This window comes from Paenibacillus sp. P13VS (assembly GCF_015143645.1).
GTDB classification, from domain to species: domain Bacteria; phylum Bacillota; class Bacilli; order Paenibacillales; family Paenibacillaceae; genus Paenibacillus; species Paenibacillus xylanilyticus_A.
Genome location: NZ_WYEV01000006.1, coordinates 113,225 through 343,910, shown reverse-complemented (window position 1 = coordinate 343,910; position 230,686 = coordinate 113,225). Strand labels below are relative to the sequence as shown.

The following is a 230,686-nucleotide window of genomic DNA, read 5'->3' as shown; positions in this document are numbered from 1 at the left end:
GCTGAAGGAGAAATATCCGGACAGTTATCCTCTCTCCATCCGTTACGGACAGATTCCGGATGAGATGAATGCCAATATGACGGTGAATTATGGAACCGGGGAAGGCGCCTACTATGATTTTGACCAGAAAGAATGGCGTTATGGACCGACCGAAGACAATTATAAATCCATGGTAGGCATGTGGAAAAGCTTTTACGACGAAGGACTGGTTCCGCCTGATTTCTTATCGCTGCAAACCAAGCAGTGGCAGGATATGGTCTCTACCGGCAAATCGTTCGTGACCATCGATTATATCAGCCGGATTGATTTCTTCAACAATGCCATGCAGCCGGAGAATCCCGAGTTCAACATGCAGTTCATGGCACCACCAGCCGGTGTTGCCGGTGGCAAACAATTGAATCCATATTTTCATTATATGGAGGGCGGGTTAACGGTAGCGTCTACCTCCAAAAACATTGACGATATCATGAAGTACATGGACTTCTTCTATTCCGAGGAAGGGCGTACGTTCAGCAGCTGGGGAGTAGAGGGCGAGACATATGTAAAGGAAGGAGATGCGATCAAGTTCAAGCCGGAGTATAACGATGTCATTGAAATGCGTAAGCAGACAGGGCTGCAGACCAGCGGAACCTATACCTGGATTGATTTTAATGCGCATCTGTCCCTGTTCTCAGATGCCCTGAAGCACGCTTATGAAGAAGCAGTGAAGTATGATCCTTCCGCCATGCAGCCAAGACCTGCATTTACCGAGGGTGAAAATGAAATCATCTCCATTACCGGGCAGGCGATCAAAAAGCACCGTGATGAGAGCTTTGCCAAATTCGTGACCGGCTCCCGCAGTCTGGCGGATTGGGAGAAGTATGTACAGGAGATTAACAATCTTGGTGTAGATCAGCTGCTGAGCACCTATAAGGAAGCGTATGACCGCGTTCTGAATATTCAGTTGAGCGCGAAATGAGCGAATATACGGCCCAGGAATCCTAGACCATTAGTACAGAATGGCAAAAGGAGGCTTCGCTTATGAAAAAGCAGCACCTGCGTGTGTACTCCGGATTCAGGCTAGCCATGGTTCTGTTGATAGCTATGGTGTTCGTTGGAATACCCTTCCCTGGTAAGGCGGGAGCAGCCGGTTCCATCTCGCTGGACGCGCCCGGTGGTGGTTATGAGTCGGACGGAGGAATGGTAGAGATCGGTGGCAGTTATACCGACCTGTATGACATTCGGTTGTATGTGAACGGTACGTCCCAATACGAAGTGCTGTTGAATGATCCGGACGGGGATGACAGCGGCACTTGGTCTTATATGCTCGATACCTCGGGCTATAACGGGACAGTGGAACTGGTGGTTCGCGGACTGGATACGTCAACCCGCTATGGGGTATGGAGCACTCCCGCCATGCTTACCGTTGATAATCCGGCAGGGGCTGTCCCGGTCGTCACCATCACGGGACCATCCGAAGGTGTGCCTTTAAGCGGTCAGGTAGAGGTCACCATCGAGACCAGCTCGCCCATTCCGGTCTCAATGGTAGAGGTGAGGGTGGGTCGAGGGCCTTGGCAGCAGGCAACCGAGCAAGGTACAGCGTACGTCTTCGTGTGGGACACAGTGGGAATGGTTGATCGTACCGTCAGTCTGGAGGCCAGAGCGACCAATGCACCGGAACGATACGGCTATAGTCCAACCGTATATGTACAGGTTGGAAACGGGACGAACGAACCGGCTGTCCCTCTGCCCCATCAGGACCGGTCCATGTGGATCTGGGAACCGGAAAGCTACAAGCTGCTTCTGAATCCCGGCTCGCGCCAGGTGTTGGAGTCATTCATTACGGATACACAGACATTCGGGCAAGACCCAGTTCAGACGCTGTATCTTGCAGTAGGCAAGTATGCGGGGTACAATGCGCTGGAAGAACAGGTGGATGAGCTGCGTTCGTTCCTGAGCTGGGCTCATAGCAAAAATCTGCAGGTGCATGCACTTATTGCTGGCGGCACTTCCCCGGCATACATGGGCGCATACGAGAAATATCATAGTCATGCAGTAAGGGAAATGGAACAGGTCATCAATTACAATCTTGCAGCAGCAGATCCGGAGAAGTTCGACGGCATCAATGTGGATATTGAGCCTTACATTTCCCCCGACTTCAGAGATCAGAGCCGATTCCTGCAGCAGGAATATCTGGATGTCTTGCAAAAAATGATTGATCGCCGGGATATGGCGGGTATCCGGCTGCCGTTCGGCCCAGCTGTGCCCAAGTGGTATGACACGTCGGATCAAGGTGCGAATATTGTCTGGAATGGATCCAGCAAGTGGCTCTCCGAGCATGTTCAGGATATCTCCGACTATATCACCATCATGGATTACCGGGATACGGCGGATGGCTCCGCTGGCGTTATTGCCGGGGCTGCTGGAGAACTCGCTTACGCAGACCAGATCGGCAAGCCGAATTCAGTGGTAATTGGCGTTGAGACACTGGATATCGCGAATAGCGGCGATCCCGAGACAATCACGTTCTGGGAAGAAGGCCGCAGCCATATGGAAGCCGAACTGGATAAGGTCTATACAGCATACGGGCAGAACAGCGCCTTCGGGGGTATTGCCGTCCATCACTACGATTCCTACCGGGCACTGCCTTCGTTCTGGGGACCTGGCGGCACACATTGGATAGCCCCGGATGATCAGGAGGCCCCTTCGGCCCTTGCTGGAATACCCTCCATCGAAGCCACCAGTTATCAGACCATACAGCTGAATTATGGAATGGCTTCAGATAACATGGAAGTGGAGCGATATGTAATCTATCGGAGTACGGTTCAAGGCTTCATGCCTGCTGCTTCAGATATCGCTGGACTCGCCCGGGGCCTGAACTACCAGGATAAGGGACTGCTGCCGGATACGACGTACTACTACCGCATTGCAGCCCGTGACTTGCAGGGCAACATCGGACCACTCACGGATGAGGTCTCGGCTACGACAGGAAGCACCACGCTGAAGCCTCTAATTGTCTCTGACATGAATCTGGTGTATAGCGGATCAGCAGTATCCGTCACCCTGAAGATCAGGGATTACGATACTGGTGCGGTACTAACGGGTGCGAAGGTGGAGGGAAGGTTTACGTATTCAGCGGGACGGTATACCAGCGGCATCACTGGAGCAGATGGAAAGGTCACGCTTGGCTCGGAAGCGGTGATCCCGGGAAGACAGGTTGGTTTCGAACCTCGTCGAATCCGTTATAACGGTTATTACTATGCAAGCAGGCATGATCTGTCCCATGCGTCACTGCTGATGCAGAATATGGGTCATGAAGAATCGGGTGAGCAGCCGTCTGAAGGAGGATGAGACGCATGAAAGCAAATGGCTTGACACAGCCACTGGAAACTCAAGTCGTCGATCGAATGTCTGTACAGATCTATGCCAATCGGGACCAGATGGGGGCAGCTGCCGCAGCCGCGGTTGGGCATCAATTAAGACAGCTGCTGTTGGATTCCGAGCGTCAGGTCCGTATCGTCTTCGCTGCAGCACCTTCACAGAACGAATTGTATGAGGGGCTGGCACGGGAGCAGGGCATCGACTGGTCAAGGGTCTGTGCTTTCCATATGGATGAATACATTGGACTACCGGAGGAGGCTCCGCAGCGTTTCGGCCGATATCTGACGGAACGTCTGTTCAGCCAAATTCATCCGGGGAGGGTGGAGCTGCTGAACGGACTGGGCGATGTGGAGCAGGAGTGCCGGAGATATGGAGAGCTGCTCCTTTCAGCTCCTATTGATCTCATCTGTCTTGGGATCGGAGAGAATGGGCATATTGCCTTCAATGATCCACCTGTTGCGGATTTTAATGACCCGGTACCTGTAAAAGTAGCAAAGCTGGATGAGGCCTGCCGCCGTCAGCAGGTAAATGATGGCTGTTTTGCCCGGCTGGATGATGTACCTGAACAGGCTCTGACTCTGACGGTGCCGGCGCTGATGGCAGGCAAGAAACTGTTCGCCATTGTTCCAGGCGCGTCGAAACGTCAGGCGCTCAAGGCAGCGTTACATGATCCGATAAGCACGGCATGTCCGGCTACGATCCTGCGTACACATCCGGGTATCACGATGTTTACGGACCGGGAAGCCTTCGACCTGTGAGCATGCTCATTCGTGGTAGACACTACCGGACGGGGCTGCCTATTGAGGTCCGAGTCACAGAGGGAAAGATTGCTGCCGTTACTGATCTTGCTGTGACATCTTCCACGGAACATCTTCCCTGGCTTGCCCCCGGTCTGGTTGATTTGCAGGTGAACGGTGGCTGGGGTCTGGATCTGAATGCGGCTCCGCTGTACCCGGATACGGCGGTGAAGCTGACCATGCTGCTGCAGAGTCAAGGAGTCACGAGTTATTGCCCTACACTAATTACAAACCATTATGATCGGCTCGCAGAAGCTGCATCCGCTATTGCAGAAGCTGTTCGGGTAAACGCGGATGCGGCCGCGGGCATAGCCGGCATTCATCTGGAAGGCCCGTTCCTTTCACCGGAGGACGGACCGCGCGGGGCACATCCGCGGCAGCATATCGTTCCCCCGGACTGGAATGCTTTGTGCCGCTGGCAGGAGGCCGCAGGCGGGCTAATCCGTATCGTGACCCTTTCCCCGGAGTGGCCGGAGGCAGCTTCATTTATCGCCCGGTGCTGTGAATCTGGCATTCTGGTCTCCATTGGGCATACGGCAGCTACACCTGAGCAGATCCGGGAAGCTGTCCAGGCGGGGGCTGTCATGTCCACCCATCTTGGCAATGGTGCACATCTCATGCTTCCGCGCCATCCCAACTACCTGTGGGAGCAGCTGGCAGCAGATGAGCTGTATGGCTGCATGATCGCAGATGGCCATCATCTTCCGCCATCTGTGCTGTCTGTCATTCTCCGAATGAAGCGCAAACGGGCCATTCTTGTTAGCGATGCCGTCTCACTGAGCGGCATGCCACCAGGTTCTTACCGCCTGCACATCGGGGGTGACGTGGTGTTGACAGCAGAAGGGCGGCTGCACCTTGCCGGGCAGCCGCAGCTGCTGGCCGGTTCAGCAAGGATGCTGCCGGATCAGGTGAGCTATCTCGTAGAAACAGGACTTGCCGGACTTGCCGATGCCTGGGATTGTGCTTCAGCACATCCGGCGAAGCTGCTTGGGCTAGAGCAGGCCACAGGACTTGAGGCAGGAGCACCTGCGGATCTGGTTAGCTTCAACATGAACGATGGGAAGCTGAACATGCTGCAATGCTGGAAGAATGGCCGGCTGCGGCCACAGGGTAACGAATAGGAGGAGAGCGATGCAGAGCTTGATACCGGAACCGAAGCATTTTACAGCAATTCAGGAAGGCCTCTTACAGCTGGACGACAAGGCAAGGATAAGCATGTATATGGAGCAGGAAGATCCCCGGCTGGCAGTTCATTGCCGACGGGCATTTCCGGGACTTCAATATACGTGCTCAAGAATAGATCAAGGTTATTGGCTTGTTATAGAACGTTCGGCAGGGCAAGAACCACAGCAGGTAGACCATGACCCTAAGATCAGCGATCAGGCCGTTGATGAAGTTAAGGGAAAACAGGAGAGAAGCTCACTTCTCCCTGATGTCCAACTAGACAATGCAAAAAGGGAAGAAAAATGGGCTTATCTCGCAGGTAGGCCGCAAGGTTATACCTTAGAAGTTTCGAGCTGTAGAGCGGATGTCTGGGCACTGGATGCTCCAGGTCTATTTTACGGATTGCAGACCCTGGTTCAACTACGCGGATCGGATGGAAACATCCCGGCCGTGTTGATATCCGACTGGCCGGATACGGCTGTGCGGGCCATGAATCTGGATTTACGCCAGACGTTCTCGAAGCCGGAGCTGCTGATCGAATATTTGGGGGAGTTTGCCAAATATAAGACGAACGCTGTGCTGATTGAATATGAGGATAAATTTCCATTTCGGACACACCCAGAGCTTGCACATCCCAAACATGCATTAAGCCTGTCGCAGCTTGAAGAACTGAAGCGTACTGCTCATGAACATTTTATCGAGATTATTCCGCTTCAGCAGAGCTTCGGACACCTGGAGTATGTACTGCGCCACGAAGCCTGGCGTCACCTCCGCGAAACAGAGCAGTCCACCGGGGAAATCTGCCCGTCGCACCCGGATTCCTTCGGGTTGATTACCACACTGCTTGGGGAGATGATCGACGCCCACCCGGAATCCCGATATATCCATCTGGGCTGTGACGAGGTTTACAGCCTATGTGAATGCAAACGCTGTCAAGTTGAATATGAAGGTGTACGGGAACGAGCCTTTATCGCCTTTTTGAACCAGTTGATCGACTATACAGCAGAGCGGGGGAAGCAGCCGATTTTCTGGCATGACATGCTCGACAAATGTCCGCCGGAAGAACTGGCTAAGCTGGATCAGCGAAGTGCAGCCATGATCTGGATTTATAATGGACGCAACATTGAGGCAGAGGTTACTTCGCATACGGACAAATTCAGATCGCTGGGCATCGAAGTCATGGGAGCTCCGGCTGTTCGCAGCTTTGACTGGGCGGAGCATCAGAACTATCCGGTATTATCGAACCGCACGGACAACTTGCTTCAGTGGGCTGAAACAGCTGGCAAGCTGGATCTTGACTGTATTGTTGCCACCAACTGGACGGGGCCGTTCAGTCTTGGTGTTCCGTATGGCATTTTTGAAACGACGTGGTACCCCATGCTGCTGCATGCGGACCTGGCCTGGAATCGCAAGGCGAATGCCTCCACCTTCATTGACCGATTCCTGGAACGGTTTCATGGCATTGATCCGGTTACCGGGCATACGTGCCTCGGCCATTATCAGTTGGATGACTATTATGAGATCATCTGGAAGCTGCTGGACGAGGTGCAGGAGCATAAGGAAGAAGCGGAACTGGTTGCCATTATGCATGATTTTGAGGTAGCAACAGACCGTTCGCGAGCGATCCACAAGTACGCCTACCGCTGGGAGCTGTATCCTGGAGACGATGCGGAGTGGCGTTCCCTGCAGAATAACTACACGAGAAACCGCCGCGGACGCGAGAAGGTTCTGCCTCGCATGAAGGCTGCGCTGGAACGTTACCAGCCGCCTGCTATGGCGGAGCATTTTGTGAAGTCGAGGTTCTACCTGCATGACTATCTGGAGCGTACACTTTATCATGAACTGGGACTGAACGCGGCCTATGCGGAAGCTGAACCGAAGGCAATGAGTCTGGAAGATAAAATAGCCATGATGTGTGTGATTGGTACACCATCGACCTGTGCCGAGCCGGAATTTCGGGAGAGAATGTCGCAGCAGCGGTTTGGCGGAATCGGTATCTTTCCCCATAATGTTGAGAGTGAGCAGCAGACGCTGGCACTACTGGAAGAAGTTCAGAAGATAGCCGGAGAGTTTGGCAGCTCGTTGCCTTATTATATTTCAGTAGATGAAGAAGGGGGCACCCTGTCCAAGTTCAAAACCTTCTTTCCCTATATCCCGGGTAACCGGGCAGTTGGATTAAGCGAAGACCCCGAAACAGCCTACCTCCTCGGTAAATTCATCGGCAGTCAGTTAAACGCGCTGGGGATTCCAATGAACTGGGCACCTGTACTGGATGTGAACACGAATGTGGATAATCCCGTCGTTGGTGTCCGTTCTTTCGGAGAGGACCCAGGGTTGGTAGCCCAATTCGGTCGGGGTTATATTGAGGGGATGCATGAAGCAGGTGTGGCCGTGACGGCAAAGCACTTTCCTGGTCACGGCCAAGTAAGCGGGGATTCGCATGTGGTCCTGCCTGCGTGTGAGCTAACACTTGCGCAATTGATGGAGGGGCCGCTGCTTCCCTTCGTGGAGGCAATCGATGCCGGAGCAGATTCAATCATGATGGGACATCTAGTGTTTCCCAACATTCCGGAATCCGCTGGGCTTCCAGCTTCGCTCAGTTCTTTCTTTGCCACAGAGCTGCTGCGTACCAAGCTGGGATTTGAAGGTGTAATCTGCACTGATGATATTGAGATGGGAGCAATCCGTAACCATTTCAGTCCGGATGAAGTAGGCGTCCTGGCCGTACAGGCAGGAAACGATATGATTCTGATGTGTCACACCCCTGAGTATCAGAGCCGGGTTATTGCGGGGATTCTGGCAGCTGTGCAGGATGGGCGGATCGACGAGGCGCGAATTGACGAGTCCGTTCATCGTATACGGCAGCTATACGGTAAATTTCAACAATACCAAGCGTCTGCCCAGCCTATTCCGAGGAAGAAGTGGGATGAGGAGGCATTGAATCTGGCTCGTCAAACCGTGAAAGTCACCCGAGATCCACAGCAATTACTTCCGCTCAGGACTTCGCTGAATTATTTGCTGATTCTGCCGAAGCAGGAGCAGCTGACGCAGGCCGATAATAGCGGTGCAGCCGAGATCAGACTGGCATCGCTTTTGAAGGATGCAGGATTAACTGTGGTGACGCACCACTGTTCGATGAGGCCGGATGCGGACGAGATCACGTTACTCGTACAGCAGGCGGCTGGTACGGATGTTGTGATTCAGGGCACGCTTAATGCTCATCTGTTCACAGGTCAGCTGGTATTGGCCGAGGCACTCGCTTCAGTTAAGCCCTTACTGAATCTGGTGCTGCGCAATCCGTATGATGACGCCGCTTTGCCGCAGCAGGCCGGGAGCATACAGCTGTGTTCAACCTCCGATTATTCGCTGCGGGCCCTGGTGGAGCAGCTGACGATGGCCGCTTCGAAGTGATTTGTCAGCATGGTAATCCATAATGAGAAAAGTAAAAAGCCCGTTAAGTAACGGGCTTTTTACTGTATTGAATCTGTCTGCTATCCCTTGGTTGCTATAAGGGTTCTCCATGATTAGATGGGGAGTGCAATAAAATATCCCATCAAGCCTCCATTATGCGTTGGTATCCGTTATCGCAGGCATATTGATTTCTTTTACGCAGGCTGCCTTGGACAGATTCACGATACATTTGACGATGGAAACCATATCCTGAAGGGGGATACGTGTGCCATTATATTCAGCGAGTGCTCGTTCACTGCCCTCTTCATAAGGTATTTCACCTGCAAGCTCCCCGGGGTTAATACATGTTACGGCAATGCCATCGTGTCTCGTGTGCTCCCGCAAGGCCTCCGTAATTCCGCGAATGGCAAACTTGGAAGCTACAAATGAAACTTGAGTGTTATTTGTATTGTTCAGACCTGCAGTCGAGCCAATCAGAATGATTTTGCCGGCTGTCGATTGCCGGAGATGGGGCAGTAATGCCTGAATACATACAATCGCCGATGTTATATTTACATGAATCAGATTCGAGATATCAGCAGGAGCATCCTGGTCAAACGAGTAGTGATCTTCGAAGCCTTCCTTTTCCCAAATGCCTACATTGTATATGAGAACATCCAGTGTTTCGTGCTGGAGCGCGTCTGTGATCACTTGGGCTGCATGGAGATCAGACAGATCCGCCTGTATCCATATGCGTTCAACGCCGTCATTCAGGTTTACATTGTCAGGCCGACTGCGAGAGATGACCCAGACCTTGTCTCCCTGCTCGGGGACACCTCTGACGAAGGCATCTCCAAGTCCTTTGCTTGCGCCAAATACAAGATAGTTTTTCATTTCAAGTTCTCCTTCTTTTCAATTATCGAATCAAGGGGTAGCGAGTCAAGAACAGACTCTTTATTTTCCAAAAGCGTAATTTCTTCTCCCTGCTGCTGTCTTAATGCTATATTATCTCGGCCCCATGCACACATCACATCCACAATCTTGTTGGCAGTAACTCCATATTCCGTAAGACTGTATTCGACTTTTGGCGGCATCTGTTGATACACATGTCTTCTGACAAGGCCGTCCCTCTCCAGCTCACGTAATTGCTGAATCAGGACCTTTTGTGAAATGCCGTCGATACTGCGCTGCAGCTCGCCTGTCCTCTTCACGCCTGACATTAATAAGCATATAATTAGCGCTTTCCACTTGCCGCCGATAATCTCGAGTGTTGCTTCGATTCCCAGATTATATTGTTTCATGACCGTTCACCTCGTTCAGGTTACATCTTGTTGATGCGGTATAACGGTTCATTTTCTCACACCTGTGCTGATGAAGTCCATACACACCTCGAAGTAACCATCTTACTTTATTGTGTGTATTTTCTTTTTGTCAGGCCTATATGATAATGGCGTTATTCAGCCTGAACCAAGAAAGGAAGTACAACAATGAAAACACTCGTGATCCTGGCACATCCGAATATTGACGTCTCAAGAGTCAATCGGCGCTGGAAAGAAGAGCTTGAGCAGCATGCGACTGATATTACAATTCATGAGATCTACCAAGCATATCCGGATTGGAATATTGATGTTTCGCGAGAGCAGGAGCTGCTCGAGGCATACGATCATATTATCCTGCAGTTTCCGCTATATTGGTACAGCTATCCGCCTTTGCTCAAAAAGTGGTTTGATGATGTTTTTACCTACGGATGGGCGTATGGATCATCAGGCAATAAACTGCACGGGAAAAAGCTGAGCCTCGCCATGTCCATTGGTGATAAAAAAGAAAATTACTCGCCGGAAGGCTCCGTCTCTTTTACGGTAGATGAGGTGATTGCACCTTTCAAAGCCAGCATCAATCATGTGGGTGGGATCGCATTACCTTATTTTGTAGTTTTCGGTGCATCATTTCAGGCTACAGATGAAGAGATAAACCAAAGTGCTAAAGATTACATTCGTTATATCCGTAAGTATGCTTGATTGCCGAAATTGGCGTTAATATGAAGTTGCTTCCCTCAACGGAGCCCTTAGCGTCCATGTCCCCAAGTCCACGTACACCATCATCGCTGCAAACCAAGAGCCTGCTTCCGAGCGGGCTCTTTTTGCTTACTTTTCCCCGCAACTATCGGGATTTTATTGAAATATGATCTATTGATTCCATTAGAGGATATTCGAATTCTGGAGAAAAGGGGCGATCTGGTAGAACTAAATGCATGGCCAAGATGAGCCATTGTTCTCAGAGTAGTGGTATTTACTGACCATTGATTTTGGAAAGTGAAGTGGTCACAATAGTAATATTGCCATAAATGACGAAATTGTTATTTTTGTAGAAGATCAACTTACAATGATAGACATCGATCCTTCGATGTCCTTTTAATGCTAAGTAACAGGGAGGAGCATCCATGCAGCAGGATGACCGGAGTGTCACAAAGGGGCGTAGTTCCGCAAGGGCATTGGCCACGCAACTTATTGAATGGTCTGGAGGAACGGACAATATTATCGAAAGCACCCATTGCACGACACGACTTAGACTCCGATTGCAGAACAGTGATTTGGTGGAACAGGAACGTCTTGATGGTATGCAGGAAATTCAAGGGGTGCACGTTCGTGCTGGACAACTGCAGATTATCCTGGGTCCTGCTCTTGTCTCGAAGGTTAATCGCCAGGTGAATGTCATGCTTCAGTCAGCTGCTTCGTCCATACGGAAAGAAGACGACCCGATTGGACCCATCACACCACGGCTACACGAACAAAATCATACGGACTCCTATCCATTGCCGTCCGTGTCTACCACCAGCAGACCATCCAATGATAAGGGGCTTCATTCACGAGCATTGTTACACAGGTTGATGGACGCATTCCAATTTTTTTCTGATATCGTTGTGCCCATTATTCCGCTCTTCGTCGTGGCAGGGCTGCTGCTGGGTCTCTTGGGACTTGCGAGGGCATTCGGTTGGGATGATCCAGGGCAAACGTGGTTCCGGATTCTGTCATTGCTGACGGGCTCAGCGTTCCAGTTGATGGCTGTTCTTTTCGGATACAACACGGCCAAGCGGTTCGGTGGAACCCCGGCGCTTGGTGCCGCTGTTGGAATTGTCATGACTCATCCGGCGATTCTTCCGTTCACCGACATCGGTGGAGATCCGGCCTTTGCTCAAGCTTTGCCCATATCACCGCAATTCGGATATCAGGGAGCCATCATCCCAACCGTTCTAGCGGCATTTATGCTAACGATAATTGAGAAAGGACTACGCCGATGGATACCGTCATCCGGAGCTGTTCTTCTCGTTCCCTTTTTGAGCTTTAGCATCGCGGGCAGCCTTGCGGTACTGGTTATTGAACCCCTTGCTCTTGGTCTGGGCGGCTCGCTGGGAAGTATCCTGGAACACGTCTTCGACTACGGGAACTTGCTTTTTGGCCTTCTGCTTGGAGGGATATACAGCTCAATAGTGATCACCGGTCTTCATCACGGGATTCAGGCTGTCGAAGTTGGACTGATTTCCAATCCGGATATCGGCTTCAATTTCTTGCTTCCGATCTGGTCCATGGCGAATTTTGCGCAAGCAGGTGCCGGTCTTGCAGTGTATGCCAGAACCCGGGACCAAGCATTGAGGAAGATAGCATTGCCTGCCTCGATCACAGCGCTGTTCGGTATCACCGAGCCAGTCATCTATGGTGTTAATCTTAAACTTGCGCGCCCCTTTCTGGGTGCTGCTGCAGGAGGAGCCGTCGGAGGGGCATATGTCGCTTTTCATCAGGTTGTGGCCAATTCATTGGGGCTAACCGGATTGCCGATGATCGCTTTTGTTGTACAGCCCGGGTTGATGAATCTTGTTCATTATCTCATAGGTTTTGTGCTTGCTCTGGCTACGGCTTTTACCGTTACCTTGCTGCTCGGTGTGGATCGCGTTGTTCGACCAGAAGCTGATAAACTTAACGAACAGGCATAGGAGACTAACATGAAGATCAAAAAAATACTTAACAATAACGCCGCTGTGGTTACCGATCATGGAGAAGAGAAAATTGTCATGGGGCCGGGTGTTGTTTTCCAAAAAGGAAAAAATGATATTGTAGACCCAAGCCTTGTTGAAAAAGTGTTTGTGATGACTGATCCTAAGCAGTACAACCACCTTCAGGAAATACTGGGGACCCTGCCTGAAGAAGAAATTGCAGTCACCCAGCAGATCATCACTTTTGCCGAGAAAGCATTGGGTGTTACGTTTCATGAGCACATCCATATCGCTCTTGCAGACCATCTCTCCTTTGCCTTGGAGCGGATTGGCAAGGGAATCGAAATTCGGAATACGCTGCTTGAGGAGATTCGTATCCTCTATCCAAGAGAGTTCCAGCTTGGGCTTCATGCCAAGCGTTTGATCTACGAGAAATTGCAGGTGGTGATCCCGGAAGATGAGGTTGGTTATATTGCCATGCATATCCATACGGCCTGGAAGAATGCTGGCATGCGGCATAAGGCACCGGAAAAGACGGCCATGATTAGGGATATCGCGGAAGGTGTAGGACAAGTTGCCGGTGTACTGGATCGACGGTCTGCGAACTATGAGCGACTTTTGACCCAGCTTGAGAATATGCTGCAAACGGATGAATCAGGCAGACTCCGCAATGAACTGAATCCGGAGCTTGTAGCGATGGCTAAGATGAATTTTACCGAAGCATATACACAGGCCCGCGAGATCGGTGAAATGGTTGAAGAGGATTATGGATATGCGTTTACCGAAAGCCAACTGGTTGTGATCGCCATGGAAATCATCCGGATAGATCATCGACTTCATCCATCCCCGGATTGATTCTGATGCTTGATAAACTGAGTCCCTGGTCCTTGATCCGAATCGGGAGTTTCGATCTATAGCCAAATTTTGATCCGACCATATAGAATAGTTATCGACAGTTGAATATGTCGGGATTGTTACTGGTAAGCAGGCAAGACCTAAAAGTCCGTTGGGATAGGTGTATCCACCATACCCTAACGATTTTTAGGTCTTTTTCTGTTTTCCGGAAAAAATGACAAGAGAGAGGGATACATCTAATGAATTTCCAGAAGATTGTAAGAAGAGTGACAGCAGTAACGTTTGCAACAACACTATTGGCAGGTGGGGGAGCTTCGGCTTTGGCAAAAGAAAGTACAGACTACAAAGAAAGTTATGGTTTCTCGCATATTACACGCACAGACGCCCTGAAAATCCCTGCGGAACAAATCAAAGCACAATTCAAGGTTCCTCAGTTTGACGCATCTACCATTCAAAATCTTCCTTCTGCAAAAGGATATGATGAAAAGGGTAACGTCATCGACATGGATGTGTGGGATACCTGGCCGCTGCAAAATGCAGATGGTACCGTAGCTGACTATCATGGTTATCAAATCGTCTTTGGCCTGGCGGGTGACCCGGATCGGGGATGGGACACATTCATCTATATGTTCTACAAAAAAACAGGAGACACATCCATTGATGCCTGGAAAAATGCAGGCAGAGTGTTCAAAAACACCGACAAGGACGTTCCGAATGACTCAATTCTGAATCATCAGGCAGAGGAATGGTCCGGCTCTTCTACGCTGACTACGGATGGCCATATTCGTCTGTTCTATACCAATCGTCATGGCTGGGACCCGGCCAACGGATTTTATGGCAAGCAAACCCTGACGACTGCTCAAATCAATGTCTCTGAACTTGCAGAGGACACGCTCAAGGTGGACGGTGTTGAAGATTTCAAGTCGATCTTTGATGGTGACGGCAAAATGTATCAAACCGTGGAGCAGGCTTTCAGCGGTGGGGATTATTCCGACAATCATACGCTGAGAGATCCTCATTACGTTGAAGATAATGGTCACAAATACCTTGTGTTCGAAGCCAATACTGGAACAGAGACGGGCTACCAGGGCGAGGATGCATTTAATAACAGGACCTTCTACGAAGGAAGCAAGAAGTTCTTCCAGGCCGAGAGGGAGAAATTGCTGCAAAGCCCTAATAAAAAGCTTGCTTCCTTAGCCAATGGTGCTTTGGGGATCATTGAACTGAATGACGACTATACCTTAAAACAAGTGATGAAGCCGCTGATTGCATCCAATACGGTAACAGATGAAATTGAACGCGCAAATATCTTTAAGTTGAATGGAAAATGGTATTTGTTCACGGATACAAGGGGAGCCAAAATGGTTGTGGATGGTGTCGATGCTGAAGATATCTACATGTTGGGATATGTATCCAATTCTCTGACAGGACCATACAAGCCGTTGAATGGTACTGGACTTGTATTGCATCAAGATCTGGACCCTAAGGATGTTACCTGGACTTACGCACATTTTGCTATTCCGCAGGTTCAAGGCAACAACGTAGTGATCACTAGTTATATGACCAACCGAGGAATGTTTGAAGATCATCATTCTACCTTCGCACCAAGTTTCCTGGTGAATATCAAAGGATCCAAAACATCCGTCGTGAAGGATAGCATTCTGGCACAAGGACAATTGACAGTGGAATAGACCAATTCCACAGAAAGTCTAAAAGAAAGAAAATGTCGATAGCTATTGGCATTTTCTTTTTTTACAAACGAGGTAACTGTTATGAATAACAACATCAGAAAGAAAATGGTCATATGGTCTGCTGTTTGTGGTGTGATCACGCTTGCTTTCACTTTCATTCCGAGCCTGACCAACAACCTATGGCCTACAGTCGATACGGGAGCAGCCTCTTCTGGTGCGAGCCAGCGAGCCAGCTTTCATTTTACAACACCCGACAAGTGGAAGAATGATCCTCAAAGACCGATATATCTGGACGGGAAGTACCACTATTATTATCTGTATAATGGCGATTACCCTACAGGCAATGGTACGGAATGGCGGCATGCCACATCGGTGGATCTTGTTCATTGGAAGGATGAAGGCGTGGCAATACCCAAATACACAAACCGAAACGGTGATCCATGGTCTGGCTCATTGGTTGTGGATGAGTCAGGTACAGCCGGCTTCGGCAAGGGAGCAATTGTTGCGATCATGACGCAGCCCTCTGCCAGCAGCGGACAGCAGGAACAATATTTATGGTACAGCACCAATCAAGGGAAATCGTTTAAGCCTTATGGAGATCGACCGGTAATTAAGAATCCGGGACAAAAGGATTTTAGGGACCCTAAAATCATCTGGGATGAGCACTCCAAAAAATGGGTTATGGCTCTGGCTGAAGGGACGAAGATTGGGTTCTATGAGTCGGTTAATTTGAAAAATTGGCGATATACTGGCGGCTTCTTCACGGAAAACGTGGGGTTGGTGGAATGTCCTGATCTATTTGTGATGCGGGCAGATAACGGAACCTATAAATGGGTGCTCGGCGTAAGCGCCAACGGCAGATCATCAGGACAACCCAATACCTACGCTTACTGGACCGGAAGCTTTAATGGCAAAGAATTTGTTTCCGACCTTCATGAACCACAATGGCTAGACTATGGCTTCGACTGGTATGGGGGAGTTACATTTGAAGATGGGGCAAGCCCTGACAAAACCGGTCACCGTTACGCATTCGCCTGGATGAATAATTGGAGCTATGCCAACAATACGCCAACAATGAAGGAAGGTTACAACGGCATGGATTCGATTGTTCGTGAAATAAAGCTTATTGCATCGAAAACGGGTCAGTATCGACTGATCTCAAGACCGATTGAGTCTCTGGAACAGGCAGTGGTCTCGGAGACTACCTTTAAACCGATTACAGTGAAGGGATCTCATACACTTCATGTTTCGGGAGATTCGTATCAGCTTGAGGCGGATATATCGTGGACCAAGATCAATAATATTGGATTAAGGCTTCGTGAATCCAGCGACCGTAGCCGACATGTGGATACAGGCGTCAATGTAGAAGGTGGCTATGTCTATGTGAACCGGACCTATACCGGGAATCCTGACAGGAGTGGCCAAGACTTGGAGAGTCAAGCGGCATTCGCTCCGGAGAAGAACAAGGTTCATCTCAAGATTCTGGTAGACAAGACCAGTATCGAGGTCTTCGTTGATGATGGTTCTTTGGTGTTATCCAATATTATTTTTCCAAAATGGAATGACCGCGGGATCACACTTTATGCTGAAGGGGGGACGGCAGTATTTAGCAACCTGCAGATAAAATATTTCGATTAATTGGTGGCATGGGTCGGGCTGTTTCTGTATTAATACGTCTAATTATCAGTCAATGCGGATGAAGGCTAGCCTCTCTCCATTGCAACAAGTTGGAAGACGAAAAGCCCGCATCGTTTAGATGTGGGCTTTTTTCATTTATTTTTCCTCCGCAGCCACCGAATGCTCCTCATAACTAATCCAGTCGCTCCAGCTGTAGATTGGTTTCTGCAATTGGTTACACAGCAGGCAGCTCTGAACCCCAAGAGAATATCAATCCATGCACACCTGAATAGGCACAGGCGCGGAAAGTGTATTCTGCTTGGCTCTGGCCAGCAGACGTAACTCCCCAATTTATACGTCAATCTTCCCCTTAACGTATGATCCAATGGATGTAGTCTTGTATCATTTCTTTGCTTCGTGTTCGATTTATCTTATCCGGCTCAAGATACAAATTGAGAGCCATTCCATTCATGAAGGCATACAATTTTTCTTGTTCCTTCTCTTCATCGGTTGTGCTCAGAAGACCTTCATTTTTCAAGTATATAATGCAATTCTTGATTGCGTTTTGGAGGTCCTCATAATTGGTATCGAACCCTTTTTGCGTTTTTCCATAGGCTACAAATGCAAACCAAACCTCCATTTCCAATAATGTTTGTTCATCAGTCGGGACTAGCTCAAGCAAGTATTCAACAATTCTTTCTTGAGGCGCCAGTTCTCTTGCATTCAGATTGCTCAGCCGAGTAAGTACCTTTTCTTTAACTAACTCCATTGCAAATGCTAATAGGCTCTCTTGTTTGGAAAAATAATGTCTTAAAGCGCCTTGTGATAATCCGGCTTCCTTCGCAATCGTTCTTGACGTTGCCTGATGAATGCCTTTCTCGCTAATGATTTTCCAAGTTGCTTCAGCGATAATATTCTTCATTTTCTCATGGTCTACGATTTTTGGCATACACACAGAATATCATATTATTTAACTCAAGTGAATTAAATAGACGATTGAGATGGAATGTGCTAAAGTTTATTTAACTCAACTGAATTAAAAAAAGAATGGGGCAAATGCCCCATGCAACTTAAAGGAGTGCAAAGGGAATGAACCAGCAATTCAAAGTAATCCTTCCGGCATGGGGAAAGGCAATTGGCTTATTGTGCATGATAATTATGTTTGCTGCTGTACTGTGGTTAGTGTGGACCGGAAACTTTAGTATAAGGTACACGGCCGATCATGAGGGAGTGATTCCAATATGGCATAGTTGGTTGCCGGCATTCCTTGGTATTTTGCTAATCCGTCTGATTCCTTATAAAAGTCATAATCATACGCCTTTCCAACAAATGGAGAAACCTCACTTGGTTGTTCAATCGATTGTGTTATTCATATCAGGTGTTTTATTTACGGCTGCTCTTGTAATAATAGATCCTCAAGGATTACATTTCGAGCTATATTATTTGGCGTTCAAGTTGACGACACTGTTGTGCATTCCGCTGATTTTCTTGCTAATTTATCGCAAAACGACTGGCGCGCAGCAAGAAATTATATCGGCAAAGCCTCGCTCTCGCAGAAGCGTCATTGCACCACTAATCATTATTGTGGTCTGGGGTTATCTGAAGTTCTATTCCCCAATTGCACAAGCAGAAGGAGTAATCGAAGCAACTGATTTGACAGAATTATTTCTCTTGGTGTTGATTGGTTTTATGATCAATAGCGTATTGGAGGAAGTTTTCTATCGGGTATGGCTGCAAACCCGGTTGGAGGCATTGCTTGGAAGGTGGCCCGCCATATTACTCGTTTCAATACTATGGTCCATCTGGCATGTTGCCATTCAAGGATATGGTCAGTGGGATATTGATGTGGCAACAGTGATTGCAAATCATGGGGTTACGGGTCTGTTTCTCGGTTATTTATGGGCCCGCTATCGTAGAGCATGGGTGATTATCTTGGTTCACGGTCTCATCAATGCTTCTCCTCATGTTCTGTTTCAGATTTTATTTCAATGAGGGTAGAGGAACTGGATAAGTCTGCTTGTGCAAATATGACTTTATCTCTCTCGTGTTCCAGGATGTTAACAAAGACATTCAAAATGGCTGCCTTCAGCCTAGTAATATTTATTACAGTGAATGTGGCTTCACCCTCAACGTGTTGGTTTACTGTTGACGCTCATGGCACTGTAAATACACCGCCCCGGGCATCAGCCTGTATGGCGGTGTATTCGTCTTTGAGATACTGTAGACCCGTGCTCCGTACTTACTCGTCCACAGTTTCCACTGCATTCTCCTCATACCTAATCCAGTCACTCCAGCTTCCGGCGTACAGCTTCACATTGGTATAATCGGCTTCCTCCAGCACGATCACGTTTGGGTAGGTGATTGGCTGAAACAGAGTACAGTAGTATTCCTGCTGCGGGATTAGATGCATGAAAGGCACACATCATTCTCATGGAACTAAATTTCGTTTGTTCAATTCTCTGAAGGAGCATTCTCAATTTTGCTAGATGTATTTAAAATTTATATGTCTTATATACAGGAAGTATAGTGACATTCGATTTATTCATATAAGATGCTACTGATATATAGTTATATTATGTTATTTTTGTTGACGTAAAAATATTGTTGTAAATATATTTATATGTTAATGTGGAATTAATTGTTAGATAATATTACATAGTTTAGAGGAGAGGATGTAATGTTTATTAACCAGACTATTAGGAAATTAGGGGTTTCAGTCGGGATTGTAAGTATGTTTACATTTGCTCTACCTTCAGTGGGCTTTAGTGTGCCACTGCAACCAACAACCATCGATAAGGTAGAAGGCGATTATTATGTAACGTCTGCGATTGAGAACATTCGGTGGGGATCACTGCCTAATCGAGATAGCTCTCCTATTCTTACTGTACCATCAGGAAGTGCTGTAACATTTGATACGGTATCGCATGAGGGTCTGATCGAGGATCAAGGGAGAAATCCAGTGGAGTACTTCGGCAAATATGGTATCTCACCCGATGACGTGTTGGATGATGCGAAGGCAATTGCGGCTTCTGAGATTAAGCATGATTATGTAAAAGACGGACCTCATATTATCACTGGGCCAGTAGCAGTTGAGGGAGCGATGCCAGGAGATGTTCTTAAAGTAGAAGTCCTTTCGTTGCAAACTCGAGTTCCATATGGTGTCATTTCTAACCGCCATGGGAAAGGGGCCCTTCCTAACGAATTTCCAGAAAATGCAGGCCCACAAGAGGGAGCTAGCGCAACAAAACCGGAATTATATAATAATGTATCTATATTTACACCTATTGAAGAAATCAACGGCAACTGGTATGGGGTACTACCAACAAAAGCTGGCAAAAATGTACGTTTCCCAATTAACCCGTTTCTAGGTGTTATGGGGGTTGCACCAAATACCAGTGAAGTTGTGAGTTCGATCCCACCGATTGAAACGGGAGGGAATATGGATATTAATGAGTTAGGTGTCGGTTCAACTATTTATTATCCGATTCAAGTTAAAGGCGGGTTATTCTATACTGGAGATCCACACTTTGCTCAAGGGGATGGAGAAGTCGCATTAACTGCCTTGGAAGCATCCTTAAGAGGGACAGTTCGGTTAACGGTTTTAAAGAAAGGTGATCCTTCGATCCCGCATAGTGGAGAATTCACGCAACCCTTTGCTGAAACAGAGGACTATTGGATTCCCATTGGACTGGATCCTGATTTGGATGAAGCAATGAAAGAATCAGTACGTGAATCGATTCAATTCTTATCCGATAAGCTTGATATGGATAGAAGTGTGGCTTATGCGTACCTATCGGTGGCAACGGATTATGAAGTATCTCAGGTCGTAGATCGAACGAAAGGGGTTCATGGACTCATTCGAAAGACCGATTTCCTTGAATATGTTGACGTAATAATGAATGTAGGTGGTACGTCAATCAAGCCGGTTGTTCATAACGATGAGTTTTACGTACCGATTCGAACCATTTCGGAGCTATTGGGTGGCACAGTAGAATGGGATAATAAGACGCGTACAACGAAAATCGGATTAGGCACGAAAAATATAAGTGCTCAAATTGGTTCAGATGTGTATTCAATTAACGAGAAATTAGTGTTCAATAGTAAGGTACCTAAGCTTTTAAATGGTGAAACCGTAGTTCCGGTCGCTGTTATTAATGAAATACTAGGTGCTTATGTAAACTGGACGACGATCGACAAGACGTTAACCGCAAATGTATCGTTAAGTAAAAAGCAATAATAAATCTCATTATTCAACCGTGGTGGACAGATGTCCATCACGGTATTTTCTATTATCATGAATCAGAAAAAGCTGCCACTTGATATCTACTTCTGTGTACTTTAAATATCTACAGGGTGGTGTTTGACTCGATGTTGACTCCGAACATAGAAAAATACATCGCCGGGGCAGATAAGCCACCTGGCGATGTATTCAACATCGATACACTGCTATACGTTTTTGTCAGCTTCCGAATTACCGGTTGCCACCGGGTTCTCCTCGTAACTAATCCAATCACTCCAGCTTCCGGAATATAGCTTCACATTCGAGAATCCCGCTTCTTCGAGCGCAATGACGTTCGGGCAGGCGGATACGCCAGAGCCGCAGTAAACAATAATCGCATCATCTTTCCCGAGCTTCACGAACCGCTCTTCTAATGCTTCAACACCAGACCAGCGTCCATCTGCACCAAGCACGTCTTTCCAAAAATAATTCACCGCCCCCGGAATATGTCCGGCCTTGGCATCAATCGGTTCCTCCAACCCCGCATAGCGGCGGGCATCGCGAGAGTCGATCAGCACGGCTGAGCTATTGACCGAAGCGTGCTGTGCATCCTGCACAGTGGCGAGCATGTGCGGCTGTACGTTCGCTTCAAACGTGGACGGAATCCGCACGGGCACATCCGTGGTTACTGGGAACTTGGCGTTTTGCCAAGCAGAGAAGCCCTCGTCCATTACGTACACCTGTTCATGACCCAGGTAACGAAGCAGCCACCATAATCTTGAGGCATTCATACCGCCCTGATCATCGTAGGCAACAATACGAGCATTTGAACCGATTCCTGCTTTCGAAAGACGTTTTGCCAGTTCTGCCGGGTCAGGGAGCGGATGACGTCCGCCATGGGCTGACACAGGAGAGGATAGATCCTGTTCGAGATCGAGATAAACGGCACCTGGGATATGTCCAGCCTCGTATGCTTGTCTTCCTGCATCCGGTTGACCGAGCAGGAATCTGCAGTCGGCAATGACCACATCGGGTTCGTACATTCTGGCGAGCAGCCAGCGCATGGATACAATGTTTTTCATGAAAATACACCGCCTTATGAAGAGTGTTGGATTCCGATTGGGTCTGTCGCGTATCAGACTCCAATCGTTCTTTTTGCCATGTCATATGCTTCGGATAGATTACACCGCCGTAGGTTCAGCGGGTCCTTGACCGCCGACAGGCGCGTCAGCCGGTATGGGTTCCGGTTTGGTTTTGCCATACCGAATGAAAATCCATACCCCAAAGATAATGACGACGCCAGCAATCATCTGCATGGCACTGAGGGATTCACCAAGCAGCATCCAGGCCAGCAGGGAAGAGAACACGGGTTCACCGAGCACGCCCATGGATACCGTGGTGGCATTCATATACTGAAGCAGCCAGTTGAAGAGATAGTGTCCGAAGATCGTCGGCACAATGGCGAGCAGCAGGAAAATTCCCCACTCCGAAGCGGCATAACCCCCGAACGGATGCCCCATGGCCAAATTATATACCGCCAGCGTACAGGCAGCGACGAAAAATACCCAGAAGTTATAAGAGAAGGCACTGAGTCCGGAACGCAGAAATTGTCCAAGCAGCATATGGATGGCTACCGCAATCGTTCCCAGCAGAGATAGAAAATCACCTTGCAGCGCCGTACCGGCTAACTGAAAATCTCCAGCTCCGATCGCGATGGACCCAAGCAGGGCAATGCCCATGCCGATAATCATCATGCGGTTAATCTTGGCTTTGAACAGCCAGACGGAGCCCGCGAGAATTAATATGGGCTCAAGTGCGAGAATGACCGTGGAGCTGGCCACACTCGTAAGTCTGAGCGATCCCATCCACAGCAGGAAATGAAGTGCCAGCATCACACCGGATGCAAGCAGGAGCCCCCACTGCCTGAAGTTCAGGCGCATCATCTCATGCCGGTATTTCCAGACAAACGGAAGCATCAGCAGATTGGTGAGAAACAGCCGATACATGGCGATAACAGCCACATCTGCACTGGACCAGCGCACGAAAATGGAAGAAAACGAGATGGCAATAATGCCGACAACGAACAGAAGTTCAATGGATCTGCCGGCACGAAACAAGCTTGTCATGGATGTAGCTCCTTCTTGAAGTCAAATGGCGTAAATCAATTCATTATACAGGAGAACGCAGCTGTTCGAAAAGCGATGAAAGGAAAATAGATAAGCAGATTGTAACCGGGCTTGTAACTATTCTGTCATTCACCCATGCCGCTTTTCTATTAATCTTCTATATAGAGACATGAAACGATATAATATACCAATAATCGGGAAATTAAGGAAGTGGCATGGAAAGTGAGAGTTCAACAACAGACAGCAGGAGAAAACAGCAGCATTGCGAGCAGAACCAGCCGAACGAAGACACACAAACGAAGACGAATCCGGTATGGGAGATTGAGTGCAGCCCTGATGCTCCTAGCACTGATCATTACCGGTTTAACATATGCATTCATTGGAATGACCCACTGGATTAAGGGCTATGTAGCCCCGCCCCCGGTAGCTGTCATTGAACAGCCAACCAAGCTGGGCATGATTGAAATGACTCCGGATGTGAAGGAAGAGCCTGCACGCTTTCAGGGACAGGTTCGCAAGCTGGCATACATAACGTTTGACGATGGACCGAGTGAATATACGGAACAACTGCTGGATATTTTGAAAGAGCATGAGGCCAAGGCAACCTTTTTCATGATTGGACGTCAGTTGAATCAGCATAAGTCAGCGGTAGAGCGGCTGGTTCAAGAGGGCAGCTACCCGGGGCTCCACAGCATGACACATAACTATAACACCCTGTACAAAAGCGGAAGCTCCGCGAATTTCGTAAAGGAATTCAAGAAGGAGCAGAAGATGGTGCAGGATCTGATTGGCTATACGCCGCATCTGATTCGCGCTCCTTACGGCAGCAGTCCACAGATCGGTGAGTCGTTCAGGGGTGACATTGCCGCAGCGGGATTCAAAATGTGGGATTGGACAACAGACTCCCTGGATTGGAATCTTCCGGGTCAGCCGGACAAAATCGTGGCGCGTGTCAGAAAAAGTGTCCACCGGGACAAGGAAGTGATCCTGATGCATGAGCGGGAGCAGACGGTGCAGGCGTTGCCGCGTATTCTGAAATTGCTTGAAGATCGGGGTTATGAGTTCGAGGTCTATGACCCGAATGCACATTGGACAGCCAATTTTAGCGGAGATACCCGCTTGTAATTATAGACGACAATACAAATGCAAGAGAGGAGACGACCGAGTGCGTACGTGGAAAAAATCAGCACTGGCTGCCGTAGGCCTGACGCTGGCGGTGCTCACCAGTGCCTGTGGCGAGCCGCAGGAGCCGGCTGCGAATCAGGTAAACGAATTGATCCGGAATGATCAGGAGATGGCTCAGAATCTGAAGGAGCTTGCCCGTCATGAACGGGAGGAAATGGAACTGTACACGTCGATTTTGAATAAGGGGAAAAACAAAAACAGTGACCTGGAATCACTGCTGGATCAGGCAGTAGAACATATCGCCGAGCGGAGAAAACTGCTGGAGCAGGCGGAGACCTTGATGAAGCAGACACAGGAACAGACACCTGCTGTACGGGATTCCCTGGGACGATTGTCTTTTGAAAAAGAAGAGACGCTGGTTCAGGCACAAACCGTTCTGGACGAGTATGAAGCAAGAGCCCAGACATTTGAGGAATTTGTAACCTCGTATCAGCAAAGTCTGGATGCCGATGAACGGCTCTATTCCTTAATGAGAGGCAGTGTGGATCCGAATCTGGTGAAAATTAAGCGCGCTATCCGGGAACGCAACATCCAATATGCACAGCTTGCCGAGATCAGAAAGCAATTCAACAAGCAGACAAAAGCGTTTAACGGGGCCAACGCCAAGCTTGTTCAGATGGAACAAGCGAGCTAGAGATGTGCCCGATCTCCACCTATTCTAGTTATCTATCTGATTGAGCTGGCATTCAGCCGTGTAAGTACTAGTAAGCAGCCTGAAGCAACATGGACAAGCATCATTGCGTATAAGCTAACGGAGGTGTTCATATGCGAAATAAAATGAATGTTAGTGCATCACTACTCGTTTTACTCATGGGATTCTCACTTGTGGCCTGTGGTAACAGCAGTCCTGCAGCACAGCCACCAACCAATAATACAGGGGAACAGACGCCAGCACCGGAGCAGCAGCCAAATGACAGTGCGGTGATCGAAGCAGAGGGCATTTTGACGGGATGGGCAGATCCTCACACGGTAGAGATCCGTGTCAAGGAGGTCCCGATGGCTTTCCAGGTTGAAGAGAATGTGCAGAAATCCTTCGATGATATTGATGATGAAGATTCAGTACAATTCAAATATGTAGAGAGAACGATTGAGACCGGTGACAATACAACGAAGCAGCTGGTGCTCAAGGAAATCGCGAAGATCGAAGCGGATGAACCGAACGGTTCCAATGCAGGCGATAACGTGACATCGGATCGTCCCAAAACAACAGAGCTGGAAGTAACGGTGGAAGGCATGACGGAGAAACGTGCAGCTGAACTTGCTCAAGGTGAGGGGTACTCGCTGTATGTGTTTGAACCGATGGCCTTTGATGCAGAGGACGACGAATTGACCATGAAGATTGATCCTGACTACAAAGTGGAGATCGAAAAGCTTCCTTCAGACTTCAATCTGGATGCGCTGAAGATGGATGCCAAGGAAGAGCTGAGCGAAACGGGAGAGGTTAAGGAACTGAGCAAGGAAGAGCTGAGTAAAGGCCCGATGAAGGATGCAAGACTGTATATGATGGCTCAAAACGATAAAAAGACCCAGTATTTCATTGTAAAAGAACTGGACGGAAATGGTTTCATTTTCCACATTGATGCACCTGTGGGTGAACCATCCGAGGGATTCCTGCCGATGGCGTATGTATCCCTGAATTCCATTATGAATGAAGCAAACATGACAAAATAACATGAAAAGAGCCGGAAGGAGCGATGCTTGGGCATGGGTTCCTCCCGGCTTTTTTGCCGTCTCTATTCAGTTGTGCATAACCTACCGTCTTACCTGAGGTGTCAGGTTAAAATGGTTGATCCCTTGTGCCCTTTGAGTTCCTCGTATCGGGCGACAACATGCTGGTGAATGAGGTGTTCGTCGGGAATTCCCATGCGTTCACGAATGAAGGCGGAGACGCCCTCTTCACGAATCATGTGCTGGAGCTTCATGGCTTCCTCGTCCTGCTCGTGATCGAAGAGCATTGCGGCTGCCATAGCGGAAGTAAGATGGGGAATTTCAATTCCGAATTCGCTGGCCTGCATCGCGGGGCGAACAAGCCGGTCATAAGGCGATAGCTTGCGAAGGGGTGAACGTCCGACCCGGGTAACCTGATCTGTCAGGTTGGGGTTGGCAAAGCGTTCGAGAATGGTATGGATATATTGACTGTGTTTATGCGGATTAAACCCGTGTTTTCTCACAAGCATGGCTCCCGTTTCCTCCATGACCTGTTTAACCTTGGCACGCAGGGTTGTGTTACTCATGACTTGCCTGATCGTCTTGAATCCTTCGAGATATCCGAAGTATGCAGCAACACAGTGACCCGTATTCACGGTAAACATTTTGCGTTCAATGTAAGGCTCAAGGGAGTCGACGTAGTGTACGCCTTCAATCTCCTTGAATCCATCCAGCAGCGCCGGACGGTGAACGACCCATTCGTAAAAAGGTTCTACGGTGACCTGCAGCGGATCCTTATGGTCTTGCGCCGGAACTATCCGGTCTACTGCTGCATTGGGGAACGAGATATAGCGGTCGGCTTTGGTACGGGTCTGTTCATCCAGGAACGGATATACCCGTTTCTTCAGGCGGGTGCTGCCTCCAATGGCATTCTCGCAAGCGATGATATGGAGAGGAGCCTGATTATTGTTTTTCATGCGGAGATATATGCCTTTGGCGATAGGTTCGGCAATATCCTCAAGTGCAGATACACCGACCGCTGTTGTAATGAGATCAGCCGATGCAATCCGCTCAGCCAGGCGATCCTGTTCGCCGACATGAATGGCCGTGACGTTGCTGACCATGGTTGTGTGTTGATCCGCATTAGCGAGGGTAATGGGATACTCTTTTCTTTTTTGCAGCATGGAGATCTTCTTCGGGTTACGTGCGACAAAGCAGACTTCATAATCGGAAGCGGACAACATATGACCGATAAAACCGCGGCCTATATTGCCCGCTCCAAAATGTACAGCTTTCATGTGTGAACTCCCCCTTTAAAATTTGAAATGCGAAATTCGTGCAGACCTAGACGGTAGTGACGAGGGGCTTCGAAATCAAATCGTTAAATTCAAGGTCGGTCAGGCATGACAGCCGTTGGTGAGGCATATCGAAATCCAGCGTTCCTGTTATGGTGTTCGAGATTACGACACAGTGAATACCAGCTGCAGCAGCTGCACGCGCGCCGTTAGGTGAATCCTCAATCGCTACGGCTTCGTCTGCAGTCACTCCAAGCGCTTCCAGGGCTTGGTTATATAATTCCGGGTCAGGCTTCACATGGGCCACATCGTCGGCTGTTCGAATCACTTCGAAGTAATCCTTCAGTTTCAGTTGTTCCAGGTGCTGTTCGACCCACTCCCGTTTGGAGCTTGAGGCAACGGCCAGTTTTAATCCAGCATCGCGTGCTGCTTCGAGGTAATTCTGGATGCCTGGTCTTACCTGCTCCTTGTTCATTAATGCTGCATGCTGAAGCTGAACCGATTCCCTGAACGCTTCCCGATCGATCGGAAGATTCAAATCTGTGATGAGGTACTCATAGGGATTGAATGTTTTCAGACTGGTACCGATGCATTGCGAATACATCTCCAGGGTCAAGTTCACGCCGTGTTCCTTGTAGGCATCACGAAAAGCGATATACCATGCTGTCTCCGTATCAATAATCGTTCCATCGAAATCAAAAACCAGTGCCTTAATCATAAATTTGTTCCTCCTGTTTCAGAATTTGTTTTGGGATAAAACCAAATGAAAAAATCGCAAACTTCTTCTTTGTTCCATTTGCTTTTGCGGCAGATTAGTTAACGCGAAAGCATGTTGAGAAATATAAAAATGGAAAAAATGATGCGTTGAAGCTAATAAAACCGTAACATGGGACAAAGTGAGGGGTCAAGCGCGTCATGATTGTTTACATTGAAAATTTGCACATAAATGACGTGTTTTCAGAAAATGGCGAATGAGGCAAAGCGTTATGACCTATGCATGTAAGCGGTGTACTGAAAAAACGGTTTTCTTCGTTGTAAAAAAATAAAACTTTTTTTGAAATAAGGAGTGATAACAACCGTTCCCCCTTTTTCGACACATTTATAATAGAAGGGAGCCCGTGGACATTTGTACGATTCGAAGAAGCCATGCTGCATCTTTTTAAAATTCTTTACGACAGAACAGCCCCTGTGGGAGAATGGAAGAGATATGTTGGAAATAAGAACGCAGAGGAGGGACCGGCGATGCTGGATAAGGATCGGTTCAATGGATGCTTACTTGGACTAGCGGCAGGAGATGCACTGGGAACGACAGTGGAGTTTAGCAGCCCAGGCACATTTGAGCCTGTAACCGATATTGTGGGGGGCGGTGTGTTTGGCCTGGCTCCCGGACAGTGGACGGATGACACGTCAATGGCGCTATGTCTGGCCGAAAGTCTGGTGAGAAAAGAACATTTTGATCCGGCGGATCAGATGCGCAGATACACGAATTGGTATGAAGTCGGCTACATGAGCAGTACCGGAACATGCTTTGATATCGGCGGGGCTACGCGAAATGCGCTGGAAAGGTTCAGGAAGACCGGAGAGCCTTACAGCGGATCTACCGATCCGATGACGGCTGGTAACGGATCAATTATGCGGCTTGCACCAGTCGCTATGGTGTATGCGGGCCATCCGCAGGATGCTGTACATTATGCGAAGCTGAGCTCCCGCACGACACACGCAGCAGCGGAAAGCCTGGAAGCTTGCGAGGTGCTTGCGGCTATTCTGGTTGCAGGGTTGCGCGGAGCAGACAAACACACCATGCTGCTGCCTGAGACATGCCGTCAGTGGAGGAGTGAGTCTTCTTTTACCCCAGCCATTGAAGAGGTCGTGCGTGGATCTTACCGCGATAAGGAACCGCCTGAAATTCAGGGAAGCGGATATGTCGTCCGTTCGTTGGAAGCCGCATTATGGGCGTTCCATAAATCTTCCACATTTGAAGAAGGTGCACTGCTAGCCGTTAATCTCGGTGATGATGCGGATACAACCGGTGCGGTGTACGGTCAGATTGCTGGTGCTTATTATGGTCGGAGCGGCATCCCGGCACAGTGGCAGAACAAGCTTGCGATGCTGGAAACGTTCGAGTCCTTGAACGAGGCGATGTGGCTAAAAGCAGCCCAAATGTGATCCTGAAATCGTAACAGGGAATAACCAAAAAAAAGAGACAGAAGATGGACAGGAGAAGAGAACATCATATGAACAAGACAGAACGACGTGCTTCGAAATCGGGAAAAGGAGGGGCATTTCCGTTATCCCTTCTATGCCTGACGGTAGGAGCATTCGCTATTGGGATGACTGAGTTTATCATTATGGGATTGCTGCCGAATGTGGCTGCTGATCTGCATGTGAGCATTCCTCAAGCAGGGCAGTTGATTACGGGCTATGCCCTGGGTGTCGCGGTTGGCGCACCCATTTTGACCGTGTTTACCCATAAGATACCGCAGAAAAAACTGCTGATCCTGCTGATGTGCATTTTTATTATCGGTAATGCACTATCCGTTATTGCACCAACGTATGGCTTGCTGATTTCGGCACGCATTTTGACGGCATTTGCACATGGTACGTTTCTTGGTGTAGGTTCACTCATGGCAACCCGCCTGGTTGCACCCGAGAGAAGAGCAGGTGCTGTCTCCGTTGTACTTGCAGGACTTACGATTGCGAATATTATCGGGGTACCCTTCGGTACATTTATCGGCCAACAGCTCGGATGGAGATCATCCTTTGGAGCCATTACGATCCTGGGCGTCATCTCATTGATTGGTATCATTCGATTCATTCCGGTTATTTCGCAAGGGGAGCCGGCGAACCTCGGACAGCAGTTCCGTAATCTTGTTCGTCCTCAGGTGCTATTAATACTGCTCATTGGTGCCATGGGCTGTGGAAGCCTCTTCGCGGTATTTACTTATATTACACCGATGCTGGTGGATATCAGCGGTTTTGCGGAGCAGAGTGTAACGTGGATACTGGTACTGTTCGGCGTTGGTGTGACGCTCGGGAACATGCTGGGCGGCCGGCTGGCCGACTGGAAACTGATGCCGTCCCTGATGGTCAACTTCGGCGTGCTGGCTGTACTTTTGGCTGCACTCACTTTGACGCTGGAGAATCCATATCTGGCGGTCATTACAATCTTCTGCTGGGGTGTTGCGGCGTTCGGGATTATGCCGGGTCTGCAGATTCGGATCATGAATATGACACGCGAAGCACCGCTGCTTGCGACCACATCAAGCCACTCCGCGTTTAACCTGGGGAATGCAGGTGGAGCTTATATTGGCGGGTTTGCGATTACGCATACGGGACTTATTTCAGTACCTTTATACGCTGCAGTCATTGCGGCTCTGGGCTTGCTTGGGCTTGTGATCAGTCTGGGGATGGAACGCAAACAGCGTATGCCGGAAATCCCGGACGTTGTGGAGCCTGCACCGCTCAGCTGAGTCTAGGCAGTAAGATGGAAGGAGGAAGCCTCTGCTCCGCGTAATGTGGAGCAGAGGCTTTTTTGCAGTTTTAACTAGAAAAAGACAAACCATCCTGATTGAAGTATTATTGGTATAACATAACGGACACCATACAGGCCCTGAAAGGATCATTATAGTGAGGAAAATCATTAATTTTATTCTAGTTTTGCTGATCATCTGGGTAGCGCTGCTGTATCCTTTTCGTTTGGCTTGGTTTGAAGGTGTACTTCAGATTCCTGAAGATCTTCATGCTGTTTTCTTGGTTTTTTTGTTCTTTGGATATCTGATTTGTTCCTCGGGCACAGGACTTCTTCTGGGCAAAATGTGCTTCAGGCAAAAAGAAGAGTAGTTCAGGAAAGTTAAGTTAAGAAATGGACTATCGCAAGAAACTTGCTTCAAGGGAGGTGCTTCAGCATGGAACATGGTTCCCTGAATAAAGCGAGGTTGCAGGTGAGAAAGTGGCCCAAAGATCCGATCGCGGCGGGACGTCGTCATACCGTTGGGCTTACATCTGACGGTCAGGTGGTAGCTGTTGGTGATAATAAAATGGGTCAATGTGAAGTCAGCGGCTGGCGGGATATCATTACAGTCGCAGCAGGTAATGTACATATGGCTACAAATACAGGCAATGTTCACACTATAGCACTGAAATTGGATGGCACCGTGGCAGCTGTGGGTTGGAATAAGGATGGCCAGTGCGAGGTAACCAACTGGCACGATATTGTAGCTATAGCGGCAGGTTGGCGCCACACCATCGGTCTTCAGTCGGATGGTACGGTCGTCGCTGTGGGTCGGCATCAAGAAGGTCAATGCCAGGTAAGTAATTGGAATCATATAGTGGCAATAACTGCAGGAGACTGGCATACCCTCGGCCTGAAAGCTGACGGAACAGTCCTGGCTGCAGGGAATAACCGATATCACCAATGTGAAGTCAGTGGCTGGCGTAATGTTGTAATGATCGCTGCGGGTTATCTCCATTCGGCTGGTCTGCAATCAGATGGTACAGTAACGGCCGTGGGTAGTAATAAACATGGTCAATGCGATGTAGGCAGCTGGCACGGGATGGTGGCGATTGCGGTGGGGAGTAATCATACGATTGGCCTGAAAGCAGACGGTACGGTTTCGGCTGCAGGATGGAATACGTATGGCCAGTGTAATGTAAGTGACTGGCGCAATATTGTTGCCGTAGCGGCAGGCTGTGCCCATACCGTAGGGTTTCAATCAGACGGTACGTTGGTTGCTGTCGGTGATAATACATATGGACAATGTGATGTAAGTGGATGGCGCGGCATTCGTATGCCGGGGAATATTTTAACGAAATAAAAACCGCTAACGTCATCTTTCGTTAGCGGTTTTTGAAATGTTATAAAGCAGTTAAAAAGGATATTATTGAAATAATATCTTAACTGGAATCGTTACTTCAAACTTTCCAATGACTCTTTGATGGCTGGACTTAAACGATAAGTCTTCAAAATGGTTTCAATTGCTTCTGCGCGCGTTGCTCCGCCGTTGGGGTCAAAGGAACGCTCATTTTTACCTTCGAAGATTCCTAGAGCAGCTGCTTTTCGGATGGCATCTGCACCGAATGCTCCATTCAAATCAGCAAATTGTACATGGGATGTATCGATGTTCAGTATAAGTGAATTCAATACACGTGTGATGATCAGAGCCATTTCCTGACGGGAAATGGTTTTATCCGGACGGATGGAACCGTCCTCGTATCCGTTCAATACGCCAACGGCTACCAGTCTCTTGAGGTCATTGGTAGACCAGCGATTGTTAATATCACGGTATGCTGCGAAATCCTCTTCATTCAGGTTGACTTCACGTGATGCCATATCCACAAACGCACGGTTGATCATGGCTGCAAATTCTGCACGGGTAATTTGTTCATCAGGCTCGAACCCGCCAGTAGGGTAACCTTTGATTACGCCCAGCTTGGTCAATTTTTCGATAGACGGTATCGCCCAATGCTGTTGAACATCACCAAACTGTAAGGTTACGAAGTCATCCCCTTTGCTGAGGATCTCAGCGATTCTGGATTGAACACCGGCAATTACGTTGCTATCTGCGTTCACTACCCGGCTTCTGAAAATATCGTTGGGATCCTGGTAATCCTCGGATTGTTCCGGCGTGCTTGGCTGCTCCGTTGTTGTTCCTGGTACAGCTGGTTCTTGCGGTTTAGAAGTAACAGGAGCGGTTGGGGTCGAACCTGAACTCGAACCTGTTGTTGGACTGGATGGAGTTGTGTCGCCACCTGGTACTGTTGGTGGATTGGACGGTGTGCCACCGCTTCCTTGTACAACTTGCACCATTACTTCAGAGGTACTGTCAGCTACTCCGTGTCTGGCATCGCCATAATATTTAGCCGTGATCGGGTGATCTCCGACACTTAGATCACTTGTAGTGAAATAGGCTTTGGCCACACCATTCGCAACACCGTCCGGCCACATGGCAAGTGTAGCTAATTCCGTGTCGCCATCCATGAGGATTACAGATCCTGCAATATCACGGGATATTTGTGGTTTTGTTTCTGCTCTTACGTAAAAGGTTACCGCGTTTCCATACTTGGATGGGTTCAGATAACTGGTAACCTTCGTCACTGTCGGATGTTCTGTTGCAGAAGCTGCTTCAGCTGTTATCGTTTGGGTTAGCGGAGCTGAAGTGCTGCCCTTGAAGGTGCGGTTTCCATTGTACTCCGCGGTAATCTGATGATCTCCAGCACTTAAGCTTCTTACGGAATAGAATGCGAGATCCGGTTTGGTTACATCCGTTCCGACCTCAGCAGTACCGAGTACGATATCTCCATCTTTGAAGGTGACTGTACCTGTCGGCATGTCGTACGTATCATTATAGTTTCTGCTCACTCTCGCCATAAACGCAATGGGCTCTCCTTCTGAGGCCGGGTTGCGTGTGCTTTCAATTGTAACAGTCGTATTAAACAGGTTTTCACTGCCCTCCGGAGGAGTTGTGCCTTCTCCATTTGATGGTGTAGGGGTTGGCACTGGCGTATTTGTCCCATTTCCTTCTGCCACTTGGAGTACTATAGCTGAGACGCTATCAGCGATACCGAATCTGGTGTCACCATAATATTTAGCAGTAATGTGGTGATCTCCAGCACTTAAATCGCTTATTGTATATGATGTTCTTGCATGACCGTTGGAAACGCCTTTAGGAAACATCGGAAGCGCAGCTAGTTCCTTGTCGCCGTCCATAAGGATGACGGTTCCAGCGATATCCTGGTAATATTGCGGGTTTGTTTTGGTGCTAATGTCAAGCGTAAACGGTTCCCCAGACCGGGGAGGATAGAGGTAAGTAACCTCCGTGACCGTCGGATGTTCCGAAGGAGGTGTCGCCGTAGTGGATACCGTCTGTAAAACTGGATCGGAAATGCTGCCGCCAAATGTACTGTTGCCACTATACTCGGCTGTAATCTGATGTTCACCGGCATCCAGATTTCTTACCGAAATCAGTGCTCTGCTGGGGATGGAATCATTGACTACACTGGCAGTGCCAATTACGGTGTCCCCATCCTTCAACGTCACTGTACCCGTTGGATCCTCGCGAATAGTAGAAGAACTATCCGGATGGACCGATGCTACAAAGGTTACAGGATCCGTTTCTGAGGCTGGGCTGCGCGTGCTTTGAAGCGTAATGGTGGTACTAACAAGTGATGCACTGTCCCCTGGAGAATTTGTACCTGCTTCTGCGTAAACAGCAGAGACAGAAGTAACCGTCAGTACGGTTACAAGCAGAGTGCTTACCTTTTTTTTGAACGTTGAGAACATTGGACATGACTTCCCCTTCGGAGTAATTTATCGTTTCTGCATGTATATACATGCCCACATAAGAAACATAGATATTATCGTCATAAATTGTCGAAAATTTAGTATTATTGTCGAAAATTCAACTAACTCCCTTTATTGAACATATTACATCCTGTAAAGTGTCTCTTTAAGAAGTAGATTTTGGGTCATTCGCGGAGAGCCGATTAGACTTATATCCAGAAGCTTAATAATCATTAATATCATTTTTTCCAGGAGAAGGTGACCGTTTGTACTACTATAAAGGCGCATTCAGAGGCGCAGATAACTTTATTTATTTCAAAAGCGATGTGGCATTAGCCGAGAATGATGTTGTGATATTGGGAGAGAAAACGTATTTCATTGAGAGTGTCCAAAAAGAATTTCTGCTCCTGCAGAAGGTTGGCTCCATTGTTGAAGTGAGTACGTAGTACTCATGCCAAGGGATGGACTGACACAGGCAAGCATTAAGCAGTAGCGTTGACTATCATCTATCCATTCAATCATCAAGGAAACGTTCCCTTTTTCAAGTGTACGTGCACTTCTGGGCCCCCGCCTACATACAATAGATCGACCCTGTTCCTTCACGTGCTCAGGCCAGATCGTTGTAAAACTGCAGGAGGTGTCATCTGTGCCCGGATTGTTTACTGCAATTGCCTTGTTCATCAAAGAGTTAACGCTGCTCGTCTCGTATGTCAAAAATAATGCGTTTCCCCAGCCCCTGGCTGAGGACGAAGAAGCCAAACACCTGCGCCTCATGGCTGAAGGCAACGCCCACTCCCGCAACTTGCTCATTGAACACAATCTGCGCCTTGTTGCGCATATCGTCAAGAAGTTCGACAATACGGGTGAAGATCTGGAAGATCTGATCTCGATCGGAACGATCGGCTTGATCAAGGCCATCGAAAGCTTTCAGCAAGGCAAAGGAACCAAACTCGCCACATTTGCGGCCCGCTGTATAGAGAATGAAATTCTGATGCACCTGCGGTCCCTGAAGAAAACACGCAAAGACGTCTCCCTTCATGATCCCATCGGAACGGACAAAGAGGGCAACGAAATTACATTAATCGATATCCTTGGAACCGAAGCGGATGATGTCGTAGACAAGGTGCAGCTTAAGATTGAAAAAAGTAAAATCTATCGCAACCTCGACATTCTCGATGACCGGGAGAAGGAAGTCGTCATTGGCCGATTCGGCCTGGAGGCTGGCGGGGAAGAACGGACCCAGCGCGAAATTGCCAAGGAACTGGGTATTTCACGCTCCTATGTATCGCGAATTGAGAAACGGGCGCTAATGAAGCTGTATCATGAGTTCTATAAGCAAAAATAACGATGACCCAAACTAGAGGGCGCCTTGTTAGAAGAGGTGGCCTCTTTGGCGTGAAAAAAATCATAAATGAAGGATATGTATTCTGGTCAGATTATTATATGATGTGTTGTATACAAGTTTCAGCAACCTAGAGAGCATGTTCAGAAAGAGAGTGGTGGTTTACCATGCAGCAAGAAACATTAACACGGGGATTAAAGAACAGACATGTCCAGCTTATGGCGATTGGAGGTGCGATTGGGACAGGCCTCTTTCTGGGAGCGGGCAAGACAATTCAACTGACAGGACCGTCGATCCTACTGGCGTATATCATCACAGGTGTGGTTTTATTTTTGATCATGCGTGCATTGGGAGAACTGTTGTTAAGCAACCTGCAGTATCACTCCTTTGTGGATTTCGTGCGTGATTACCTGGGAAATATGGCGGCGTTTATTACAGGCTGGACCTACTGGTTCTGCTGGATTTCCATTGCTATGGCGGACATTACGGCTGTCGGCATGTATACGCAGTTCTGGTTTCCGAATGTACCGCAATGGATGCCTGGTTTAATTGCATTAGTCATTTTGTTAATCATGAACCTGGCAACAGTGAAGCTGTTCGGCGAGATGGAATTTTGGTTTGCTTTAATCAAAGTGATTGCCATTCTGGCTCTTATAGTTGTAGGTCTATATATGATATTTAAAGGTTTTACCACAGATCAGGGGACGGCAAGCTTCACCAATCTGTGGAGTCATGGGGGATGGTTCCCGAATGGCATGCATGGCTTCATTATTTCGTTCCAGATGGTGGTGTTTGCTTTTGTCGGCATGGAGCTGGTCGGACTGACCGCAGGGGAGACGGAGAATCCGGAGAAGGTTATACCGAAGGCCATTAACCAAATTCCGATCCGTGTGCTGCTCTTCTATGTGGGTGCATTGCTGATTATTATGAGCATCTATCCGTGGAAAGCGATTGTGCCGAGTGAAAGTCCCTTTGTACAGGTATTTGCAGCTGTAGGTATTGCGACAGCCGCCGGGATCGTGAATTTCGTGGTACTGACATCTGCAGCTTCGGCGTGCAACAGTGCCATTTTCAGTACAAGCCGTATGGTCTTCTCCATGGCCAAGGATCGGAATGCACCGGAATCCTTTGCCCGCCTGAATGGCCGAAAGGTGCCTTCCAATGCACTCTTTTTCTCAACGCTGGTTATTCTGGTTGCCATTATTCTGAATTATGTCATGCCTGAGGGCGTGTTCACACTGATCACAAGTGTTTCGACCGTTTGCTTTATCTTTGTCTGGGGCATTATGGTGATCTGTCACCTGAAATACCGCCGTACCCAGCCGGAGATCGCTAGCCGGAGTCACTTCAAGCTGCCGCTTTATCCATTTTCCAACTACTTGATTTTGGCTTTCCTCGCGTTTGTGCTGGTTGTTCTGGCATTGGCAGAGGATACGCGGGTGGCGCTGTTTGTTACGCCGGTGTGGTTTATTCTCATGGCAGGGATCTATTGGTTTAAGAAAAAAAAGTGAAAACGCAAACCGTCCATCATTGATGGACGGTTTTTTGCTTTTGTTATACCCCAGAACTTATCTCATTCCGGTTTAGCCACTCCAGGATAATCTCGACTGCTTCATTGTACCTTTGACCGACGAGCAAACCGGTATGTGTCGTGTGCCATAGACCGGCATATTCCGCATGAAGCTGCTCAGCGGTTAATCGGCCTCGCAGATCCTCTTCCTCACTGGACACGGCTTTGATGACGAGACCAGGACATGTAATGGACTCACCATTAATGGATACCACGTCCTCACCACCAAAGAACGCGGAGAATGTGCTGAAGGCCTGCGATGATTCCATGGCCAAGTACTTGCGCTGGAAAGCGATGTCCTCTGCCGATTCATCTATGCTGGTCAGCTCATGATGAACGGGTGCAGGAACGACGAGGCCAGGCGTTACGCGATCCACTTCAGCATACGGCACGGAGCGAAGAACTTCCTGGCTGAGACTGGAATCGATCACGACCAATCCTCGAAGGGGAGAGCTTTCTGCAAGTTTTTGACTAAGAATGCCGCCCATGCTGAATCCAATGAGGATAGGCGGCTCCCCGCACTCAGTCATGATTTCCCGAATATCCTCCAGGTAATCTTCGAAGGTCACTCGGGTCATGTCCTGCACCCTGCTCTTGTAATGACTTCTCAGATTCATCACATAACAAGTCCAGCCCTCTTGAACGAAATGAGGGATGTATTTACTCCACATCCAGCTGCCTGTGTAGGCACCGTGAACGAATAGGAGAGGGGGTCTGTGATTACTTCTCCCTTGAATTTCATCTCCCTCAAAGATCTCCAGATACAAATCCTGTTCCCCAATGTATCGTGAGGTATGGTCGGGCAGGGATTTGGTGTAGTCCTTCATGTATAATTCCTCCTCCAATTTAGTTTTATATCAAACTATTTATCCAAAAAAATTTAGAAATTGCTGTGAATTTTCATCAAAATTCGAAGCAGTTCCTCTTTCTCTGTTTCTGTGATATCCGCGTAAAAGACATTCAGCAGGTTCTGGGAGATTTCTTCAAAAACGGGCTTGAGATCCTCGCCTTTAGATGTAAGTGCTACATGAACAACACGCGTATCCTCGTCACTTCTCTCCTTGATGACGTATCCCATGCGAACCAGCTTGTCGACAAGTGCTGTGACGGTAGATTTGTCCTTGCCGATTTTTTTGGCGATCTCCGCCATGGTCATCTGAGGTCGGTGATACAGAGCATAGATAATGTCGCCATGTGAAGTGGCAATATCCTGAACCCCATGCTTGGTCATCTCGGATACGATAAAACGGTTGGAACTCTCTTTAATTTTGGATATGAGTGATATGGCATCTCTTGTTTTCATAATCCTAATATAGTTTTATATCAAACCATTGTCAAGAGAATAGTGCAGTCATGTTTTAAATTGACAAAGATAATCATTCTCAATTATAATCCGAACAAAAGCGTTGTAAAAAGCTGAATTTTTAGATCTTAACATTCTCGTGGAAGTGATGGGGGAAGAAATGGCACAAACAGTACAAATGCAGACCCAGCACGTGGGTAAACCCAAGTCTTTGATTCACAGCAAATCCGGTTTCGCATTACTTCTTGCAGCACTGGTCATATTCATGCTTGTATCGGTAGGGATAGCCGTATCCATAGGTCAGGTGCATATTCCGCTGGTCGAGTCCTATCGTATTCTGCTCTACAAAATCACGGGCTTTCAGCTTGGAGCAGCGCCAATTGAGGCCGGTTCCTTCACCGATATCATCTGGCAGATTCGTTTTCCGCGTGTATTAATGGCCATGTTTATCGGGGCAGGTCTGGCGCTCTGTGGTGCCGTCATGCAGGCTGCAGTGCAGAATCCACTCGCTGATCCTTACATATTAGGTATATCCTCAGGAGCTTCACTCGGAGCAACGTTTGCGATTTTGATCGGATTCGGTTCCATTAGCTGGTTAGGTCAAACGGGTGTAGCCTTTTGGGCTTTTGCCGGTGCCATGGGTGCATCCTTGCTGGTACTTACACTTGCAGGGATCCGTGGCAAAATGACATCCGTCAAGCTGGTACTTGCCGGGATGGTCATTAACGCACTATGCAGTGCGTTCTCGAACTTTATCATTTACTTTGCAAACAATGCTGAAGGCATTCGAACCGTCACATTCTGGACGATGGGCAGCCTCGCGGCTTCAGGCTGGAACAAGCTCCCGCTGATCAGTATTGTCGTTCTGGTAGCGATTCTGTTTTTCCTGCTGCAATCCCGTGTGCTCAATACGATGCTTCTCGGGGATGAAGCGGCTGTGACGCTGGGCATTAATCTTAGTGTATATCGCAGACTGTACATGCTGTTAACAGCACTTGTTACTGGTGTTATGGTATCGAGCTGCGGGATGATCGGTTTTGTGGGACTCATTATTCCGCATATCGTAAGAGGTATGGTTGGCTCAGACCATCGCAAAGTCATGCCCGTGTCGGTATTATTCGGAGCTATTTTCCTCATCTGGACGGATGTCATCGCAAGATCTCTGATATCCAGTGTTGAACTGCCGATTGGAATTATTACGGCCATGATTGGTGCACCGATGTTTATGTATATGCTGGTCAAAAAAGGCTACGGTTTTGGAGGGAAATAACCATGAAACTGAACGTAGAAAATGTATCCATATCGGTGCTGAATACGGACATCATCCGAAATATTTCGTTACAGGTGAACGACAAGCAATTTGTCGGAATCATTGGACCGAATGGTTGCGGCAAGTCAACGCTGCTCAAGAGCATCTATAAAGTGATCAAACCACAGCAGGGCAGTGTATTACTCGGCGATAAGGACATTCTGAAATCCAGTCCGAAGATTGTATCCCGTCATATGGGTGTTGTGGGACAGTTCAACGAACTGAGCTTTGATTTTACGGTACGTGAGATGGTCATGATGGGCCGGACACCACACAAAAAGCTGCTGGAAACCGATAATCAGCAGGATGCCCAGATTGTGGAGCAGGCGCTTGAAAAGGTACATCTGTCTGGACATGCGGACCGCAATTACGTATCTTTGTCCGGTGGAGAGAAGCAGCGTGTCATCCTGGCCCGTGTACTGGCACAGCAGCCTGGATTTCTCATTTTGGACGAGCCGACCAATCATCTGGACATCAAGTACCAGCTTCAAATTCTTAATATTGTACGAGGCCTGGATATTGGTATCCTCGCAGCACTCCATGATCTCGAACTGGCAGCCGAATACTGCGACTATCTGTATGTGGTGAAGCGGGGACAGATCGTGGTTCATGGTAAACCTGCTGATATATTGACACGTGAGATGATCGGTGAAGTGTTTGAGGTGGATTGTGAAATTTACGAAAATCCGGTTACGGGTGAATTGGGTATAGCCTATCTGAGTACACGGTAATGTAAGAAAGTAAAATAAGAGTAGATACACAGATGAGTGGAGAAAAAACAGACCGTATTCTGCAAGAGCAATGTTGTGTTGCTGGCAGGAACGGTCTTTTTTGTGGAGCAGCGAGAATGGGGTTATTGCAATTTGGGGTCGATAGGTTTGGAGTGAGAGCCCTTGCTGACTTCCTCGAAAATATCAGTGGAGCTGCCGCCTGGGGACAAAGAACCGTTTGTGTTCTGCTCTTGGTCGTTTACAGAGGTCTCTGGTATGCCGGATCGGCTGTTCCCGATCTGCTGAGCACTAGCTAACCCTTTGCCGTTCAGCAGTTCTTCCAAATCTCCGATGGTTACTGGACGGGCATGTCGTTTCAAGACATAGCCAAGTTGACCATTAGGCTCAACTGTGGCAGTCTCCAGATCATCGATGCTCGAAATTCCGCTTTGCCGGAGGTGCATCTCCAGTTGATCCATGGTGTAACGCATGCGCTTCAGGTTGGGGATAATGACTTGACCATCTTCAACAACGACTTTGGAACTCCCGCTCATGAGTCGTTCGAACACATTGAACTTCATCTGAAGCACCTCAACCACAAGCAAGGTCGCAATAAAAACCGCAGCGGATCCAATGGCTTTGCCAAGTTCGTGATTTGCGATAGGCTGCACAATCGTTGTCCCGATTGAAATCATGATAACCGTCGTGGCCACACTCATCTGCGAGATGGATTTTCGTCCTGCAATTCGCAGCAGCACCATGCCAACCAGCACAAGTAAGATCGATTTCCATATCCAGTCCATGGTCACATTCCCTTCTATACCGAGTCGTGTATCTGCTTTGGTTTAGCCTGTTCGAGATATGGATGGATTATACAGTTCATTAGTGATTCGCTGACGGCGGGGAAAATAGTCCCAAAAACAAAAGGACCATTATACTACGTTTCAAATGAAGAAAATGACCGATGTTATTAAGGAGGTTCCTTTCTGCTAACAAACGAGGAGTGATACAACGTACGATGCATACGAAGATAATACAGGAACTTCTTTCCCAGGAAGATTCCGAAGAGCCGATACAAGATGATAGAGTTCTCGAGCCTTTAATTCAAGCGCTCATGGACCCCGGAACATCAGGAAGCAGGGCAATATTTTTATACGCTCTTGAACATTTGGATTACATATTACATATAGAGCACATCATTCCGTTTATAGGTGATACCAGCCTGGAAGTGTGTGCACAATCATTTATGCTGCTGGAGCAGCTAAAGGATAAGCTATCCGAAGAACAAAAACATACATGTGAGCAAGTCCTTGAGGAACAAATCAGACATAATGAAAGAAAGCTTCTGGTCGTAGCCTTGGATATGGTGAGGAGTTGGAAGTAAGGGTGACGGTGAACTGAACGATTGTCCATCGAGTGCTTTCATTCACCCCTTCCTTTCGATTACAATAGGGTATTGATTGCAGCAAACGAAGGAGCGGGTAACGATGGCGAAACAGAAATACTATGTCGTCTGGGAAGGCAAGAAGCCAGGTGTGTATAATACGTGGGCGGAATGCAAAGCACAGACGGATCATTTTACCGGAGCAAAATATAAATCATACGAATCCAGATCAGCAGCCGAAGAGGCATATCGTGCCGGGTGGAAAGGGAACTGGGGGACAGCCTCGAGTGGAGCAGGTGCTTCTTCCAAAAGCAAATCGGTCAGCAGCGGCAGAAGCGCAGGGATGGAGACATCGGAGGAAGTAGACTATGACAGTATTTCGGTTGACGTGGGCACACGCGGAAATCCGGGACCTGTAGAATATAAAGGTGTGGATACGCGCACGGGAGAGATTATTTTCTCCGTAGGACCGATTTCCAAGGGAACGAACAACCTTGGTGAGTTTTTGGCTATCGTGCATGCCTTGGCGCATCTCAAAAAAGAAGGAAGCAACAAGACCGTATATACCGACTCGGTGAATGCCATGAAGTGGCTGAAGCAAAAGAAAGTATCCACCACGCTGCCTCGGGATAACTCAACGGAAGAGATATGGCTCATGATAGACCGTGCGGAACAATGGCTGCGTACGAATACGTACAGCAATAAAGTGTTGAAATGGCAGACGAAACAGTGGGGCGAAATCAAGGCGGATTACGGGCGAAAATAAGCAAAAATTCTGTACGTATGTTCCATTATATGTAGTCTATTAGAAACGATATTTACAATTTCCAATTTCCATTCTATAATCATCTGAATATGATAAGTTACACATATGGAGGAGCCTGTCATCTGCAGGCCCTCTTTATCTTTTTGGTCCATCCCTTTTTCGTCAAATTAGAGGGTAGAGTACACATTGCAGGAGGCAGACATGAGTTCCATTTATAGAAGTGAAGAAGGCAAGAGCAGTATTCTGGAGGATTATGAAGCCTATCTGGCAAATCTGGGCGAGGGCATTGAGCGGGAATATGTGGAGACACGTTTTGGTCAAACACATGTATTGCTGACAGGGCCGGAGGACGGAAAACCACTGTTTATTCTCCAAGGCGGAAACTGTGTGAATCCAATGACGTTGTCCTGGTTTTCTTCCTTATTCAAGGATTACCGAATTATTGCTCCCGATACGATCGGTCACCCCGGTTACAGTGAAGAGACACGAATCTCGGCGAGGTTTGACAGTCTGGCCTTGTGGGTTTCCGACTTGCTGGACCACTACAAGATTGAAAAAAGTGCGTTTATCGGGCCTTCTTTTGGCGGTGGAATTATCCTTAGACTGGCTACCTATATTCCGGAGCGTATTGCATGTTCCGTTTTGGTATCACCAGCAGGACTGGCTGTGGGTTCGAAATTTAAAACAGCTCAGGACATTGTTCTTCCACTTGTGAAATACCGGATGACTTCTTCGCCATCTTCTTTGCAAAAAATTACAGGCACCATGTCATGCAACTGCATGAAGGAAATGGATAAAAATATTATGGGCAAAATCTTCAAATACGTCAGCATGGAGCAGGATAACCCTAAGCTTACGGAACGGGAAGAGCTGGTGAACTATACATCGCCAACGCTGCTGCTGGTCGGAGAGAAGGATGTCTTTTTCCCTGGGGATAAGGTCATCGAACGAGCTCAGAAAATTATTCCGAATGTACAGGCCGTCAAGTACGACACGGGTCATTTTCCTTCACAGGATGTGCTCATTCAGATGAACGAGGAGATTCGCAAGTTTTTACAACAAAACTATTAATATAGCCTAGGCAGGGCGGATCAGAGGATTCAAGTCTATTAACCAAATCCGCCCCGTCTGTCGATAACAGTATGAGATAAGTAGTTTATGACTTACCTAAGCTTTTGTAATTCTATCAGGTATAGACTAGTATAGAGTAGGTATCGTAATTTATTTTATTATTTCCACATAAATGTGTTTCAAATTGATATGATTGGTTTATATAGATGGTTGGCGATGAAACGTCTGCTGATTAAGACAGAGTAATGCAACATGCGGCAAGTCTTCCGATCGACAAGGTTGAAAAGAGGGTCTGTTATGAGAAAAGACAATTACAAAGTGGCACTGCAGCGCAATGTCATTCTAAACGATACATATCAGGTGAGACAGGTACTTGCCAGCAGCGAGCTGGCTATTGTATATGCAGGTAGAGACAAAAATACAGGAGCGAAGGTCGCCATTAAGGAATTTTTCCCGCAGAGACTGGCTTCGCGGCAATCAGACAAGCGGGGAGTGTACTGTTCTTCGCGCGGTTTTGGCGGGCAGTATCAGGAGCTGCTTGCTTCCTTCCTGGTCGAAGGCGAATTGTTATCCGGCCTGAGTCATCCTCATATCATTACGTACATAGACCATTTTGAAGAAAACGATACAGGGTATCTGATTACCGAATACTGCAGCGGGATGATGCTGAACGAGTATTTGCAAGAAAATGACCATGCCCTGGACCCTGCATTTATTCAAGGGACACTGCTGCCTCTGGTGGATACGCTGGATTACATTCATAAACAGGGAATTATTCACCGGGATGTGAAGCCTTCCAACATTATGATTATGGAGGACGGAACGCCGATGCTGCTGGATTTCGGTTCGGCTGCTCGCTGGCCGATGCAATCTGGGGATAAACAGGCCATTTTCACATCTTCCGGATATTCACCGCTTGAATTCTATTCCGAGAAATCCAGTCAGGGGCCGATGTCAGACATCTATAGTCTGTCAGCTCTTCTTCACTATTGGACATGTGGGCAGCCTCCTTTGGACGTGAAAAAGCGGCTGTTCCAGGATGAATTGCCATCTGTTCGCAGCCACAATACCTATGTGAATCCATGGCTTGCCCGTGTCATTCACTGGGGACTGACGGTCCGCTCCGAGAAACGCTGTGCTTCGCTCGCCTGGGTGAGAAGATCTTTGCGGGTTCAGGCCCTCATGTGGAAATTGCGCAAACCAGGCACGTTGGAATGGACACTCGCAGAGAATGAACATACGCAAGTCTATAACCTGGAAACGGGCAAAAAGCATGAAACGGCATGATTGCGCCTATTATGATCCCTGTCTTAATCTTTGAAATGTAAACGAAAATGCATAAATAAGCCAGGCCCTATGAAAAGGGAGGTCTGGCTTATTTTTCAATGTTCAAAATATTAGTAGTGGAAAAATTTGAATATATTAAGTCAAGGAAGCTCACATGTACCGTTCTATTTAGAACAATGATGTGAGCTTTTTTACATTTCTTTTTGTGTATTTTGATATTGAATCCAATGAAAAATAGCATAAAAAGTAAATTGTTATTAAAAATACGCTTCATTTTCGAAAGTGTTTTTAGGTCTAGAGATACTTGATTGTTTAATCCCGTAGTAAATAAAAGGTGAAGTCCTGGTTTTGTAAATTAAAACTGGCTAAATTAGATAATTCGGTCTATTTATATGTAAATATTTTAGAAGAATATCACAAGCATTCAGTCTATTAACATACTCAATTACCCCAATTTACATTCCATACACTGCGGAATACGATAATCCTAATCTATTACCGCAGGAGGTATGAAATGAAACGAAAATCAACCCGATGGTTATCCGGTCTTATAGCGGCAGGAGTCATGTTGTCCTCCATGTTCTCTATGCCTGCTTACGCAGCACCCTCTTATGGTCCTCTAGAGCAGAGTGCAAGCGCTAAATCTATTCTGCAATCTCTGACACCGGAAGAGAGACAAGCTTTAATTCAGCTTCAAATCATGGATGGGGAAGTCATTGACTCCAGGGTGAATACGAAGAGTGAAGAGTCGGTTAACGTGATTGTTCAATTTAAAAGCGAACCCGCTGTAGTGGCTTTGAAACGGGCTGCTCTGAACAATGAGAAATTATCAGAGCTTACAGCTGCAAGCAGAGTAAAACAAAACCATCAGCAATTCAAACAGCATATTAAATCTCTTCAGCAGAAGAGAAGCCTGTCTTATGATGCTTCCGCAATTCAGATTACTCAGGAGTATGATACTGCGCTAAATGGTGTAGCTCTAACGATTCCTGGTGTTGCAATAGAAGATCTAATGGAATCCGGTGTAGTGAAAAAAGTATGGGCTGATCAGGAAGTGACTCTTGATCTGCCGGAGGCAGACACGCAGAGTGAATTTGCATCCGAAGCCGGAATGCAGCCCCGGATGGCTGATAGTGTGCCGTACCTGGGGATCGACACACTTCACGAAGAGGGCATTACAGGCAAGGGAGTTAAGGTCGGCGTACTGGATACGGGAATTGATTATCATCATCCGGATTTAACGGGGCATATAAGGGGTATCGAGCCCATGACGGAGAAGATCCCAAACAAGTGGATCCGGCTACGGTCAAAGGTTGGGATTTCGTCGATAACGATGCTGACCCGATGGAGACAACTTACGCCGATTGGGAAAATTCAGGTTATAAGGAGCTGGGAGTACCCGCAGAAGACTACTATACCTCTCACGGAACCCACGTATCGGGAACTATCGCAGGACAGGCGAAAAATAATGTAGGGTATGCCGTAAAAGGGGTAGCGCCAGACGTGGATTTGTATGTATACCGTGTACTCGGTCCTGGCGGAAGTGGTGAGATGAGCGGCATTATTGCCGGGATTGACAAGGCTATTCAAGATGATATTGATGTGATCAATCTATCTCTGGGTGCTGCAACGAATGATCCGTTGGACCCTTCGTCCATTGCACTGAATAATGCGATGCTGCAGGGCGTCGTGAGTTTGGTTGCAGCAGGTAACGATGGGCCAAGCGAGGGTACACTAGGCACACCGGGAGCCAGTGCGCTGGCTATTACGGTGGGGGCTTCCGATGTCCCTTTGACCATTCCAACCGTTACCGTGACCATGGATGTATACAATAATTCAAATGAGGAAGAGGCAGCAGAAGAAACTGCACCTGAAGCCGATCCGGAGGTGCCAGCAGCCGCAGAAGAAGCTGCACCTGAGGCAGATCCGGAGGTGCCGGCAGCCGCAGAAGAAGCTGCACCTGATGCAGATGCAGAGGTGCCGGCAGCCGCAGAAGAAGCTGCACCTGAAGCAGATGCAGAGGTGCCAGCAGCTGCAGAAGAAGCTGCACCTGAGGCAGATGCAGAGGTGCCAGCAGCCGCAGAAGAAGCTGCACCTGAAGCCGATGCAGAGGTACCAACAGCCGCGGAAGAAACACCTGCTCCAACGTATACCAAGGAGCTGCCTTTGTTTGGGAAGGATTTTGCGGACGATCTGAACACCCTTGAGGGTAAAACCTATGAACTCGTGTATGCAGGTCTTGGGAACGTTTCTGACTTTGAAGGTATTGATGTTCAAGGCAAAGTGGCCCTGATCGCTCGAGGCGAGATTGCGCTGGACGCCAAGATTGTCAATGCAAGAAAAGCGGGAGCGGCAGCTGCGTTAATTTACAATAACGTGGAAGGAACCATCCCCAACTATTTGGGTGAAATGAACGGATATATTCCGACATTCCAAATGGAAAAAGAGCTTGGAGAAAAGCTAAAGGATGCAAACGGCGTGACGGTTACCTTTGGCGCAGCAGGCCAAACCGTTACAGAGGGGAACAAACTGGCTGATTTCAGTTCCCGTGGTCCAGCTGCAGTCAACAATGATATCAAACCGGATATCGTAGCTCCTGGTGTAGCTATATTTTCGACATACCCCGTATTTGTGAATGATCATGCCGGAGAGAATTATGATATTGCGTATGCACGAATTTCGGGTACTTCCATGGCAACGCCGCATATGGCAGGAATTGCTGCGCTTATGCTGCAGGAACACGTGGATTATACGCCTTTTGATGTGAAGACAGCGCTAATGAATACGGCGGTAGATCTGAACGGCAATTATTCCGTATACGAAGTGGGTGCAGGCCGTGTAGATCCTTACCGTGCAGTCCACACATCCGTATTTGCCAAAGTTCAGGACAAAACCATTCATATTTCGAATGAGGAATCCATCCTGATCGACGAGATTACAGGTTCAATCGTATTTGACAGTGCATACCTGGAAGATGAAGGCGGGGAAATCCTGTCGGACAGTCGGATTGTTAAGATCGAGAATAAAGGGGACAGTGCGAAGACCTATCGGACTTCCAGCAAGCTGTTGAACGATATGAATTTAGATGTTCGGCTTCCGGAATCCATTACAGTAAATGGGGGAAGTACGGAAGAGGTGACTGTCTCTGTTGATGTACCACAGGGCACGCCAAGCGGTCGTTACGAAGGATATGTATATCTGGATACGGAAAATATCGCGGATCATATTCAGATCCCTTTCGCCATCCGCATTAGTGAGAAGGGTATTACTTCGGTCGAGTTGATTCCGCCATCCGTTACCAACGATACCCCATTCCATCAGTTCCTGAACCGGATAACCATGAGTACCATTCTTTTGGGTAGTCCCCTTGATTCTGTGGATGTGTTACTGAAGGATCGTGAGACCGGCAAGGAAATCGGGTTTGTCGGTACAATGAATTCGCAGTCCATGCTTCCGGGGATAGAATATACGATCCTGAATTTGTTTAAAGGTTACGCATTTCCGATTGAAAACGGGGAGATCTCCGACGTTGCACGATTTGTCCCTGAGGGCAGCTACACCCTTGAAATCATTGGGACGGATTCTGAATCCAGGCAGTATTCTTACGAAACATTGGTCGTTGTGGACAACACAGCCCCTGAGATTGACCTGGGTATAGAGCCTGGTGTATACGAGCTCAATGATAGTATGTTGACGGAAAGAGAAGCTGGACTTGGCGTCTGGTATGATGGCACAGCTATCGATTCAACAGTGCAAACCTTTGTTGATAATGGAATTACGGCGTATGATCAATCTTCCAATCGTATCGTTTTCTACGAGAATAGCAGTCCGTTCTATTCGGGTGAGTTACCTGTTTCCAAAGAAGGAAACATCTCTTTTGGGATTACCAAGGAAGAATATGATAATGGTTATGAACTTCGCCTCTTTGGAATGGATGTGAGTACAGCGGCCAATCCCGCCAAGGACCACCGCTATGGCTTTATTTCCGAAGGCAAACCTTATGTGACCAGTAAATATGACAAAGAACAAGTCCGTAAAGGAGATACGATTACCCAGACTATTCAATTGAACAATGTGGAGAAGTTAAACGGTATTTCGTTTATCCTGGAATCCATGTATGACTATAAACAATTTAGCCGGATTGAGCCAACACCTGAGCTGCAGGCATTACTGGATGCCACAGGTGCAGAAGTGAAGTTCAGTGATCCTGTCGTGAGCGCAAGAGAAATCAGCTTTGAGGCATCCATCTCAGGTGGGTCTTTTGAAGGAATCACAGGTGATCTTGATTTGTTCCAGGTTATCTTTGATGTACCGAAGGAAAAATTTTATTTAAAGAAAAACGACATTCCATTGCTTGAAGTGAAATACACTACGGTTGGCATGAATGAGAACGAAGAGAAGTTGACATTAACCGCGTTTAACACAGACAGCTACGAAGTGATCTCCAAATCTTCAAGAACATATGGTTATGTACGTCCCGAAGCTTTTATGGTCAATGGAGAGTATCTGGATTTTGCAAATGACTATTCGGCAATGGGCATTGAAATTTATGCGGAGACGGCTTCCGGAGAGAAATATGAGGGGACGCTGCAAAAACACGGTGAGTTCCTCATCGATGGCATTCCTGCAACAGGTGAAATGACGACCATCTACACACGAGTTCCCGGTCATTTACCTTCCAAGCTGTCGGTAGTTCTGAGCAAGAATATTAATGGCGAATATTATGGCATCAATCAACTGAATTCATCTGACTTTACGTATGCAGGTGATATCAATGGAGATGGAGTCATCGATATCTATGATATGGAATTTGTAACGAAACATTATCATATCTCGGATGAAATCGCCGATATTGACCAGGATGGCTATGTAGGAGACGCCGAAGTAAATTACATTACGAATAACTTTGGAAAAACGGCTAACTATTCCACCCAGAAGCCTGTCATGCAAATTGGTGAAAAAGACTTGGGATACTTCCTGAACAAGATTCAGGAAATGAACAATGGTGGTTCCGGAAATAACGGTGGCGGTTCCGGTAATAATGGTGGTGGCGAAGGATCCGGGACAGCGCCTGCACCGGCCCCTACACCTGCACCGACGCCAGAGTCAGAACTGAGCCAAAATCAGGTCATCACGGAAAAGGATCTGAAAGCTGTGACAAACGGTACAGCGACTGTGGCGATGACGGTTGGTCAAAAGATTGAGCTGCCTGTCAATGCTGGAGACTTGTTAGGTTCTAATACACTTACACTATCTCAGCAAGGTTTACTATCACTCGCAATTCCTTCAGGCGTATTCAAAGAACTGCAAACCAAAGGAGGCCCTGGTGCTGCTGGTGGCAAGATTATGCTGGAAATAAAAGAAAAAGACGTGAACGTGCCAGCCGCGAAACAAGGTCTGACATAGACAATGGCAGGTGCTGCTTACGAATTCGAACTTTACCTGGAGGCTTCCGGTGAAAAGTTATCCTTGTCCGCGCTTCCGGAAGATATTTCGTTGACACTTCATTACGACAAGGATCTGAATAGCAACCTGATCGGAATGTACAATGAATCTTCATCGAAGGACAACTGGACCTATGTTGGCGGGGAGGTAGATAGACAAAATGGTACTGTGACCTCCCAACTGTCGCATTTGGGGACGTTTGGAACGTTTGCTTACGACAAAGCGTTTGAAGACGTGACTCCGACGCATTGGGCAAGTGAAGCCATCAAATCTCTTGCAGCCAAGCATGTGCTGACAGGCAAGACAGAGACAGCATTTGATCCTCAGGGTCAGACAACTCGTGCTGAATTTGCCGCTTTGATTGTAAGAACCCTTGGTTTACAGGCCGAAGGAAACGAATTACCATTCGGCGATGTGAGTGAGAATGCCTGGTATGTAGAGAGCATTGCTGCAGCATATCAAGCAGGCTTGATTCAAGGAATAGCCAAAGATAAGTTCGCTCCGACCGAAACCATCTCGAGACAAGAAATGGCAGTGCTCATGATGAGAGCATATGAATATCAAACCCAATCATTGGAGACCAAGCAGACATCTGCAGGCTATTCAGATGCAGCAGACATTGCACCTTGGGCAGAGGAAGCTGTGGCCAGCGCTTCCGAACTGGGTGTAATGAAGGGTTCTGCAAAAGGAGAATTTAACCCGAAAGCTCGTGCAACACGTGCTGAAACGGCCCAAACGATTTACAATTTACTTTCGCTAATCCAATAAGAAATATTAGAAAAAGAGGTCCCTTTAGCGGGCCTCTTTTTCTGTATGATGATACCTTACATGATCCTCGGAAACTCTATCGCAATGACCTTGGCGTATAATATATGCTGGTAGAGTCCTCATTCGATCCCTATAATTAGGGATACAACGAAGGACAAAAAGAGGTGTAGTGATGATTGAAGGGAAGATTATTAAATTTTACCGGGAGAAAAAAAGACGAACTCAAGGAGAACTGGTGAAAGGGATCTGTTCAGTCACACATCTGAGCAAAATTGAGCGGGGCATGACAGAGTATTCACAGGAAATTATGGATATGCTCTGTGAGCGACTGCACATTGATATGGTAAGGGAAGTAACAAGATACCATCAAATGAAAGAGCTGCTGGATACATGGCAAGAGGCCATTATTATGCAGAGAACGGCGGAGGCTATTCGCCTCAAAGACAAGCTCGAAGAAGAACCATTGACAGGTATACCTGATCTGCGATTATCTTGTGACTTGCTGCGGATTCGATTTTACTTGTTTATGAATAATATAGATGAAGCCGAAAGGCATATAGACAAAGTCGAGATTCCGGATGAATTGGAGCATTCGTATGAGTATTATTTTTACCATCATTTGATGGGGATTTATTATTTCCTCACAGGACACTATGCGAAATCCATCCAGACACTAACTTCGATAGACCAATCCAAGTATACGAACCATGAATACTTTTATCATTTGTCTCTGGCATATCACTCAATATACTCGAATATCACGTCTTACTATTATGCGGAGAAGGCCATTCAGCATTTTCGCAAAACGCTCAATATGGTACGAATCATTGATACCGAAACGATCATGCTCGTTCAGCTCAACTCTCGCGAATATCATGATTTTCCGGAAACCAAACGCAGATATAGAATCTGATTCGCATCTGTGATGATTGCGGTCTTCCTGACCGGAAAGCCAAGCTGCTGAACAATCTTGGTTATGAATATAACCGGAGAAACCAATATGAAGATGCAGCCTACTGGTACAGGGAAGCGCTTGATATCATTCCGGAAGAGCAGCCGTTATACCTGATGGTACTCAATAATTACATAGAAACGAGTAGACTGGGAAGTCTCATGCCTGCAAATAAACTGCTGGATCTATCTCTGGAAGCGCTGCGTAGATCTGATCTTGTGGAAGATGCGAGCTATATGGAACTGGAACTCCAATGTGTTATTTTACAAGGCCAGGAGAAGGCATATTATCAAATGATAGAAGAGAGAGTACTCCCTTATTATCGTGAACTGGGTTCCAAGTATCTCGCTGAGCGTTATGAAGAAATATTGTTTCAGTATTATATGGATCATGGCGAGAAGGATAAGGCTCTTCATCTTGCAAAAAATCGTTTTGAAACGCAGACGACAACGCTTATATCAGGGTAATATATAAAATACGAGAAGTATCGCTGGATAGGGCATTTGAAACGAGGGCTATACCTCCGATACAATTTGGTCAGAGAGTCTGAGAGCATGGCTCAAATATGGCTGAGAAATGGAGAACTACAATATGACTGATTTTATTAACGCAGAAGATATTAACGACGTCATTCTGGCAGCGGCTGCCTCCGAGCTGGAGCAGATGGTGGACCGGATATGCGAGTTGATTGGCACGCCATTGGGGCAGACAACAGAGCTGGAGCGGCAGGTTATCGCTGCTTTCGGTTTTGGGGCTGTATACGGCATTACTCATCGGGATCAACTAGGAGAGCCCCAGGCTCATGCACTGAGTATTCGTATGTTGATCAAGCCATTTAACTACAGTGAGCAGCAAGCAGTGGACTTTGCCGACGATCTGATTCGGGTGGCCTCGGACCGGGAAGCGCATCCCGTTATGAACACGATTATTCATCGTGGGATTGACGGCCACCGTCAATTTAACCAGGAAGACGATGAAGGACTCGCTCGCAATATTCAGGAGATTTTGGCAGCGGTACAACCGGAGAGATAGAAGAGAGTTACTAGATTCGGGAGATGATCGTAATGGATTTGATGAAACTAAGCAAAGAGCTCTCTTATGCTCTGCGGCATGCCCCCTGGGAATATGAGCTGGAGCTGGATGAAGAGGGCTGGGTGGAGATCTCGCAATTACTTGTGGCACTGCATGAAAGTCCGCAGTGGAAAGAAGTAACGGAAGCGGATCTGGAGCAGATGATCGAGGCGTCGGAGAAAAAGCGACATGAAATCCGTTCCGGCCGCATCCGGGCATTATATGGTCATTCCACTCCGCAGAAAATATCGAAAACCCCTGCGGACCCGCCGGCAATGCTGTATCATGGTACACCGGCTCGCGCGGTGGCTTCGATTATGGAGCAGGGATTGCAGCCGCGGCAGCGGCAGTATGTGCATCTGTCCGCAGATATGAATACGGCCGAACAGGTAGGACGCAGACGTGATGATCAACCTGTGATCCTGAGAATTAATGCCGCGCAGGCAGCCAAAGAGGGTATCCTCTTTTACCATGGAAACGAAAATATCTGGCTCGCTGATCACATACCTGCACGCTATATCGACCGCTGACAAGAATATTGCCCGCGAGTCCAATAGAGTATCATTTTGTTATATAAGCACATGATACAGAAAAAGGGACACATCAACATTTGTTGGTGTGTCCCTATTTGGATATCCCGATATCCAGCTAATCGAATTACGTTCTAATAGCGGTTATGGATTAAAAGACGTTTTATTTGCCCAAAATTGCTTTAATACCTTCGCTCAGTGGTTGAGCAGGTCGGCCAAGCAGTTTCTCCAATGTGTCGCTCTCTACAGCCAGTGCGCCTTCACGGATGGCACTCTGCATATCAACCAGCATGGAGACCACAAAGTCAGGCAGACCTGCACCTTTCATGATGTCGGCATAAGCGGCATCGTCCACGTTTTGCACATTGATGTCCTGTCCGAGCACTTCACCAACGATAGCTGCAAGTTCAGCTTGCGTGCGGAGTTTACCAGACAACTCATATACCGAATTCTCATGTCCCTCACCTGTAAGGACTGCTGCAGCGGCATGTGCATAATCGCTGCGCGTAGCCCAGCCTACTTGACTGTCGTTGGTCGCATGAACCCATGGGGCACCTTGGGTTGCAGCTTGTACGCTGCCTGCTTCATTTTCCAGATACCAGTTGTTACGCAGGAAGGAGTAAGGAATGCCGGATTCGCGGATCGCCTGTTCTGTGGCACGGTGCACTTCAGCCAGGGAAAGGGTGTTATTCTCGGCATTTACCACGCTGGTATAAGCGATAAATCCAACACCTGCATTCTTGGCAGCATGAACCGCAGCTTGATGCTGGCGGATACGTGTCTCATTGTCGCCATCTGTGGAGATGAGCAGCAGGCGATCCACACCAGCGAAAGCTTTGGCAAGTGTATCCGGTTGATCGAAATCCCCATGACGAACGTCAACGCCTTGAGCACGCAGTGCTCCCGCTTTCTCCGGGTTTCGTACACTTACAGCCAGATCCCCGGCGGATACCGTTTTTAACAAAGCTTCTACGACCAGTGAACCCAAATGACCTGTTGCGCCAGTAACCAAAATTTTCATGAGATATTCCTCCAATGGTTTAAGTATTTTGAAAAAAGTTTGGATGTAATCAAGTCCGTTATAACAGATGTGATTACAACCGAAGGGTTAAAAAAAGCTCGCTATGAGCTTCTTTTATTCAGACACATGACCTGATCCATCATCTGCTGTATGGTTACGCGGTTCAAGCGCTGTTCCATCGCTGTCTGGGCCTCAATGAGCTCAGCACGCAAAGTACGTTCGATCATGCTGCCCACGGGACAATCCGGATTCGGATGTTTGTGGAAGTTGAATAGCTCCCCTTCCTGGACCACTTCGAGTGCCCGGTATACATCCAGAAGGGTGATGTCTGCCGGGTCCTTTAATAAGGAAGCACCGCCAACACCTGGTCTGACCTCAATCAAACGGGCTTGTTTCAGCTTGGACATGATCCGCCGGATAATCACGGGATTTGTATTTACGCTGGAAGCGATAAAATCCCCAGTGCACTCATGCGGTGCAACAGCGATCAAGGACAGGGTGTGAACCGCAATGGAAAAGCGGCTGCTGATTTGTTTCATGGATGATCACCACCATTGTAACTATAATAGTTACAAATTGTGAGGTTGTCAAATACAAGTTCCAGATCACCATCCATAACGAAAAGAAGCCATGTCCCCCGGATCAGGTGAACCAAGATGGCCAGCGCTGATTATTGGGACAAAGCTTCTTCGGTGATTTGGCGGATATCGAACGGGGAGCGAATGCCTTCTTCAATCATGTCAGGCAGAATGTTGTCTAAGAAGTAACGTACACAGTGAAGGTCGATATTTTTGATTTTGATCAGTGCGTAGCGGTACATGACAATAAATTCTTTCTCCGTATTGCCACGCTGCAGTTCCGCAAAGGCTTCATATACCTGGTCCATTTTATCCGCCACTTCGAGAATCAGACCTTCTACGGAATCGTCTTTGCCTTCGCGCAGCTGCCTGCGGAAAATGTCCTTAAATTCTTCAGGGATATTTTCATTAATAAAATGCTCTACCATCGCTTCTTCCACATGGAGCAGCATGGAACGCAGTTCTAACGAGTAATGTTTGACGGGTGTCTTAATATCACCGATGAAGATTTCCCCATAGTCATGGCTGCTGGTGATTTCGTATAACTTTTTCCAATCGATGCTTACTCCGTGCAGTTCTTCAATATCGGCCAGTGTCTTGGCATACTGTACTACTTTCCAGGAATGGGCAGACACACAGTGTTCTTCGAATTTGAACTTGCCAGGCGTCCGAATGATGCGTTCAAGATCGTTCAGTGACCTAAAGTACGTATGAATTCCCATCTAAGCTATCATCCTTTGTTGGTTGAGTATGATCCGACTATACTTTAATTATGTTAACCACGGATTAACGATGTATGCGAGAAAGGTAAAAATAAACCTCGAAGGGAAAGACATAAGCATAGGGATAGAGAGACATAACGGATATCCACGGAAAAAACCAAAAAACCACCATGTCGACTGAACGATTATTCAGCTATTCATGCTGGCTTTTTTAGATTTTAATGTTCACGATGAATGAAAAAGGTATGCGATGTCCAATCAGGCTTTCTTCCGAACCGGGGAAATAAACCAATACGCCATACCGACAAACAACGCACCGCCAATAATATTGCCCAGCGTGACGGGAATCATATTGTGCAGCCAACCTGCCAGCGTGATCGTATCGGGATGGTTGGGCAGCAGCCAGGACAGGGATAAGAGCGTCATGTTGGCGACACTGTGCTCATATCCGCTGGCGATAAACGCGTACAGACACCACCAGATCAGTACCAGTTTGGCAATATCCTCTTTGGAACGGGCCGCCATCCAGATGGCCAGACAAACGAGCCAGTTACAGAGAATACCGCGGAAGAACAATTCGGTAACGGGTGCAGCCATCTTTTTGGCCGAAACTGCAAACAGTAAGTGCTCGGGTCCAGCTGTTTTAAACAAGCCACTGCCTACAATCAGCAGACTGAGCAGAATGGCCCCGATTAGATTGCCGAGGAAAACAAGTCCCCAGTTTTTCAAGGTTTCCCGAACCGTTGTCCGGCCTGCCAGCGTACTCATGGTAAAGAACATGTTGTTGCCAGTGAACAATTCCGAGCCTGCAAAAATGACGAGCGTGAGGGCGAGCCCGAAGGACATGCCCATCAGCATCATTTGCAAGGGTGACTTGGCTGCAAGCAGCGGTGCACCGATACTAAAGATCAGAATAATTCCAAGCCCTACATATGCGCCTGCCATTAAGGCCGCCACCATGTAACGCGGCAAGCTGGCATTCATCTGATCCCGCTTTTTAACGGCAGCTTCAATAATTCCTTCAACACCTGGTGTATACATCCTGGTCTCCTCCATTATTGTGCATCTATCTCACTCCTGCTTATGGAGCTAACTATACAGCAATCCAGACCTGCCCGTTCTCAAGTTTCACCGGAAACATCTGAACCTGTCCCTGATCTGGTGCTTGTACTTGACCCGTACATAAGTCGATTTTCCAATCGTACAGTGGATCATAGAGATAATGTCCGGATACGATGCCTTCAGCGAGCGGACCACCCTTGGGGTGGGGATTATGGTTATCGGCAGCAAATACGGTACCGTCGGAGGCGCGGAAGACAGCCAGCTGTCGGCCTTCAATTTCTACTACTCTCCCGATCCGGGGGAGAAACTCTTCAATCTCTCCAGCCGGAAAATAAATGCCCGATTGTTGGGTTGTCATATGGACTTCTCCTTTTCTATGGCAGGTTCACCTGCAAATTGAATATCATATTGATCCAGTAGAGAACGTAAACCAGTAAAGAACGTTACTATTTTAAGGATTACAGCTTAAGGGCGAGCGGACACTTCAATTCCCTGGAACAGTTTGGTCTGGCCTTCTTCGTTACGCAGTACTTTTTTCCATGGATCTTCCACATGACTCAGGGCAAATTCAATGCGTTCCATCAGTGCTTTGCGTTCCTCCAGATTATCCACCACAACTGAACGGATCTGCTCCAGTCCCATCCGTTCGACCCATTCCGAGGTACGCTCCAGATAGTTACCTGTTTCCCGGTAGTATTGAATAATTGCACCGCAGAGTTCGATGAGCTCTGCATCTGTTTTCACTTTGCATAAGGAGTCAGCAAGTCTGGCTTTGATACCGCCGTTACCGCCAATAAACAACTCCCAGCCTCCATCGTTACCAACAATCCCGATATCTTTCGTACATGATTCCGCGCAGTTCCGCGGACAGCCATTGACCGCCATTTTGAATTTGGCAGGCAGATCAAGACGCTCGAATTTGCGTTCAAGCAGGGCACCCATCGCCATGGAATCCTGAGTACCGAAGCGGCAGAACTGGGAACCGACGCATGTTTTGACTGTACGCAGTGATTTGGCATAGGCATAACCGGAAGGCATATCCAGCTCAGCCCATACCTGTGGCAGATCCTCTTTTTTGACCCCGATCAGGTCGAGACGCTGTCCGCCGGTAACCTTAACCGCTTTTACATCGTATTTGACCGAAATGTCCGCAATACGTTTCAATTCTTCCGGTGTGGTAACGCCGCCGTACATGCGTGGTACAACCGTATACGTGCCGTCCTTCTGAATATTGGCGTTCATACGTTCATTGACAAATCGGGATTCCTTCTCATCTTCATGCGTATCCGGTGCAATCATACCGAGGTAGTAGTTAATTGCCGGACGGCATTTGGAACAGCCTTCAGGCTGGCTCCAGCCCAGGACATTCATCACTTCTTTGGTCGTCTGCAATCCTTTTTGCTTGATCTCGGCTACAATTTCATCCCGGCTGAGCGAGGTGCATCCACAGATACCCTGTTTGGCACCGCTTGTGAAGCCGTCTCCCAGTACATATTGTAAAATCTGCTCTACGACCGGTTTGCATCCGCCGCATGAACGGGTTGCGCCAGTACAGGCTTTGATCTCATCCACGCTGGTCAGACCCTGATTCGTAATGGCATCGACAATCGTTCCTTTGGTTACACCATTACATCCACATACGATTTCGTCCTCAGCCATCGTTTCAACAGAAGCAGCTTTTTTGTGACCACCACATCCTGTACCCATCAGCGAGGCATACAGCTCATCCGTCATCTCGGTTTTCTGTTTGATTAACTTCTGTAATTCAGCAGAATCCGTCACATCTCCAAAGAGCACAGCACCGACCATGATGTTGTCCCGCAGCAGAATTTTTTTGTAGGTTCGTTTCCAGTCATCCTTATGGCTGATCACCGTATGGTCAGGACTATCGAGAAATTCGCCTGTGGAGAAGACGTCCACACCTGAGATTTTTAATTTGGTAGATACGACAGAGCCTTCATACGGAGCCGTTTCCACGCCGCAGATATGCTTGGCAAGAATCATGCCTTGTTCGAATAATGGGGCAACGAGGCCGTAGCATACTCCCCGGTGTTCGGTACATTCCCCGACGGAATATACACCTTCGAGTGAGGTCTGCATGTAGTCATCCACGATGATCCCGCGGTTAACTTCCATGCCGCTTTCGTGGGCTACAATCGTGTTCGGTTTAATGCCTACAGCCATTACGACAAAGTCTGCAACCAGTACGGTGTCATCGGCAAATCGGAGGCCTTCCACACGTTCCCCGCCGATCAATTCAGCTGTCTGTGCGCCCATCTTGAAACGAATGCCCTGACGCTCCAGTTCAGCTTTTAGCATGGCTGAAGCTTGGGGGTCGAGCTGGCGTTCCATCAGGTCTTGCATGAGATGAACTACAGTGACGTCCATGCCGAGCTGGACCAGACCTTTGGCTGCTTCCAGTCCGAGAAGACCTCCCCCGATAACAGCCGCTTTTTTATATTGCTTTGCTGCTTCCAGCATCATATTGCAATCGGCAATGTCCCGAAATCCAACAACGCCTTCTTTATCATGACCCGGAACGGGCAGGATAAAGGAGCTGGACCCTGTAGCGATAATGACTTTGTCGTAGGGCACTCGTGTGCCTTCGTTTGTAACGACCTCCCGGGTATCTGCATCGATACGGGACACGGTTGTCCCGGTATGAAGCGTAATGCCATTGTCTTCATACCAGTGCAGATCATTGAGCACGATATCATCAATGGTTTTGCTGCCCTCCAGAACATAGGACAACATGATTCGGTTATAGTTGGGATAGGGCTCCGTGCCGAAGACCGTAATATCATAACGTGAAGTTAATTTCAGAATCTGTTCAACTGTACTCATGCCGGCCATACCGTTACCGATCACAACAAGTTTTTCTCTGTTTCCGTTCATGTGTGTAAGCCTCCTTGGTTTAACACTGGACATTATCAACATTTTTAGTGGTTTATATTTGAATCATAGCGTGGATTGCTAACACATAATGTGATTTATTTCACTAAGAAAGAGATAAGCAGCACAAATTAAAAAGTGTGAGCCCGGTCACGGAAACTTTTTTTATTGGAGCTTGAAGAATGGTATGTATTGAGGTCGGGATCTAATGTAAAATAAGAAATACGAACTATTGTTCTCTTTTTGCTTTCGTTGTAACATCGAGAATGGGATATGATGTTCCCTATTTCTTCGAAAGGAAGTTTTCGCATCATGATGGGAAGATCCCACCTGATTATTGGAACAGGCGTTTCACTTTCAGTACTGCAGCTGATGGGTGTGCAAGTCACGGCACCGGCTGTTACGGTTGCGCTCATTGGCTCGCTGCTGCCGGACATTGATGAGCCGAATTCATTGTTGGTATCCAAGGCGCTGCCCAATAGCTTGATCAGGCTGCTGCAAACCATTTTGCTGCCTACAGCCGTATTTGTGTATTTTTACGTGCAGGCGAAGCCTTGGAATCTGCTGCTGGCCATTTTGGTTGGACTTGTATCTTTCCTGCCATCACGTTCGCTCCGTAAAGTATTGATGTTCGCCATCGGACTGGGCCTTGTATTCTACGGTCACGCCCTCGCACCATGGAACCTGATTGCAGGGAGTCTGCTCATGTTATGTACTACGCTTACCCACAGAGGTTTAACCCATACGGTCTATGGAACTGCCGTTTGGGGAGGACTGCTGTACAGCACAACGCATGAGCAGGGACCGGAGATTTGGGTTGCCGGAGGAGTAGCCTATGCCATGCATCTGCTTGCAGACTCGTTGACGAATCGCGGGATTCGTCCGCTTCCGCCACTCAAGTGGAGGATCAGGGCGAATTTGATGAGCACAGGGACCAAACATGGAGCCGTGGTGGAGAATGTATGTATTGTGCTAACGCTTATTTTGGCATGGATCGCATTTTCGCCGTTATTTCTGTAACTCTTGAGCACCTGGCATTGTGGATTGAATCGGATCCTGCAAACGTGCTGAACAGCAACATGAACTTCAAAAACGCCAGTCCGGAATATATGGACTGGCGTTTTTTTATTGGCTCTCCGAATCCTGTATCAAACCTTACTCCTGTGTATAGTTCAAGGGACTAAACCAACGGGGTGCAGGATTCAGGAAGAAGAAGGGGAATCGGTAAGCTCATCAATATCCGAAGAGCCATATACAAATAACACAATAAGAATAACTACAATTATTAGCTCTGCGAATCCAGTTCCGTCAAAGTCAGACATCATTCCAGCCTCATTTCATTCCATTCATTTAGGAATTCATTCTTTTTTGGAAAGCTCGCATCACATCATCCAGAGTCAAGTCGCCCATCTCGTCAAGAAATTGGACCAGTTTATCGGCATTCGAAGGATTAATGTTTGTTAGTGTTTTATACTGTCCAACCAGCTCTACGACCAGAGTGGCCTCACGAAACAAGGTGACAGCATCAACTCTTAATTTACCGCTAACAAGCAAGGCTGCAACAATAAGTTCCAGGTTTCTACCTTTTAGATTGCCATTGAGAAGGGAGTTTGCGGCATTTGTTTTTTTGGTGCCTTTATTCGATTTTCCATTCCTTCCCACTGCCATAACAGGTCCCCCACTGCTTGGTGTTTTGTTCTCTTTCGTTGTTGTATCTTATGTGTTAATTCCTGTAATGTTCGAACTATTAATCTATTTTTACGCAAAAAAGAGACACACCAACAAAAGTCGGAATGCCTCTTTATCTGAAGGGAGGACAACGGAGTTTTTCAATCCTGTCACTCGCTCAGCATTTATGCATTTTCAATAATGGTGTTCATGGTCGTACGATCCAAACCCTTCACCAATTTGACAAGCAGTGCCTTCGCAGCATCATAGTCATCGGTGTGAATGATGGAAGATGAGGTATGGATGTAACGGGCACAGATCCCAATGACGGTTGAAGGTACGCCAATTCCGCTCAGATGAACTTGTCCTGCATCCGTGCCACCAGGTGAGATAAAGTACTGCATCTTGATCTGGTTTGAAGAAGCCGTATCCTGCACATATTCCACCATGCCGCGGTGAGTGAACATGCCTGGATCGAAAATACGAAGCAGAGCACCTTGCCCAATGTGTCCAAAGGACTGTTTGTCACCTGTCATGTCATTGGCCGCGCTGCAGTCCAGTGCGAAGAAGATGTCTGGTTCAATCAGATTGGCCGCTGTACGCGCACCGCGAAGCCCCAATTCCTCCTGAACGGTTGCGCCGCAATACAGCGTGTTTGGAAGCTTCTCTTGGTGGAGTGCCTCAACGAGCTCAAGGGCAAGTCCGACACCGTAGCGGTTATCCCAGGCTTTTGCCATGATTTTTTTGGGGTTCGCCATGGGTGTGAATTCACAGATCGGCACGATTTGCATGCCTGGGTGAATGCCCCAAGATTCGGCTTCCGCACGGTTATCCGCACCAATATCCAGATACATGTGATTCAGATCAACCGGTTTGCTCCGTTGAGACTCATCCAGCAGGTGAGTAGGCGTAGAGCCTACAACGCCCGTAATACGGCGATCCGGAGTGATGATCTGTAGGCGCTGGGACAGAACTGCCTGACTCCACCAGCCACCAAGCGGTCGGAATTTAACCATGCCCGTTTCCGTAATGCCTGTTGTCATGAAGCCCACTTCATCAAAGTGTCCGGCTACCATAACTTTCGGGCCTGATTCTTCACCTCGCAGTACACCGAAAAGGCTTCCCAGACGGTCCTGGACAAATTCCTCTGTATATTGGGAGAGCTGCTCCTTCATCCATCCGCGAAGCTCGCGCTCGAATCCGGAAGCGGAAGGGAATTCCGTTAACGTACGAAACATCTCCATTGTTTTTTCATTCATGTGTCGACAACTCCTCTGCTTGTATGTATGACAGTCTCGACAGAACGGCTGCGGACTGTTGTCCTCCATTCATAAAGGACATTATTAACCACTGGTCACATTATAGTATGAACCTTGCGCACCTAATTGTCCATGTCTGTGTCACGTATCGACCGGAGCGTTAGTACAATGAACATGAAGTGTTCTTTTGGAATGGGCTTTTCCCTCACGCCTTTCACAGCATGATTGAATATGCATGAGTTGAGATGCTCGTGCGTTCCCATAACCGGGATTTTTATTCGTTTGCTTGACGACAGGAAGGAGTTGGGACACCAGATGAAGCCACCACATGAAGGCAATGAAGATATCCTTTTTATCGTCCTTTTTATTTTGCTCGTCATCGTACTTCTTTATTTATAGGGAAATCCTTCAGTCCTGACTGTTGTGCGATTAGCTCAGCTTCTCTCTAATCCGGCGTATTGAATTTAAGCTGCCAAACCGTTCTCTCCCCAACTGGAAACAATTGATGCCATTCGCCGGATACATAACCTTCCCACGATTAACAAACAATGAACATAGGATTCCACAACGAGATGCAGCGACAAGCTGTGCGACCTATTCGATTTCTAAGGAGGTTCTGAATCTTGCCAGCTCAAACCAAAGGATCCGGTAACGGAAAAAAATCATCATCCCTGTCCATCAGCGAACAGGATTACAAGAAAGTAGCCAAAAAGCATGAGCCGGCTCGTCCGATCCTTGCGAATTGCATTAAGGCTTTCTTTGTCGGGGGATTCATTTGCATCATTGGACAGGCTATCCAGGAAGCATTCAAGGCAGGTTTCGATATGACTTCCAAAGAAGCGGCCAGTCCTACGGTTGCGGTCATGATCCTGATCTCGGTTATCCTCACCTGCCTTGGGGTGTACGATAAAATTGCCCAATGGGCAGGAGCAGGAACAGCGGTCCCGGTTACTGGCTTTGCCAACTCAATGTGCTCAGCAGCATTGGAGCACCGTGCGGAGGGACTTGTCCTTGGCGTTGGAGCCAACATGTTTAAGCTAGCCGGATCGGTTATCGTATTCGGCGTCGTAGCTGCCTTTATTATAGGTATCATTTACGCCTGCCTTGGATTAGGAGGTGGGCACCTATGAAGCTTGTCGGACGCCAAACCTGGCAGTTTGAGAATCGCCCTCGGATTATAGGCAGGGCTGCGGTTGTTGGGCCAGAGGAGGGAGCTGGACCACTGTCCGGCGATTTCGATTACGTCTATGACAATCTGGAGATTGGTGAGAAAACATGGGAAAAAGGGGAGCGCAAGCTGCTTGAACAAGCTACACAGCTGGCACTCATCAATGCAAACATCACAAAGGAAGAGCTGCAGTTTTTCATTGGTGGCGATCTCCTCAACCAGATCATCAGCAGTTCCTTTTCGGCTCGGAAACTGGGAACTCCTTACCTCGGTATATTTGGGGCTTGTTCGACTTCCATGGAGAGCCTTGCATTAGCCTCCCTGATTGTTGATTCAGGTGGGGGTGATTATGTCCTCGCCGGTACGGTCAGCCATAACTGCACAGTGGAGAAGCAGTTCCGCTACCCGACCGAGTATGGCTCCCAGAAACCTCCTTATGCACAGTACACCGTGACCGGATCCGGTTGCGGCGTAGTCTCCCGCACAGGGGAAGGCCCTGTTGTCACGCGGGCCACGATTGGACGGGTCATGGATCTTGGCATCAAGGATCCATTTAACATGGGGGCAGCCATGGCCCCAGCAGCAGCAGATACCATCGTATCTCATTTCCGGGATACAGGGCTTGAACCAGGGTATTACGATCTTATCGTCACTGGCGATTTGGCTTCGGTTGGACACCCCATTACAAAAGAACTGTTGCAAAAGGAAGGCATCCCCATGGAACAAACGACGTTTAATGACTGTGGACTCATGATTTACGATCGCGAGAAGCAGCCATTCGTTGTAGCAGGCGGCAGCGGCTGCGGCTGCTCAGCGACTGTAACGTATGGACATATATTGAACCGGATGCAAAAAGGCGATCTCAAACGGGTACTGGTTGTGGCCACGGGTGCACTGCTGTCACCGATTTCCTACCAGCAGGGCGAGAGCATCCCGTGTATTGCACACGCCGTAGCCATTGAAAAGGAGGGGTAAACGATGCAATTTTTATGGGCATTTATTGTTGGCGGACTGATCTGTGTGGTGGGTCAGCTGCTGATGGATGGCGTCAAGCTGACGCCGGCTCACACGATGAGTACACTCGTTGTGGCAGGGGCGGTTGCGGATGCGCTCGGATGGTATGATCCACTGGTTAAATTTGCAGGGGCTGGGGCATCCATCCCCATTACGAGTTTTGGCAATTCACTCGTGCACGGGGCATTGACCGAGCTTGAAAAGGTGGGATGGATCGGGGTTATTACCGGGATATTCGACTTGACGGCTGCAGGGATATCCGCGGCGATTATCTTCTCCTTTCTCGCGGCGCTGGTGGTTCGGCCGAAAGGCTGATAAGGCGCAGTCCAATGGTTTTAGCCATATATGTATACACGAAGAGGCTCCGGATGTTTAACATCCGGGGCTTTTTGTCGCAATCATGCGAGAATGGCGGCCAATCTGACGGCTGGAAACAAATTGTGATTCTCTTCGAGTGTACTCGCGCCCGTTGTTCATGTACAATAAAAGGAAATCTGTATGCTTTTTTAGGAGGTTAGACCACATGCCTGTGCGCAAAGAGTCGATCCAAATCATTTCAGCAGTTCGTTCTAATCTAGAATCTTGCATAATGGGGAAATCCTTTGAAATTCAACTTTTGCTCACAGCTTTGCTTGCAGGCGGACACGTTCTGATCGAAGACGTACCCGGAACAGGAAAGACACAGTTGATCAAAGCATTATCGAAATCCATGCGCGGAGAATACCGCCGCATTCAATGTAATCCAGATATTTTGCCAAGTGATATTACAGGTGTATCCGTATTCCACCCGCGTGACGAGCGCTTTTATTTCCGTCCGGGTCCGGTCATGACCAACATCCTTCTGGCGGATGAGATCAACAGGGCAACAACGAAGACCCAATCAGCCCTGCTTGAAGTCATGGAAGAACGCAGTGTAACGGTAGATGGTGATACCTATGATCTGCCGCACCCGTTCATGCTCTGTGCTACACAGAATCCAATCGATTTTGAGGGAACGTATACACTGCCGGAAGCACAGCTCGACCGGTTTATGCTGAAAATAAGTCTGGGTTATCCCGACAAGGATATTGAGAGAACTTTGCTGAAGCAGCATCAGTCAGGTCAGCCCGTGGACCGGCTGGAGTCCGTAACTCATATGGACCAGATATCGGCGATTCAGCAGGAAATCAAGGAGGTCTTCATCGGTGATCCGGTCATGGACTATCTGCTTGATGTCGTTCGCAATACACGTTCCCATCCGTCCGTGCTGCTGGGGGCCAGCCCGCGTGCAGCCATTTCTTTCATGATGGCAGTGAAGGCGTTTGCCTTCCTGCAGGAACGTGATTATGTGCTCCCGGATGACGTAAAGACGATGGCCCCGTACGTCCTTTCCCATCGGATTGTACTGCGTCCTGAAGCGAGACTGGACAGCATGAGCTCTGAAGCCGTACTGAATTCTGTACTTCAGCAGGTTCGTGTGCCCGTCTCCATGGGGCAATAATTCATGAAGCCGCTTTTGAGTAATGTCAGAAGAGGAATGCGCCACCCCCGCGTATGGAGTATCGCGGCGGTGTGGATTTGCTGCTTGGCCTATGTATTATTCCAGGGCGGGAAAACATCCATCATGCTGCTTTCGATGGTGACCCTCCTTTGTCTGTATCTGGCCATTGCCGGATTCAGTGGAGTAAGACGTGCACGCGGTGTAAGAATCCTATCATCGGGTCAGGACCATGAAGAGCTGCTGCATGCCGGTGACCAGGTTCAGGTGAAGCTCAGGCTGACCATCCCCGGATTTTTGCCGCTGCCTTACGTGGTTGTCCGTGAAATGCTGCATCGTCATAACGGGGAATCCTGGTCCTTCAGGGAGAGCCTGATTCCGAATATGCGAGGAAATGGAGAGCTGTCTTTTCAGACTCCGCCGCTGGAGCGCGGCAAATATGCATTTTCAGATACTGAATGTGCAAGCGAAGATATCTTTGGCCTGATTGAGCACCGTGGTACATTCAAGGCCCAAGGCGAGTTTAGGGTGCTACCTCGTACCGTATTCATACCGTACTGGCAGCTGTACGATCGCAAATCACGACTGTCTGGTCCACAAACCGCGCAGACGCGTTCCCGCAGGGAAACAACTCAAATCAACGGTGTTCGTGATTACGTGTATGGTGACAGGCTGTCCCGCATTCACTGGAATGCTACAGCCAAGACAGGGACATGGAAATCCAAGGAGTTTGAACATGAGTCGATACCCAAAACCATTTTGGTACTTGACGCTATGGCGGGCAGTTACGAGCAGGGGGAAACATTTGAGCTGGCGGTTTCCACGGCGGCATCGCTATTGGAGTATGGTACGAGAGAACGGATGGGTATGGGGCTGATGACGCTATCTGACCAACCGACGCTGCTTCCTCCAAGCGAAAGCCTGATGGACCGACAGAAGATGATGCATCATTTGGTGGATGTCCAGCATGATGGTCAGGACAAAAGACTGCTCCCTGGTATTGAGAAGCTTGCTCGTCAGCTGCCGCAGGGCGCTTACTTTGTAGTCATATCTCCCCAGAAGGATGAAAAGGTACTGGAACTGCTGCGGTGGGCTGATACGCGCGGGATGACACCGTGTCATATTATCCTTGATACCAAGGATTCTCGTCAGAGTGCCGAATGGGCCGCCATGCTGCGAGGGAGAGGCACCAGATCCTTTGTTGTTTCCCATCTGCAGGAACTTCCAACGGTTATGGGGGGAGGTTCTGTATGAGTACGAGTAGTAGAGAACAGTCGATGGGAAAAAGATCCTGGTACCATGCAGCGTCGCTGCTCTGGATTTTCCTGATTGGGATGCAGTGGATTTCGTTTACACAGGAATCCTGGTATACCGAGACGACATCGCTGGTATTATGGACGCTGGCTGCGGTCAGTGTACTGGAGATTATTTTACCTTTCAAAACAATATATCGTAACATCATCAAGGCCTTTGTTCTTATTTATATTTTGCATAAAACACTCATTGATTACTCTGTCTATATTCCTTACGGTACACTGAGCGACCGCACGGAGCAATTTTTGCTGCATTTGACCCCGTACATCTGGTTCTCCCTATGCGCATGGGTCATGCTCGAAGCAGCTCTACGTCTGGTGACGACAACACGCCGTATTCTTGTTTTTCTGGGTGTGAACATCGTTTCGATGGGGATCCTGGATTCCTTCACCCAGATTCCGCTCTGGATTGAAGTGGCCTGGGTCATGTTTGCCGGGATGGGGTGGCTCGTTTGCCAGCACTTCCGCAACTTCCAATTGAACTACCCACAGGGCTGGAAACGATTGCTCCGTTATCCGTACAAAATACTTGCCAACATCGCCATTATTTTTTCTCTGATTATTGTAGCGAGTGTTAACATGCCCGAAGTACCGCCAACGCTGACGGATCCTTATACGGCATGGCGTAACTATACCGGAAGCTCTACCAGTCAGACTGGCAACGGGACGCTGGACATTCCAAGTTCCACAGAGTCCGGATACAGCCGTGAAGATAACCAGCTGGGTGGTGGATTCAACTTTGATTACACACCAGTCATGTCGGTAACGACCAATGAACGGAGTTACTGGCGGGGTGAAACCCGGGAAGAGTACACCGGTACAGGGTGGGATGACCGCAGACGGGTGTCCTCGGAAGATGTAGAGATCGGACAAACCCTTGAGAATGAGGATGCGGGCAATGTAAATACCAAGCAAGTGACGCAAAAGGTAACCATGCTGAACGATAGTGTGTATCCAATCCTCTTTGGTGCGTATTCCATAACCGAAGTAAGTTCAGTCAATGGTGAGAACGAATCTGGCCGGATGCTGTGGAATGCGAATCAGGCAGAGCTGCACATTGTCACAGATCGGCAGCAGCCGCAATTTCCTAAAACGTATACGGTTGTATCCGAGGCACCAGTCATCGTGGAAGATGAGCTCCGCACCAAGACGTTTGATGATCTATATGGAAGCAATCCAGCAGACGACATGTACCTGCAGATGCCTTCCCGCTTCCCGGACCGGGTGACAGAGCTTGCGGCCGAAATAACGGCTTCGGCAAATACGCCGTATGAAAAAGTAGCATTACTGCAAAACTACTTACAACAAAACTTTAATTACACTAACAATCCCGATTTATCTCGTAAAGTAAGCAATGATTTTGTTGAAGGATTTTTGTTTGACATCCGTGAGGGGTACTGTGATTATTTCTCTACGGCGCTCGTCATGATGGCACGTTCGGAAGGTATTCCTGCCCGCTGGGTAAAAGGATATGCCCCGGGGCAAATGTCACTTAATTCCGACATGCAGGCTCCACGTCAGCCTGGTGCTGAGATCGAGACGACGTATACCGTGACCAATGCAGATGCCCATTCCTGGGCTGAGGTGTACTTTGGCGAATACGGATGGATTCCGGTTGAAGCGACTCCTGGCTTTGATATGCCTCTGTTGACGGAACAGCCTGATGTGCAGCCAGTAGACGAGCCTGAAGAACAACCCGAAGAAGAACAGGTTGTTGAAGAAGAGCAAGCACCTGCACCTGAACAAGCAGCATCCGGCATTCCCGCGTTTGTAATCTGGGCGGCGGTGGCTGTACTTGCCCTATGGGTTGCTTATATGTTCTGGCGGAATCGCTTCTCACTCCGTTTCTGGCTTCTGCGTCTGCGCACCGGCGGACCACTTACCCCCGAGCAGAAAGTTGTTGCAGAGACGGAACGCTGGATTCGCTATGTGAAACGAAAAGGATTGACCCGAAGCGGAGACGAGACCCTGCGCGAGTCCGTCAACCGGTGGAGTCAGGCCAAACCGGCTGCGGCAGCAACGCTGCAAGAACTGCTGGCGATGTTTGAACGCACGCGTTACAGCCCGGCTTCCGTTACTTCGGACGATTGGAAGGCAGTCTATGAGACAGCCTCGAAGCTGCGCAAGGAACTCAAAGCGGAACGGGCATAGAGGATGCCCGTCCCGTTTTTCCTTTTTCCCATACCAACAGGCACTGTATGCATTTTCAGGAAAGACGGATTTGTGATATAGTGTGTCGTATGAAACTGAGGTGACTTCTTTGTTTAAAATGTTAATGCCCAAGCTGCGAGTAGACACGGTTTTTGACATAAATCTGGAAGAGCTGTACGCTCAAGGCTACCGTGGAATTATAACTGATCTGGATAATACGCTTGTCGGTGCCAAAGCTCCTGATGCCACACCGGAACTGATTGAATGGTTTGCGCGTGTGAAAGAGGCGGGTTTCAAGCTGATGATCGTGTCCAATAACAATTTGAACCGTGTATCTTTGTTTGCGACTCCGCTGGATATCCAGTTTGTGCATAGTGCACGCAAACCATCGAATGCACCGTTTCGTAGAGCAATGAAGATGATGGAGCTTACTCCAGAAAAAACGATTGTTGTAGGCGATCAGATGCTTACGGATGTATATGGAGGCAACCGACTGGGACTTTATACGGTCTTGGTGCTGCCCATTTCCATCGGTGATGAAGGCTTCATGACCCGCTTCAATCGTCGCGTGGAACGGATTGCTCTAACCAGTTTGCGCAAGAAAGGCTTATGGCTCGAGGAGGAAAAGAAGAAATGACAGAAACGCATAACGGCAATTCTGCCGTAAGATGCAGTGGATGCGGAGTGCATCTGCAAACGGAAAATCCGGACAAACCGGGATTTATTCCGGAGAAGGCGCTGGATCGTGAACCGGTCATATGTCAGCGTTGTTTCCGAATCAAAAACTACAATGAGTCATCATCCGTCACGGTGGATCAGGACGAATTCCTGGCTCTTCTCAGCAAAATCGGGGATAAGGATGCACTTGTCATCCATATCGTTGATCTGTTTGACTTTGACGGCAGCATCATTTCCGGTCTGCAGCGTTTTGTAGGGAACAATCCGGTTCTGCTGGCTGTTAACAAAACGGACCTGCTTCCCAAGGTAACCAACTGGAACAAGGTTCGTAACTGGGTACAGAAGCAAGCTAAAGAGCAAGGTTTGCGTACGGTGGATATCGTGCTCTGCAGTGCCAAGCAAAATCAGGGATTTGATCGCCTGCTGGAGCTTGTTGGTACGTATCGCGAGGATCGTGACGTTTACGTGGTCGGCGGTACCAATGTAGGCAAATCAACGTTGATTAACCGTCTGATCCGCGACTACAGCGATTTGGAGCAGGAGCTGACAACCTCCCGTTATCCGGGAACGACGCTGGATATGGTCAATATTCCACTGGATGATGGCAAATTTATTATTGATACGCCGGGAATCATGTATCCATGGCGTTTCAGTGAGATCGTATCACGCAAGGATCTGTCAGCCATCATGCCGGACAAACCGCTTAAACCGGCGGTGTATCAATTGAATGCCGGACAGACGCTGTTCTTTGGTGCCATGGCTCGTTTTGATTTCATTGAAGGTGATCGCCAGTCCTTCACTTGTTATACAAGCAATGCAATCGATATTCACCGGACGAAGCTGGAGCGTGCAGACGATCTGTATCGTGACCACGCCGGAGAACTGCTGTCCCCGCCAAGCCGGGAGGATGCAGCGGACATGCCTGAATGGACACGGCATGAGTTCCGTATCAAACGTGGTAGCCAGTCCGATGTGTTTATATCCGGTCTGGGCTGGATCAAGGTCAATGGTGACAATGGAGCGCTTGTCGCTGTACATGCACCAAAAGGTATTCGAGTGCTGGTTCGTCCATCTTTGATCTAGTTATATGGCAAAATGATTCTCAATAGATCGGGGGCGGACGCATGTCAGAACAAAAGAATACCTGTACTTCACTTCCTGTTTTGCTTGGCGTTTTTGGGGATCCGATTGGACATTCCAAGTCACCTGCCATGCATAATGCGGCTCTGGCGACAGCGGGTGTGAACGGATTGTATATGCCGCTTCATGTTCGTCCAGAGCAGCTGGAAGCAGCTGTTAAAGGCATTGTTGCCTTGGGATATCGGGGTGTTAATGTAACGATCCCTCACAAAGAAGAAGTCATGAAATACCTCGATGTCATTGATGATAGTGCGCGGCTGATTGGTGCGGTGAACACGATTGTCAACGATAATGGTAAACTGACTGGGTACAATACCGATGGTATTGGTTATGTTCGTTCGTTGAAGGAAGAAGCAGTACCGGAACTCGCAGGCAAGAAGATTGCAGTTCTTGGGGCAGGAGGCGCTGCAAGAGGCGTCATCTATGCTCTGGCACTGGAGAAGCCGGAACGGATTAGCATCCTGAATCGTACAGGTGAGAGAGCAGAGGCTCTTGCCTCCGATTTGAGAGGGCACGGATTGGGTAACATCACTGGCAGCGGCATGGAAGAAGCGGCAGCAGTGTTAGCCTCGGCTGATATCGTGATTAACACTACGGCGGTAGGCATGCATCCGCATATCGATGATGTACCGGTGAATCCGGAGTTGATTCGGGAAGGTGCGGCCGTGAGTGACTTAATCTATAATCCGCTGGAGACACGCTTGCTGCGAGAAGCACGTTTGCGTGGATGCGTTGTGCACGGCGGCCTAGGCATGTTTGTGTATCAGGGCGCGGTCGCATTTGAACACTGGCTCGGCATTCCTGCGCCAGTTGAGACCATGAGACGCGCTGTATTGGATAGTTTTAATAAGTGAAAAATATCATTGAACGGTCAGGCAACAGACAGACGTAAAACGCTGTTACAGTGCCTGCCGGGCATAAGGAGTTATGGAGTAATTATGTTAAACGGTAAACAAAAGCGCTTTTTGCGCTCACAAGCACATCATCTGACCCCTGTATTTCAGATCGGCAAAGGGGGCACCAATGATCATCTGTTCCGTCATATCGAAGAGGCAATTGAGAAACGCGAACTGATGAAAGTGCAAGTGTTGAACAACTGTCTGGATGACAAAAACGAAATCGCTGAAGAAGTAGCTCGGGAAACCGGCAGCGAACTGGTGCAGATTATCGGAAGCACCATCATCCTGTACAAGGAATCACGCGACAACAAACAAATCGAACTTCCTTAGGACGGTGACACGGGTGAAGATTGGCATCATGGGCGGGACGTTTGATCCGATCCACATGGGACATCTGCTCGCAGCCGAAGCTGCAAGAGATTCACATGCCCTGGATGAGATCTGGTTTATGCCTTCCCATGTTCCGCCCCATAAACGCGGAGCTGGAGCTTCGGGACAGCAGCGCCTGGATATGACTGAGGCTGCGGTACAAGGTGTAGAACAGTATGAAGTGCTGGGCATCGAAATGGAGCTCGGCGGGGTGTCCTATACGATCGATACGATGAAGGAACTGTGGCGCCGTTATCCGGAGCATGAATTTTATTTTATTATCGGAGCGGACATGGTGAACTATCTTCCGAAGTGGGAACAGATTGAAGAACTGGCTGCGAAATTAACCTTTATTGGTGTGGGGCGGCCAGGATTTCAGCTGCATCTGGATGACCTGCCGGAGGAACTGCAGGACAGCGTGCTGCTGGCCGAGATGCCTCTGGTGGATATTTCATCCACGGCTGTTCGCAGAAGACTAGCTAAGGGGCATTCGGTACGGTTCATGATCCCTGATGCAGTTCATCAATATATTGTAAGGAGCGGTTTATATGGGGCTAAGCCGTGAAGAATTAATTAAGGCCGTTTCCGGTCAGATGCCGGAGAAGCGCTGGAAGCATACGCTTGGCGTAATGGAAAAGGCCGTCCAGTTGGCAGAGAAGTATGGGGCGGATCCGGTCAAAGCCGACCTCGCAGCCATACTGCATGACGTGGCCAAGTACTGGCCTGTATCCGAGATGGAAGCGGTCATCCGTGAAAACGGATTAAACGAAGAACTTTTACAGCATGACAAGCAGCTCTGGCACTCTGAAGTAGGTGCTTTTGTGGCACAGCGCGATTATGGTGTTGATGATCCGGAAATCATTAACGCAATCCGCTGGCATACTTCCGGGCGTGTAGGTATGAGTCTGCTTGATAAGGTTGTATGTCTTGCTGACTATATTGAACCGGGAAGAGATTTCCCAGGTGTAGATCACATTCGTGAGCAGGCAGAGCGCAGCTTGGAAGAGGGACTGATTGCCGGTTTTGATTCCACGATCAGCTTGCTGATCTCGCAGCGCCGCGTCATTTATCCGCTAACGATGTTGTCGCGGAATGATCTGATTGCACACTTATAAAATATGGAGGTTGGTTCATGACAGTATCATCGAAAGAACTTATGAATATGGCGGTAACCGCCGCTGACGATAAAAAGGCATCGAACATTGTAGCACTGGACCTGAAAGGCATCTCTCTGGTTGCAGACTACTTCGTAATCTGTCACGGTAATTCCGATACACAGGTACAGTCCATTGCAACCGAAATTCGCAAACAGGCACATGCAGCTGGCGTTAACATTAAAGGAATCGAGGGCATGGATTCCGCACGTTGGGTGCTGATGGATATGGGCGACGTGGTTGTGCATATTTTCCATCGTGATGAGCGCGAATATTACAACATTGAACGGCTATGGTCTGACGCCAAAGTGGTGGAAACGGTATGAGTTTGATTGCAGGCACGGTCGTCTCCCTGCCCGTTGATCGTGAAGTATCGCCTTTTGGCTACTTTTTGACGACAGGATCGGAGGATGTACTGCTTCACTATACGGAACTCACACGGGATGTCAAAATCGGGGAGACGCTCGAGGTCTTTTTGTTCTTTGATACAGAGGACCGTTTGGCAGCAACCATGAAAAAACCATATCTTACTCTTGGCGAAATGGCCCGACTGGTTGTGGCAGATATACACCCACGCCTTGGTTGTTTCCTTGAGATGGGCCTTGGACGGCAGCTGCTGCTCCCTATCCGTGAATTGCCCGAATTGGAAGAACTGCGCCCACACGTGGGCGATGAAGTTTTTGTTATTATGGAACATGACAAGCAGGGACGTCTTCGCGCCAAATTGGCCGGGGAACGTGAGCTTGCTCCTCTGGCGTTCCACGCCCCAACATCATGGTTGAACGAATGGGTGGAAGCTACGGTGTACAAACCTTTGCAGATGGGTACTTTTGTGCTTGTAGAAGGCGGAGTACTTGGCTTCGGTGCTATCGGCATGATCCATTCATCGGAGCGCAACAGAATGCTGCGGCTGGGTGAAAAGGTGAAATGTCGGGTAACGCTGGTTCGTGAAGACGGGCGTGTAAACCTGGCCATGTCCCCTCGCAAAGAGGTGGGCCGTAACGAAGATGCGGACAAACTTCTTGCGTTTATGAAAGAGCGCCCTATGGGCGGTATGCCTTATTCGGATGCCACTCCACCGGATATCATCAAGCAGCGCTTTGGAATCAGCAAGTCTGCTTTTAAGCGTGCCTTGGGCAAGCTGATGAAAGACGGACTGGTGACGCAGAAGGAAAACTGGACGTATTTGACGGAGTCAGCTCCGAAAGATTCAGATGAAAACAAGTAATCGTTAACGACATATTGGAACGAAGGAAGGCAGGGCAAGGCTGGGTGAACTCCGGACGCCCCTGCTTTTTCTTTTGGAATCGGAAAATGAAATTGAAAGTGCGGTGCCTGACATGTCTTACCGTAAATTTGCTTATGTGTACGATGAATTAATGGAAGATATGCCTTATCCGGACTGGATAAGGTTTGCAAGAACAGCGTGGGAGCAGCACGGCATGCCGAAGAGTGTGGCCGAGCTTGGATGTGGAACAGGGTCCATTACGATCCCACTGGTCAACTCGGGGTTTGAAGTGACGGGCATTGATCTGTCTGCGGATATGTTATCTGTGGCGCGAAGCAAAATGGAGGGAACTCCTCAAGGTCATCGATTGTATCGTGAAGGCAGTGTCCGCTGGGTTCAGCAGGATATGCGGGATTGGAGAGTACCCGAACCGGTGGATTCAGTAATCTCCTTCTGTGACTGCATTAATTATTTGCTGGAAAAGGAAGATGTTATTCGTACGTTCCAGCGTACCTACGAGATGCTGAAGCCGGAAGGCACATTCCTGTTTGATGTACACCATCCAGACACCTTGATTCGCTATGAAGAAGAGCAGCCTTTTGTCCTGGATGAACGCTCCGTATCCTATATCTGGACCTGCGACATGGATCGTGAACGGTGTGAGATTGAGCATCATCTCAGCATTTTCTCCCGGGTGGATGACGGCGGCAGGGACATGTACCAGCGTTTCGAAGAGGTTCACGTTCAGCGTGCGTACGATCCGGACTGGATGAAGCTGGAACTGACCAAAGCTGGATTCAGGAATGTCCGTGTATATGCTGATTTCACATGGAAAGAAGCTGGGGAAGGCGCGCAGCGGCTATTTTACGTCGCGGTGAAATAGAATTGCAGATAGGGAACCGTCCTTGCAACAGTGAGGGCGGTTTTTTCCTGTTTTTATGATGAAATGCATTGCCAGCACCAGTGAAGAGAGCCATAATGGACGAAGGTGGAAAACGTGGAAAACGCTTACCCGATCTTGATGAATAGAATTCGTATTTATAAAAAAAGGTGGTGCAGAAGTGGAAAGTACATACAAAACAAGGCTGACTTCAGAACAGCTGAATGCAATTGCCAAGCAACATTTTAATACAGGCATCCTGGAATATAGGGAAATGATTGACGGATGGGCCAACCATGCTTATTATATCTCGCTCGGCAACGGGCAAGAGGTGGTGCTCAAAATCGCTCCTTCCAAGGTTGGTAAACCATTGCGTTGTGAGCAGGATCTCCTGATGGCAGAAGTTCAGGCACTGCGTCTTGTGGGAGAGCTTCGAGATGTACCGGTCCCCCGTGTATTGGCGTGGGATACCACATGCAGTCTTGCTCCGGCGGAGTATTTTATGATGGAATATATGTCTGGCACGCCTTACAACAAGGTCAAAGATCAGTATAGTGCAGCAGAGCAGGCAGAGATTGAAGAGCAGCTTGGTGCATTCAATCGCCGGATCAACGAGATCAGAGGTGAAAAGTTTGGCTATTTTTCAGAAAAGAAACCAAAGTATAACACCTGGAAGGAAGCATTTTTGAGTCTGATGGATGATCTGCTGACCGACGGAAGAGAGGCTGGCGTAAAACTTCCTATGGATTATGATGAGCTTGCCCAATTGATTAGGGAGAAATCGGATGTGCTGAGCGATGTCAACGAGCCGGTACTCATTCACTGGGATCTGTGGGATGGCAATGTATTTGTGGAACAGGGGCGGATTACAGCCATTATTGATTTTGAGCGCTGCCTATGGGCGGATCCCCTGATGGAGCACTACTTCAGTCATTTTAATTATACAAAAGGGTTTGTGAAAGGTTACGGTAGGGCCATCACAACGGAGAGTGAACGAAAACGAAGAAGCTTGTACGATCTGTATTTCGATCTGATCCTGTGGATTGAATGCGAATATCGTCAATATGATAACCAGGAACACATTCAGTGGGCAATTCATAACTTGGAAGAAGGAATCGAGCGATTTCGAATGTCCTAGCCCGAATGGGGAAGAACTGCATTATTTATAGCAACAAACCAAGCAATATTGACTTTAGTCGTGCTTTTTTATATAATGGTCCCGATATTGTATACATATTTCGATGATAAGGAACAGTAGTGAGTCCTGTACATGACAGAGAGTCGGCGGTTGGTGCAAGCCGATTGACAGTATTTCACGAACTCGCCTTGGAGAAATGCGGTGATTACACCATCCTGTGCTTGAATGTCTGGCATTTCGTTCAGGAATGGAAATCCGCATCGGTTAACCGCCGTTACAGGTCCAAAGGGAGTGGATGACGAAGCACGTTCGTCCGCTAACTAGGGTGGTACCACGGGAATTCAACCTCTCGTCCCTAGCGCTGCAAACGCTATGGATGCTGAGGTTTTTTTGTTGCAATAAAAGTGAATAACCAAGAGGAGGAACAATAGATGAGTGAAAATCACCAGCCGAAGCACGGCTATCAGCCGCAGGTAATGGAGAAAAGTTGGCAGCAGTATTGGGATGAGAACAAAACGTTTAAAACAGGTGAAGACCCGGGTAAACCGAAGTTTTATGCACTCGACATGTTCCCCTATCCATCCGGTTCAGGTCTGCACGTAGGTCACCCGGAAGGGTATACGGCAACGGACATCGTTTCCCGTTACAAACGTATGCGTGGTTATAATGTGCTTCATCCAATGGGCTGGGATGCTTTCGGTTTGCCTGCTGAGCAGCACGCTCTGGACACGGGCGAGCACCCACGGGAAATTACATTCCGCAACATCGACAATTTCCGTCGTCAAATCAAGTCTCTTGGTTTCTCTTACGACTGGGATCGTGAGATCAGCACAACAGACCCTGAATACTATAAATGGACACAATGGATCTTCATCCAGCTGTACAATAAAGGCTTGGCATACGTAGATGAAGTGCCGGTTAACTGGTGTGAAGCGCTGGGTACGGTACTGGCTAACGAAGAGGTTATTGACGGCAAAAGTGAGCGCGGTGGTCATCCGGTTGTACGCAAACCGATGCGTCAATGGGTACTGAAAATCACGGAATATGCAGAGCGCTTGCTGGAAGATCTGGAAGAGCTGGATTGGTCCGAGAGCATCAAGGATATGCAGCGCAACTGGATTGGCAAATCCACAGGTGCAGAGGTTGTATTTGCCATTGAGGGCAGTGAAGAAGTTATTAAAGTGTTTACAACACGTGCGGATACTCTGTTCGGTGCAAGCTTTGCCGTTCTTGCTCCTGAGCATGAATTGGTCGATGCAATTACGACAGCGGAACAGCGTGAAGCCATTAAGGCTTACCAGGAGCAGGCCGCTCGCAAGAGTGATCTGGAACGTACGGATCTGGCCAAAGAAAAAACCGGCGTATTCACTGGTGCCTATGCGATCAATCCGGTTAATGGTGCAAAGCTGCCTATCTGGATTGCGGATTATGTGCTCGCTGGATACGGTACAGGAGCGGTTATGGCAGTTCCGGGTCATGATGGACGGGACTGGGAATTTGCGAAGCAGTTCGGTCTGGACATCATTGAAGTTATCCAGGGTGGGGACGTAACACAAGAGGCATATGCTGGTGACGGACCGCATGTGAACTCCGACTTCCTGAACGGACTGAATAACGAAGAAGCGATTGCGAAAATGATCGCATGGTTGGAAGAGAATGGTAAGGGGCAAGGGAAAACAACGTATCGCCTGCGCGATTGGTTGTTCAGTCGCCAGCGTTACTGGGGTGAGCCGATTCCAATTCTGCACCTGGAAGATGGAACAATGAAGACGGTACCGGAAGATCAACTTCCTTTGCTGCTGCCGGATATCGACCAGATCAAACCTTCAGGTACTGGGGAGTCTCCACTGGCGAACGTAACGGAGTGGGTAAATACGGTGGACCCGGAAACGGGAATGAAAGCCCGCCGCGAGACCAATACGATGCCACAATGGGCGGGAAGCTGCTGGTACTATCTGCGCTTTATCGATCCACACAACGACAAAGAGCTGATCTCCCAGGAGAAACAGCAGCAGTGGCTGCCGGTTGACCTGTATATCGGGGGAGCCGAGCATGCCGTGCTTCACCTGCTGTATGCTCGTTTCTGGCACAAGGTGTTGTATGATCTGGGCGTGGTGAATACCAAGGAGCCATTCCACAAACTGGTGAACCAGGGTATGATTCTGGGAACCAATAACGAGAAAATGAGTAAATCCCGTGGTAATGTCATTAATCCGGATGAAATTGTAAATGAATTCGGAGCCGATACATTGCGTCTCTATGAGATGTTTATGGGACCACTGGAAGCTACAAAACCGTGGAATGCTAACGGGGTAGAGGGTATGTACCGCTTCCTGTCACGCGTATGGCGTCTCTTCATCAACGAGGATACTGGAGCAATCAACGACAAGATCACTGTGGATGGCGGAACGGAAGAATTCAAACGCACAGCTCACAAAACGATCAAAAAAGTTACGGATGATCTGGAACATCTGCGTTTCAACACAGCGATCAGCCAGTTGATGATCTTCATCAACGATGCTTACAAAGCCGATACATTGCCACGTGAAGCGATGGAAAACTTTGTACAGCTCTTGTCCCCACTGGCACCGCACATGGCGGAAGAATTGTGGAGCCGTCTTGGACACGAAGGAGGAATCTCCTACGTAGCTTGGCCGGAGTATGATGAATCCATGACAGTAGATGCTGAAGTGGAGATTGTTGTACAGGTCAACGGCAAAATCGTAACTCGTGCAACGATTGCCAAAGATCTCGATGCACAAGGCATGCAGGACTTTACAATGGAACTGGCACCTGTCAAACAGGCTCTGGAAGGCAAGACCATTCGCAAGGTCATTGCCGTTCCAGGCAAACTTGTTAATATTGTTGCCGGTTAATTTCACCGGCTCTAAATACTTCATCCAGCTTCAACAAGTCCTCTTCGTACTTGTCGTGGGTTGTATGGATTAGGCTGTCGAATACACCGTCCAGGCTGTTTTTCATTAAAGCAAGTGCCTGGGCGGTAATGCCACCGGGAACGGCAACGCGAGCCTGGAGCTCTTGGGGGGTATATCCTCCTTCCGTCAGCAGCTTGCCTGTTCCGAGGAGCATTTCACCTGCAAGAGCGCAGGCGTCTGCGCGTTTGATCCCTGTTAGTTTGACGGCACTCTCGATCCATTGTTCCAGGAAGAAGGATATGAATGCAGGTCCGCAGCTCGAAAAATCGGATGTGATCCGGGTGCAGGCTTCATCGACTTGGTAAGGTCTGCTGAAGTGACTGAGAAGTCCCTCCAGAACGGATCGGTCTTCAGTGGTCATGCGTTCGCCATGAATGCACAGGGATGCTCCGCTGCCAACCTGGTGCGTAACGCTGGGGATAACTTTGGAGACTTTGCAAGGAAGTGAAGATTCCAGATGACGCAGCTGCACGGGACTGGTAATCGAGACGATGATATGATTGGGATTTACAACAGGCAGAATGTCGTCAATAACATGCTTGAATTCGAGTGGTTTCACGCATAGAAATATGATGTTGCTTCGGATGACAGTTTCCCGATTGCTCTGTGATTCATGCAGTCCGGGATAACGGAGGGATAACTGACGCACTTTGGAAGGGGTCCGATTGCTTGCGGCGATCTGCCGGGGCTCGAGTGCTCCGGATTGAATCAAGGCATAGATCAGCAGGCTTCCCATGCTGCCGGTTCCGATAAATCCAACCTTCATTGTTTCAGGCCTCCTTTCATGCTTTACGGTACTGGCGCAGTTCGTTCCTTCTAGTCTATGCACCAGGACTTGTATGACATGACATGAAAAAAGCAAAGCTTTGATTTCACCAGCAGCATTCAACGGTTCGGAAGCACCGCCCGTGTTCAGAATAATTTATTTTGAAGACAGGGAGAGGTGTGGAAGCATGAAATGGAAACAGGGAGCAGCCATTGCTGCTGCGGTGATAGGAAGTATATTCATATTATGGTCGGGCAAAAGTGAACAGCCGCCTTCTGGCTGGGAACCCATGCAGCTCGGCACCGAGACGCCGACGAAAGAGCAGGATCCCTCTGCTGTGCAGTCGGCTGTTTTGGGTCAAGGCGAAGTAAAGGTTACTGCTGATGATAACGCCAAGAAGGCTGCTGATGGCGCTGATTCGAAGGGAACTGAACAGGCAGAACTTGTCGTTGAAGAGACCGGTTCAACTCGCGCGTCAAACGAACCGGAGGCTGCTACGTCAACGGCAGTGGCGGCACCTGCTGCGGAAGCTGGACAACAAAATATCCAAACGGCTCAGCCGGTACAGGATATCGATAATGGTAAAATTGATGTTAATACCGCATCTGCTTCCAAACTGACGGAGCTTCCGGGCATAGGGGAGAAAAAAGCCCAGGCCATCATCGACTATCGAAATGCCCATGGTCCATTCACCAAAGTGAGTGATCTGACAAAGGTCAAGGGAATTGGGATGAAAATGTTGGAGAAAATGGCCCCCTATGTTCAGATCCGATAATGGCCGTAATAAAATGATTACGAGCAGTAAACCAAAGTTTTCTTATGTTAATTAAAATTTGCATTGCACAAAGTGTAACTTATTAACGAACGGGAGAGGAAACGAACATGAGTACAGCAGACGTACGCAAAGATTGGGATACTTATTTCATGGACATCGCTTATATGGTCTCAACCCGTTCCCGCTGTTCGCGGCGCCATGTGGGGGCCGTGCTGGTTCAAGGTAAAAAATTGCTTGGAACAGCGTATAACGGTGCACCCATGGGCGTTCCCGATTGTTCCGAAGCCGGATGCATGATTTCTGAAGAGTATGAGCTTGTGGTAACGGATGGTCAGGAGGAAATGATCAAAAAGCAGCGGTGTATACGGACGATACATGCGGAGCAAAATTTGCTTTTGTTCACCGATCGGAATGACCGTGAAGGGTCTTCCGTGTACGTGACGGATGAACCTTGCTGGACGTGCTCCAATATGCTGGCGAACAGCGGCATCACGGAGATTGTTTTTCACCGCCCTTATCCGAAGGATACAGGCAAAGTGACACGCATGATGGCTCAGAAGGGTATAACGTTCCGCAGGTTGGAGAATTACCAGCCGCCGCGTGAAACCATGATGACGATTAGTGATTGAAGATGATCTAATGCGACTGAATATTCATAAACACAGGCAGGATCTCTTTTGAAAAAAAGGATATTGCTCAGAGCATTGATGGGGAAGAACCCCCGGTTTAGCTGGTTCAGCTGCCGGGGGTTCTTTGCGTTCATTTATTTATGGCGGAGGGAGGAATAAGCTAGTGAAGGGTAGACCTTTGGTAGTGTTCACCGTCTGTTGGTTATGCGGCAGCGGGCTGGCATGTGCGTTGACAGGATGGACACTCTTTTGGGGGATGTTAGGTGCTATTGCCTGTTTGCCATTCCTGCTTGGGTGGATTGAGCTGCGCGGGTGGTCCGCGTTGTTGTTAATTGCGTCGCTAATAGGTGGTGCTGTGCACTGGGAGTGGAATGAGGCTCGGAATGTTAGCAGTTTGCCCGAGGTTACTCATATGGCAGTTGAGGAGTTGGACGGGTACGCTGCAACGCTTCATGCAACCTTGGATTCAGACGTTCGGATTGACGGTGACCGGGCAGACTTTCAGATTCTGCTTGCTTCCATAGAACCGCTAGGAGAGGGTCAATCCGGGACAGATTCAGAGGTTTTTCAGCTGCCTGCCAAAAAAGAACGCCTGATGGTACAGGTGCGATTGGCTGCAGAGGAAGAACAGCAGGTGGCGACAGAATGGCGACGAGGGGATGCAATCACGTTGACGGGTTCCCTGGCGCTGCCTGGAGAAGCGAGGAATTTCGGCGGTTTTGATTATCGGAATTATCTAAAGACACAGTACATCCACTGGTTGTTCAAAGTAAAGGGAGCCGGTTCGGTAACAGCCACCTCTCCTGAAGGGTTTGGGCAGTTCAATATACTCCGCTGGAATGACCTGGTCAGAAACCAATTGGGTTCAGCTGTAGACAGACTGTTTCCCGAACCACATGCAGGGTACATGAAAGGGCTTATTATCGGTATGGCAAGTGACATCGATCCCGATACGTATGGTCAGTTTTCACAAATTGGACTTACGCATATACTGGCTATCTCGGGTACACATGTTGCAGTGTATGTGGCGTCGCTATTACTTCTGATGTCGTGGCTGAGGCTAACCCGGGAAACATCACTTACTATCGTCTTATTGTTAATCCCTGCCTATGTTCTGTTATCTGTGTAGGTCACCACACGAAATGATAATAGCTCCACAGTAAATGATAAAAAAAAACAGCGCAAAGCCTTATAAATCAAGGGGTATTCCCACATGAAATGATAAAATGCACATTTGAGAACTAGTGTTCCTGTTTTTAAAAAGTCATTATCACCATTCATTTTGATAAACGCCGAATTTTGGCGTTTTTGCTTCTTATCATTACCTTGGAAATGATAATGGTCAAATAGTCACAAAGATTCTCACAAGCAATGATAAAATATGCACAGGAATTGATAACGAACATTATGAAAAAGCTTGATGCATTAGGCTTTTTCTTTATTTAATGATAAACAGCTATCTGAATTCTCTTATTTATTGAAAAACAGCTGTTCCATAAAACAATATTTAAAACTGATCATTCATGAAAATAAGTTCTGTAAGCAGGAGACAAATCTAATGATGTAGAACTTTATTAAGCATCATGTCAATTCTCAAAAAAGTGATGTGAAATTTCAAGTTCAAAAGGAAGTGAACTAAATTGGCTAGTGCTAGTGATCAGTATTCAGAAGATTCATTTTGGGAAAAGATTAAGAAGTTTGGTAAGAAGGCAGGGAGTAAGGTTGTGTATACTGCGCTCCTTCTCTTCTATTGTCTAACGGATAAGGACGTACCTATATGGGCTAAGGCTGTCATTACGGGAGCGCTAACCTACTTCATCAGTCCTGTAGACGCAATTCCTGACGTTGTTCCTGTTGTAGGGTTCACTGATGACCTAGGTGCATTAGTTGCCGCATTAGGAACTGTAGCGATATACATTGACGCTGATATAAAGGAAAAGGCAAAGACTAAGCTTGTTGAATGGTTTGGTTTGGAAAGTCTTGAAGACCTTGAGGAAATTGATAGCAAAATCGGTTCTTGAGAGGTTACAAAACGTGTTTGACTCAATTGGAGAAGGAACTAAGCCAAGGACATTTGAAAAAAAAATTCTGGTCCTCATTCCAACTACATAGGAGAAATTGAGCCTGGAGAATCGATAAAAAATGGTCATATTTTTAAGCGATAAATGTCGCAAGATGACAATGACATTTTAGATTTGTTAAAGAATATTTCAACAAAAATGGCAGTGTTTACTGTCCTTTGTTGTTGATTATAGTATCTAATACTTTTAAAACAGGCGGTATCAATTGAGGAAACTTAACATTATCATTACGAAAAAATTTTTAGGTGTTTATCATACAGTAGGTATTCTATGTAAAAGCCGTTTATATCAACAGAGAAACATCCTGCCTCTGCTTTGACTATCTTACCCTCAAAGTGACTCTCGTCACTAATTCGTATGTAGATAGGGAACTGATTTAGCTGCGATTATAAAAACAAACCGCACGAAGTCTCCTTCACGGGGAATGCCCTCTATCTCATCAAAAAACCTTATGTATTCTAATAATCAGCTAGGAAATAGTTCACATATTCTACTTAAATGTATAGTAGGTGTAAATTACCTGTACATTTCTTTAATGGTGTAATTGTCATAACTGGAAGAGCCTTATAATGGGAGATGTGATTTTAGTGTTGCCTAAATTTAATGGGATCGAATCTATACCCAAAATAGCCAAGTGGTATTTGAAGAAAAATCAGGCTCTAAACTATAATTTGTGGACTGATCACGAAATAACGGATTCCCTAATTAAGTGGATTGTTGGTATTTTTCGTGACCTTAAACAGGATAGAATTTGGGAATCGTTAAATTTTCTTTTTCATCATCTAACTTTTGTTCTTCTCCCTCAACTTGAGCAGAACAAAAAACAATTGTACAACCAATGTACTTACCATTATGGACAACTGCAAATTTCGAAATTGATTTATGAGTTGAAATATGGAATTAAATTTGAACCCTATGGTGAGCCGGAAGACGTTTTATTTTTGAGCGAATTTACTGATTATTATTCTATAATAGGCGTGGAGCAGACTGCAAAGTCCGATGATATTAAAAAGGCTTACCGTACAAAGGCTAAAAGAGAACACCCCGATGTTGGAGGAAATGAAGAATCATTCAGGTTATTATTACAGGCATACGAAACATTGATTTCTGAGGAACAAAGAGCAATTTACGATATCAAATATCAGTCTTACCAAAATCGGATGTCGGATGATTTTTTTCTAAGTGGACTTGACCTCAACAAACTTACCCATTCAAAACATCCCCTTAAAAGAGCGCGATTTAGAATTCAATTCAAATGGAGGGCTTATTTAACAGTTGTTAGTGCAGGCGTTTTAATTTTGTTATGTTTAAAAATATTTAATTTGAATAGCAACACAAGTTCTCAAACCGATCAATTCGCTGATCAATATGATTTGCAACAACACATTAGCGTTGATGAGTACGTCGAAGATCCCTCTCAAGAAGATGCAACGGTTTTATATGATGATACTGATCCAAACGATTTGTATTCGATAGATACCGAACCTTCAAAGACTGATGATGATTCTTCTGCATCATTAACAGCAACTGAACCGATGATTCAAACTGAAGAGCAATCAGTTACAGACAATGTAGAAACTGTACAATCTAATTCCAATGAAAGTTCTTTTTTTCTTGGTGCTTCTGTCGCTGAGATTCAATCCATCATGGGAACCCCTACTCAAATTATGAATGTTGGTCCTCTAAGTACCTGGTATTATGGCAATTCAACCATTTCGTTTACTGATGAACAAGTAACTGGCTGGGATGATAGAGACAGTAATCTGAAGCTAGAGCAATCACCTCCTACCGAGGGAGGTAACTTTTTCTTAAAAGCTACCCTTGATGATGTTAAATCAGTGATGGGCACTCCAACCCAAGTTATGAATGTCGGTCCGTTAAGTACGTGGTATTACGGTAATTCAACCATTTCATTTACTGATGAACAAGTGACTGGTTGGAACAATAGAAGCAATAATCTGAATTTAGAACAAATTCCTCTTTCTGAAGGGAGCATTTTATTAGGTGCATCATTAGATGAAGTTAAATCGGTCATGGGCACTCCAACCCAAGTTATGAATGTGGGTCCGTTAAGTACGTGGTATTACGGTAATTCAACCATTTCACTTACAAATGAAAAAGTTACGGGTTGGAACGACAGAGATAATAATCTAAACTTGAATCCTTGAATAAAAAAATTCTGTAATAGTTCATTGTCAACAGGCATTGTAGGACAAGGTTTCGTGTGAAAGTTGTTGTTTGGTTCTGTTGGACGCTAGATCCCAATAACTAGTAAGCGATATTCACAATTATCTTGTTTTTCACTCGTCAGACTGTGAGGGGAATTATCAATATGGATAAGAAGAATAAAGTGCCTCAAATAGTGATCGTCCTAATTTTAGCTCTTTTCGTCGGATACGGCATTTCTGCAAATAAAGAAGATACATCTTCTAATGTATCAAACGCGACTTCAGTGAAGCCATTTAAGTTTGCCGCCAGTGCTATGAAGAAATCATTGGAAGATGGCGGTTATGAAGTTCGCATTGAGCGTTTAAAAACGCTTGATGCGTATGTTGGAACCTATCAACAAGACAAGCTTGAAGTTCGATTCGATATTTACCATACTCGCGATAATGATCAAATTGATTGGGTAGAAGTCCTTGTCGATGCATCAGGGTATATCGATCTAAACAATCTTGACGCACCGACTAACCCAAAAGTAGTTGAAGCAACGACAAAAGCAGCTGCGCAAGTTTATAAGTTCCCTTTCTTTAGTAAGAACTCAGAAGAGTTTAAAACCTTGACTGCATGGGTGGATTCGAATGTTTCAAAAGCAACGAAGAAAGGCAAAATTATTGAAACGAAGATAGGGGACTTATATTTCACGATGTACGGACAACCATATATGCGCTTTTTAGAAATTACAACAAAACCGAAAGAATAAAATAGGATGAGAACTTGGAACTTAAGTTAAAAATAATTTAGATTTGGGAGGTAGTTGTGTTGCTTATCATAAATTCAAGTAATTCAGATGGTGAGCCATTTAATAAGTTCTTAGAAAAGGTAATGGCTTCTTACAAACTCTCAACGCAAACCTTAAGTAAAATGTCTAATTTTAGTGAGGATATGATTTAGGTTTATTAGATGACACTAGATATAACGAATTATTCCCAAAGTGTGATTTCAGAATTTCAGCAATTCATAGTGCTGTTATCCGTAGGTTTTGATAGCGTAGGGTCTAATGAAAGAGTCAGGGGAGTAATAGACCATTTTATTCAAGAATTGAATTTTTCTGTGGATTCCCTGGCTCTTTTTTCAAAATTAGAAACACAAGATGTTCACCATTTCCTCGAGAATCCAGAAACTCTCTCATTTGAGAAACGTTATAATTTAGCGACCACCACGTTATTTCTTCATTATGTATGTAAACCCTAAATACAATTAAGCGATAGAGGACATACTCCACTATCGCTTAATTTAGTTCATTCAGGGGTTTGATGTATGAAGTTTTTGCATCATTTATACTCACAACAGTCTAATGGGTGCGTTGATCAATGTTGCACTTGTTTTATTTGATCCTGATGGAAAAGCGATTTCAACAGTTATCATAGCTCCCAATGGATCAGACATTAATACTGGGGGATTTACGAAAAGTGGGTACTACTCCATTGGTTTAGGCACTGGTGGAACGAACCAAACATGTAGTAGTGCTCAAAGAGGTGGATATATTTTGTCATTTGTAAATATCTTCAAAAATTTGATTCAGTGATTGACAGTTCTTTTCTTGAAATAACTATCCCCTCTGAATGGGGTTAATGATTGTCCGATCTTAACCATATACTCTATTGCTTTATCTTTACTGATAACACTGATTGGATTAACATTATTGATTGATTTTACATTCTTTTTTTCAATAAGAATCATGTAATTTCTACCTTCCTCATCAAAATTCAATGAATAAAGGAAATTGTTTTCTTTATACTCAGCCTTTGTTGTATCATTTATGGTGATTGTCCTACGTTTGCTTAAATCTGACCGTTCTATTTTTGGATTAACGTGAATTCGAACTTTCAGATCTCCACCTACGTATTCCGTTGTTAGAACATCACCAACACCAAGAATGCGTATACTTTCCAGATACGATTCACTGGGTAACCATTTTGGTATTAATACAGGATTTGAGAATGTTAAATTTTGATATTCTTTAACTGCTTTATTTAGAGAATCAAAATACGTAATCGGATAGTGACCATCCTTATCAACTTTAGGTAATACAGCTTCAGAATAAGCGCTAATGGAAGGGATTATTCCTGTTATTCCAAGCCCAATAAATACTATTAAGCACTTCATCATTATACTTTTCATAGATACTCTCCTTGAAACTACTCAAACCTTTTTGTGAGTTATTTATCTGCATTTCTCCACATTTTTATTCATAGCGTTAAAAAAGAATTGAGTATCTGATAGGCGATCCGGAGGTAATGCCACCGGCTCACGTCTCCACAAGTATCACTATTAAGAAGTCAATTAAAGCAAGAGATGAGCCGATTTTGAATGCCATATGGTGCTACGTGTTCGGGATTAAACCAACAGCTTCAATTGGTTGGGGCAGTCCAAAAAAAAGTTAGTGCCCAATTCGCAAAGGTATGGAGAGTCTAATGTTCGCTTGGATGAGAGAAATTACATTTGAAAGGAGTTTGTACTTGGAAAAAATCATGATAAATCCGCTTGTCGACATCGGTCCTTTTCGGCTGGGCATGTGCAGGGAAGAAGTCGAGCAGACTTTTCTGAGTCTGGACCATTGGAGAGCTAATGATGGCAATTCGGATAATCCTAGCTATATCGAAATGTTATTTATGCGCGAACATTTCGAATATGATTCTAATGACAGAGTGAAGTTTATTCAGCTGATAAACCCGAATTATTCGGGACGATTCCACATTCCCTGCTTGTTTCAAGCCGTCGACGTTTTCACGACAAAGGTAGAGAATCTGATTCACACACTTAGTAAAGAGTATCCAATAGCAGGAGATGCCGACCCAAGAACTGGATGTTCTTTTGTAATTCCTGAACTTGAACTGAGCTTCTGGCGGGAAGGCATAATGAATGATGAAATCATAAATGATCCAGCTTTTCTGGAGTTGAGCGAGGAAAATCAGGAGCTGGAGGAGAGGTATTTCTATTTTACGACCGTCTCGATTGGAGCACCGGGATATTTTGATTTCATGAAAGTCTACCCAGCAGAATCACTAGACAAGGTTTAAAATGAGAGGTCTGCATTCTATATAAGTTTCCGGCAGAGAAAAGGAATGCTTGAAAGTGGAATTCTATATTTAGTTCATCAGGGCTTAATCCTATAGTATTTCAAAGGTATCTTTGCTCAACTAAAGAGCAGGAGTAAACTTAAGGGCGAGACATGAGTCAGCGTTTGCTAACAAAGGTAACGACATCGATTAAAGGCTTAAAAGGGAGTGAACTATATTGAACATACAGCATCCCTATTTACGACAACTTCAGCTTAAGAGGCAACAAGTACCTGCCTATACTCTTTATCCCTTTGATTTGGCGGTCATTCGTAACCTAAATACTCTTGATTTCCACCCCAAGGTAACCTATATTGTAGGTGAAAATGGGATGGGCAAATCAACACTGATGGAGTCCATTGCTGTCGCATGGGGCTTTAACCCGGAGGGTGGAACGGTCAACTTTTCTTTCTCAACCCAGGCTACTCACTCGAACCTATATGAATATATACAATTGATCAGAGGTCCGCGACGCCCAAGGGATGGCTTCTTCTTTCGGGCAGAAAGTTATTATAATTTAGCCACGACGATCGATGAGTTGGACAGCCAACCTTCATTCGGTCGCCCTATTAAAGATTCGTACGGTGGCAAATCCTTGCATGAGCAATCGCACGGAGAGTCGTTCTTTTCCACTTTTATTCATCGGTTCGGGGAGAATGGATTATATATACTGGATGAGCCTGAGGCTGCATTGTCTCCCCTTCGCCAAATGGCGATGCTGACACGAATCCATGAACTTGTTTTGCAAAACTCCCAATTTATAATTGCGACCCATTCCCCGATTCTTATGGCATATCCAGATTCAATTATTTACAATCTAACGCCAGATGGTATCGAGGTACAAGTATTGGAAGAAACCGACCACTTTATTATTATGAAAGAGTTTGTGAATAACAAGGATAGAATGCTCAGAGAGTTGTTCGAAGAAGCTCAAGATTAAGCTAACGGGAAACGATAGCTCAATAAAACCAACAAAGCAGCTGACCAACGTAATCGGCTGCTTTTGTTCAACTAACGGCAGGTTAGTATAATAGATTTCTTAACAGAATGAAGGACAAGAAAAGGGTCCTGTTATTAACGAAGTGAATTACGTGCCTTTCTCGTTGGTTGCTGGATTAAAGTATTTATTAAGCTAAAGGGCAGGTTAACGCAACTTTCTATTATCTGGTTCGTATGTAATATTTATCAGTGTAATCCGAACTCATCAAATGAGAGGGGATTTATATGAAGCTAAAGCAAATTACATATCTCTTAATCTTAATGATCATTATAACTGGTTGCTCTAAGGAGCCTAATCTGATTTACACAGCACCAACCAACGAACAGATTGTGGAATATATCTCAGAGAATGAAGTAGCTGCTCTAGATACCATATGGATAGAGGGCAGTGCTATTATTTTGATGAAAAATTCATTGATTACCCTGTATTCGGATCAGCATGGAAAGCTACATGATCATAATCTATCTTGGGGATCAAATAATCTAGATGTAATAACCATTGGCGATGGAGCGCCATATATTGCAATCGTTATACCTAATGATCTATTGGATAAAGGATCCAAAAGTATTACCTTAAAATATTCGGATGGCACTGTTAAATCAAGGGAAATCAATGACAAAAAAGGCTTGTTAGTATCAAGTATTGGTCACGCAAGAGTACAAGATATTTCAATTAGTAATTCCTTAGGTGAAGAAATATACAATGAATCTAGATAAAAAAGATCAGATTTGAAACAAACACGATTTAAGCTAAGGAAACAACAGCTCATCGAAAGACGACAGATTAAAGAATTTATGTGCTAAATGGACAGCTAAAACTACATCAAAAGAGTTGATTTAATGTTCACGATTACTGTAGAAACTACTCAAGATCGAAAAAACCAGTTACTTGAATGGGTAGCTTCATATGAGGACGCGACAGGCGAACACGAGAAGGGGCTTCTGACAGGGTTAAGATGGATGATAGAGAAAATTGGAGCTAAGGAACATCTATATTCTGAAGTGGCAGAAACATTTTCAATCTTGATCAATCAAGATTTTATTAACGAATGTAGTCAGAAATTTGAAGAGAATTGGACAGAAGAGGTATGGAATAGTGGTTTCGCGTTATCTATTATTGCGGTTTTGGATTTATTTAATATTCAAGTTTTGGAATTTCCAACTCCTAAAAGAACTAATAAGCCGTTCAACTAACGGGCAGGTTAACGTAAATAGGACTTCGCTTCTTCGCATGCAACCTTTTCCTATAATATACGGGGGTTTATTAAGAACTTGGGTAATGGGAAGGAAGATGAAATATGAATTTTTTTATTTATCTAGGGATCATTCTCATTTTTGTTTCTGGAGTTTGTATTGGAGCATGGACGACTGGTAACCAACAAAGAGGTAATTTTTATTCAGAGTCTAATGAAGACCGTAAAATAAAGAAGAAAGTTGCTACATGGTCTGCTTTAGCTGGTGTATGCTCGTTTGCAGTTGCTGGATTGATTTATTTGTTAAACTAACGTGCAGGGTAGTTTACAAATAAGTCGAAGAGTTAAGAGGGATTAACCTTGCTTAAGGAGGAGAGATATGACGTTGAATTATAAAAACGTTGTCTACGAAATGCGTAGGCTATTGCCGGTATTAAATACTCTATACATAAAAGAGCTAAATGAACTATGGGAGGAAAATGGAACGATTCCGCCTCACGTTGCATTTGGCAATATACTGAATCCGTATTTAATCAACTTACTCCAAATTAACCATGAATTAACCGACAGTGAAGATAAATTACTTGTTATAATTTTTGGATTTATTGAAAAAATGGCTTTAAGTAATGATGTTGATGTTCGAAATGTTGTAAGTACAACAGTTATGGCTCGGCTAGGCGATGATACAACAGTTTTGACTAACGCCTTGAAATATCTAGGGGAACAAACAAAAGTATTGTCTAAAGAAATTGAGGCGAGTTATGGAAGAAGTGGTAATCTAAAGATTTTAGATTCAACTAACGGGAAACGGTAGCTCAATAAAACATAGAAAGCAGCCGATCAACTTGATCGGCTGTTTTATTCAACTAACGGGACCGTTTGTTTTTCTTTACCTCTGTGGACGACGGAAGAAAACGGGAAACGTTAACCCCATAAAACAAAGAAAATAGCCAATCCATTGTGGGAGGAGAACACATTGCATAATATAATGAATAAGAGACAATTTATCGAGATGACAGCTAACGATAAACGTTCTGTAGTATTTAAGGTTAATAATCAAGATGAATTTTTCCGTGGTATTTCTAAAGAAATAAATGAGGGCTACCTATTTGTTGAAACAGAAGAAGGTATAACTTTAAATTTAAAATAGATGACATTATTGAGATTTATGCTATTAAGTCTTCATCCCCTGAACACATTGCTATACAATCACCCAATTTGGTGAAAGGTAGCATGGATGACCTTGAAAACCTTGTACTCCAGTTTGAAAGTTTAAATGACGATGTACGAAAGCAAATTACCTCTTCTTTATCAAAAGTGCTTAGTAAGCAAGTTATCATTTCGAAAATGGATATCACTTCTTACAATTTATCTGAAATTGAAATGATTTTTAACACGATAAATGGATATATACTCACTATTAAAACACTGGATGTTCGTTCCGATTTACTCGAATCATACAACAATATGGATTTACCTCAAAAGACTTGTTTTGGGAAAGGAGAGGGCTAGATCACCATAGAGAACAACACGACTATACTCCTGCTACTATTATTAATTTTTCGGAAAAAAATCTTTCAATATTTTATTGTGCAAGAACGATAATTGAAGTGTTCATTGGAGGATGGAGCAAATGAAACGTGTTAAAATTACCCTGTTTGGATTTCTTGCCATTATCTTTGTTTTATTATTGGGGATTAAGTTTATAGGGTTTCCGGTCCCCATAGTTATTGAGCATTCAAATATCCCCATAGAGAACGAAATAAAGTATCATGAAGAAGGAAACTCGAAGGCTCAAATAATCTGGTGGGGTGAATAGCCGATATATCCAGAACAAGTAGCAGCTAGATACTGCTACTGTTTCAACTTATGTGATAAGATATTTTTAGGATTTTAATAGGGGGATATACATATGAAAGAAATTTCTTCAAAAAAGTGGCTGGTTATACTACTGACATTGGGAATGGTATTTGCAATCTCGGCTTGTGGTTCTAAAGAAGAGCAACCAGCGGAACCTAAAGAAGAAGTGAAAGCAGAAGAGCCTAAAAAAGCAGATGGTTATAAGGTGGACGACGTTTTTACTTGGTTAAAAGACTCAGGGTTAGTTGCAAGTGAAGCTGAAGATGTAACAGCAAAATATGAAGGTTCAGAAGGCTTAGTGAAGGCGTTGAAAACAGATGAAGTCGATATCATGGAATTCGAGAAAAATGAAAATGCAGCAAAATATCATAACCCTGGACTGAATTCGTACGCAGTAAAAAATATCTATATTCTTATCAAAAAAGGACAAGATAACGCTGAGAACTTCCTGAAAGTTTTAGAATCAGGTAAAGCATTAACAGGACAAACATCTTACGCTTCCGACGAACAGAAGAACGTGGCTGATTTGATGGAAAGTGGTGCTGATTTCATGCCGGTAGTCGAAGCGTACTTTTCTTTACCGAAAGACCAAAAATCATCAACTTGGGATACCTATATGGTGAAAAAAATCGTAAACTGGTCCGGAACTATTGCTGATTTAGAAACTATCGAAGACAGTATAGTTGTATACGGCGGCGATAATTATAACGGTGAAGATTGGACAACTATCAGTACTGAAAAGGTGGATATGATGCCTTATACATTTATTGTTGAACTTAAGGATAAAACAACAAAAAGTGGCTTAAAAAAGGGCGATAAATTGAGCCTGGAAGCATCTCTTAATTCCCGTGGTGATAAAGAATTGAAATATAATTGGAAGCTGTATGACGGTGAAATAGTAAACTGAGAAGTGCTAAAAAAAGTGATGCTGTGATGTCAGCATCACTTTTTTATTTGTTAGTCTACTCAATCATCTATTTCATAGTAGTTATAGAAGCCTTCATAGAAGCAATCGTTGCTTAGGAACGTTGTCTTGATATCAGTTTAATATAAAGGCTGATCTTCTATAATTGAAGAGATGCAATCAATTCATCGAATCAAGGAACTCATTTTGAATCCACGGCTCGATCTCCCTTGGACTCTTAAATAGCTTTTTGGGCATATCGTTCACGAGTAAATAAAATTCATAATCTAAATCATTGATTTTTATATCTATGACTGTTTCACCAATCGACAATCTTATCTGGAACCGGTGTAGTCTTTGATAATCAAAATCATGTTTCCTTGCCCAGGTATTTAAGTGTAAGAAATACGATTCTGCTACTTCCATTGACTCTGACCCAAGTTCGGCTAGGTGAGTGCAGAATGATTCAAATATAGTATCATCGCCATGATTTTTCCACCATAAGAGATTAAGGCGGACAAGCTCTTTAATAATTTTGCTGTTATCCTTTTTCTTTGTTTTGGTTGGTTCTAATTCAAAATTCATTTAACTTGCTCCTTCTAAGTGTCAGATGATATCATGTTATTTTATATATAATGTTAGTATGTACCATTTCTTTAACTTATATTTCAATTTACATCTTTATACTACGAAGTGGTGTAGTACACTTACAAAAATACCAGGGGGTATTGTGCGTGGAACTTCTATTTAAAGCTTCACATTTTGAAAAAGCCATCCAACAAAAATGGCATATTATCGTCTATCAGCAAGATGAGATCTTAGATGAAGGGGGGATCATTGAACGTCAGACATTAGAAACTGTTGTTATTGGAGGAAATCACTATATTAAAAAGAGTTGTCAGTTTATAGTTAGTAGCAGTTAATACATATTGTGAATCAAAAGGAGATTCAGGTGAGCATAAGAACGCTGTAATACCCTTGAGAACAGAAAAGAGCCGCAACCGCGGCTCAAATGATTTAGGAGTAATGGTTTAATTATGCTCAGCAGCGGCAATACGGACTTCCGTTATCATTACCATGGTAATGATAACGGTCGTTTACAACAAATACTCTCACACTTAAAGATAAAATTTACAGAGATAAAGATAACGGACACCGAAAAAAAGCCTGAGAATTCAGGCTTTTTTCTTATTTAATGATAAACATCGAAAGGGATTTGCTTAAGTCTTGAAAAACAGCATCTGTGATAAAAAACGCTCTGTTTTCATATAATAGCTCTCATTAACTCGAAAAAGAGAGGTAGATATGAAATGAATACTGTATTGAGCATTGAGAAGAATGAAAGTTTGGTAAGTTACGTATTGCGTTTAATTTACGCGAATGGTTATACAAACATCAGAAGTTTCGCGAAGGACTGGAATACGAATAGTTCGGATATTCGAAATAATCTTTTCAACAGAAAGGCACTGGAAGCAATAGAAACTTGGTCAGACATCCCCATTCAAGCATTAGAACGCCACTCCCATAACAAGTGGGTAAGAGAGGCAGGGCGGAGTATAGTGGCAACAATTTTAATGCGGAATTCGGTTAAATACTGTGCTTCTTGTGTTAACCAACGTGGACTTTATCATCAAAGCCTTTGGAGTTATGAAACGGTAACAATTTGTCTTGAGCATAATGAGCTACTGCTTGATTATTGTTATCGTTGTAAAAAGAAGATTATGATGGATCATTTTATAATGGGTGTCTGTCCTCAGTGTGAAGGGATATTTTCATATGCTAGCGGTCCAACGATTTTAGATCCGCTAAGCTTGCAGGCGCAGGAATGGTTTCAATCCATGATAATCTCTGGAAATGCGGGATCCGATAAATTGCCACTTTTAAAAGGAATCAAGTTGAATGACTATCTTACTTTAGCTAATCGACTGAGTCATTTATTACAAGGAAGTCCCAGTGTTGTTGACGACAGCTATGTTTTAAATGTATTTAAAAATATAAAAAAGTATCAGTCTAACAATAAGAGTTCGTATCATTTTCACACGAATGTCTATCAATTGATGGATGCATTCCCTGCTAACTTCAAAGATACAATGGAACGCATAAGTGATCTATCACCTAGAAAAAGAAACCCAAAAATGAAGGCATGTCTTCAACTTCAGTACGATCCGGGACTAAAACAAGTTTTCAAGCATATAGCTCCTCTGTTATACGTCCCTTCTCTGAGTATCCATAAACCCTCTAATTCACAGAAGGTGCCAAAAAAATTACAGAAGTTTTCCCGTAAAACATCCAAAGTAGCCTGTGCAGCTAATGATTATATCATCATGGATCATGAAGTCCCGGCAGAAGGGTTTATACGCCGGACAGAGGCAGCGAATAGATTAGGGATAAGTGACAAAGTTCAGCTCAATGAGTTTATCAACAACAAGTTATTAACCCTCTACAAGTTCAAGAAAAGCCAATATTATATCAGTGAAATTGAGTTTGAAACTTTTCTTAGGAGAGTTCGAGGAGTGTATCAGGCTGAGAAACAAGGAAGAACCTTGTATGAATTTTTAAAGCAATTTAGGTCATATAAATTAAAACTTGTGGAACTCGTAGAAATGATTCTGCAAGGAAAAATTAAGCCAATGTGCTCGTTAAAGGATGGAAAGTTAACGGATGCAACCTTCTCTAATGAAGAATTACTGGCTTGCCGCAAGCTTCTGATCCATCGGAGACGGGAACAAAAAGGATATACAAAAAAACAAGTGGAGCAATTGTTAAAAGTCGATTATGCTACCCTGCTAGGTCTGGAACGCTTAGGTATACTTCAGCCGAAAGAGGAATTGTTTTATACATCTGGAAAGCGAAGAATATCGTATTATGATCCCGACTGTATAGAACGTATACTGCAGCGCTATCTGACCATTAATCAAACAAGCTCTTTGTATGGTATATCCAAAACACTCATTCAAAAGTGGTTCAAAGAGGGAAAACTACATGATAGTTTTCTGGGATTGACCAAGAATTACATTGTAGATCGGCAAGAAATTGAACATCTTCTTGAAATGAGGGATCTCTGTTAAGAGGTCCTTTTTTGTTTTATAATTTGAAGTGGTTGTAGTTATTTTTTTTCTCCACACTTAGAATAGGAGTGAGATCTGATGATACAAAAAGGCGAAGGCGTAATTCTTTCATCCACCGAATTTAGAGCGTTGCTCGATAAAGTAAATGGTCAGTTGTGTATCTCCTTACCCCTATACATCAAGAATGATTTGGATGATGAAGAGGATGACTGGGAATTAAGAGTATTACATATTGAGGGAATGACTTCATCAGATGGAGATTTTTCTGACTACATTAAAGATGAGACAGTAGACTTCTCCCCCGTTTTTTCTTTCGGATCATATCCGGAATTACAGCGGAGTGTCGGAAGAAATTTAAAGGAGCAGCTTGCTGATAAGGGAATAACGCAGAAAGAAGCAGCAGAAAGGCTTGGGATCTCAGATTCAGCGATGTCTCAGATTATCAATGGACAAGTTTCTCTTAATATAGAGAGCTTATTAATGATTCAAGCAAAATTGAATATTACACTTGAGGATATCACCGAAAACATCAAGTGGGATATGGATGGTTTTGCGGCTTCTAATCCATTGTCAGTGCCAGCGGAGCAATCTAAATTGATGGATTGGTCACCGTTTAGAAAAATTATGAATGATCTCCTAAAACAATATTCGGAAACAGAACTCAAAAGTTTACTCCGTAAGCTAGCTAAGTTATCAGATAAGATCGACAAAGATTATATTTCAAACCCAATCAAAGAATTAGACACACTTGTAAAACAAGATGCCCTCCACCAGGAAGACCACGATAAGGGATTTAAGGTCGATGATTCATTACTGGAATCGTATCAGCATATCATTGAACAACTTCGAAAAGCACTCACTAGTTATCCTGCAGGTATACAAACGACACTGAATGATATTTCAGTGTATCTGGATTTCATCATCCACCGGAATAAAAATCATAAACAAGCAGATTAAGAGATGCTTAACTGAAAACACCTAAAGGCGCTGTTGTAGCGCCTTTTTTTTGTGATGTTATAAAAATAAAAAAATTCAAAAGTCGAAAAAGTTGGTTTCAAAATTATGATTAACGTGTGGAAAGCAACAAGGTTTGTCATCATGTTTAGTCATAATTTTCTTTACTCTGAATATAGTAGGAGGGTTACGATGTTGCTACAATTTTTACCCATTGCGTATACGGACGAAAGTTTTATGAGTTTGGCATTGCGTATGGCAAAAGAGAATGGTCATCAGACGCTACAAACACTCATTAATAGAGGGGAGAGATGGTTTGATTACCGTGCGAACTTTAATTATTTCAAAGAAAAAACACTTTGGAATCAGCCGCTTGTCCAGTTGTTACAAAAGCACGGGTATTCGAATTTAGAGAGGCATATGCTGAATCAATTTGATGCAGTCTTATTCGGAGGAGTTTCTCCGACAATACGTCACTTCGTGCAACATTACCATCAGACAAAAACCAAGTACTGTCCCAGATGTTTAGAGGAAGCTGGGTATCATCGCCTCCGCTGGGATGTGGTTTTGTTCGGCATTTGTTTGAAGCACGAGGTGCAGCTCGTAGAGCGTTGTCCTTGCTGTAACCGGGTTATTCGTTTGGATAATCTCATCGGTAGAGGATGTAATTGCGGGTTTGCTTATGCAGACTTGATAACTACAGAGGCTCCGCCTCCTCGAGTTTTGGCAGCACAAAAGACCATTCAAGATGCTTTAAACGGGAAGCTCAGCTTAGTCCCTATTGAAGGTGGATACACATTATCACCACAACAGTATTTCGAAGGGCTTCACCTGTTCATGAAAATGTTGGACAACATGCCCGTGCACGTGCTCCCGTGTCCTTATCCTAACGTAGACGTCCAGCGTCTAAATTACAATCTGGTCAAAGGAGAAAAAAAGAGCAATCGAATGTTCACGGTTTTATCTACACTTGCGCATGAACTGCTCACTACACCATCCAAGTATTTTAAGGATGTTGTTTATCAAGTGGAGGTTGCAAAAGCAGCACAGCGTACTAGATCCACCACACGAGCCAAGCGAGAGCTCATAGACAAGCTTATTGGTAACGAAAAATTCTATGTACACCGGAAACTTTATCTAGATGTGCATAACGACCACCACAATGAGTTTGTTCGTATGCTTACCGTGACCAAGGAAGAAGAACGAAAATATTGCTCTCTTCTTTACGCTAGGCAAAAAATCCTACACTGTGATGATATTCGTCTGCATCAGTTTAAAGAACTTGGGCTTTTAACTTTTATTGAGAAACGTTTTGGTGAAAAGAAAATTACACTGGTAGAGCGAGCTGCGGTCGAAGCCCTAGCGCAAAAACGGTCACAATTACTCACAACTGGGCAGGTAGGAGAGCGACTTCGTATTTCCTCGAGAATGGTGGTCAAGCTGGCACAGTCGAACCTGTTGATCATGGACCGTGGTCCTGAAAAGGATGGCTTCGGCAGACGAGTATTTATGCCAAAAGCAGTGGAAGATTTGCTAGTAAGTTTGAACGCTGCTTGTTCTTCAATGAAGGACAAGACAAAGAAATGGATGCCACTTGCTCAGCATGACATTACGGCATTGTATTACCATGCAAGTTTTAGTGATGTGGTACAAGCGGTATTGAGTGGTCGAATTCAAGGAGCAAAAACAAGTTCTGTCATAAAGTCATTTGAAGATATTGTTATTTCCTCTTCAGATCTTTCCGATTTTTACAACTTAAAATCAAAGAGCCAAAAGAAAGGAGCATAAAGAATGCAAACAGTGAGTCTCATGAGAGGAACCCGGTTTCAAAAGGAAAATGTCGTCTTTGAAATTCAAAAAGAAACGCTCCCAGGTCAATTTGTTATCAAGAATTTAGCAGAGAATAAGGAAATTACAATGGATCAAAGTGAACTGGTTTCGTTGTACGGAAAAGGAATTATTCGCTTTGAAGTCACCGGTTCTTCGACCCAGCTTATGGAGCTAGGTCTTCGGGAAAATCGGATCATTGATTTTTCAATGCTGCCGGAAGATCACAAAGAGATAGCGCGCACACGGTACCATGCTATCAAGCCTTTTTTATCTGAGTCACGTAAAAACATTCAGCCTAAACTTGAGCAGCGCGTTCAAGAACTGAAATTAGAAGGGGTAGATATTGAGCCTTTAACATTACGAAGATGGCTATATGCTTTTCTAGATAGCGGACAAGATATTACCTCACTTGTTCCTAATACGCTCCAAAAAGGGACAGGCACAAGACTTTCACCAGAGGTGGAGTTGATTATCAATCAATGCATTGATAACGTGTATGCCAAAAGAGAACGTATTACAGCCAAGGATTTACATGCAAAAGTTCTCGTGGAGATCGATAAGAAAAACAGAGTTCGAGAGGAGCGAGATCAGATTGAACTCCCATCATATAACACGATCACTAGACGCATCAAAGATAGAGATCCGTATCAGATCATGGAAAAACGAGAAGGGGAGAAATATGCTTTCGACAAGCTGGGCGGCGTAGCAGTTCTTCATAAGCCTAAAGTGCCCTTTGATGTTCTCGAGATCGACCACACGAAAATGGATCTGTTTGTTGTAGATGACGAAACGGGGCTCCCTTTAGGAAGACCATGGCTTACACTGGCTGTTGATAAGATGACAGGGGCAATTGCAGGGATCTACGTTGCATTTCATTCTCCTTCGTATGTCTCCGTCATGAAATGTTTACTACATGCCATGACACCGAAGACGTATGTAAAAGAGCTGTATCCAGACATAAAAAACGAGTGGGATATGTTTGGGGTTCCTAAAGTGCTACGAATGGACAACGGCAAAGAGTTTCAAAGTCATTCGCTCAAAGATACATGTGCTCAGCTGGGGATTATACCAGACTACTGTCCTCCCCGTAAGCCTTGGTACAAAGGAACGGTGGAGCGCACGTTTCGTACGATCAATCAGCAATTGTTTCATAAAACGCCAGGTACAACATTTTCAAATGTGATGGACAAAAAGGATTACAACCCAGAGAAAAACGCGGTTGTGGGTTACCATACATTCTTAAAGCTTCTTCATCAGTGGGTCATCGATGAGTATCTGCAGCACCCGCACCGTGGTGTGAAAGGTATCCCCAGTGAACTGTGGCAATCAGGCATTGCCCAATGGGGATCACCGCCACTACTATACGCTATCCCTGATTGGCATATTATTTTCGGTAAACTTCGAGAAAACGCCAGCATTCAGCGCACGGGGATTCAGTACAAGCATATGTTCTATAACTCGGTTGAGCTTCAACATCTCAAACTTCAATTACTTAAAAAAGGGGCTGCCCATGTACGATTTAAGTATGACCCGTACGATATGTCAAAAATCTTCGTGTATGACGAACGTGGCAAACAGTATCTGGAGGTACCCAATAATGATCAGGAATACTCCAAAGGTTTAACCGAATTTAGTCATGACTGTATTTTAAAACGGATTCGTCAGGCAAACAGCAAAGCCAATCAGCTTGCCCTCGCTCAAGCTAAGGAGCGTTTTATGGAGGAGATTGAAAAAGAAATGAAGCTGACCAAAGGGGCTCGGGCAGCCGCACACACTCAACTTTCTTCAGCACAAATTATTGAGAAGAAGCAAAAAGAGAGAGTGGGTAAGGAACTGCAAGCTGCCGTGGAGGAGAGAAAGGCGTTTAAAATGCTGGAAGAAGCAGACGATTCCGACTGGGAGGTATTAAGCAAATGAACACAATCGCCGATCTAGACAAACTTAAATTTATTGAGAGTATTCGGGTGCTTCATCCACGCTTTAAAAAGGCACTAGAGGCAATTGAAGAGATCCACCAGGAATCATTGTATTCCGATGCCCCAAGTTCACTTCTTATTCATGGAGATACAGGTAGTGGAAAGACGACGTTACTTAAAACGTATGTTGAAAAACACATGCATGTGAGCAGTGATGTCGTGGAGGGTATTCGCTACTCAACTCAAAATATTCTTCACATGAGCCTTCCGTCCCCAGTCAAGTACACTGTATTAACAGAGCGTTTGCTTCAGGAACTGAAAGATCCCTATCCAAACAAAGGGACTGTTGCTCAGAAGGGGGATCGTTTAATCAAATTGATCCGAAAAAATCGTGTTCAGTTAATTATGCTTGATGAGTTTCAGCACTTCGTAGATCGTGATCGCCGCAAAGTTATGTTAGGTGTGTCGGATTGGTTTAAATCACTTATGGTTCAAACCCAGATACCGGTTGTATTTTTTGGATTAAGTGAAGCAAAGGAAGTCCTTGACCTAAATCCTCAACTCAACCGCAGGGTGATTCGAGAAGAAATTAGACCGTTCAGTTTTGCAACAGAAGGGGATCGTACCGAGTTTCAGCGTCTGATGTTTGAACTAGATAAAAAGATAACAACGGTATTTGAAACGACCTCCAATTTAGCGGATGAAGAGTGCTGTGAACGATTCATGTATGCGACAAATGGAGCTATGCATTCCATCATGTTACTGATTCGTCAAGCTGCTAAAAACGCTCTTTCTCGAGATGCAGAGTGCATCGAGCTAATTGATTTGGCAAGAGCCTACGAACGTATCAGTCACATTAATGATGGTAAAGACTTAAATCCATTCGCGATGAGAGACGTACACTTGCTGAGGAAGCAAGCTGAATAAAACAAGCGCCATTGGCGCTTGTTATTACATATGAAATATAAAAGTATACTAATATTTTTAAAAGTTATTTAATTTAGTCTGAATGTCTAATCACCTGTTAAAGATGCTCCTGCGCTAGCAGTATTAACAGTTTCGTTTTTTAACTTATGCTACGTCTTTTTGTTTATTTAACAATAATTAGCATGAGTAACCAAAACGTTTGTCGTTGTAGTTTAGTATAGTCAGATTTATTTTTTAATAATTGTTAATTCGACAACAGGATTCGACAGCAAACGGTGACGAAAATTAGTATATTTGAACTAAGATAAAAAAGATGCAAGAATCAAAAGGAATATTATTGGATTAGGGATAAGAGGTGAGATTCCTGACTTTGCAAAAGAACGACGATACCAAAACAAAACTTGGAGATATATTTCATTACTTGATTGTGCTTGAACATTGCCTAGATTTAAAGCCAGGGGAGATTATTCATGTCGAAAGGTTTGGCGATATTGCTATAGGTTCTGAATCTAATTCTGCGAACATGGAAATTAAACATCACCAAGATGAGCATCATTTATCAAGTAGAAATTCAGATTTTTGGAAATCGTTAAAAAACTGGATAATTAATCATCAAAATATGGATAAGTTTAAAAGGCTTATTCTCGTTTCTACATCTATGACCAGTGAGGATTCTATTTTTCATCAATGGAATGAGTTGAATGAAGAGCAAAGATTCAAAATTATTAAGGATGAAGGTAATGAGCAAAAGAAGAAAGAAGAAGGCTTTAGAAAGTTCTATAATGAGATTTTTTCAGTCGATCATAAGATTATCCGGAAAACTCTGGCTAAACTAGAGCTACAACTTAATGAAAAAGATATAACAAAAAGGAAAGATAAAATAAAGCAACATCCTTCATTTAGCTTAATTAAGAGCGAAGATGAAGATTCATTTATATATGAGTTATTAGGCTCCATTCTAATGAAACCTGTTGAGAACAATGGGGAGTGGGAGATATCACACGATGATTACAAAACACACGCCATTTCCATTCGTGATAAACAGGCTAGTGGTTCACGTCCTCTTCCAGGAACGTACTCTAATGAAGCACCGAGTAATGTAAGTAGCTATATGGATAAAGTATTCGTTAAAGAGATACTTGATATCGAATATGAGGATGAAGTTGAAGAAGCGATTGTGAACTATTGGAGGATGAATCAAACTTATATAGATCATTTTAACGATGATCCAATATATTTAAACGATGTTATGGAATATAAAAGTGACTTAAACAAACGTCTACAGCGCATGAGGAAATCATCGAGAAAGCGTTGTGAAGTAGATAATCACTGCGTAGTGTCACAGGACTTCTTTGATGAGGTCATGCTATTAGATGCTATGCCATTCGGAACAATTAACCCCAATCGTGACTTTTTTCAACAAGGTATTGTTCATTCTATCGTTAACGAAGGGAAATTGATATGGAATCTGAAAAAATAAAAGATAATAACCTACACTCAATTCAAACGCTATCCCTTAATCCATTCTTTTTAAGTTTATTATTACAACATTTTCTGAACGGATATAGAGATAAGAAGGCAGAGTACCATTTGCTTTATCTAGTCTTTCCTATTATTTTTTATAAGCCTTCTCGAGATTTTCTTTTAAGCGCAACTAAAAAAAGTTCTATATTTTCAATGTATTTGAAGGATGTTAATCAACGTGTTTTGTTAGGTGGAATTCAAGAAAGATACTCTTTTTTTAAAGAACTTACCGATGAAGCTATTATTGTTGCAGTGAATGAGGGGAAGATTGCTATCAGCAAGGAAGTTTCATTACTCAGTAAAGTCAATTATGAAAAGATAAAAGTTGCTGACATAAGGTATTACATGAGAGCAGCGCATTATTTAGGTGTTATTTTTGCAAGAACAAATTATGTTGATATTTTTAGAAAGTTAGGGGTGAGGACCCTTTGAATGCGTATATAAAAGCAATTTGTGTTCTAAGTAAAGAGGGAGAACGAAAAGAAGTGGAGTTCACTTCGGGTTTGAATATAATTACCGGGGAATCGAAAAGCGGAAAGAGTGCTCTCTTAGAAATCATAGACTATTGTATGGGGAGCTCGAGAAGTTATATTCCAAAGGGGATCATTACAAATTTTACGGAAATTTTCGTTACTGTATTTCAGATAGGTACTTTGAACCTTATTGTAGGTAGAAAAAGGTTTGAGGATAATGGTCGAAAGCAGATGTACGTAATTAGAACCAAAACGTTTAATATTAATGATGTCAAACTTGAGCTGTTCACAGAAGAAACAATGATTACTGTCGACCAAGCGAAAAAAGAACTTGAAGTTGCATTTGGAATGGAAATTACGGACATGTCAGATAACACTAATAAAAAGGAAGGGCGCCCGTCCGTTCGAAATATGACATCTTATTTATTTCAGCACCAGAATTTAATTGCCAATAAATTTGCTTTGTTCTATCGATTTGATGACTATTACAAAAAAGAAGATGTTATTAAGCAATTTCCTATTTTTGCTGGTTGGGTTGATCAAGATTACTATTCCTTATTGATTCAATTAGATGAATTAGAGAAAAAGAAGAAACGTAATGAACGGGATCAAACGAGTTATAACGATGCTGTAGAAAGATTACGAGGTAGACTGATTTAAAGTTTTATAAGTTACTACGCTTTATTAGGTAAACATTTAGATGAAAATACTCCTATTCACACATTGCTTCAATTAAGAAAAAAATTGCCCGATTTCACTAGAGAAAGTTACTTATCTGAAGAGATGGAAGTTCGCTATTTCGCATTGAAGGAGCGTTTAGAATTAAAAAGACGTGAAAAGCACGATTTGGATTTGACTATAAAAAATCTAGAGTTGAGTCGGAATTATGGTGATGGCTATCAAGAAAACTTAAAGAAATTAGATGAGAGAGGAAAATACTCGAAGCCTGAAATTGGAGAATATGTATGTCCTCTTTGTGGCAAGCCTCATGAAAAATTAAACGAAAAAATGAATGATTTAAATAAATCAAAAAAATGGCTTCAAAATGAGATTCAAGGTGTAGGAGAACAGAATCTTTCGTTTATTGCCGAACTTAATCATTTGAATCAAAATAAAAGATCTTTAACTGATGAAATTAAGGATTTAACTCGAGAAATTGAGAGAACAGAGGTTATTTTTAAAGATCTTAAGGACAATAAACGCCTGGATGAACAAATTATCTATTATAAAGCTAAAATTGACTCTGATTGTGAAATAGTGGAGAGCCAGAGAAGCAGTTTAGCTCAACTAGCAGCATCGGACTATGATTCAGATATTTCATTTATTAAAAATAAGATAAAAGCCTACAATGTGAAATTCTATGAAGCCGAGGCAATGACATTTATCAATGGAAACATTAATCGAATAATTGAGAAACTTGATTTCGAGGATGAGTACCGACCGACGAAAATAAAGTTCGAACTAGATACCTTCAATTTATATCATGAGGACAAAATCAATAAAACAAATGTTTATCTTAGCGAAATGGGTAGCGGTGCGAACTGGCTTTCGTGTCATTTAAGTTTGTTTTTATCATTACTTCATTACTTTGCAGTTCAGAAAACTTCAGTATTACCTTCCTTTTTGTTTATTGATCAACCTAGTCAAGTATATTTTCCTCCGTTAAAAACGGACTATATAGATTTCACGGAAACTCAGCAAGCATCGATTTCGAAAGATAAAGAAGTAGTCACAGTAGAGAACATGTATATTGCAATATTGGATGAAATCGAATTAATTAATGAAGCTGCGGGCTTCCGTCCTCAGGTTATTATTACGGATCATGTCGATCATATGGCTCTTGGTAAGTATGACTTTAATAATTATGTTCGCAAACGGTGGAGAGATTCAAAATTTATTTGAGTTAAATAAAGCGCTTTTGGCGCTTTATTTTCTTGTGTAAAATAAGAAGATGTTATTATCAGAAAGGTTTTCATAAGTCGAAAAGGTTTCGATGCCAAATCAAGTTTTGTTTACAATGATTGGTTTTACTCCATACCTGTACCGAGAGTTGAGTCAAACATATAAAAATTACGGGTATTTTGGTATTTTAGCCTCTGATCAACGGACGTACATGGTATCTGTATTTTTTGATAAAGCCCAAAAGCTGCATAATGTATTGCGAAAATAAAAGCACATATCATTAACAATAATCTATTTGTCATAGGTAGAGATTGTAAAAGTAGGTGTTTATAAATTATAGATATTATAAGGAGTGTTTAAATTGACAAAGCCAAAAATAAGGAAAAATACAAGAACTGGAGATAAAGGTGTTAGGTTGGTAAATTGCGTTGTAGAAGATGATTTAGGTTGGTTATTTAGAGAACAGCCTAAAAATGATACAGGAATTGATGCGTTCATTGAAATCTTAAATGCTGAAGAAGTAACTGGGCAGTTGTTAGCTTTACAAATTAAAGCAGGGAAGAGCTTTTTTGACGAAGAAAATGATGTAGCTTTTATATTTAGATCTGACATAGCTCATTATAACTACTGGACGGAATATTCAATCCCAGTGATTTTAGTGCTTTGTGATTTAGAAAGCGAAACATGTTATTGGGTTTATGTTACAAAAGAAGATGCACAAATTATAACTGAAGATAAGTCGTGGAAAATAGAGGTTCCGAAATCAAATCTTTTAAATGAAGAGGCTATACCTCATTTGATAGATATATCACAAAATGTATCTGAATATCAGCGGAAATATCAAAAGCTTATAGAAGCAAAACCCTTAATGACTGAGCTAGATAAGGGGAATTCAATAATATTGGAGGCAGAGGAATGGATTAACAAAATAAGTGGTTTTGGAAATGTTAAAATAACAATAGAAGATAGAAAGGGAGAGCACATTCAACAAATTTTTTGGACAGTACTTTGGGGTACTAAATCATATGAGCAAGGCTTTATTAGAACATTTCCATGGGCTAATGTTACTATAGATGAGGATTACTACGAAGATCAGGACTATGATGATTTCCTGCAAAGTGGTGAAGCTATCTATGATAAAGAAGAGGATACCTATATTTACGATGATGAGTGGTATGAAGAATACAAAGAAAGAATCCCTGAGGGAATTAGACCTTATAGTGAGAACGGTGAAGTAGCATTTTACAGATTAAAGTTGGAATTAAATGACTTAGGCGAGGCATTCTTGTTAGTTGAAAATTATATTGATGCATAGACAATATTTTGTATTGACATCTGAGTGTGGGTAAAGTGATGTATTATTGTTGTCCAGCTCAATGGGACATCGGATGAAACACAGCAGTTAGGTGGTTATACAAGGGATTTCTCTTAAACGAGGTTCGCAAAATTGGGTCTTTTAAGTTGAGCTTTGATGACGTTTGAGATTCATTTCAGAGATTTCCGTTAGAGCTCTTGATATAGCTATAAATGCTTAAGGGACAGAGAATTATTAATAAGAAATGCCGTAGACATAATATTTGTAATGATTTTTTACAATTATGAGTGTACTGTCATTAAAAAAAATGATGAGGGAGCTCCATTCTAAACGAAATTATTTAAAGTAAGTGTTTATTGAATTTTCTTATATATGGTTATACTAAAAGAGCTGTTATCATTTTTAATTATGATGACAGCTCTTGATTCTTTCAAGGTGCGTTTTTTTCATTACCAGTATGAAATGTTAAGGTTAGTCACCGTGTTGTTTTTTTTATTTCGAAAGCTTAGAATTATTTCATAAGTATTATATAGATGGGAGTAACATTATAATGGTATCCATTATCAGAGGAAGTCATGAAAAATATGCCTCAACACAACAATTAGTTAGTTATTTCGATTCAAGACCTGAAATTGATGGGGTATTATATTTGGGTTATCCGATTATCGGGAGTTCAGATGGGGCAATTGATGTTGATGCAATGCTAATTTCACCTCAACATGGTTTGATATTATTTGATCTGGTGGAAGGTATTGAATTTGAAGATAGATCCGAAATTAGGGATGATCTTTATCGCAGAATGAAAGCTAAATTAACTGAATATAAGTCACTAAGTTCCAAACGTGAACTACAGGTTTTAGTTGGTGTAGCAACGTTTGCTACAGGTTGGCGAGCTCTAGATGAAAGTCAAAAAGAGTTTGATATTATTACCAACGATGAAGAACTAGAGCGGTTTTTAGCATCTCAAGAGTGGGGAGCGGGCAATTATTATGCTCCTCTTTTACAATCAGTTCAGGCTATAACAAATATTAAAAACACTCCTAAGCGTGAAGTGAAAAAACCAAACTCAAAAGGGGCTATACTTAAATCGCTTGAAGAATCTATTTCTAATCTTGATAACCGTCAAAGCCAAGCGGTTATTGAAACAGTGGATGGTCCTCAAAGAATAAGGGGGCTTGCGGGCTCGGGTAAAACCATCGTATTGGCACTAAAAGTGGCATATTTACATTCTAAACATCCGGACTGGAATATTGCTGTAACTTTCAATACAAGATCATTAAAGCAACAATTCGAAGAATTAATCACTCGGTTTACGTATGAACATACGAGAGAAAGTCCTGATTGGTCTAAAATCAAAATTATGCAGGCTTGGGGCAGCCCTTCTAATCGTGGTATATATTATGAAGTCTGTAAAAATCATAATATTGAATATTATGATCTTAGTAAAGCGAAATTCCATAACGCAAATTTTGGAGATTTATGTAGAATGGCTATTGATGGTATCTCATCATTCAAGCCTACGTATGATGTAATTCTAATTGATGAGGCACAAGATTTTTCCAAGCATTTTTTACTGTTATGTTACGAAATTCTTAAGGATCCAAAGCGTATAATTTTTGCATATGATGAGTTGCAGACTTTGAGTCGTCAATCTATGCCTCCAACTGAAGAGATTTTTGGAGAAGATAAGGATGGGAATCCACGAGTTGTTCTACGAAATGAAAGAAACAAACCAAAGCAAGATATAATTTTAAATGTTTGCTATAGGAATTCCAGACCAGTTTTAGCAACAGCTCATGCATTGGGATTTGGAATAAAGCGAAATGAAGGTATTGTTCAAATGTTCGGAGAAAAGTCACTTTGGCTTGATGTTGGTTATGAATTGACAGAAGGAACATTAGAGGATGGAAGTGTTGTTGAACTGTCGCGTTCATCAGAATCAAGTCCAGAGTTTCTTGAAAAACATTCTTCCATTAATGAATTAATCAAATTTGAATATTTCCAGACATCCTCGTCTCAGGATGAGTGGATAGTTGAAGAAATTATAAAAAATATTAAAGAGGAGGAACTCAGACCTCAAGATATTATGGTTGTTCATACTGATCCACTGACAACAAATACTGAGGTTAGCAATATAAGGGCTAAGCTATATGAGGAGGGCATAAACTCTCATATAGCAGGAGCTGCCAATCCAGACTTGTTTATTGAAAATGATAGTGTCATATTTACAGGCATCTATAGAGCCAAAGGAAATGAAGCAGGGATGGTATACGTAATTAATGGGCAAAATTGTTTTGGTGGGAATCAGCTCTCGAAAAAGAGAAACATTCTTTTTACCGCCATTACAAGGAGCAAAGGTTGGGTACGAGTTACTGGAATTGGTGAATCCATGGAAGCTTTGAGTGCAGAGTATAATCAAATAAAAGATGACAATTTCAAATTAATATTTCCATATCCTACAGAAGAAGAACGCGAAAAAATGACGATAATTCATCGAGACAAAACTAAAGATGAGAACAAATTAATTGAAAACAGTATAGAAAATTTAAAAGAAGTTGTGCAAGCACTAGCACAAAAAAATATATATCTCGAGGACCTTCCACCGAATTTGCGTGAACAACTGAAGGGGTTTTTCAATGACTAGTTTAGTTCCGCTTTTATTAAAGGATATTGAAAGGATAACGACTGAATTAATATCACATGGATTAAGTGTTGATCAACGATTTCCTTCTAACCGCGAATTAAACAGCAATACTTTGATTGATTGGGGGAAGCATGTAGAACTTTCAATTGTATTTAAAGATATCGATTATCGTATACTGTATGATGAACTTGAACGCGAGCGTAACTACAATATAAAATTAGTAGACGGTGCATTATTACAGATGATGTATACAGTTTCGAATAATAGAATTGTCAAGCACCGCCTTGCTTTTTTTCCGTGTCCATATCTTGAAAAATTCCAAAATGATCCTGATATATATAGCAGGTATGATTTGTATGCAGATTGTTTAGCTAAAAATATCGTACCGATTCCTATAAGATTTGATTTTGATGAAGAAGTACATGACGAAATACATGCTAAGTCGCATGCTTCTTTTGGACAGTATAAAAATTGCCGGATTCCTGTGTGGGGTCCGTTGTCACCCACGGACTTTGTTGAATTCATCTTAAAGAATTTTTATGCCACCGCATATCATAATTATTCATTGAATTTCAAGTCAGATATAGTATTAAATCGGACGATAGTTGCATTAGAAGAATCGGGGATACACTTTAATGCACAAAGATGACTAGATTATAAGGCATGAAACATCTGAATTTTATATATTATAGAACATAATATTTACAAAATTTCAAGGGATACAATCAATTCTGATTGTAATAAGAATCATAGATGTAAAAAGGATGACTCAAGACTTCAACTTGATTCATCCTTTTTATTACTTTTTGGAAAATTTACCATTTGTCGTTGATATAATAAACGATTTGTGTTTTTTCTTCTTAAAGAATAGTAAGGTAATAACATAAATGCTGTTTTGTTTATAGAAATTTGATATATTCTAGTAGAGTAGAGGGTGTTATTCTAGCTCAGAATAATTCTTTGTTGTATAACATTTCAAAAGGAGTTTGAGTAATATGGTGCAGCCAAAATATTATACTGAAAATTGGCAAGGTAGATATTTAAAAGAACAAGCAAGAGCGATCAAAAATCAAGTGGATAATTTGAAACAGGAAGATCATATTGTAAAAAACGTTATGAAAAATTTACATAATGGTAACCTAGGAATTGGTTATTTTAAAATAGATAGTGCAGAAACTGAATTAAAATGGGCTCATAGCAAAATCGACAGCCTTACTCCTCCGGAAGATGTTAACCTTGCAGGTAGATTAATAAATTTTAATTCGAATTTTATTCCTAAGCAGGATAATAATTATTTAGTTACAAAGAATGTAAATAACGAAAATCAAGAAGTGTCACCAGAGCAAGGAGGGCATAATCGTGATGTGGACACTGAAGCGAAGTTGCTGAGATACCTAGACAATAAATTAACAGCCGCTAATATTATTAACCCTACTGGAATAGTAGACATTTTTACAGAGAGATTTCCCTGTATAAGTTGCGTTGAAGTTATTAAGTTGTTTGAAAAAAAGTATAATGGAATCATTTTGAGTATCTATTATGGTAAATCGTGAGGAGGGGCTATAAATGGATCTTAATGAAATTGAAGAACATATTAGAAGTGAATACAATTACATGCTAACGGGTTTGAATTATAATATTAATCAAGCTGTAGAAAGAATTCTTTCTGAACAAGAAGATTACTACCGAATGTATTCGAATAATGCATACAAACATTTCATAAAAATACTGTATGACTTATGTAGTTCAGACGAAAACAAAAATAAAGGATATGTTTTTGAGAATTTAAAAAAAAAATACGAATTGAACATCGTAAAGTCAACTAGCAAAAAAATTAATTCTTTCGGGGGGAAGACCAGTATTTCACTAAACGATTCCGAAAAGAAAGTTATTCGAAAGGAAGAAAAAAAAGAAACCGAGGAAAAGGATGAAGATTTCACAGCGTAGTTAAAGAGGTTATTATAGAAGGTCATTAACTTCTTCATGAACTAATAACGAGCCCTAGAATTTATTATGGGGCTCGTTTTTAGTTCATGTGAAAAGGTGGGTCAATTAGAACTTTTGCGTGGTTCTCCTTTTTGATTTGTTTTAAGCAAAAATTATAAACATTGCTGCCAACTATGATCTTAGCATGTGCACCGCCATTATCATTCTCACGGTAATGATAACGGCATTATCACGTTTTCTGGAGACAAAATACGTTCTTTATCATTAATTCTGCAAATTGTTGCTATTTATCAAAGTGACTGAAAATTTGTGCGGTGCTTATCATTAGGAGTGGTTATAACTTATCATTTTCTGTGGAGACGATGTTGATATGACGCGATTTTTCGATATAGGTTTTATCATTTAATCTGGTGGCTTACAATCTGGAGGTTCACCATCGGTGATTCGTGCAGGGATTATGTCCATGATTGGTTTGTATATGGCCAGGCGAGGGCTGGCAAGGGACGGACTACAGATGATCAGTGCAGCTGCCTTGATGATGATGTGGTGGAATCCCTATTTTCTACTCAACGTGAGCTTTCAGCTGTCCTTTCTCGTGACTGCAGGGCTGATGATCTATATGCCTCTTATTAATCGTTTATTTAACAGATGGCCCAAAGTCATTGCAGCAACAGCTTCAGTGACGGTAACCGCACAGCTTATTTCTTTTCCAGTTACTATTTTATATTTCAACCAGTTTTCGCTGCTTTCCTTCGTCGCCAATTTTCTGCTTGTATCTTTGATTAGCGCTGTTGTACTGCCGCTTGGGACGGTTGCACTTCTATTGTCATTTCTATGGATGCCTCTGGCCAAACCTCTTGCCTGGCTTACAATCTTACTCAACAAACTGACATTTGTGAGCGTGGAATGGATGAACAGCCTGCCGGGTTTTGTGCTCATCTGGGCTACACCTTCCCTATTATGGATAGCGGCATATTATGCGGTTTTATATGTACTTTTGTACCTTCTTCATCGGGGAAAAGGAGAGATGCAGCAGGCGATGAACGTGGAAGCAGACACGGTACCATTGGTTCATGCTTCTGGGGAACGCCGTTTGGTTGAAACAGTTCAGCCTGGTGGGATCATCACACCGACGAAAAACCAAGGTAGGAATGATCAGGCTAGGAGCAATCACTCTGGATCAATGACTGCACTCAGTGCAAGCATTGCGTGGCCGGAATATACAAGTGCGTTTACGGCACGAGGTGCAGGCTACTATGGAAGTGAACGGATGACTTTGTTTCATAAATGGATGTGTGGTTTGCTGATTCTGATTCTTGCTGCAGGGTTGGGCTGGGCTTACCGGACTCCGCAGCCTCCCGGCACTGGGGTCGTTCAGTTTCTGGATATTGGCCAGGGGGATAGCACACTAATCACTACCCCTGGAGGTAAACATATTTTGGTGGATGGCGGTGGTACGGTTCATTTTGGCAATCAGGAATCCTGGAGAATTCGGCGAGATCCCTACGAAGTGGGGGCTAAAGTGGTTGTGCCTTTATTGAAAAAACGTGGTATTCACCGACTCGATGCGGTCATTCTGACGCATGCCGATCAGGATCACGCCGGCGGCTTGCAGGCCGTGCTTGAGCAGATTCCGGTTGAGCGCTTCATGTTTAACGGCACAACAAGTGGCAAAGACAATTTCGAAAAGCTGCTGGATACAGCTGTAGAACGACATATCCCTTTATACGCCATTCAACAAGGAATGTCATATGCGCCTGATGCAGACACCACGCTTCATTTTATATCACCAGATCTGGATCATTCCCTGAATGAAGGAGGCAGGCTTCCTGTGTCTGAACACCAAAATCATGATTCGGTTGTGTTTCTGCTGGATATGGCGGGGGCTTCCCTGTTATTCACAGGAGATATGGATGCGGCAGCAGAACAGAATCTATTATATATGATACAAGACGGATCTCTTGCAGCTTCATTCAAACAAGATGGGAATTCGTTCTCTTTGTCTTCCTCCACTCAAGCGGCAGTCGATGTGTTGAAGGTGGCACATCACGGCAGCAAGACTTCGTCGACCGAGGCATGGCTGCAGTATTGGAATGCCCAATCAGCAGTCATTTCCGCAGGAGCCAACAATACATACGGACATCCCAACCCGGGTGTGCTCGAACGCCTGGAAGCTGTGGGTTCGCAGATTTATCGAACAGATCAGATGGGCGAAATCCAGATGAGAATAAAGGACGGCAAGATTGACGTACGTCAAAAATTGATTATGGATGAATGATGATTTTTGCCCAGTGCAGGATAATGGTTATTTTTACCGAATAATGATGAGTCCCAGTTTTATTGGGCACCAGCGATACCGAGATACATAATAAGAAGGGGATAAGAAGCAATGGGATACGAAGCAATAGGATACGAAGAAACAACACGTAAGAACGACGGAGTAAACCAGCATATCAGAGCCAAGTGGCTCCGAATAACATTGATGTTGTGTATTGGAGTTATCTTTTCCAGCTTGCTGCCCGGTCAGTCTCCTGCTGCAGCTGCATCCACTACAAGCAGCTCGATCATTTCCGTGCTGGATCGTGACCACTATCTGCTCGACAATGGTACAGTTTGGTCCAAGGGCTTGACCAGTGGAGTCTGGACGCAAAATCGAAACCTGGTTGGCATCTCCAAAGGTGATTCTCATTCCCTATATGGCTGGACTACGGATGGGCAAGTCTATCGTTGGGATATGGACAACCCGCAGAAGCCTGAGATCAATCAATACAATGGCGTAGAAAAGGTGTATGGAAATGGTTTGATACTTCTACGGGATGGAACACTCCACGACGATGGCAAGCAGATTAAAGGGTTGGAATCCATTATCGACGTCGGTCCTTATCCAGTGGATCGTAATTATTCATATGGGGCATTATCTTCGTCGGGAGACGTCTATTATGCGGACTATCGTAACATTGTTCGTAAAGTAGGGAATGTAGCAGATGGAAAAGCTGTTGCCACCAATAGTGCATATGCTGCTGTTCTGAAGAGCGACGGATCCGTGGTTATTGTTAACATGATGTATGAAGAGGAGCAGGTACAGGTCGCAAGTGATGTTCAATTCCTAACCTGGCAAGGGAGTACACATAAACTGCTTACGGTGAAGAAAGATGGCACGGTATGGAGCTACGATCGTACGGCTAAATATAAGTCTGAACAATTGCCGGGGCTAATGAATGTCGACCAGCTTATATATTCGTATGAGCTGGATGAATTATATGCACGATTACAGGATGGCTCTTGGGTTGTCTACAATGAAGGGGAAATGGTACCCCTTCAAGTCCCTTCATTAAATAAAGTAACATTAACAGCATCAGCAAAGGAAGCTGGTATTGGAGATGAAATTGAACTTTCGGTTCAGCAGACATATAGCAACGGTTTTAAAACCAAACGTCAGCCGCTGCCCGCGGAAATAACATTGGAACATCCTCAAGTTGCTAAAATGCAGAGTGACGGCAAACTTAAGGTTACAGGGATTGGAACGACCAAAGTAACAGTCACAATAGAAGACCTGACTTCAAGCGTTCAGTTGGATGTTGGGGTACAGCAAAAGCTGACAGGAGCTGCGCTACTAAATGGTTCCATTTATTTGCCAGTTCAGTCGGTGTTTAAGACGTTAGGTGCCAAAGTCGATGTGAAAGGCTCGTCTTTTGTGATTCAATTTGGAGATGACCAGATCACTCTGCAAAAGGGAAGTGCAACTGCACAATTTAACAATAAAGATCTCAAGTTAAAAGGGAAAGTGCAAACTATTGGGGGACAGACGGTATTTCCAGCAAGCCTCTTGAGCCAGACTGCAGGGATTCAAGCTCGATGGGATGGGGAGCTAAAACAGGCCGAGGTTCTGGTCGGTAATTCATCTATTTTTATTGAATCGAAGGATACACCCGCTCTTATCAAGAAAAAAGAACTTGGAAGTCTTGGTCGATTGATCGGAAAATCGTATTGGATTAATAATACCACCGAGTTGGGGCAACGTTTCAGCAAAGTAACAATAACGGATATCAAGATGGATAAGTATGATTCCAGTGATAAGAGCTACTCTGTAGTATTTCGTAACGCGAAAGGTAAAACGGTTATTGCTTATGCCGGGGGCGCTGCCAGCCAGGTCACGGAAATGCTGTCGGATGCGGATCAATTCTTCCCGTATGACCCTTACCAAAAATACAAATGGTCGCAGTCGACGTGGAAGAAGATTATTGCTGGTGAAGTCGCTCTCGGTATGAATACGACACAAGCAGGATTAGCTTGGGGAGAGCCCACGAGCATCACCCAAGAAATGGGTTCAAAGGGGAAAATAGAAGTATGGGTCTATGCTGGACCGAATTTATTGCGTGCCTTGAGTTTTATCAATGGAAAACTGATTAGTATTTATTAATGCAAAAAGCCCGTTTCGGCTAGCCTCCCAGTTGGAGTATAGCCGAAACGGGCCATTTATTAATGAAAAGAATTATTCAACGCCGTCCTTAAAATGTTTGTTCCAATGTTTGTCACCTTTGTGCAAAAGGTCTTCCACTGTTTTTTCCAGAGTGAGGAGAAGCTGCTCTCTGACATCAAGTACAGTTTCTCTGTACAGACGTTCTTCCGATCCGACGATTTTATCGCCGTATAACGCCTGTGCAGCGGTATATTTACGGTGTTCCTCAACCAAAGTATCAATGGATTGCAATGCATGTTCCACAAAATGAGAAATGCTTTGATATTCCTTCGGCATTTGTTCTTTTAATAATTGAATTTTCGCAAGAGCTGTCATGCTCATCACCTCGTATTATGAATGTAAATTTACAATACACTATTTTCATGAAAATTGCATTAAAAAGAGCTTAAATTTGGACAAATTTCGACTTTTTTATTTTTGAAAACTTTCACGCGCTTATCTATAATGTATGCCATTGCAATTGAATTGAGTCGTGTAAGTAATGGAATGGCTGGTTGAAGCGGCGTGGTGACTCAGTATGCAATTTCTGTTATTCTAAGATAAGTTTCAGCGGCCCTTCATACATAAGCCGTTATTTTGTTGTGGTAATATTCACATCTCGTACCGTATTCTAGAATTATGCTGAGCTTAGTAAGCGATAACAAGTGTGAATGTTCCATTGTTTTACCTTTTCTGTCTAAAAAAATACTTAACTTTGCAACAATTTTATTGATGAACACGTCTGTAAGGTTGCAGGGAGAGGGGGATCCTTTGTGGTAGAGCCGGAACTCATCAGAGCCGCTCAATCGGGCGATCGCGACGCTCTAATTACCCTATTGCGGGACATAGAACAGCATGTATATCGAACCGCATATTACATCTTAAATAATGAACAGGATGCTTTGGACGCTGCTCAGGAAGCATTGATCCGAATCTATACGAAAATTAATTCCTATGAAGAAAAAGCCCAATTCAAAACATGGGTGCAGCGCATCGTAACGAATATCTGTATTGATAAATTCAGAAGAACCAAGCCCTCGGTCTCCATTGACGAGCATGAGATGGTATTTCAGGATAATCAGGATGTGGAGTTTGAAGTCATGTCCACTTATGTTGCCAAAGATATTCAGGATGCGATCAACAAGCTTCCAGAGCATCATCGAACGGTAATCGTACTCAGATATTTGCAGGATTTATCGTATAACGAAATTGCGGATTGTCTTGATCTTCCGCTGAATACAGTCAAATCATATTTATTCAGAGCCAGACAGCAATTGCAAAATCTACTTCAGGAGTATCAGAAAGGTGGTGTGACAGGATGAAATGCGAAGAGGTGGTGGAATGGATGCACCGGTATCTGGATCATGATCTGGGCGACGCGGAAACTGCGCAGATGCTACAGCACGTGGCCCAATGCCCGGAGTGCGCCGAGAATTTTAGTTTACTTAGAGCTCTTTCCAGAGAATTAGAAGATTTGCCGCAGGTGACCCCGAAATTCAGTTTGGTTGATGCCATTATGCCTCAATTGGATGCAATTGATGAAGCGCGGAGGGAACAAAGCAGTACAGTACAGGAAATGACTCCTGTCCCTGCTGTATTCGAGAATTTACAACGTTCAAGTGAGCGCAAACCGAAGCAGAAGTGGCTGAACTCCATGGTCGGTCGGATGTCCATGGGTGCTGCAGCTGCGGCTGTGGTGCTGGGAGTGGCGATTTGGGGCTATGAACCTGAAAAGGTGGAGAATGCCGAGTCTATGATGTTGAGTTCGGGCAGTACCCAGGAAACTGGTGCAGTTGAACAAAATCCGCTAAGTCGGGACGTTGAGAACGACGAATCCTTCTCACCTCGAAGTAACAGTGATCCGTTAATGGATGATACGGAGAACAAGTCAGCTATGACAGAAAAGGCGGATCCAATAACTGCCCCGGAAGAAAACGGGCCAGAGCAGTCTCCAGAGCCTGAGGGGAAGGATAACCAAACGTCAAACCAGCCAGGTACAACGTCTCAAACGGATAACAGTACTGAAGCACGGAATACCACTCCTGAAGCTTCCAGTAGTCAGAAGAGTCCGGATCAAGGAAAGGATACACAGCCCAAAGATCAGGATTCAAGTACGGCTGCGGTACCCCCTGCAGATGAGAATGAAAAAGAATCAACAGAAACAAGTGACGGTAGAGATTCAGAATCATATAACACACAGGGAATCGCGCCTGAGGTAGAAATGAAGGAACCGACTGAAGATAATCAATCTTCCGGTACTGATTCAGGAACTGCGGCGCCGAATGGCAGCAAAGAATTTGGTGCACCGAATCAGGGGATAAGCTCTACCATGACGTCGAAGGAATGGAGTTCACCGGATGGATCTTATGTGGTCATGCTGATCGACAACCAATTAAGTGTGTATTCCAAATCAGCTGCGGATCCAGACGTTCTTAATCTGGTGGAACAGCGCAATCTGGAAGGTACATTGAAGACAGCCAGCTGGTCCAGCGACAGTACCTCGTTTAACTACGAGACAGACAAGGATGGAACTACGGTAAAGAATACATTTACTGTACCTTCAGCCTCGGCTGGAACTTCCACCAAATAATTCGGGAATGTGAGCCTACTCTCTCGAATCAGCAGAACATTTCAAGCTTGGCAAGAATATACTGAACGTATCAATAACGTCCTATCTCAGTTGTAATAACTGACGTCGTATGACCGGGGCCCAGCCATTTCTAGAATCGCTGGTGTCCTCGTTTATATAGATGTAGGACCAGGGGGCCTTCATTCGTTATTAAGGATGAAGGCCCCTTTGTTGTCTGTCCAGTTTTCTGGTAGGATAGTAGAGATAGGGGGCACCGTGATGGATGTGAAAAGTGCAACAAAGGCGATACGCAATGGGGAGACGGCTCCGATATATGTGCTGTACGGAACGGAGAAATACCAGATACAGCAATTTACGGAGATGTTAAAAGAACAGGTTATCGAGGAAGAGCATCGGGATTTTGCGATTATTCCGTATGATCTGTCCGAAACACCTGTAGAGGTGGTTATTGAGGAAGCGGAGACGGTTCCCTTTTTGGTACCTCGGAAATTAATTATTGTAAGGGATGCAAGCTTGTTTACAGCAGGTAAAGAGTCCAAAATTGATCACCAAGTGGATCGTCTGCTTACCTATATGGATAATCCGGCTGATTATAGTACCATTGTTTTCCTCGCACAGGGAGACAAGCTGGATGAGCGTAAGAAGCTGGTGAAGGCAGTCAAGAAACAGGCAGTTGTTCTGGCTTTCGCTCCACTGAGCGGAGAAGAACTACTGAATTGGATCGTGAAGCTTGCGAAGCAGCGGGATGTATCTTTTGAAGCAGGGGCTGCCGATACACTTGTGAGTTATGCAGGGACAGGTTTGCAGACGCTGTCTGCTGAAGTAGACAAGCTGTGTCTGTACGCGGGTAACGGAGGAACCATCCGCCGTGCCGACATTGAGTCATTGGTAGCGCGCAGTACGGAGCAGAATGTATTTGCCTTGGTGGAGGAACTCGCCAACTTGCGTCTGGAGAAAGCGCTGGGACTGTTCTATGAATTGCTGAAACAGCGTGAAGAGCCCATTAAAATTGCAGCCTTGATCGCCCGTCAGTTCCGAATCATGATACAAGTGAAAGAGCTTGGGCAGCAAAGTTATTCGCAGCAGCAAATTGCCAGCCAGCTTGGCTTGCATCCGTACGCTGTTAAAATTGCCGGAGAGCAGGCTCGAAAGTTTCAGCCGGAACGGCTCAGAAACATTCTGAGTCATCTGAGCGAGCTGGATTACCAGATGAAGACAGGTGCAGTTGATAAGGTGCTTGGTTTGGAGTTGTTCTTGCTTAGACTTGGGGCTTAATGACTGCATCGTATGATTGAATTGATTCATAATAAAAGAACCCGTATCCGATCGTCAGATTGATCACCGGATACGGGTTCTTTATTCGGATACTTATTAGACCAGATACTAAAAAATCCTGAAAGCACGGTGCTGTTCAGGATTTTTCCATTGGATCGTATAAGTAACGCTTCTTACGCTTGTGCGGAAAGAGCGTTCAGTTTTTTCGCCAAGCGAGACTTTTTGCGTGCTGCAGCATTTTTATGAACCAGACCTTTAGTTACAGCCTTGTCCAGCTTTTTGGAAGCAGCTTGAATCGCAGCTTTTGCAGTATCAACTTCGTTGCTTACCAGAGCAGCATCAGCAGCTTTAACAGCTGTACGGAGTGCGGATTTCTGGGAAGCGTTGAGTGCGCGGCGCTTGTCGCTCGTTTTTACGCGTTTAACAGCGGATTTGATGTTTGGCATTACATTCACCTCCTGTAAGGCATTCGCATGAATACAAACGTTTCACAACTTAAAATATTCTAGCACGCTAGCATGTAAAATGCAACAAATATTCCTATAGTGTTCTCGGCATTGCATAAAGATCCCCTTTTCCCCACACAATATGCTCAAATGCGGTAAGGGAGGCAGGAACAGATGACGCTTGATTTACAGAACTATACCGTTCGCACTGACTTGGCAATCGACTCAAAGGAGATGGCTCAGGGTTCAAAGAAACAAACGATTCCCGGGCTGCGGGAAGACGTAGAAGAAAAAGACGGCATTACCATCACACGAATAGATGTGCTGAACGATGCTGCCGCAAAGACCATCGGACGTGTCAAAGGTCATTACGTCACACTGGAAGTTCCGTCACTACGTAACGGGGACACCGAACTTCAGGAACGCGTTGCAGCGGAGTTCACGCGGGAGATGGAGGATTTTCTGACCAAGGCTGGGGTTAACAAAACGTCCAAAGTGCTTATTGTAGGTCTCGGTAATTTGCACGTAACTCCTGATTCGCTTGGTCCACTGGTGGTCGAGAACTTGATGGTAACCCGTCAATACTTTGAATTGGTACCGGATCAGGTGGCTCCAGGATATCGTGAAGTTAGTGCCATTGCCCCTGGTGTGCTTGGTACTACAGGAATTGAGTCAAGCGACATTGTACAGGGGATTGTGGATCGGACCAAACCGGATGCCATTATTGCCATTGATGCACTGGCCTCTCGTTCACTTGAACGCGTCAACACCACCATTCAAGTGGCTGATATCGGGATTCATCCGGGTTCAGGTATCGGCAACAAACGGCGCGGGCTTACCAAAGAGATTATGGGTGTGCCATGTATTGCCATTGGTGTACCAACCGTGTGCTATGCTTCTACTATAGTAAATAATGTAATCGAAATGATGAGTGCACACTTCCGTCAAGAGACAGATCAAACGAAGCAGATTATGGGCATGCTGGACGATATCGGTGAGCAGGATCGTTTGAGTTTGGTAAAAGAGGTGTTGGAGCCACTCGGACACGATTTGATTGTTACTCCAAAGGAAATTGATGAATTCATCGAGGGAATTGCCAACGTTATTGCGACAGGCCTGAATGCTGCCCTGCATGATGCGGTGAATCCGGATAACGTTGCAGCCTATACTCATTAAACAATAAACCATCACAGGCAGGAAGTCCGAATCTATCGGACTTTCTTTTTTTGTCTTTCTTCTATTTTCTGTTCTATCAAATCTTGCAGGCTCATAGAGTTGAAGTATAAGAGTTGTCCAGCAGGGAAGGAGACAGAAGAATGAACAAAATATTGGCCTGGAATATCGGAAAGTGGAAAAAAAGATGTCTGCACGTGCTGGCTATGGGCCGTACGTTGTTGCTGCTTATGATTATATCCGCTCTGTTTTTTGTTGTACTCGGTCTGGGGGGCATGGCAGAGAAAAGGTTAAACAACTCGCCGGTTTCTTCCATGAAAGGTTTCGCGAGTGCTGTATCCAGCCGCTTTTTTGTGGATATGCTCGGTATGGAGATGCCCCACCTGACCCAGAAGGAGCAAACTTCCGCATTCTCCGGCGAAAACTTGACTACATTTGTATTTCAACTTCTTACGAATGTTAATCCGCAGGACCCCAAAAGCCTGATTGCAAGAGAGATGCCAGGCATGGGCAGCAATCAACCGGTATTGCTCCGGCCAGGTTCAGGAAACGAGAAGGCCGAAGCACCTGAAGACTATCAACCAGGACCAGGGCTGACGGATACGGCATCTGCTGGAGGAGGCAAAACAGGTGGCGAACTGCATATTCCACCAGGTCAGGATGACACGGACAATTCCGGAACGGACGAGCCAGAGGGCGGAGAAGTAAAAGAAGATCCGCCGCCGAAAAGCGGTGGTCAGGAAGGTGGAGCTACAACGGGTAAAAAAGCCGTGCTGATCTATCATTCCCATCCGCGAGAAGGATACAATCCGCTGCTCGGCACCAAGAGTGATAACCCTTCATCCGGAAAAGCAACAGGTAACGTTTTTCAAGTAGGATCGTACCTTTCTGACAGTTTGCAAAAGCTTGGCGTTGGAGTGGAGCATGCAACGGACGATTACCCGACCAAAGTGAAGGATTACAACTGGAACTATTCCTATAAATATTCACGTCAGACGGTAAAGGCTGCCCTTGCCGAAAATGATGATTTAACCTATCTCATTGATATACACCGGGATTCCCAGCGTCACAACAAAACAACCACAACCATTGATGGCAAGGGATACGCCAAAGTATATTTCATCATCGGGCATGAGAATCCGAACTGGCAACAAAATGAAGCTTTCGCTGCAAAAATACACAAGAAACTTGAAGCAAAGTATCCTGGTGTCTCCAGAGGAGTCTGGGGCAAGGATGGCGGCGGAGCCAATAATGGGGAGTACAATCAAACCCTCTCGCCCAACAGCATTCTGATTGAAATTGGTGGGATCGACAATACAGGGGCTGAGCTCAAGCGGACTTCACAAGTCCTTGCAGACATGATTGCCGAAGTATATTGGGAAGATCAGAATGTGGATAAAGCCAGTACGGGGACCAAGTCACAGGGTAGTTGATTATTTCAAAATGTAACCTGATTGGAGGGGAAGCAAGTGTCCAAATTCGGCAAAAAAATGCTAACGGTCATTGTGCTCATGTTATTAGGGGTTCTGCTGGGGATGCAGCTGGCAGGAAGTCATTTTCAGGTGGGTAACATTCCAGAGGTGCCAGCCGTAGTCCAAACAGAACCAGAACCCGCTGCCGAATCGGAAACTGCTGTTCCCGTGCAACAGGAAAAAATAGAGACTCCGATTGTTCCTGTACAAACGCCGAGTCAGGTGCTTGGGGCAGAACAGAACAAAGCCCCTGTGGATGTGCTTGCAGATAAAACGGCCGGACTGCTCCAAAATCTGTCTCATAATGGTATTAAGTGGGTCGTTTCCTTGTTTAGCGGGGTTGCTGAATAAAAAGCTGCTCGGTATAGGTAAAATAAACCCCTGGAGATTCACAAAACGGGTTGATTATTATAAAGTTGAGACAACGCGGGATTGATGCACCCTGCATCAACTGTTATAATGAAGTGATTGACACTAGGCTGTTTCTGGGGGTAAGGAATGACTGACATTCGGGCAAGACAACGTAAAATTCGTAACTTTTCAATTATTGCACATATAGATCACGGCAAATCAACGCTTGCGGACCGGATCTTGGAGTACACAGGTGCGCTCACCACTCGGGAAATGCAGGAGCAGGTACTGGACCAAATGGAGCTTGAACGCGAACGTGGTATTACGATCAAGCTGCAGGCAGTTGCCCTGAACTACAAAGCCGATGATGGTGAAGAATATTTGCTCAATCTGATTGATACGCCTGGACACGTAGACTTCACATATGAAGTATCTCGCAGCCTTGCTGCATGTGAAGGCGCTCTTCTCGTTGTGGATGCGGCTCAGGGAATTGAAGCGCAGACACTGGCAAACGTGTACCTGGCATTGGACAATGATCTTGAGATCTTGCCAGTCATCAACAAAATCGACCTTCCAAGTGCAGATCCGGATCGGGTGAAGCAGGAAGTGGAAGATGTCATTGGCTTGGACACAAGCAACGCAGTATTGGCCTCGGCCAAAGCAGGCATCGGGATCAAAGAAATCCTGGAGCAGGTGGTACAGAGCGTGCCTGCACCGCAGGGTGATCCTGACCAACCGCTGAAAGCGCTGATTTTCGACTCGCACTATGATCCGTACAAAGGCGTAATTGTATATATTCGTGTCATTGACGGTAAAATTAAGTCGGGTTCCAAAATCAAAATGATGGCAACAGGAAAATCGTTCGAGGTTATTGAAGTGGGTGCGTTCAAACCACGCATGACCATTGTGGACGAGCTGAACGTCGGCGATGTTGGTTTCGTCGTTGCAGGTATCCGTCATGTAGGTGACACCCAAGTCGGGGATACCGTAACCGATGCGAAAAATCCAACACCGGAACCTTTGCCGGGTTACCGTAAAATCAATCCCATGGTTTATTGCGGTCTCTACCCAATTGAGACTTCCGATTATGTGGATCTGCGCGAAGCGCTGGAAAAATTGCAGCTGAACGATGCGTCCCTCAGCTTCGAACCGGAGACTTCAAGTGCGCTTGGATTTGGATTCCGCTGCGGATTCCTGGGATTGCTTCATATGGATGTTATTCAGGAGCGGATTGAGCGTGAGTTCAACATTCCGCTGATTACGACGGCACCAAGCGTAATCTATCACGTCACATTGACGAATGGTGAAGTTCTGCATATTGACAACCCATCCAACTATCCTGAGGTGGGAAGAATTGATTATGTTGAGGAACCGTACGTAAAAGCTTCCATTATCGTGCCGAATGATTATGTAGGTACCATTATGGAACTTTGTCAAAACAAACGCGGCGAATACGTGAATATGGAATATCTCGATACAACTCGGGTTACCATTACGTATGAGATTCCGTTGTCCGAAATTGTATATGATTTCTTCGATCAGTTGAAATCAAGTACAAAAGGATATGCATCCTTTGATTACGAACTGTCCGGTTATCGTCAGTCCAATCTGGTGAAGATGGATATCCTGCTTAATGGTGAACAGGTCGATGCCCTTTCCTTCATCGTTCACCGTGATCGTGCATACAACCGCGGCCGCATTATCTGTGAGAAGCTGCGTGAGCTGATTCCACGGCAAATGTTCGAGGTGCCGATTCAGGCATCCGTAGGTACCAAGGTCGTTGCACGTGAAACTGTAAAAGCCATGCGTAAAAACGTACTCGCCAAGTGTTACGGTGGTGACATCTCGCGGAAACGGAAACTGCTGGAGAAGCAGAAGGAAGGTAAGAAGCGGATGAAGCAGGTCGGTAACGTTGAGGTACCGCAGGAAGCGTTCATGGCGGTGCTGAAAATTGATGACTAAACAATTTAATTTGAGGTACATCACAGAATGTGTGTATTCAAATTAAATTAAACAAACGCAATCTCTGGGTACAACAATACGTTGCGTATCAGAGAATGCGTTAAACAATTTAATTTGAGGTACATCACAGAGTGTGTGTATTCAAATTAAATTGCAGAATACTAAATAAACCAAGCTGAAAGGGAAGCCGGATGGCTTTCCTTTTTTCAAATAGAGGGGGACTTGCCATGACATTGGCAGCACACAGCCGGAAAACAGGTGCACCCCAAGCGGTGTACCTTCACATTCCCTTTTGTACAAATAAATGCTTCTACTGTGATTTTAACTCTTATGTACTGAAGGACCAGCCAGTTATGCAGTACCTTGAGGCATTGGAGCGGGAGATGGAACATACCGTCAAAGCCAATCCGCCAGGAGAGATCAAAACCATTTTTGTTGGCGGTGGCACACCAACGGCTCTGAAGCCGGACGAAATGGCCGTGTTCCTGCGGTCGGTTAAAACATATTTCCCGAATTGGGCTGACGATATTGAATTTTCAATGGAAGCCAATCCGGGGACAACAGATGCCGAGAAGCTAGCTGTGATGAAAGAAGGCGGAGTGAACCGCGTCAGCTTCGGCGTACAGGCTTTTCAAAATGATCTGCTGACAGGCATTGGACGGATTCATAATACGGACGACGTATACCGCAGTCTGGAGAATGCCCGCAAGGCAGGATTGACTAACTTATCCATCGACCTGATGTTTGGCTTGCCAAATCAAACCGTGGAAATGCTGAATGAGAGTATTGATAAGGCGCTTGAGCTCGGTTTGCCTCACTATTCCATATACAGTTTGAAAGTGGAAGAGAACACGCTGTTCCATACGTTGTATCAAAAAAATCAACTGCCGCTCCCTCATGAGGATGATGAGCTGCAGATGTATCTTCTATTAATGAAGCGAATGAAAGAAGCGGGATATGGCCAATACGAGATTAGTAACTTTGCCAAACCTGGATTCGAGAGTCGGCACAACATTACGTACTGGCGTAATGAGGACTATTATGGTCTTGGAGCCGGTGCACATGGATACGTGGGCCGTGAGCGTCATATGAATATTAAAGGTATAAATCCTTATGTCGAAGCTTCCCGTGCAGGACTGCCTCGCCTGGATCATTTTGAGATCAGCCGTGCGGAAGCCATGGAAGATTATCTGATGGTTGGACTTCGCATGCTGGAGGGTGCATCTGCTTCGCGGTTCAATGAACAGTTTGGAGAATCCATGGAAGACGTGTTTGCTAAGCCGCTTGGCAAAATGCTGAATGCAGGACTGCTTGAACGGACGTCAGACGGCTTCCGGCTCAGTGAACAGGGGATTCTGTTCGGAAATGACGTTTTTGCCGAGTTTATCGGGTCGATATCGCTGAATTCGTAGCTTGAAATTCCATACACTGTGTTGTATATTTATTCATATTCATTTTACAGAACGTGTTATGGATAACAATTACGAAGTCAGCTTTCCTCTGGAAAGCTTGTATAGGAGGAGAGCGGGATGTCGGCGATATGCAGAAAAGCCGTGCCGGAAGATGTTGAACCATTGTTTGAAATGATTAAGGGATATGCTGAACGTGGGATCATGCTTCCGCGATCAAGGGAAGTACTGCATCGGCAGCTGGAACACTTTGTTGTAGCCGAAGTGAACGGTGAGGTGGTGGGCTGCGGCTCGCTGTGCCGTCTCGGTAATGATCTGGTGGAAGTCAGATCGCTAGGCATCTCCGAAGGACACAAAGGCATGGGTATTGGTTCCTTGCTGCTGGACCGTTTGGTGGAGGAAGCGGAGAAGCAGCAAATTCCCAAGGTCATGGCGCTGACATACGAAGTTTCCTTTTTCCTCAAAAATGGCTTTGCCGTGGTGAACAAGGAAATCTTCCCGGAAAAAGTGTGGACAGACTGTGTTCATTGCAGCAAGCAGGACTGCTGTGATGAAATAGCGGTGCTGAAGGAATTGAATGTATCTGCATAAATAATGAAGGACCACATGCTTCGGAAGAAAGTAAATTTCGTCTGAGCAGGGTCCTTTTCTTTTATCGTAATAAGTGACTGACACTGTTATGACTGACCAGGAATAGTCTATACTATAAATAGATGGCTGCACTCATCAAACTGACTTGACAATCTTCACGTCAGTTTGGTATTTTTGTATTACCGCTTAGCACTCATCTAACCGGAGTGCTAACGACATGGGACAGTACAGTCAGAAGGAGGGAATACTCACCATGTTAACAGAGCGTCAACGTATGATTCTGAACGCTATAGTGGATGACTATATCCGTTCAGCTGAGCCCGTAGGGTCCCGAAGCATTTCCAAAAGGGGAGATGTTGGATACAGTCCGGCTACGATCCGTAATGAAATGGCGGATCTCGAAGATATGGGTTTTCTGGAACAGCCGCATACCTCGGCAGGTCGTATCCCTTCGCATAAAGGCTATCGATATTATGTCGATCACTTGGTTCCATGGAATCAGGTGGAGCCGCAAGAGCTGGATGATTTAAAATCATTCTTTGCCGAAAAACTAAACGTCATGGAGCAAGTGATTCAGCATGCATCAGTCATCTTGTCGCACATGACCAATTATACTTCAATCCTGCTTGGACCCGAAGTGTTTCACACGTCGCTGCGCCATTTTCAACTGCTTCCGCTAAATGAAAATACGGCCGTGGCTATTATTGTGACCAACACCGGTCAAGTGGAGAACAAGACTGTTCAAATTCCTCCGGAGATCTCGGTAGCCGAGATGGAGAAAGTGGTCAACTTGCTTAACGCCAAACTGGTTGGAGTGCCAATCTACAAGCTGAAGTCCCGCCTCTATACCGAGCTGGGGCAAGAGATGGAACGGCATATTTCACGCTACGAGGAAGTTATGCAGGTGCTGAACAGTGCTTTTGACAACGAACATGATAACCGTCTTTTCCTCAGTGGTGCAACGAATATGTTAACCCAACCGGAATTTAAAGATGTCGAAAAGGTAAAAGATATTCTTGACCTGCTGGATGAGACACCAACACTCATGAAATTAATGATGCCTGTACCGGGTGGATCAGGTATTCAGGTGCGTATTGGCACCGAGAATGATCATGAAGCCTTCGCTAACTGCAGTTTGATTACAGCATCCTATTCATTGGATGGAGAAGCTCTGGGATCAATCGGGATACTGGGACCCACACGGATGGATTATGCACGTGTCATTCATATTTTAAATACATTATCTCGTGATTTAACGGCTATGCTAACGCATCGCTTCAAATAGGAACGATGCCGCAAGCCATAAGGATACGGGATTGAACGAATTCATTAGTATAAGGAGGTGAACATCTTGAAAGAGGAGCAATCATTCGCAGCAGAAGAACAGGAACAGCAGGAAACGACAGCGGCCGAGAGCCAGGAGCCTGTTAACGAAGCAGGGGCTGCAGAAGCGCAAGCTGAGGAGATGGCAGATCAGGGGCAAGATGAGCTCGCACGTTTGAAGACAGAGGTTGAGGAAACGCAGCAGCGCTTTGTCCGTGCTCAAGCTGATTTTGATAACTTCCGTCGCCGTACCCAAAAGGAAAAAGAGGAACTGGCGAAGTATGCTTCAATGAAGTTGGTCACCGAACTGGTGCCGGTTATTGATAACTTCGAACGTGCCATGGCTACTGTACCGGAAGGTACGGAGTCCGAATCTTTCTCCAAAGGCATTCAAATGATCTTCCGCCAGCTGGAAACGGTGCTGAACAATGAAGGTCTGACTGCAATGGACACGGTTGGACAGCCGTTTAATCCTGAATTCCACCAAGCAATTATGCAAGTGGAGTCCGACGAGTATGAAGAAGGTACCGTTGTGGAGGAAGTCCAAAAAGGCTATATGCTGAAGGATAAAGTACTTCGTCCTGCCATGGTTAAAGTCAGCTCATAATTTGGGTTGCAGAATTATGGGCCTCGCTCCATGGGTATGTAAGCTGTGACGAGGTTTAATATAAAGGTTTACACACATAGAGCACGATAAGGAAGAACTGCAAATAAGGATCAACCTGATCCATTTCAAATAGTTGAGGGAGGAAATTTTCCGATGAGCAAAGTAATCGGTATTGACTTAGGAACAACCAACTCTTGCGTAGCGGTAATGGAGGGCGGCGAGGCTGTCGTTATCCCTAACCCGGAAGGCGCACGTACAACCCCATCCGTAGTGGGTTTCAAAAAAGATGGAGAGCGCGTTGTTGGTGAAACAGCTAAACGCCAAGCGATCACGAATCCGGATCGTACGATCATCTCGATCAAACGTCACATGGGTACTTCCCACAAAGAAACCATCGATAGCAAAGATTATTCTCCACAAGAGATCTCTGCCATCATCCTGCAAAAATTGAAATCCGATGCTGAAGCTTACCTTGGCCAAACGGTAACACAAGCGGTTATCACGGTACCGGCTTACTTCAATGACAGCCAACGTCAAGCAACCAAAGATGCAGGTAAAATCGCAGGTTTGGAAGTTCTGCGTATCGTCAACGAGCCAACTGCAGCAGCTTTGGCATACGGTATGGAGAAATCCGAAGACCAAACGATTCTCGTATATGACTTGGGTGGCGGTACATTCGACGTATCCATCCTTGAACTGGGTGACGGCTTCTTCGAAGTTAAAGCGACTAGTGGTGACAACCAACTGGGTGGCGATGACTTTGACCAAGTCATCATCGATTATCTCGTAAGTGAATTCAAAAAAGACCAAGGCATTGACCTTAGCAAAGATAAAGCAGCGGTTCAACGTTTGAAAGATGCAGCGGAAAAAGCGAAAAAAGAACTTTCTGGCGTATTGACTACAACGATTTCCCTGCCGTTCATCACTGTAGCTGACGGCGTTCCTCAGCACTTGGAGTTGAACCTGAGCCGTGCGAAATTCGAAGAAATCTCTGCTGGTCTGGTTGAGCGTACGCTTGAACCAACTCGCCGTGCATTGAGCGATGCTGGCATGACTGCTAATGATATCGACAAAATCGTTCTGGTTGGTGGTTCCACACGTATTCCTGCAGTACAGGAAGCGATCAAGAAACTGACTGGTAAAGAGCCTCACAAAGGCGTTAACCCGGATGAAGTTGTAGCTTTGGGTGCAGCTGTACAAGCGGGCGTACTGACAGGTGACGTAAAAGACGTCGTATTGCTCGACGTAACTCCACTGTCCCTGGGTATCGAAACTGCAGGTGGCGTATTTACCAAAATGATCGAGCGCAACACAACGATCCCTACATCCAAGTCCCAAGTGTTCTCCACATATGCAGACAACCAACCAAGCGTTGAGATCCATGTCCTGCAAGGGGAACGCGAAATGGCAGCTGGCAACAAAACGCTCGGACGCTTCATGCTGGGAGATATTCCACCAGCTCCACGTGGTGTTCCGCAAATCGAAGTTAGCTTCGATATTGATGCCAACGGTATCGTTAACGTATCTGCAACAGACAAAGGTACGAACAAAACGCAAAAAATCACGATCACTTCTTCCAGCGGTCTGAGCGATGCTGAAGTTGAACAAATGATGAAAGATGCTGAGTTGCACGCTGAAGAAGACAAAAAACGCAAAGAACTCGTTGAAGCGAAAAACAGCGCAGATCAACTGATCTACTCTGTGGACAAAACGATCAAAGATCTTGGCGAAAAAGCAGATGCTGGCGAAGTTGAGAAAGCCAATGCTGCAAAAGAAAAACTGCAAGGCGTGCTGGCTTCCGACAACCTGGAAGATATCAAAGCAGCTACAGAAGAACTGACAGAGATCGTTCAACAGCTGTCCGTTAAACTGTATGAGCAAGCACAGGCACAAGAGCAAGCAGCTCAAGGTGCTGAAGAGCAACAAGGTTCCGCTAAACGTGACAACGTCGTAGACGCTGATTACGAAGTCGTGGATGAAGATAAAAAATAAAATGAATTCACGATTTTATGTGGATTAATCATCGGTGACGTTCGGATCGAGGGGAAAGTCATAGCCGGGTCTTCCGTGCTTTGACTTTCCTTTTGTCACGATGTGCGATAAGGTGAATGTTATGGGGGTGGAAGAGTGGCTGAAAAACGAGATTATTATGAGGTACTCGGCGTTGGCAAAAATGCAAGCGACGAGGAAATCAAAAAGGCCTACCGTAAGCTTGCCCGTCAGTATCACCCTGACGTAAACAAGGCAGCAGATGCGGAAGCCAAGTTTAAGGAAGTAAAAGAAGCTTATGATGTAGTCAGCGACAGCCAGAAGCGGGCGCAGTATGATCAGTATGGTCATATCGATCCGAATCAGGGTGGATTCGGCGGTGGCGGTGATTTCGGCGGCGGCGGATTTGGCGACATCTTCGATATGTTCTTTGGCGGTGGCGGCGGACGACGTGATCCGAATGCTCCGCAGCGGGGAAATGATCTGCAGTACACCATGACCATCGAATTCAAGGAAGCGGTGTTCGGCAAAGAGACCGACATTACCATTCCGCGTACCGAAAGCTGTGATACATGTCATGGTTCAGGTGCCAAACCGGGTACGAAGCAGAAGACTTGTTCGGTCTGCCAAGGTAGCGGTCAACAGGAAGTCGTGCAAAATACACCATTTGGCCGCATGGTCAATCGTCGTGCTTGCTCGAACTGTAATGGTTCAGGTCAAATCATTGAAGAAAAATGTACAACATGCAGCGGCAGCGGTAAAGTCCGCAAGCAGCGCAAAATTCACGTTCGCATCCCAGCGGGTGTGGATGACGGTGCTCAACTGCGCATGACTGGAGAAGGTGAAGGTGGTCTGCGAGGTGGACCAGCAGGAGACCTGTATATCGTCATTCGTGTGAAATCACATGATTTCTTTGAGCGTGAAGGCGATGATATCTACTGTGAAATTCCGCTTACATTTGCTCAGGCAGCATTGGGTGACGAGATTGAGATTCCAACGTTGACTGAAAAAGTGAAGTTGAAAATTCCAGCGGGTACACAAACCGGAACGTATTTCCGTCTTAAAGGCAAAGGGGTTCCACGCCTGCGCGGCATGGGCCAAGGGGATCAACATGTAAAAGTGGTTGTGGTTACACCAAGCAAGCTGAATGATGAGCAGAAAGATCTGCTTCGTCAAATCGCTGCGCTGGATGGAGAACAAACCCATGAACATGAACAATCCTTCTTTGACCGGGTGAAACGGGCTTTCCGCGGAGACTGAGCATCAACCTATAACATATGTAAAAGGACACTACAGCGATTAATGCCGTGGTGTCCTTTTTTCATATACATAAGATTCAAGCTTGAGTGCTGCTGCTTCTTTACATGACATCAGCTACCCCATATAGGTGCCCCACATGGGAGATTCCTGCATAATATGAGCAATACTGCGGAAAGATAGCAAGGCGAGAACGATCATGCATAACTGTATGCGCAATCTTGGGAAGCAGGTGAACTGAATGACCGAAAAAAACATTTTGGCCTATTTTCATAGTCCGGAGCAGGCCGAGGGGGCAGCCAAAAAGTTGGAAGCCTTGCGCGTGGAAGACCTGTCCATTAATCGTTTTAGCCGTTACGCAGGTATTGGACCCAGTGGCGCTTCCTATACTCCAGGCGTTTCCGGCAGCCTCTCATCATGGGTGCCTGGTGCGCTTGGTACGAATGCAACAGCGGGAATCATGGCCGCAGCAGATCCCTCTGCAAGTGGCATGAGTGATGGTGGACAAGAAGGTCCTACCGGCAGAGATGTATTGTTAACCGTTGTGGTTGACGAAGCGGTTCATCACCGAGCGTTATCCATTATTGAACAAGCTGGTGGAATGATCTAGAAATAAGCGGACTAACTTACTTATTTTGAGGGAGGATTATAACGATGGCTGAACACGAACGCCCAGGCAAGATTTTAACAAAAACGGAAAAGATGAAACGGATGCAATCCGCTAAAAACGAAGATGTGGAATTCAGTGCTGAGGTTGCGGACCATGATGACGTAGAGGCAATCCGGCGCAGTGAAGCGGCTGATCGTCGTCAGGGACGGGAGCTTCATGAATGAAGAACGCTCGGCTGTAACCATCGAGGCGGTATTCACCAGCTGGTCTGAAGCCGAATCTGCACGAAGGGCTCTGGCATTGCTGCATCCGAATCAGTTGAGCATCGAGAGCCTTGCGAGCGAGTCGCTTGCAAGAAACACAGAACCGCAGGAGCATAGGAATGAAGCACCTACAGCTATAACAGGGGGATTCAGTGGCGAACTGAATGTGCTTGCACTCATCAGTGATGAACCTGAGATGCTGTCCAATGGCGAGGTCACGGATATGACAGAACAACGTGCATCCGCTGCTTCTGGGCAAGAGATCCTACTGACCGTTTTAATACCAAGTGACTATCTTCCTCAGGCAGCAGAGATGATTACCCAGAATGGTGGGCGTTTTTGCTGAGGGTTCTCCCTTTTTTGGTCACAATCGAAACAGGATATCCGAGCAGTTAGCTGCGGATGTCCTGTTTTTTTGCTTTAAATCTCAGGAACGGTTTTGTGCTCCTGCTCCCTTGTGTAGTACAATGATTGGGATGTTTGAAAAATGAGGAGGAAAAATCAAGTATGTTATGGCATGAACTAACAATACATACCACAGAAGAAGCTGTGGAAATGATCTCGAATTTTTTGCATGAAGCAGGTGCTGGAGGGGTCTCGATCGAAGAATCTGGCACATTAAATAAAGAACGTGATACGTCTTATGGCCAGTGGTATGAGCTGCCTTTGAATGATATTCCGGAAGGTTTGGCTGTGATTAAAGGGTATTTCTCGGAAGGTACGGACATGGAAGCCCTTAAAGCAGAAGTTAACCCGAGAATTAAGCAGCTCTCCGAATTTGATATTAATGCGGGTGAGATCCGGTATGAGGTTCGTACGGTGGATGAAGATGACTGGGCAAACGCATGGAAACAGTACTTCAAACCGGTCCGCGTATCTGATCGTTTGACAATCAAACCGACATGGGAAGACTACACACCCGAAAGTCCGGAAGAGAAGATCATCGAACTGGATCCAGGTATGGCTTTTGGTACTGGTACACATCCGACAACCTCCCTATGCTTGCGGACACTGGAAACGGTAATACAGGGCGGCGAGGAAGTTATTGATGTGGGTACGGGCTCTGGTATTTTGGCGATTGGTGCCATTCAACTGGGCGCAAAGCATGTTCTGGCACTGGATCTTGATCCGGTTGCCGTTTCGAGTGCGAAGGAAAACGTGCATCTGAACGGCCTGGAGCAGCAAGTTACGGTTAAAGAGAGTGATCTCCTATCTGTTCTTGGAAGCCAGGATCCTGCATTAGGTGTTCAGCTGCCTGTGAAAGTGATCGTAGCCAATATTTTGGCTGAGATTATTATGCTGTTTATTGATGATGTATACAATGCACTGGAACCAGGCGGTGTCTATATTGCTTCAGGGATCTGGAAAAACAAAGAGCAGGTTGTGCATGATGCACTCGTTGCTTCCGGTTTTGAAATTAGTGCGGTCCACCGTGATGAGGACTGGCTGGCTTACGTTGCCAGAAAGAGGTAACGAATGGACTTTCTAAATTCGTTCTTTCGTTATCCCATTGATCAGCTCCCGTTTTTCCTGCTGACGATTCTGATTGCTTTCACTGTACATGAGTTTGCCCATGCATACTTTGCCAATAAATTTGGGGATCCGACCGCCAAGCTGCTGGGTCGGGTCACCCTTAATCCAGTAGTGCATTTTGACTTGTTTGGTGTACTGCTGCTTGTCATTGCCGGGTTCGGTTGGGCACGTCCTGTTCCGGTCAACCGTGCGAATTTTGACAAACCAAGATTAATGGGTGTCATTGTATCGTTCGCTGGACCGCTCAGTAATTTGCTGCTAGCTGTTGTCGGAACGATTATATACGCTTCGCTGGTTGGTTCTGGCGTAATGGGCGGGATTGAGAATGAACGGCTGTTCACGGCGATTTCCACATTCTTTTACATGTTTAACCTGACGAACTTTTTCCTGTTTTTGTTTAACATGATCCCGCTGCCACCTCTGGATGGATATCGAATTCTTGAAGATATATTGCCACCGTCCATCAGTCGCAAGCTTCAAGGAGTGGAGCAATGGTCCATTTTCATCTTTCTACTAATTCTGATCATTCCTCCGTTGCAAAGAGTAACCATCCAACCTTTATACCAGTTGGCATATAACATGTATGTGGATTTCTCGTATTTGATTTTGGGTTTCTTTTGATAAGGTTAGATTCAAGGTTTTTTGGACTGAAATGCTGGTCAGAAGGACATAAAAGTTGTATGATCATCTGTGGCGATTGGATTCACGCCTGCCGCACGGCAGGGTGAATGCCAGTCATAACAGGAAAGAATAGGTGGATAAACCCATGCAGCGTTATTTTGTATCTGCAGAACAGCTTACAGAGCATTCTGTTGTCATTCTGGGAGATGATGCGCGCCATATCGGTAAAGTGATGCGTGGCAAGCCTGGAGATAAACTGATTGTCAGTGATGGACAGAGTCGTGAGGCTTTGGTGGAGATTGAGAGTATCGAAGCTGGCCAGGTAACGGCAAATATCGTGGAATCTCTGAAAATGGACCATGAAGCCCGTATTCGCGTAACGGTGGCCCAGAGCCTGCCGAAGGGTGACAAGATGGAGACGGTTATTCAGAGATGTACCGAAATCGGAGCGGTAGCCTTTGTACCTTTCCTCTCGGAACGGACGATTGTTCAATATGATGCCAAGAAAGAAGGCAAACGGTTGGAGCGGTGGCGCAAAATTGCCAAGGAAGCCGCTGAACAAAGTCATCGGAATCGCATTCCATCCGTCGAGCAGCCACTTTCCTGGAAAGGGCTGCTGTCTTCTTTTGAGGGCTACAGTTTGGTATGTTATTGTTATGAAAAGGAGAACGGCAAGCAGCTGCGCGATGCGCTGAAGCCGTTTATTGAACAGCTCGCACCTGATGCGGCTGCAGATGTGTTGATTGTGGTTGGACCTGAAGGCGGGTTCTCCGAGAGAGAAACGCTGGAAGCTGATCAGGCAGGCGCGGTATCCGTTGGGCTGGGCAAGCGAATATTGCGTGCCGAGACCGCAGGGATGGCAGCGCTGACTTGTGTCTTATATGAATCCGGAGAAATGGGGGGAATGTAATTATGCCATCCGTGGCGTTTTACACCTTGGGCTGCAAAGTTAACTTTTATGATACAGAGGCGATCTGGCAATTGTTCAAAAATGAAGGATACGATCAAGTGGACTTCGATGAACAGACAGCAGATGTATATCTGATTAATACATGTACGGTAACGAATACCGGGGACAAAAAGAGTCGTCAAATCATCCGTCGTGCCATTCGTCGGAACCCGGATGCGATTGTAGCAGTTACGGGCTGTTACGCTCAAACTTCGCCAGCAGAGATTCTCGACATTCCTGGAGTGGATCTCGTCATCGGAACGCAGGACCGGGATAAAATTTTACCTTATGTTCGCGAAATTCAGGAGTCCCGTCAGCCAGTCAATGCCGTGCGGAACATTATGAAAACTCGTGTATTTGAAGAAATGGACGTGCCGGACTTCGCGGACCGTACGCGTGCATTCCTGAAAATTCAGGACGGCTGCAACAACTTCTGCACGTTCTGCATCATTCCATGGTCACGCGGGCTCTCCCGCAGCCGGGAAGCAAACAGCATTGTTCAGCAAGCTCACCAGCTTGTACATGCCGGTTATAAGGAAATTGTCCTGACAGGCATTCACACAGGCGGATATGGTGACGATATGGAGAACTACGATCTGACTGATCTGCTGTGGGATCTGGATAAAGTGGAAGGTCTGGAGCGGATCCGTATCAGTTCCATTGAAGCGAGCCAGATCGATGATCGGATGCTGGATGTCATTAAGCGTTCGGACAAGCTGGTACGCCACTTCCATATTCCGCTGCAGGCAGGCGATGACACGGTATTGAAACGGATGCGCCGCAAGTACACAACCGAAGAATTTTATAACAAAATGCTTCGTATTCGCGAAGCAATGCCGGATGTGGCTGTTACAACGGATGTTATCGTTGGTTTCCCGGGTGAGACTGACGAAATGTTCCGTAACGGCTATGAATTGATGAAAAAAATCGGTTTCTCGGAGATGCACGTATTCCCGTACTCCAAACGTACAGGAACACCGGCAGCACGGATGGAAGATCAGGTGGACGAAGAAGTCAAAAATGCTCGTGTGCATGAACTGATCGACCTGTCTGAACAAATGCAGCTTGCTTATGCGCAGAAGTTTGTAGGCGAGGTTCTGGATGTCATTCCGGAAGGTGAAGCAAAAGGCCGTGAAGGCAGCGGAAAATTGCATGGTTATAGCGATAACTACATTCAGCTCGTATTCGACGGCTCTACAGACATGATCGGTAAAGTGTGCCGCGTCAAAGTGACCGAAGCAGGTGTAAACGAAAGCCAGGGTACACTGGTTCGTGTACTGGAAGATAATCTGAAGTCCGCAGCGATGTAATCGAGGCGTCAGTAAAACAAGGATTTCATTTCCTTGGGGAGCGTACCCGGGGAGATGAGGTCCTTGTTTTTCAACTAAAGGCAAGACATAACTGTGAACGGGGGAAATCAGAATGAACAAAAAGGAAATATCCGCAGGCGGTGTAGTCTATCGTAAAGATGAAGAGGGCAGTCTTCAGATTCAGCTTATTGTGGATCGTTATGGTAAAACAACACTTGCCAAAGGCAAGATGGAAGCTGGAGAAACGGTAGAGGAAACCGCCTTGCGCGAGATTTTGGAAGAGACAGGCATGGTCGGCCGAATTGTGGAGCCTGTCGATATCATTGCCTACACATATCAGCATGCTGAGTTTGGTCCGGTAGACAAGGAAGTTCACTATTATCTGGTTGAAGCAGAGAGTGGAGACCTGCAGCCGCAGATCGAAGAGATCAAGGGAGTCGATTGGTACGCACCAGAAGAAGCCTGGTCAAGACAGCAGCAGAACGGTTACGACAACAACGATAACATTTTGCGTGTGGCACTGAACAAGCTGGGCATTAACGTGTAATACTGGCGGAATACAGCATGCTTGGTTCCTTAACAAATAGAGGAGCCAAGCATCAAGCCGCGGGCGACTTCGCTGATGGGGCGTGAGCCGGTGGTTTTTTGTGCCAGATGGGCAGATAGCATAGGGGTAATGCAAGCAGTGAGCTGATGATGTTAAAAAGGGTCTGAGCATGCGCAATCTGTGCCCCGTAGTCCGCTGACAGCCAGGCTGAAGCTGCATGCAGCAACCCGATCAGCGGCATAAAAAGCAATGCTCCCGCAATGTTCAATACAACATGGGAGGCTGCAACGAATTTGCCTGCGGAAGCTCCTCCGGCGGCTGCAATGACAGCTGTGACACAAGTCCCGACATTGGACCCGATCACGATGGCAATACCGATCTCCACAGGCAGCACTCCAGTGGCTGCCAGCGTAATCGCCATGCTGATGACAGCTGCGCTGCTATGAATGAGAGCCGTAAGGCAGGCACCAGCCAGAAATCCCCACCACAGGCTGTCAGCCGAGCGATCCAAAAACCACTGGAATACGCCCATGCTGCGCAGGGGTACGGCGATGGATTGCATGACTTGAATGCCGGTCATCACGAGAGCAAAACCAGCAGCTGCAAGAAAGCTATATTGGGAGTTAGTAAGGAATCTTCGGGTATGTTCGGGGGCAGCTTGATTGCGTTCACTAAGAACAACAAAGACAGCCCAACCTGTAAGAGAAATGACTAGCAAGGGCAGGGCAGCACGTCCAATCTGTAACCCAATCAACTCGGTTGTCAGGCATGTACCAATGTTCGTGCCCAGAATAATGCCTAGTGTGCGACCGTAGGTAATTAATCTTGCATTCGCAAGACCGATGGTGAGCACCGTAACGGCGGTACTGCTCTGTAATATTGCGGTGGCTCCTGCACTGAAAGCCATGCCTTTCCAAGGCGCAGAGGTAGCTCGGTTAAGCCACCCGGCCAGCATTGGCCCAGCCATTCGCTGTAAGGCCGTTTCCATCAGTTTCATTCCACCAAAAAAAATAATTAGCCCATATATGAGCGGCAGCAAAACATCTCTGAACATCTCGTTCCATCATTCCTTCCGTGCCTAGTCGTTATCTCATCTTATGAATAAGAGAGGACAACCATGACAGCAGGAGACAATTGGTGCGAACGGAATTGGATCAGAGGAAGCGAGCGTTCGCGTTTGTCCTAGATTTTCCCTTTGTAAAAAGGGGAATCAAAAAAAACCAGGGATAACAGCCTCAGAGGACCAATCCGTCCCAGTAGCAGCATCATGTTCTTCACAATTTCTGTAATTAGGGTTGTATCATAACCCACTCACCTCACCATGCAAAAGATACGGTGATTCGTGCAAACGGAGCGGATGGGACGGAATTGGATCAGAAGAAGCGAAGCGTTCGCGTTTATCCCTGGATTTTCCCTTTGTAAGAAGGGAATAAAAAAAAATCCGGGGATAACAGTGATCGGAGGACCAATCTGTCCCGGAAGTGGTAGCCTTATTTTGCATTGGATTCTGTCTTAACCTACCCACCTCACCATTCAAAAAGATACGGTGATTCGTGTAAACGGAGCGGAGCGGAGGGGCCGGAATTGGATCAGAAGAAGCGAAGCGTTCGCGTTTATCCCGGGATTTTCCCTTTGTAAAAAGGGAATCAAAAAAATCCAGGGATAACAGCGATCGGAAGACCAATCCGTCCCCGCAGCGGTCTCCCTTTGCACTAAACCTATCTTTTCAAATAACTAATACAAAGGAAGTGGATTTACCTTGCCATCGGTTACACTGGAACGCAGTCGCAAAAAGCGGCTTGAACATGCACATCCATGGATATACAACAACGAAATTGCCTCGGTTGACGGTAACCCCGAACCGGGAGATCTGGTCAACGTATTGAATCATCAAGGTCGTTATCTGGCGACAGGATACTATAATCCGGCTTCACAGATTACAGTGAGAGTCGTTTCATATCAACCGCTGGAGTTTGAGCAGATGGACACCGCCTTTTTTGCCGCTCGCTTCAGCGACTGCCTGCGTCACCGCGAACGTTTTATCCAGGATGGAGAGGCGTATCGTCTCGTATACGGAGAGGCTGATTTTCTGCCTGGTCTGATCGTGGACCGTTTTGGAAGTGTTCTCGTTGTGCAGCTGCTTACCTTGGGAATGGATCGCTGCCGTGAAGCCATCGTACAGGCTCTGATCGAAGTAATGCAGCCAGAGGGAATCTATGAGCGCAGTGATGTGCCGATTCGTGAGCTGGAAGGACTGGAGCAGACCAAAGGACCGCTGTACGGGGAGTGCCCACGTCATGTTACGGTAACCGAGAATGGCTTGCTTATTAAAGTGGATATCGTGGAAGGCCAGAAAACAGGCTATTTCTTCGACCAGCGTGAGAATCGGGCGGCAATTGAACCTCTTATGAAGGGCTGGGGCTATAAAAGCGGAATTACGTTGCAGGAAGTGGAACAAGAGGGAAGCCAGCAGCTGCTGCCTGTAAATAAAAGCGGTAAAGTGGTAACCTTCCCCTATTGGGATGGGGCTACTGTTCTGGAGTGTTTCTCACACACGGGCAGTTTCACGTTGAACGCTTGCAAATATGGTGCTAAAAAAGTCACATGCCTAGATATTTCCGAGCATGCGATTGAAAGTGCCCGCACCAACGTAGAATTGAATGGTTTTACGGATCGGGTAGAATTTGTTGTCGCTGACGCCTTCCAGTATTTACGTGAACAGGTCAAGGGAGTAGAAGAGCGTTCTGTACGTGCACGGGCTGCCGAACAGAAAGTGGATACCTCCAAAGCGCTTGCAGCTGGCGGCGGAAAAACATTTGATGTGGTCATTCTTGACCCACCTGCCTTTGCCAAAACCAAATCAGCAGTCAAAGGCGCCTGCCGTGGATACAAGGATATTAACCTGCATGGCATGAAGCTTGTGAATGAAGGTGGGTATTTGGTCACAGCGAGCTGTTCGTATCATATGCGTCCCGATCTTTTTCTGGAAACGATTGCGGATGCAGCTGAAGATGCGGGCAAGGTACTGCGCCTGATTGAATGGAAAGCTGCCGGCAAGGACCACCCGCAAATTTTGGGTGTAGATGAAGGGCATTACTTGAAATTTGCCATTTTTGAAGTGCGCAGCAAAACAAACTGATCTGCCATTTTGTTAAAAGCTGATGTTAAGAAACAAGTCCGCGGTGTAATAAGCTGTGGGCTTGTTTTGTGTTACAGGAAATCATTTGCCTTTACCGGATTGTGGCAAACGTATGTTCCGAACCAGGTCAGATATGTTATACTGGGAATTAAAATCTTGTTCGTGATGGTTTGGAGGATTAGACATGTCTGTACGCTTTATTATTGGCCGGGCAGGCAGCGGCAAGACGACGCTGATTACCCGGGAAATTACGTCTTTGCTTCAAAAGGAACCTCAAGGCAAACCACTCATATGGTTGGTTCCGGAACAAAGCTCGTTTCGCACCGAGCAGGCTCTGGTTTCTTCTGGCGTAATTAAAGGCACTATGCGTGCAGAAGTATTGGGTTTTCGCCGATTAGCCTATCGTATCATGCAGGAAGCGGGTGGTTCTGCGCGGATTCCAATCGGAGCCGAAGGGAAAAAGATGCTGCTTTATAAAGTACTTCAGCGGCGCAAGGAAGAGCTGAAGCTTTTTGGCGCTTCGGGCAATCAATTGGGCTTTATAGGGCATTTAAATGATTTGTACAGTGAGTTTAAGCGTTATGAACTAGATCCCGGCTTGTTGGAAGAAGGCCTCTCGAATTGGAATACGTCTTCTTCAGCACCGATCCTGGGTGACAAGTTACATGATTTGCTTCTTTTATATCGAGATTATGAACAGGAACTGACGGAACTCTACATCGATGATGAAGACACGCTGACAGAACTGAACGAACGTTTGGCAGAGAGTGAGCTTCTTCAGGATGCACAAATCTGGATTGACGGTTTTCAGGGCTTTACACCACAGGAAATGAGCGTAATTGGAAGAATGATGCTTCAGTCCTCTTCAGTAACCATTACGTTGACCCTGGATCGGCCATATGATCACGGGGCACTACCCAGCGAATTGGATCTGTTCCATCCAACAGCGAGCGCATATGCGCGGCTCAAGGGTATGGCTGAGGATCTGGGAGTCATGAGCGAAACGATGGTGCTGCAGCCGGATATTTTGCCGAGATATGATCACAGCCCTGGTTTGGCCCATCTGGAGTCTGGGTTCGACCGACGCATTCGTTGGAGAAGTGATGGCCGCGATGCGGGCGTGAAGTTATACGCAGCCGAAAATCGCAGGGCTGAGATGGAAGGTGCACTGCGGGAAATGCGCAGGTTGGCTCAGGAGGAAGGCGTGCGTTATCGGGACATGGCTGTACTCGTTCGTCAGCTGGATGCCTATGCCGATATTGCCGAGCCCCTATTCAGGGACTATGACGTGCCCGTTTTCCTGGATCGCAGAAGAAGTGAGCTTCATCATCCGCTCTCCGAATTCATTCGTTCTGCAATTGATGTTGTTCGTCGCCGCTGGCGTTACGAAGATGTATTTCGCTGTGTCAAAACGGATCTGCTGCTTCCTCGTGATGGTTCCATCACTCGTGAAGATATGGACCAGCTCGAAAATTATATACTCGCATGTGGAATTCACGGATACCGCTGGACCGACGGCAAGCCTTGGAAATACGTCCCGAGTCTGTCTCTGGAAGACAATGGACAGGACGCTCGAAGCCGAGGGCGGGAACAAATGCTGTCGCTCATGGAAAAATGCCGAACGGTCATTACGGATCCGATGGCTGCGTTTGAGAAACGCATGATCAAGGCCAAGACGGCAAGAGAACAGTGTGCTGCACTATATGGACTGCTGGAAGACGCAGAAATTCCCTGGAAACTCGAAATGATGTCGGCTGAGGCAACCGCTCAGGGCGACCCGGAGCGTTCGCGGGAACATCGTCAGATGTGGGGAGCTGTCCTGGATCTGCTGGACCAGATGGTGGATATGATGGGAGCCGAACGACTGGACATCGATCTGTTTGCAGGCCTGATGGAGACGGGGTTGACTGAGCTGAAGCTAGGACTTGTTCCGCCGGCGCTGGATCAGGTGCTGGTCGGTTCCATGGACCGGACACGGCTGCAGGATATTCAATACGTATTCATTCTGGGAGCCGTTGATGGTGAACTGCCAGCTGTGCCGCAGGAAGATGGCGTGTTAACGGAGCAGGAGCGGGAGCTGCTGACCGAGAGAGGGCTCGGTCTCGGACCTGGAACAACAAGACGAATGCTGGACGAGCGTTTCCTGATCTATACCGCCTTGACTGCTGCAAGTAAGCAGTTGTGGTTGAGTTACCCTGTGGCCGATGACGAGGGCAAAACGCTTTTGCCTTCGGAAATTGTGAGACATGTACGCAAGATGTTCGGATTGAATGAAGTGCCACTTCTTGCACAGCCGCCAGTAACCGGTTTGGAAGAAGCTCACTGGCCTTACGTTATTCATCCAGTGCAGAGTCTATCGGTTCTGATTGGGCAGCTGCGCAGATGGCGCAGGGGTGAAGAGATTCCTGAACTCTGGTGGTCGGTCTACAACTGGCACTGCTCCAATGAGAGCCTCAGACCTCAGCTGGAACGATTGCTGGGCTCCATTTTTTATCGCAATCGGGCATTGCCTCTTCGTACTTCGACAAGCCGCCGATTGTATGGCACGGAGGTGCGGACAAGTGTTTCGCGAATGGAACGATTCGTGGCATGTCCATTCTCCCATTTTGCCTCGCACGGGCTGCGATTGAAAGAGCGTCAGCTATATCGTCTTCAAGCTCCGGACATTGGGCAGCTGTTCCATGCTGCGCTGAGTCAGCTGGCAATACGACTGCGTGAAGAGAACCGCAGCTGGGGCAGCCTCTCTCCGGAACAATGTCGGAAGGAAGCGGAGCAAACGGTAGATCAGATTGCCCCTCAGCTTCAGGGCGAGATTCTGCTGAGCACGAAGCGTTACGGCTACATTTTCCGCAAACTGAAGGATATTGTAAGCCGGGCTTCGGTCATTTTGGGTGAGCAATCCAGACGGGGAAGTTTTGAACCTATTGGTCTGGAGCTGGACTTTGGGCCGGGCAAACCCTTGCCGCCGCTTCGTTTCGAACTGGAGAACGGGTGTGTGATGGAGATTGTGGGCCGAATTGACCGGGTTGATGTAGCCGAGGGAGAAAATGGACTTTTGCTTCGGGTTATTGACTATAAATCAAGCCAGACGGATCTCAAATTGCATGAAGTGTACTACGGACTGTCCCTGCAGATGCTTACGTATCTGGAAGTACTGCTTAGTGCTGCCGAAGAGTGGCTGGGAGAATCGGCAATGCCTGGAGGAACACTGTATTTCCATGTGCATAACCCATTGCTGCAATCTGCGAACGGCATGACCTCAGAACAGGCGGGACAGGAACTGCTGAAACGCTTCAAAATGAAGGGATTGCTTTTGGCAGATCGCGATGCCATTGCACAGATGGATAACACACTGGATAAAGGCTACTCGGCCATCATTCCTGTTGCACTCAAGGCGGACGGCAGCTTCTACAGCAGTGCAGCGGTAGCTACACCAGACCAGTGGGACACGCTGCTCGCATCGGTTCGAGGCAATATCCGGGAGATCGGTACCCGCATTACGGATGGGGATGTGGCCATAGAACCTTACCGCATTCAGCAGGAGGTTGCATGCACATTCTGTCCGTTTAAACCTGTCTGTCAATTTGATGAGAATATTGAAGGCAATGAATATAATCTGTTGTCCAAACCGGGCAAACAGCAAATCTGGGACATGCTGTCACACAATAAGGGAGGGGAGACGTCATGACGAATATGCCAAAACCGGAAGGCAGCTTCTGGAGCGATGACCAGTGGAGTGCAATTTCCCAGAGTGGTGAAGACATTCTCGTTGCAGCAGCAGCGGGGTCGGGTAAAACTGCTGTGTTGGTCGAACGGATTATTCGCAAAATAGCCGATCCTTCTCGTGGCTTCAGCGTGGATCGATTGTTGGTGGCTACCTTTACGAAGGCGGCTGCTGCTGAGATGAAGCAGCGTATTCGTGAAGCACTTGAACGTGCACTCGAGGAAGAGCCTGAGGAAGAGCATTTGCGCAAACAGTTATCGCTGCTTGGGCGAGCATCAATTACAACGCTGCATTCATTTTGTATGGAAGTCATCCGCCGTTACTATCAGCAAATACCGCTTAATCCGGCTTTTCGGATATTGAACGAGAATGAAGCCGAAATGCTGCGTCAGGAGCTCCTGGAAGAGCTGTTTGAAGATAAATACGGGGAAGAAGGCGAAGGCAGCACATTCCGTGAGCTTGTGGACTGGTTCAGCGGTGAACGGAACGATGATGCCATGCACCGGCTTGTGCAGCGCCTGTATGATTTCTCGCGTAGTCACTCCTGGCCGGATCACTGGCTCGCGGAAATGGCGTCTGCATTTCAAGTGGAAAGTGTAGAGGCTCTTGGTCATTCCGCATGGGTGCAGAGCATTTTACGTGATGCAGCACTTACCCTGAGCGGTGCAGCGGGGCTGTTGCGTCAAGGTATTGGCATTGCGTTACAGCCGGAAGGGCCTAAACCGTATGCGGATACCTTAAAAGAAGATCTGGCCATGGTGGAGGAACTTCTGTCTGCTGTGGAGGTTATGCCATGGGAGAGACTGCCTGAAGTATTTCAGCCCGCAGCTTTTGGCAAGCTGAAACCCTGCAAAAAGGATCAAACCGATCCGGCGCTACAGGAACAAGTGAAGGAACTTCGGGAGGCTGCAAAAAAGGCAGTCACCGATCTGAAAGGCTCGCTCTTTGGGCGGAGTGCATTTTCCTTCTGGCAGGAGCTGGAGCAGGCTGCTCCGCTCATGCAGGAGCTGTCCAAACTTGTAAGTGAGTTCGGCGAACGTTACAAGCTGGCCAAACAAGAACGTGGGCAGGTTGATTTTAGCGATCTGGAGCATTATTGCCTTCACATTTTGCGTCATGAGGATTCCACGCCAGAGCTCTCCATGCCTTCAGATGCAGCAATGGAATATAGAGCGCGCTTCGATGAAGTGCTGCTGGATGAATATCAGGATACCAATACCGTTCAGGAAGATATCGTAAAGCTAATTTCCAGGGAGAATCCGGGCAATCGCTTTATGGTAGGGGATGTGAAGCAGAGTATTTATCGTTTCCGCTTGGCTGAACCGGGACTATTTCTCAATAAATATCGTCAATACGACTCTGGCACCCAGAGCGATGAAGGAGAAGGAAGCACGCGGCGTGCAGGCAGACGCATTGACCTGGCACGTAACTTCCGCAGTCGTGCTGAGGTTGTTCATTCGGTAAATATGCTGTTCCGGCAGCTCATGAATGAGGGCGTAGCTGAGATCGCTTATGACGAACGGGCCCAGCTTGCCTATGGAGCTTCGTTTCCACCAGAAACTGAGGGAGATGAGGCTTATACACCGGAACTGCTTCTGATTGACCGACAAGGGGGAGGCCCGGATCTGGGTGAGAGTGTAGATGAAAATGGAGATCACCTGGCGTCGGCTGAACTGGAAAGTGCCGAACTGGAAACGGCTCAACTGGAAGCACGGGCTATGGCTCGGCGCATTCGGGAGATCGTTGGCGATACGGATCAGCCTGCGCTGAACGTGTATGATAAGGCGTTAAAAACAATGCGTCCTGCTCGTTATGGCGATATTGTCATCCTGCTGCGCTCTGCCTTGATGTGGGCTCCGTTAATGATCGAAGAATTCAGGCAGCAGGGAATTCCGGCCGGAGGGGAGCAGAGCAAGGGTTATTTCCAGGCAACGGAAGTGGAGATCATGTTATCCCTGCTTCAGATCGTGGACAACCCACGACAGGATATTCCGCTTGCTTCAGTCCTTCGTTCACCGATTGTGGGCTTAAATGAAGAGGATTTGGCACAAATCCGTCTGGGGGATAAAAGGCAGTCTTTCTATGATGCAGTTGTAACTGCTGCTCAGATCGAACAAGTGACCCATGATGATTCGTCTGCAGTACAGATGCAATGGCCGGAATTCTGGTCAGAACTGGAACAGGCCAAGCAAGAGGCTGCTGTTACAGCTGAGTCCTCGGTACTTGAGCAGCAACCTCTGAATGAGGATAGCGAAAAGGATGGTTATCATGATCCAGGGGAGGACTCAGCCCATACAGGGTCTAAATTAAAGCAGAAATTAATTCATTTTATGGGCCAGCTGCAGCAATGGCGGCTTGAGGCACGTCAAGGCAGTCTAAGTGAACTCATTTGGCGTATATACAGGGAGACTGGATATTTGGACTGGGTAGGTGGTCTTCCGGGAGGTATACAGCGTCAAAGCAACCTGAAAGCTCTGTATGACCGTGCGCGTCAATATGAAGAATCGACGTCGAATCGGGGGTTGTTCCGCTTTTTGACCTATGTCTCCAGACTTCGTGAGAATGGTGGGGATCTGGGAACAGTGGCGGGATCGGGCGAACAGGACAATGCGGTCCGAATCATGACCATTCACCGGAGTAAAGGGTTGGAGTTTCCGGTTGTGTTTGTGGCAGGCATCTCCAAAATGTTCAACCAGCAGGATCTGAATGCACCGTTCTTGATGCACAAGGAGCTTGGATTTGGTCCAAGATTTGTAGATCGGGAAAATAGGGTGGCCTATCCCACACTGGCTAATCTCGCCATTCGACGCAGAGCTCAGTTTGAGCTGCTGGCTGAGGAGATGCGGGTACTGTATGTTGCACTGACTCGGCCGAAGGAGAAAATGATTCTGGTTGGGACGGTTAAGGATGCTGCCAAAAAGGCAGCCGCCTGGTCACAGATCAAAGACAGCTCGGAACTTATTCTGCCGGATTACCTGCTCGCGGCAGGACGAAGTTATCTAGACTGGATCGGACCATCTCTAATTCGCCATCCGTCGGCCGCTCCATTACGCGAACTGGCTGGTGTACAAGACTCCTATGCTGCTTGTCTGATGGATGATGAATCACGCTGGAGCATTTCCGTCATGTCTGTCGATTGGGTATCGAGAGAGACCTTTGTGGATTCAAAACATGGTGAGGAAGACGAATTGGCAGAAGCACGCCAAGAACGAATGAAAGCTCTACAAGCTGTAAAATCGGTGATTTTATCCCCCTCCACAATTCATGGTGAGATGGAGAGAGATTTGCCAGATGAGCCATCACGAGATGATGTGAAGGTTGATGGGGGCGCAACGGAAACCGAATGGATACAAAACGTAGAGCGGCGCCTTTCATGGACGTATCCATATGAAGCGGCAACCCAGGTGGCTGCAAGCACGTCCGTCTCAGAATTAAAGACCATGCTTGCCATACAGGACCATCAGCCTCTTCATGTGATGGAGGAGCTGGAGAGACAAATGGAAGATTCGGAGGTTCTCGAAAACCCGCCGTCCGAACATAAGGTCAGTGAGACACATCATGGCCGGGCGGATGGCTCGAATGAGCATTCCTTCAAATTGCATTTGCGTCGCCCGAAGTTTATGGAAGAGAAACAGTTGACGGGGGCTGAGCGCGGGACCGTGTATCACACGCTGATGCAGCATTTACCTTTGGATGGAACGAATGTGGATGCTGCGATTGTGGAACAGACGCTTGCTAGACTGACCACACTTCGGATTTTGCTGCCTCATCAGGCCGAAGTGATTGAACCTGAACATTTGGCTCAATTCTTTCAGACGGAACCAGGCACGGAGCTGCTGCGTGCTGACTGGGTAAAACGAGAGATTCCTTTTATCTATGGCCTTCCAGCAGAGCATTCTCCCGCCGATTGGGTGCAGCATCTGTCATCGAATGCGGGAATGCAATCCATGGATGAAGACAGCGGACTACGGGCCTCACTCGAAAATGAAACCGTACTAGTGCAGGGGATCATTGATTGCCTCTACGAGGTGGACGGTGAGCTTACGCTGCTGGATTATAAAACCGACCGGGTACTGGAACATCGCGGAGGATTAAACGAATTGACCAGAAACTATCGTTTTCAGCTGGAGCTGTATGGCCGGGCGATTGAAGATATTTTGGGACGCAAGGTAGATCGGAAGTGGCTGTACTTCTTTGATGGTGGACATGCTGTAGAACTCTAATGGAGCAGCTTGGAAACGGAAGATACATTCGCTATATGTGCTTGCGATGAACGATGAAAGTCACGAAGGGGACGAATCGGTTTCTTGGAAACGATGGTGTCCCCTTTGTTTCCGCATTGGCTAGTGCCATTCAGGAATGAGAGGCCAATATTTAGGGCTAGGCGCTCTTATGATTATGTTTTTGTAGGGAGAGGGGATGAACGGAATATGCGTATTTTACACACCGGGGACTGGCATTTGGGAAAAACGTTGGAAGGAAGAAGCAGGCTGCGTGAGCAGGAGGATTTCGTCGATGAACTTGTTAGACTGGCAGATGAGCAGCAGGCTGATGCCGTGTTGATGGCTGGTGACGTGTATGACTCGGTCAATCCTCCTGCTTCGGCAGAGCAGCTGTTTTACGAGGCGGCAGCCAGGCTTACCGAGCGGGGAAGACCATTGGTAGTCATTGCAGGTAACCATGATCAGCCGGAACGTGTAGCCTCTGTGACACCACTTGTAAATAGACAGGGGATTACACTTGTGGGTATGCCGACGGCCGAAGCGGTGACTATTAATGCGACTAGAACAGGCGAGACTGCCAAGATTGCTGCTCTGCCCTATCCTTCAGAGGCAAGGCTCAATGAAGTTCTCGCTACGGATGGTGATGAAAACGTGCTTCGTCAAGCTTATAGCCGCCGGGTTGGCATGCTCATGCAGCGTCTGGCTAACTCATTTGGTCCGGATACGGTGAATATGGCGATGAGTCACATTTATGTGCTGGGCGGGGTTGAAAGCGATTCGGAGCGCCCAATACAGGTGGGCGGGGCTTATACCGTAGATCCATCTTCACTCTCGATCGGTGCCCAATATACAGCACTCGGACACCTACATCGCGCTCAGGCTGTGAAGGGGGACGGCGTGATCCGGTACAGCGGATCACCGCTGGCCTACAGCTTCTCGGAAGCGGGACAGAGCAAATCCGTAACGATGGTCGATTTGGCGCCAGGCGGAACTCCGAAGGTAGAAGAAGTGCTGTTATCCTGTGGACGCCCACTTGTGCGCTGGAAGGCACGCAGAGGTCTGGCCGAGGTGTATCGCTGGTTGGAAGAGGGAAGAGACGCCCAAGCATTCATTGATATGGAAGTATGGCTGGACGATGCCATGTCACTCAAAGAGATCCAGCAGCTGCGCAAGTCACATGATGGCATTATTCATATTCGTCCGGTGTATCCGGAGATGGCTGCTGCCGGATTGCTGGAGCAGCGTTCCGAGCTGCCTGTGCATGAATTGTTCCGCAAGTTCTACCAGCGTCAGACGGGCGGGGCACAGCCGGAGGACAGTCTGGTACAGTTGTTCCTTGAGCTGGTGGACGAGGACGAGCCAGGCGTGCGTGAGGAGGTCGAAGGAAGATGAAGCCGATATTATTAAAAGTGGCCGGGTTGCAAAGTTATCGTGAAGCTCAGGAGATTGATTTTACGGTACTGACCGAAACCGGATTATTCGGTATCTTCGGTCCAACGGGCAGCGGAAAATCTTCGCTGCTGGATGCCATTACTCTTGCCATGTACGGGAAGGTGGAGCGGGCGGTTAACGGAACTCAGGGGATTATGAATCATGCTGAGGATGCCCTCGCAGTGGCCTTTACCTTCGAACTGTCGTCATCTGAAGGAGCGCGAAGATTTCGGGTGGAACGGCGGTTTAAGCGGAATAACGAAATATCGGTAAGCAATACGATCAGCAAATTTATTGAGACCGTAAACGGGGAAGAACAGGTGCTCGCTGACAAGCTAGCCGATGTGAACCGCTGTGTGGAAGAAGTGATCGGGCTCAAAATGGATGATTTTACGCGGGCCGTAGTGCTTCCTCAAGGGAAATTCGCTGAGTTTCTATCGCTGAAAGGCAGTGAACGACGCCAAATGCTGCAGCGGCTGTTTCATTTGGAAAAGTACGGGGATCAGCTGGCCATTAAGCTCAGTCGGCGCGTGAAGGATAACGATATGGTTCATCAAGCGCTCTTGGCAGAGCAGCAGGGTCTTGGCAATGCAAGTCAAGAAACGCTGGAAGAAACCAAACGCCTTCTGCAGGAGGCCGTGAAGCATGCGGAGCTCTCCCGTCAGACACTGGATGAGGCTGCGAAGGAAGCGGAACAGCTGGGTAAAATACGTGAATTAAGTCATGAACGCCAGAAGCGTCTGGATGAACAACATAAGCTCAAAGCTCTCGAACCGCAAATCGAAACCGGGGAGCAGCGCTTGAAACAGTCGAGCTCAGCAGATGCCATATTGCCCGCACTTCAAACGATGCGGGATGCAGTTACCCAGCAGAAGCTGCGACAAACTGCGGCCTCAGCTGCACATGAACAAGCCGTGGAACACGAACGATTATCTGTGCTTGAAGCAGAAAAGGCCGAAACGGCACGTGTACAGCTGGCTGAGGGCGAACCCAAGCTGCTGCTTCGGCTGGAGCAGTTGGAACAGGCCAAAGAGCTGCAGCGGGAACGAGACAGTCTTCAGGAGGACAGCGCACGTTTGAAGCAGCTTCTGGAGAAAGGACAGGCGGAGCAGGAAGTTCATGGCCAGCTGCTGGAGAAGGAAAAAGAACTGCACCAGCGTGGACGAAAACGGCGGGAAGAATTGCAGGAAAGTCTGAAGCCAAATGAAGTCAAGTCAGAGGAGCGGAGACAACTGCAAGCTGCGCTGGAGCTTCGGCATCGGCTGGATACGGCAGCAGAACAGCTGCGTCAGAATCAGGCCGAGATGGAGACGTACAAGCAGTCTTCCAATTTGGCAGAAAGCAAACTTCAGGCGGCAATAGGGGAAGAGGAACGCCTGGAAGAAAAGCGGAAGCAGCTGATTGAACAGGCGTCGGCGGGTTTGGAGGCCATGCTTGCCTGTGAGCAGGACATCGGCCGCGACCAAAGCCTGCTGGCCGGGGCGGAGGAGCAGCTGCGAGGCTCGATGCGCGAGCAGGAGCTGCACCGGCTCTCCTCCGCCTTGCGCGCCGAGCTGCGCGATGGCGAGCCATGCCCGGTGTGCGGCTCCGCACACCACCCGCTCCCGGCTGCGCCGCTGGGAGAAGGTCCGCACGCAGGCGATGCAGACCTGGAACTGCTGCACAGCCTGCAGGCAGAGCTGCAGGAGCTGCGCTTCGGGCTGCGCCAGCAGCTGCACGAACGTCGCAGCCTGCTGACGCAGCTTGGCGCTGCGGCCGGCGAAGCACCGGCCGCAGCCGAGGCCGCGCCTGCGGCAGCGGAGCAAGAGCCCGCAGGTTCGCCCGCATACGGGCACTCACCTGCGGACTGGGCGGCGCGTGCCGCAACGCTGCGCGAGACCGCGCGTGCGCTGGCTGACGCCGCGACGCAAGTGCAGGCGCAAGCCGCCGCGCTGCAGCAGGCGGCTGTGGGTGCGCAGCAGCGCCGCATGGAGGCGGCAGCCGCGCAGGAGGCCGGCCGTGCCGGTCTCATCCAGGCGGAGCGCAAGCTGGCTGAGAGCGAGGCAGCAGCGGCTGCATTGCAGGGCCGCTGGGCCTCAGAACTGCCTGGCATCGCCCCAGAGGAGGCTGTCGCCCTTCATCAGGCGATGCAGGAACGCGATGCACGTGCCGAAGACATCAAGGAACGGCTGAACAAGAGTGTCACGTTTTTGGAAGAAAAGGAACAGTCCGTACAGTCCCTCCAACAAAAGCTGGTTGAATTGGAAAAACAGCTGATCCAGTGGCAAACCGAGTGGCAGGGAAACCGTAAACAGCTGGCCGAGAAGGAAGAACGATTGCGCCAGTGGGTGGGCGAGCAACGTGTAGAAGAGCTCATCGCTGTCACGCAGTCACAGCTGGATGGGCTGCGAAAAGCAGCAGCCGACTCGGCCAGACGCTTCAAGGAAGCGGACAACCTGAAACAGGAGTCTGCCAAGAAAGACGTCATGGCCAGACAGGCCCTAACTTCAGCATCGGAGCATTTGGAGCAGGCGCAGGCACGCTGGCAGCAATTGCTTGATCAATCTCCATTTGACTCTGAACAAGCCGTTCTGGAGGCAGCGATTCCTGCAGACAAGGCTGAGCGACTGGCAGCAGAGATTCAGCATCATCGTGAAAGGGAACGAGAGCTGGTTTCCCAGCTGCGTGAACTGGAGCAAAAGCTGGGTGGTGCAGAAGTGTCCGAAGAGCAGTGGCTAGCCTGCACAGAACGTCTGAAGTTACGACGGGCCGAGGATGAAGCTGCACTAAGTGCCAAGGCGCGTGCAGAACGGGATCTGGAAGATGTTCAGCAGCGTCACGTTCGCTGGACCGAATTGGAGAACAAACGGGTAGAAGTGAGTCATCACGGAGAGCAGCTCAGCAAACTGCAGGCAGCCTTCAGAGGCAATGCATTTGTAGAGTATATTGCAGAAGAGCAGCTCATGCAGGTTAGCCAAGCTGCGTCGCAGCGTTTGCGTTTTCTTACGAAGCAGCGCTATTCACTCGAGGTGGATTCGGGCGGTGGATTTGTCATCTGTGATGATGCAAACGGCGGAGTTAAACGTCCGGTATCCACTTTATCCGGTGGAGAGACCTTCTTGACTTCGTTGTCTCTGGCACTCGCCTTGTCCGCACAGATTCAGCTGCGCGGCCAGTACCCGCTTCAATTCTTCTTCCTGGATGAAGGGTTTGGAACATTGGACCCGGATCTGCTGGACACGGTCATTACATCACTGGAGAAATTGCATGATGACCGTTTGGCTGTCGGGGTCATCAGCCACGTACCGGAACTGCGGGCTCGTCTGCCGCGCAAACTGGTTGTTATTCCTGCGAGCGAAGCAGGAGGTGGTTCCCGGGTAGTATTGGAGAGTCTTTGATAGACAGATTTTGTTTGCCTGCTCCGAAAGCTAATAAAGCTATCTGACTTTAACAGCAGGAGAATAGAGCATTGACTGCTTCCACTGCAAAACAAGACGATATTTAAGTTGAACCTTGTGAATTGGAGTGAGTTACCTCACAGATACAGGTTCAACCAGCTGTTATACTACAGTCAAGCCGACATACCTTATGTAAAGTACCCCGGCGGACGTTTGATCAGGAAGCTTCCCGCTCAGACGTCCGCGGCAGCTGATTTCATTCGAAATCCGCTCATGGGGTGCTTCTTTTTTTGCTCTGTTCCTTTAGTGTCAATTCGCCCAGATCTGAATACCATGAAAGGGTGATGAAGCACGATAAGGGAGGCGTACCGAAGTGGAGAAGTTGGAAGCGAAGAAGATCTGTAAGGAACACATTCATCGTTATGTATGTGTACAGATGAAGGATGGAAGTCATTATGACGGTATTATGGAAAATGTGGATGACGACATGATTTATTTGGCAGTGCCTGTCGGTCCTGAAGCTGCGCATCATGCAAATTGGGGACCAAACGCGATGCCGGGAGCAGGTTATCCTGCATCTCATGCTCGTGGATTTTATCCGGGTTACGGTTACCCGTATCCATATCCCTATCCTTATCCATACTATGGTTACGGTCGCAGACGTTTTAACAGACTGGTGCTTCCATTGATCGGGCTGACTGCATTAACACTGCTGCCATACTATTAATGAAGGACTGAAGTCGGATTAGGATTTTAAACAATCATAAGGACCATTCTCATCCTGGCAACATGCTGCTGCCTACCTGGATGTAGAAAGGTCTTTTTTATGCTATTCATCAACGAAGTGAGAATGAGAATTGTACGGGGTGTTTAATGGCATGCTAGCGTGGGCTAGCTTAATGAGTGTAACTATTTTTCATGTGAGATTGGACGTCACTTTTCACTTACGGTATGATAGAGAGGCATACATAAATCTTCAAATCAAAGGAGGGTATGAACAATGGATTGCTTGTTTTGCAAAATTGTAGAGGGCAGCATTCCCTCCAATAAAGTTTTGGAGAATGAACATGTGGTTGTCTTTCACGACATCCAGCCCGCTGCACCGACACATGTCCTCGTTATTCCGAAAAAACATATTGCTTCCATGAATGATGTGACAGCAGATGATATAGCACTGATTGGTGAGGTTCATCTGGCAGCACAGGAAGCAGCGAAACGCCTTGGGGTTGATGAGTCCGGTTATCGTTTGATTAATAACTGCGGCAAAGATGGGGAACAAACCGTCCATCACCTGCACTATCATCTGCTTGGAGGCACCAGACTCGGTGCGCTGACAAGCCTATCGGATTCACACAAATCATAATGGATCCTGTGCTCTACATCTCCTCTTGGGTGGTGAAAAAAGAAGCACTGTGATTCGCATAAATAAAGTGATCATTACGTTAAGGTTGACACCTTTATTACCTTTCGCCTATAATGAAAGGTGATGAACCGTGTTATTGCTCTTGGACGGTCTGGTCGGAGGGAGGGAAAACTGGTGTCTGAAACTAAAGTTCGCAAAAACGAGACTATTGATGCTGCACTTCGTCGCTTTAAACGTTCCATCGCTAAAGATGGCGTCTTGGCTGAGGTGAAGAAACGTAAGCATTATGAGAAGCCAAGCGTAAAGCGCAAGAAAAAGTCCGAGGCTGCTCGTAAGAGAAAGTTTTAGGAGGATTTGAACAACATGAATCTTAGCGAACGATTGAACGAAGATATGAAGCAAGCGATGAAGAGCAAGGACAAGTTCAAGCTCTCCACCATTCGGTTGATTCGTTCGACGATCAAGAATCTTGAAATAGATTTGAAAAGAACTTTGGATGACAACGAAGTGCTTGATATCCTGAGTCGTGAAATCAAACAGCGCAAAGATGCCCTCCAAGAATTTGACAAAGCGGGCCGTGAAGAACTCGCGGCAAATGCAAAAGCGGAAATTGATATAATTGGTCAGTACCTTCCCGCACAGCTTACCGAAGAAGAAATTAAAGTTATTGTACAGCAGACCATCCAGGAAACCGGTGCTTCTTCGAAAGCCGAGATGGGGAAAGTCATGGCGGCCCTTATGCCGAAAGTTAAAGGCAAAGCGGACGGCAAACTGGTTAATCAAGCAGTTCAACAATTTCTGCAATAAAGCAATCAATGAACACCTCCTGACTTGTCAGGGGGTGTTTTTTCCTGTTTGCATGTTGCTGAATTTACACTTCAGAGTTCATTGGATTTAGCATGGGAGAGAATTCGATGTACAGGACAAAGAAACAATACAATTTTCAAAACAGACAAAAAATTACTTTAAAATGGTTCTTATACATAAAATTAGATTTAATTTCTTGCAATTCCTCTGGCTTTCAAATATAATTTTAAGATTTTGAAACGAAATGTTGCATTGTACGTAATAAATACCATAAGCTGGACAGTATAACAATAATGGAAAAGGGGGGATTATTGTGAAGGGAAAGCGCCGGAAGAGGCTTGCGGGGCCATTGTTGCTCATGATGCTGCTGACGCTGCTGCTTCCTCTGTGGGTTGGATTGCCGTCTGCACATGCAGCTGAAAAGAGCGGCGCCGTATATATTATTCCGGTTGATAAACCAATCGAGCAGGGGTTAGGCAAGTTTATGGAGCGCGGCTTCAAGGAAGCTGAATCAATGAATGCTGGCCTGATTGTTCTCGATATCAATACACCGGGAGGACGGGTCGATACGGCGGAAGAGCTGGGTACCCTGATTAAGGAAAGCCCTGTTCAGACCGTTGCTTTTGTCCGCGGAGATGCTGCTTCGGCTGGTAGTTTTCTGGCCTTGAATGCAGATAAGATCGTAATGTCGCCAGGCAGCATGATTGGTGCGGCAGCGATGGTGGACAGTACAGGTAAGCATGTCGATGATCCGAAGCTTGTTGCATTCTGGAAGAGCAAAATGCAGGGAGCGGCGGAACAAGGCGGCCGTGATGGCAATATTGCTGCCGGAATGACAGATGTCAACATGGTTGTGGAAATGCCGGAGATTAACAAAACGAAGCAAAAGGGTGAAATTATTGCCTTATCAGCCGAGGAGGCGCTGAAAGTGGGATATGCGGACCACATCAGCTCAACCCCGGAAGAGGCAGCAGCATGGCTGGGTTATGGTCAGGACGATGTATTTACTGTGGAGAGAACTGCAGCAGAAAATATATCTTCTTTTCTGACGAATCCTGTGGTGATGACTATACTTTTGTTCCTGGGAATTGCAGGTGTAATCATTGAACTGATTGTGCCTGGATTCGGAGTGCCTGGTATTGTAGGGATCGTGTGTTTTGTCCTTTATTTCTCAGGGAACTACATTGCTGGATTTGCAGGAGCAGAGACATGGGTGCTGTTTACGGTTGGACTCATCATGATGATTTTGGAGATGTTCATTCCAAGCTTTGGTATCCTGGGCATATTGGGATCCATTGCACTTGTTGCCGGTGTTGTGCGTGCTGCTTACGATACAAGTGATGCATTTGTCTCGCTGGGTATAGCCTTCGGGGCAGCGCTGGTAGTTATAGCTATCGTGGTGATTCTCTTTAAGGACAGGGGAATATGGAATCGATTCATTCTGAGCGACAGCTTGTCTTCTGACCGTGGATATTCTTCGGCTACAGAACGCAAGGAGCTTATAGGGCTGCAAGGCATTAGCCTGACGCCTCTTCGCCCATCCGGAACTGCGATGTTTGATGGTGAGCGGATTGATGTTGTGACGGACGGAGATTTTATTCCTATTGACACACCGATTATTGTGGTTAAGGCGGAAGGTACCCGGATTGTAGTTCAACAAGCCTTGCCGGTGTAAGCTGCTGTGTTGCCGGAGCTTCTTCGGGCTTCGGCAAAGTACATAACCATTACGGCAGTGCTGCCTGCCGAGTGGTCTGATTCAAAATATGCAGCATAATGTTGCTAGGTCTGTTAAAATGTATTTTTACAAAATTATAGCGCAAATGGAGGAATTTTGACTATGGAACCAACCTTGATTACGGTTTTGCTCGTTGCGGTAGTAGCCATTATCGTATTGAGCGTATTCTTCAGCTTTTTCCCGGTCATGCTCTGGATCTCGGCCATTGCATCCGGTGTACGTATCGGAATTATTACGCTGGTAGCCATGAGATTGAGACGTGTAACGCCAAGTCGTATCGTCAATCCTTTGATCAAAGCAACCAAGGCAGGACTTGGATTAACCATTAACCAGCTGGAGAGTCACTTCCTTGCCGGTGGTAATGTAGACCGTGTAGTCAACGCTTTGATCGCCGCACAGCGTGCCAACATTCCGCTCGAATTCGAACGTGCTGCAGCAATCGACCTTGCTGGTCGTGATGTATTGCAAGCCGTACAGATGAGTGTTAACCCGCGAGTTATTGAAACGCCAATTGTATCTGCGGTAGCCAAAGATGGTATTGAAGTTAAGGTTAGAGCGAGGGTTACGGTTCGTGCGAACATTGATCGCCTCGTCGGTGGTGCTGGTGAAGAAACGATCATCGCCCGTGTCGGTGAGGGTATCGTAAGTACGAACGGTTCCTCCAATTCTCACAAAGACGTCCTGGAAAATCCGGATCTGATCTCTCGTACCGTATTGTCCAAGGGCCTTGATGCAGGTACGGCTTTTGAAATCCTGTCCATTGATATCGCGGATGTGGATGTAGGTAAAAACATTGGTGCCTTCTTGCAAACTGAACAGGCAGAAGCCGACAAACGAATCGCTCAGGCAAAAGCGGAAGAACGTCGTGCAATGGCCGTAGCCCAAGAGCAAGAGATGAAAGCGCGCGTAGTCGAAATGAGAGCGCGTGTGGTTGAATCCGAATCCCAAGTACCTTTGGCAATGTCCGAAGCGCTTCGTAGCGGTAAAATCGGGGTTATGGACTACATGAACCTGAAAAATATTGAGGCTGACACTCAAATGCGCAACACATTGGGAAAACCTGGTGACAATACAAACAACGATCAGGGTGACTCCAAAAACGGAAGATAGGCGGTGAGTGCATATGGGCCTATTTGAATGGATATTTGATAATCTGTATATTGTGGCGGTTATTGGTTTCGCACTCTTCTCCTTCCTTGGAAAAGCTGCCAAATCAGCCGATCCGAACAAGAAACGTCCGGGAAACGGGATGCCTACGTTCGGGGGAAACGGTGAGCAGGATCGCAGGGAGCGATCACCGTCACAATCAACTACCCAGCAATCTGCTGGTGATACCCGTTACGATGAGTCGTATGACGATGACCGGTATGAGGACGATTCATACGATGATCGATATGATCAGCCGTATTCGGAGCCTGCGGCATCAGCTCGTCGAGAGGACGATTTTGGAAGTCGAAGCTCAATGGGGATGGAAAGTTCCCTGGAACAGCAAATGAAAGAAATGGAGCAGCAGCAGCGTCTGATTCAGGAGAGGTTGAATCGGATCTCTTCTGCGGACACACCGACTGTAACTAACACGAGTTGGGATGAGAGTTCAGCGGGTGAAACCGGAACGTCCCGACTTCGTCCAGAAGACATCCGTACCGGTGTTTTATGGGCAGAAGTACTGGGGGCTCCACGTTCCAAACAGCCTTTTGGAACAAGAGGCAAGTTGTAGGATACTGTCCCTATCATAAAAAAATAAAGAGTCGTCTCTGGTGTTATATAGCCCGGAGACGGCTTTTTGTGTTGTGCTCTTTTTTAAGAATTAATGATCTAACAGAAGCTGTAGTTTTCATAAAATCATGTTTCTTCGCATAAGTTGAACTGTAGAGGAAGGGGGAAGACCTTCGTATGACCCGGATCAGCCGCAAGCTGCGCAGATGGACCAGTGAGGTGCTGGATTTGCCGCAGGACGTGCTTTATGATATGCCACGGTTAACCCTGATCGGCAGCAAGCAATTGTATATCGAAAATCATCGCGGTGTGATCCATTTTACGCCGAATCGCATTGTTCTGGCTTTGACCCAGGGTCAGCTCGAGATTAAAGGCGTTGATCTGATGATTCGCAATATTTTGCCGGATGAAGTGGCGGTGGAAGGAACAATTCTGGATATACATATGAATGGAGCGGAGGGAAACGGATGAAACAGCCCAGTCTGTACAAACTGCGAGGTGCAGTCCGAATAACGGTCACTGGGGGAGACATCGAAGCGCTGATCAACATGGTGGCAGAGCAGGGACTGGAAGTGTGGAACCTGCGTGCCCATGATGGACGCAAGGCAGAGATGAATATTCTGCTGCCGCATTTTTTTAGGCTGCGTCCTTTGTTGAAGCGGACAGGCTGCAGGGTGAAGGTGACGCACCGCAGCGGGGTTCCTTTTTTTATGGCCAGGTTAATGAAAAGGAAGTTCTTCCTTGGGGGCATGGTGCTTTTCGTGATTGCCATGTTTGCATTATCATCGATGGTCTGGAATGTTGAGGTAAAGGGGAATGTGAAAATCCCCACGGATGTGGTGCTTGCTGCAGCCAAAAAAGAAGGGATATATCCTTTCCAGTGGGGGTTCAGACTCCAGAGTCAGGACAAGCTTTCCAGACAGCTGGCTTTGGCACTTCCCGACGTAACCTGGATTGGTGTGAGCAAAGAGGGGACAACCATAACCATTCAGGTTGTAGAATCAGCACAGCCTCAGCGTGAACCGCTGCTGAATCCAAGGCACTTGGTGAGCAAATCAGATGCAGTCGTTACTCAGATATATGCGGAACAGGGACGTCCTGTCGTACAGAAGGATACACGTGTTAAGAAAGGTCAGGTATTAATATCTGGTATTTTGGGTGATGAAGAGAATACAGAGAATGTAGTGGCCAAAGGCGAGGTTCGTGGACTCGTATGGCGTGAATATGAAGTGGAAGTGCCTCTCGTGCAGAAGCATAACACGATGACAGGTGAGAGTAAGGAACGTTTTTATGTAGTGCTGGGGGATTGGGCTGTTCAGCTCTGGGGATATGGGAAGACGCCTTTCAGTTCCTTCAATACGGCGAGTGATCATAAGCCGCTGACGTGGCGATCCTTCACGCTTCCGATGGGATGGCTGACGGAGACCGATATGGAGACCACGCAGCAGGAGGAACAAAAGACGGTGGAGTGGGCCAGAACGAAAGGGCTGGAGGGAGCCAGAAACGATATTATCGCCAAAAATGGCAAAGGAACGAAAATTTTAAGTGAAAAAATTTTGCATGAGAAGAAAGAGAATGGTAAAGTTTATATGAAAGTATTATTTGAAGTGGAAGAAAGCATTGCGGAAGAACTTCCGTTAGTCCATAGTCAAGGAGAATGAGGCTATTTGTCAGAACAAACACGCAGCATACGAATCTCCCTCCAGAGTGCGGGAGAGGGTCAATCTCTTTTTGGACCCCAAGATATTTTTCTGAAACTGATTGAATCCGAAATTCCCGCCCAGATCGCTTCACGCGAAGCGGAGATTGTGATTCACGGCAATACAAAGAATGTGGAATCGCTTGAACAATTATTCGATGTGTTACTGCAATTGGTGCGAAACGGGTATGTGCTAACTGAACGAGACGTCAGCTATGCCATTGAACTGGCCAAGGATCTGCGTGCAGACCAGCTGCTTGATCTGTTCAAGGGTGAGATTACGACGACTTACCGAGGCAAACCGATTCGTGTTAAAACCATTGGACAGAAGCACTATGTAACGACAATTAAGAAACGTGATGTTGTATTCGGAATCGGTCCAGCTGGTACGGGTAAAACTTATCTGGCCGTTGTACTGGCGGTTGCAGCTCTCAAGGAAGGCAGCGTCAAGCGTATCGTGCTTACACGGCCTGCTGTTGAAGCAGGCGAAAGCCTGGGCTTCTTGCCTGGAGACCTACAGGAAAAGGTTGACCCTTATTTACGGCCTTTGTACGACGCCTTGTATGACGTAATGGGACAAGAGCAAACGGCCAAGGCACTGGAGCGTGGATTGATCGAAATTGCGCCACTGGCATATATGAGGGGGCGTACACTCGATGACTCGTTCATCATTTTGGACGAAGCTCAGAATACGACGCCGGAACAGATGAAGATGTTTTTGACCCGTCTTGGTTTTGGCTCCAAAATGGTCATTACCGGAGACGTGACGCAAATTGATTTACCTCGCGGCAAAAAGTCTGGACTGGTGGAAGCAAAAACGATACTCAGTGAAGTTGAAGAAATTGGATTTGTCTATTTTGCCGAGCAAGATGTTGTACGGCATTCCCTCGTCCAAAAAATTATCGTTGCATACAACCACGCCGCAGAAAATCAAGAATAGAAGGGATTGTCTAAAGTGACCTCGAAGGAACTGTCAAAAGGCAAATCTTTTCAGAATAGAACCACAGGATGGAAGTATAGCGTGTGGGCACGCTATCTTCTGTTTTTGTTTCTGGTGATTCTCTTCTACTTCAGTCTGGCCTCCAAGCTGCTTCCCGAGCGGTATGACATTCAGGAAGGCACACGAAGCGAAGTGGATATTGCTGCGCCCATGCAGATTCCAAACACGAAGGCAACGCTGAAAGCTCAGGAAGAAGCTGCTGAGCGTGTACAGCCGATCTATCAAATTGTACAGCTGCGAAACGAAAATTTGATGACTACCCTGCTGGACCGTATTGACCGTCTGAATCAGGATGACCAGATTTCCAGTCAGGACAAGATTGATATCTATCGTGATGAGATTCCGCAGCGGCAGAAGGATTTTGTGTCCAACTTTATCAATAACAATCGGAAAGCGGGTACATATTCCGAAACTCTTTTGGAAGAGATCAGAAACGTAGTGCAGGAGCAAAGCTACCGAATTCCGGAAGAAACCTATATCAAGATATCTCGCTTGACCTCTGAGGATATCCAGGAGATGAAGTCCGTTGGACGGGATATCGTGTCCAGATTGATGACGGATCAGATCAGTGATGCTACGACTGCAAGGGCAAAAGTTGCCGAAATGGTAAGTGTAAGTTCCCTTAGCAAGCGTACGCAGCGTGAGGTTGTTCAGGAGCTCGCCCGCCTTGTAGTAACGTCCAACCGTTTCTATGATGAAGAGGGGACAAAGGAAGCCAAGGTACAGGCTCGTGAAAATACACAGACTGTCTATATCAAGCAAGGTGATACACTGGTTGCCAAGGGCGAAATGATAACCCCCGAAATGTACGCGCTTCTTGATGAAAATGATTTGTTGAAAAACGAAGTAAACTACTGGCCGCAGCTGGGTCTTCTCATGCTGTCTTGTCTGCTGTCGGCAGCAATTCTGATGTATATTCAGCAGTTCAGCGGAACGCATTTCAAATATAATAATGCTCAGCTGCTGATGCTTGTACTCATTTTCATTATTACGATTGTGCTTATGCATGTAACAGCATTCATCCAGACAGCAGACAAGTCATATGTCGGCTTCCTTGCACCCGTTGCAGTGGGGGCGATGTTAATTGCCTTATTGCTGGATACATCGCTTGCTTTCGTTTGCTCGATCATCATTGGCATGTTGTCAAGCATCATCCTGAATACGCATCAAGGTCAGATTTTTGATTTTGAGCTTGGCTTCTTTGCGGTACTGGTGTCTTTTGTTGCGATCTTCGCGACATACCGGGCAAGCCAGCGATCCACCATCTTGAAGGGTGCCATCATGGTCTGCCTGTTTGGTTCAATTGCCGTCTTTACACTGTCGCTGATTGATACGGGGGATTGGAACCGTACAACAACGCTGTACGGCATTGGATTTGCTTTTGCCGGTGGTGTACTAACAGCGATTCTCGTCATTGGGCTTATGCCATTTTTTGAAACATCGTTTGGTATACTATCAGCACTGAAGCTGGTGGAACTGTCCAACCCGAACCATCCGTTATTGCGCAAACTGCTGACGGAGACCCCGGGCACGTATCATCACAGTGTTATGGTAGGAAACCTGTCAGAGGCCGCGGCCGAGGCTATAGGAGCGAATGGTCTGCTTTGTCGAGTAGGTTCGTATTACCATGATATTGGCAAGACCAAGAGACCGATATATTTCATCGAAAATCAGAACAATATGGAGAACCCGCATGATTCCATCGATCCCAAATTGAGCAAATCAATTATCGTTGCGCACGCCCGGGATGGTGTGGAAATGCAGAAGGATTATAAGCTCCCAAAACCGATCCGGGATATCGCGGAGCAGCATCACGGGACAACCTTCCTCCATTACTTCTATCACAAAGCGCTGCGTCAAGCTGAGGAAGCGGGAGTGGAGCCTGACTTTACAGAAGAAGATTTCCGTTATCCAGGTCCAAAAGCCCAATCTAAGGAATCGGCTATCGTTGGGATAGCGGACAGCGTTGAAGCAGCAGTTCGTTCCCTGCGCAAACCGACAGTGGAACAAGTGGAATCCATGATTGAGAAGATTATCAAGGGGCGTCTCGATGATCATCAATTTAACGATTGTGATCTCACCATGCGTGAATTGGATATCGTAGCAAAAACCTTGAAAGAGACGGTAATGGGAATCTTCCACTCCCGGATTGAATACCCGGAAGAGATCAAAAAACCGAAGCCGACCTCACCTGAAGCAGGTTGACTTACTAATATGAGCAGACAGGAGTTATGAAAGAATGAGTCTTAACCTGGCATGGAATAATGATCAACAGGATAAAGAAATTACAGAACAGATGATTGCAATGCTGGAGCAATTGCTGAACCTGGCAGGAGAAGCTGAAGGCGTGGCAGATGGAGAAGTTGCTCTCACTTTTGTGGATGATGCCCAGATTCATGAGCTGAACCGCGATTACCGCGGAATCGATCGTCCGACAGATGTGCTGTCATTTGCCATGAATGAAACTATGGACGAGGAACTGGACATCATCTACGAACTGGATGAGGATGAAGAGATGGAGGAGATGCCAGATGTTCTCGGTGACATCATTATCTCCGTTCCTCGTACGATCCTGCAAAGTGAAGAATACGGGCATTCATTTGAACGTGAGCTTGGTTTCCTGTTTGTGCACGGTTTCCTGCACCTGCTCGGATATGATCATCAGGACGAAGCAAGCGAAGCCGAAATGATGGGCAAACAGGAAGCTGTACTCGCCCAGGCCGGGTTGACACGATAATGAAAAGGCGCTCCTGGAGTCTGGTGTTCCGCAATGCGGCAGAAGGAATCGTATACGGTTTTCGGACACAGCGAAATGTAAGGGTTCATTCGGGAGTAGCCGTCATCATGTGTTCGGCTGGATTTATTTTCGGGATTTCGAGGACAGACTGGATGTTTGTGCTGACAGCCATCTTTTTGGTGCTGGTAACCGAATTAATGAACACGGCCGTAGAGGCAGCGGTAGATCTGGCACATCCGCATATTCATCCGCTTGCAAAAGCGGCGAAAGACACCGCGGCTGGCGCAGTTTTGCTGGCTGCGGTGTTCGCCGTAGTCATCGGAGGTATGGTGTTCTTCAAACCGGTTTTACATTGCTTTGGTTTTTGATAAGCCTGCTATAACAAGAAGTTTATTTTATTGATAACCTGAGGGAGAGATTTGGATTATGGATAATCAACAGCTCATGCAAGAAGCCATTAAGGCACGTGCAAAAGCATACACACCTTATTCCCATTTTGGTGTAGGAGCAGCTCTGCTGGATAGTGAAGGCAATGTGCATCATGGATGCAATATTGAGAATGCTGCCTATACACCAAGCAACTGCGCGGAGCGAACAGCACTTTTCAGTGCGATCGCAGGGGGGGAGCAGCCTCGTAGTTTCAAGGCTATTGCCGTTGTAGGTGATACGGAAGGTCCAATCGCGCCATGTGGCGTGTGTCGCCAGGTTATGGTTGAGCTGTGTGAGCCGGACATGAAAGTCATTATGGGCAATTTGAAAGGTGACCTGCAGGAAACGACGGTTGCCGAGCTGCTGCCTTGGGCTTTTGGTCCGTCTGATTTGGATTTTGCCAAAAAATAAACTATTCCAGGCCTAGGCGCCTGAGGAGGAACATATGAAAAGAAAAGCATTTAAATCGGGTTTTGTAGCTATTGTTGGGCGTCCTAACGTTGGTAAATCGACTTTGATGAACCAGGTTATTGGCCAAAAAATAGCCATTATGTCGGACAAGCCGCAAACCACCCGTAATAAAATACATGGCGTTTACACATCCGAAGACAAGCAAGTTGTCTTTTTGGACACACCGGGTATTCACAAACGGCAATCCAAGCTGGGTGACTATATGAACCAGACTGCCTTGAATACGCTCGGGGAAGTGGAAGCAGCTTTGTTCCTCATTGACGCTTCCGAAGGAATGGGCGGTGGTGACCGTTACATCGCAGAACAACTGAAAAACGTACGAACTCCTGTCATTTTGGTGATGAACAAAATTGATAAAATCGAACCGGAAGCTCTGCTTCCGCTTATTGAGGAGTATCGCAAGCTGCATGATTTCGCAGAAATCGTACCGGTCTCTGCCAAGCTCGGCAGCAATGTAAATACACTGCTCGAACAGATCGGCAAGTATTTGCCGGAAGGACCGCAATATTACCCGGAAGATCAGGTTACGGACCACCCGGAACAGTTCGTTTGTGCGGAGCTGATCCGGGAGAAGATTCTGCAAATGACCCGAGAAGAGGTTCCTCATTCCATTGCTGTAACCATCGAGGATATGAAGGTTCAGGACAACGGGGTAGTGTACATTTCGGCCGTTATTTTTGTAGAGCGTGACTCTCAAAAAGGGATCATTATCGGCAAACAGGGGGCCCTCTTAAAAGAAGTGGGCAAACGTGCACGTCAGGATATTCAAAACCTGCTCGGTTCGAAAATCTTTATGGATCTGTGGGTTAAGGTGAAAAAGGATTGGAGAAATCAGGATCGCGTTCTACGTGATCTCGGCTTCCACCGTGACGTTTAATCCAACGGGTATCCATTAATTGCAACACATAGTTTACCTTGCAAGACTCCATCCTAACTGGTAGATGCAGACGTCATTTCCGAAGAGAGGATGAAATTCTGATGCGAGATTTTTCGTGGAAGGTTTTTGCAATGACGGGGGATGTGGAGTCCTATTTGTTGTATACCGAGGCTTGTGCGCCAACAGGACAGGAGTCCGATACTGCAGGGGAAGTGATAGAAGATGAAGAAGCCGAAGGTTAATTGGCTGATTCGGGAATGGTTAGGTGACGAGGCATGCTATACAGGGTGGAAGGGATTGTCATCCGCAGCATGGACTACGGCGAGGGAAACAAAATTATTACGCTTTGCACCGAAAGTGGTGGAAAAGTAGGAGTGCTCGTCCGTGGTGCCAAAAAGCCCAAAAGCCGACATGCTGCGCTGGTGCAGCCGTTTACGTACGGTCAATACGTATATTTCCGTAATACGGGCCTGGGAACACTGAATGCGGGCGAAATTATGGAGTCATATCATGAGCTGCGGGAAGATTTGGTTAAAGCAGCTTATGCATCCTATGCATGTGAACTGCTGGATAGGGTTCTGCAGGATGAGGAAACAGGTGCTTTCTGGTTCAAGCAGCTTAAGGCTTGTCTTCAGGCGTTAAAGGAAGAGAAGGACCCTAGCGTCATAACCAGTCTCTATGAGATGAAAATATTACAATCGGCGGGCTATGGCCCGTCGCTTGATGAATGCATTTCATGCGGCCAGGAACGGCCGGATGAACAGTTGTTTGTAAGTCCTAGGCTAGGTGGTGTACTTTGCAGAGCCTGTAAACATTTTGATCCACCCGCATTGTCCGTAAGTCCCAAAGCTCTAAGGTTACTGCGGTTATTTGCGCAGCTGGATCTGCAGCGACTGGGCAACATATCTGTCAGTGAGGCCACTAGAGATGAAATGAAGAAGATCATGAGAGCTTTCATGGATCACCAGCTGGGTCTGAATTTGAAATCCCGTTCATTTCTCGATCAGATGGAGAAATACGGGATTTAAGATGTGTTTTCTGGGAATGACAAGATTCACTTGACTTTGCACTCTTTTTCATTTAATATTGACTATAATTTCTCTTTTTGGAGACATGCATTGAACGAGAGAGTAGGAGACCTGATTTATTATTCTCGTAGGTAGGCCTGATGGTCTTGACTACGATAATTGAGCGAGCCTGGGATGGTGCAAGCCGGGATGAATGGGTCTGTGAAATGGCACTCGGGAGCATGAATGGACACGGAAAAGTGGGCTTGCGTGAACAGGTTATCCTGTTTTGTACACAAGCCAAGTAGGGTGGAACCGCGGGAGTAGCTCTCGTCCCTACGTCTGGACAACAGGCGTAGGGCGAGGGTTTTTTTGATTGTGGAATTATTTTCCGTCAAAGCTGGTGGATAGATTCCGGGAATCTCTCGCAAAACGCGGTTTGTCCGTTCTAAGCCTGGCTTCGATCGAAGCTTGTGCAAATCGGAAGTTTTCTCAGCTTGTCAATAAACTTATTGAAAAGGAGCATGATTATGAATTTTCAGCAGATGATTCTCACGCTGCAACAATTCTGGGCCGAGCACAACTGTATTATTGTCCAGCCATATGATACGGAAAAAGGGGCAGGTACCATGAACCCGATGACCTTTTTGCGTTCACTTGGACCAGAACCTTGGAAAGTAGCTTATGTTGAGCCTTCCCGTCGTCCTTCCGACGGACGTTATGGAGAAAACCCGAACCGTCTGTATCAGCACCATCAATTCCAAGTCATTATCAAGCCTTCCCCAGACAATATTCAGGAAATTTACCTGGAAAGTCTCAAACGTTTGGGCATTGATCCGCTTAAACATGATATTCGTTTTGTTGAAGACAACTGGGAGAATCCTTCTCTGGGCTGCGCAGGTCTCGGCTGGGAAGTCTGGCTCGATGGTATGGAAATCACACAGTTTACATACTTCCAGCAAGTCGGTGGAATTGAGACGAACCCGGTAGCTGTTGAAATTACGTATGGTATGGAGCGCCTTGCTTCTTACATTCAGGAAAAAGAAAATGTGTTTGATCTGGAATGGGTAGAGGGAATCACCTATGGTGATGTATTCCTGCAGCCTGAGTTTGAACACTCCAAATATACGTTTGAAGTATCCGATGTGAAGATGCTGTTTACCCTCTTCAACATGCATGAAGAAGAAGCGAATAAGGCTATGGCACAGAACCTGGTATTTCCAGCATATGACTATGTGCTGAAATGTTCCCATACGTTTAACCTGCTGGATGCTCGTGGAGCAATCAGTGTTACAGAACGTACCGGTTACATTACGCGTGTCCGGAATCTGGCACGCCAAGTGGCTGCAACATATGTGGAAGAGCGCGAGAAGCTTGGCTTCCCGCTGATCAAGAAAGGGGGAGCTGAGCATGTCTAAGGATCTATTGTTTGAAATTGGTCTGGAAGAAGTACCTGCACGTTTCTTGCGCGCGGCGATAGAACAGCTGCAGGATCGCATTGTGAAATGGCTGGATGCATCCCGCATAACACATGGTGAGGTAAACGCTTATGCTACACCACGTCGCTTGGCTGTCATGATTCAAAATGTTGCCGAGAAGCAAGAGGATGTAGAAGAAGAAGTGAAAGGCCCTTCCCGTAAAATTGCACTTGACGAGAGCGGCAACTGGAGCAAAGCAGCACTCGGATTTGCACGCAGTCAAGGTGTTGATCCGGATCAGTTTACGTTTAAGGAACTCGGCGGAGTCGAGTATATCTATGCAACCAAGAGCAGCAAAGGTGTAGAGACTTCATCTGTAATCGGTGAAGGATTGCTGTCGATTCTGCACGCCATGACATTCCCTAAATTCATGCGCTGGGCTTCATATGATTTTAAATTTGTCCGCCCGATTCGCTGGATTGTCGCTCTGCTGGGTAGTGAGGTTATTGATATTGAAGTTGCAGGTGTGAAATCCGGGAATGTAACTCGGGGACATCGGTTCCTGGGTAAGGAGACCGTGATTACAAACCCTGCTTCATACGTCGAATTGCTGCGTTCCGAACATGTTATTGCAGATATCAAGGAACGGGAGCAAATGATTGTTTCCCAGATTCAGGCACTGGCTGCTGAGAAAAATTGGGATATTGCCATTAAGGAAGATTTGCTGGAGGAAGTACTGTTTTTGGTGGAAACGCCAACGGTATTGTTCGGAACATTTGATCCTTCATTCCTCAATATCCCTCAGGAAGTATTGATTACTTCGATGCGTGAGCATCAGCGTTACTTCCCTGTACTGGATAGTGCAGGACAATTGCTGCCTTACTTTGTAACCGTTCGTAACGGAGGCAGTGATTCACTTGATGTCATCGCCAAAGGTAACGAAAAAGTACTGCGTGCCCGTCTGTCCGACGCCAAGTTCTTCTACGAAGAAGACCAGAAGCTCGAGATTAAGGACGCATTGTCCAAACTGGAGAGCATTGTCTTTCAGGAGGAGCTGGGTACCGTTGGTGACAAGGTGCGCCGTATTCGCAAAATTGCGGACGGACTCGCATCCAAGCTGCAGGTTTCTGCTGACGTTGCCGAATCGGTGAGCCGCTCTGCAGATATCTGCAAGTTCGACCTGGTTACGCTGATGGTTGGTGAGTTCCCTGAATTGCAAGGAGTTATGGGTGAGGATTACGCTCGCAAGGCAGGCGAGAAGGAAGAAGTGGCCAAAGCGGTATTTGAACACTATCAGCCGCGCTTTGCCGGAGACCAATCTCCTGCTTCACTCGTAGGTGCGATTGTAAGTGCTGCAGATAAAATGGATACCATCGTGGGCTGTTTCTCCATCAATATCATCCCGACAGGATCCCAGGATCCATATGCACTTCGTCGTCAGGCCGCGGGTATTGTACAAATCTTGCTGGATCATCAGCTTCCACTGACGCTCTCCGATGTGTTCGGGGTTGCGCTTCAGGTACACGCTCAGATGAACCTTTTGAAACGTGCAGATGAAGAGGTTCGTAAAGATTTGCAGGACTTCTTCGGTCTTCGTGTGAAAAAACTGTTGTCCGAGACTGTTCGTTATGATGTTGTTGATGCCGTGATCTCTGCCGGATTCGATGATATTAGTGCCATTGTTCCAAAAGGCGAGGCTTTGATGGCCGCTGTTCAAACCGGTGATGCATTCAAAACAACAGTGGAATCTTTCAACCGGGTGGGTAATCTGGCTGCCAAAGCGTCGAATGCTTCTGTTCATCCTGAACTGTTTACCGAAGAAGGTGAGAAGCAGCTGCATGAAGCTTGGAACAGAACCAATGAGGAATATCGCAAAGCTTTGTCTCAGCACGATGCAGCGGAAGCGCTGGCGATTGCATCCGCTTGGAAGGAAGCCATAACAGCATTCTTCGATTCCGTAATGGTTATGGCCGAAGATGAAGCAGTCCGTGCTAATCGCTTGGCTCTGCTCGCAGCTATCGATCGTGACTTGAAAGGATTTGCCGATTTCTCCAAATTGGTGTTAGTATAATATCCCGGCACGGACGGGTTAGAGCATACGCTTCAAATTCAGTATTAAAGAAGGATATATGAGGGTATAAATATACGGAACGGGTTGTGAAATTTTATTTTTAACAGCCGTTCCGTATTTTAGCCTTTGATTTACCTTGACTGGTCAGAAGGAATTTCGCTGGCGGAAGTCGTATATAACAATATGCAGCTATTTTATGAAGCCGGGTGATCCTGAGGTTGAGTGAGTTGAATGTACGCCAGATTGTTGTGGACGGAGATGCTTGTCCGGTGAAAGCCGAGATTGCAGAAACGGCCCGCCGTTTTGATATCCCCGTATTGTTAGTATCTTCCTTTGATCATTTGCTTCAGGGAGGAGAAGGGGTGCGTACCGTGCAGGTGGACCGCAGTGATCAGAGTGCGGATCTGTACATCGCCAATCATATCAAGCCCTGTGATATCGTCATTACACAGGATTATGGACTGGCAGCACTCGCGCTTGGCAAACATTGTTATGTTTTATCATTTCGTGGTCGCGAATTTAATGATCGTGACATTGATTTTATGCTCGATTCCCGGCATACTGCTGCCAAAGCACGGAAAAGAGGGCATTATGGGAAGGGTCCAAAGCCTTTCACAGAGCAGGATCGGGAAATTTTTCAACATAAACTGACAAAACTTTTGAAAGATTTGCAGGAGAATGTGTAAGTTTAGCGAATTATATTTACGTGCTGAAAGAGATGAAGGTGGCCAGAGATGAGTACCGGACAAGGCGGTATACCCGAAAGCATTATTGAATCGGTGTTACAGCAGCATGATATTGTCGATACGGTGAGCCGATTTGTGCATCTGACCAAGCAGGGGAAGTACATGAAAGGCCTCTGCCCTTTTCATTCCGAGAAGACGCCTTCGTTTACAGTTACACCAGAGAAACAAATTTTCTACTGCTACGGTTGCGGCACGGGTGGAAATGCCATCAAATTCAGGATGGAAATCGAAGGGTTATCCTTTCCCGAGGCTGTCAAGACGATGGCGGAAGAAAGTCACATCTCCATGGGGGACTGGCAAGGGCGTGAATCCGCTCATGTAAATCCGGAGACCGAACGTCTGCTGGAGGCGTATGAGCTAACTGCAAAGCTGTATCATTTCTTATTGAAAAATACAGAGCATGGAAAAGCAGCCATGGAGTATTTACGCTCGCGGGGCTTTAGCGACAAGCTGATTGACCAGTTCCAGATTGGTTATGCGCCGAATCGTTGGGACACGTTGGTGCAATTTCTGGAGAAACGCAACTTTCCTCTTGAAGAGATGGAAAAGGGCGGTCTTCTGTCGCAGCGGAGTGAAGGTCAGGGCTATGTGGACCGCTTCCGAGACAGGGTAATGTTCCCGATTAATGGCAGAAGCGGCAAACCGATTGCATTTGCAGGCCGCATTTTGGGAGACGGGCAGCCGAAGTACCTAAATTCACCGGAAACCCGGTTATTCAACAAAAGCCGAGTTCTCTACAATCTGCATCAGGCCAAAAATGCAATTCGCAAACAAAGACAAGCTATTTTGTTTGAAGGTTACGGTGACGTGATCTCCGCCTGGGATCAAGAGATCCAGAACGGAGTAGCGGCCATGGGTACAGCGCTGACCGAGAATCAGGCGCTTATGCTCAAGGGCATGTGCGACGAGGTCATTATCTGTTATGACGGTGACCGAGCAGGGCAGGCCGCTGCACTTAAGAACTTCCCCATTCTGGAAGAGGCTGGGCTGCAGGTTAAGGTGGCTCTTATACCCGAAGGACTTGATCCGGATGATTTTATTCGGAAGTACGGTGGTGAACGGTTTCGCAACCAGATTGTAGACGGTGCTGTGACCACAACAAAATTTAAGCTTATAAACCTTAAAAAAAACCATATACTGCTAGAAGGCGGCGGTCTGATCGCCTATTCCAAGGAAGCGGTAAAGCTAATCGCGCCATTATCTTCCCCTACGGAACGCGAAGTGTATTTGCGTGAACTGGCTGCTGAAGTGGATGTGTCATTTGAGACACTGAAGCAGGAGTGTAATGAAGAGCGCCAGTCCATGAAAAATAACGAGCAGTATGGGGATAATAACCCGAAAAGGTGGAATAATGGTAGGCAACAAAATAGGCAGGTGCCTACACCCAATCTGTTGCCGGCTTACCATGCTGCTGAGCGCAAATTGCTTGCTTGGATGCTTCAGGATGACGAGGCTGCACAGTATGTGAATGAGCATCTTGGTGAAGCTTTTAACTTGGATGATCATGCAGCTATTGCTGCTTATCTATATGCCTATTATGCGCAAGGCAAATCGCCGGATACAAGCCGTTTTATGTCCTCATTGCATGATGATCGATTGGAGAAAACCGTCAGCTCGATCTCAATGATGGATGGCCCGGGTGAATGGAACGTTCAGATACTCGATGATTGTATCAGGGAAGTGCTGAAATATCCGCGCAAAAAAGAGTACGATCTAAAAAAGGAAGAAATGATTGCTGCAGAGCGTGCAGGTGATTTTGTACGCGCGGCACAAATCGCAATTGAAATGATTGCCCTAGAGAGACAGTAAATGTCCGTGTGTTGGATGTTTCTAGGGAGGAGGGAGTCGAGTTATGGCGAATGATCAGCATACTGAACTAGAAACAGAATTGACGCTGGATCAGGTTAAGGATCAACTGATTGAATCAGGCAAAAAAAGAGCTTCATTGAACTACAAGGAAATTATTGAGAAACTCTCCCCGTTTGAGCAGGATGCTGAGCAAATGGATGAGTTCTACGAACAATTAAGTGACCTGGGTATCGACGTGGTAAACGAGAATGATGAAGAGGTTACGCTTCGCCCTAATGATGACTCAGATAACAACAACAGAGAGGGAGACGATGAGTTCCACTTTGATGATGATCTGAGCTTGCCTCCAGGCATCAAAATCAATGACCCTGTCCGGATGTATCTGAAGGAAATTGGTCGTGTACCTTTGTTGTCTGCGGATGATGAAGTGGAACTGGCCAAACGGATTGAAAACGGGGATGAAGAAGCGAAGCGCCGACTGGCTGAAGCCAACCTTCGGCTCGTTGTCAGTATCGCCAAGCGATATGTGGGACGCGGCATGCTGTTCCTTGACCTGATTCAGGAAGGAAACATGGGTCTGATCAAGGCCGTAGAGAAGTTTGACCACAAAAAAGGGTATAAGTTCAGTACGTATGCGACTTGGTGGATTCGTCAAGCCATCACACGTGCGATAGCCGATCAGGCGCGTACCATTCGTATTCCGGTGCACATGGTCGAAACGATAAATAAACTGATCCGGGTATCCCGTCAGTTGTTGCAAGAACTTGGACGCGAACCAACGCCAGAAGAAATTGCAGCTGAAATGGATCTGAGCGTGGAGAAAGTGCGCGAGATCACGAAGATTGCACAGGAACCGGTTTCCCTCGAAACACCGATTGGTGAAGAGGATGATTCCCATCTGGGCGATTTTATCGAGGATCAGGAAGCTCTGGCTCCAGCAGATGCTGCTGCCTATGAATTACTGAAAGAACAGCTTGAAGACGTACTGGATACGTTGACAGAGCGTGAAGAGAATGTACTTCGCCTTCGTTTTGGTCTGGACGACGGACGGACGAGAACGCTGGAAGAAGTGGGCAAGGTCTTCGGAGTTACGCGTGAGCGTATTCGTCAGATCGAAGCCAAGGCTCTTCGTAAACTGCGCCACCCAAGCCGCAGCAAACGGCTTAAGGATTTCCTCGAATAACCGAACCACGGGAGACTTTTCGCAAGCCGCTTAGGCGGCGGCGAGGTCTCCTTTATTTTTAAATCGAATGTCTTAATTGGTTGGTTTTGGTAATTAATCCTTGAAATGTTTGATTGGATTTCATTTTATCGCTTTTCGTTGTCCAATGCAAATCAATAAATTAAATGAATGTGCAGGTGCTTCATGAAACTTTCGAATCGATTACAACAAATACATGATCAAATTCCCGAGGGCAGCCGTCTAGCCGATATAGGCTCTGATCATGCCTTGCTGCCGGTAGCTGCCGTTCGCAGTGGGAAGGCTGCAAGTGCTGTGGCCGGAGAAGTTAACCCGGGACCCTACGAGGCCGCGCGCAAACAGGTAAGTGATGCAGGGCTGCAGGAGAAAATTACCGTTCGTCGTGGAGACGGGCTGGAAGTCGTCTCTGCAGGCGAGGTAGATGTCATTACAATTGCAGGAATGGGTGGAGCGTTAATTGCTTCCATACTGGACGGCGGCCTTTCCAAACTGGAAGAGGTGAAGATGCTTATTCTTCAACCTAATGTGGGTGAGGATATCCTCAGACGCTGGCTGCTGGATCATCAATGGGTGGTTGTGGCAGAACGATTGCTTGAGGAAGATGGCAAGATCTATGAGATTATTACAGCCATGCCGCAGGCCACCAGTCCAATTGCGAATGAGGAAGTGTACCTCGCTCGCCCGCTTGAAGGTGGAGTCGTTCTGACGCAAGATCTATTGCTGCGTATGGGTCCATATCTGGTGGACAGACCCACAGACGTATTCTTTGCAAAATGGGAAAGTGAGATCGTTAAGCTGAAGAGTGTTGTGCAGTCCATCTCGAAATCGGACCAGGACTCTTCGCGTGAAAAGGCAGCCGAGGTGGAACGTCTGATTGCAAACCTGAAGGAGGTACTCGAATGTTTGCCAAAGGTCAAACTGTAATTCAATTGATGGAGCAGCTGGCTCCCAAACATCTGGCTGTGCCCGATGACCGGATCGGACTGCAGCTGGGCAGTCTGCAAAAAGAGATAAATCACGTTCTTATTGCTCTTGATGTGACTGATGCAGTTGTAGAGGAAGCTATTCGAATCGGTGCCAATCTCATTATTGCACACCATGCTATTATTTTCCGGCCGGTAAAATCATTCAATACGGATACACCGATGGGCAAATTGTATGAGAAGCTGATCAAGCATGATATTGCCGTATATATCAGTCACACGAATCTGGATGTGGCCGAAGGCGGCATGAATGATTGGATGGCTGAAGCGATTGGAATTGAAAGCAAAGAGTCGCTGGAAGATGTACATACAGACCATCTGTACAAGCTGGCTGTATTCGTCCCGCGCACGCATCATGAACAGGTGCTTCAGGCCATTCTGGAAGCTGGAGCCGGAAGTATTGGCCAATACAGCAAATGCAGCTTCAATACCGAAGGAACAGGAACCTTTGTACCAGGAGAGGGAACACAGCCTTTTATCGGTACACAGGGCCAGCTGGAGCGAGTGGAAGAGATGCGTATTGAGACCATTGTACCGCAGAGCCTGCGGAGCAAAGTGGTACAGGCCATGCTGAAGGCTCACCCCTATGAAGAAGTGGCCTATGACCTGTATGCCATGGATTTAAAAGGCCGTACACTCGGTCTGGGGCGTCTGGGACCCCTTAAGGAAGCAAAGACACTGGGTGAACTGGTGGAGGTCGTGAAGGCCCAATTAAACGTGCCATACGTTCGTGTCGTAGGGGATCTGAACCGGCAGATCAAAAAAGCGGCAGTCCTTGGCGGTTCGGGAAGCCGTTATACGCTGACAGCTCGTTTCAAAGGGGCCGATGTCATCGTAACGGGAGATATTGATTATCATACTGCTCATGATGCGCTGATGGCTGGCATGTGCATCATAGATGCGGGGCATAATGCCGAGAAGATCATGAAGTCCAAAACAGCGGACTGGCTGCGTTTGCGATTGACAGACAAGCGTTATGAGACCCAAGTGACGGCTTCGGAGGTCAATACGGAAGTATTCCAGTTTATGTAGTTAAGTGGGATCATCCGTTTCCAGTAATATTAAGCTTGTTTGTAAACTCAAATGCCTGTATACTATGTAATGTTGTTCGGAAAGCTTGACAGACAATCGCTGGTGGCCTTGTTGCCACGAGAGGAAAGTCCGGGCTCCACAGGGCAGGATGCTGGATAACGTCCAGTCAGCGCGAGTTGAAGGATAGTGCCACAGAAATGGACCGCCGATGGCCGGATTTTCCGGTACAGGCAAGGATGGAACCGAGGTGTAAGAGACCCCGAGGAACGCTGGTGACTTCGTTCCTGGTAAACCCCATCTGGAGCAAGACCTAATGGGACACAGCCGACTCTTCGGAGGAGGCAGCCTTAGCCCGAGGTGTGTCTAGGTTGGTCGCTTGAGCTGTGCAGCAATGTATGGCCTAGATAGATGATTGTCGCTTGTGGTGGGAGGGTAGTTCCCGTTTGAACCACGAAGAGCACAGAACCCGGCTTACGGTAAGCTTTCCAAACTGCAACAACATGTATTGAATGATTTACTTACCTTTAATTGTACTTCTCTTAAATTAAAACAAACATCAATAAGGCGACAGAACCCGATATCCTCGGATCTGCCGCCTTATTTTTTTACGTATTAAGTTCTGACTGGATACTAGTCATAGTACAGTTAATGACAGTTTATTACAGTGTAACCGCCGTATCGGATTGTACAGCAGCATGCCAGCGCTGAATAGCTCGGTCCATACGCTCAACGGCTTCAGGAAGCTGCTCAGGGTCTGTATGCGTGAAGTTGATACGCATCCGGTTCAGCTCAGGAGTTCCGGCATAGAAGGAATCACCAGGTACAATACACACTTTTTCCTGAATACCGTAAGTAAACAAATTGCTGGCTGCCATCGCTTCAGGCAGTTCGAGCCACAGGAACATGCCGCCTTGCGGAGAATTCCAAGAGATTCCTTCCCAAGCCTTCTTTTTCATAAGGGAAGTCATGGTATTCATTCGTTTGGCGTAGTCCTTGGAAATGCTGCGAATATGTCCATCAAGATCAAACGTTTCGAGTAAGGCATGAAGAGCTCGCTGGTCGATGCTGCTGGAATGCAGATCGGCTCCCTGTTTCGCTCGTGCAGCGATCTTAACAATATCTGCAGAAGCAAGAATCCAACCGGTACGAAGTCCTGGAGCTACGGTTTTGGAGAATGTGCTCGTATAGATGACGTTGGATGGTCCATCGTAAGACGCTGCATCCAGTTCGACAAGCGAAGGTGCATCCAGCTGTTCCGGATTGAAACGGATTTCGCCATATGGATCGTCTTCCAGAATGAGCACTCCGTATTTGCGACATAGGTCAACGGCCTGCTGTCTTCTGGTGCGGCTCCATACTTTGCCTGAAGGATTGGAGAACGTTGGATTAATGTACACCAGTTTCGGCTGATGCTGTTTTAACTGTTCTTCAAGGGATTCAGGGAGCATGCCTTCTTCATCGCAGGCTACCCCATGGGATTCAGCCTGGTAGGAATGGATAACTTGAAGAGCAGCCAGGTAGGTTGGTGATTCTACCAGTACGCGGTCACCTGGATCAAGCAGGATACGGCAGACCAGATCTATGGATTGCTGTGATCCTGTAGTCAGGAGCATATGATCGGGGGAAGCGGGAATGCCCTTGGATTCCAGACGCTCGGCAATTTTGGCGCGCAGCGGTCTGTAGCCTTCCGTTTCTGCATATTGAAGGGCAGCTGCACCGCTCATAAACACCTGTTGATAGGCGTCACGTATAGCTTCAACCGGGAATGATGATTGTGCTGGCAAACCTCCGGCAAGGGATATCATTCCAGGCGCCTGTGCAGCCTGAAGCATGTCGCGAACGACAGAGGACGGGGTGTTTAAAGCCATTTTGGACCAAGGGATACTCATCGTGTTCTCATCTCCTGTTATTCACTGTTATACTGATATTATAAACTATAATAGCCGGAATGCGATATAACAGTAAAATGTGGATGATAACAGTTGGGGGAGCGGGCAGATGCACATTGAATTGAAACGGGGAAGCAGTACCAAATTGTATATTCAGATCGCGCTTACACTCGCAGATCGGATCCGTTCAGGTTTGATTGAGCCTGGAACACGTCTGCCGTCTGTACGTAAAATGACCGCGGACCTGGGAGTAAGTCTCGTTACCGTGTCTAAGGCATATGCCGAACTGGAGGCCATTCAACTGATAACCTGCTCACAGGGGAAAGGATGCTATGTACGAGGGGCCCAGGAGATAGAGCAAACGGAGGGGATGGATAAAAACCAGCAAGCCGAGCGAAATCACGATAATAATACGCCGTGGAACTGGCAGATGGCACTTGTGGATTATTTGCCGCGTGCGCAGCTTTGGCGGCATTTTGATGCTTCTCCTCAGGTGCAGTATGAATTGCATATGTCAGCCATCCAGCCCGAGCTGCTGCCAACGACTGAAATTATTAATAGTGCCTACCGGCTGTCCTCCGACCACCCTGAACGCATGGCAGCGTACGGCTCTTTTCAGGGGGACCGGGAACTTCGCCAGACCTTTGCAGGACATTTTGCCGAAAGGGGTCTGCAAGTCGCCCCAGAGCGAATGCTAATCACAAGTGGGACACAGCAGGGAATCGACTTGGTTGCCCGTACCTTCGTTGGGCCTGGAGATGTGGTCTACATGGAGGCTCCTACATACACGGGTGCAATTGATGTATTTACGAGCAGAGGAGCCAAAATCATTACCGTGCCAATGGACGGTGAAGGCATGCGTATTGATCTGTTGACACGTCTGTGCGATACGTACCCGCCAAAGTTGATTTATACCATCCCTACATACCACAATCCAACAGGTGTAACGATGAGCGCCAGAAGACGGGCACAACTATTGAATCTGGCCCAGAGCTATCACTGTCTCATTTTGGAGGATGATCCATTCGCCGATCTGTATTTCCGCGATTCTCCTCCTGCGTCCATTAAATCGATGGATACTACAGGCCATGTCGTTTATATCAAAAGCTTCAGCAAGGTGCTGTCTCCCGGTTGCCGCGTAGCCTGTGCCATCGCTGAAGGGAGTGTGCTGACCCGTTTGGTCGCAGCCAAATCCACGGCAGATCTGGGCAGTCCTTTACTTACACAAAAGGCACTTCAATCCTTCATTCAGCATCAGTATAGCTCCTATATTGTTCGATTACGAAAAGAGCTGTACGCCAGACTACAGGCAGCATCCGATGTTCTGGAGGAATACCGTGTACCTGGTATGTACTGGGTCCTGCCTGAAGGTGGGTTAAACCTGTGGCTTCAGCTGCCAGATGGTCTGGATATGCGGGAGCTGCACCGTCAGTCTCTGGCTGCAGGCGTTTCTTTTCTGCCGGGATCTGCTTGTTATGTAGGTGAGACGGATACGGCAAGTCTGCGAATTTGCTTTACGGTTACGAATGTGAAGGGGTTGTGTGAAGGGCTTCGTGTGTTGTGCGGTGTTATTCAGAGGGTGATGCCTAAGCAGGGGGGAACAGCAGCGGACAGGCTCCCGCTCATATAATTTTTTGGAACAAGGACATACATCCAATCCACTTTCGTCCTGATGCAATACGTTATAGTATCACTTGAAAGGGAGTTGGTTTTAAATGAACCATTACTGTCCACCGCTTTGCCCGATTGTATGTGACCCGATCCAGGTTGTTGAGGATTACTACGTTCCGCAGATCGTACCTGTTATCCACCCGATTGAAGTCATCAAAAAAACGCACTGTGTGCCAGTTCATCACCATTTGTATCCTGTCGTTGTCAAAGAAGAAGATCCTTGCTATGTATCCAGCTATAACAGCAAGAAAAAATCCGTGAAAAAATCCGGCAAAGCCCGCACATCGTCCCGCAAACGCTAGTCGCAGCGGGTGCCCCGGGGAAATAGAGAACAGCTCAAAAAGCAGCATACGCCCCGGGGCGCAGCTGCTTTTATTTTTGTACACGAAGCAAGTTGGGATATCAATCCACAAAAGGCTACTTCGTATATTTTTTCATCGTGTTATCCATCTGCTGCCTTACATGCTGAGGCCAGAACTGCAAGGGTGCACTGTTGCTTGAAGCGGACTGAAGCGCCTTGTAGACATCGACCTGACCATAACCATAATACTTGTCGTGACCGGGGTCACCAAGGTCGATGACACTCTGACGCATCAGGTCCATGACTTCCGTATTGGTCAGATCCGGATTCAACGAACGAATTAACCCAGCAAGTGCAGCGACATGGGGACTGGCCATTGACGTACCGGATAATGCGGCATATTGATTATTTGGATAGGTGCTTGCGATGCTGGTGCCAGGCGCCATTACATCCACATAATCACCGTAGTTGGAATACGAAGCCTTATTCATGTCTGGATCGGTAGCCGAAACGGCGAACACCTCGGGATAAGCGGCAGGATATCCAGGCCGTTCAGTGTTATCATTCCCGGTTGCAGCAATCAGGACAATATCGCGATCGAAGGCATACTTGATGGCATCATGGAGAAATTGGGCATCTGCATAATTGCCCAGACTCATGTTGATGACCTTGGCCCCATGGTCCGCAGCCCAAATGATGCCTTCAGCCACAGCATACGTGGTTCCTGAACCCGAATTGTCCAGTACCTTCACGGGAAGAACCTTGTTATACCAACTCATCCCTGCCACGCCTTCGCTATTATTGACAATAGCGCCAATGATTCCGGCTACATGTGTACCATGGCCCACATCGTCAAGCGGCTTGCTCTTCGGATCAACGACGTTATAACCCTCCAGCAGCTTGCCCTTCAGGTCCGGATGATTCAGGTCCACTCCGGTATCCACTACGGCAACAATAACATCTTCTTTCCCTTTTGTAATATTCCACCCCCGATTGGTTTCAATGGCGGGGAGATTCCACTGGTAATCCGTGAACAAAATATCGTTGGGAATCGTTACATCCGTATCGGTTTGTTCAGGTGCGGCTTCATTGGTTAAATACATGTAGTGGGGTTCCATATACAGCGGATTCCATTTACGTTCAAAATAGGAATGCAGCTGCTCGTAGTTCATGTGTTCTGAACGAAAAACATAAGTGTATCCCAGCTTACGCGCAGATTGGGTACGCAAATCGGATTTGATGATCCGCATATCCCGTTCACCCGGCTCCTGTCGGAAACGAATAACGATTTCATTTTCATAAAAATGGCTGGCATTGGCATTATCATGACCTGTTTTTACCGTGACTTCGTTAAGGGTATCCGGGTGTACGGATTCGATTTTGAATTTGCCCTCACGCGGGTAAGGAATCATGCGCAGATTTTTGCGCTGATGTTGTTCCACCGCATTCAAGACACTTTGGCTAAAGAGTGCAACAACCGCTTTGTTCCCATCCTTGGAGGGCAGGCCCATGACGAAATATTTTTCTTTGCCTAGAGGAAATGAGGAAGATTCGAAGCTTTGGCGTTTCATGACCGCTTTTTTCGCAAGGTTAAGGGAGTGCTCGAGTTTTTGCTGCTCGACTTTGCTTCCTTTACCGGATTCTTTCGCAAAATGTTTATGGACTGTGCCTTTGCTATCCAGCACATCAATGGAACGAATATGATCATGTGTACGCTGTAAATCCTGAACATATCGACCGAACTCGGCTTCATTCATAGTGCCGCTCTTCTCGAGCATTAAGCTGAGATGCTGCTTGGCATCCATACGTGTCAACAAATCTGTCGCTTTTACATCCTGGACTTTTAAACGCTGTTTGTTTGCATGTTCCTTATGAGGTGCATCAGGCATGGCACTCGGCTCAGGTGCAGGACGGTTGGATGTCGGAAGCAGCAGGGTCAGTGCAAGCGCTCCTGCACCGGCGGCAATGGCCCAGTTTATCCATTTAGGTCTGGACATGGGGAATATAACCTCCTCTTGTATTTTGGACAGCAGTTATGAGTTTCCTGTATTCATCGTTGTCCTTGGCATAGTTCTATCGTTAGGAAAAGCGGTTATTTTTATGCAGGTGAAAACGGAGCAGACTTCGCTTAATGGGTAAGGATCGTGGCGGTTATGTAAAGGATGATTAAGGGATACCGCTCGTCATCTTTTTATGGTAGGATAGTAGCTGAGAATCCAAGGTCAGGGGACAACCACCGTGGCCGACCTATATGTAAGGACTTATTTAAGGGGGAGCTACCTTTATGTCAGCAGCCAATGTACAGAAAACTTGTGAGTCAACTAGGGAAAAGTTAAAACCTGCTATCGATCGGATCGAACAATTTTTGAATGAAAATGCCTTGCCTGAACTGGATCAGAACCAGACTGAGGAATCGACAACCTTCTACAAAGGATTTCTTTCGGATCTCCGTCATCTGCTTGTTTTTTCTGAAGTTTCTTACGAAAAACTTGGCGTTGTGCTGCGTCGTGCCAATTTTGATGTCGATTTTGCCGAAAAGGCTCTCTATAATACGTATCATCAATGCGTAAACAGCTTTTTCTATCCCAAAAATGAATGTTATTCCGAAGATGGAAGATATGCGTACACAGGTCAGGATGCCATTCGCTTCCGTGACAAGCCGGTTCGTGCAGTACGCGATGTTATTCTTGAAATTTCCAAAACGTATGAAGAGCTGCGCGATGATCTGGCCTTTTATGAAAGTGACTATTTGACCCAGCGCCGGATGCAGAATCAACGCAATCACGCATAGTTCAGCGTTTTAACAACCTATATAAAATGGACGAAACCGCCAGCAATGGCGGTTTTTTGGCGTTTTCGGACAAGAAAAGAGTGGCTGAATTCATGTCATCATCTGACATCTCGGCAGAGAATAGCCGTTTTACACTGGGGAGACAATAGATGTCGAGGTGATAAATAAATGAGCCAAGACAAGCCAATTGTCAAATGCAGTGTGTCCAACTGTCATTTCTGGGGAGAAAACAATTTCTGCCACGCCGATGCCATCATGATTGACATTGACCAACATGCTACTCGTCGCTTGCATGAAGAATTTGCTGGAGAAACGTTTGATTCGGATCATCAGGATCATGCGCGTACCTCTTCGGCAACATGCTGTCACACATTCAAACCCAAATGAGCAGTCATCCCTAATTATTATGGAGGTGCTTTGAAGTGAAGAATGATAATAAAGAGGATTATCCATTTCATCGTTCCAAAACGGCCAAACCTGCCAATGTGAAAAAGCGTGAACGTGTGGATTATCCACGACGTGAACATCGTGAGGAATATGGTGCAGAGGTGGCTCCGCCGGCTTCTGTACGTACAGAGCGCACTGAACCGGCTGCAGCAGTCCCGGAAAAGCATGAAGCTGATCGCGTTATGGAGTCAACCGGTAAAGTCTCCGGTTATATTGGGTTAGCTTGCGGGATTGCGTCCTTATTTATGTGGTCTATTGTACTTGGTCCGGCTGCAGCCGTACTTGGTTATTACGCTTATGTAAACGGGCGTAAAACGGCCGGAGCTTGGTCCATTGGACTGGGAGCACTCGCTACAATCAGTTATTTCTTCATGATTCCATTTGCCCGTTAAATTCAAGTTGACGAAATACGTGATTTAGCCAGCAATTTTGAACTGAATAGGGCATATCATAACCTTCTCCTTTCCCGTAAATACGGGATTTGGGTGAAGGTTTTTCGTATTTGCGCAAACCAAAGATTAAATGGGTTTATTTTTCTGAAAACCATGGCAGATTTTTGTAAAACGATGTAGAATATAGGCATAATATACGTTTATTTATACGGGAGTGGGAAAACAGATGCAGATTGATCCAAACGGGTCACGGCAGCTACTGGAACTTCAATTGTCCAATGTTGCCAATCAAACGAATGTGTCAGGTGAAACTGCGGGTTCATCATCAGACTTCGCCGATATGATGGACGGGCTGTTGAGTGCGAGTACAAACGCTTCAAACAGCAGCGATTCATCTTCTTCAAGTTCAATTGGCATCTCCAAAAGATCCAGTGACGGCTTGTTATGGTTACAACTGGGCAGTTTGTATAATACGGATTCAAGTACGATTTCTTCCAGCAGCAGTGAGAAGGTATCTTTGTCGACACATACCAATACTGTAAAAGCGGATACCAAGGGATCTGTGCCAACCGATTTTGAATCTTTGATTGCAGCGGCTAGTGCCAAGTATGGAGTACCTGAATCTCTGATCAAGGCTGTCATTGACACGGAATCCGGATTCAATCCGAACGTGGTATCATCCGCAGGCGCCAAAGGATTAATGCAATTAATGGATGGGACTGCAGCTGGTCTCGGTGTAACGAATGCCTTTGATCCTGCTCAGAGTATTGATGCCGGAACCAAATATCTCTCCCTTCAGCTTCAGCGTTTTGGTGGCGAGGTGAAGATGGCACTCGCCGCTTATAATGCTGGGCCAGGGCGCGTTTCTCGTTTGGGCGTGTCAAACGACAGTGAACTGATGAGTGTACTTAACCTTTTGCCTGCGGAGACACAGGCGTATATTTCCAAAGTGGAAAAAGCACAGTCAAAATATACGGTATAGCGTCAAAGATCATTGTTTACAGCGAGTTCAGCAGGAGATCAATTCGGGAGCATGCCTGGGAAGCCAGCCTGTTCCTGATTGGTCTTTTTGTGTTGGGGCGGGATCGTGTTACAATGCTCACTGTAGGTTTAGAGAACATCTGAAGGAGGTCTGACCTCATTTGAAATATTTTGATTATGCAGCAACAACTCCTCCTGATTCAGACGTGGTTCGAACGATGGCTGAAATTATGGAGGCGCATTATGGCAATCCGTCATCCATTCATGGATACGGAGAACGAGCCGATCAACTGCTGAGGCGTGCACGCTCCGGCTGTGCAGCAGCACTTGGTGTTAAGCCTGAAGAGATCGTGTTTACTTCCGGGGCGACGGAGAGCAATAACCTCGCCATAAAAGGAGCAGCACTTAGGTATCAGACACGGGGAAAACATCTCATTACGACGGCTACCGAACATGCTTCCGTATATGAGAGTTTTTTGCAGCTGCAGCAGTGGGGCTGGGAGGTCACCTGGCTGCCCGTGGATTCGGATGGCCGTGTAAGCACTCAGCAGGTGATGGATGCATTAAGACCGGACACGGTTCTTGTCAGCCTCATGCATGTGAACAATGAAACTGGGATCATCCATCCCGTTGCAGAGATAGGCAGCCGTTTGAAAAGTGCCGCACCGCGCGTGCTTTTTCACGTGGATGGGGTACAGGGGTTTGGCAAACTGGAAGCAAAGCCCGCTTCGTGGGGAGCTGATCTGTACAGTTTATCTGCTCACAAAATCCGTGGTCCCAAAGGAGCGGGACTCCTCTATGTACGAAGTGGAGTGGAACTTACCCCACTGCTGTCTGGTGGTTCACAGGAGCAGGGCATGAGAGCAGGAACAGAGAATGTTCCCTTGCTTGTAGGTATGGCAAAAGCGATGCGTCTTGCGGCAGAACGGCAGCTCGCGTTTGCTGAACGTGCCACAGTGCTGAGAGATCGGATTATGGAAACCATTGAAACCATTCCCGGACTTAAACTGAACAGCCGGAAGGATGGGGCTCCCCACATTATTCATTTTTCCTATCCGGGGATGAAGGCTGAAGTAGCACTCCATACGCTCGAGCAGCTTGGGATCATCGTTTCTACACAATCAGCCTGCTCCTCCCGCTCTGCGGAGCCCAGCAGAGTCCTTCTTGCGATGGGAAGAGATGCGGCAAGTGCATCAGGAGGATTGCGTATTAGTCTAGGTAACGAACACACAGAAGAGGATGTGGCCTTGCTGGAACAAGCGCTGCATCAGATGGTGGCGCAGCTGCGCCCGTTGGAAAGGCGGATGTAAAGTCAAATGAAATATGATATGCTGCTTCTCCGTTTTGGAGAGTTTATGTTAAAAGGCAAAAATCGTGCACGATTCGAAAAAACCATTATTACTCAGGTGAGGGCACTGCTCAAGCCATATCCAGGCGCAAGCTTGCGCAAGGAATTTGGGCGATTGTACGTGGATCTGGGGGGACATTCCCATACAGAGTTGATCGCAGTCCTGAAACGGGTTTTTGGGGTAATGTCCATCAGTCCGGTTAAAGTAACTCCTTCAGTGCTTGAGGATATTGTGGAAACGGCTGTAGCTTTCATGGATGAGAGAGAAAACGAGTTCAAGGAAGGTACGACGTTCAAAGTGAATACCCGCCGGGTGTGGAAAGAGTATCCTCATTCTTCACACGAAATGAACCACATGGTGGGTTCCCCGATATTAAGAAAGTTCCAACAGCTTCGTGTGGATGTACGTAATCCGGACATTGAACTGCGAGTAGAGATTAGAGATCAGGGGACCTATATTTTCAATGAAGTGATTCCCGCTGTCGGTGGGTTCCCTCTCGGTACTAACGGCAAAGCGATGGCGCTGCTGTCGGGAGGAATTGATAGTCCTGTAGCGGCATGGGCCTCCATGAGGCGTGGACTGGAAGTGGAATGTGTACACTTTTACAGTTATCCGTTCACCAGCCAGCGTGCGAAGGAAAAGGTGATCGATCTGGCTCGTGCCTTGGCTGATCATGCCGGTACCATCAAACTGCACCTGGTTCCTTTTACGGAGATCCAAACGGCATTCACCCAGCTGGGGCAGGATAATCTGATCATCACCCTGATGCGCCGTTCCATGCTGCGAATTGCGACCAAGCTGGCTGAACGTGAGCGGGCACTTGCACTAATTACCGGGGATAGCCTAGGTCAAGTTGCAAGCCAGACGCTGCCGAGTATGAATGTTATCGGACGTGCAACGGAACTCCCGCTTTTGCGTCCTCTCGTCATGATGGACAAGCAGGAAATTATTACAATGTCCAAACAGATTGGAACATATGATATATCGATTCTTCCTTACGAGGATTGCTGCACCCTCTTCGTGCCGAAATCACCTACAACGAATCCGAATCTTCGCATCGTGGACAAAATTGAAGCAACGATGAGCCATTTGCCGGAATGGGTAGATGAAGCTGTCGCTCAAACGGAAACCATCGTTCTGCACGCAGGCGAAGCAGCTCCTGCAACCAGTGATAACACGGGGAATGAAATCAAGGAAGACTGGTTCTGATTCTATTCCCCTTGAATTGGTAGAATGACATAATAAGGACTATGTTACCTGTAATGGAAAAAGGACCGGCCGATGGGAAATCGGCTGGTCCTTTTTTGTGTATCTTTATTTTACGAATAGGATCGCTGGTGCTCTCCACCTTGTCTGCTGCTAGAGCGTTTGCGGTATCCTGCGAATACCACACCTGCAACGACCAGCACGATAAAAAGAATGCGAAGGGCAGGATGCTCGGTGAAAAACGGCACAAGTCGGCGTTCCTCTGTAATCATGTGGGATGCGGTATAACCGAGTACAATGGCTCCCAGATATATAATCCATGGGAAGTGATTGATTAACTTGATGAACAGGGTGCTTCCCCATACGATGATCGGTACACTGATCAACAATCCGATGATAACCAGTACCAGATGCTGTTCAGCGGCACCAGCCACTGCAATGACATTGTCCAGTCCCATGGCGGCATCTGCAATGACAATGGTGCGAACGGCAACCCATAAGGAGCTGCCTGCCTTAATATCACTATGTTCTTCACCTTGGTCAGCCAATAGTTTATAAGCAATCCAGATCAGCAAAACGCCTCCTACAAGCAGCAGCCAAGGCACCTTAAGCAGCCAGAGTACAACCACTGTGGCTACAATCCGAATCACTAGGGCACCCGCTGTCCCGTAGAGAATAGCCTTTTTCTGCACAGAAGGGTGCAAATTACGTGCAGCCAGGCCGATAACGATGGCGTTATCGCCAGCCAGCATGAGATCAATAAATACAATTTTCACCAAAGCAAGCCAAAAAACAGCGCTAAAAAGCTCCATATGCTGTCACTCCCTCTATATGTCCGAACCTAGAAAAGCTTGTTCAATCGTTAAGAATAGCATGGACAACTTTGACATACAAGTAAGAGTGGGGGGAGGAGAAACATGGATACATTGTGGCTGTTGACTGAAATTCTAATGATCAATCTGGTTTTGAGTGGAGATAATGCGGTAGTTATCGCGCTTGCGAGTAAGGATTTGCCGGAGAAACAGCGTAAGCAAGCCGTATGGTGGGGTGCTTTGGGTGCAGTTGTACTAAGGTGTGTGCTAACTTTTGCGGCGGTGCTAATGCTCGGAATTCCTTTTATACAGGCAGCGGGCGGTATCTTACTGTTCTGGATTGCCGTGAAGCTCCTGCTTCAAAACGAAGACGAAGTACATATTCGGGAGGCTTCTACGACCTGGAAAGCGGTTCAGACCATTTTGATTGCCGATTTTGTAATGAGTCTGGACAATGTGCTTGCTATAGCAGCATTAGCCGATGGAGACCTGGCACTTATCGTCATCGGAATAGCCATCAGCATTCCCATTGTGGTGTGGGGGAGCGGCTTAATTGTCGGTTTGTTGAAACGATTTCCGATTCTGGTATTCGCGGGCTCAGGAATCCTGGCATTCACGGCAGGTGAAATGGTGATGAGTGATCCGAAGCTGGGTCAGTGGCTTGGCAGCCTGACAGCGGAAGCACACACGCTGTTACCTGTGGCGATGGCTGGTCTGGTCATAGCAGTTGGGGGAGCCCACAAGTTTGTCAGACGAAATGCATAATTTTGTTCTGGGTATGCACGGAAAAAATAGAGTGAAGAGACAACCGTCTGCCGAAGGCGGTTTTTTTGTTGAATTGAATCGTCTCATGTAGTGAATATTGAGGAACAAGCGACGGATTCATACTCTTAGGGTAATACATAAAAAGAGCAGCGACGAAATGCGACATCAAGTATAGTTTTTTGCAAAAACATGGGCTACACTAGAGGCAGGTCTACAAAAGCTGGTCATCATGAAAAGGCGAATTCGTTGAAGCTTATAACCTACATAGCCTAATTGATATAAGAGGTGATTGCAGATGAAGATGAGAAATGAAAAAGCGATCGGCATATTTATCGTGGCAGCAGGTATCATTATTTTGCTTGGCAAGCTTGGGGTATTTGGCTTTATTGGACGCCATTTCTGGCCATTGCTTCTATTGCTGCCGGGAATTGCGCTACACGCCCTGTATTATGCAAGAGTTACTCCTACGTGGTCACTTGTTCCCGCAGGGATATTAACGGTGTATGGTATTTTGTTCGGCATTACGAACACATGGGGCGGAGGGTTGATGAGCAGTCTATGGCCGGCATTCTTGCTGGGGATTGCTGTTGGCTTACTCGAGTATGGACTTGCTGAACGTTATAAACCCGAGTTTGTGCTGCCTGCAGCATGGGGCATTGGTGCGTTGTCCATTGTTTTATTCGGATTCACCCTGCTTCATACCGGAATTATTTATGTGCTGGCGATCCTTTTGATTTTGGGCGGAGTCTGGTTGCTGCTTGGACGCGGGCGCGGGAGGAAGGGCTGGTAACATTGCCCGACCTTGCTCCAAGCGAAATATCTTGATTTTTAGCTATGATCAACTATAATATAAGGGATAAAGACATGCGTCGGGATATCACCGACGCTTATTTTGGGTGAGTAACCTGCAGAAATGCGGGAAGTTTAGTAGATAAGAATTGAAATTGGAAAGGATATGGATACAAACCATGCATTCAAGAGAACACATTCGCAATATTGCGATTATTGCCCACGTCGACCACGGGAAAACAACGCTAGTCGACAAGTTGCTCCAGCAATCCGGTACTTTCCGTGATCACGAAACGGTACAGGAGCGCGCAATGGACTCCAACGATTTGGAGCGTGAACGCGGTATTACGATTTTGGCCAAAAACACGGCTATAACTTATAAAGATTACCTGATCAACATTGTAGATACACCAGGACACGCCGACTTCGGTGGTGAAGTAGAACGGATCATGAAAATGGTTGATGGTGTATTGCTCGTTGTCGATGCTTATGAGGGCTGTATGCCACAAACGAAGTTCGTACTTCGTAAAGCACTGGAGCACAACCTGACTCCAATCGTTATTGTAAACAAAATTGACCGTCCAGCGGCTCGTCCGGCTGAGGTTATTGATGAAGTACTTGACCTGTTTATCGAACTGGGTGCCAGCGATGAGCAGCTTGAATTCCCTGTCGTATATGCTTCCGCATTGAACGGAACATCCAGCATGGAAGACGATCCTGCCAAACAAGATGACAACATGATGGCGATCTACGATACCATCGTAAGTCATATCCCTCATCCAACAGAGAACGTGGAAGAGCCACTGCAATTCCTCGTTACGCTGATGGACTATAATGAATACCTCGGACGTATCGCTATCGGTCGTGTAAACCGCGGTGTGATTCGTCAAGGCCAATCCGTTACTGTTATTATGCGTGATGGCAAAAGTAAAACAGCTCGTATCGAGAAACTGTTTGGTTTCCAAGGTCTGAAACGTGTTGAGACAGAGGAAGCTGGCGCAGGTGACATCGTTGCGATCGCGGGTATTAAGGATATCAACATCGGTGAAACGATTGCTGACCCGAACAACCCTGAAGCCTTGCCGGTTCTGAAAATTGATGAGCCAACACTGCAAATGACATTCCTCGTAAACAACAGTCCATTCGCAGGTCGTGAAGGTAAATGGGTAACTTCCCGTAAACTGCGTGAGCGTTTGTTGAAGGAATTGGAAACAGACGTATCCCTTCGTGTTGAAGAAACAGAGAGCCCAGATGCATTTATCGTATCCGGACGTGGTGAGCTTCACCTCGGTATCCTGATTGAAAATATGCGTCGTGAAGGATATGAGCTTCAAGTATCCAAACCAGAAGTTATCGTCAAAGAAATTGACGGTAAGAAAATGGAACCTCTCGAGCGCTTGTTGATTGATATCCCTGAAGAAAGCATGGGTTCCGTCATGGAGAGCCTGGGTGCACGTAAGGCAGAGATGGTTAACATGGTCAACACGGGTAGCGGTCAAGTGCGTCTGGAGTTCCTGATTCCTGCACGTGGTCTGATTGGATACAGCACTAACTTCTTGACATTGACTCGTGGTTATGGCGTAATGAACCATGCATTTGACAGCTACGCTCCAGTCGTATCCGGTCAAGTGGGTGGACGTCACCAAGGTGTACTGATCTCAACTGAAACGGGTACATCTACGTTCTATGGAATGATGGGTGTTGAGGATCGTGGTACGCTCTTCCTTGAGCCAGGAACAGAAATTTACGAAGGTATGATCGTTGGTGAGCATACACGTGACAACGATATCGTTGTTAACATCTGCAAAGAAAAACAACTGACTAACGTTCGTTCTTCTGGTAAAGATGATACGGTTAAAATTAAAACTCCGATTATCTTCTCGTTGGAACAGGCGCTTGAATATCTGAATGAAGATGAATATTGTGAGATTACTCCGAAATCTATTCGTCTTCGTAAGAAGATCCTGAACAAATCCGAGCGTGAGCGTGCTGAGAAACAACGCAAAATGGCTCAAAATAACGCTTAATTTTAACTAACAAAAATAGTATGTATAAGTTAACGTTTGATGTTGTAAACCGTACTGTCATACGTTGAGTTCAAAACGCTCAAAGTAGTGTAGGATCGGAATCGATTCTGTAGAAGCGAAGCGTTCGCCTTTGTCTCCGGGTTTCTAACCTTTGAAGAATTTATTCAGGAAATCCGGAGACAACAGCGATCGAAAGAACGATCCGAACCCGAAACGGTCACTATGCTCGCTTGAATTCCCAATTACGTGTTGTTCCATCAACCAGTTTACTTATACAAGCATGAACAACGAAAGGAGCTGACTGTGCATGCAAGCATGGTTCGCATCACACCCGATCGTAGCCTATTTCGTCATCTTTGTGCTGATTACTTACGTATATAATAAGGTGTTTCGGGTACGTCAGAAATTGCCGCTCGTTAAGGAAATCTTTCTTTATCTATTGATGGCGATGGGCACATTCATGCTTCTTATTTTTCAGATCGACAAGCTCCCGATTATTCAATGTTTGCTGGTAGCTGTTGGTTTGATGCTGTTAGTGAGAGTGCGCTATTTCATCGAAGGTCGTCAAAAGAAAAAGGCGGAAGCTGCCGCCAGAAATTCATAAAATCTGTCTCTGTACAGTCCATCCGTTTTCCTTCGGGAAAGCGGTTGTCTTTTATTTGGACCAAAACAGATGTGATAAAGGTGTTGAAGATATGAACTCGAATTCGAACGGACTGCCTCCGCGTAGACAGGCACCATCCCATTCCGGAGCTTCAGGGTCTAACAACAGTAAAGGCAAGCCACCGAAAAAGAAAAAGCGGATGCGCACATTTGCCAAATTTGTTTTGAGCCTTTTGGTGATTGCCATCATTGTAGGTGGGGGATATCTCTACTGGGTATATAATCAGGTGGCGGACACTGGCATTGATAAACCAGTGCCTCCAGGGATGTCGGCCAAGACCAAGCCGATTACCATGCTGCTGCTGGGTACAGATAACCGTCCTGAAACTGGAACGTATCTGTCCGATGTTGTCATGGTAGCCGCTATGAACCCAGATACCAAGACGGCCACCATTGTTTCCTTGCCGCGTGATACGCGGATTGAACTTGAAGGATATAAGGCGAATAAACTGAATTCATACTATCCTAAGTTTAAAGCCCAGGAGAAGACCTCAGGTAAGAATGCTGAGGATCAGATGAAAGAAATGATGGGCAAATATTTTGACGTCAATATCAATTACACAACGGTGCTTAACTTCCAGGCATTCCGCGATGCTGTTGATGCCGTAGGTGGTGTGGATGTGACGGTCGACAAAAATATGTGTTACCGGGACACGGCCGACAATACAGATATTAATCTGGTTGCGGGTGATCAGCATCTGGACGGCAAGCAAGCACTCGATTTTGTGCGCTACCGCAAATCCAACTGTGATCCCAAAACGGATGAGTCCAATGACTTTGACCGTAATAAGCGACAAAACCAGGTACTGAACTCCATGCTGGATCAGATGAAATCGCTTGGTGGTGTGACGAAGATTAGCAAAGTCATTGGTGCGATTGATGACAATATGACAACCGACGTGGAATCCGAACAGATGAAAAACTTTATTTCGACGTATTGGAACATTTCCAAATCGGATGTGCACTATACGCCTGTGACCGGGGACTGGAGAAGCCCTTATGTTTATGTGAATGAGACGGAGCTGGCCAATGCGAAGCAAGCCTTGCAGGACACGCTCTCAGGCAAAGTAACAGCTACTCCGGCGGCAGAGTAGCTGGGGGATTGGAAGCAAGTTTCCGGGTATGTTATAATAACATCATTCATAGTATCAAGAATTGCATAAAGAAGGTTAGGGAGGGCTGGTTTAATGTCCGAAGCCGTCACACAATTGACTGATTCTCTTTTGCAGCAATTCAAGAACGAAACGTTTGTACTCCTGAATACGGTAGACATTGAATCTGGGGGCCCGACATCCACCGCAATTTCCTGGATCTATGCGGAGAATGCGTCCACGCTTCGGGTCGCTTTGGATCATCGTTCACGTCTCGTGAACAACATGAAACAAAATCCGTTGATTACCGTTACGGTATTTGGAGAAGAAACGGTTTATGCGATCAATGGACGTGCTTCAGTTCGACAGGACCCATTGCAGGATGTGCCCTTTAATATGTGCTGTTTCGACATCTCCATTGAAGCGGTCAGAAATGCCCTGTTTTATGGAGCCCAGCTATCTTCCATGCCTCAATATGTCAAAATATACGATCAGCGTGCTGCTGAGAAATTAGATGAGCAGGTTTTTGCTGCCATGAAAAAAGCCTAGTGAGAAATCACTGGGCTTTTTGTTGCTTTTTGTCGGTGGTATGCTGCTGCATTTGCTGCTCTTCAGGGGCCTGCTCATCTGGATTTTGACGGACCTTGACATCTTTCGGAAGCTGAGGGATAATCCGTCCCACCATGTCAGCGAGTTCAGAGGCAAAACCAGAAATGGGATGTCCCTGACGGATATGCTCTCCAATCTCTTTGATTCGTTCAGAAACATCTGCATCAGCGGTAACGATGGAATCAACACCTTCCGGATCTTTGCGCAAAGCTTCTGCAACGGAATATTTAATCGTTCCTACACGAGCACGTTCCAGTTCGCCATCGACGTCAATGCCAACGACCGCTGTATTTCCGAGAATGACACAATTGGCGTCTTTGACACCTTCCACTTGCTTGGCAAGTGCCTTGAGATGATTGATTCGATTATCATTGGTCATGCGGCCTGTCTGGTTATCATCAGCAACGTTCAGTTCGTGAACTTCACCCGTATTCTCATTGAAACGGTCAAGGCGTGAAGGATTCATTCGGTCATCCTCTGTATAGAGCATGTGGGATCCGTTTTGTTGATCTTGCCGTGTTGTAACATTCCCTCCGTACCCCCTCGCATGGGTTCCTTGCTGCTCTTGAGAGGCATTACGTGTGGTGTTGTTGCAGCCTGTAAGTATAAAGATCAGAAGCAGCGTACAAACCCAATATCTCATAAATGTTCATCCTTTCTTGGAGTTTTTCAGAATGTTGCAATTATTTTGTCCGAGACGAATACATTTATGTATGGGAGCATGATTGTCCATGCCGCTGCTGAAAGATCACACGATCACAGATGAGCTCGGGAATGGAAAAAAAGGACTGCTTGTGCATGGAAAACCTATGATCTAATCCGGCATTCCCGAGTTCACGTTCCAAACCATGCCTTTAACGACGCCGCTTTGGAGGGGATTGAATGAAAAAGATTTTTGTATTGGATACCAACGTGCTTCTGCATGACCCCAATGCCATTTTTGCCTTCGAGGAACATGAGGTAATCATTCCCGCGGTTGTACTGGAGGAAATTGACTCTAAAAAAAGAAATGCGGATGAGATTGGCCGCAATGCCCGAAATGTTTCTAGATTGCTTGATGGTCTGCGTGAACTGGGTCACCTGCACAGTGGAGTTCCTCTCGCCAATGGAGGTAACCTGAAGGTCGAATTGAATCATCGCAGCTTTGTAAGGGTACAAGAAATGTTCGGTGAAATCACCAATGATAACCGAATCCTGGCGGTTGCGCTGAATTATCAAATTGAAGAAAATGAGAAAGAGGTTGTGGAACGGCAGGTTGTGTTGGTAAGCAAAGATGTACTTGTGCGGATCAAAGCAGATGTACTCGGTCTGTTCACTCAAGATTACTTGTCCGATCGGACTGCAGGGCTCAGTGAACTATATCCAGGCTATACAGCCTTGAAGGTTCATCCGTCGGTAATCGATGAGTTTTACACATATCGTTTTCTGCCAATTAAACCATTGCAGTTGTCCTATAAGCTGTATCCCAATGAATTTGTGATTCTTAAGGATGAAATGGGTACCAACAAATCAGCGCTGCTGAAGGTAAACACGGAGGGAACCAAACTTGAGCCGCTGTTCCTAAGCAATGATAACGTATGGGGGATTAGTGCTCGAAATGCTCAGCAGCGTATGGCGCTGGAATTGCTTTTGAATGATGATATACCACTCGTGACCATTACGGGAAAAGCAGGCACAGGTAAAACCTTACTGGCTCTCGCAGCAGGCCTTCTTAAGGTGGAGGATGATCATAAATATAAAAAGTTATTGATTGCGAGGCCAGTGGTTCCCATGGGGAAGGATATCGGTTATCTGCCAGGGGAAAAGGAAGAGAAGCTGAGACCGTGGATGCAGCCCATATATGATAATCTAGAGTTTTTGTTTGATACAAAAAAGGCTGGAGATATCGATAAAATTTTGATGGGACTAGGCAGTATACAGGTAGAAGCATTAACGTATATACGCGGACGTTCCATTCCTGGTCAATTTATTATTGTGGATGAAGCCCAGAACCTATCACGTCATGAAGTAAAAACCATCGTTTCGCGTGTAGGTGAAGGCAGTAAAATCATACTGATGGGTGACCCTGAGCAAATCGATCATCCGTATCTGGATTCTGCGAGCAATGGTCTGACCTATGTTGTGGAACGATTCAAACAAGAGGGCATTAGTGGACATATTATGCTTGAAAAAGGAGAGCGTTCTAAACTGGCTCAATTGGCAGCGGATTTGTTATAAGTTTAAGCGGATATATTTCCCGGGAAAATATAGAAAAAGATCGGCTCGCTGGAGCCGGTCTTTTTTTGCTGAATTATTTAAAAAGAGTTATTGCACAGACCTATGTATTCTCTTAGTATGCAAAATCTCAAAAATATGTTTTTTGGCAGGATAGGACAGGAGTACTACTTTTTTGTTACAATAAACTTTACAGGAAAAATATAGGGAGCGAGGTGGAGAGTTAATGAAGCGTAGACATCAGGTTGTTTTATTTGCAGTGCTGCTGCTTTCATTGACGATCCTGTCTCCGAGCTTTGATTTTAGAGGAGTACCACAGAACCAAGATCAAGATCAGGAGAATGATGCCTTCCCCAATGCTGTAACCCGTAGTGAGAATCAACAGGCGCCAGTTGAAATTGTCGTTTCGATGTCTGAAAGGGAATTTCAAGTGTTCTCGGCAATCGCAAAACAAGTTGCTGCCGCGCGGGTGGTGAAAATCAATCTACGGAATCTGGCCTCGGATACATACAAAGAGGTATTGGATAACGAGCTTGCTGTAGGGGAAAGCGGGGATGTTATCCTGCTTGATAGTGAGGAAATTCAGGGTTATGCCAAAAGAGGGCATCTGTACCCTTTAAATGCAACAACGTTGTCGAAGGCGCTCGGTGACTCGGTATCTCCATTGCGGGAGAAGACAGAGTGGAATGGTTATCAATGGGGAATGCCATTTGATTTCGACCCTTACGTTCTTGCATCACGGTCCAAATCTCTAGCTGATGCAGGGTTGGAACGGTTACCACAAAGCTTGGATGAGTGGACCAGGATTATTAATCAAATGGAGAATAAGAGCCAGAAGTTACTTGCGATCAACATCGATGATGCTTATGCAGCAGATGCTTGGTTAAATGAGTTTGGGTCTGGAGTCGCTCCGAGTACGTTGAAAACGGCAACGGAGTCGCATATAACTGGGGGAAATGAACAGGCGCTGCAGGTGCTGAACCGGGTTCAGCCTTACATTCAGGTCCAAAATACCAACCCGGATTTTATTGATAAGGATATGCAGGAAGAAGCGTTAATGGTGGTGACCCCTTTTTCCCAACTGGTGAACAATGATCTGGCATTAACTGAAGATCGTCTGCCGAATCGGATTATGTTCAAACCCCTTGCACCTGTTACGTCCAGAAGTTTCGTAATTACGTCGGGTTCACATGAAGCAGAGCAGGCCAGTCGATGGATTGAGGGCATGACCTCCAATTCCGTGCAATCAGACTGGTACGAGCAAGCTCATCATTTGCCTGGCCAACAGCAGCAATTGAACACAGTGTCTCAGCAGCTCTCAGCCGAAGGGCAAATAATGAGTGGTAATGGTCGAGAATGGTTCGTGTCCAAAACATCTGAAACCCCTGTGATGGATAACCCCGAGCTGGTATTACAATATAATAAGAAAGTTCAACAGTTTATTCATGGAGAGATTTCTGCGAATCAATATGTGAATGACATGTTAAATATACAGCAATCATCAAAATGATATGGCGAGTTTAACTTCAAGCACCCCTTTGCTTGTCGATACATCTGTAGCTTTCACGAAGGACAGAATCTTCTGCGGGTAGAATCCAAGATCAAATTCCTTTTCAAGCATACGTCTTGTCGTATCAGGTAGTTCCAATTGGTTGAAAACAAGTTTATCTACATGAAAACGGATCGAATTTTGAGGTTCGTTTTCTACCGTATAATGACCCTCAATACTGAGCTGTAACTGATCACGCTGTCCGGAGGCTGTAATTCGGTCCTCGTCAAACTGAAAGGCAAAATCTTCGAAGATCGGGTTCTGTTCACGCAGAAATTGATTCAGATCGTCTTGTTCAATGCGAATGGTATAAGCTGTTCCGGTTGTGGAAATTCCGCCATTCTGATCTTGTATAAACTGCGGGAGATTTTGCATGGCCGCTGCTAGTGCTCTGAAATAACGTTTGACCTCGTAAATGCCAACATTCTCCCAATAAATGGTCAATTCCTCCATTAACTTCTGAATGGCTGCCGGGTTCCCGCTTGCCGAAACTTGTCCGTCTACTTCCTTCTGCAATGCGACGACACGTTCTCGCTGACTTACCAAATTGGTCTTTAGTTCGTCCAGTTCAGCTGAGGTCTGACTTATTTTCGTGGAAGTTTCCTGCATGCTGCGATAACGGTCCTGATATTTGCTTAGCACTGCCTGATCTCTGCCAATAATAATTTGGTAGTAGTCAAACAAGATAAACAAGTCTTTGAACGATCTCGCCCCCAGCACCGTCATGAGAAGGCTGTCTCGTTCTCCAGTGTAATATGACCTAACCACAGCACCTGCCCGATCTTGCTGAATATGTATTTGATCTTCCTGTTCCTGGAGCTGAACATTTAATTTTTCCTGCTGTTGATTGAGTTCCTTCTGCCTTACGGCAATACGTTCAATTTCATGATCGATTTCCACGATGGACAGACTCTTCTGCAAAATTTCACGTGTTTCCTCAGGTGAAGGTTCCCCATAGGCATATGCCAATGTAGGTTGACCAAATAGTAGTATGCATAGGATTAGGGCGTAAATGCTATATCGACGGTTCACCGAATCATTCTCCTTTCCTTCAAGTACAATATTCATTGTACAGGCTTCTGTCTTCCAGACAATATATGAAATGAAATCTTGAAATATCCTTAGTGGTTACATAACTCTGAAAACAACCCATTAATCAGCAAGTCATAAAGGAAAAACAAAAAAGCGAAACGGCTTATGGCCGAATCGCTTTGATGCTGTTGGCGGATTAAAGCGGCAACCCCATTTGGAACACAGTCCAGTAGCTGAACCCTGTGAAAGTAACGATCATATAACCCCAGAAGAGCAATATGTACGTTCTTTCGGTGAATTTTAAATACCCCAAAATGACGAAAAACGCAGTCTGCAGGAAAAAGAGCAAAGCCATCTCGACCAAATCTCCCGCAAAAGCCATCAGGCCAATCGTTAGCGTGAAGAACCCGAGTACCCGAAACATGCGTGCCACGGTTAGTCCTCCTCTCTATGTACGATCATAGATTGTCTACACAACATTATACCGGGAAAGGAAAAAGGTGTAAACAGAATTGGATATGAAAGCGAATTCTTTTTTGTTGAATCGGTGAGCAAATAGGTCACCTTTTCCATATGTAAGGTATGAGTGCTCGCAAATATGGACATACATTTTAGTATGAAATCAATTCTATGAACTCTATGAGAGGCATAAGAATGAATGAAGCAGCTTTTATACCTAATTCACCAACCGGGAAACCGGTAATGAGGACGGTTATTTTAGGATGTTGTTAGGAGGGTATTATAGCATGACTGCAGTGAGACAGGATGCTTGGAGTACAGAGGACGATTTGATCTTGGCTGAGGTGACTTTGCGGCATATTCGGGAAGGCAGTACACAACTCGCGGCCTTCGAGGAAGTGGGCGAAAAAATAGGCAGAACTTCTGCCGCTTGCGGTTTTCGCTGGAACAGCTGTGTGCGTAAAAAGTATGAGTCTGCCATCAGCAATGCGAAGGCACAGCGTCAAAAGAGAAGTTATCTCCGAAAACAGCCAGCTTTGCTTGGACCACAGGTCGCAGCTCTATCTACACTTGATACAGAAGAAAGCCTGTACAAGGCCGATGGAGTTTCAGAAGACTCCTTATCCATTGATGCAGTAATTCGCTTTTTGCGCCAGTGGAAAGGTAATGTTCAGGAAAATGGGCGTCAACTCAAAATGCTCGAAAAGGAACTTCGTGAAAAAGAAGATGAACTCCATGAGCTTCGTTGTGAGAATGACCGTTTATCCAAACAAGTGAATGAAGTACAAACCGATTACCGTGTCGTAAATGATGATTACAAGGCATTGATTCAGATCATGGATCGTGCACGCAGGCTTGCTTTTCTGGCTGAAGAAGATGAGGAACTAAAAACTCGTTTCAAAATGGATGCCAACGGCAATCTGGAACGAATTGAATAACGGAACAAATTGTAAGAATGACGATATTGGATCAGGCCCGTCACATCTCCGTTACAAACGGCAGGTAAGACGGGTTTTTTGTTTGAAATATTTGTTCTATTATATATAGAAGTAAGTATTGAGAGTGGAAGAGGGATGTCTCATGGTGATCGACATTGTAGGAGCTGGCTCACTTGGTCTTTTATATGGAGGAAAGCTTCAGGCTGCGGGTTATGCTGTGCGGTTTTGGACAAGAACGCCTGAACAAGCGGAAGAACTGCGTATACACGGACTAACGATTACAGAGCAGGGGAAGAAGATCCAATTGCTTCCTCAACATATTCAGGCCTATTCAATTAGCGAATTATCTGCTCACTGGCATGATCAACCTGGTGACTGGCTTCTCCTCATGGTTAAGCAGACAAGTATAGATGATGTTATTCATAGCATGGAGACGATGAAGGACTATATTCTTAACATTGTCTGCTTCCAGAACGGGATGGGCCATATTGAGAAGATACAAGCTGCCTTGCCGCTGTCCAGCATATACCGGGCAGTTACTACTGAAGGTGCCAAGAGGGTGCAGTACGGGGTAAAACGGGCTGGTGAGGGACATACCTGGTTTGGTAGAGATGTACATACGAAAGAAATAGAGAAAGAAGCCTCACGGAATCTGGAAGAAGTTCGGTTGCAGGCACTATTGCAGCAGGCAGGATTTAACTGTACAGCGTCGAATCAAATCGATAAGCTGATATACAGGAAGCTTCTGATCAATGCTGTCATTAATCCACTCACCGCGATATGGAGAATACCGAATGGAGGATTGCTTCAGAATGATTATCGCTTAGAGGTCATGCGCCGTTTATATGATGAAGCTTCAGCCATTTATAAGGCTAGCGATATTATGGTGGGTACAGACATGTGGGAGGAAATTCTATCCGTTTGTCGATCGACGGCTTCGAATACATCCTCAATGCTCGCAGATGTTATGCAAGGGCGGCGTACCGAAGTGGAATCCATCAGTGGGCAAATGGTACAACTGGCGCATCGGTGTGGGATGACTGCTCCGCAGCATGAATTAATGCTTCATCTGATCGAAGGAATTAGGCCGGAAGGAGTGAGTTAATGGGTTTTTTTATTGTGCTGAGCATACTACCGTTTTTTCCGTTTCTTATTGTGTACTGGGCCATGTATGGGTGGAAAAAGGATAAACGAGCTTCACTTCGCACCGCAATGGATGTCACCACAGTTTTTCTGATTTTCTCGGTTTCGGCGTTATTCAACTTAACATTTGATTCGAATTTTGGATTTTATTTAACAATGATACTCATACTAATTGCACTTGGATTGATTGGAGGGGCTCAAAATAGGCTGAAAGGAAAGGTCGATGGGGGTCGAATGTTCCGGGCCGTTTGGCGCATGGCCTTTGTAATGATGACTTTTGGGTATGTCTTGTTTACTATATTTGGCTTATTTAGATACTTAATGAAACAGATGTAAGGTTACATAACGCAAAACGGCTAAAAAATGTGTCGATTTTGTCGAAAACTGAAAAAAACATTACTTTCTGAAAAAGTAATGTAGATTTTTTTGACCGGTGGTTGTATAATCTATAAACATAAACCACATCAATTTAGGGGGAAAGTGTTAGATGAAAAGGAAAAGTCTATTAGTCCTTTTGACGCTGATTCTGGCGTTCGGTACCGTACTTGCAGCGTGCGGATCGAAAAATGAAGGCACAACAAGTAACACGGGAACTGGCTCTGCAGGCGAGGAAAGCGGTCTCGCAAAAGATCAAGTGCTGAAAATTAACCTGACAGCTGAACCTCCTACGTTGGACCCGGCTCAGGCAAAAGACAGCCAAACCAACACTGTTCTGAAATTCTTGTATGAAGGTCTTGTACGCATCGATGCTGATGGTAAAGAAGCACCAGGCGTTGCAAAAGACTGGACAATTTCCGAAGATGGTTTGAAATATGTGTTCAACCTGAACCCGGACGCTAAATGGAGCAACGGTGATGCAATCACTGCAGAAGACTTCGTTCGCTCTTGGGAACGTGCATTGAAACCGGAAACGGCTTCCCCGTACGCGTACCAATTGTACTACATCAAAGGCGCTGAAGGTTACAACCTCAGCAAAGACGAAACTTACAAAGGTACTAAAATCACAGATTTCTCCCAAGTGGGTGTAAAAGCTACTGATGAGCACACACTCGAAGTAACGTTGGAAAACCCAACACCTTACTTCTTGGGTCTGACAGCATTCTACACGTACTACCCAGTACACCAATCTGCTGACACAAACGATAAATTCTTCACAGACTACAAAAACATGATCGTTAACGGACCATTTGTAATGGATCAATACGCTAAAGGTCAAAAAATCGTAGTTAAGAAAAACGAAGGCTACCACGCAGCTTCCGACATCAAATTGTCTGAAATCAACATGTCCCTGACAAGCAGCAGTGCTTCTGAACTGCAAGCTTACAAGTCTGGACAACTGGATTACACTGGTGCACCTAACGGTGAAATTCCATCTGACCAAATTCCTTCTGTAAAAGCGGAATTGCCGGATGAATTCAAAGCAACAGGTATTGCAAGTACGTACTACTATCAATTCAATGTAAATGAAGCTCCATTTAACAACGTTAAAATCCGTAAAGCATTTGCAATGTCCATTCAACGTCAATTGATCGTTGACAAGGTTACACAAGGTGGACAAATCCCAGCATTCGGCTTTGTACCCCCAGGTATCCGTGGTGAAAACGGCGAATTCCGTGATGAGCACAAAGACGACTACTTCACTGAAAATGTTGAAGAAGCTAAAAAATTGCTTGCTGAAGGTATGAAAGAAGAAGGATACACAACTTTGCCAGCTGTTACTTTGATCTATAACACTAGTGATGGTCACGCAAAAATTGCTTTGGCGATTGCAGATATGTGGAAACAAAATCTTGGTGTTGACGTGAAAACAGAAAACCAAGAGTGGGGCGTGTTCCTTGAGAACCGTCAAAACCAAAACTTCCAAATCGCTCGTGCAGGATGGTCTGCTGACTACAACGATCCATACAACTTCTTGGAAATGTGGACTACTGGAAACACAAACAACGATTCCAAATTCAGCAACGAACAGTACGACAAAGATGTTAAAGACACTGTAAAATCTGCTGATCCAGCTGCACGTATGGCTGCATTTGCTGACGCTGAGAAAATCCTGATTCAAGATGAAATGGGCGTAATGCCGATTTACTACTACACTAACGTATCTTTGACTAAGCCTTACCTGAAAGGCGTACAACTTGATTTCAGTGGAGCAATTGACTTCACTCGTGCATATCTGGAAGAGAAATAAGTTGTTCTGAAGTCTATATGATTACTTCGGGATATATATGTGGAATTCCATATATATCCCGATTTTTTTGTATGTGCACCGATTTTCCTTATAATTCTTGAAATTTCCGATAAATGGATTGGACTTTATTCATGTCTAATTCTACAATCGATTTGTATACAAAATATTGTTTTTGGAGGTGTGCAAGGGTTGGTTAAGTACGTGCTGAAAAAATTGCTATTTATGCTGCTATCGCTTTTCATACTCGCATCAGCAACCTTCTTCCTGATGAAGGCCATTCCGGGTGACCCTTTTACATCCGAGAAAAAAGTATCGCCTGAAATTCGGGCACTACTGGAAGAAAAGTATGGGCTGGACAAACCGATGTATGAACAATACCTGAAGTATATGGGTGGAATTCTCAAAGGTGATTTTGGTGTTTCGATGAAATATCTGAATCAAGAAGTAAGCGACATGATTACTCAAACATTTACAGCATCTCTGAAACTGGGGATCTTTGCTATTGTGATCTCTGTCGTCGTTGGGGTTTTGCTAGGACTTATCGCTGCAGTTTACCATCGTAAGCTGATCGATGATGTCACGATGATCCTCGCGGTAATTGGTATCGCGGTACCGAGCTTCTTGCTCGCATCCCTGCTTCAATACGTTTTCGCCTTCAAACTGGGCTGGTTTAACGTTATGGGATTCGACGGACCGCTTGACTATGTACTTCCGGTTGCGGCATTGTCTGCATCCCCGATTGCCTTTATCGCACGTTTGACGCGTTCCAGCATGCTCGAAGTACTGCACGCGGATTACATTAAGACAGCAAAAGCCAAAGGTCTGAAATGGCCTGCAATCATGTTTAAACACGTTATTCGTAACGGTATTCTTCCCGTTGTAACTTATGTGGGTCCGATGACAGCTAACATCATCACGGGTTCCGTCGTTATTGAGCAAATCTTTAACATCGGGGGAATTGGTAAAGTATTCGTAGAGAGTATCACGAACCGGGATTATACAATGATCATGGGGATTACGATTTTCTATGGTATCCTCCTGATGTTGGCACGTTTCCTTACAGATATCGCATATGTGCTGATTGATCCTAGAATTAAGCTGGAAAGCCGGAAGGGGGCATAACGTTGTCTGGCACGAACAATAACAATAAAGAAACGGCGAACACTGCCCTGGATAGTCAGGCAGCGGTGAAATCGCAAGAAAGTGTATCGTTATGGAAAGACGCCATGTACAGACTTGCAACCAACAAGGCCGCGATGATCAGTTTGGGCGTTCTGGTTCTTGTTGTCATTTTCTCTTTGATTGGTCCAACTTCGATATTCACAAGTTATAATTACTATTCTAATGATTTGCTTAACGCCAATGCAGCGCCAAGTGCGGAGCACTGGTTCGGAACGGACGAGCTCGGTCGGGACGTATGGGTAAGAACGTGGGTAGGTGCACGTGTATCCCTTACTGTAGGTCTGGCCGCTGCCTTGATTGATCTTATCATCGGGGTTATCTACGGTGCGATTATGGGCTTCTACGGTGGACGTGTTGATGGTATCATGAACAAGTTTTCCGAGATTCTCTATTCCCTGCCTTACATGCTCGTTGTAATCTTGTTGCTCGTTGTTTTGGAACCAAGCCTTACGACAATCATCATTGCCCTTACAATTACAGGCTGGATCAGCATGTCCTGGATTGTACGTGGTGAGATTATGCAATTGAAAAACAGAGACTTTATTCTTGCAGCGCGGTCCATGGGGGCAAGCACAGGACGTCAATTGTTCCGTCACTTGCTGCCGAATGCAGTAGGACCAATTCTCGTAACGCTGACTCTATCTATTCCAAATGCCATCTTTGCTGAAGCGTTCTTGAGCTTCCTCGGATTGGGTGTATCTGCACCGAAATCTTCCCTGGGTTCAATGATCAATGACGCCTTGACAGGCTGGACGCTGTATCCTTGGCGGATGTGGTTCCCTGCAGGTCTAATGGTACTTACAATGCTTGCATTTAACTTGCTCGGAGACGGTCTGCGTGACGCACTCGATCCGAAATTGCGTAAATAGAAATAGGAGGTGGGATTATGGAGCCAATCTTAACAGTCAAAGACCTAAGCGTGTCATTTACAACACGTTCTGGTGAATTTGATGCCGTTAAAAATGTGAGTTTTGAACTTGGCAAAGGAGAGACGCTAGGGATTGTTGGTGAATCCGGTAGTGGTAAGAGTGTTACCGCCCAAACCATCATGAAGTTGATTCCCTCCCCGCCTTCGAAGGTTAAAAGTGGAGAGATTACTTTTCACGGGCAGAGCCTGCTCGAAAAGACAGATAAACAAATGGAAGCTATCCGCGGTAAAGATATCGGGATGATCTTCCAGGATCCAATGACTTCATTGAATCCTACAATTAAAGTCGGTAAACAAATTACCGAAGTGCTTCGCAAACACCAAAACATGTCCAAAAAAGAAGCGGAGAAACGCGCTCTGGAAATGTTGGAGCTCGTGGGTATCAAAAATGCGGCAATCCGCATGAATCACTATCCACACCAATTTTCCGGTGGTATGCGTCAGCGTGCAATGATCGCCATTGCCCTGGCATGCCGTCCATCGCTTCTGATTGCGGATGAGCCGACAACTGCACTCGACGTAACGATTCAGGCACAAATCCTGGACGTTATGAAAGATATGCAGCAAAAGCTTGGCACTTCCATCATGCTCATTACCCATGACCTTGGTGTAGTAGCAGGTATGTGTGATCGGGTTGTCGTTATGAAGGAAGGCGAAGTTGTGGAAACGGGAACAACAGCTGAAATCTTCAGCAATCCTAAGCATCCATATACGATCAAATTGTTGAACGCCTTGCCTCGTTTGGACGAGCCTAAGAAAGAAAAACCGACTCCGGCTGGTATTATCAAAGGTGCCAACAAGCCGCTAGTTGAAGTGAAGAACCTGAAACAATACTTCAATTTGGGTAAAGGAAACATTCTCAAAGCGGTTAATGATGTCAGCTTTGATATTTTTGAAGGCGAAACCCTTGGGGTTGTAGGCGAATCCGGATGTGGTAAATCCACAACAGGACGCACGATTCTTCGCCTTTATGAGCCAACGGGCGGAAATGTAAACTTTAACGGAACGGATATCTATAAGCTGTCCCCACGCAAAATGAAAGAAATGCGTAAAGACATGCAGATGATTTTCCAGGATCCATATGCATCACTGAATCCACGTTTCAACGTTATGGATATTATCGGAGAATCACTGGATATCCACGGACTGGCTTCCAGCAGTAAAGAGCGGAAGAAACGTGTAGAAGAGTTGCTGGATCTCGTAGGCTTGAATCCAAGCCATGCGCTTCGTTATCCGCATGAATTCTCCGGTGGTCAAAGACAACGGATCGGTATTGCCCGTGCGCTTGCTGTGGATCCTAAATTCATCATCTGTGACGAGCCTTTGTCAGCACTTGATGTATCCATCCAAGCTCAAGTGGTTAAGTTGCTCGAAGAGCTTCAACAGCGTCTTGGTCTGACTTACCTCTTCATTGCGCATGACTTGTCCATGGTTAAGCATATCAGTGACCGCGTTGCTGTTATGTACATGGGTAAAGTGGTTGAGCTGGCAGAGAGTGAAGAGCTTTACTCTAACCCTGTTCACCCTTACACCAAAACATTGCTATCTGCTATTCCTGTACCTGATCCGGAAGTGGAAGCAAACAAACGCCGCATTTTGCTGCCGGACGAACAGTCTGGTCCAATCCAAAATGGAGCAACTGGTCCGGTAAACGATCCGTATAACCTGGAGAATGCTCAATTGATTGAGATTTCCAAAGGTCACTGGGTTTCCGAACCATACGTTTAAGGAATTATATTCCTTTCGGACTTATTATGTTATTAAACCGCCGGCTTGTTCGGCGGTTTTTTTGATTTTTTAGGCGACTTTCTTTTGACGAAGTGGCCTGTAGTTCGGTACAATCAAGAAAGGCTCTTTGAAGCAGAATAGGAGGCAGACCTCATGAAAGGTATTACCGAGGCACTCCGCAGCGGAACGCAACTTGCAGAAGATTATATCTGCTCACGTGATGCTGCGCGGGGCCTTTATGAGTATGACATTCACTGGGAGTCCGGACTTCATGCGCGTGCCGAATGGCTGGATCAGTCGGAGAACACACGTGTGGATCGCGAGAACCTGGTAGAGTATTTACGTATATATAACAAACGTTTGAATGATCACGAAGCTGTACAACATTCTATTGCACGTTTGGCCGAGAAAGGTACGTTTGTAGTTACGGGTGGGCAGCAGAGCGGCTTGTTGACAGGGCCGTTATTTGTCATCTACAAAGCTGCGAGTGTCGTTGCAGCTGCCCGTGAAGCTGAAGCCAAGCTCCTGCGTCCGGTCGTTCCCGTATTTTGGATCGCTGGTGAAGACCATGACTGGGATGAAGTGAATCACACCTATCTGCCTGGTCACAAGGGCGAAATGATCAAGGTTAAGCTGCATGGGCGGTTCGATGGCCGAAATTCGGTGAGCGGGGTCACGATTGAGACGGAACAATGGATGAACGTAATCGAGCAGGTGGAGCATCTTTTGCCGGATACTGTACATAAACCAGGATTAATGGAGATGCTCATCTCGATCCATCAGTCCAGCTCGAATCTTAGTGATGCTTTTGCGAGAATGGTGTCGGCATTGTTTGGCAGTACTGGGCTTGTTCTAATGGATGCGGCGGATTCCGGATTAAGAGAACTGGAACGCCCTGTATTTGAACGATTGATTCGTGAGAATGGCTCATTGCGTGAAGCTTATTTGCAGGGTGCTTCTAAGGTACAGGAAGCGGGCTATTCAATGCCGGCAGAAGTCGCTGAAGACGGAGCAAATTTGTTTTATATCCATGATGAAACCCGGTTGCTCCTGTTCCTGAAGGATGGTTTGTACACGGATCGAAAAGGGCTAGTGTCTTTTACAGAAGAACGATTGCTTCAGGAGTTGAGGGAACACCCCGAGCGATTCAGTAATAATGTGCTCACCCGGCCTTTAATGCAGGATTCCGTGCTGCCTGTAGCTGCGGTGATATTGGGGCAGGGTGAGATTGCATACTGGGGACTAACCAGAACTGCATTCCGTGAGTTTGGTCTGCAAATGCCCATCTTGCTGCCGAGGTTGTCCTTCACCCTATTGGAGGATGTCCATCACAAGCACATGAATCAGTACCAGCTCTCTTTCCAAGATGTGCAATATCATATGGAAGAAAAAAGAGAGAAGTGGCTCGCAGGACAGGAAACGTTCCAGGTTGAGGAGCAATTTGAGCAAGTCCAGCAATCCTTTGCTGAGCTTTATCGTCCATTGCTTGATCAGCTTGCGCAAATTCACCCTGGACTGGATCGGATCGGTAATACGAATCTGAAAAAGATCAACGAACAGATGCAATATCTGCAAAAGCAAACACAGAAGGCGATCGCGGATAAACATGAGGTTGGACTCAGACATTGGAACGGCATACAGAACTCGCTCTTCCCTATGAACAAACCACAGGAACGAGTGCACAATGCGCTCTACTACTTGAACCGTTATGGAACCAAGTGGATTCAGGAGCTCATTGAGAGCGGACGTGAATTCCGGGGTCAACATCAAGTGATTGAACTGTAACTGTGTGGTTCAGCAGACCTTTATAATAGAAGAAACACAGATAAACGAGGAGGATGGGCATGACTACACCTGCACTGCAAAACAGTATTGTTAAAGATATGGGGCTTGCTTCAGAAGGACACTTGAAAATTGACTGGGTTGAAGCACATATGCCTGTATTGAACCGCATTCGTCGCCAATTTGAGCAGGATCTTCCTTTCAAAGGACTAAAGGTTGCCATTTGTCTTCACCTTGAAGCCAAAACAGCTTACCTGGCAAAAGTCATTCAGGCTGGCGGCGCAGAAGTGACTATTACACACAGTAACCCGCTATCAACTCAAGATGATGTGTGTGCGGCTCTAGTAGAAGATGGTGTAACCGTGTATGCCAAATACAATCCGGGGTCAGAAGAGTTCAAGCAGCTCCAGCTTCGTGCATTGGAAGTTAAACCCGACCTGATTATTGATGACGGCGGCGACTTTGCAACCATTATCGCTTCCGAACGTCCTGATCTTGCGGCAACGATTCGTGGAGGCGCAGAGGAAACGACAACAGGTATTATCCGTCTGAAAGCTTTGGCGAAAGAAGGACAACTGCAGTTCCCGATGGTTGCGGTTAATGACGCTTATTGCAAATACCTGTTCGACAACCGTTATGGCACAGGCCAATCAGCCTTTGATGGCATTATCCGTACAACCAACCTGGTGGTAGCTGGGAAAAATGTTGTTGTAGCAGGATACGGCTGGTGTGGTAAAGGTGTCGCGATGCGTGCCAAAGGTCTGGGCGCCAATGTCATTGTAACTGAAATTGATCCAATCAAAGCGGTTGAAGCGCATATGGACGGTTTCCGTGTCATGACGATGGTGGAAGCAGCCAAATTGGGCGATTTCTTCATCGCTGTTACTGGCAACAAAGACGTAATCACAGGTGAACATTATGACGTGATGAAAGATGGAGCAATTTTGAGCAATGCAGGGCATTTCGATGTGGAAGTGAATAAGCCTGAGCTTGCCAAACGTTCAGAGTCCATCCGCACTGTGCGTCGTAATATTGAAGAGTATCGTTTCAAAGATGGACGTAAAATGTACCTTCTTGCAGAAGGACGTCTCGTGAATCTGGGTGCAGCGGATGGCCACCCTGCTGAGATTATGGATACGACGTTTGCATTGCAGGCTCTGGGCTTGCGTTACGTTAGTGAGAATTACGCTGCATTGGGTAAAACCGTTGTTAACGTACCTTATGAAATTGACCAGCAAGTTGCCAGCTACAAACTGGAAAGCCTGAATATCTCTATTGATTCATTGTCAGCTGAACAGGAAAAATATCTGGACAGCTGGAAGTTTTAGGAGAACCCAATAATTACAAGCTGATGAACTGATTCAAAGGGTTTAAAATAGTGTATTGATGATATGGCTCATTAGCGATTGCAAGTAGAATAACCGGTACCGGGGAAACGTCTTTGATCCTGAGCAAGAGGATCAGAGGCGTTTTTCTTATGAAGCAAATTGAAAAAAATCAAGCAAGCAAGAAGGGTTTTGATTTTTTAGTGCGAATCTATTATGCTTAGGTGGTGGAAAGTGGGGCAAAGTGGGAGAAACGGGTGAGGAGTGAGTGGGCCAATGTTTATGGGGGAGTTCCAACATAGCATTGATGACAAGGGTCGGGTTATTATTCCGGCCAAATTCCGCGAATCTCTGGGGCCGTCTTTCGTTGTCACACGGGGTTTGGACCAGTGTCTTTTCGTGTACCCTATGGAGGAGTGGGGGGTCATGGAACAGAAGCTCAAAGCACTGCCTTTGATGAAGTCGGATGCACGTGCGTTTACCCGCTTTTTTTTCTCGGGTGCTACCGAATGTGAATTGGACAAACAGGGTAGGGTAAATTTACCGGGCAATTTACGGGAATATGCCAAGTTGGACAAGGATTGTGTTGTTCTTGGCGTGTCGAACCGGGTGGAGATCTGGAGCAAAGGCATATGGGAGAGTTATTTCAATCAATCCGAGGAAGCATTCAACGACATTGCCGAAAAGCTGGTCGATTTTAATTTTGATCTATAAAGTCAGGAGGGGTGCAGGTTGTTTCACCACATAACCGTACTCAAAGAAGAGGCAACAGAGGGATTAAACATCAAGCAGGACGGTATATACGTGGACTGCACTTTAGGTGGAGGAGGACATAGTTCCGTCATTGCTTCCAAGCTCGGTCCAGGGGGAAGGCTTATCGCACTGGATCAGGATGATTGGGCATTGGATAATGCACGCGAGAAGCTTGCTTCGTATGGAGATCGCATCACGCTTGTGAAGACGAATTTCCGTGATTTGGAGCAGGTTCTGAAAGAACTGGATGTCCCAATGAAGGACGGCGTGCCGCAGGTGGATGGCATTTTGTACGATTTGGGTGTGTCATCACCTCAATTCGATGAAGGAGAACGTGGATTTAGTTACAATCACGATGCTCCGCTGGACATGAGGATGGATCAGGATGCATTTCTGACAGCCAAAGAGATTGTCAACGAATGGCCTGAAGAGGAGATTGCCCGAATTTTATATCGTTATGGAGAAGAAAAGTTTTCAAGAAGAATTGCCCGCGTCATTGTGGAAAAACGAAGCCAGGCTGTTATCGAGACCACAGGAGGGCTAGTGGAATTGATTAAGGAAGGCATCCCGGCTGCTGCTCGCCGTACAGGTGGACATCCAGCGAAGCGCAGTTTTCAGGCTTTGCGGATTGCAGTGAATGATGAGCTGGGTGCGTTTGAGGAAGCATTGCATCAGGCGGTTCGGTGTCTTGCACCAGGTGGACGTGTATCTGTTATTACCTTTCACTCGCTAGAGGATCGGATTTGCAAGCAAATATTCAGCAGTTATCTGGAGAAGTGTACGTGCCCGCCTGACTTTCCGTTATGCGTGTGCGGCGGTAAAGGTGTACTGCGTTTAGTCAACAGAAAACCGCTGATTCCGACGGATACGGAACTGGCCGAGAACTCCCGTGCACGTTCAGCTAAACTGCGCGTAGCCGAGAAACTGTAAACCAAGAGCGAAGGAGAGAGTCTTTGTATGGCATATACACGTGGTAACCTTGCAGTGAAAGAAAAAGCAACCCAAGAACGTGTGACGCAGCAAAGGTACAAGGAAACCACCAAAGTGGTGACTCGTCGTACGGGTCTTCCTGCACGAGAGAAATTCTTGTATCTGATGACATTGATCGTCTGTATCGTTATCGGTGGTGCACTGATGTGGCGTTATGCTCATATCTATGATCTGAACAAGCAGGCTCAATCAACGTTGTCCGAGACAAGAGAAGCGGAAAAAACCATTGCTGATCTGCAGGTTGAAAAGGAAAGACTGAACAATTTGGTTATTGAAAATGCACGCAAACTTGGCTATGTAGAAGCGTCCGGCAAAGACGTTATAATCGTGCCTCGTTCAACAGGTGTAACGAGCGCACAGGATACAGAGTCGTCTTCGGATACAGCAAGTAAGTAAAGAGGTGTACCGATGGTAAAAAGAATAAAGATGCGCACGCTGCTTATAGGGGGATGTATTACCCTCTTTTTTCTTGTACTGATAACCCGAATCTTTTTTATTCAAGTTGTAAACGGCAGTACCTGGCAAGGATATGCCTCCGAGCTGGTGGAACGTGAGCAGACGATTAAAGCAAGCCGGGGGTCTATTACGGATCGGAACGGCAACATCTTGGCAACGGATGCGCCCGCGTATACGGTGTCGGTCAATCCGGAGATGATCCATGAACTTGGGATTGAAGATGTCGTCACGACCAAGCTCGCAGCAATACTTGGCAAGAACGAAAGTGAAATGCGTGCTTTGGTGACAGCTAAGAAGAAAGATGGTAGTTTTTATCAACAACGTGAAGTGCGTAGTGAGGGGTACAAAATCAGCCCGGAATTGGCAGCGAAAGTAACTGCGCTGAGGGAAGAACTGAAGGAAGAGTACAAGGCTCAGAACGCCATCGTAATGGCACAGGAATCGAAGCGGTTTTACCCCGAAGAGACGCTTGCATCGCACCTTCTGGGTTACATGAGTCGTGACGGTAAAGCTGTAAACGGGCTTGAAGTTTCGTATGATGAAGAACTGACGGGCACTGATGGTTACCTGAACTATCAAAAGGATGCCAAAGGCATCAAGCTTCCTGATTCTCAGGATAACTATCTTCCACCTCAAAACGGAAATAACCTGAAGCTGACGATTGATGATACCATTCAATTTTACATTGAAGATGCCATTAAGGAAGCAGTTGCTCAGTATAATCCGCTCAGTATGACCGTCATTGCAGCAGATCCAAACACAATGGAAATCTTGGGCATGGCGAACTGGCCGAATTTTAATCCCAATACGTACTGGGAAACCCCGGATCAAAAAGATTTCATCAATCATGCGACACAGTCCATCTACGAACCAGGCTCGACATTTAAGATTGTTACACTGGCGGGTGCTGTAGAAGAGAAGCTGTTTGATCCCAACGCAACGTTTGAGTCCAAACGGATCAACATTGGGGGATTTTCGATTAGTGACAATGGCCACGCTTATGGTACGATTTCCTATCTCGAAGGCGTCAAACGTTCAAGTAACGTTGCCTTTGTTAATCTCGGTTACAACATGCTTGGCGGCGAACGTCTGCGTCATTACATAGACGAATTCGGATTCGGCCAAAAGACGGGGATTGATCTGCCAAGTGAGTCCGCTTCACCGATCAAACCGTTGGTGTACAAATCTGAAATTGCAACGGCTGCATATGGTCATGGTCTCGTACAGGTAACCCCAATTCAGCAGGTGGCAGCTATCTCGGCCATTGCCAATGGTGGGAAACTGATGGTTCCACATCTGGTGAAGGAAATCATCAATCCAAATGACGGAACAACTGAAGTGACCAAGCCAAAAGAGGTCCGCCAGGTCATCTCCAAGGAATCTGCAAAACTGGTCAGTGGCTATTTGGAACAGGTTGTAGCAGACCAGCAGATCGGTACTGGGCGCAACGCCTATATCGAAGGATACCGGGTGGCCGGTAAAACGGGAACAGCAAGAAAATGGGTGAACGGGGAATACAGTAAAACCAAAGACGTCGTTTCGTTTATCGGATTTGCCCCTGTAAACAATCCCAAAATTGCGATGCTGGTTGTCATTGACCAACCGAGTGGAACCAACATTGGTGGTGGTGCTGCAGCAGCTCCAGTATTCAAAAAAATTGTCAGCCAAACCCTGCAATACATGGGTGTTCCGAAAGATACGACAAAGATCACGGACAAAAAGGCAGCTACTATCGTTCAGACGAAGACTCCTGACTTGACTGGGAAAACAGCCAAACAGGCTAGAAGCCAGCTTCTGAATGCAGGAATTGCTTACGAGACCCTAGGGAAGGGCGAGAGTGTTATTCGCCAGTACCCTGCTGCAGGTGAATTAATGAACCCAGGTCAGCGAATTTATCTGCTTACGGAAGACAGCAGCAGTATGAAAGTTCCTGATCTGACAGGGGAATCACTTCGTGATGCCATGGAAGTTCTTTCACTCATGAAAGTAGGAGTGATTGTCAAGGGTGAGGGTTATGTCGTGAGTCAAAAGGAGCAGGTCTCCGGGGAACAGCGGACCATACAGCTCACATTGCAGACTGCCAAGGCCGCAGTAACCGGAATAGCGGATGAAGATCCTGAGTCTTCGGATGCTGCATTGGAGGAAGAGGGTACAGCAGAAGAGTCCAGCAAGACAGAAGAAACAGGGAACTCGGATGGAACAGAGGCTCCAGCCAATGAGACGGACTCGTCTTCTGGTGCCGCAATTGATCCGGTCCTCCCATAGCCATTGAATTTATAGCTTGTTCTAACCCCCGGTTGTCCCGAATATTCATGAATGAACGAGGTCATGATTTTGGGACGAGTGGGGGGATCTTTTCGTGAAGGGTTCAAGTGTAAATCTACGGCGCAGGCTGTTATGGAGTTTGCTCATTTTGGTATTGTTATTTTCGGCCCTGGTGATCAGGCTTGCTTATGTACAACTCGGGAAAGGCCCAGAATTGTCTGCGAAAGCAGAGGAGTCCTGGCGGCGTAACATTCCATACTCAGCCAAACGGGGAGAGATCCTGGATCGCAACGGTACCTCTCTGGCCTATAATGTAACTACACCGACGATTATGGCAATTCCGGCTCAAGTGAAGGAAGCGGAGACTACAGCGAAGGCACTAGCCCCTTTACTTGGAATGACTGAAGAGAAAGTGCTGGCAACCATCAAGAAAAGAGAACTGATTGTACGACTACAACCCGGCGGCCGCAAAATTACGATGGAGAAAGCTCAGCGCATTCGTGATTTGAAGCTTCCGGGTATCGTTGTTGCAGAGGATAATAAACGATTCTATCCTTATGATGATCTGGCTGCTCACATTCTTGGTTTTACGGGGATTGATAACCAAGGATTGACCGGGGTCGAAATAAGGTATGATGAGAAGTTGACCGGTCTAAATGGCAGTGTGTCCTACTTGTCCGATGCGGCCGGAAGGCTTATGCCGGGCTCATCTGAGAAGTATGTGGAACCAAGAGATGGTCTTAACCTGGAGCTGACGATCGACAAATCGATCCAATCCATTATGGAAAGGGAACTGGATCAGGCCATGGTCAAATTCCAGGCGAACTCCGCTCTGGCTATCGCCATGAACCCGAAGACGGGTGAAGTCCTCGGCATGGCCAGCAGACCAGGGTATGAACCAGCGGATTACCAGCAGTATCCGTCTGAAATCTATAACCGGAATTTACCGATATGGATGACATACGAACCGGGTTCAACGTTTAAAATCATTACTTTGGCGGCAGCACTGGAAGAGAAGAAGGTGAATCTTCAGCAGGATCAATTTTTTGATCCAGGATATGTTGAGGTTGGAGGTGCCCGGCTGCGCTGCTGGAAAAAAGGCGGACATGGCAGTCAAACCTTCCTGCAAGTCGTGGAAAACTCGTGCAATCCCGGGTTCGTGGCTCTAGGTCAAAAGCTGGGTAAAGAGTCCTTGTTTTCTTACATCAAAGACTTTGGATTCGGAACCAAAACAGGTATTGATCTTAGCGGTGAGGCGAGTGGTATTTTGTTCAAGCTGTCACGGGTGGGTCCTGTGGAGCTTGCGACAACAGCCTTTGGGCAAGGCGTTTCCGTTACACCCATTCAGCAAGTGGCGGCCGTATCGGCTGCCATCAATGGAGGCAAGCTCTACAAACCTTATGTAACCAAAGCGTGGGTTCATCCTGAAACGGGTGAAGTGATGGAAGAAGTCAAGCCGGAACTTGTACGACAGGTCATTTCGGAAGACACATCCAAGCAGGTTCGTGAGGCTTTGGAAAGTGTTGTTGCAAAAGGCACAGGAAGACCGGCCTTCATCGACGGCTATCGGGTAGGCGGCAAAACAGGTACAGCCCAAAAGGTAATTAACGGACGTTATTCCTCTACCGAGCATATTGTATCCTTTATTGGCTTTGCTCCGGCAGATGATCCACAGATCGTAGTATACACGGCTGTCGATAATCCAAAAGGGATTCAGTTCGGGGGTGTCGTTGCAGCTCCGATTGTGCAAAATATTCTTGAAGACTCGCTGCACTATATGAATGTTCCTGTGCGCAAGGATCAGGTCGCGAAAGAATACAAGTATGGCGAAACCAAAATTGTTACGGTTCCCGATCTCACAGGTGCAACGGTAGAAGATCTGTATGAAGATCTCAACATGAACTTTATGCTGGCGAAGTCCGGCAGCGGGAAGTACGTAATTAACCAGGCTCCGAAGCCAGGAGCAAGGGTGGAGCAGGGCTCTACCATACGAATCTATATGAGTGATGTGCTGAAAGAAGCACACGATCATACAGGGGAAGCAGGACAGGAGCCTTAACCGGCTCCAGGTCCTAGCGCAACAAAATTCAAAAAGTTGCGTTTCATTAAATGGTCATATGGACGATATTAATAAAAGAAATGCCTTGAGCAGAAGTAAACTTGGAGAAGTGAGGTTATTCATGTGCTTTTAAAACAATTTGCATCGAAGCTGACAACTGCCCGCCTGATTGGCGAGCCTAATACAGAATGCCAAAACTTACAGACAGATTCCCGCCAGGTTCAACCGGGAGATCTGTTTATCTGTCTTCCGGGACATACGGTAGATGGACATGATTATGCGGAAAAAGCTGTGAATGCCGGAGCGGTAGCATTGGTCGTGGAACGACAACTGGAACTACCTGTACCGCAGCTGCTGGTCAAAGACAGTCGATTTGCAATGGCAGTCCTTGCAGACTCTTTCTTTGACTCACCAAGCCATAAGATGAATATGATTGGTGTAACGGGAACGAACGGCAAGACAACCACCACCTATCTGATTGAAAAGATCATGAGTGATCATGGACAGAAGACAGGTTTGATTGGTACCATTCAAATGCGTTACGACGGTCGGACCTATCCAATGTCGGGAACTACACCAGAAGCACTCGATCTGCAGCGCAGTCTGTATGATATGGTTCAAGCGGGTACGGACTGCTGTGTAATGGAGGTCTCATCACATGCGCTGGAGCAGGGACGTGTAAAAGGAACCAATTTCCGTACTGCGGTATTTACCAACTTGACTCAAGATCATTTGGACTATCATAATTCCATGGAAGAGTACCGCGCAGCAAAAGGCCTGTTCTTTGCAAGACTTGGCAACGAGTTTGCAGAGGGTGCTTCCCGTCGCAAATTTGCGGTCATTAACGCTGACGATCCATCAGCCAATTATTTCAAATCCGTGACTGCAGCTGAAGTCATTACATATGGCATGGAAGATAATGCTGATGTACGGGCATCCAACATCTCGATTACATCGCAGGGCACGTCTTTCCATGTGGATACATTCGCAGGCAGTACAGACATTAACTTGCGTATGGTAGGGAAATTCAACGTATACAACGCCATGGCAGCTATCTCTGCTGCACTTGTTGAAGGAGTACCCTTGGAAGAGATTAAACGCAGTCTTGAGACAGTTCCTGGTGTGGATGGCCGTGTTGAAGCCGTAGACGAAGGTCAGTCATTTGCTGTTATTGTGGACTACGCTCATACACCGGACGGCTTGGAAAACGTACTGCGAACGGTAAAAGAGTTTGCCGAAGGTCGAGTCATTTGTGTATTCGGATGTGGTGGAGACCGGGATCGGACCAAACGTCCATTAATGGGTAAAATTGCAGCGAAGTATAGTGACATCGTATTTGTAACTTCTGACAATCCACGCACGGAGGATCCGGATCTGATTCTCAAGGATATTGAAGTAGGTCTGGTAGAAGAAGGCGTACCATCTGATCGTTATCTCATGGTCGTAGATCGTCGTCAGGCAATACATGAAGCTATTGAAATGGCAAGCCCAGCCGATGTAGTATTGATTGCGGGCAAGGGTCATGAGACCTATCAAATTATCGGAACAACCAAAACGGATTTCGATGATCGGATCATAGCCAAAGAGGCGATAAGGGGCAAATCCAATTGATAAAAAGAACATTAGCGCAATTGGCCGAAATGTGCGGAGGAACACTAAACGACTACACTGCTTACGGTGACATCCGCGTTGAAGGTGTATTTACGGATTCACGCAAGCCAGTAGAAGGCAGTTTGTTCATCCCGCTTGTCGGCGAGAGGTTTGACGGACACGAATTTGTGCAAGCCTGTTTAGAAAAGGGAGCCGCAGGGGCGTTATGGCAGAATGACCATGGTGTTCCCCCGCAGGGAGGAGCAGTCATCGTTGTTGAAGATACACTGGCTGCCCTGCAGGGGCTTGCATCTGCTTATTTGGCCGAGAGCCAAACTGCCGTGGTGGGCATTACCGGCAGCAATGGCAAAACAACAACCAAGGACATTGTGGATGCCATTCTATCTACCAAATTCAAGGTGCATAAGACGCAGGGAAACTTCAACAATCATATCGGACTCCCGCTTACGGTGCTAAGCATGGAACAAGATACCGAGATTGTGATTCTGGAAATGGGCATGAGCGGCCGCAGAGAAATCGAGGCATTGTCTTTGATTGCTCAGCCGGATATCGCCATCATTACGAATATTGGTGAATCCCATCTGCTGCAGCTTGGCTCCAGGCTGGAGATTGCCAGAGCAAAGGCTGAAATTGCTGCAGGCATGAAACCAGGCGGCCTGTTGATTTATAACGGAGACGAGCCGTTGATTAAGCAGGTTCTGGCTGAAACGGAAACGAAGCAGCCCGAGGGAATGAAACGATTTACATTTGGACTTCAGACAGACAATGATGATTACCCGACAGGACTCATGAATGCGCAGAACGGTGTTGTTTTCACGACAAAACAGTTGGGGGAACAAGCACTTACGCTTCCTCTGCTTGGTACACACAATGTCGTTAACTGTCTGGCTGCACTTGCAGTTGCACGTCACTTTGGTGTAACAGCCGAACAGATTGCCTCCGGGTTATCCAGCTTGAAACTGACGGGTATGCGCATAGAGGTTATTCAAGGAGTCAGCGGACTAACGATGCTTAATGATGCCTACAATGCAAGTCCAACGTCGATGAAGGCAGCTATTGATGTGTTGGATGGACTCAAAGGTTATCGTGCTCGAGTAGCCGTACTTGGAGACATGTTGGAGCTTGGACCTCAGGAAGAGGAGCTTCACCGTGGCATCGGAGAGTATATTACGCCAGGGAAAATGGACATGGTGCTAACCTATGGACCGTTATCGGTGAATATAGCTGAGGGTGCGAAGCTGCACATGCCGGCAGAAGCCGTACATGCATTTGAGAATAAGGAAGAGATGACCCGTTACCTCCTGGAAAAATTGCATCCCAGAGACGTCGTTTTGTTCAAGGCCTCCCGGGGCATGAAGCTGGAGGACGTGGTTGAATCACTAAAAATAGCATCATTACAGAATTGAGTAGACTAGAGGGGTGAACCCATGGATTTTCAGGTATTACTGTTAACAATCGGCGTTTCATTTATTTTGGCGGTGATTGCCGCACCGCTATTGATTCCATTACTTCGCCGAATGAAATTCGGACAGCAGGTTCGGGAAGACGGGCCGCAGAGCCATCTGAAAAAGAGCGGGACGCCGACGATGGGCGGGGTTGTAATCCTGCTTGCATTTACATTAGCCTTTTTGAAGTTTTCAGCAGTCAAAAATACGGATTTCTACGTCCTGCTCGTGGCTACGCTCGGTTTTGGCCTGATCGGCTTCCTGGATGACTATATCAAGATTGTATTCAAACGTTCTCTGGGACTGACCGCCAGACAAAAAATGCTGGGACAGCTGTTTTTCAGCGCCGTGATGTGTTTCTTGCTCATTCAGAATGGGCACAGCACAGCAATCTCGATCCCTGGAACATCCGTCTCCTTCGACTGGACGGGGTGGTTCTATTATCCGTTTGTCGTGTTCATGATGCTCGCGATCACCAATGCCGTTAACTTTACGGATGGTCTGGATGGTCTGCTGTCTGGTATCAGCGCTATTGCATTTGGGGCGTTTGCCATTGTAGCGATGCAGGCGACGTCTATGCCGGCAGCGGTATGTGCAGCAGCCATGATTGGCGCTGTGCTTGGTTTTCTTGTATATAATGCGCATCCGGCCAAAGTGTTTATGGGAGACACAGGCTCACTAGGTATTGGTGGTGCCATTGGTGCCGTTGCCATTGTTACGAAGACGGAGCTTCTTTTTGTAATCATTGGTGGTGTGTTCGTCATCGAGATTCTATCCGTTATTATTCAAGTGGTATCGTTCAAGACCCGGGGCAAGCGTGTATTCAAAATGAGTCCTATTCACCACCACTTTGAATTAAGCGGATGGTCAGAATGGCGGGTTGTTATTACTTTTTGGGCAGTTGGTGCTATTTTGGCTGCGCTCGGACTTTATCTCAACAAGGGGTTGTAAATCATGAACCATCCTGAATCATATCGCGGTCAACAGGTTGTTGTGCTCGGACTGGCAAAGAGTGGCGTGCAAGTTGCCAAGGTGCTGGACCGTGCGGGAGCGAAAGTCACAGTGAATGATAAAAAAGAGAGGGAACAGTGTCCCGAAGCATCCGAATTGGAGGCTTTGGGAATTTCTGTTGTATGCGGGGGCCATCCCGATGATCTGATTCATGAGGGTGTGAAGCTTGTGGTTAAAAACCCGGGCATCCCTTATCAGGCGCCACCAGTACAGCAGGCTCTTTCCCTCGGAATTGAGGTTGTTACGGAAGTGGAAGTGGCTTACCACCTTTGTGCAGCACCGATGATCGGGATTACAGGTTCCAACGGGAAAACAACGACAACCACATGGGTTGGCAACATGCTGGAGCATGCAGGCTTGAACCCGATTGTGGCTGGCAATATCGGTACACCGCTCAGCGAGGCGGCAGAACAAGCTACGGCCGATAACTGGATGGTCGTTGAACTCAGCAGTTTCCAGCTTAAGGGGACTGTGCATTTCCGTCCACGGATTGCGAGTCTGCTTAACGTTACAGAAACGCATCTGGATTATCATGGGGATATGGATGACTATGTCGCATCCAAAGCTAAAATTTTTGCCAATCAGCTTCCCGATGATGTAGCGGTACTGAACTGGGATGATCCTGTATGCCGGGAGTTGGTTCCTTATATTAAAAGCAGGCTGCTTCCGTTCTCCATGACTGAGAAGCTGGAAGCAGGCGTATACGCAGATCCTCCTTACGTGGATGGAGAAGAGGACGATGTGAAACGCCAGGTGGTATATGCCGACGGTCAAGGAAACCATCACATCGTTATAGACGTTGAAAACATTGGAATACCAGGACAATTCAATGTTGGGAATGCGCTGGCTGCGGTAGCTATTGCAGTAGCGGCAGGAGCCGATCCGGCTGTGCTTGAGGTACCCCTGTCCGAATTCAAAGGGGTTGAGCACCGATTGGAATATGTGCTGGAGCACAATGGTGCCAAGTACTATAACAATTCCAAGGCTACCAATTCGAAGGCAACCGTGATGGCATTGAATTCCTTCAAGGATCCGGTCGTGCTGATCGCTGGAGGACTGGATCGGGGTTCAGACATGATGGAGCTGCTCCCCTTGTTCCAGGAACGGGTAAAAGCGGTTGTGGCTCTCGGCGAAACACGGGAGAAAATCGCCAAGGTCGCGGAACTTGCGGGATTAAAGCAAATTAAGGTCGTCGATAATGAGGAGGATGCTGCCCAGACGTTAACCGCTGCAGTACAGGAAGCGTCGCAGTTTGCAGCGCCTGGTGATATCGTTTTGCTCTCACCGGCGTGTGCAAGTTGGGACATGTTTGCTTCTTATGAGGAGCGGGGACGCATTTTTAAAGAGGCGGCGCATAACTTGTAAGTAGGGGGGTGGAAAAGCCCCTACTTCCATGCAAGGGGTGGCCTCCTGATGAAACAGACGCGACCGGCGCCGGATATCTGGCTCCTGATTTGTATTGTGGCATTGCTTGCCATCGGCATTATTATGGTCTATAGTGCGGGCTCGGTGCTTGCTTTTCATGACTATGGCGATTCATTTTATTTTGTCAAAAGACAGTTGTTATTTGCGGGACTCGGACTGGCTGCCATGTTTGTCACAGCCAATGTGGATTACCGGGTCTGGCGGAAATATGCTAAACCGATATTGATCGCCTGTTTTATTATGCTGATTGCGGTGTTAATTCCCGGGATCGGCGTGGTCCGCGGGGGAGCACGAAGCTGGCTCGGCATTGGATCGTTTGGCATTCAGCCCTCTGAATTCATGAAGCTGGGCATGATTTTGTTTTTGGCTCACTGGCTGAGCAAGGAACCGGGGAAAATTAAAACATTCACAACCGGATTGTTGCCCCCGCTTGGATTGATAGGTCTCGCCTTCGGCATTATTATGCTGCAGCCCGATTTGGGGACAGGCACCGTCATGATGGGTGCATCCATGCTGATTATTTTTACGGCAGGCGCAAGAATGAAACATTTGCTGCTGCTTGCTCTTGGCGGAGCCATGGGATTTGCCGCGTTGATTGCAGCTGCTCCTTACCGACTAAAACGAATAACGGCTTTTCTCGACCCATGGTCTGATCCGCTGGGTGCCGGCTATCAAATCATCCAATCGTTATACGCTATCGGACCGGGTGGCCTGGCAGGTCTGGGTCTTGGGATGAGCCGGCAAAAATACAGTTATGTGCCCGAACCGCAAACGGATTTCATTTTTTCCATATTGGCTGAAGAGCTCGGGTTTATTGGCGGACTCATTGTACTTCTATTGTTCCTGGTGCTGGTCTGGAGAGGTATGCGAGTAGCGATGACAGTACCGGATGCTTTTGGCAGTTTGCTGGGGGTAGGCATTATTGGCATGGTGGCTGTACAAGTCATTATCAATATCGGCGTAGTCATCGGGCTCATGCCCGTTACCGGAATAACCCTACCGCTGATCAGTTATGGTGGATCATCTCTGACCTTGATGCTGACAGCACTAGGGATACTGTTAAACTTATCACGTTATGCGAGGTGACTATGCGATGCGAGTCGTACTAAGCGGCGGCGGTACCGGTGGACATATCTATCCGGCCGTTGCCATAGCAAGACAATGTGAGGCGGAGAATCCCGACTCGACATTTTTATATATTGGAGGAACCCGTGGACTGGAGAGCAAGTTAGTGCCACAGGAGAACATTCCTTTTCAATCCATTGATATTACAGGGTTTCGCCGGAAGTTGTCCGTGGACAATCTGAAGACCGTTATGCGCTTTATTCAGGGCGTCCGAAAATCGAAGAAAATGCTGAAGGAATTCAAACCTGATGTGGTGATCGGAACTGGCGGCTATGTATGTGGACCTGTGGTTTATGCGGCTGCCAAACTGGGGATTCCAAGTGTCATTCATGAACAAAATGCAATCCCTGGCTTAACCAACAAGTTCCTTACTCGTTATGTGGATACCGTTGCAGTTAGCTTCGAAGGCTCCGAGAAGGCTTTCTCGGGAGCCAAAAGAGTAGTGTACACGGGTAATCCGAGGGCGACCACGGTTGCCAAGGCCAGCCGTGATCGAGGCTTTGCCACACTGGGCGTGCCAATGGACAGCCGGGTTGTGCTGGTTGTTGGCGGCAGCCGCGGAGCAAAGGCCATCAATAAAGCGATGGTGGACATGGCTCCCATGCTGGAGAAGCTGGAGGATGTACACGTCGTTTATGTTACGGGTGAATCCTATTTTGACGAGACACGGGAAGCGATACGAAGTTCACTTGGAACAATGCCTAATCATCTGCATGTGCTTCCTTACGTGCATAATATGCCGGAAGTTCTCGCCTGCACCTCATTGATTGTAAATCGAGCAGGAGCGTCATTCCTCGCCGAAATTACATCGCTTGGCATTCCGTCCATTCTGATACCGTCACCTAACGTGACAAACAATCATCAGGAAGCGAATGCGCGTACACTGGAAGGGGGCGGAGCTTCTGTCACGATGCTGGAGAAGGATCTTTCGGGAAAAGCGTTATATGAGGCCATTGCCCGCATCATGAATGATGAAGCTGCCCGCAAACGCATGGCCGCAGCGTCTCGGGAACTTGGCAAGCCGGATGCAGCCGAGGTGCTGGTGAAGGAGATTCAAAGGCTTGCTGTACGCAGGTAAAGAGTGTTCTGGGCGATTGTCACACACAAGGCAGGACTGACATAAGATACCGTATAAATTGTGACAATCGTTCCATGACGCCGCATCACGGTTTTGTCGTTTAGCAGGAGGATGACCTCTATGGATGTTGAGCAGCATAATTTATGCGTAACGGCAGAAGCATTCCATGCTATCCAAGATGATTGTGTAAGTGCCAAAGAAGTGGGCCCTGCTGGCAGAAGTTGTGTACATTCAACGCTGGTGCTTATGGATCGGATGTGTCACGTATATTTCAATCCGCTGAGATTGTGCTGGAGACAGGCGAAAGGGTACGTTACAGCAAGGAGGTCAGGGAATTTGCGCATTGCTGCTCTGTACTGCATTAACGGAGAAGTGTTGTGCCAAAAGCTGTATATCCAGCTGGGCATAATGAGCGCAAAGTCGTTTCGGGAAGTGATGGGGCTTGTCAAAAATCATAGACGTTCTGCCACTTCATAAGCGTACGCAGGCAGCGTATTCCGAAATCCGCCCAGTGACCGAGCGGCCCCAGCTGTTTCAAACAGCAGAGCCAAAGGGTAAACACGGGAGGCCTACAGGTATCCATCTTGCATGCCAATTTGACTGTCAGTCCAGTCAAGCTACAGCAGAGGACGTTATCACCCGTATGCAGCAAATTCACAGCAACTATATCATCTCAAAACGGTATAACCTGGTACCGGAAGTCTTTCCAGTGGGTGAGCGGTAAACCCCGGAGGTGATACATTGGACAAATTGGTGATTGAAGGCGGGAAACCCCTCTCAGGATCCATACGCATCCATGGAGCAAAAAATGCCGCTTTACCAATCATGGCTGCAAGTTTGTTGGCAGATGGAGAAGTCACGCTGCACAACGTTCCACACTTGCTGGACATTGAAGTAATGCTGTATATCCTGGAACGGCTTGGATGCACGTGTCGGCATGAACAGGGAACAGTGACGATTGATACATCGTCTATCCGGTCATATGATGTACCTGAGGATCTGATGAAACAAATGCGCTCTTCCATTTTCTTGATGGGGCCATTGCTGGCTAAGTTTGGGCAAGTATCCGTATACCAGCCAGGTGGTTGTGCCATCGGAGAACGCAAGATTGATCTTCACCTCCGGGGCCTGGAAGCGCTCGGAGCATCAATTGAAGAGCTTGATCAACAGATTATCTGTCGGGGCCGTAAGCTGGTGGGCACGGATATTCATCTGGACTTCCCAAGTGTGGGTGCCACGGAAAATATCATGATGGCAGCCGTTACGGCTGAGGGCACAACGACGATATTCAATGCAGCCAGAGAACCTGAGATTCAGGACTTGCAGCATTTTCTCAACGCGATGGGTGCAAGTATAATCGGAGCCGGCACCGACACAATTACGATTAACGGTGTGGAGAAACTGAAGCCTTGTTCCTACGAGATCATACCTGATCGGATTGTGGCCGGCACCGTCATGATTGCAGCAGCAGCGACAAGAGGCAATGTTACCCTGACACACTGCAACCCGGCACACCTTACTTCCCTTATACATGTGTTGAAGCGCACTGGTGTTCAAATCACGGTCTGCAATGATATAATGACGGTGAGCTGTATGAGCCGTCCCAAATCCGTGGATCGCATTGTAACATCACCGTACCCTTCGTTTCCGACTGACCTGCAGTCGCAAACCATGGTCTTGCTCAGTTTGGCTGATGGGTTCAGTGTAATGAAGGAGACGGTATTTGAGGGGCGCTTCAAGCACGTGGATGAGCTTAACGTCATGGGTGCAGATATTTCGGTCGATCTGAATGCAGCCTTTATCCGAGGAGTCCCACGTTTGTACGGAGCTACAGTAGAAGCAACCGACCTGCGTGCAGGTGCAGCTCTGGTAATTGCTGGCCTTGCTGCCCAGGGGAAAACGGTTGTTGAGCAAGTGCATCACATTGACAGAGGGTACGACCGCATCGAAAAGTTGTTCCAGAGCCTTGGAGCTTCGGTTGAGCGACAGTCCCCCGTTTCGAAACAGCTGGATTTTGCCAATTAACGTCCTTTGAGTCCCCTTCTTCAGAATGCTGTGGGAGGGGACCGAAGGCTTTGTGGAGCGCGACCTATGCCTAAAAGTCAAATTCCGGTTCTGAAGAAGAATCGGGCTAAAGGAAACACAAGCCGTAAAATTGTTCTTATTCTGTTACTTCTTTTTATTGTATTGCTTGCCGTGCTGTTCTTCCGCTCTTCCATGAGCCGGATTTCGAGTATTGAGATTACGGGTAATGTATACACGACAACTTCCGAACTGCTGGAGAAAAGTGGTTTGAAGGAAGGCGATCAGTTCTTTGGGACAAGCTCTGCTGAGGTCATCGAGCGTTTGAAGACATTCAAAGCGGTAGCGAATGTGACAGTGGATAAGCAGTTTCCGGGGATCGTTCATATCAAGGTTCAGGAGTATCCAACCGTTGCTTACGAACTGGGTGCGGATGGTACACTCCAGGCAATCCTTGCCAGTGGGACAAGCTTGAATGTTCCGGCCAATATCGGAGTTGCTGTGGAGAAGCCCATTCTGACACAGTGGAAAGCAGACGATCCGCTCAAAGAACAATTGAGTGAGACGCTTGCCAAAATTCCAAACGAATTGACAACGGATATATCG

208 protein-coding genes, 1 other RNA gene, 3 pseudogenes and 1 other annotated feature (2 of these 213 cut by a window edge) are annotated in these 230,686 nt (G+C 46.5%); of the genes and pseudogenes, 180 read left to right on the top strand and 32 right to left on the bottom strand.

Going from position 1 to position 230,686, the window contains the following annotated elements; genetic code table 11:
- From GUA98_RS17785 to GUA98_RS17765, 5 genes are all read left to right on the top strand, one after another.
- Positions 1-958 carry the 3' portion of an extracellular solute-binding protein gene (locus tag GUA98_RS17785; protein ID WP_193723952.1) on the top strand. Its footprint begins 602 nt before the window's first position, so the window shows 958 of its 1,560 coding nt (coding positions 603-1,560); its start codon lies off the left edge, out of view; the stop codon is at positions 956-958.
- A 62-nt stretch (positions 959-1,020) separates the two neighbouring features.
- Positions 1,021-3,330, top strand: a complete 2,310-nt coding sequence (locus GUA98_RS17780) for an Ig-like domain-containing protein (RefSeq protein ID WP_193723951.1) — start codon at positions 1,021-1,023, stop codon at positions 3,328-3,330.
- Positions 3,331-3,335: 5 nt separating this feature from the next.
- Positions 3,336-4,118 carry a glucosamine-6-phosphate deaminase gene (locus tag GUA98_RS17775; protein WP_193723950.1) on the top strand — a complete coding sequence of 261 codons (783 nt, stop codon included), beginning with the start codon at positions 3,336-3,338 and terminating at the stop codon, positions 4,116-4,118.
- A 2-nt stretch (positions 4,119-4,120) separates the two neighbouring features.
- Complete coding sequence (locus GUA98_RS17770; RefSeq protein WP_193724019.1) at positions 4,121-5,278, top strand: N-acetylglucosamine-6-phosphate deacetylase; 1,158 nt, start codon at positions 4,121-4,123, stop codon at positions 5,276-5,278.
- A gap of 10 nt (positions 5,279-5,288) precedes the next feature.
- A complete protein-coding gene (locus GUA98_RS17765; protein WP_193723949.1) occupies positions 5,289-8,732 on the top strand; it encodes a glycoside hydrolase family 3 N-terminal domain-containing protein in 3,444 nt (1,147 codons plus the stop codon).
- Between the two features lie 153 nt (positions 8,733-8,885).
- Here the strand turns inward: GUA98_RS17765 and GUA98_RS17760 are convergent, their stop codons facing one another.
- Together GUA98_RS17760 and GUA98_RS17755 are read right to left on the bottom strand one after the other, a co-directional pair.
- A complete protein-coding gene (locus tag GUA98_RS17760) occupies positions 8,886-9,605 on the bottom strand; it encodes an SDR family NAD(P)-dependent oxidoreductase (RefSeq protein ID WP_193723948.1) in 720 nt (239 codons plus the stop codon).
- Positions 9,602-10,012: a winged helix-turn-helix transcriptional regulator gene (locus GUA98_RS17755; protein WP_193723947.1), complete on the bottom strand. Its 411-nt coding sequence runs from the start codon at positions 10,010-10,012 to the stop codon at positions 9,602-9,604. Before GUA98_RS17755 ends, GUA98_RS17760 begins: the two co-directional genes overlap by 4 nt.
- A 186-nt stretch (positions 10,013-10,198) precedes the next feature.
- Between GUA98_RS17755 and GUA98_RS17750 the strand changes: the two genes are divergently transcribed.
- From GUA98_RS17750 to GUA98_RS17730, 5 genes are all read left to right on the top strand, one after another.
- On the top strand, positions 10,199-10,729 hold the full coding sequence (locus tag GUA98_RS17750; protein WP_193723946.1) for an NAD(P)H-dependent oxidoreductase: 531 nt from the start codon (positions 10,199-10,201) through the stop codon (positions 10,727-10,729).
- Positions 10,730-11,151: 422 nt separating this feature from the next.
- Positions 11,152-12,699, top strand: coding sequence for a PTS transporter subunit EIIC (locus tag GUA98_RS17745; protein WP_193723945.1), 1,548 nt, complete (start codon positions 11,152-11,154; stop codon positions 12,697-12,699).
- Positions 12,700-12,708: 9 nt separating this feature from the next.
- A complete protein-coding gene (locus GUA98_RS17740; protein ID WP_193723944.1) occupies positions 12,709-13,554 on the top strand; it encodes a PRD domain-containing protein in 846 nt (281 codons plus the stop codon).
- Between the two features lie 239 nt (positions 13,555-13,793).
- Complete coding sequence (locus GUA98_RS17735; RefSeq protein WP_193723943.1) at positions 13,794-15,245, top strand: glycoside hydrolase family 68 protein; 1,452 nt, start codon at positions 13,794-13,796, stop codon at positions 15,243-15,245.
- Positions 15,246-15,326: 81 nt separating this feature from the next.
- Positions 15,327-16,883 carry a glycoside hydrolase family 32 protein gene (locus GUA98_RS17730; RefSeq protein ID WP_227779734.1) on the top strand — a complete coding sequence of 519 codons (1,557 nt, stop codon included), beginning with the start codon at positions 15,327-15,329 and terminating at the stop codon, positions 16,881-16,883.
- A gap of 349 nt (positions 16,884-17,232) precedes the next feature.
- Here GUA98_RS17730 and GUA98_RS17725 read toward each other — a convergent pair whose 3' ends face one another.
- Positions 17,233-17,811, bottom strand: a complete 579-nt coding sequence (locus tag GUA98_RS17725) for a TetR/AcrR family transcriptional regulator (RefSeq protein ID WP_193723942.1) — start codon at positions 17,809-17,811, stop codon at positions 17,233-17,235.
- 140 nt (positions 17,812-17,951) lie between these two features.
- Between GUA98_RS17725 and GUA98_RS17720 the strand changes: the two genes are divergently transcribed.
- The gene (locus GUA98_RS17720; RefSeq protein ID WP_193723941.1) at positions 17,952-18,854 is read left to right on the top strand and encodes a CPBP family intramembrane glutamic endopeptidase; all 903 of its coding nucleotides are present in this window, start codon (positions 17,952-17,954) and stop codon (positions 18,852-18,854) included.
- 247 nt (positions 18,855-19,101) lie between these two features.
- Here GUA98_RS17720 and GUA98_RS17715 read toward each other — a convergent pair.
- Positions 19,102-19,215 (bottom strand): annotated as a pseudogene (locus GUA98_RS17715) (sulfurtransferase); the annotation flags it as partial.
- 324 nt (positions 19,216-19,539) lie between these two features.
- On the opposite strand from GUA98_RS17715, the gene GUA98_RS17710 reads away from it, so the two are divergent.
- Positions 19,540-21,099, top strand: a complete 1,560-nt coding sequence (locus tag GUA98_RS17710) for an acetamidase/formamidase family protein (protein ID WP_193723940.1) — start codon at positions 19,540-19,542, stop codon at positions 21,097-21,099.
- A gap of 209 nt (positions 21,100-21,308) precedes the next feature.
- On the opposite strand, the gene GUA98_RS17705 is transcribed toward GUA98_RS17710, so the two are convergent.
- The gene (locus GUA98_RS17705) at positions 21,309-22,163 is read right to left on the bottom strand and encodes a sulfurtransferase (protein ID WP_193723939.1); all 855 of its coding nucleotides are present in this window, start codon (positions 22,161-22,163) and stop codon (positions 21,309-21,311) included.
- Positions 22,164-22,262: 99 nt separating this feature from the next.
- Positions 22,263-23,207 (bottom strand): DMT family transporter, encoded by a 945-nt coding sequence (locus tag GUA98_RS17700; RefSeq protein WP_153979523.1) that lies wholly within the window; start codon positions 23,205-23,207, stop codon positions 22,263-22,265.
- Positions 23,208-23,429: 222 nt separating this feature from the next.
- On the opposite strand from GUA98_RS17700, the gene GUA98_RS17695 reads away from it, so the two are divergent.
- The 3 genes from GUA98_RS17695 to GUA98_RS17685 all read left to right on the top strand — a co-directional run bounded on the left by GUA98_RS17695 (position 23,430) and on the right by GUA98_RS17685 (position 26,063).
- Positions 23,430-24,332 (top strand): polysaccharide deacetylase family protein, encoded by a 903-nt coding sequence (locus GUA98_RS17695; protein WP_236146610.1) that lies wholly within the window; start codon positions 23,430-23,432, stop codon positions 24,330-24,332.
- A 40-nt stretch (positions 24,333-24,372) separates the two neighbouring features.
- Complete coding sequence (locus tag GUA98_RS17690; RefSeq protein WP_162009963.1) at positions 24,373-25,026, top strand: YkyA family protein; 654 nt, start codon at positions 24,373-24,375, stop codon at positions 25,024-25,026.
- A gap of 131 nt (positions 25,027-25,157) precedes the next feature.
- Complete coding sequence (locus tag GUA98_RS17685) at positions 25,158-26,063, top strand: hypothetical protein (RefSeq protein ID WP_153979521.1); 906 nt, start codon at positions 25,158-25,160, stop codon at positions 26,061-26,063.
- A gap of 101 nt (positions 26,064-26,164) precedes the next feature.
- Here the strand turns inward: GUA98_RS17685 and GUA98_RS17680 are convergent, their stop codons facing one another.
- Positions 26,165-27,337, bottom strand: coding sequence for a mannitol-1-phosphate 5-dehydrogenase (locus GUA98_RS17680; RefSeq protein ID WP_193723938.1), 1,173 nt, complete (start codon positions 27,335-27,337; stop codon positions 26,165-26,167).
- A 46-nt stretch (positions 27,338-27,383) separates the two neighbouring features.
- Entirely contained in the window at positions 27,384-28,052 is a 669-nt protein-coding gene (locus GUA98_RS17675) for an HAD family hydrolase (protein WP_193723937.1), read from the bottom strand.
- A 524-nt stretch (positions 28,053-28,576) separates the two neighbouring features.
- Here GUA98_RS17675 and GUA98_RS17670 point away from each other — a divergent pair.
- From GUA98_RS17670 to GUA98_RS17660, 4 genes are all read left to right on the top strand, one after another.
- On the top strand, positions 28,577-29,500 hold the full coding sequence (locus GUA98_RS17670; protein WP_193723936.1) for an ADP-ribosylglycohydrolase family protein: 924 nt from the start codon (positions 28,577-28,579) through the stop codon (positions 29,498-29,500).
- A gap of 68 nt (positions 29,501-29,568) precedes the next feature.
- Positions 29,569-30,804: an MFS transporter gene (locus GUA98_RS17665; RefSeq protein WP_193723935.1), complete on the top strand. Its 1,236-nt coding sequence runs from the start codon at positions 29,569-29,571 to the stop codon at positions 30,802-30,804.
- Between the two features lie 187 nt (positions 30,805-30,991).
- Entirely contained in the window at positions 30,992-31,174 is a 183-nt protein-coding gene (locus GUA98_RS29630) for a hypothetical protein (protein ID WP_146239869.1), read from the top strand.
- A 65-nt stretch (positions 31,175-31,239) separates the two neighbouring features.
- On the top strand, positions 31,240-32,148 hold the full coding sequence (locus GUA98_RS17660; RefSeq protein WP_193723934.1) for an RCC1 domain-containing protein: 909 nt from the start codon (positions 31,240-31,242) through the stop codon (positions 32,146-32,148).
- A 92-nt stretch (positions 32,149-32,240) separates the two neighbouring features.
- Here GUA98_RS17660 and GUA98_RS17655 read toward each other — a convergent pair whose 3' ends face one another.
- Positions 32,241-34,613 carry an Ig-like domain repeat protein gene (locus GUA98_RS17655; protein ID WP_193723933.1) on the bottom strand — a complete coding sequence of 791 codons (2,373 nt, stop codon included), beginning with the start codon at positions 34,611-34,613 and terminating at the stop codon, positions 32,241-32,243.
- Positions 34,614-34,879: 266 nt separating this feature from the next.
- On the opposite strand from GUA98_RS17655, the gene GUA98_RS17650 reads away from it, so the two are divergent.
- The 3 genes from GUA98_RS17650 to GUA98_RS17640 all read left to right on the top strand — a co-directional run bounded on the left by GUA98_RS17650 (position 34,880) and on the right by GUA98_RS17640 (position 37,466).
- Positions 34,880-35,059, top strand: a complete 180-nt coding sequence (locus GUA98_RS17650) for a hypothetical protein (RefSeq protein ID WP_193723932.1) — start codon at positions 34,880-34,882, stop codon at positions 35,057-35,059.
- 200 nt (positions 35,060-35,259) lie between these two features.
- On the top strand, positions 35,260-35,958 hold the full coding sequence (sigK, locus tag GUA98_RS17645) for an RNA polymerase sporulation sigma factor SigK (RefSeq protein ID WP_095289757.1): 699 nt from the start codon (positions 35,260-35,262) through the stop codon (positions 35,956-35,958).
- Positions 35,959-36,122: 164 nt separating this feature from the next.
- Positions 36,123-37,466: an amino acid permease gene (locus GUA98_RS17640; RefSeq protein ID WP_193723931.1), complete on the top strand. Its 1,344-nt coding sequence runs from the start codon at positions 36,123-36,125 to the stop codon at positions 37,464-37,466.
- Positions 37,467-37,509: 43 nt separating this feature from the next.
- On the opposite strand, the gene GUA98_RS17635 is transcribed toward GUA98_RS17640, so the two are convergent.
- Positions 37,510-38,352: an alpha/beta hydrolase gene (locus tag GUA98_RS17635; RefSeq protein WP_193723930.1), complete on the bottom strand. Its 843-nt coding sequence runs from the start codon at positions 38,350-38,352 to the stop codon at positions 37,510-37,512.
- Between the two features lie 53 nt (positions 38,353-38,405).
- The gene (locus GUA98_RS17630; RefSeq protein WP_095289762.1) at positions 38,406-38,828 is read right to left on the bottom strand and encodes a MarR family winged helix-turn-helix transcriptional regulator; all 423 of its coding nucleotides are present in this window, start codon (positions 38,826-38,828) and stop codon (positions 38,406-38,408) included.
- Positions 38,829-38,988: 160 nt separating this feature from the next.
- On the opposite strand from GUA98_RS17630, the gene GUA98_RS17625 reads away from it, so the two are divergent.
- Both GUA98_RS17625 and GUA98_RS17620 read left to right on the top strand, forming a co-directional pair.
- A complete protein-coding gene (locus GUA98_RS17625; protein ID WP_193723929.1) occupies positions 38,989-40,098 on the top strand; it encodes a FecCD family ABC transporter permease in 1,110 nt (369 codons plus the stop codon).
- Positions 40,099-40,100: 2 nt separating this feature from the next.
- Positions 40,101-40,868, top strand: coding sequence for an ABC transporter ATP-binding protein (locus tag GUA98_RS17620; protein ID WP_193723928.1), 768 nt, complete (start codon positions 40,101-40,103; stop codon positions 40,866-40,868).
- A gap of 122 nt (positions 40,869-40,990) precedes the next feature.
- Here the strand turns inward: GUA98_RS17620 and GUA98_RS17615 are convergent, their stop codons facing one another.
- Positions 40,991-41,650 carry a DUF421 domain-containing protein gene (locus tag GUA98_RS17615; protein WP_227779732.1) on the bottom strand — a complete coding sequence of 220 codons (660 nt, stop codon included), beginning with the start codon at positions 41,648-41,650 and terminating at the stop codon, positions 40,991-40,993.
- Between the two features lie 215 nt (positions 41,651-41,865).
- Here GUA98_RS17615 and GUA98_RS17610 point away from each other — a divergent pair, with 215 nt between their 5' ends.
- The 11 genes and pseudogenes from GUA98_RS17610 (at position 41,866) to GUA98_RS17560 (ending at position 54,121) form a co-directional block, all read left to right on the top strand.
- On the top strand, positions 41,866-42,231 hold the full coding sequence (locus tag GUA98_RS17610) for a hypothetical protein (RefSeq protein WP_153979507.1): 366 nt from the start codon (positions 41,866-41,868) through the stop codon (positions 42,229-42,231).
- A gap of 103 nt (positions 42,232-42,334) precedes the next feature.
- On the top strand, positions 42,335-42,997 hold the full coding sequence (rnhA, locus tag GUA98_RS17605; RefSeq protein ID WP_153979506.1) for a ribonuclease H: 663 nt from the start codon (positions 42,335-42,337) through the stop codon (positions 42,995-42,997).
- Positions 42,998-43,198: 201 nt separating this feature from the next.
- Positions 43,199-44,068, top strand: a complete 870-nt coding sequence (locus GUA98_RS17600) for an alpha/beta fold hydrolase (RefSeq protein ID WP_153979505.1) — start codon at positions 43,199-43,201, stop codon at positions 44,066-44,068.
- Between the two features lie 297 nt (positions 44,069-44,365).
- A complete protein-coding gene (locus tag GUA98_RS17595; protein WP_153979504.1) occupies positions 44,366-45,355 on the top strand; it encodes a serine/threonine protein kinase in 990 nt (329 codons plus the stop codon).
- 514 nt (positions 45,356-45,869) lie between these two features.
- Entirely contained in the window at positions 45,870-46,829 is a 960-nt protein-coding gene (locus tag GUA98_RS30175; RefSeq protein ID WP_321573890.1) for a protease inhibitor I9 family protein, read from the top strand.
- Positions 46,781-48,130 (top strand): annotated as a pseudogene (locus tag GUA98_RS30310) (S8 family serine peptidase); the annotation flags it as partial. The gene GUA98_RS30175 and the pseudogene GUA98_RS30310, both read left to right, overlap by 49 nt.
- A gap of 2,634 nt (positions 48,131-50,764) precedes the next feature.
- The gene (locus GUA98_RS17580) at positions 50,765-51,568 is read left to right on the top strand and encodes an S-layer homology domain-containing protein (RefSeq protein WP_193723926.1); all 804 of its coding nucleotides are present in this window, start codon (positions 50,765-50,767) and stop codon (positions 51,566-51,568) included.
- Positions 51,569-51,740: 172 nt separating this feature from the next.
- Positions 51,741-52,481, top strand: coding sequence for a helix-turn-helix domain-containing protein (locus GUA98_RS17575; RefSeq protein WP_193723925.1), 741 nt, complete (start codon positions 51,741-51,743; stop codon positions 52,479-52,481).
- A 200-nt stretch (positions 52,482-52,681) separates the two neighbouring features.
- Positions 52,682-52,987: a hypothetical protein gene (locus GUA98_RS17570; RefSeq protein ID WP_193723924.1), complete on the top strand. Its 306-nt coding sequence runs from the start codon at positions 52,682-52,684 to the stop codon at positions 52,985-52,987.
- Positions 52,988-53,111: 124 nt separating this feature from the next.
- Complete coding sequence (imm48, locus tag GUA98_RS17565; protein WP_110821958.1) at positions 53,112-53,552, top strand: Imm48 family immunity protein; 441 nt, start codon at positions 53,112-53,114, stop codon at positions 53,550-53,552.
- Positions 53,553-53,584: 32 nt separating this feature from the next.
- Positions 53,585-54,121: an RNA 2'-phosphotransferase gene (locus GUA98_RS17560; protein ID WP_193723923.1), complete on the top strand. Its 537-nt coding sequence runs from the start codon at positions 53,585-53,587 to the stop codon at positions 54,119-54,121.
- Between the two features lie 163 nt (positions 54,122-54,284).
- Here the strand turns inward: GUA98_RS17560 and GUA98_RS17555 are convergent, their stop codons facing one another.
- The 6 genes from GUA98_RS17555 to nirB form a co-directional block, all read right to left on the bottom strand.
- A complete protein-coding gene (locus tag GUA98_RS17555) occupies positions 54,285-55,142 on the bottom strand; it encodes an SDR family oxidoreductase (RefSeq protein ID WP_193723922.1) in 858 nt (285 codons plus the stop codon).
- Between the two features lie 101 nt (positions 55,143-55,243).
- A complete protein-coding gene (locus GUA98_RS17550) occupies positions 55,244-55,681 on the bottom strand; it encodes an Rrf2 family transcriptional regulator (RefSeq protein ID WP_193723921.1) in 438 nt (145 codons plus the stop codon).
- 131 nt (positions 55,682-55,812) lie between these two features.
- Positions 55,813-56,442 carry a YfbR-like 5'-deoxynucleotidase gene (locus GUA98_RS17545; RefSeq protein WP_110821976.1) on the bottom strand — a complete coding sequence of 210 codons (630 nt, stop codon included), beginning with the start codon at positions 56,440-56,442 and terminating at the stop codon, positions 55,813-55,815.
- Positions 56,443-56,700: 258 nt separating this feature from the next.
- Positions 56,701-57,483, bottom strand: a complete 783-nt coding sequence (locus GUA98_RS17540) for a formate/nitrite transporter family protein (protein ID WP_193723920.1) — start codon at positions 57,481-57,483, stop codon at positions 56,701-56,703.
- Between the two features lie 52 nt (positions 57,484-57,535).
- Positions 57,536-57,862, bottom strand: coding sequence for a nitrite reductase small subunit NirD (nirD, locus tag GUA98_RS17535; protein WP_153979497.1), 327 nt, complete (start codon positions 57,860-57,862; stop codon positions 57,536-57,538).
- Between the two features lie 107 nt (positions 57,863-57,969).
- Positions 57,970-60,399, bottom strand: coding sequence for a nitrite reductase large subunit NirB (gene nirB, locus GUA98_RS17530; protein WP_193723919.1), 2,430 nt, complete (start codon positions 60,397-60,399; stop codon positions 57,970-57,972).
- Positions 60,400-60,708: 309 nt separating this feature from the next.
- Here nirB and GUA98_RS17525 point away from each other — a divergent pair, with 309 nt between their 5' ends.
- Positions 60,709-61,416 (top strand): metal-dependent hydrolase, encoded by a 708-nt coding sequence (locus tag GUA98_RS17525; RefSeq protein WP_095359546.1) that lies wholly within the window; start codon positions 60,709-60,711, stop codon positions 61,414-61,416.
- Between the two features lie 330 nt (positions 61,417-61,746).
- On the opposite strand, the gene GUA98_RS17520 is transcribed toward GUA98_RS17525, so the two are convergent.
- The gene (locus tag GUA98_RS17520; RefSeq protein ID WP_153979495.1) at positions 61,747-62,064 is read right to left on the bottom strand and encodes a hypothetical protein; all 318 of its coding nucleotides are present in this window, start codon (positions 62,062-62,064) and stop codon (positions 61,747-61,749) included.
- A gap of 185 nt (positions 62,065-62,249) precedes the next feature.
- A complete protein-coding gene (locus GUA98_RS17515; RefSeq protein ID WP_154895081.1) occupies positions 62,250-63,323 on the bottom strand; it encodes a M42 family metallopeptidase in 1,074 nt (357 codons plus the stop codon).
- Between the two features lie 623 nt (positions 63,324-63,946).
- On the opposite strand from GUA98_RS17515, the gene spoVAC reads away from it, so the two are divergent.
- From spoVAC to leuS, 17 genes are all read left to right on the top strand, one after another.
- Positions 63,947-64,453 (top strand): stage V sporulation protein AC, encoded by a 507-nt coding sequence (spoVAC, locus tag GUA98_RS17510; RefSeq protein WP_193723918.1) that lies wholly within the window; start codon positions 63,947-63,949, stop codon positions 64,451-64,453.
- A complete protein-coding gene (gene spoVAD, locus GUA98_RS17505; RefSeq protein WP_193723917.1) occupies positions 64,450-65,466 on the top strand; it encodes a stage V sporulation protein AD in 1,017 nt (338 codons plus the stop codon). The genes spoVAC and spoVAD overlap by 4 nt, the downstream gene beginning before the upstream one ends.
- A 3-nt stretch (positions 65,467-65,469) precedes the next feature.
- Positions 65,470-65,820 (top strand): stage V sporulation protein AE, encoded by a 351-nt coding sequence (gene spoVAE, locus GUA98_RS17500; RefSeq protein ID WP_095289795.1) that lies wholly within the window; start codon positions 65,470-65,472, stop codon positions 65,818-65,820.
- A gap of 208 nt (positions 65,821-66,028) precedes the next feature.
- A complete protein-coding gene (locus GUA98_RS17495) occupies positions 66,029-66,985 on the top strand; it encodes an AAA family ATPase (RefSeq protein WP_095289796.1) in 957 nt (318 codons plus the stop codon).
- Positions 66,986-66,988: 3 nt separating this feature from the next.
- Positions 66,989-68,236: a DUF58 domain-containing protein gene (locus GUA98_RS17490; RefSeq protein ID WP_193723916.1), complete on the top strand. Its 1,248-nt coding sequence runs from the start codon at positions 66,989-66,991 to the stop codon at positions 68,234-68,236.
- Positions 68,233-70,446 carry a DUF3488 and DUF4129 domain-containing transglutaminase family protein gene (locus tag GUA98_RS17485; RefSeq protein ID WP_193723915.1) on the top strand — a complete coding sequence of 738 codons (2,214 nt, stop codon included), beginning with the start codon at positions 68,233-68,235 and terminating at the stop codon, positions 70,444-70,446. The genes GUA98_RS17490 and GUA98_RS17485 overlap by 4 nt, the downstream gene beginning before the upstream one ends.
- Positions 70,447-70,555: 109 nt before the next feature.
- Positions 70,556-71,083, top strand: a complete 528-nt coding sequence (locus tag GUA98_RS17480; protein WP_095359536.1) for a YqeG family HAD IIIA-type phosphatase — start codon at positions 70,556-70,558, stop codon at positions 71,081-71,083.
- Positions 71,080-72,207 carry a ribosome biogenesis GTPase YqeH gene (gene yqeH / locus GUA98_RS17475; RefSeq protein WP_193723914.1) on the top strand — a complete coding sequence of 376 codons (1,128 nt, stop codon included), beginning with the start codon at positions 71,080-71,082 and terminating at the stop codon, positions 72,205-72,207. The genes GUA98_RS17480 and yqeH overlap by 4 nt, the downstream gene beginning before the upstream one ends.
- A 41-nt stretch (positions 72,208-72,248) precedes the next feature.
- Entirely contained in the window at positions 72,249-73,118 is an 870-nt protein-coding gene (aroE, locus tag GUA98_RS17470) for a shikimate dehydrogenase (RefSeq protein WP_193723913.1), read from the top strand.
- A gap of 84 nt (positions 73,119-73,202) precedes the next feature.
- Positions 73,203-73,493, top strand: coding sequence for a ribosome assembly RNA-binding protein YhbY (yhbY, locus tag GUA98_RS17465; protein ID WP_095289806.1), 291 nt, complete (start codon positions 73,203-73,205; stop codon positions 73,491-73,493).
- 13 nt (positions 73,494-73,506) lie between these two features.
- Positions 73,507-74,097 carry a nicotinate-nucleotide adenylyltransferase gene (locus GUA98_RS17460; RefSeq protein WP_095289808.1) on the top strand — a complete coding sequence of 197 codons (591 nt, stop codon included), beginning with the start codon at positions 73,507-73,509 and terminating at the stop codon, positions 74,095-74,097.
- On the top strand, positions 74,081-74,647 hold the full coding sequence (gene yqeK / locus GUA98_RS17455; protein WP_127537722.1) for a bis(5'-nucleosyl)-tetraphosphatase (symmetrical) YqeK: 567 nt from the start codon (positions 74,081-74,083) through the stop codon (positions 74,645-74,647). The genes GUA98_RS17460 and yqeK overlap by 17 nt, the downstream gene beginning before the upstream one ends.
- Before the next feature lie 17 nt (positions 74,648-74,664).
- A complete protein-coding gene (rsfS, locus tag GUA98_RS17450) occupies positions 74,665-75,012 on the top strand; it encodes a ribosome silencing factor (protein WP_095289811.1) in 348 nt (115 codons plus the stop codon).
- Positions 75,009-75,914, top strand: a complete 906-nt coding sequence (locus tag GUA98_RS17445; protein WP_153979485.1) for a S1 RNA-binding domain-containing protein — start codon at positions 75,009-75,011, stop codon at positions 75,912-75,914. Before rsfS ends, GUA98_RS17445 begins: the two co-directional genes overlap by 4 nt.
- 112 nt (positions 75,915-76,026) lie before the next feature.
- A complete protein-coding gene (locus GUA98_RS17440) occupies positions 76,027-76,797 on the top strand; it encodes a class I SAM-dependent DNA methyltransferase (RefSeq protein ID WP_153979484.1) in 771 nt (256 codons plus the stop codon).
- 178 nt (positions 76,798-76,975) lie between these two features.
- A complete protein-coding gene (locus tag GUA98_RS17435) occupies positions 76,976-77,932 on the top strand; it encodes a phosphotransferase family protein (RefSeq protein WP_193723912.1) in 957 nt (318 codons plus the stop codon).
- 94 nt (positions 77,933-78,026) lie between these two features.
- Positions 78,027-78,292, top strand: a binding site (T-box leader).
- A gap of 71 nt (positions 78,293-78,363) precedes the next feature.
- Positions 78,364-80,808: a leucine--tRNA ligase gene (gene leuS / locus GUA98_RS17430; protein WP_193723911.1), complete on the top strand. Its 2,445-nt coding sequence runs from the start codon at positions 78,364-78,366 to the stop codon at positions 80,806-80,808.
- Here the strand turns inward: leuS and comER are convergent.
- The gene (gene comER / locus GUA98_RS17425) at positions 80,789-81,634 is read right to left on the bottom strand and encodes a late competence protein ComER (RefSeq protein WP_193723910.1); all 846 of its coding nucleotides are present in this window, start codon (positions 81,632-81,634) and stop codon (positions 80,789-80,791) included. The two genes, leuS and comER, sit on opposite strands and share 20 nt — an antisense overlap.
- 187 nt (positions 81,635-81,821) lie before the next feature.
- Here comER and GUA98_RS17420 point away from each other — a divergent pair, with 187 nt between their 5' ends.
- The 7 genes from GUA98_RS17420 (at position 81,822) to GUA98_RS30305 (ending at position 88,533) form a co-directional block, all read left to right on the top strand.
- Entirely contained in the window at positions 81,822-82,409 is a 588-nt protein-coding gene (locus tag GUA98_RS17420) for a ComEA family DNA-binding protein (RefSeq protein WP_227779730.1), read from the top strand.
- Positions 82,410-82,516: 107 nt separating this feature from the next.
- Complete coding sequence (locus GUA98_RS17415; RefSeq protein WP_095289821.1) at positions 82,517-83,038, top strand: deoxycytidylate deaminase; 522 nt, start codon at positions 82,517-82,519, stop codon at positions 83,036-83,038.
- A 163-nt stretch (positions 83,039-83,201) separates the two neighbouring features.
- Positions 83,202-84,167, top strand: a complete 966-nt coding sequence (locus GUA98_RS17410) for a ComEC/Rec2 family competence protein (protein ID WP_193723909.1) — start codon at positions 83,202-83,204, stop codon at positions 84,165-84,167.
- Positions 84,168-84,678: 511 nt separating this feature from the next.
- A complete protein-coding gene (locus GUA98_RS17405) occupies positions 84,679-85,059 on the top strand; it encodes a YkvA family protein (protein WP_193723908.1) in 381 nt (126 codons plus the stop codon).
- Positions 85,060-85,688: 629 nt separating this feature from the next.
- Positions 85,689-87,287: a J domain-containing protein gene (locus tag GUA98_RS17400; RefSeq protein WP_193723907.1), complete on the top strand. Its 1,599-nt coding sequence runs from the start codon at positions 85,689-85,691 to the stop codon at positions 87,285-87,287.
- Positions 87,288-87,451: 164 nt separating this feature from the next.
- Positions 87,452-88,042 (top strand): hypothetical protein, encoded by a 591-nt coding sequence (locus GUA98_RS17395; protein WP_193723906.1) that lies wholly within the window; start codon positions 87,452-87,454, stop codon positions 88,040-88,042.
- Positions 88,043-88,242: 200 nt separating this feature from the next.
- Positions 88,243-88,533: an HTH domain-containing protein gene (locus tag GUA98_RS30305; RefSeq protein ID WP_415753038.1), complete on the top strand. Its 291-nt coding sequence runs from the start codon at positions 88,243-88,245 to the stop codon at positions 88,531-88,533.
- A 327-nt stretch (positions 88,534-88,860) separates the two neighbouring features.
- On the opposite strand, the gene GUA98_RS17390 is transcribed toward GUA98_RS30305, so the two are convergent.
- On the bottom strand, positions 88,861-89,463 hold the full coding sequence (locus tag GUA98_RS17390) for a hypothetical protein (RefSeq protein ID WP_193723905.1): 603 nt from the start codon (positions 89,461-89,463) through the stop codon (positions 88,861-88,863).
- A gap of 338 nt (positions 89,464-89,801) precedes the next feature.
- On the opposite strand from GUA98_RS17390, the gene GUA98_RS17385 reads away from it, so the two are divergent.
- From GUA98_RS17385 to GUA98_RS17340, 10 genes are all read left to right on the top strand, one after another.
- Positions 89,802-90,362, top strand: coding sequence for a hypothetical protein (locus GUA98_RS17385; protein WP_193723904.1), 561 nt, complete (start codon positions 89,802-89,804; stop codon positions 90,360-90,362).
- A gap of 217 nt (positions 90,363-90,579) precedes the next feature.
- Positions 90,580-91,341 (top strand): AAA family ATPase, encoded by a 762-nt coding sequence (locus GUA98_RS17380; protein WP_193723903.1) that lies wholly within the window; start codon positions 90,580-90,582, stop codon positions 91,339-91,341.
- A 284-nt stretch (positions 91,342-91,625) separates the two neighbouring features.
- Positions 91,626-92,117 carry a hypothetical protein gene (locus tag GUA98_RS17375; protein WP_193723902.1) on the top strand — a complete coding sequence of 164 codons (492 nt, stop codon included), beginning with the start codon at positions 91,626-91,628 and terminating at the stop codon, positions 92,115-92,117.
- 123 nt (positions 92,118-92,240) lie between these two features.
- The gene (locus tag GUA98_RS17370; RefSeq protein ID WP_193723901.1) at positions 92,241-92,594 is read left to right on the top strand and encodes a hypothetical protein; all 354 of its coding nucleotides are present in this window, start codon (positions 92,241-92,243) and stop codon (positions 92,592-92,594) included.
- Positions 92,595-92,698: 104 nt separating this feature from the next.
- Positions 92,699-92,905, top strand: a complete 207-nt coding sequence (locus GUA98_RS17365) for a DUF5316 family protein (protein WP_193723900.1) — start codon at positions 92,699-92,701, stop codon at positions 92,903-92,905.
- A 67-nt stretch (positions 92,906-92,972) separates the two neighbouring features.
- Positions 92,973-93,407: a hypothetical protein gene (locus GUA98_RS17360; RefSeq protein ID WP_193723899.1), complete on the top strand. Its 435-nt coding sequence runs from the start codon at positions 92,973-92,975 to the stop codon at positions 93,405-93,407.
- A gap of 174 nt (positions 93,408-93,581) precedes the next feature.
- Positions 93,582-93,743: a hypothetical protein gene (locus GUA98_RS17355; RefSeq protein WP_227779729.1), complete on the top strand. Its 162-nt coding sequence runs from the start codon at positions 93,582-93,584 to the stop codon at positions 93,741-93,743.
- A gap of 83 nt (positions 93,744-93,826) precedes the next feature.
- Entirely contained in the window at positions 93,827-94,105 is a 279-nt protein-coding gene (locus GUA98_RS17350; protein ID WP_193723897.1) for a hypothetical protein, read from the top strand.
- Positions 94,106-94,226: 121 nt separating this feature from the next.
- Positions 94,227-94,412, top strand: coding sequence for a hypothetical protein (locus GUA98_RS17345; protein WP_193723896.1), 186 nt, complete (start codon positions 94,227-94,229; stop codon positions 94,410-94,412).
- A 93-nt stretch (positions 94,413-94,505) separates the two neighbouring features.
- Positions 94,506-95,360 (top strand): hypothetical protein, encoded by an 855-nt coding sequence (locus GUA98_RS17340; RefSeq protein ID WP_193723895.1) that lies wholly within the window; start codon positions 94,506-94,508, stop codon positions 95,358-95,360.
- Between the two features lie 177 nt (positions 95,361-95,537).
- Here GUA98_RS17340 and GUA98_RS17335 read toward each other — a convergent pair whose 3' ends face one another.
- Positions 95,538-95,942 (bottom strand): hypothetical protein, encoded by a 405-nt coding sequence (locus GUA98_RS17335; protein ID WP_193723894.1) that lies wholly within the window; start codon positions 95,940-95,942, stop codon positions 95,538-95,540.
- Positions 95,943-96,091: 149 nt separating this feature from the next.
- On the opposite strand from GUA98_RS17335, the gene GUA98_RS17330 reads away from it, so the two are divergent.
- The 18 genes and pseudogenes from GUA98_RS17330 (at position 96,092) to GUA98_RS17250 (ending at position 118,277) form a co-directional block, all read left to right on the top strand.
- Positions 96,092-96,280 carry a hypothetical protein gene (locus tag GUA98_RS17330; protein ID WP_193723893.1) on the top strand — a complete coding sequence of 63 codons (189 nt, stop codon included), beginning with the start codon at positions 96,092-96,094 and terminating at the stop codon, positions 96,278-96,280.
- A gap of 387 nt (positions 96,281-96,667) precedes the next feature.
- The gene (locus tag GUA98_RS17325) at positions 96,668-98,425 is read left to right on the top strand and encodes a TniQ family protein (protein WP_193723892.1); all 1,758 of its coding nucleotides are present in this window, start codon (positions 96,668-96,670) and stop codon (positions 98,423-98,425) included.
- A gap of 78 nt (positions 98,426-98,503) precedes the next feature.
- Complete coding sequence (locus GUA98_RS17320) at positions 98,504-99,382, top strand: helix-turn-helix domain-containing protein (RefSeq protein ID WP_193723891.1); 879 nt, start codon at positions 98,504-98,506, stop codon at positions 99,380-99,382.
- A 189-nt stretch (positions 99,383-99,571) separates the two neighbouring features.
- Positions 99,572-101,167: a TniQ family protein gene (locus tag GUA98_RS17315; protein WP_193723890.1), complete on the top strand. Its 1,596-nt coding sequence runs from the start codon at positions 99,572-99,574 to the stop codon at positions 101,165-101,167.
- Between the two features lie 3 nt (positions 101,168-101,170).
- On the top strand, positions 101,171-103,126 hold the full coding sequence (locus GUA98_RS17310) for a DDE-type integrase/transposase/recombinase (protein ID WP_193723889.1): 1,956 nt from the start codon (positions 101,171-101,173) through the stop codon (positions 103,124-103,126).
- Entirely contained in the window at positions 103,123-104,052 is a 930-nt protein-coding gene (locus GUA98_RS17305) for a TniB family NTP-binding protein (protein ID WP_193723888.1), read from the top strand. Before GUA98_RS17310 ends, GUA98_RS17305 begins: the two co-directional genes overlap by 4 nt.
- A gap of 370 nt (positions 104,053-104,422) precedes the next feature.
- Complete coding sequence (locus tag GUA98_RS17300) at positions 104,423-105,532, top strand: hypothetical protein (RefSeq protein ID WP_193723887.1); 1,110 nt, start codon at positions 104,423-104,425, stop codon at positions 105,530-105,532.
- Positions 105,514-106,008: a three component ABC system middle component gene (locus tag GUA98_RS17295; protein WP_193723886.1), complete on the top strand. Its 495-nt coding sequence runs from the start codon at positions 105,514-105,516 to the stop codon at positions 106,006-106,008. Before GUA98_RS17300 ends, GUA98_RS17295 begins: the two co-directional genes overlap by 19 nt.
- Positions 106,005-106,709 (top strand): ATP-binding protein, encoded by a 705-nt coding sequence (locus tag GUA98_RS17290; protein WP_193723885.1) that lies wholly within the window; start codon positions 106,005-106,007, stop codon positions 106,707-106,709. Before GUA98_RS17295 ends, GUA98_RS17290 begins: the two co-directional genes overlap by 4 nt.
- 63 nt (positions 106,710-106,772) lie before the next feature.
- Complete coding sequence (locus tag GUA98_RS17285) at positions 106,773-107,951, top strand: DUF3732 domain-containing protein (RefSeq protein ID WP_227779728.1); 1,179 nt, start codon at positions 106,773-106,775, stop codon at positions 107,949-107,951.
- A gap of 361 nt (positions 107,952-108,312) precedes the next feature.
- Positions 108,313-109,266 carry a DUF4365 domain-containing protein gene (locus GUA98_RS17280; protein WP_193723883.1) on the top strand — a complete coding sequence of 318 codons (954 nt, stop codon included), beginning with the start codon at positions 108,313-108,315 and terminating at the stop codon, positions 109,264-109,266.
- Between the two features lie 550 nt (positions 109,267-109,816).
- A complete protein-coding gene (locus GUA98_RS17275) occupies positions 109,817-111,910 on the top strand; it encodes a DEAD/DEAH box helicase (RefSeq protein WP_193723882.1) in 2,094 nt (697 codons plus the stop codon).
- Entirely contained in the window at positions 111,903-112,559 is a 657-nt protein-coding gene (locus tag GUA98_RS17270) for a DUF2290 domain-containing protein (protein WP_193723881.1), read from the top strand. Before GUA98_RS17275 ends, GUA98_RS17270 begins: the two co-directional genes overlap by 8 nt.
- 346 nt (positions 112,560-112,905) lie before the next feature.
- Positions 112,906-113,463, top strand: coding sequence for a deaminase domain-containing protein (locus GUA98_RS17265; protein WP_193723880.1), 558 nt, complete (start codon positions 112,906-112,908; stop codon positions 113,461-113,463).
- Between the two features lie 13 nt (positions 113,464-113,476).
- The gene (locus GUA98_RS17260) at positions 113,477-113,857 is read left to right on the top strand and encodes a hypothetical protein (protein WP_193723879.1); all 381 of its coding nucleotides are present in this window, start codon (positions 113,477-113,479) and stop codon (positions 113,855-113,857) included.
- Positions 113,858-114,290: 433 nt separating this feature from the next.
- Positions 114,291-114,860, top strand: a pseudogene (locus GUA98_RS30010) (ComEC/Rec2 family competence protein); the annotation flags it as partial.
- Between the two features lie 24 nt (positions 114,861-114,884).
- On the top strand, positions 114,885-116,135 hold the full coding sequence (locus GUA98_RS30005; RefSeq protein ID WP_321573895.1) for a ComEC/Rec2 family competence protein: 1,251 nt from the start codon (positions 114,885-114,887) through the stop codon (positions 116,133-116,135).
- A gap of 111 nt (positions 116,136-116,246) precedes the next feature.
- On the top strand, positions 116,247-118,277 hold the full coding sequence (locus GUA98_RS17250; RefSeq protein ID WP_193723878.1) for a copper amine oxidase N-terminal domain-containing protein: 2,031 nt from the start codon (positions 116,247-116,249) through the stop codon (positions 118,275-118,277).
- Positions 118,278-118,349: 72 nt separating this feature from the next.
- On the opposite strand, the gene GUA98_RS17245 is transcribed toward GUA98_RS17250, so the two are convergent.
- The gene (locus GUA98_RS17245) at positions 118,350-118,652 is read right to left on the bottom strand and encodes a hypothetical protein (protein ID WP_095289826.1); all 303 of its coding nucleotides are present in this window, start codon (positions 118,650-118,652) and stop codon (positions 118,350-118,352) included.
- Between the two features lie 437 nt (positions 118,653-119,089).
- Here GUA98_RS17245 and GUA98_RS17240 point away from each other — a divergent pair, with 437 nt between their 5' ends.
- The 3 genes from GUA98_RS17240 to holA all read left to right on the top strand — a co-directional run bounded on the left by GUA98_RS17240 (position 119,090) and on the right by holA (position 122,181).
- The gene (locus GUA98_RS17240) at positions 119,090-119,638 is read left to right on the top strand and encodes an RNA polymerase sigma factor (RefSeq protein ID WP_095289827.1); all 549 of its coding nucleotides are present in this window, start codon (positions 119,090-119,092) and stop codon (positions 119,636-119,638) included.
- A complete protein-coding gene (locus GUA98_RS17235; RefSeq protein WP_193723877.1) occupies positions 119,635-120,906 on the top strand; it encodes an anti-sigma factor family protein in 1,272 nt (423 codons plus the stop codon). The genes GUA98_RS17240 and GUA98_RS17235 overlap by 4 nt, the downstream gene beginning before the upstream one ends.
- Before the next feature lie 258 nt (positions 120,907-121,164).
- Positions 121,165-122,181 (top strand): DNA polymerase III subunit delta, encoded by a 1,017-nt coding sequence (gene holA, locus GUA98_RS17230; protein WP_193723876.1) that lies wholly within the window; start codon positions 121,165-121,167, stop codon positions 122,179-122,181.
- A 173-nt stretch (positions 122,182-122,354) separates the two neighbouring features.
- Here holA and rpsT read toward each other — a convergent pair whose 3' ends face one another.
- Complete coding sequence (gene rpsT, locus GUA98_RS17225; protein WP_024628504.1) at positions 122,355-122,627, bottom strand: 30S ribosomal protein S20; 273 nt, start codon at positions 122,625-122,627, stop codon at positions 122,355-122,357.
- Positions 122,628-122,801: 174 nt separating this feature from the next.
- Between rpsT and gpr the strand changes: the two genes are divergently transcribed.
- From gpr to GUA98_RS17135, 18 genes are all read left to right on the top strand, one after another.
- Positions 122,802-123,803, top strand: a complete 1,002-nt coding sequence (gpr, locus tag GUA98_RS17220) for a GPR endopeptidase (protein WP_095289832.1) — start codon at positions 122,802-122,804, stop codon at positions 123,801-123,803.
- Positions 123,804-123,943: 140 nt separating this feature from the next.
- Complete coding sequence (locus GUA98_RS17215) at positions 123,944-125,233, top strand: stage II sporulation protein P (RefSeq protein ID WP_193723875.1); 1,290 nt, start codon at positions 123,944-123,946, stop codon at positions 125,231-125,233.
- 36 nt (positions 125,234-125,269) lie between these two features.
- The gene (locus GUA98_RS17210) at positions 125,270-125,623 is read left to right on the top strand and encodes a hypothetical protein (protein WP_193723874.1); all 354 of its coding nucleotides are present in this window, start codon (positions 125,270-125,272) and stop codon (positions 125,621-125,623) included.
- A gap of 147 nt (positions 125,624-125,770) precedes the next feature.
- Positions 125,771-127,585 (top strand): translation elongation factor 4, encoded by a 1,815-nt coding sequence (gene lepA / locus GUA98_RS17205; RefSeq protein ID WP_095289836.1) that lies wholly within the window; start codon positions 125,771-125,773, stop codon positions 127,583-127,585.
- A gap of 227 nt (positions 127,586-127,812) precedes the next feature.
- Positions 127,813-128,997: a radical SAM family heme chaperone HemW gene (gene hemW / locus GUA98_RS17200; protein ID WP_193723873.1), complete on the top strand. Its 1,185-nt coding sequence runs from the start codon at positions 127,813-127,815 to the stop codon at positions 128,995-128,997.
- 117 nt (positions 128,998-129,114) lie between these two features.
- A complete protein-coding gene (locus GUA98_RS17195) occupies positions 129,115-129,585 on the top strand; it encodes an N-acetyltransferase (RefSeq protein ID WP_095289839.1) in 471 nt (156 codons plus the stop codon).
- 253 nt (positions 129,586-129,838) lie between these two features.
- On the top strand, positions 129,839-130,870 hold the full coding sequence (gene hrcA / locus GUA98_RS17190; protein ID WP_095289841.1) for a heat-inducible transcriptional repressor HrcA: 1,032 nt from the start codon (positions 129,839-129,841) through the stop codon (positions 130,868-130,870).
- A gap of 66 nt (positions 130,871-130,936) precedes the next feature.
- A complete protein-coding gene (grpE, locus tag GUA98_RS17185; protein WP_095289843.1) occupies positions 130,937-131,515 on the top strand; it encodes a nucleotide exchange factor GrpE in 579 nt (192 codons plus the stop codon).
- A gap of 153 nt (positions 131,516-131,668) precedes the next feature.
- Positions 131,669-133,507 (top strand): molecular chaperone DnaK, encoded by a 1,839-nt coding sequence (gene dnaK / locus GUA98_RS17180; RefSeq protein ID WP_095289845.1) that lies wholly within the window; start codon positions 131,669-131,671, stop codon positions 133,505-133,507.
- Positions 133,508-133,642: 135 nt separating this feature from the next.
- A complete protein-coding gene (gene dnaJ / locus GUA98_RS17175) occupies positions 133,643-134,764 on the top strand; it encodes a molecular chaperone DnaJ (protein WP_193723872.1) in 1,122 nt (373 codons plus the stop codon).
- 238 nt (positions 134,765-135,002) lie between these two features.
- Complete coding sequence (locus GUA98_RS17170) at positions 135,003-135,371, top strand: hypothetical protein (RefSeq protein WP_193723871.1); 369 nt, start codon at positions 135,003-135,005, stop codon at positions 135,369-135,371.
- A gap of 44 nt (positions 135,372-135,415) precedes the next feature.
- Complete coding sequence (locus GUA98_RS17165; RefSeq protein WP_110821281.1) at positions 135,416-135,595, top strand: YfhD family protein; 180 nt, start codon at positions 135,416-135,418, stop codon at positions 135,593-135,595.
- Positions 135,588-135,980 (top strand): hypothetical protein, encoded by a 393-nt coding sequence (locus GUA98_RS17160; RefSeq protein WP_193723870.1) that lies wholly within the window; start codon positions 135,588-135,590, stop codon positions 135,978-135,980. The genes GUA98_RS17165 and GUA98_RS17160 overlap by 8 nt, the downstream gene beginning before the upstream one ends.
- Before the next feature lie 161 nt (positions 135,981-136,141).
- A complete protein-coding gene (gene prmA / locus GUA98_RS17155; protein ID WP_193723869.1) occupies positions 136,142-137,107 on the top strand; it encodes a 50S ribosomal protein L11 methyltransferase in 966 nt (321 codons plus the stop codon).
- 3 nt (positions 137,108-137,110) lie between these two features.
- Positions 137,111-137,788, top strand: a complete 678-nt coding sequence (locus GUA98_RS17150; RefSeq protein ID WP_127537741.1) for a site-2 protease family protein — start codon at positions 137,111-137,113, stop codon at positions 137,786-137,788.
- A gap of 145 nt (positions 137,789-137,933) precedes the next feature.
- Positions 137,934-138,698 (top strand): RsmE family RNA methyltransferase, encoded by a 765-nt coding sequence (locus GUA98_RS17145; protein WP_095359510.1) that lies wholly within the window; start codon positions 137,934-137,936, stop codon positions 138,696-138,698.
- Positions 138,699-138,700: 2 nt separating this feature from the next.
- Positions 138,701-140,047, top strand: a complete 1,347-nt coding sequence (mtaB, locus tag GUA98_RS17140) for a tRNA (N(6)-L-threonylcarbamoyladenosine(37)-C(2))-methylthiotransferase MtaB (RefSeq protein WP_193723868.1) — start codon at positions 138,701-138,703, stop codon at positions 140,045-140,047.
- Positions 140,048-140,159: 112 nt separating this feature from the next.
- The gene (locus GUA98_RS17135) at positions 140,160-140,594 is read left to right on the top strand and encodes an NUDIX hydrolase (protein ID WP_193723867.1); all 435 of its coding nucleotides are present in this window, start codon (positions 140,160-140,162) and stop codon (positions 140,592-140,594) included.
- A gap of 52 nt (positions 140,595-140,646) precedes the next feature.
- Here GUA98_RS17135 and GUA98_RS17130 read toward each other — a convergent pair whose 3' ends face one another.
- The gene (locus tag GUA98_RS17130; RefSeq protein ID WP_193723866.1) at positions 140,647-141,648 is read right to left on the bottom strand and encodes a Na/Pi cotransporter family protein; all 1,002 of its coding nucleotides are present in this window, start codon (positions 141,646-141,648) and stop codon (positions 140,647-140,649) included.
- A 705-nt stretch (positions 141,649-142,353) separates the two neighbouring features.
- On the opposite strand from GUA98_RS17130, the gene GUA98_RS17125 reads away from it, so the two are divergent.
- From GUA98_RS17125 to rnpB, 31 genes are all read left to right on the top strand, one after another.
- Positions 142,354-143,733, top strand: coding sequence for a class I SAM-dependent rRNA methyltransferase (locus tag GUA98_RS17125; protein ID WP_193723865.1), 1,380 nt, complete (start codon positions 142,354-142,356; stop codon positions 143,731-143,733).
- A gap of 184 nt (positions 143,734-143,917) precedes the next feature.
- A complete protein-coding gene (addB, locus tag GUA98_RS17120; protein WP_193723864.1) occupies positions 143,918-147,421 on the top strand; it encodes a helicase-exonuclease AddAB subunit AddB in 3,504 nt (1,167 codons plus the stop codon).
- Positions 147,418-151,680, top strand: a complete 4,263-nt coding sequence (addA, locus tag GUA98_RS17115) for a helicase-exonuclease AddAB subunit AddA (RefSeq protein ID WP_193723863.1) — start codon at positions 147,418-147,420, stop codon at positions 151,678-151,680. Before addB ends, addA begins: the two co-directional genes overlap by 4 nt.
- 207 nt (positions 151,681-151,887) lie before the next feature.
- On the top strand, positions 151,888-153,072 hold the full coding sequence (locus GUA98_RS17110; RefSeq protein WP_193723862.1) for an exonuclease SbcCD subunit D: 1,185 nt from the start codon (positions 151,888-151,890) through the stop codon (positions 153,070-153,072).
- Positions 153,069-156,488 carry an AAA family ATPase gene (locus GUA98_RS17105; protein WP_193723861.1) on the top strand — a complete coding sequence of 1,140 codons (3,420 nt, stop codon included), beginning with the start codon at positions 153,069-153,071 and terminating at the stop codon, positions 156,486-156,488. The genes GUA98_RS17110 and GUA98_RS17105 overlap by 4 nt, the downstream gene beginning before the upstream one ends.
- A 373-nt stretch (positions 156,489-156,861) precedes the next feature.
- On the top strand, positions 156,862-157,215 hold the full coding sequence (locus tag GUA98_RS17100; protein ID WP_095289874.1) for a hypothetical protein: 354 nt from the start codon (positions 156,862-156,864) through the stop codon (positions 157,213-157,215).
- A gap of 273 nt (positions 157,216-157,488) precedes the next feature.
- On the top strand, positions 157,489-157,851 hold the full coding sequence (locus GUA98_RS17095) for a histidine triad nucleotide-binding protein (protein WP_095289876.1): 363 nt from the start codon (positions 157,489-157,491) through the stop codon (positions 157,849-157,851).
- 174 nt (positions 157,852-158,025) lie between these two features.
- Positions 158,026-158,199 carry a 30S ribosomal protein S21 gene (rpsU, locus tag GUA98_RS17090; protein WP_005547957.1) on the top strand — a complete coding sequence of 58 codons (174 nt, stop codon included), beginning with the start codon at positions 158,026-158,028 and terminating at the stop codon, positions 158,197-158,199.
- A 15-nt stretch (positions 158,200-158,214) separates the two neighbouring features.
- Entirely contained in the window at positions 158,215-158,658 is a 444-nt protein-coding gene (locus GUA98_RS17085; RefSeq protein WP_095289878.1) for a GatB/YqeY domain-containing protein, read from the top strand.
- Between the two features lie 358 nt (positions 158,659-159,016).
- Positions 159,017-160,333 (top strand): NfeD family protein, encoded by a 1,317-nt coding sequence (locus GUA98_RS17080; RefSeq protein ID WP_153980795.1) that lies wholly within the window; start codon positions 159,017-159,019, stop codon positions 160,331-160,333.
- 162 nt (positions 160,334-160,495) lie between these two features.
- Entirely contained in the window at positions 160,496-161,503 is a 1,008-nt protein-coding gene (gene floA / locus GUA98_RS17075) for a flotillin-like protein FloA (protein ID WP_193723860.1), read from the top strand.
- A 13-nt stretch (positions 161,504-161,516) separates the two neighbouring features.
- Positions 161,517-162,110 carry a hypothetical protein gene (locus GUA98_RS17070; protein WP_193723859.1) on the top strand — a complete coding sequence of 198 codons (594 nt, stop codon included), beginning with the start codon at positions 161,517-161,519 and terminating at the stop codon, positions 162,108-162,110.
- A 176-nt stretch (positions 162,111-162,286) separates the two neighbouring features.
- Positions 162,287-162,580: a sporulation protein YqfC gene (yqfC, locus tag GUA98_RS17065; protein WP_095289883.1), complete on the top strand. Its 294-nt coding sequence runs from the start codon at positions 162,287-162,289 to the stop codon at positions 162,578-162,580.
- Positions 162,577-163,770, top strand: coding sequence for a sporulation protein YqfD (gene yqfD / locus GUA98_RS17060; RefSeq protein ID WP_193723858.1), 1,194 nt, complete (start codon positions 162,577-162,579; stop codon positions 163,768-163,770). The genes yqfC and yqfD overlap by 4 nt, the downstream gene beginning before the upstream one ends.
- Positions 163,771-163,776: 6 nt before the next feature.
- Entirely contained in the window at positions 163,777-164,748 is a 972-nt protein-coding gene (locus GUA98_RS17055; protein ID WP_095289887.1) for a PhoH family protein, read from the top strand.
- A gap of 15 nt (positions 164,749-164,763) precedes the next feature.
- Positions 164,764-167,013, top strand: a complete 2,250-nt coding sequence (locus GUA98_RS17050; RefSeq protein ID WP_153979457.1) for an HD family phosphohydrolase — start codon at positions 164,764-164,766, stop codon at positions 167,011-167,013.
- Between the two features lie 34 nt (positions 167,014-167,047).
- The gene (gene ybeY / locus GUA98_RS17045) at positions 167,048-167,545 is read left to right on the top strand and encodes an rRNA maturation RNase YbeY (RefSeq protein WP_095289891.1); all 498 of its coding nucleotides are present in this window, start codon (positions 167,048-167,050) and stop codon (positions 167,543-167,545) included.
- Entirely contained in the window at positions 167,545-167,913 is a 369-nt protein-coding gene (locus GUA98_RS17040) for a diacylglycerol kinase family protein (protein ID WP_193723857.1), read from the top strand. The genes ybeY and GUA98_RS17040 overlap by 1 nt, the downstream gene beginning before the upstream one ends.
- Before the next feature lie 58 nt (positions 167,914-167,971).
- The gene (locus tag GUA98_RS17035) at positions 167,972-168,385 is read left to right on the top strand and encodes a cytidine deaminase (protein WP_193723856.1); all 414 of its coding nucleotides are present in this window, start codon (positions 167,972-167,974) and stop codon (positions 168,383-168,385) included.
- Positions 168,386-168,419: 34 nt separating this feature from the next.
- Positions 168,420-169,322: a GTPase Era gene (gene era / locus GUA98_RS17030; RefSeq protein WP_193723855.1), complete on the top strand. Its 903-nt coding sequence runs from the start codon at positions 168,420-168,422 to the stop codon at positions 169,320-169,322.
- Positions 169,323-169,423: 101 nt separating this feature from the next.
- Positions 169,424-169,564, top strand: a complete 141-nt coding sequence (locus GUA98_RS17025; RefSeq protein WP_095359491.1) for a YqzL family protein — start codon at positions 169,424-169,426, stop codon at positions 169,562-169,564.
- Positions 169,565-169,597: 33 nt separating this feature from the next.
- Positions 169,598-170,350: a DNA repair protein RecO gene (recO, locus tag GUA98_RS17020; protein ID WP_095359490.1), complete on the top strand. Its 753-nt coding sequence runs from the start codon at positions 169,598-169,600 to the stop codon at positions 170,348-170,350.
- Positions 170,351-170,496: 146 nt separating this feature from the next.
- Positions 170,497-170,637 carry a hypothetical protein gene (locus GUA98_RS17015; RefSeq protein ID WP_153979453.1) on the top strand — a complete coding sequence of 47 codons (141 nt, stop codon included), beginning with the start codon at positions 170,497-170,499 and terminating at the stop codon, positions 170,635-170,637.
- 222 nt (positions 170,638-170,859) lie between these two features.
- The gene (glyQ, locus tag GUA98_RS17010) at positions 170,860-171,747 is read left to right on the top strand and encodes a glycine--tRNA ligase subunit alpha (RefSeq protein ID WP_095289904.1); all 888 of its coding nucleotides are present in this window, start codon (positions 170,860-170,862) and stop codon (positions 171,745-171,747) included.
- Complete coding sequence (gene glyS / locus GUA98_RS17005) at positions 171,740-173,818, top strand: glycine--tRNA ligase subunit beta (RefSeq protein ID WP_193723854.1); 2,079 nt, start codon at positions 171,740-171,742, stop codon at positions 173,816-173,818. The genes glyQ and glyS overlap by 8 nt, the downstream gene beginning before the upstream one ends.
- A 218-nt stretch (positions 173,819-174,036) precedes the next feature.
- Positions 174,037-174,504, top strand: coding sequence for a YaiI/YqxD family protein (locus tag GUA98_RS17000; protein ID WP_415753037.1), 468 nt, complete (start codon positions 174,037-174,039; stop codon positions 174,502-174,504).
- 48 nt (positions 174,505-174,552) lie between these two features.
- Positions 174,553-176,373 carry a DNA primase gene (gene dnaG / locus GUA98_RS16995; protein ID WP_095289907.1) on the top strand — a complete coding sequence of 607 codons (1,821 nt, stop codon included), beginning with the start codon at positions 174,553-174,555 and terminating at the stop codon, positions 176,371-176,373.
- A gap of 43 nt (positions 176,374-176,416) precedes the next feature.
- Positions 176,417-177,556, top strand: coding sequence for an RNA polymerase sigma factor RpoD (gene rpoD / locus GUA98_RS16990; protein ID WP_193723852.1), 1,140 nt, complete (start codon positions 176,417-176,419; stop codon positions 177,554-177,556).
- A 183-nt stretch (positions 177,557-177,739) separates the two neighbouring features.
- A complete protein-coding gene (locus tag GUA98_RS16985) occupies positions 177,740-178,498 on the top strand; it encodes a tRNA (adenine(22)-N(1))-methyltransferase (RefSeq protein ID WP_193723851.1) in 759 nt (252 codons plus the stop codon).
- Entirely contained in the window at positions 178,474-179,589 is a 1,116-nt protein-coding gene (locus GUA98_RS16980) for a Nif3-like dinuclear metal center hexameric protein (protein WP_193723850.1), read from the top strand. The genes GUA98_RS16985 and GUA98_RS16980 overlap by 25 nt, the downstream gene beginning before the upstream one ends.
- Positions 179,590-179,669: 80 nt before the next feature.
- An RNA gene (rnpB, locus tag GUA98_RS16975) (RNase P RNA component class A) lies at positions 179,670-180,078 on the top strand.
- A gap of 170 nt (positions 180,079-180,248) precedes the next feature.
- Here rnpB and GUA98_RS16970 read toward each other — a convergent pair.
- A complete protein-coding gene (locus GUA98_RS16970; protein ID WP_193723849.1) occupies positions 180,249-181,478 on the bottom strand; it encodes a PLP-dependent aminotransferase family protein in 1,230 nt (409 codons plus the stop codon).
- Positions 181,479-181,587: 109 nt separating this feature from the next.
- Between GUA98_RS16970 and GUA98_RS16965 the strand changes: the two genes are divergently transcribed.
- Entirely contained in the window at positions 181,588-183,108 is a 1,521-nt protein-coding gene (locus GUA98_RS16965; protein ID WP_153979447.1) for a PLP-dependent aminotransferase family protein, read from the top strand.
- Between the two features lie 85 nt (positions 183,109-183,193).
- Positions 183,194-183,451, top strand: coding sequence for a hypothetical protein (locus GUA98_RS16960; protein ID WP_127537761.1), 258 nt, complete (start codon positions 183,194-183,196; stop codon positions 183,449-183,451).
- A gap of 115 nt (positions 183,452-183,566) precedes the next feature.
- Here GUA98_RS16960 and GUA98_RS16955 read toward each other — a convergent pair whose 3' ends face one another.
- Positions 183,567-185,447, bottom strand: coding sequence for a S8 family peptidase (locus GUA98_RS16955; RefSeq protein ID WP_193723848.1), 1,881 nt, complete (start codon positions 185,445-185,447; stop codon positions 183,567-183,569).
- 287 nt (positions 185,448-185,734) lie between these two features.
- On the opposite strand from GUA98_RS16955, the gene GUA98_RS16950 reads away from it, so the two are divergent.
- The 6 genes from GUA98_RS16950 to thiI all read left to right on the top strand — a co-directional run bounded on the left by GUA98_RS16950 (position 185,735) and on the right by thiI (position 190,619).
- Positions 185,735-186,241, top strand: coding sequence for a YpuI family protein (locus GUA98_RS16950; RefSeq protein ID WP_193723847.1), 507 nt, complete (start codon positions 185,735-185,737; stop codon positions 186,239-186,241).
- A 168-nt stretch (positions 186,242-186,409) separates the two neighbouring features.
- Positions 186,410-186,628 carry a DUF1540 domain-containing protein gene (locus tag GUA98_RS16945; protein WP_095289916.1) on the top strand — a complete coding sequence of 73 codons (219 nt, stop codon included), beginning with the start codon at positions 186,410-186,412 and terminating at the stop codon, positions 186,626-186,628.
- Between the two features lie 98 nt (positions 186,629-186,726).
- Positions 186,727-187,080, top strand: coding sequence for a hypothetical protein (locus GUA98_RS16940; protein ID WP_153980794.1), 354 nt, complete (start codon positions 186,727-186,729; stop codon positions 187,078-187,080).
- Positions 187,081-187,306: 226 nt separating this feature from the next.
- A complete protein-coding gene (locus GUA98_RS16935; RefSeq protein ID WP_193723846.1) occupies positions 187,307-188,062 on the top strand; it encodes a lytic transglycosylase domain-containing protein in 756 nt (251 codons plus the stop codon).
- Between the two features lie 160 nt (positions 188,063-188,222).
- Positions 188,223-189,371, top strand: coding sequence for a cysteine desulfurase family protein (locus tag GUA98_RS16930; RefSeq protein WP_193723845.1), 1,149 nt, complete (start codon positions 188,223-188,225; stop codon positions 189,369-189,371).
- A gap of 6 nt (positions 189,372-189,377) precedes the next feature.
- Positions 189,378-190,619 (top strand): tRNA uracil 4-sulfurtransferase ThiI, encoded by a 1,242-nt coding sequence (gene thiI / locus GUA98_RS16925; RefSeq protein WP_153979442.1) that lies wholly within the window; start codon positions 189,378-189,380, stop codon positions 190,617-190,619.
- A gap of 110 nt (positions 190,620-190,729) precedes the next feature.
- Here thiI and GUA98_RS16920 read toward each other — a convergent pair whose 3' ends face one another.
- Complete coding sequence (locus GUA98_RS16920) at positions 190,730-191,428, bottom strand: TerC family protein (protein WP_095289922.1); 699 nt, start codon at positions 191,426-191,428, stop codon at positions 190,730-190,732.
- Positions 191,429-191,533: 105 nt separating this feature from the next.
- Here GUA98_RS16920 and GUA98_RS16915 point away from each other — a divergent pair, with 105 nt between their 5' ends.
- The 6 genes from GUA98_RS16915 (at position 191,534) to GUA98_RS16890 (ending at position 197,312) form a co-directional block, all read left to right on the top strand.
- Positions 191,534-192,193: a TerC family protein gene (locus GUA98_RS16915; protein ID WP_153979441.1), complete on the top strand. Its 660-nt coding sequence runs from the start codon at positions 191,534-191,536 to the stop codon at positions 192,191-192,193.
- A gap of 295 nt (positions 192,194-192,488) precedes the next feature.
- Entirely contained in the window at positions 192,489-192,983 is a 495-nt protein-coding gene (locus GUA98_RS16910) for a hypothetical protein (protein ID WP_193723844.1), read from the top strand.
- A 178-nt stretch (positions 192,984-193,161) separates the two neighbouring features.
- Positions 193,162-195,009: a translational GTPase TypA gene (gene typA, locus GUA98_RS16905; protein ID WP_095289927.1), complete on the top strand. Its 1,848-nt coding sequence runs from the start codon at positions 193,162-193,164 to the stop codon at positions 195,007-195,009.
- A 307-nt stretch (positions 195,010-195,316) separates the two neighbouring features.
- Positions 195,317-195,613, top strand: coding sequence for a YlaH-like family protein (locus GUA98_RS16900; RefSeq protein ID WP_193723843.1), 297 nt, complete (start codon positions 195,317-195,319; stop codon positions 195,611-195,613).
- Between the two features lie 91 nt (positions 195,614-195,704).
- Positions 195,705-196,766 (top strand): LCP family protein, encoded by a 1,062-nt coding sequence (locus tag GUA98_RS16895; RefSeq protein ID WP_193723842.1) that lies wholly within the window; start codon positions 195,705-195,707, stop codon positions 196,764-196,766.
- Between the two features lie 93 nt (positions 196,767-196,859).
- Positions 196,860-197,312 (top strand): pyridoxamine 5'-phosphate oxidase family protein, encoded by a 453-nt coding sequence (locus GUA98_RS16890; protein ID WP_193723841.1) that lies wholly within the window; start codon positions 196,860-196,862, stop codon positions 197,310-197,312.
- A 7-nt stretch (positions 197,313-197,319) separates the two neighbouring features.
- On the opposite strand, the gene GUA98_RS16885 is transcribed toward GUA98_RS16890, so the two are convergent.
- Complete coding sequence (locus GUA98_RS16885) at positions 197,320-198,015, bottom strand: YhcN/YlaJ family sporulation lipoprotein (RefSeq protein ID WP_193723840.1); 696 nt, start codon at positions 198,013-198,015, stop codon at positions 197,320-197,322.
- A gap of 239 nt (positions 198,016-198,254) precedes the next feature.
- Between GUA98_RS16885 and GUA98_RS16880 the strand changes: the two genes are divergently transcribed.
- Positions 198,255-199,589, top strand: a complete 1,335-nt coding sequence (locus tag GUA98_RS16880; RefSeq protein ID WP_095289936.1) for a PhoH family protein — start codon at positions 198,255-198,257, stop codon at positions 199,587-199,589.
- 223 nt (positions 199,590-199,812) lie between these two features.
- Positions 199,813-201,096 carry an extracellular solute-binding protein gene (locus GUA98_RS16875; RefSeq protein ID WP_193723839.1) on the top strand — a complete coding sequence of 428 codons (1,284 nt, stop codon included), beginning with the start codon at positions 199,813-199,815 and terminating at the stop codon, positions 201,094-201,096.
- Here GUA98_RS16875 and GUA98_RS16870 read toward each other — a convergent pair.
- Positions 201,088-202,167, bottom strand: coding sequence for a coiled-coil domain-containing protein (locus GUA98_RS16870; protein WP_227779726.1), 1,080 nt, complete (start codon positions 202,165-202,167; stop codon positions 201,088-201,090). The genes GUA98_RS16875 and GUA98_RS16870 overlap by 9 nt on opposite strands.
- A gap of 196 nt (positions 202,168-202,363) precedes the next feature.
- On the bottom strand, positions 202,364-202,600 hold the full coding sequence (locus GUA98_RS16865; protein WP_095289941.1) for a DUF2626 domain-containing protein: 237 nt from the start codon (positions 202,598-202,600) through the stop codon (positions 202,364-202,366).
- Positions 202,601-202,913: 313 nt separating this feature from the next.
- Between GUA98_RS16865 and GUA98_RS16860 the strand changes: the two genes are divergently transcribed.
- The 24 genes from GUA98_RS16860 to GUA98_RS16745 all read left to right on the top strand — a co-directional run.
- Positions 202,914-203,564 (top strand): RsfA family transcriptional regulator, encoded by a 651-nt coding sequence (locus GUA98_RS16860; protein ID WP_153979434.1) that lies wholly within the window; start codon positions 202,914-202,916, stop codon positions 203,562-203,564.
- 142 nt (positions 203,565-203,706) lie between these two features.
- Positions 203,707-204,669, top strand: coding sequence for a ketopantoate reductase family protein (locus tag GUA98_RS16855; RefSeq protein ID WP_193723837.1), 963 nt, complete (start codon positions 203,707-203,709; stop codon positions 204,667-204,669).
- On the top strand, positions 204,669-205,043 hold the full coding sequence (locus tag GUA98_RS16850) for a DUF3397 domain-containing protein (RefSeq protein WP_153979432.1): 375 nt from the start codon (positions 204,669-204,671) through the stop codon (positions 205,041-205,043). The genes GUA98_RS16855 and GUA98_RS16850 overlap by 1 nt, the downstream gene beginning before the upstream one ends.
- A 151-nt stretch (positions 205,044-205,194) precedes the next feature.
- Positions 205,195-206,895 carry a peptide ABC transporter substrate-binding protein gene (locus GUA98_RS16845; RefSeq protein WP_153979431.1) on the top strand — a complete coding sequence of 567 codons (1,701 nt, stop codon included), beginning with the start codon at positions 205,195-205,197 and terminating at the stop codon, positions 206,893-206,895.
- A 189-nt stretch (positions 206,896-207,084) separates the two neighbouring features.
- Entirely contained in the window at positions 207,085-208,017 is a 933-nt protein-coding gene (locus tag GUA98_RS16840; RefSeq protein ID WP_153979430.1) for an ABC transporter permease, read from the top strand.
- 47 nt (positions 208,018-208,064) lie between these two features.
- Entirely contained in the window at positions 208,065-208,946 is an 882-nt protein-coding gene (locus GUA98_RS16835; RefSeq protein ID WP_415753039.1) for an ABC transporter permease, read from the top strand.
- A 17-nt stretch (positions 208,947-208,963) separates the two neighbouring features.
- Complete coding sequence (locus GUA98_RS30170; protein ID WP_153979428.1) at positions 208,964-210,733, top strand: ABC transporter ATP-binding protein; 1,770 nt, start codon at positions 208,964-208,966, stop codon at positions 210,731-210,733.
- A gap of 153 nt (positions 210,734-210,886) precedes the next feature.
- Complete coding sequence (gene bshC, locus GUA98_RS16825; RefSeq protein ID WP_193723835.1) at positions 210,887-212,518, top strand: bacillithiol biosynthesis cysteine-adding enzyme BshC; 1,632 nt, start codon at positions 210,887-210,889, stop codon at positions 212,516-212,518.
- Positions 212,519-212,577: 59 nt separating this feature from the next.
- Positions 212,578-213,843, top strand: coding sequence for an adenosylhomocysteinase (locus tag GUA98_RS16820; RefSeq protein ID WP_193723834.1), 1,266 nt, complete (start codon positions 212,578-212,580; stop codon positions 213,841-213,843).
- A gap of 273 nt (positions 213,844-214,116) precedes the next feature.
- Positions 214,117-214,554 carry a division/cell wall cluster transcriptional repressor MraZ gene (mraZ, locus tag GUA98_RS16815; protein WP_017687291.1) on the top strand — a complete coding sequence of 146 codons (438 nt, stop codon included), beginning with the start codon at positions 214,117-214,119 and terminating at the stop codon, positions 214,552-214,554.
- Positions 214,555-214,572: 18 nt separating this feature from the next.
- Entirely contained in the window at positions 214,573-215,523 is a 951-nt protein-coding gene (gene rsmH / locus GUA98_RS16810) for a 16S rRNA (cytosine(1402)-N(4))-methyltransferase RsmH (protein ID WP_193723833.1), read from the top strand.
- A gap of 27 nt (positions 215,524-215,550) precedes the next feature.
- Positions 215,551-215,979 (top strand): hypothetical protein, encoded by a 429-nt coding sequence (locus tag GUA98_RS16805; RefSeq protein WP_193723832.1) that lies wholly within the window; start codon positions 215,551-215,553, stop codon positions 215,977-215,979.
- A 12-nt stretch (positions 215,980-215,991) separates the two neighbouring features.
- Positions 215,992-218,304, top strand: coding sequence for a penicillin-binding transpeptidase domain-containing protein (locus GUA98_RS16800; protein WP_193723831.1), 2,313 nt, complete (start codon positions 215,992-215,994; stop codon positions 218,302-218,304).
- Positions 218,305-218,398: 94 nt separating this feature from the next.
- A complete protein-coding gene (locus GUA98_RS16795) occupies positions 218,399-220,363 on the top strand; it encodes a stage V sporulation protein D (RefSeq protein WP_193723830.1) in 1,965 nt (654 codons plus the stop codon).
- Positions 220,364-220,486: 123 nt separating this feature from the next.
- Positions 220,487-221,974 (top strand): UDP-N-acetylmuramoyl-L-alanyl-D-glutamate--2,6-diaminopimelate ligase, encoded by a 1,488-nt coding sequence (locus GUA98_RS16790; RefSeq protein ID WP_153979423.1) that lies wholly within the window; start codon positions 220,487-220,489, stop codon positions 221,972-221,974.
- Positions 221,974-223,380 carry a UDP-N-acetylmuramoyl-tripeptide--D-alanyl-D-alanine ligase gene (locus GUA98_RS16785; RefSeq protein ID WP_153980793.1) on the top strand — a complete coding sequence of 469 codons (1,407 nt, stop codon included), beginning with the start codon at positions 221,974-221,976 and terminating at the stop codon, positions 223,378-223,380. Before GUA98_RS16790 ends, GUA98_RS16785 begins: the two co-directional genes overlap by 1 nt.
- Positions 223,381-223,401: 21 nt before the next feature.
- Positions 223,402-224,370, top strand: coding sequence for a phospho-N-acetylmuramoyl-pentapeptide-transferase (mraY, locus tag GUA98_RS16780; protein ID WP_095289967.1), 969 nt, complete (start codon positions 223,402-223,404; stop codon positions 224,368-224,370).
- A 3-nt stretch (positions 224,371-224,373) separates the two neighbouring features.
- A complete protein-coding gene (gene murD, locus GUA98_RS16775) occupies positions 224,374-225,795 on the top strand; it encodes a UDP-N-acetylmuramoyl-L-alanine--D-glutamate ligase (RefSeq protein ID WP_153979422.1) in 1,422 nt (473 codons plus the stop codon).
- A 48-nt stretch (positions 225,796-225,843) separates the two neighbouring features.
- The gene (gene spoVE / locus GUA98_RS16770) at positions 225,844-226,941 is read left to right on the top strand and encodes a stage V sporulation protein E (RefSeq protein ID WP_095359456.1); all 1,098 of its coding nucleotides are present in this window, start codon (positions 225,844-225,846) and stop codon (positions 226,939-226,941) included.
- 7 nt (positions 226,942-226,948) lie between these two features.
- A complete protein-coding gene (gene murG / locus GUA98_RS16765; protein ID WP_153979421.1) occupies positions 226,949-228,058 on the top strand; it encodes an undecaprenyldiphospho-muramoylpentapeptide beta-N-acetylglucosaminyltransferase in 1,110 nt (369 codons plus the stop codon).
- Between the two features lie 120 nt (positions 228,059-228,178).
- Positions 228,179-228,535, top strand: coding sequence for a hypothetical protein (locus tag GUA98_RS16760; protein WP_193723828.1), 357 nt, complete (start codon positions 228,179-228,181; stop codon positions 228,533-228,535).
- Positions 228,501-228,782 carry a hypothetical protein gene (locus GUA98_RS16755; RefSeq protein WP_193723827.1) on the top strand — a complete coding sequence of 94 codons (282 nt, stop codon included), beginning with the start codon at positions 228,501-228,503 and terminating at the stop codon, positions 228,780-228,782. The genes GUA98_RS16760 and GUA98_RS16755 overlap by 35 nt, the downstream gene beginning before the upstream one ends.
- Positions 228,783-228,799: 17 nt before the next feature.
- Entirely contained in the window at positions 228,800-230,083 is a 1,284-nt protein-coding gene (gene murA / locus GUA98_RS16750) for a UDP-N-acetylglucosamine 1-carboxyvinyltransferase (RefSeq protein ID WP_193723826.1), read from the top strand.
- 66 nt (positions 230,084-230,149) lie between these two features.
- Positions 230,150-230,686, top strand: partial view of a cell division protein FtsQ/DivIB gene (locus GUA98_RS16745; protein ID WP_193723825.1) — the 5' portion only. Its footprint extends 231 nt past the window's final position; the window shows 537 of its 768 coding nt (coding positions 1-537); it begins with the start codon at positions 230,150-230,152; the stop codon falls past the right edge of the window.

Coding starts and splice junctions, on each gene's coding strand:
- GUA98_RS17495 (WP_095289796.1), top strand. CDS start 66,029: ATGCCTGTGCGCAAAGAGTCGATCCAAATCATTTCAGCAGTTCGTTCT.
- GUA98_RS17135 (WP_193723867.1), top strand. CDS start 140,160: ATGAACAAAAAGGAAATATCCGCAGGCGGTGTAGTCTATCGTAAAGAT.
- GUA98_RS17370 (WP_193723901.1), top strand. CDS start 92,241: ATGTTCACGATTACTGTAGAAACTACTCAAGATCGAAAAAACCAGTTA.
- GUA98_RS16880 (WP_095289936.1), top strand. CDS start 198,255: ATGAAAAAGATTTTTGTATTGGATACCAACGTGCTTCTGCATGACCCC.
- GUA98_RS17770 (WP_193724019.1), top strand. CDS start 4,121: ATGCTCATTCGTGGTAGACACTACCGGACGGGGCTGCCTATTGAGGTC.
- GUA98_RS17705 (WP_193723939.1), bottom strand. CDS start 22,163: ATGAAAAACATTGTATCCATGCGCTGGCTGCTCGCCAGAATGTACGAA.
- spoVE (WP_095359456.1), top strand. CDS start 225,844: ATGAAACAGACGCGACCGGCGCCGGATATCTGGCTCCTGATTTGTATT.
- era (WP_193723855.1), top strand. CDS start 168,420: ATGAAAAGAAAAGCATTTAAATCGGGTTTTGTAGCTATTGTTGGGCGT.
- rsfS (WP_095289811.1), top strand. CDS start 74,665: ATGACAGTATCATCGAAAGAACTTATGAATATGGCGGTAACCGCCGCT.
- GUA98_RS17195 (WP_095289839.1), top strand. CDS start 129,115: ATGTCGGCGATATGCAGAAAAGCCGTGCCGGAAGATGTTGAACCATTG.
- GUA98_RS17360 (WP_193723899.1), top strand. CDS start 92,973: ATGACGTTGAATTATAAAAACGTTGTCTACGAAATGCGTAGGCTATTG.
- murD (WP_153979422.1), top strand. CDS start 224,374: ATGAACCATCCTGAATCATATCGCGGTCAACAGGTTGTTGTGCTCGGA.
- yqfC (WP_095289883.1), top strand. CDS start 162,287: ATGACCCGGATCAGCCGCAAGCTGCGCAGATGGACCAGTGAGGTGCTG.
- holA (WP_193723876.1), top strand. CDS start 121,165: ATGGATGTGAAAAGTGCAACAAAGGCGATACGCAATGGGGAGACGGCT.
- GUA98_RS16875 (WP_193723839.1), top strand. CDS start 199,813: ATGAAGCGTAGACATCAGGTTGTTTTATTTGCAGTGCTGCTGCTTTCA.
- GUA98_RS17040 (WP_193723857.1), top strand. CDS start 167,545: ATGAAAAGGCGCTCCTGGAGTCTGGTGTTCCGCAATGCGGCAGAAGGA.
- addB (WP_193723864.1), top strand. CDS start 143,918: ATGTCTGTACGCTTTATTATTGGCCGGGCAGGCAGCGGCAAGACGACG.
- GUA98_RS30305 (WP_415753038.1), top strand. CDS start 88,243: ATGACACTAGATATAACGAATTATTCCCAAAGTGTGATTTCAGAATTT.
- GUA98_RS17145 (WP_095359510.1), top strand. CDS start 137,934: ATGCAGCGTTATTTTGTATCTGCAGAACAGCTTACAGAGCATTCTGTT.
- glyS (WP_193723854.1), top strand. CDS start 171,740: ATGTCTAAGGATCTATTGTTTGAAATTGGTCTGGAAGAAGTACCTGCA.
- GUA98_RS17110 (WP_193723862.1), top strand. CDS start 151,888: ATGCGTATTTTACACACCGGGGACTGGCATTTGGGAAAAACGTTGGAA.
- GUA98_RS17710 (WP_193723940.1), top strand. CDS start 19,540: ATGTTTATTAACCAGACTATTAGGAAATTAGGGGTTTCAGTCGGGATT.
- nirB (WP_193723919.1), bottom strand. CDS start 60,399: ATGAACGGAAACAGAGAAAAACTTGTTGTGATCGGTAACGGTATGGCC.
- typA (WP_095289927.1), top strand. CDS start 193,162: ATGCATTCAAGAGAACACATTCGCAATATTGCGATTATTGCCCACGTC.
- GUA98_RS17595 (WP_153979504.1), top strand. CDS start 44,366: ATGAGAAAAGACAATTACAAAGTGGCACTGCAGCGCAATGTCATTCTA.
- mraY (WP_095289967.1), top strand. CDS start 223,402: ATGGATTTTCAGGTATTACTGTTAACAATCGGCGTTTCATTTATTTTG.
- GUA98_RS17295 (WP_193723886.1), top strand. CDS start 105,514: ATGGAATCTGAAAAAATAAAAGATAATAACCTACACTCAATTCAAACG.
- GUA98_RS17170 (WP_193723871.1), top strand. CDS start 135,003: ATGACCGAAAAAAACATTTTGGCCTATTTTCATAGTCCGGAGCAGGCC.
- GUA98_RS17070 (WP_193723859.1), top strand. CDS start 161,517: ATGGGCCTATTTGAATGGATATTTGATAATCTGTATATTGTGGCGGTT.
- GUA98_RS16850 (WP_153979432.1), top strand. CDS start 204,669: ATGGGTTTTTTTATTGTGCTGAGCATACTACCGTTTTTTCCGTTTCTT.
- GUA98_RS16980 (WP_193723850.1), top strand. CDS start 178,474: ATGTTTGCCAAAGGTCAAACTGTAATTCAATTGATGGAGCAGCTGGCT.
- GUA98_RS17620 (WP_193723928.1), top strand. CDS start 40,101: ATGAAACTGAACGTAGAAAATGTATCCATATCGGTGCTGAATACGGAC.
- GUA98_RS17740 (WP_193723944.1), top strand. CDS start 12,709: ATGAAGATCAAAAAAATACTTAACAATAACGCCGCTGTGGTTACCGAT.
- GUA98_RS17610 (WP_153979507.1), top strand. CDS start 41,866: ATGCATACGAAGATAATACAGGAACTTCTTTCCCAGGAAGATTCCGAA.
- GUA98_RS16890 (WP_193723841.1), top strand. CDS start 196,860: ATGTCCGAAGCCGTCACACAATTGACTGATTCTCTTTTGCAGCAATTC.
- yqeH (WP_193723914.1), top strand. CDS start 71,080: ATGACAGAAACGCATAACGGCAATTCTGCCGTAAGATGCAGTGGATGC.
- aroE (WP_193723913.1), top strand. CDS start 72,249: ATGTCAGAACAAAAGAATACCTGTACTTCACTTCCTGTTTTGCTTGGC.
- GUA98_RS17640 (WP_193723931.1), top strand. CDS start 36,123: ATGCAGCAAGAAACATTAACACGGGGATTAAAGAACAGACATGTCCAG.
- GUA98_RS17725 (WP_193723942.1), bottom strand. CDS start 17,811: ATGCCAAAAATCGTAGACCATGAGAAAATGAAGAATATTATCGCTGAA.
- GUA98_RS16950 (WP_193723847.1), top strand. CDS start 185,735: ATGTCAGCAGCCAATGTACAGAAAACTTGTGAGTCAACTAGGGAAAAG.
- GUA98_RS17560 (WP_193723923.1), top strand. CDS start 53,585: ATGGATTTGATGAAACTAAGCAAAGAGCTCTCTTATGCTCTGCGGCAT.
- GUA98_RS17515 (WP_154895081.1), bottom strand. CDS start 63,323: ATGAATGAAAAAACAATGGAGATGTTTCGTACGTTAACGGAATTCCCT.
- GUA98_RS17085 (WP_095289878.1), top strand. CDS start 158,215: ATGAATCTTAGCGAACGATTGAACGAAGATATGAAGCAAGCGATGAAG.
- yqfD (WP_193723858.1), top strand. CDS start 162,577: ATGAAACAGCCCAGTCTGTACAAACTGCGAGGTGCAGTCCGAATAACG.
- GUA98_RS17315 (WP_193723890.1), top strand. CDS start 99,572: ATGTTGCTACAATTTTTACCCATTGCGTATACGGACGAAAGTTTTATG.
- GUA98_RS17615 (WP_227779732.1), bottom strand. CDS start 41,650: ATGGACTGGATATGGAAATCGATCTTACTTGTGCTGGTTGGCATGGTG.
- GUA98_RS17685 (WP_153979521.1), top strand. CDS start 25,158: ATGCGAAATAAAATGAATGTTAGTGCATCACTACTCGTTTTACTCATG.
- addA (WP_193723863.1), top strand. CDS start 147,418: ATGACGAATATGCCAAAACCGGAAGGCAGCTTCTGGAGCGATGACCAG.
- GUA98_RS17350 (WP_193723897.1), top strand. CDS start 93,827: ATGGATGACCTTGAAAACCTTGTACTCCAGTTTGAAAGTTTAAATGAC.
- GUA98_RS17320 (WP_193723891.1), top strand. CDS start 98,504: ATGATACAAAAAGGCGAAGGCGTAATTCTTTCATCCACCGAATTTAGA.
- comER (WP_193723910.1), bottom strand. CDS start 81,634: ATGAAGGTTGGATTTATCGGAACCGGCAGCATGGGAAGCCTGCTGATC.
- GUA98_RS16900 (WP_193723843.1), top strand. CDS start 195,317: ATGCAAGCATGGTTCGCATCACACCCGATCGTAGCCTATTTCGTCATC.
- GUA98_RS17680 (WP_193723938.1), bottom strand. CDS start 27,337: ATGAAAGCTGTACATTTTGGAGCGGGCAATATAGGCCGCGGTTTTATC.
- GUA98_RS17325 (WP_193723892.1), top strand. CDS start 96,668: ATGAATACTGTATTGAGCATTGAGAAGAATGAAAGTTTGGTAAGTTAC.
- GUA98_RS17665 (WP_193723935.1), top strand. CDS start 29,569: ATGAACAAGACAGAACGACGTGCTTCGAAATCGGGAAAAGGAGGGGCA.
- GUA98_RS17305 (WP_193723888.1), top strand. CDS start 103,123: ATGAACACAATCGCCGATCTAGACAAACTTAAATTTATTGAGAGTATT.
- GUA98_RS30170 (WP_153979428.1), top strand. CDS start 208,964: ATGGAGCCAATCTTAACAGTCAAAGACCTAAGCGTGTCATTTACAACA.
- GUA98_RS16800 (WP_193723831.1), top strand. CDS start 215,992: ATGGTAAAAAGAATAAAGATGCGCACGCTGCTTATAGGGGGATGTATT.
- GUA98_RS17735 (WP_193723943.1), top strand. CDS start 13,794: ATGAATTTCCAGAAGATTGTAAGAAGAGTGACAGCAGTAACGTTTGCA.
- GUA98_RS17150 (WP_127537741.1), top strand. CDS start 137,111: ATGGACTTTCTAAATTCGTTCTTTCGTTATCCCATTGATCAGCTCCCG.
- spoVAE (WP_095289795.1), top strand. CDS start 65,470: ATGCAATTTTTATGGGCATTTATTGTTGGCGGACTGATCTGTGTGGTG.
- GUA98_RS17275 (WP_193723882.1), top strand. CDS start 109,817: ATGGTATCCATTATCAGAGGAAGTCATGAAAAATATGCCTCAACACAA.
- GUA98_RS17365 (WP_193723900.1), top strand. CDS start 92,699: ATGAATTTTTTTATTTATCTAGGGATCATTCTCATTTTTGTTTCTGGA.
- GUA98_RS17625 (WP_193723929.1), top strand. CDS start 38,989: ATGGCACAAACAGTACAAATGCAGACCCAGCACGTGGGTAAACCCAAG.
- GUA98_RS17485 (WP_193723915.1), top strand. CDS start 68,233: ATGAGTACGAGTAGTAGAGAACAGTCGATGGGAAAAAGATCCTGGTAC.
- murG (WP_153979421.1), top strand. CDS start 226,949: ATGCGAGTCGTACTAAGCGGCGGCGGTACCGGTGGACATATCTATCCG.
- GUA98_RS17745 (WP_193723945.1), top strand. CDS start 11,152: ATGCAGCAGGATGACCGGAGTGTCACAAAGGGGCGTAGTTCCGCAAGG.
- GUA98_RS16895 (WP_193723842.1), top strand. CDS start 195,705: ATGAACTCGAATTCGAACGGACTGCCTCCGCGTAGACAGGCACCATCC.
- GUA98_RS17270 (WP_193723881.1), top strand. CDS start 111,903: ATGACTAGTTTAGTTCCGCTTTTATTAAAGGATATTGAAAGGATAACG.
- GUA98_RS17340 (WP_193723895.1), top strand. CDS start 94,506: ATGAAAGAAATTTCTTCAAAAAAGTGGCTGGTTATACTACTGACATTG.
- GUA98_RS17375 (WP_193723902.1), top strand. CDS start 91,626: ATGAAGCTAAAGCAAATTACATATCTCTTAATCTTAATGATCATTATA.
- GUA98_RS17720 (WP_193723941.1), top strand. CDS start 17,952: ATGAACCAGCAATTCAAAGTAATCCTTCCGGCATGGGGAAAGGCAATT.
- GUA98_RS17580 (WP_193723926.1), top strand. CDS start 50,765: ATGGCAGGTGCTGCTTACGAATTCGAACTTTACCTGGAGGCTTCCGGT.
- GUA98_RS30175 (WP_321573890.1), top strand. CDS start 45,870: ATGAAACGAAAATCAACCCGATGGTTATCCGGTCTTATAGCGGCAGGA.
- nirD (WP_153979497.1), bottom strand. CDS start 57,862: ATGACAACCCAACAATCGGGCATTTATTTTCCGGCTGGAGAGATTGAA.
- GUA98_RS16920 (WP_095289922.1), bottom strand. CDS start 191,428: ATGGAGCTTTTTAGCGCTGTTTTTTGGCTTGCTTTGGTGAAAATTGTA.
- hrcA (WP_095289841.1), top strand. CDS start 129,839: ATGTTAACAGAGCGTCAACGTATGATTCTGAACGCTATAGTGGATGAC.
- dnaG (WP_095289907.1), top strand. CDS start 174,553: ATGAGTACCGGACAAGGCGGTATACCCGAAAGCATTATTGAATCGGTG.
- GUA98_RS17265 (WP_193723880.1), top strand. CDS start 112,906: ATGGTGCAGCCAAAATATTATACTGAAAATTGGCAAGGTAGATATTTA.
- GUA98_RS17345 (WP_193723896.1), top strand. CDS start 94,227: ATGAAACGTGTTAAAATTACCCTGTTTGGATTTCTTGCCATTATCTTT.
- GUA98_RS17395 (WP_193723906.1), top strand. CDS start 87,452: ATGGATAAGAAGAATAAAGTGCCTCAAATAGTGATCGTCCTAATTTTA.
- gpr (WP_095289832.1), top strand. CDS start 122,802: ATGACGCTTGATTTACAGAACTATACCGTTCGCACTGACTTGGCAATC.
- GUA98_RS17555 (WP_193723922.1), bottom strand. CDS start 55,142: ATGAAAATTTTGGTTACTGGCGCAACAGGTCATTTGGGTTCACTGGTC.
- GUA98_RS17730 (WP_227779734.1), top strand. CDS start 15,327: ATGAATAACAACATCAGAAAGAAAATGGTCATATGGTCTGCTGTTTGT.
- GUA98_RS16935 (WP_193723846.1), top strand. CDS start 187,307: ATGCAGATTGATCCAAACGGGTCACGGCAGCTACTGGAACTTCAATTG.
- GUA98_RS17080 (WP_153980795.1), top strand. CDS start 159,017: ATGATGCTGCTGACGCTGCTGCTTCCTCTGTGGGTTGGATTGCCGTCT.
- GUA98_RS17600 (WP_153979505.1), top strand. CDS start 43,199: ATGAGTTCCATTTATAGAAGTGAAGAAGGCAAGAGCAGTATTCTGGAG.
- GUA98_RS17660 (WP_193723934.1), top strand. CDS start 31,240: ATGGAACATGGTTCCCTGAATAAAGCGAGGTTGCAGGTGAGAAAGTGG.
- GUA98_RS17550 (WP_193723921.1), bottom strand. CDS start 55,681: ATGAAACAAATCAGCAGCCGCTTTTCCATTGCGGTTCACACCCTGTCC.
- GUA98_RS17765 (WP_193723949.1), top strand. CDS start 5,289: ATGCAGAGCTTGATACCGGAACCGAAGCATTTTACAGCAATTCAGGAA.
- hemW (WP_193723873.1), top strand. CDS start 127,813: ATGACATTGGCAGCACACAGCCGGAAAACAGGTGCACCCCAAGCGGTG.
- GUA98_RS17575 (WP_193723925.1), top strand. CDS start 51,741: ATGATTGAAGGGAAGATTATTAAATTTTACCGGGAGAAAAAAAGACGA.
- GUA98_RS17670 (WP_193723936.1), top strand. CDS start 28,577: ATGCTGGATAAGGATCGGTTCAATGGATGCTTACTTGGACTAGCGGCA.
- GUA98_RS17035 (WP_193723856.1), top strand. CDS start 167,972: ATGGATAATCAACAGCTCATGCAAGAAGCCATTAAGGCACGTGCAAAA.
- GUA98_RS17760 (WP_193723948.1), bottom strand. CDS start 9,605: ATGAAAAACTATCTTGTATTTGGCGCAAGCAAAGGACTTGGAGATGCC.
- GUA98_RS16860 (WP_153979434.1), top strand. CDS start 202,914: ATGACTGCAGTGAGACAGGATGCTTGGAGTACAGAGGACGATTTGATC.
- leuS (WP_193723911.1), top strand. CDS start 78,364: ATGAGTGAAAATCACCAGCCGAAGCACGGCTATCAGCCGCAGGTAATG.
- GUA98_RS17335 (WP_193723894.1), bottom strand. CDS start 95,942: ATGAATTTTGAATTAGAACCAACCAAAACAAAGAAAAAGGATAACAGC.
- bshC (WP_193723835.1), top strand. CDS start 210,887: ATGAAAGGTATTACCGAGGCACTCCGCAGCGGAACGCAACTTGCAGAA.
- GUA98_RS17130 (WP_193723866.1), bottom strand. CDS start 141,648: ATGTTCAGAGATGTTTTGCTGCCGCTCATATATGGGCTAATTATTTTT.
- thiI (WP_153979442.1), top strand. CDS start 189,378: ATGAAATATGATATGCTGCTTCTCCGTTTTGGAGAGTTTATGTTAAAA.
- GUA98_RS17215 (WP_193723875.1), top strand. CDS start 123,944: ATGAACAAAATATTGGCCTGGAATATCGGAAAGTGGAAAAAAAGATGT.
- spoVAD (WP_193723917.1), top strand. CDS start 64,450: ATGAAGCTTGTCGGACGCCAAACCTGGCAGTTTGAGAATCGCCCTCGG.
- ybeY (WP_095289891.1), top strand. CDS start 167,048: ATGAGTCTTAACCTGGCATGGAATAATGATCAACAGGATAAAGAAATT.
- GUA98_RS16960 (WP_127537761.1), top strand. CDS start 183,194: ATGAACCATTACTGTCCACCGCTTTGCCCGATTGTATGTGACCCGATC.
- GUA98_RS16820 (WP_193723834.1), top strand. CDS start 212,578: ATGACTACACCTGCACTGCAAAACAGTATTGTTAAAGATATGGGGCTT.
- GUA98_RS30005 (WP_321573895.1), top strand. CDS start 114,885: ATGCAGCAGGCGATGAACGTGGAAGCAGACACGGTACCATTGGTTCAT.
- GUA98_RS17675 (WP_193723937.1), bottom strand. CDS start 28,052: ATGATTAAGGCACTGGTTTTTGATTTCGATGGAACGATTATTGATACG.
- GUA98_RS17095 (WP_095289876.1), top strand. CDS start 157,489: ATGGATTGCTTGTTTTGCAAAATTGTAGAGGGCAGCATTCCCTCCAAT.
- GUA98_RS17245 (WP_095289826.1), bottom strand. CDS start 118,652: ATGACAGCTCTTGCGAAAATTCAATTATTAAAAGAACAAATGCCGAAG.
- GUA98_RS17355 (WP_227779729.1), top strand. CDS start 93,582: ATGAATAAGAGACAATTTATCGAGATGACAGCTAACGATAAACGTTCT.
- rnhA (WP_153979506.1), top strand. CDS start 42,335: ATGGCGAAACAGAAATACTATGTCGTCTGGGAAGGCAAGAAGCCAGGT.
- GUA98_RS17755 (WP_193723947.1), bottom strand. CDS start 10,012: ATGAAACAATATAATCTGGGAATCGAAGCAACACTCGAGATTATCGGC.
- GUA98_RS16910 (WP_193723844.1), top strand. CDS start 192,489: ATGAAGATGAGAAATGAAAAAGCGATCGGCATATTTATCGTGGCAGCA.
- GUA98_RS17635 (WP_193723930.1), bottom strand. CDS start 38,352: ATGAAGGACTACACCAAATCCCTGCCCGACCATACCTCACGATACATT.
- GUA98_RS16855 (WP_193723837.1), top strand. CDS start 203,707: ATGGTGATCGACATTGTAGGAGCTGGCTCACTTGGTCTTTTATATGGA.
- GUA98_RS17780 (WP_193723951.1), top strand. CDS start 1,021: ATGAAAAAGCAGCACCTGCGTGTGTACTCCGGATTCAGGCTAGCCATG.
- GUA98_RS16885 (WP_193723840.1), bottom strand. CDS start 198,015: ATGAGATATTGGGTTTGTACGCTGCTTCTGATCTTTATACTTACAGGC.
- GUA98_RS17440 (WP_153979484.1), top strand. CDS start 76,027: ATGTCTTACCGTAAATTTGCTTATGTGTACGATGAATTAATGGAAGAT.
- GUA98_RS16965 (WP_153979447.1), top strand. CDS start 181,588: ATGCACATTGAATTGAAACGGGGAAGCAGTACCAAATTGTATATTCAG.
- prmA (WP_193723869.1), top strand. CDS start 136,142: ATGTTATGGCATGAACTAACAATACATACCACAGAAGAAGCTGTGGAA.
- recO (WP_095359490.1), top strand. CDS start 169,598: ATGCTATACAGGGTGGAAGGGATTGTCATCCGCAGCATGGACTACGGC.
- GUA98_RS17260 (WP_193723879.1), top strand. CDS start 113,477: ATGGATCTTAATGAAATTGAAGAACATATTAGAAGTGAATACAATTAC.
- GUA98_RS17630 (WP_095289762.1), bottom strand. CDS start 38,828: ATGAAAACAAGAGATGCCATATCACTCATATCCAAAATTAAAGAGAGT.
- GUA98_RS17700 (WP_153979523.1), bottom strand. CDS start 23,207: ATGACAAGCTTGTTTCGTGCCGGCAGATCCATTGAACTTCTGTTCGTT.
- GUA98_RS16955 (WP_193723848.1), bottom strand. CDS start 185,447: ATGTCCAGACCTAAATGGATAAACTGGGCCATTGCCGCCGGTGCAGGA.
- GUA98_RS17570 (WP_193723924.1), top strand. CDS start 52,682: ATGCCTGCAAATAAACTGCTGGATCTATCTCTGGAAGCGCTGCGTAGA.
- rpsT (WP_024628504.1), bottom strand. CDS start 122,627: ATGCCAAACATCAAATCCGCTGTTAAACGCGTAAAAACGAGCGACAAG.
- GUA98_RS16915 (WP_153979441.1), top strand. CDS start 191,534: ATGGATACATTGTGGCTGTTGACTGAAATTCTAATGATCAATCTGGTT.
- GUA98_RS17420 (WP_227779730.1), top strand. CDS start 81,822: ATGAAATGGAAACAGGGAGCAGCCATTGCTGCTGCGGTGATAGGAAGT.
- GUA98_RS16805 (WP_193723832.1), top strand. CDS start 215,551: ATGGCATATACACGTGGTAACCTTGCAGTGAAAGAAAAAGCAACCCAA.
- GUA98_RS17025 (WP_095359491.1), top strand. CDS start 169,424: ATGCGAGATTTTTCGTGGAAGGTTTTTGCAATGACGGGGGATGTGGAG.
- GUA98_RS16845 (WP_153979431.1), top strand. CDS start 205,195: ATGAAAAGGAAAAGTCTATTAGTCCTTTTGACGCTGATTCTGGCGTTC.
- lepA (WP_095289836.1), top strand. CDS start 125,771: ATGACTGACATTCGGGCAAGACAACGTAAAATTCGTAACTTTTCAATT.
- mtaB (WP_193723868.1), top strand. CDS start 138,701: ATGCCATCCGTGGCGTTTTACACCTTGGGCTGCAAAGTTAACTTTTAT.
- GUA98_RS17235 (WP_193723877.1), top strand. CDS start 119,635: ATGAAATGCGAAGAGGTGGTGGAATGGATGCACCGGTATCTGGATCAT.
- yhbY (WP_095289806.1), top strand. CDS start 73,203: ATGTTAAACGGTAAACAAAAGCGCTTTTTGCGCTCACAAGCACATCAT.
- GUA98_RS17165 (WP_110821281.1), top strand. CDS start 135,416: ATGGCTGAACACGAACGCCCAGGCAAGATTTTAACAAAAACGGAAAAG.
- imm48 (WP_110821958.1), top strand. CDS start 53,112: ATGACTGATTTTATTAACGCAGAAGATATTAACGACGTCATTCTGGCA.
- GUA98_RS17545 (WP_110821976.1), bottom strand. CDS start 56,442: ATGGGAATTCATACGTACTTTAGGTCACTGAACGATCTTGAACGCATC.
- glyQ (WP_095289904.1), top strand. CDS start 170,860: ATGAATTTTCAGCAGATGATTCTCACGCTGCAACAATTCTGGGCCGAG.
- GUA98_RS17655 (WP_193723933.1), bottom strand. CDS start 34,613: ATGTTCTCAACGTTCAAAAAAAAGGTAAGCACTCTGCTTGTAACCGTA.
- GUA98_RS17250 (WP_193723878.1), top strand. CDS start 116,247: ATGGGATACGAAGCAATAGGATACGAAGAAACAACACGTAAGAACGAC.
- GUA98_RS17445 (WP_153979485.1), top strand. CDS start 75,009: ATGAGTTTGATTGCAGGCACGGTCGTCTCCCTGCCCGTTGATCGTGAA.
- GUA98_RS16760 (WP_193723828.1), top strand. CDS start 228,179: ATGGATGTTGAGCAGCATAATTTATGCGTAACGGCAGAAGCATTCCAT.
- GUA98_RS17490 (WP_193723916.1), top strand. CDS start 66,989: ATGAAGCCGCTTTTGAGTAATGTCAGAAGAGGAATGCGCCACCCCCGC.
- GUA98_RS17415 (WP_095289821.1), top strand. CDS start 82,517: ATGAGTACAGCAGACGTACGCAAAGATTGGGATACTTATTTCATGGAC.
- GUA98_RS17540 (WP_193723920.1), bottom strand. CDS start 57,483: ATGTATACACCAGGTGTTGAAGGAATTATTGAAGCTGCCGTTAAAAAG.
- GUA98_RS17400 (WP_193723907.1), top strand. CDS start 85,689: ATGGGAGATGTGATTTTAGTGTTGCCTAAATTTAATGGGATCGAATCT.
- rpoD (WP_193723852.1), top strand. CDS start 176,417: ATGGCGAATGATCAGCATACTGAACTAGAAACAGAATTGACGCTGGAT.
- floA (WP_193723860.1), top strand. CDS start 160,496: ATGGAACCAACCTTGATTACGGTTTTGCTCGTTGCGGTAGTAGCCATT.
- GUA98_RS17105 (WP_193723861.1), top strand. CDS start 153,069: ATGAAGCCGATATTATTAAAAGTGGCCGGGTTGCAAAGTTATCGTGAA.
- GUA98_RS17520 (WP_153979495.1), bottom strand. CDS start 62,064: ATGGCAGTGGGAAGGAATGGAAAATCGAATAAAGGCACCAAAAAAACA.
- GUA98_RS17750 (WP_193723946.1), top strand. CDS start 10,199: ATGAAAACACTCGTGATCCTGGCACATCCGAATATTGACGTCTCAAGA.
- GUA98_RS17525 (WP_095359546.1), top strand. CDS start 60,709: ATGATGGGAAGATCCCACCTGATTATTGGAACAGGCGTTTCACTTTCA.
- GUA98_RS17775 (WP_193723950.1), top strand. CDS start 3,336: ATGAAAGCAAATGGCTTGACACAGCCACTGGAAACTCAAGTCGTCGAT.
- yqeK (WP_127537722.1), top strand. CDS start 74,081: ATGGGGCTAAGCCGTGAAGAATTAATTAAGGCCGTTTCCGGTCAGATG.
- GUA98_RS17390 (WP_193723905.1), bottom strand. CDS start 89,463: ATGAAAAGTATAATGATGAAGTGCTTAATAGTATTTATTGGGCTTGGA.
- GUA98_RS16945 (WP_095289916.1), top strand. CDS start 186,410: ATGAGCCAAGACAAGCCAATTGTCAAATGCAGTGTGTCCAACTGTCAT.
- dnaK (WP_095289845.1), top strand. CDS start 131,669: ATGAGCAAAGTAATCGGTATTGACTTAGGAACAACCAACTCTTGCGTA.
- GUA98_RS17310 (WP_193723889.1), top strand. CDS start 101,171: ATGCAAACAGTGAGTCTCATGAGAGGAACCCGGTTTCAAAAGGAAAAT.
- GUA98_RS16970 (WP_193723849.1), bottom strand. CDS start 181,478: ATGAGTATCCCTTGGTCCAAAATGGCTTTAAACACCCCGTCCTCTGTC.
- GUA98_RS16985 (WP_193723851.1), top strand. CDS start 177,740: ATGAAACTTTCGAATCGATTACAACAAATACATGATCAAATTCCCGAG.
- GUA98_RS17160 (WP_193723870.1), top strand. CDS start 135,588: ATGAATGAAGAACGCTCGGCTGTAACCATCGAGGCGGTATTCACCAGC.
- mraZ (WP_017687291.1), top strand. CDS start 214,117: ATGTTTATGGGGGAGTTCCAACATAGCATTGATGACAAGGGTCGGGTT.